The sequence below is a fragment of the Shewanella sp. SM21 genome (assembly GCF_025654335.1).
Lineage (GTDB): Bacteria > Pseudomonadota > Gammaproteobacteria > Enterobacterales > Shewanellaceae > Shewanella > Shewanella oncorhynchi.
Window position 1 is genome coordinate 173,015 of the sequence record NZ_JAKKRL010000003.1, and the last position, 230,686, is coordinate 403,700.

At 46.1% G+C, this 230,686-nt stretch carries 216 protein-coding genes, 10 tRNA genes, 3 pseudogenes and 1 riboswitch (2 of these 230 cut by a window edge); of the genes and pseudogenes, 157 read left to right on the plus strand and 72 right to left on the minus strand.

Annotated features, from left to right (window positions below; genetic code table 11):
• The 5 genes from L5L94_RS04960 to L5L94_RS04980 form a co-directional block, all read right to left on the minus strand.
• Positions 1 to 283, minus strand: partial view of a toxin-antitoxin system YwqK family antitoxin gene (locus L5L94_RS04960; protein ID WP_263161586.1) — the 5' end (the start) only. Its footprint begins 2,030 nt before the window's first position; the window shows 283 of its 2,313 coding nt (coding positions 1-283); it begins with the start codon at positions 281 to 283; its stop codon lies off the left edge, out of view.
• A gap of 167 nt (positions 284 to 450) precedes the next feature.
• Entirely contained in the window at positions 451 to 2,181 is a 1,731-nt protein-coding gene (locus L5L94_RS04965; protein WP_263161588.1) for a toxin-antitoxin system YwqK family antitoxin, read from the minus strand.
• Between the two features lie 12 nt (positions 2,182 to 2,193).
• Complete coding sequence (locus L5L94_RS04970) at positions 2,194 to 4,491, minus strand: hypothetical protein (protein ID WP_263161590.1); 2,298 nt, start codon at positions 4,489 to 4,491, stop codon at positions 2,194 to 2,196.
• A 217-nt stretch (positions 4,492 to 4,708) separates the two neighbouring features.
• Entirely contained in the window at positions 4,709 to 5,917 is a 1,209-nt protein-coding gene (locus L5L94_RS04975) for a NupC/NupG family nucleoside CNT transporter (protein ID WP_263161593.1), read from the minus strand.
• Positions 5,918 to 6,196: 279 nt separating this feature from the next.
• Entirely contained in the window at positions 6,197 to 7,144 is a 948-nt protein-coding gene (locus tag L5L94_RS04980) for a LysR family transcriptional regulator (RefSeq protein ID WP_028761657.1), read from the minus strand.
• A gap of 216 nt (positions 7,145 to 7,360) precedes the next feature.
• Here L5L94_RS04980 and L5L94_RS04985 point away from each other — a divergent pair, with 216 nt between their 5' ends.
• Together L5L94_RS04985 and L5L94_RS04990 are read left to right on the plus strand one after the other, a co-directional pair.
• A complete protein-coding gene (locus L5L94_RS04985; RefSeq protein WP_263161597.1) occupies positions 7,361 to 8,107 on the plus strand; it encodes a CPBP family intramembrane glutamic endopeptidase in 747 nt (248 codons plus the stop codon).
• Positions 8,108 to 8,196: 89 nt separating this feature from the next.
• Positions 8,197 to 9,159, plus strand: coding sequence for a dienelactone hydrolase family protein (locus tag L5L94_RS04990; protein ID WP_263161599.1), 963 nt, complete (start codon positions 8,197 to 8,199; stop codon positions 9,157 to 9,159).
• A gap of 175 nt (positions 9,160 to 9,334) precedes the next feature.
• Here the strand turns inward: L5L94_RS04990 and L5L94_RS04995 are convergent, their stop codons facing one another.
• Genes L5L94_RS04995 through L5L94_RS05005 form a run of 3 tightly spaced genes read right to left on the minus strand, consistent with a single transcriptional unit; the run spans position 9,335 to position 14,051 of the window.
• The gene (locus L5L94_RS04995) at positions 9,335 to 10,624 is read right to left on the minus strand and encodes a cytochrome c (protein WP_263161602.1); all 1,290 of its coding nucleotides are present in this window, start codon (positions 10,622 to 10,624) and stop codon (positions 9,335 to 9,337) included.
• On the minus strand, positions 10,624 to 11,157 hold the full coding sequence (locus L5L94_RS05000; RefSeq protein ID WP_006082848.1) for a (2Fe-2S)-binding protein: 534 nt from the start codon (positions 11,155 to 11,157) through the stop codon (positions 10,624 to 10,626). Before L5L94_RS05000 ends, L5L94_RS04995 begins: the two co-directional genes overlap by 1 nt.
• On the minus strand, positions 11,154 to 14,051 hold the full coding sequence (locus tag L5L94_RS05005; RefSeq protein ID WP_263161605.1) for a xanthine dehydrogenase family protein molybdopterin-binding subunit: 2,898 nt from the start codon (positions 14,049 to 14,051) through the stop codon (positions 11,154 to 11,156). The genes L5L94_RS05000 and L5L94_RS05005 overlap by 4 nt, the downstream gene beginning before the upstream one ends.
• 1,203 nt (positions 14,052 to 15,254) lie before the next feature.
• Here L5L94_RS05005 and L5L94_RS05010 point away from each other — a divergent pair.
• The 4 genes from L5L94_RS05010 (at position 15,255) to L5L94_RS05025 (ending at position 19,134) form a co-directional block, all read left to right on the plus strand.
• A complete protein-coding gene (locus L5L94_RS05010) occupies positions 15,255 to 17,162 on the plus strand; it encodes a DUF3696 domain-containing protein (protein WP_263161606.1) in 1,908 nt (635 codons plus the stop codon).
• Positions 17,159 to 18,166 (plus strand): hypothetical protein, encoded by a 1,008-nt coding sequence (locus L5L94_RS05015; protein ID WP_263161608.1) that lies wholly within the window; start codon positions 17,159 to 17,161, stop codon positions 18,164 to 18,166. Before L5L94_RS05010 ends, L5L94_RS05015 begins: the two co-directional genes overlap by 4 nt.
• Positions 18,167 to 18,322: 156 nt before the next feature.
• A complete protein-coding gene (locus L5L94_RS05020; RefSeq protein WP_263161611.1) occupies positions 18,323 to 18,667 on the plus strand; it encodes a hypothetical protein in 345 nt (114 codons plus the stop codon).
• Positions 18,668 to 18,723: 56 nt separating this feature from the next.
• Entirely contained in the window at positions 18,724 to 19,134 is a 411-nt protein-coding gene (locus L5L94_RS05025; RefSeq protein ID WP_263161614.1) for a hypothetical protein, read from the plus strand.
• Between the two features lie 399 nt (positions 19,135 to 19,533).
• On the opposite strand, the gene metH is transcribed toward L5L94_RS05025, so the two are convergent.
• The gene (gene metH, locus L5L94_RS05030; RefSeq protein ID WP_263161616.1) at positions 19,534 to 23,268 is read right to left on the minus strand and encodes a methionine synthase; all 3,735 of its coding nucleotides are present in this window, start codon (positions 23,266 to 23,268) and stop codon (positions 19,534 to 19,536) included.
• Between the two features lie 268 nt (positions 23,269 to 23,536).
• On the opposite strand from metH, the gene L5L94_RS05035 reads away from it, so the two are divergent.
• From L5L94_RS05035 to L5L94_RS05080, 10 genes are all read left to right on the plus strand, one after another.
• Positions 23,537 to 24,262, plus strand: coding sequence for a histidine phosphatase family protein (locus tag L5L94_RS05035; protein WP_263161619.1), 726 nt, complete (start codon positions 23,537 to 23,539; stop codon positions 24,260 to 24,262).
• A 221-nt stretch (positions 24,263 to 24,483) separates the two neighbouring features.
• Positions 24,484 to 24,677, plus strand: a riboswitch (cobalamin riboswitch).
• A gap of 99 nt (positions 24,678 to 24,776) precedes the next feature.
• Positions 24,777 to 25,652, plus strand: coding sequence for an ABC transporter ATP-binding protein (locus tag L5L94_RS05040; RefSeq protein WP_263161622.1), 876 nt, complete (start codon positions 24,777 to 24,779; stop codon positions 25,650 to 25,652).
• The gene (locus L5L94_RS05045; protein ID WP_105251612.1) at positions 25,649 to 26,779 is read left to right on the plus strand and encodes a FecCD family ABC transporter permease; all 1,131 of its coding nucleotides are present in this window, start codon (positions 25,649 to 25,651) and stop codon (positions 26,777 to 26,779) included. Before L5L94_RS05040 ends, L5L94_RS05045 begins: the two co-directional genes overlap by 4 nt.
• Positions 26,780 to 26,987: 208 nt before the next feature.
• A complete protein-coding gene (cobT, locus tag L5L94_RS05050; RefSeq protein WP_263148782.1) occupies positions 26,988 to 28,070 on the plus strand; it encodes a nicotinate-nucleotide--dimethylbenzimidazole phosphoribosyltransferase in 1,083 nt (360 codons plus the stop codon).
• Positions 28,071 to 28,175: 105 nt separating this feature from the next.
• Positions 28,176 to 28,964 carry an adenosylcobinamide-GDP ribazoletransferase gene (locus tag L5L94_RS05055; protein ID WP_028759425.1) on the plus strand — a complete coding sequence of 263 codons (789 nt, stop codon included), beginning with the start codon at positions 28,176 to 28,178 and terminating at the stop codon, positions 28,962 to 28,964.
• A complete protein-coding gene (gene cobU, locus L5L94_RS05060; RefSeq protein ID WP_263148783.1) occupies positions 28,961 to 29,587 on the plus strand; it encodes a bifunctional adenosylcobinamide kinase/adenosylcobinamide-phosphate guanylyltransferase in 627 nt (208 codons plus the stop codon). Before L5L94_RS05055 ends, cobU begins: the two co-directional genes overlap by 4 nt.
• Positions 29,588 to 29,692: 105 nt before the next feature.
• Complete coding sequence (locus tag L5L94_RS05065) at positions 29,693 to 31,312, plus strand: cobyric acid synthase (protein ID WP_263161624.1); 1,620 nt, start codon at positions 29,693 to 29,695, stop codon at positions 31,310 to 31,312.
• 44 nt (positions 31,313 to 31,356) lie between these two features.
• Positions 31,357 to 31,980 (plus strand): cob(I)yrinic acid a,c-diamide adenosyltransferase, encoded by a 624-nt coding sequence (gene cobO / locus L5L94_RS05070; protein ID WP_263161628.1) that lies wholly within the window; start codon positions 31,357 to 31,359, stop codon positions 31,978 to 31,980.
• A gap of 207 nt (positions 31,981 to 32,187) precedes the next feature.
• Positions 32,188 to 33,222: a DUF2235 domain-containing protein gene (locus tag L5L94_RS05075; RefSeq protein WP_263161631.1), complete on the plus strand. Its 1,035-nt coding sequence runs from the start codon at positions 32,188 to 32,190 to the stop codon at positions 33,220 to 33,222.
• 76 nt (positions 33,223 to 33,298) lie between these two features.
• Positions 33,299 to 34,126, plus strand: a complete 828-nt coding sequence (locus tag L5L94_RS05080) for a cobalamin-binding protein (protein WP_263161634.1) — start codon at positions 33,299 to 33,301, stop codon at positions 34,124 to 34,126.
• Between the two features lie 62 nt (positions 34,127 to 34,188).
• Here L5L94_RS05080 and L5L94_RS05085 read toward each other — a convergent pair.
• Positions 34,189 to 35,580: pseudogene (locus L5L94_RS05085) on the minus strand (NAD-dependent succinate-semialdehyde dehydrogenase).
• A 224-nt stretch (positions 35,581 to 35,804) separates the two neighbouring features.
• The gene (locus L5L94_RS05090; protein WP_263161636.1) at positions 35,805 to 36,923 is read right to left on the minus strand and encodes a glycerol dehydrogenase; all 1,119 of its coding nucleotides are present in this window, start codon (positions 36,921 to 36,923) and stop codon (positions 35,805 to 35,807) included.
• Between the two features lie 470 nt (positions 36,924 to 37,393).
• Here L5L94_RS05090 and L5L94_RS05095 point away from each other — a divergent pair, with 470 nt between their 5' ends.
• The 3 genes from L5L94_RS05095 (at position 37,394) to L5L94_RS05105 (ending at position 38,852) form a co-directional block, all read left to right on the plus strand.
• The gene (locus L5L94_RS05095) at positions 37,394 to 37,909 is read left to right on the plus strand and encodes an AAA family ATPase (protein ID WP_263161639.1); all 516 of its coding nucleotides are present in this window, start codon (positions 37,394 to 37,396) and stop codon (positions 37,907 to 37,909) included.
• 57 nt (positions 37,910 to 37,966) lie between these two features.
• Positions 37,967 to 38,362, plus strand: a complete 396-nt coding sequence (locus L5L94_RS05100; protein ID WP_263161640.1) for a GNAT family N-acetyltransferase — start codon at positions 37,967 to 37,969, stop codon at positions 38,360 to 38,362.
• Between the two features lie 106 nt (positions 38,363 to 38,468).
• Positions 38,469 to 38,852, plus strand: coding sequence for an MAPEG family protein (locus tag L5L94_RS05105; RefSeq protein WP_113941155.1), 384 nt, complete (start codon positions 38,469 to 38,471; stop codon positions 38,850 to 38,852).
• Positions 38,853 to 38,861: 9 nt separating this feature from the next.
• Here the strand turns inward: L5L94_RS05105 and L5L94_RS05110 are convergent, their stop codons facing one another.
• Positions 38,862 to 40,325, minus strand: a complete 1,464-nt coding sequence (locus tag L5L94_RS05110) for a PLP-dependent aminotransferase family protein (protein ID WP_263161643.1) — start codon at positions 40,323 to 40,325, stop codon at positions 38,862 to 38,864.
• A gap of 117 nt (positions 40,326 to 40,442) precedes the next feature.
• On the opposite strand from L5L94_RS05110, the gene L5L94_RS05115 reads away from it, so the two are divergent.
• Complete coding sequence (locus L5L94_RS05115) at positions 40,443 to 40,901, plus strand: GNAT family N-acetyltransferase (protein ID WP_028759274.1); 459 nt, start codon at positions 40,443 to 40,445, stop codon at positions 40,899 to 40,901.
• Positions 40,902 to 41,029: 128 nt separating this feature from the next.
• Here L5L94_RS05115 and L5L94_RS05120 read toward each other — a convergent pair whose 3' ends face one another.
• The gene (locus tag L5L94_RS05120) at positions 41,030 to 42,097 is read right to left on the minus strand and encodes a tartrate dehydrogenase (protein ID WP_263161646.1); all 1,068 of its coding nucleotides are present in this window, start codon (positions 42,095 to 42,097) and stop codon (positions 41,030 to 41,032) included.
• Between the two features lie 96 nt (positions 42,098 to 42,193).
• Here L5L94_RS05120 and L5L94_RS05125 point away from each other — a divergent pair, with 96 nt between their 5' ends.
• A complete protein-coding gene (locus L5L94_RS05125; RefSeq protein ID WP_263161647.1) occupies positions 42,194 to 43,108 on the plus strand; it encodes a LysR family transcriptional regulator in 915 nt (304 codons plus the stop codon).
• 263 nt (positions 43,109 to 43,371) lie between these two features.
• On the plus strand, positions 43,372 to 44,514 hold the full coding sequence (locus L5L94_RS05130; RefSeq protein ID WP_263161649.1) for a glucosaminidase domain-containing protein: 1,143 nt from the start codon (positions 43,372 to 43,374) through the stop codon (positions 44,512 to 44,514).
• Positions 44,515 to 44,581: 67 nt separating this feature from the next.
• Here L5L94_RS05130 and L5L94_RS05135 read toward each other — a convergent pair.
• From L5L94_RS05135 to pyrC, 6 genes and pseudogenes are all read right to left on the minus strand, one after another.
• Positions 44,582 to 45,461: pseudogene (locus tag L5L94_RS05135) on the minus strand (IS982 family transposase).
• Between the two features lie 246 nt (positions 45,462 to 45,707).
• Positions 45,708 to 47,762 (minus strand): toxin-antitoxin system YwqK family antitoxin, encoded by a 2,055-nt coding sequence (locus L5L94_RS05140; protein ID WP_263161651.1) that lies wholly within the window; start codon positions 47,760 to 47,762, stop codon positions 45,708 to 45,710.
• Positions 47,763 to 48,003: 241 nt separating this feature from the next.
• Complete coding sequence (gene murI / locus L5L94_RS05145) at positions 48,004 to 48,816, minus strand: glutamate racemase (protein ID WP_263161654.1); 813 nt, start codon at positions 48,814 to 48,816, stop codon at positions 48,004 to 48,006.
• Positions 48,817 to 49,739: 923 nt separating this feature from the next.
• The gene (locus tag L5L94_RS05150) at positions 49,740 to 50,561 is read right to left on the minus strand and encodes a toxin-antitoxin system YwqK family antitoxin (protein WP_263161657.1); all 822 of its coding nucleotides are present in this window, start codon (positions 50,559 to 50,561) and stop codon (positions 49,740 to 49,742) included.
• 301 nt (positions 50,562 to 50,862) lie between these two features.
• Positions 50,863 to 51,909, minus strand: coding sequence for a hypothetical protein (locus L5L94_RS05155; protein ID WP_263161660.1), 1,047 nt, complete (start codon positions 51,907 to 51,909; stop codon positions 50,863 to 50,865).
• Between the two features lie 131 nt (positions 51,910 to 52,040).
• The gene (gene pyrC / locus L5L94_RS05160; protein ID WP_263161662.1) at positions 52,041 to 53,072 is read right to left on the minus strand and encodes a dihydroorotase; all 1,032 of its coding nucleotides are present in this window, start codon (positions 53,070 to 53,072) and stop codon (positions 52,041 to 52,043) included.
• A gap of 354 nt (positions 53,073 to 53,426) precedes the next feature.
• Here pyrC and L5L94_RS05165 point away from each other — a divergent pair, with 354 nt between their 5' ends.
• The 10 genes from L5L94_RS05165 to L5L94_RS05210 all read left to right on the plus strand — a co-directional run bounded on the left by L5L94_RS05165 (position 53,427) and on the right by L5L94_RS05210 (position 63,726).
• Positions 53,427 to 54,689: an efflux RND transporter periplasmic adaptor subunit gene (locus L5L94_RS05165; RefSeq protein ID WP_173243130.1), complete on the plus strand. Its 1,263-nt coding sequence runs from the start codon at positions 53,427 to 53,429 to the stop codon at positions 54,687 to 54,689.
• 109 nt (positions 54,690 to 54,798) lie between these two features.
• Positions 54,799 to 55,062: a hypothetical protein gene (locus L5L94_RS05170; protein ID WP_105251637.1), complete on the plus strand. Its 264-nt coding sequence runs from the start codon at positions 54,799 to 54,801 to the stop codon at positions 55,060 to 55,062.
• A 98-nt stretch (positions 55,063 to 55,160) separates the two neighbouring features.
• Positions 55,161 to 55,910 (plus strand): ABC transporter ATP-binding protein, encoded by a 750-nt coding sequence (locus tag L5L94_RS05175; protein ID WP_028761691.1) that lies wholly within the window; start codon positions 55,161 to 55,163, stop codon positions 55,908 to 55,910.
• Positions 55,911 to 55,921: 11 nt separating this feature from the next.
• Positions 55,922 to 57,232, plus strand: coding sequence for an ABC transporter permease (locus L5L94_RS05180; RefSeq protein ID WP_198571797.1), 1,311 nt, complete (start codon positions 55,922 to 55,924; stop codon positions 57,230 to 57,232).
• A gap of 10 nt (positions 57,233 to 57,242) precedes the next feature.
• Entirely contained in the window at positions 57,243 to 58,442 is a 1,200-nt protein-coding gene (locus tag L5L94_RS05185) for an FtsX-like permease family protein (protein WP_263161669.1), read from the plus strand.
• A gap of 123 nt (positions 58,443 to 58,565) precedes the next feature.
• A complete protein-coding gene (locus tag L5L94_RS05190; RefSeq protein ID WP_263161672.1) occupies positions 58,566 to 60,044 on the plus strand; it encodes a sigma-54-dependent transcriptional regulator in 1,479 nt (492 codons plus the stop codon).
• A 71-nt stretch (positions 60,045 to 60,115) separates the two neighbouring features.
• Positions 60,116 to 61,804 carry a sensor histidine kinase gene (locus L5L94_RS05195; RefSeq protein WP_263139976.1) on the plus strand — a complete coding sequence of 563 codons (1,689 nt, stop codon included), beginning with the start codon at positions 60,116 to 60,118 and terminating at the stop codon, positions 61,802 to 61,804.
• 299 nt (positions 61,805 to 62,103) lie between these two features.
• Positions 62,104 to 62,514, plus strand: a complete 411-nt coding sequence (locus L5L94_RS05200) for a curli production assembly/transport protein CsgE (RefSeq protein WP_131523186.1) — start codon at positions 62,104 to 62,106, stop codon at positions 62,512 to 62,514.
• Between the two features lie 10 nt (positions 62,515 to 62,524).
• Positions 62,525 to 62,920, plus strand: a complete 396-nt coding sequence (locus tag L5L94_RS05205) for a curli assembly protein CsgF (protein WP_106649655.1) — start codon at positions 62,525 to 62,527, stop codon at positions 62,918 to 62,920.
• Positions 62,920 to 63,726, plus strand: coding sequence for a CsgG/HfaB family protein (locus L5L94_RS05210; RefSeq protein WP_105251644.1), 807 nt, complete (start codon positions 62,920 to 62,922; stop codon positions 63,724 to 63,726). The genes L5L94_RS05205 and L5L94_RS05210 overlap by 1 nt, the downstream gene beginning before the upstream one ends.
• Positions 63,727 to 63,873: 147 nt before the next feature.
• On the opposite strand, the gene L5L94_RS05215 is transcribed toward L5L94_RS05210, so the two are convergent.
• Both L5L94_RS05215 and L5L94_RS05220 read right to left on the minus strand, forming a co-directional pair.
• Positions 63,874 to 64,479, minus strand: coding sequence for a TetR/AcrR family transcriptional regulator (locus tag L5L94_RS05215; RefSeq protein WP_181800896.1), 606 nt, complete (start codon positions 64,477 to 64,479; stop codon positions 63,874 to 63,876).
• 17 nt (positions 64,480 to 64,496) lie between these two features.
• Positions 64,497 to 65,921: a coniferyl aldehyde dehydrogenase gene (locus L5L94_RS05220; protein ID WP_263139980.1), complete on the minus strand. Its 1,425-nt coding sequence runs from the start codon at positions 65,919 to 65,921 to the stop codon at positions 64,497 to 64,499.
• Between the two features lie 226 nt (positions 65,922 to 66,147).
• Here L5L94_RS05220 and L5L94_RS05225 point away from each other — a divergent pair, with 226 nt between their 5' ends.
• The 3 genes from L5L94_RS05225 to L5L94_RS05235 all read left to right on the plus strand — a co-directional run bounded on the left by L5L94_RS05225 (position 66,148) and on the right by L5L94_RS05235 (position 67,680).
• Complete coding sequence (locus L5L94_RS05225; protein ID WP_028761699.1) at positions 66,148 to 66,531, plus strand: STAS/SEC14 domain-containing protein; 384 nt, start codon at positions 66,148 to 66,150, stop codon at positions 66,529 to 66,531.
• Between the two features lie 108 nt (positions 66,532 to 66,639).
• Positions 66,640 to 67,071, plus strand: coding sequence for a universal stress protein (locus L5L94_RS05230; protein WP_263139983.1), 432 nt, complete (start codon positions 66,640 to 66,642; stop codon positions 67,069 to 67,071).
• A 171-nt stretch (positions 67,072 to 67,242) separates the two neighbouring features.
• Positions 67,243 to 67,680: a universal stress protein gene (locus L5L94_RS05235; protein ID WP_219251157.1), complete on the plus strand. Its 438-nt coding sequence runs from the start codon at positions 67,243 to 67,245 to the stop codon at positions 67,678 to 67,680.
• 15 nt (positions 67,681 to 67,695) lie between these two features.
• Here L5L94_RS05235 and L5L94_RS05240 read toward each other — a convergent pair whose 3' ends face one another.
• Both L5L94_RS05240 and L5L94_RS05245 read right to left on the minus strand, forming a co-directional pair.
• A complete protein-coding gene (locus L5L94_RS05240) occupies positions 67,696 to 68,553 on the minus strand; it encodes a substrate-binding periplasmic protein (RefSeq protein WP_263139984.1) in 858 nt (285 codons plus the stop codon).
• Between the two features lie 151 nt (positions 68,554 to 68,704).
• Positions 68,705 to 69,256 (minus strand): DUF924 family protein, encoded by a 552-nt coding sequence (locus L5L94_RS05245; RefSeq protein WP_113941177.1) that lies wholly within the window; start codon positions 69,254 to 69,256, stop codon positions 68,705 to 68,707.
• Positions 69,257 to 69,463: 207 nt separating this feature from the next.
• On the opposite strand from L5L94_RS05245, the gene L5L94_RS05250 reads away from it, so the two are divergent.
• The 5 genes from L5L94_RS05250 (at position 69,464) to L5L94_RS05270 (ending at position 74,297) form a co-directional block, all read left to right on the plus strand.
• Positions 69,464 to 69,790: a winged helix-turn-helix domain-containing protein gene (locus L5L94_RS05250; RefSeq protein ID WP_219255339.1), complete on the plus strand. Its 327-nt coding sequence runs from the start codon at positions 69,464 to 69,466 to the stop codon at positions 69,788 to 69,790.
• 25 nt (positions 69,791 to 69,815) lie between these two features.
• The gene (locus L5L94_RS05255) at positions 69,816 to 70,154 is read left to right on the plus strand and encodes a carbon starvation protein CstA (RefSeq protein ID WP_263161677.1); all 339 of its coding nucleotides are present in this window, start codon (positions 69,816 to 69,818) and stop codon (positions 70,152 to 70,154) included.
• A 241-nt stretch (positions 70,155 to 70,395) separates the two neighbouring features.
• Entirely contained in the window at positions 70,396 to 71,685 is a 1,290-nt protein-coding gene (locus tag L5L94_RS05260) for an NCS2 family permease (RefSeq protein WP_131523194.1), read from the plus strand.
• Positions 71,686 to 71,888: 203 nt separating this feature from the next.
• Positions 71,889 to 73,007, plus strand: a complete 1,119-nt coding sequence (gene proB / locus L5L94_RS05265; protein ID WP_105251651.1) for a glutamate 5-kinase — start codon at positions 71,889 to 71,891, stop codon at positions 73,005 to 73,007.
• Between the two features lie 12 nt (positions 73,008 to 73,019).
• Positions 73,020 to 74,297, plus strand: a complete 1,278-nt coding sequence (locus L5L94_RS05270) for a glutamate-5-semialdehyde dehydrogenase (protein ID WP_168822721.1) — start codon at positions 73,020 to 73,022, stop codon at positions 74,295 to 74,297.
• Positions 74,298 to 74,401: 104 nt separating this feature from the next.
• On the opposite strand, the gene L5L94_RS05275 is transcribed toward L5L94_RS05270, so the two are convergent.
• The 3 genes from L5L94_RS05275 to L5L94_RS05285 all read right to left on the minus strand — a co-directional run bounded on the left by L5L94_RS05275 (position 74,402) and on the right by L5L94_RS05285 (position 76,442).
• Entirely contained in the window at positions 74,402 to 74,710 is a 309-nt protein-coding gene (locus L5L94_RS05275) for a hypothetical protein (protein WP_212599364.1), read from the minus strand.
• 215 nt (positions 74,711 to 74,925) lie between these two features.
• Complete coding sequence (gene ybaK, locus L5L94_RS05280) at positions 74,926 to 75,402, minus strand: Cys-tRNA(Pro) deacylase (RefSeq protein WP_263161682.1); 477 nt, start codon at positions 75,400 to 75,402, stop codon at positions 74,926 to 74,928.
• 119 nt (positions 75,403 to 75,521) lie between these two features.
• Positions 75,522 to 76,442 (minus strand): DMT family transporter, encoded by a 921-nt coding sequence (locus tag L5L94_RS05285; protein WP_131523197.1) that lies wholly within the window; start codon positions 76,440 to 76,442, stop codon positions 75,522 to 75,524.
• Positions 76,443 to 76,730: 288 nt separating this feature from the next.
• On the opposite strand from L5L94_RS05285, the gene dnaK reads away from it, so the two are divergent.
• The 3 genes from dnaK to L5L94_RS05300 all read left to right on the plus strand — a co-directional run bounded on the left by dnaK (position 76,731) and on the right by L5L94_RS05300 (position 80,787).
• Positions 76,731 to 78,650: a molecular chaperone DnaK gene (gene dnaK, locus L5L94_RS05290; RefSeq protein WP_105251655.1), complete on the plus strand. Its 1,920-nt coding sequence runs from the start codon at positions 76,731 to 76,733 to the stop codon at positions 78,648 to 78,650.
• A gap of 110 nt (positions 78,651 to 78,760) precedes the next feature.
• Positions 78,761 to 79,897, plus strand: coding sequence for a molecular chaperone DnaJ (gene dnaJ, locus L5L94_RS05295; RefSeq protein ID WP_113941183.1), 1,137 nt, complete (start codon positions 78,761 to 78,763; stop codon positions 79,895 to 79,897).
• Between the two features lie 296 nt (positions 79,898 to 80,193).
• Positions 80,194 to 80,787: a hypothetical protein gene (locus L5L94_RS05300; RefSeq protein ID WP_263161686.1), complete on the plus strand. Its 594-nt coding sequence runs from the start codon at positions 80,194 to 80,196 to the stop codon at positions 80,785 to 80,787.
• Positions 80,788 to 81,536: 749 nt separating this feature from the next.
• Here L5L94_RS05300 and L5L94_RS05305 read toward each other — a convergent pair.
• Complete coding sequence (locus L5L94_RS05305; RefSeq protein ID WP_263161689.1) at positions 81,537 to 82,547, minus strand: sugar-binding protein; 1,011 nt, start codon at positions 82,545 to 82,547, stop codon at positions 81,537 to 81,539.
• A 322-nt stretch (positions 82,548 to 82,869) separates the two neighbouring features.
• Positions 82,870 to 83,148 carry a DNA polymerase III subunit epsilon gene (locus L5L94_RS05310; protein ID WP_263161691.1) on the minus strand — a complete coding sequence of 93 codons (279 nt, stop codon included), beginning with the start codon at positions 83,146 to 83,148 and terminating at the stop codon, positions 82,870 to 82,872.
• A 544-nt stretch (positions 83,149 to 83,692) separates the two neighbouring features.
• Here L5L94_RS05310 and L5L94_RS05315 point away from each other — a divergent pair.
• The 8 genes from L5L94_RS05315 (at position 83,693) to L5L94_RS05350 (ending at position 93,859) form a co-directional block, all read left to right on the plus strand.
• Entirely contained in the window at positions 83,693 to 85,024 is a 1,332-nt protein-coding gene (locus tag L5L94_RS05315) for a DEAD/DEAH box helicase (RefSeq protein ID WP_263161693.1), read from the plus strand.
• A 137-nt stretch (positions 85,025 to 85,161) separates the two neighbouring features.
• A complete protein-coding gene (locus L5L94_RS05320; protein ID WP_263161696.1) occupies positions 85,162 to 85,746 on the plus strand; it encodes a GNAT family N-acetyltransferase in 585 nt (194 codons plus the stop codon).
• Positions 85,747 to 85,895: 149 nt separating this feature from the next.
• Complete coding sequence (locus L5L94_RS05325; protein WP_028759303.1) at positions 85,896 to 86,705, plus strand: M48 family metallopeptidase; 810 nt, start codon at positions 85,896 to 85,898, stop codon at positions 86,703 to 86,705.
• Between the two features lie 219 nt (positions 86,706 to 86,924).
• Positions 86,925 to 87,542, plus strand: a complete 618-nt coding sequence (locus L5L94_RS05330) for an FKBP-type peptidyl-prolyl cis-trans isomerase (protein WP_006083907.1) — start codon at positions 86,925 to 86,927, stop codon at positions 87,540 to 87,542.
• 71 nt (positions 87,543 to 87,613) lie between these two features.
• Positions 87,614 to 88,426 (plus strand): 4-hydroxy-tetrahydrodipicolinate reductase, encoded by an 813-nt coding sequence (gene dapB, locus L5L94_RS05335; RefSeq protein WP_105251661.1) that lies wholly within the window; start codon positions 87,614 to 87,616, stop codon positions 88,424 to 88,426.
• A 168-nt stretch (positions 88,427 to 88,594) separates the two neighbouring features.
• Entirely contained in the window at positions 88,595 to 89,755 is a 1,161-nt protein-coding gene (gene carA / locus L5L94_RS05340) for a glutamine-hydrolyzing carbamoyl-phosphate synthase small subunit (RefSeq protein ID WP_113941188.1), read from the plus strand.
• A gap of 27 nt (positions 89,756 to 89,782) precedes the next feature.
• Positions 89,783 to 93,007 (plus strand): carbamoyl-phosphate synthase large subunit, encoded by a 3,225-nt coding sequence (gene carB, locus L5L94_RS05345; protein WP_263161700.1) that lies wholly within the window; start codon positions 89,783 to 89,785, stop codon positions 93,005 to 93,007.
• 120 nt (positions 93,008 to 93,127) lie between these two features.
• A complete protein-coding gene (locus tag L5L94_RS05350; RefSeq protein ID WP_263161702.1) occupies positions 93,128 to 93,859 on the plus strand; it encodes an RluA family pseudouridine synthase in 732 nt (243 codons plus the stop codon).
• A gap of 66 nt (positions 93,860 to 93,925) precedes the next feature.
• On the opposite strand, the gene L5L94_RS05355 is transcribed toward L5L94_RS05350, so the two are convergent.
• The 4 genes from L5L94_RS05355 to L5L94_RS05370 form a co-directional block, all read right to left on the minus strand.
• A complete protein-coding gene (locus tag L5L94_RS05355; RefSeq protein ID WP_263161703.1) occupies positions 93,926 to 94,699 on the minus strand; it encodes a substrate-binding periplasmic protein in 774 nt (257 codons plus the stop codon).
• Positions 94,700 to 94,915: 216 nt separating this feature from the next.
• The gene (locus tag L5L94_RS05360; RefSeq protein ID WP_263161934.1) at positions 94,916 to 95,950 is read right to left on the minus strand and encodes a methyl-accepting chemotaxis protein; all 1,035 of its coding nucleotides are present in this window, start codon (positions 95,948 to 95,950) and stop codon (positions 94,916 to 94,918) included.
• Between the two features lie 319 nt (positions 95,951 to 96,269).
• Positions 96,270 to 97,643 (minus strand): magnesium transporter, encoded by a 1,374-nt coding sequence (gene mgtE / locus L5L94_RS05365; protein WP_105251666.1) that lies wholly within the window; start codon positions 97,641 to 97,643, stop codon positions 96,270 to 96,272.
• 19 nt (positions 97,644 to 97,662) lie between these two features.
• The gene (locus L5L94_RS05370) at positions 97,663 to 98,370 is read right to left on the minus strand and encodes a hypothetical protein (protein WP_263161706.1); all 708 of its coding nucleotides are present in this window, start codon (positions 98,368 to 98,370) and stop codon (positions 97,663 to 97,665) included.
• A gap of 773 nt (positions 98,371 to 99,143) precedes the next feature.
• On the opposite strand from L5L94_RS05370, the gene L5L94_RS05375 reads away from it, so the two are divergent.
• Positions 99,144 to 100,334 carry an endonuclease/exonuclease/phosphatase family protein gene (locus L5L94_RS05375; RefSeq protein ID WP_263161709.1) on the plus strand — a complete coding sequence of 397 codons (1,191 nt, stop codon included), beginning with the start codon at positions 99,144 to 99,146 and terminating at the stop codon, positions 100,332 to 100,334.
• A 280-nt stretch (positions 100,335 to 100,614) separates the two neighbouring features.
• On the plus strand, positions 100,615 to 101,805 hold the full coding sequence (locus tag L5L94_RS05380) for a class I SAM-dependent rRNA methyltransferase (RefSeq protein WP_011788387.1): 1,191 nt from the start codon (positions 100,615 to 100,617) through the stop codon (positions 101,803 to 101,805).
• Positions 101,806 to 101,999: 194 nt separating this feature from the next.
• On the opposite strand, the gene rpiA is transcribed toward L5L94_RS05380, so the two are convergent.
• Positions 102,000 to 102,662 carry a ribose-5-phosphate isomerase RpiA gene (gene rpiA / locus L5L94_RS05385; RefSeq protein ID WP_263140033.1) on the minus strand — a complete coding sequence of 221 codons (663 nt, stop codon included), beginning with the start codon at positions 102,660 to 102,662 and terminating at the stop codon, positions 102,000 to 102,002.
• 251 nt (positions 102,663 to 102,913) lie between these two features.
• Between rpiA and L5L94_RS05390 the strand changes: the two genes are divergently transcribed.
• From L5L94_RS05390 to L5L94_RS05405, 4 genes are read left to right on the plus strand one after another with little or no spacing between them, the layout of a single operon-like run.
• A complete protein-coding gene (locus L5L94_RS05390) occupies positions 102,914 to 103,846 on the plus strand; it encodes a DUF808 domain-containing protein (protein WP_105251669.1) in 933 nt (310 codons plus the stop codon).
• Between the two features lie 35 nt (positions 103,847 to 103,881).
• Positions 103,882 to 104,814 (plus strand): 3'-5' exonuclease, encoded by a 933-nt coding sequence (locus tag L5L94_RS05395; RefSeq protein WP_263161712.1) that lies wholly within the window; start codon positions 103,882 to 103,884, stop codon positions 104,812 to 104,814.
• Positions 104,811 to 104,969, plus strand: a complete 159-nt coding sequence (locus L5L94_RS05400) for a hypothetical protein (RefSeq protein WP_168822757.1) — start codon at positions 104,811 to 104,813, stop codon at positions 104,967 to 104,969. The genes L5L94_RS05395 and L5L94_RS05400 overlap by 4 nt, the downstream gene beginning before the upstream one ends.
• A gap of 40 nt (positions 104,970 to 105,009) precedes the next feature.
• A complete protein-coding gene (locus L5L94_RS05405; protein ID WP_263161714.1) occupies positions 105,010 to 105,954 on the plus strand; it encodes a hypothetical protein in 945 nt (314 codons plus the stop codon).
• Positions 105,955 to 106,060: 106 nt separating this feature from the next.
• Here L5L94_RS05405 and L5L94_RS05410 read toward each other — a convergent pair whose 3' ends face one another.
• Positions 106,061 to 106,399, minus strand: coding sequence for a PBPRA1643 family SWIM/SEC-C metal-binding motif protein (locus tag L5L94_RS05410; protein ID WP_263149149.1), 339 nt, complete (start codon positions 106,397 to 106,399; stop codon positions 106,061 to 106,063).
• Between the two features lie 381 nt (positions 106,400 to 106,780).
• Between L5L94_RS05410 and L5L94_RS05415 the strand changes: the two genes are divergently transcribed.
• A tRNA-Trp gene (locus L5L94_RS05415) sits at positions 106,781 to 106,857 on the plus strand.
• Between the two features lie 89 nt (positions 106,858 to 106,946).
• On the opposite strand, the gene L5L94_RS05420 is transcribed toward L5L94_RS05415, so the two are convergent.
• From L5L94_RS05420 to L5L94_RS05460, 9 genes are all read right to left on the minus strand, one after another.
• On the minus strand, positions 106,947 to 107,972 hold the full coding sequence (locus L5L94_RS05420; protein WP_263161716.1) for a tyrosine-type recombinase/integrase: 1,026 nt from the start codon (positions 107,970 to 107,972) through the stop codon (positions 106,947 to 106,949).
• Between the two features lie 2 nt (positions 107,973 to 107,974).
• The gene (locus L5L94_RS05425) at positions 107,975 to 108,184 is read right to left on the minus strand and encodes a DUF4224 domain-containing protein (protein ID WP_220054842.1); all 210 of its coding nucleotides are present in this window, start codon (positions 108,182 to 108,184) and stop codon (positions 107,975 to 107,977) included.
• Positions 108,185 to 108,194: 10 nt separating this feature from the next.
• Entirely contained in the window at positions 108,195 to 108,359 is a 165-nt protein-coding gene (locus L5L94_RS05430; protein ID WP_263161720.1) for a hypothetical protein, read from the minus strand.
• A gap of 14 nt (positions 108,360 to 108,373) precedes the next feature.
• Positions 108,374 to 108,640: an adhesin biosynthesis transcription regulatory family protein gene (locus L5L94_RS05435; protein ID WP_263161723.1), complete on the minus strand. Its 267-nt coding sequence runs from the start codon at positions 108,638 to 108,640 to the stop codon at positions 108,374 to 108,376.
• Positions 108,637 to 108,981 carry a hypothetical protein gene (locus tag L5L94_RS05440; RefSeq protein WP_263161726.1) on the minus strand — a complete coding sequence of 115 codons (345 nt, stop codon included), beginning with the start codon at positions 108,979 to 108,981 and terminating at the stop codon, positions 108,637 to 108,639. The genes L5L94_RS05435 and L5L94_RS05440 overlap by 4 nt, the downstream gene beginning before the upstream one ends.
• Positions 108,982 to 109,015: 34 nt before the next feature.
• A complete protein-coding gene (locus L5L94_RS05445; protein ID WP_263161728.1) occupies positions 109,016 to 109,342 on the minus strand; it encodes a hypothetical protein in 327 nt (108 codons plus the stop codon).
• Between the two features lie 159 nt (positions 109,343 to 109,501).
• The gene (locus tag L5L94_RS05450) at positions 109,502 to 109,939 is read right to left on the minus strand and encodes a hypothetical protein (protein ID WP_263161731.1); all 438 of its coding nucleotides are present in this window, start codon (positions 109,937 to 109,939) and stop codon (positions 109,502 to 109,504) included.
• Entirely contained in the window at positions 109,936 to 111,798 is a 1,863-nt protein-coding gene (locus L5L94_RS05455) for a DEAD/DEAH box helicase (protein ID WP_263161733.1), read from the minus strand. Before L5L94_RS05455 ends, L5L94_RS05450 begins: the two co-directional genes overlap by 4 nt.
• A gap of 11 nt (positions 111,799 to 111,809) precedes the next feature.
• On the minus strand, positions 111,810 to 112,439 hold the full coding sequence (locus L5L94_RS05460; protein WP_263161736.1) for a LexA family protein: 630 nt from the start codon (positions 112,437 to 112,439) through the stop codon (positions 111,810 to 111,812).
• Positions 112,440 to 112,555: 116 nt separating this feature from the next.
• Between L5L94_RS05460 and L5L94_RS05465 the strand changes: the two genes are divergently transcribed.
• The 10 genes from L5L94_RS05465 (at position 112,556) to L5L94_RS05510 (ending at position 118,940) form a co-directional block, all read left to right on the plus strand.
• Positions 112,556 to 112,777: a helix-turn-helix domain-containing protein gene (locus tag L5L94_RS05465; RefSeq protein WP_263161739.1), complete on the plus strand. Its 222-nt coding sequence runs from the start codon at positions 112,556 to 112,558 to the stop codon at positions 112,775 to 112,777.
• Between the two features lie 12 nt (positions 112,778 to 112,789).
• Positions 112,790 to 113,398 (plus strand): hypothetical protein, encoded by a 609-nt coding sequence (locus L5L94_RS05470; protein ID WP_263161742.1) that lies wholly within the window; start codon positions 112,790 to 112,792, stop codon positions 113,396 to 113,398.
• Positions 113,391 to 113,663, plus strand: coding sequence for a hypothetical protein (locus L5L94_RS05475; protein ID WP_263161745.1), 273 nt, complete (start codon positions 113,391 to 113,393; stop codon positions 113,661 to 113,663). The genes L5L94_RS05470 and L5L94_RS05475 overlap by 8 nt, the downstream gene beginning before the upstream one ends.
• An 87-nt stretch (positions 113,664 to 113,750) precedes the next feature.
• The gene (locus tag L5L94_RS05480; protein WP_263161748.1) at positions 113,751 to 114,578 is read left to right on the plus strand and encodes a helix-turn-helix domain-containing protein; all 828 of its coding nucleotides are present in this window, start codon (positions 113,751 to 113,753) and stop codon (positions 114,576 to 114,578) included.
• Positions 114,575 to 115,252: a replication protein P gene (locus L5L94_RS05485; protein ID WP_263161750.1), complete on the plus strand. Its 678-nt coding sequence runs from the start codon at positions 114,575 to 114,577 to the stop codon at positions 115,250 to 115,252. The genes L5L94_RS05480 and L5L94_RS05485 overlap by 4 nt, the downstream gene beginning before the upstream one ends.
• Positions 115,236 to 116,438 carry a tyrosine-type recombinase/integrase gene (locus L5L94_RS05490; RefSeq protein WP_263161752.1) on the plus strand — a complete coding sequence of 401 codons (1,203 nt, stop codon included), beginning with the start codon at positions 115,236 to 115,238 and terminating at the stop codon, positions 116,436 to 116,438. Before L5L94_RS05485 ends, L5L94_RS05490 begins: the two co-directional genes overlap by 17 nt.
• Positions 116,435 to 116,650, plus strand: coding sequence for a helix-turn-helix domain-containing protein (locus L5L94_RS05495; RefSeq protein WP_220054856.1), 216 nt, complete (start codon positions 116,435 to 116,437; stop codon positions 116,648 to 116,650). The genes L5L94_RS05490 and L5L94_RS05495 overlap by 4 nt, the downstream gene beginning before the upstream one ends.
• A complete protein-coding gene (locus L5L94_RS05500) occupies positions 116,640 to 116,981 on the plus strand; it encodes a hypothetical protein (protein ID WP_263161755.1) in 342 nt (113 codons plus the stop codon). Before L5L94_RS05495 ends, L5L94_RS05500 begins: the two co-directional genes overlap by 11 nt.
• Positions 116,982 to 117,168: 187 nt before the next feature.
• Positions 117,169 to 117,918 carry an NYN domain-containing protein gene (locus L5L94_RS05505; RefSeq protein WP_263161758.1) on the plus strand — a complete coding sequence of 250 codons (750 nt, stop codon included), beginning with the start codon at positions 117,169 to 117,171 and terminating at the stop codon, positions 117,916 to 117,918.
• A 44-nt stretch (positions 117,919 to 117,962) separates the two neighbouring features.
• Complete coding sequence (locus L5L94_RS05510) at positions 117,963 to 118,940, plus strand: YiiX/YebB-like N1pC/P60 family cysteine hydrolase (protein WP_263161760.1); 978 nt, start codon at positions 117,963 to 117,965, stop codon at positions 118,938 to 118,940.
• A 9-nt stretch (positions 118,941 to 118,949) separates the two neighbouring features.
• Here the strand turns inward: L5L94_RS05510 and L5L94_RS05515 are convergent, their stop codons facing one another.
• Positions 118,950 to 119,144: a hypothetical protein gene (locus tag L5L94_RS05515; protein ID WP_263161763.1), complete on the minus strand. Its 195-nt coding sequence runs from the start codon at positions 119,142 to 119,144 to the stop codon at positions 118,950 to 118,952.
• A gap of 224 nt (positions 119,145 to 119,368) precedes the next feature.
• Here L5L94_RS05515 and L5L94_RS05520 point away from each other — a divergent pair, with 224 nt between their 5' ends.
• The 34 genes from L5L94_RS05520 to L5L94_RS05685 all read left to right on the plus strand — a co-directional run bounded on the left by L5L94_RS05520 (position 119,369) and on the right by L5L94_RS05685 (position 147,726).
• Positions 119,369 to 120,400 carry a hypothetical protein gene (locus L5L94_RS05520; protein WP_263161765.1) on the plus strand — a complete coding sequence of 344 codons (1,032 nt, stop codon included), beginning with the start codon at positions 119,369 to 119,371 and terminating at the stop codon, positions 120,398 to 120,400.
• Between the two features lie 356 nt (positions 120,401 to 120,756).
• On the plus strand, positions 120,757 to 121,014 hold the full coding sequence (locus L5L94_RS05525; RefSeq protein WP_220054859.1) for a hypothetical protein: 258 nt from the start codon (positions 120,757 to 120,759) through the stop codon (positions 121,012 to 121,014).
• A gap of 62 nt (positions 121,015 to 121,076) precedes the next feature.
• Positions 121,077 to 121,565 (plus strand): hypothetical protein, encoded by a 489-nt coding sequence (locus L5L94_RS05530; protein WP_263161768.1) that lies wholly within the window; start codon positions 121,077 to 121,079, stop codon positions 121,563 to 121,565.
• Positions 121,566 to 121,575: 10 nt separating this feature from the next.
• Positions 121,576 to 121,860: a hypothetical protein gene (locus tag L5L94_RS05535; protein ID WP_263161769.1), complete on the plus strand. Its 285-nt coding sequence runs from the start codon at positions 121,576 to 121,578 to the stop codon at positions 121,858 to 121,860.
• Between the two features lie 551 nt (positions 121,861 to 122,411).
• A complete protein-coding gene (locus tag L5L94_RS05540) occupies positions 122,412 to 122,981 on the plus strand; it encodes a terminase small subunit (RefSeq protein ID WP_263161771.1) in 570 nt (189 codons plus the stop codon).
• Positions 122,938 to 124,917, plus strand: a complete 1,980-nt coding sequence (locus tag L5L94_RS05545; RefSeq protein ID WP_263161774.1) for a phage terminase large subunit family protein — start codon at positions 122,938 to 122,940, stop codon at positions 124,915 to 124,917. The genes L5L94_RS05540 and L5L94_RS05545 overlap by 44 nt, the downstream gene beginning before the upstream one ends.
• Positions 124,917 to 125,435 carry a hypothetical protein gene (locus L5L94_RS05550; RefSeq protein ID WP_263161777.1) on the plus strand — a complete coding sequence of 173 codons (519 nt, stop codon included), beginning with the start codon at positions 124,917 to 124,919 and terminating at the stop codon, positions 125,433 to 125,435. The genes L5L94_RS05545 and L5L94_RS05550 overlap by 1 nt, the downstream gene beginning before the upstream one ends.
• Positions 125,432 to 126,901 carry a phage portal protein gene (locus L5L94_RS05555; RefSeq protein ID WP_263161780.1) on the plus strand — a complete coding sequence of 490 codons (1,470 nt, stop codon included), beginning with the start codon at positions 125,432 to 125,434 and terminating at the stop codon, positions 126,899 to 126,901. Before L5L94_RS05550 ends, L5L94_RS05555 begins: the two co-directional genes overlap by 4 nt.
• Entirely contained in the window at positions 126,873 to 128,726 is a 1,854-nt protein-coding gene (locus L5L94_RS05560; RefSeq protein WP_263161783.1) for a phage major capsid protein, read from the plus strand. Before L5L94_RS05555 ends, L5L94_RS05560 begins: the two co-directional genes overlap by 29 nt.
• 55 nt (positions 128,727 to 128,781) lie before the next feature.
• Complete coding sequence (locus L5L94_RS05565) at positions 128,782 to 129,030, plus strand: hypothetical protein (protein WP_263161785.1); 249 nt, start codon at positions 128,782 to 128,784, stop codon at positions 129,028 to 129,030.
• Positions 129,027 to 129,368 (plus strand): hypothetical protein, encoded by a 342-nt coding sequence (locus tag L5L94_RS05570; protein WP_263161788.1) that lies wholly within the window; start codon positions 129,027 to 129,029, stop codon positions 129,366 to 129,368. The genes L5L94_RS05565 and L5L94_RS05570 overlap by 4 nt, the downstream gene beginning before the upstream one ends.
• Positions 129,331 to 129,972 carry a hypothetical protein gene (locus L5L94_RS05575; protein WP_263161791.1) on the plus strand — a complete coding sequence of 214 codons (642 nt, stop codon included), beginning with the start codon at positions 129,331 to 129,333 and terminating at the stop codon, positions 129,970 to 129,972. Before L5L94_RS05570 ends, L5L94_RS05575 begins: the two co-directional genes overlap by 38 nt.
• On the plus strand, positions 129,969 to 130,502 hold the full coding sequence (locus L5L94_RS05580) for a hypothetical protein (protein WP_263161794.1): 534 nt from the start codon (positions 129,969 to 129,971) through the stop codon (positions 130,500 to 130,502). Before L5L94_RS05575 ends, L5L94_RS05580 begins: the two co-directional genes overlap by 4 nt.
• A complete protein-coding gene (locus tag L5L94_RS05585) occupies positions 130,495 to 131,091 on the plus strand; it encodes a phage baseplate assembly protein V (protein ID WP_263161797.1) in 597 nt (198 codons plus the stop codon). Before L5L94_RS05580 ends, L5L94_RS05585 begins: the two co-directional genes overlap by 8 nt.
• Positions 131,092 to 131,093: 2 nt before the next feature.
• The gene (locus L5L94_RS05590; protein ID WP_263161800.1) at positions 131,094 to 131,753 is read left to right on the plus strand and encodes a hypothetical protein; all 660 of its coding nucleotides are present in this window, start codon (positions 131,094 to 131,096) and stop codon (positions 131,751 to 131,753) included.
• A complete protein-coding gene (locus tag L5L94_RS05595) occupies positions 131,750 to 132,109 on the plus strand; it encodes a phage baseplate protein (RefSeq protein ID WP_263161803.1) in 360 nt (119 codons plus the stop codon). The genes L5L94_RS05590 and L5L94_RS05595 overlap by 4 nt, the downstream gene beginning before the upstream one ends.
• On the plus strand, positions 132,081 to 133,082 hold the full coding sequence (locus L5L94_RS05600; protein WP_263161806.1) for a baseplate J/gp47 family protein: 1,002 nt from the start codon (positions 132,081 to 132,083) through the stop codon (positions 133,080 to 133,082). The genes L5L94_RS05595 and L5L94_RS05600 overlap by 29 nt, the downstream gene beginning before the upstream one ends.
• Entirely contained in the window at positions 133,042 to 133,806 is a 765-nt protein-coding gene (locus tag L5L94_RS05605) for a phage tail protein I (protein WP_263161808.1), read from the plus strand. Before L5L94_RS05600 ends, L5L94_RS05605 begins: the two co-directional genes overlap by 41 nt.
• Positions 133,807 to 133,815: 9 nt before the next feature.
• Positions 133,816 to 134,346, plus strand: a complete 531-nt coding sequence (locus L5L94_RS05610; RefSeq protein WP_263161811.1) for a phage tail protein — start codon at positions 133,816 to 133,818, stop codon at positions 134,344 to 134,346.
• Positions 134,347 to 134,355: 9 nt separating this feature from the next.
• Positions 134,356 to 134,721 carry a hypothetical protein gene (locus L5L94_RS05615; RefSeq protein WP_263161815.1) on the plus strand — a complete coding sequence of 122 codons (366 nt, stop codon included), beginning with the start codon at positions 134,356 to 134,358 and terminating at the stop codon, positions 134,719 to 134,721.
• Complete coding sequence (locus tag L5L94_RS05620; RefSeq protein ID WP_263161818.1) at positions 134,718 to 135,023, plus strand: hypothetical protein; 306 nt, start codon at positions 134,718 to 134,720, stop codon at positions 135,021 to 135,023. Before L5L94_RS05615 ends, L5L94_RS05620 begins: the two co-directional genes overlap by 4 nt.
• 3 nt (positions 135,024 to 135,026) lie before the next feature.
• Positions 135,027 to 135,680 (plus strand): hypothetical protein, encoded by a 654-nt coding sequence (locus tag L5L94_RS05625; RefSeq protein ID WP_263161820.1) that lies wholly within the window; start codon positions 135,027 to 135,029, stop codon positions 135,678 to 135,680.
• 10 nt (positions 135,681 to 135,690) lie between these two features.
• On the plus strand, positions 135,691 to 136,377 hold the full coding sequence (locus tag L5L94_RS05630; protein ID WP_263161823.1) for a hypothetical protein: 687 nt from the start codon (positions 135,691 to 135,693) through the stop codon (positions 136,375 to 136,377).
• 2 nt (positions 136,378 to 136,379) lie between these two features.
• Positions 136,380 to 136,604, plus strand: coding sequence for a phage tail assembly chaperone (locus tag L5L94_RS05635; RefSeq protein ID WP_263161825.1), 225 nt, complete (start codon positions 136,380 to 136,382; stop codon positions 136,602 to 136,604).
• Positions 136,605 to 136,679: 75 nt separating this feature from the next.
• Entirely contained in the window at positions 136,680 to 136,874 is a 195-nt protein-coding gene (locus L5L94_RS05640) for a hypothetical protein (RefSeq protein WP_263161827.1), read from the plus strand.
• On the plus strand, positions 136,874 to 138,043 hold the full coding sequence (locus L5L94_RS05645) for a phage tail protein (protein WP_263161828.1): 1,170 nt from the start codon (positions 136,874 to 136,876) through the stop codon (positions 138,041 to 138,043). Before L5L94_RS05640 ends, L5L94_RS05645 begins: the two co-directional genes overlap by 1 nt.
• Positions 138,043 to 138,549, plus strand: a complete 507-nt coding sequence (locus tag L5L94_RS05650; RefSeq protein WP_263161831.1) for a phage major tail tube protein — start codon at positions 138,043 to 138,045, stop codon at positions 138,547 to 138,549. Before L5L94_RS05645 ends, L5L94_RS05650 begins: the two co-directional genes overlap by 1 nt.
• A 69-nt stretch (positions 138,550 to 138,618) precedes the next feature.
• Positions 138,619 to 139,185 (plus strand): phage tail assembly protein, encoded by a 567-nt coding sequence (locus L5L94_RS05655; RefSeq protein WP_263161833.1) that lies wholly within the window; start codon positions 138,619 to 138,621, stop codon positions 139,183 to 139,185.
• A gap of 122 nt (positions 139,186 to 139,307) precedes the next feature.
• Positions 139,308 to 141,992 carry a phage tail tape measure protein gene (locus L5L94_RS05660; RefSeq protein ID WP_263161835.1) on the plus strand — a complete coding sequence of 895 codons (2,685 nt, stop codon included), beginning with the start codon at positions 139,308 to 139,310 and terminating at the stop codon, positions 141,990 to 141,992.
• Positions 141,989 to 142,387, plus strand: a complete 399-nt coding sequence (locus tag L5L94_RS05665) for a phage tail protein (protein ID WP_263161838.1) — start codon at positions 141,989 to 141,991, stop codon at positions 142,385 to 142,387. The genes L5L94_RS05660 and L5L94_RS05665 overlap by 4 nt, the downstream gene beginning before the upstream one ends.
• The gene (locus tag L5L94_RS05670; RefSeq protein WP_220054888.1) at positions 142,365 to 142,574 is read left to right on the plus strand and encodes a tail protein X; all 210 of its coding nucleotides are present in this window, start codon (positions 142,365 to 142,367) and stop codon (positions 142,572 to 142,574) included. The genes L5L94_RS05665 and L5L94_RS05670 overlap by 23 nt, the downstream gene beginning before the upstream one ends.
• On the plus strand, positions 142,565 to 143,575 hold the full coding sequence (locus tag L5L94_RS05675) for a contractile injection system protein, VgrG/Pvc8 family (protein WP_263161841.1): 1,011 nt from the start codon (positions 142,565 to 142,567) through the stop codon (positions 143,573 to 143,575). Before L5L94_RS05670 ends, L5L94_RS05675 begins: the two co-directional genes overlap by 10 nt.
• A gap of 1,546 nt (positions 143,576 to 145,121) precedes the next feature.
• The gene (locus tag L5L94_RS05680) at positions 145,122 to 146,333 is read left to right on the plus strand and encodes an NnrS family protein (protein ID WP_263161844.1); all 1,212 of its coding nucleotides are present in this window, start codon (positions 145,122 to 145,124) and stop codon (positions 146,331 to 146,333) included.
• A complete protein-coding gene (locus L5L94_RS05685) occupies positions 146,317 to 147,726 on the plus strand; it encodes an ammonia-forming cytochrome c nitrite reductase subunit c552 (RefSeq protein WP_263161846.1) in 1,410 nt (469 codons plus the stop codon). Before L5L94_RS05680 ends, L5L94_RS05685 begins: the two co-directional genes overlap by 17 nt.
• Positions 147,727 to 148,010: 284 nt before the next feature.
• Here the strand turns inward: L5L94_RS05685 and L5L94_RS05690 are convergent, their stop codons facing one another.
• The gene (locus tag L5L94_RS05690; protein ID WP_263161849.1) at positions 148,011 to 149,588 is read right to left on the minus strand and encodes an ATP-binding cassette domain-containing protein; all 1,578 of its coding nucleotides are present in this window, start codon (positions 149,586 to 149,588) and stop codon (positions 148,011 to 148,013) included.
• Complete coding sequence (locus L5L94_RS05695; protein ID WP_263161851.1) at positions 149,585 to 151,186, minus strand: ATP-binding cassette domain-containing protein; 1,602 nt, start codon at positions 151,184 to 151,186, stop codon at positions 149,585 to 149,587. Before L5L94_RS05695 ends, L5L94_RS05690 begins: the two co-directional genes overlap by 4 nt.
• 319 nt (positions 151,187 to 151,505) lie before the next feature.
• Here L5L94_RS05695 and L5L94_RS05700 point away from each other — a divergent pair, with 319 nt between their 5' ends.
• The 9 genes from L5L94_RS05700 to L5L94_RS05740 all read left to right on the plus strand — a co-directional run bounded on the left by L5L94_RS05700 (position 151,506) and on the right by L5L94_RS05740 (position 162,112).
• Entirely contained in the window at positions 151,506 to 153,623 is a 2,118-nt protein-coding gene (locus L5L94_RS05700) for a TonB-dependent receptor (RefSeq protein WP_263161854.1), read from the plus strand.
• Between the two features lie 92 nt (positions 153,624 to 153,715).
• Positions 153,716 to 154,426 (plus strand): TetR/AcrR family transcriptional regulator, encoded by a 711-nt coding sequence (locus L5L94_RS05705; protein ID WP_263161857.1) that lies wholly within the window; start codon positions 153,716 to 153,718, stop codon positions 154,424 to 154,426.
• Positions 154,427 to 154,498: 72 nt separating this feature from the next.
• Positions 154,499 to 155,440 (plus strand): ABC transporter permease, encoded by a 942-nt coding sequence (locus L5L94_RS05710; RefSeq protein WP_317629630.1) that lies wholly within the window; start codon positions 154,499 to 154,501, stop codon positions 155,438 to 155,440.
• On the plus strand, positions 155,437 to 156,387 hold the full coding sequence (locus L5L94_RS05715; protein ID WP_263161860.1) for an iron chelate uptake ABC transporter family permease subunit: 951 nt from the start codon (positions 155,437 to 155,439) through the stop codon (positions 156,385 to 156,387). The genes L5L94_RS05710 and L5L94_RS05715 overlap by 4 nt, the downstream gene beginning before the upstream one ends.
• Positions 156,384 to 157,166, plus strand: coding sequence for an ABC transporter ATP-binding protein (locus L5L94_RS05720; RefSeq protein WP_131523218.1), 783 nt, complete (start codon positions 156,384 to 156,386; stop codon positions 157,164 to 157,166). Before L5L94_RS05715 ends, L5L94_RS05720 begins: the two co-directional genes overlap by 4 nt.
• Positions 157,163 to 158,164, plus strand: coding sequence for a siderophore ABC transporter substrate-binding protein (locus L5L94_RS05725; protein ID WP_263146849.1), 1,002 nt, complete (start codon positions 157,163 to 157,165; stop codon positions 158,162 to 158,164). Before L5L94_RS05720 ends, L5L94_RS05725 begins: the two co-directional genes overlap by 4 nt.
• A 154-nt stretch (positions 158,165 to 158,318) precedes the next feature.
• Positions 158,319 to 158,609: a DUF2607 family protein gene (locus tag L5L94_RS05730; RefSeq protein WP_028761491.1), complete on the plus strand. Its 291-nt coding sequence runs from the start codon at positions 158,319 to 158,321 to the stop codon at positions 158,607 to 158,609.
• A gap of 85 nt (positions 158,610 to 158,694) precedes the next feature.
• The gene (locus tag L5L94_RS05735; RefSeq protein WP_263161865.1) at positions 158,695 to 160,866 is read left to right on the plus strand and encodes a TonB-dependent siderophore receptor; all 2,172 of its coding nucleotides are present in this window, start codon (positions 158,695 to 158,697) and stop codon (positions 160,864 to 160,866) included.
• Positions 160,856 to 162,112 carry a DUF1624 domain-containing protein gene (locus tag L5L94_RS05740; protein ID WP_263161868.1) on the plus strand — a complete coding sequence of 419 codons (1,257 nt, stop codon included), beginning with the start codon at positions 160,856 to 160,858 and terminating at the stop codon, positions 162,110 to 162,112. The genes L5L94_RS05735 and L5L94_RS05740 overlap by 11 nt, the downstream gene beginning before the upstream one ends.
• Positions 162,113 to 162,205: 93 nt before the next feature.
• Here L5L94_RS05740 and dpsA read toward each other — a convergent pair.
• Positions 162,206 to 162,654, minus strand: a pseudogene (gene dpsA / locus L5L94_RS05745) (DNA starvation/stationary phase protection protein DpsA).
• Positions 162,655 to 162,897: 243 nt separating this feature from the next.
• On the opposite strand from dpsA, the gene L5L94_RS05750 reads away from it, so the two are divergent.
• Both L5L94_RS05750 and rimI read left to right on the plus strand, forming a co-directional pair.
• The gene (locus tag L5L94_RS05750; RefSeq protein ID WP_263161870.1) at positions 162,898 to 163,263 is read left to right on the plus strand and encodes a hypothetical protein; all 366 of its coding nucleotides are present in this window, start codon (positions 162,898 to 162,900) and stop codon (positions 163,261 to 163,263) included.
• A 47-nt stretch (positions 163,264 to 163,310) separates the two neighbouring features.
• Complete coding sequence (gene rimI, locus L5L94_RS05755) at positions 163,311 to 163,898, plus strand: ribosomal protein S18-alanine N-acetyltransferase (protein ID WP_411569217.1); 588 nt, start codon at positions 163,311 to 163,313, stop codon at positions 163,896 to 163,898.
• A gap of 221 nt (positions 163,899 to 164,119) precedes the next feature.
• Here the strand turns inward: rimI and lipA are convergent, their stop codons facing one another.
• The 14 genes from lipA to leuS form a co-directional block, all read right to left on the minus strand.
• Entirely contained in the window at positions 164,120 to 165,085 is a 966-nt protein-coding gene (lipA, locus tag L5L94_RS05760; RefSeq protein WP_028761485.1) for a lipoyl synthase, read from the minus strand.
• Positions 165,082 to 165,735, minus strand: coding sequence for a lipoyl(octanoyl) transferase LipB (gene lipB, locus L5L94_RS05765; protein WP_263140066.1), 654 nt, complete (start codon positions 165,733 to 165,735; stop codon positions 165,082 to 165,084). The genes lipA and lipB overlap by 4 nt, the downstream gene beginning before the upstream one ends.
• Before the next feature lie 93 nt (positions 165,736 to 165,828).
• The gene (ybeD, locus tag L5L94_RS05770; RefSeq protein WP_006082758.1) at positions 165,829 to 166,095 is read right to left on the minus strand and encodes a DUF493 family protein YbeD; all 267 of its coding nucleotides are present in this window, start codon (positions 166,093 to 166,095) and stop codon (positions 165,829 to 165,831) included.
• A gap of 121 nt (positions 166,096 to 166,216) precedes the next feature.
• Positions 166,217 to 167,392 carry a serine hydrolase gene (locus L5L94_RS05775; RefSeq protein WP_028761483.1) on the minus strand — a complete coding sequence of 392 codons (1,176 nt, stop codon included), beginning with the start codon at positions 167,390 to 167,392 and terminating at the stop codon, positions 166,217 to 166,219.
• A 141-nt stretch (positions 167,393 to 167,533) separates the two neighbouring features.
• Positions 167,534 to 168,379: a septal ring lytic transglycosylase RlpA family protein gene (locus tag L5L94_RS05780; protein ID WP_131523223.1), complete on the minus strand. Its 846-nt coding sequence runs from the start codon at positions 168,377 to 168,379 to the stop codon at positions 167,534 to 167,536.
• Entirely contained in the window at positions 168,363 to 169,439 is a 1,077-nt protein-coding gene (gene mltB, locus L5L94_RS05785) for a lytic murein transglycosylase B (RefSeq protein WP_263140070.1), read from the minus strand. Before mltB ends, L5L94_RS05780 begins: the two co-directional genes overlap by 17 nt.
• 16 nt (positions 169,440 to 169,455) lie before the next feature.
• The gene (gene rodA / locus L5L94_RS05790) at positions 169,456 to 170,562 is read right to left on the minus strand and encodes a rod shape-determining protein RodA (protein ID WP_028761480.1); all 1,107 of its coding nucleotides are present in this window, start codon (positions 170,560 to 170,562) and stop codon (positions 169,456 to 169,458) included.
• Entirely contained in the window at positions 170,559 to 172,415 is a 1,857-nt protein-coding gene (mrdA, locus tag L5L94_RS05795; RefSeq protein ID WP_168822786.1) for a penicillin-binding protein 2, read from the minus strand. The genes rodA and mrdA overlap by 4 nt, the downstream gene beginning before the upstream one ends.
• A 61-nt stretch (positions 172,416 to 172,476) precedes the next feature.
• Complete coding sequence (gene rlmH / locus L5L94_RS05800; RefSeq protein ID WP_006082752.1) at positions 172,477 to 172,947, minus strand: 23S rRNA (pseudouridine(1915)-N(3))-methyltransferase RlmH; 471 nt, start codon at positions 172,945 to 172,947, stop codon at positions 172,477 to 172,479.
• The gene (gene rsfS, locus L5L94_RS05805; protein ID WP_006082751.1) at positions 172,947 to 173,276 is read right to left on the minus strand and encodes a ribosome silencing factor; all 330 of its coding nucleotides are present in this window, start codon (positions 173,274 to 173,276) and stop codon (positions 172,947 to 172,949) included. Before rsfS ends, rlmH begins: the two co-directional genes overlap by 1 nt.
• A 107-nt stretch (positions 173,277 to 173,383) precedes the next feature.
• The gene (gene nadD, locus L5L94_RS05810; protein ID WP_263161874.1) at positions 173,384 to 174,034 is read right to left on the minus strand and encodes a nicotinate-nucleotide adenylyltransferase; all 651 of its coding nucleotides are present in this window, start codon (positions 174,032 to 174,034) and stop codon (positions 173,384 to 173,386) included.
• A gap of 24 nt (positions 174,035 to 174,058) precedes the next feature.
• The gene (gene holA / locus L5L94_RS05815; RefSeq protein WP_028761477.1) at positions 174,059 to 175,090 is read right to left on the minus strand and encodes a DNA polymerase III subunit delta; all 1,032 of its coding nucleotides are present in this window, start codon (positions 175,088 to 175,090) and stop codon (positions 174,059 to 174,061) included.
• A gap of 17 nt (positions 175,091 to 175,107) precedes the next feature.
• Complete coding sequence (lptE, locus tag L5L94_RS05820; RefSeq protein ID WP_263161876.1) at positions 175,108 to 175,602, minus strand: LPS assembly lipoprotein LptE; 495 nt, start codon at positions 175,600 to 175,602, stop codon at positions 175,108 to 175,110.
• A gap of 100 nt (positions 175,603 to 175,702) precedes the next feature.
• On the minus strand, positions 175,703 to 178,282 hold the full coding sequence (leuS, locus tag L5L94_RS05825) for a leucine--tRNA ligase (RefSeq protein WP_263161879.1): 2,580 nt from the start codon (positions 178,280 to 178,282) through the stop codon (positions 175,703 to 175,705).
• 121 nt (positions 178,283 to 178,403) lie between these two features.
• Here leuS and L5L94_RS05830 point away from each other — a divergent pair, with 121 nt between their 5' ends.
• The gene (locus L5L94_RS05830) at positions 178,404 to 178,904 is read left to right on the plus strand and encodes a zinc ribbon-containing protein (protein ID WP_028761474.1); all 501 of its coding nucleotides are present in this window, start codon (positions 178,404 to 178,406) and stop codon (positions 178,902 to 178,904) included.
• Between the two features lie 104 nt (positions 178,905 to 179,008).
• Here the strand turns inward: L5L94_RS05830 and L5L94_RS05835 are convergent, their stop codons facing one another.
• The 7 genes from L5L94_RS05835 to miaB form a co-directional block, all read right to left on the minus strand.
• Complete coding sequence (locus tag L5L94_RS05835; protein ID WP_173497497.1) at positions 179,009 to 179,668, minus strand: class I SAM-dependent methyltransferase; 660 nt, start codon at positions 179,666 to 179,668, stop codon at positions 179,009 to 179,011.
• Positions 179,669 to 179,856: 188 nt separating this feature from the next.
• Entirely contained in the window at positions 179,857 to 180,360 is a 504-nt protein-coding gene (locus L5L94_RS05840) for a type II secretion system protein (RefSeq protein ID WP_263161882.1), read from the minus strand.
• 10 nt (positions 180,361 to 180,370) lie between these two features.
• Positions 180,371 to 181,945 (minus strand): apolipoprotein N-acyltransferase, encoded by a 1,575-nt coding sequence (gene lnt, locus L5L94_RS05845; protein WP_263161885.1) that lies wholly within the window; start codon positions 181,943 to 181,945, stop codon positions 180,371 to 180,373.
• A 6-nt stretch (positions 181,946 to 181,951) separates the two neighbouring features.
• Positions 181,952 to 182,827, minus strand: coding sequence for a CNNM family magnesium/cobalt transport protein CorC (gene corC, locus L5L94_RS05850; RefSeq protein ID WP_006082742.1), 876 nt, complete (start codon positions 182,825 to 182,827; stop codon positions 181,952 to 181,954).
• A gap of 40 nt (positions 182,828 to 182,867) precedes the next feature.
• Entirely contained in the window at positions 182,868 to 183,329 is a 462-nt protein-coding gene (gene ybeY / locus L5L94_RS05855; RefSeq protein ID WP_263161888.1) for an rRNA maturation RNase YbeY, read from the minus strand.
• Positions 183,319 to 184,368, minus strand: a complete 1,050-nt coding sequence (locus L5L94_RS05860; protein ID WP_028761469.1) for a PhoH family protein — start codon at positions 184,366 to 184,368, stop codon at positions 183,319 to 183,321. Before L5L94_RS05860 ends, ybeY begins: the two co-directional genes overlap by 11 nt.
• Positions 184,369 to 184,576: 208 nt before the next feature.
• Positions 184,577 to 186,001, minus strand: coding sequence for a tRNA (N6-isopentenyl adenosine(37)-C2)-methylthiotransferase MiaB (gene miaB, locus L5L94_RS05865; protein WP_006082739.1), 1,425 nt, complete (start codon positions 185,999 to 186,001; stop codon positions 184,577 to 184,579).
• Positions 186,002 to 186,378: 377 nt separating this feature from the next.
• Here miaB and L5L94_RS05870 point away from each other — a divergent pair, with 377 nt between their 5' ends.
• The 10 genes from L5L94_RS05870 (at position 186,379) to L5L94_RS05915 (ending at position 190,685) form a co-directional block, all read left to right on the plus strand.
• Positions 186,379 to 187,656 (plus strand): FAD-dependent monooxygenase, encoded by a 1,278-nt coding sequence (locus tag L5L94_RS05870; RefSeq protein ID WP_263161891.1) that lies wholly within the window; start codon positions 186,379 to 186,381, stop codon positions 187,654 to 187,656.
• A 165-nt stretch (positions 187,657 to 187,821) separates the two neighbouring features.
• The gene (pth, locus tag L5L94_RS05875) at positions 187,822 to 188,409 is read left to right on the plus strand and encodes an aminoacyl-tRNA hydrolase (RefSeq protein ID WP_028761467.1); all 588 of its coding nucleotides are present in this window, start codon (positions 187,822 to 187,824) and stop codon (positions 188,407 to 188,409) included.
• Positions 188,410 to 188,541: 132 nt separating this feature from the next.
• Complete coding sequence (gene ychF, locus L5L94_RS05880) at positions 188,542 to 189,633, plus strand: redox-regulated ATPase YchF (protein WP_028761466.1); 1,092 nt, start codon at positions 188,542 to 188,544, stop codon at positions 189,631 to 189,633.
• Positions 189,634 to 189,841: 208 nt separating this feature from the next.
• A tRNA-Met gene (locus L5L94_RS05885) sits at positions 189,842 to 189,918 on the plus strand.
• Positions 189,919 to 190,012: 94 nt separating this feature from the next.
• Positions 190,013 to 190,097: transfer RNA gene (locus L5L94_RS05890), tRNA-Leu, on the plus strand.
• 60 nt (positions 190,098 to 190,157) lie between these two features.
• Positions 190,158 to 190,232 (plus strand) — tRNA-Gln (locus tag L5L94_RS05895).
• A 24-nt stretch (positions 190,233 to 190,256) separates the two neighbouring features.
• Positions 190,257 to 190,331 (plus strand) — tRNA-Gln (locus L5L94_RS05900).
• A gap of 2 nt (positions 190,332 to 190,333) precedes the next feature.
• Positions 190,334 to 190,410 (plus strand) — tRNA-Met (locus L5L94_RS05905).
• A gap of 75 nt (positions 190,411 to 190,485) precedes the next feature.
• A tRNA-Leu gene (locus L5L94_RS05910) sits at positions 190,486 to 190,570 on the plus strand.
• Positions 190,571 to 190,610: 40 nt separating this feature from the next.
• Positions 190,611 to 190,685 (plus strand) — tRNA-Gln (locus tag L5L94_RS05915).
• Between the two features lie 208 nt (positions 190,686 to 190,893).
• Here the strand turns inward: L5L94_RS05915 and L5L94_RS05920 are convergent.
• Complete coding sequence (locus L5L94_RS05920; RefSeq protein ID WP_263161941.1) at positions 190,894 to 191,619, minus strand: hypothetical protein; 726 nt, start codon at positions 191,617 to 191,619, stop codon at positions 190,894 to 190,896.
• Positions 191,620 to 192,089: 470 nt separating this feature from the next.
• Between L5L94_RS05920 and L5L94_RS05925 the strand changes: the two genes are divergently transcribed.
• The 7 genes from L5L94_RS05925 (at position 192,090) to secF (ending at position 198,786) form a co-directional block, all read left to right on the plus strand.
• Positions 192,090 to 192,686, plus strand: coding sequence for a PepSY-associated TM helix domain-containing protein (locus tag L5L94_RS05925; protein WP_212599331.1), 597 nt, complete (start codon positions 192,090 to 192,092; stop codon positions 192,684 to 192,686).
• A gap of 16 nt (positions 192,687 to 192,702) precedes the next feature.
• Complete coding sequence (locus L5L94_RS05930; RefSeq protein WP_219251198.1) at positions 192,703 to 193,215, plus strand: DUF2271 domain-containing protein; 513 nt, start codon at positions 192,703 to 192,705, stop codon at positions 193,213 to 193,215.
• A gap of 55 nt (positions 193,216 to 193,270) precedes the next feature.
• Positions 193,271 to 194,089, plus strand: coding sequence for a DUF4198 domain-containing protein (locus tag L5L94_RS05935; RefSeq protein WP_263146882.1), 819 nt, complete (start codon positions 193,271 to 193,273; stop codon positions 194,087 to 194,089).
• Between the two features lie 299 nt (positions 194,090 to 194,388).
• Positions 194,389 to 194,865 carry a transcription elongation factor GreA gene (gene greA / locus L5L94_RS05940; protein ID WP_028761461.1) on the plus strand — a complete coding sequence of 159 codons (477 nt, stop codon included), beginning with the start codon at positions 194,389 to 194,391 and terminating at the stop codon, positions 194,863 to 194,865.
• 399 nt (positions 194,866 to 195,264) lie between these two features.
• A complete protein-coding gene (locus L5L94_RS05945; RefSeq protein WP_263146883.1) occupies positions 195,265 to 195,840 on the plus strand; it encodes a hypothetical protein in 576 nt (191 codons plus the stop codon).
• A 226-nt stretch (positions 195,841 to 196,066) separates the two neighbouring features.
• The gene (gene secD, locus L5L94_RS05950) at positions 196,067 to 197,881 is read left to right on the plus strand and encodes a protein translocase subunit SecD (RefSeq protein WP_263146884.1); all 1,815 of its coding nucleotides are present in this window, start codon (positions 196,067 to 196,069) and stop codon (positions 197,879 to 197,881) included.
• Positions 197,882 to 197,883: 2 nt separating this feature from the next.
• Positions 197,884 to 198,786, plus strand: a complete 903-nt coding sequence (gene secF / locus L5L94_RS05955; RefSeq protein ID WP_028761458.1) for a protein translocase subunit SecF — start codon at positions 197,884 to 197,886, stop codon at positions 198,784 to 198,786.
• 89 nt (positions 198,787 to 198,875) lie between these two features.
• Here the strand turns inward: secF and yhbY are convergent, their stop codons facing one another.
• Positions 198,876 to 199,175, minus strand: coding sequence for a ribosome assembly RNA-binding protein YhbY (yhbY, locus tag L5L94_RS05960; RefSeq protein ID WP_006082725.1), 300 nt, complete (start codon positions 199,173 to 199,175; stop codon positions 198,876 to 198,878).
• Positions 199,176 to 199,265: 90 nt separating this feature from the next.
• Between yhbY and rlmE the strand changes: the two genes are divergently transcribed.
• The 14 genes from rlmE (at position 199,266) to rpsO (ending at position 212,653) form a co-directional block, all read left to right on the plus strand.
• The gene (rlmE, locus tag L5L94_RS05965) at positions 199,266 to 199,895 is read left to right on the plus strand and encodes a 23S rRNA (uridine(2552)-2'-O)-methyltransferase RlmE (protein WP_006082724.1); all 630 of its coding nucleotides are present in this window, start codon (positions 199,266 to 199,268) and stop codon (positions 199,893 to 199,895) included.
• A gap of 29 nt (positions 199,896 to 199,924) precedes the next feature.
• Positions 199,925 to 201,895 carry an ATP-dependent zinc metalloprotease FtsH gene (gene ftsH / locus L5L94_RS05970; protein WP_173913187.1) on the plus strand — a complete coding sequence of 657 codons (1,971 nt, stop codon included), beginning with the start codon at positions 199,925 to 199,927 and terminating at the stop codon, positions 201,893 to 201,895.
• Between the two features lie 210 nt (positions 201,896 to 202,105).
• Positions 202,106 to 202,939: a dihydropteroate synthase gene (gene folP, locus L5L94_RS05975; protein ID WP_263161895.1), complete on the plus strand. Its 834-nt coding sequence runs from the start codon at positions 202,106 to 202,108 to the stop codon at positions 202,937 to 202,939.
• 80 nt (positions 202,940 to 203,019) lie between these two features.
• Positions 203,020 to 204,357 (plus strand): phosphoglucosamine mutase, encoded by a 1,338-nt coding sequence (gene glmM / locus L5L94_RS05980; protein WP_263161897.1) that lies wholly within the window; start codon positions 203,020 to 203,022, stop codon positions 204,355 to 204,357.
• A 194-nt stretch (positions 204,358 to 204,551) separates the two neighbouring features.
• Positions 204,552 to 205,334, plus strand: coding sequence for a triose-phosphate isomerase (gene tpiA, locus L5L94_RS05985; protein ID WP_006082720.1), 783 nt, complete (start codon positions 204,552 to 204,554; stop codon positions 205,332 to 205,334).
• A gap of 1 nt (position 205,335) precedes the next feature.
• Positions 205,336 to 205,671: a preprotein translocase subunit SecG gene (secG, locus tag L5L94_RS05990; protein WP_028761453.1), complete on the plus strand. Its 336-nt coding sequence runs from the start codon at positions 205,336 to 205,338 to the stop codon at positions 205,669 to 205,671.
• Between the two features lie 11 nt (positions 205,672 to 205,682).
• Positions 205,683 to 205,769 (plus strand) — tRNA-Leu (locus L5L94_RS05995).
• Positions 205,770 to 205,851: 82 nt separating this feature from the next.
• Positions 205,852 to 205,928: transfer RNA gene (locus tag L5L94_RS06000), tRNA-Met, on the plus strand.
• A 173-nt stretch (positions 205,929 to 206,101) separates the two neighbouring features.
• Positions 206,102 to 206,557, plus strand: coding sequence for a ribosome maturation factor RimP (gene rimP, locus L5L94_RS06005; RefSeq protein ID WP_006082718.1), 456 nt, complete (start codon positions 206,102 to 206,104; stop codon positions 206,555 to 206,557).
• A gap of 29 nt (positions 206,558 to 206,586) precedes the next feature.
• Positions 206,587 to 208,086 carry a transcription termination factor NusA gene (gene nusA / locus L5L94_RS06010; RefSeq protein ID WP_028761452.1) on the plus strand — a complete coding sequence of 500 codons (1,500 nt, stop codon included), beginning with the start codon at positions 206,587 to 206,589 and terminating at the stop codon, positions 208,084 to 208,086.
• A gap of 25 nt (positions 208,087 to 208,111) precedes the next feature.
• On the plus strand, positions 208,112 to 210,754 hold the full coding sequence (gene infB, locus L5L94_RS06015) for a translation initiation factor IF-2 (protein ID WP_105251699.1): 2,643 nt from the start codon (positions 208,112 to 208,114) through the stop codon (positions 210,752 to 210,754).
• A gap of 57 nt (positions 210,755 to 210,811) precedes the next feature.
• The gene (rbfA, locus tag L5L94_RS06020; RefSeq protein ID WP_105251700.1) at positions 210,812 to 211,270 is read left to right on the plus strand and encodes a 30S ribosome-binding factor RbfA; all 459 of its coding nucleotides are present in this window, start codon (positions 210,812 to 210,814) and stop codon (positions 211,268 to 211,270) included.
• Complete coding sequence (gene truB / locus L5L94_RS06025; RefSeq protein WP_113939302.1) at positions 211,270 to 212,235, plus strand: tRNA pseudouridine(55) synthase TruB; 966 nt, start codon at positions 211,270 to 211,272, stop codon at positions 212,233 to 212,235. Before rbfA ends, truB begins: the two co-directional genes overlap by 1 nt.
• Before the next feature lie 148 nt (positions 212,236 to 212,383).
• Positions 212,384 to 212,653, plus strand: coding sequence for a 30S ribosomal protein S15 (rpsO, locus tag L5L94_RS06030; protein WP_028761447.1), 270 nt, complete (start codon positions 212,384 to 212,386; stop codon positions 212,651 to 212,653).
• 188 nt (positions 212,654 to 212,841) lie between these two features.
• Here rpsO and L5L94_RS06035 read toward each other — a convergent pair whose 3' ends face one another.
• A complete protein-coding gene (locus L5L94_RS06035) occupies positions 212,842 to 214,896 on the minus strand; it encodes a putative bifunctional diguanylate cyclase/phosphodiesterase (RefSeq protein ID WP_105251701.1) in 2,055 nt (684 codons plus the stop codon).
• Between the two features lie 195 nt (positions 214,897 to 215,091).
• On the opposite strand from L5L94_RS06035, the gene pnp reads away from it, so the two are divergent.
• The 11 genes from pnp to deoD all read left to right on the plus strand — a co-directional run bounded on the left by pnp (position 215,092) and on the right by deoD (position 228,449).
• Positions 215,092 to 217,191 (plus strand): polyribonucleotide nucleotidyltransferase, encoded by a 2,100-nt coding sequence (gene pnp / locus L5L94_RS06040; RefSeq protein WP_105251702.1) that lies wholly within the window; start codon positions 215,092 to 215,094, stop codon positions 217,189 to 217,191.
• 192 nt (positions 217,192 to 217,383) lie between these two features.
• Positions 217,384 to 218,286, plus strand: coding sequence for a lipoprotein NlpI (gene nlpI, locus L5L94_RS06045; protein WP_168822816.1), 903 nt, complete (start codon positions 217,384 to 217,386; stop codon positions 218,284 to 218,286).
• Between the two features lie 99 nt (positions 218,287 to 218,385).
• Positions 218,386 to 219,966 carry a peptide chain release factor 3 gene (gene prfC / locus L5L94_RS06050; protein WP_105251704.1) on the plus strand — a complete coding sequence of 527 codons (1,581 nt, stop codon included), beginning with the start codon at positions 218,386 to 218,388 and terminating at the stop codon, positions 219,964 to 219,966.
• Positions 219,967 to 220,057: 91 nt separating this feature from the next.
• Entirely contained in the window at positions 220,058 to 220,261 is a 204-nt protein-coding gene (locus tag L5L94_RS06055) for a hypothetical protein (RefSeq protein ID WP_173497506.1), read from the plus strand.
• Positions 220,262 to 220,271: 10 nt separating this feature from the next.
• Positions 220,272 to 221,036: a TatD family hydrolase gene (locus tag L5L94_RS06060; protein ID WP_173497507.1), complete on the plus strand. Its 765-nt coding sequence runs from the start codon at positions 220,272 to 220,274 to the stop codon at positions 221,034 to 221,036.
• Between the two features lie 176 nt (positions 221,037 to 221,212).
• A complete protein-coding gene (locus tag L5L94_RS06065) occupies positions 221,213 to 222,508 on the plus strand; it encodes a NupC/NupG family nucleoside CNT transporter (RefSeq protein ID WP_105251707.1) in 1,296 nt (431 codons plus the stop codon).
• 347 nt (positions 222,509 to 222,855) lie between these two features.
• Positions 222,856 to 223,716 (plus strand): outer membrane protein OmpK, encoded by an 861-nt coding sequence (locus L5L94_RS06070; protein ID WP_105251708.1) that lies wholly within the window; start codon positions 222,856 to 222,858, stop codon positions 223,714 to 223,716.
• Between the two features lie 420 nt (positions 223,717 to 224,136).
• Positions 224,137 to 224,907, plus strand: a complete 771-nt coding sequence (gene deoC / locus L5L94_RS06075) for a deoxyribose-phosphate aldolase (protein WP_006086931.1) — start codon at positions 224,137 to 224,139, stop codon at positions 224,905 to 224,907.
• 184 nt (positions 224,908 to 225,091) lie between these two features.
• Positions 225,092 to 226,423, plus strand: a complete 1,332-nt coding sequence (deoA, locus tag L5L94_RS06080; protein WP_173243376.1) for a thymidine phosphorylase — start codon at positions 225,092 to 225,094, stop codon at positions 226,421 to 226,423.
• A 9-nt stretch (positions 226,424 to 226,432) separates the two neighbouring features.
• Complete coding sequence (locus L5L94_RS06085; protein WP_263161902.1) at positions 226,433 to 227,647, plus strand: phosphopentomutase; 1,215 nt, start codon at positions 226,433 to 226,435, stop codon at positions 227,645 to 227,647.
• A 91-nt stretch (positions 227,648 to 227,738) separates the two neighbouring features.
• The gene (gene deoD / locus L5L94_RS06090; protein WP_006086929.1) at positions 227,739 to 228,449 is read left to right on the plus strand and encodes a purine-nucleoside phosphorylase; all 711 of its coding nucleotides are present in this window, start codon (positions 227,739 to 227,741) and stop codon (positions 228,447 to 228,449) included.
• 190 nt (positions 228,450 to 228,639) lie between these two features.
• On the opposite strand, the gene L5L94_RS06095 is transcribed toward deoD, so the two are convergent.
• Positions 228,640 to 229,674: a YtjB family periplasmic protein gene (locus tag L5L94_RS06095; RefSeq protein WP_263161905.1), complete on the minus strand. Its 1,035-nt coding sequence runs from the start codon at positions 229,672 to 229,674 to the stop codon at positions 228,640 to 228,642.
• 79 nt (positions 229,675 to 229,753) lie between these two features.
• On the opposite strand from L5L94_RS06095, the gene serB reads away from it, so the two are divergent.
• Positions 229,754 to 230,686, plus strand: the 5' portion of a protein-coding gene (gene serB, locus L5L94_RS06100) for a phosphoserine phosphatase SerB (protein ID WP_263161906.1). The gene runs 48 nt beyond the window's last position; only the first 933 of its 981 coding nucleotides appear in the window; its start codon is at positions 229,754 to 229,756; its stop codon lies off the right edge, out of view.

Genomic DNA, 230,686 nt, shown 5'->3' on the forward strand with positions numbered 1-230,686 from the left:
TTCCTTCGACTAGCTTGCTGTTATTGGTATGAAATACTTGCCATTTACCATTAGGGATCCCCTCGGAAAACTGCCCTAAGGTATAGCCTTGGTTGTCGCGCACTATGGCGATATCGCCATTTAAGGGCATGCCAGTGGCGAGATTGTAATAGCTGGGAATTCCGTCCTGTTGGCGGATTTCGACCATCATGGAGGAGAGATTTTGCGCTGCTTGTACATGGGCACTGGTTAAGCTGGCTCCCGCAATCGCGAGGCTGATAAAGCGAAATGGCGTATTGAACATGCTGATTCCTTGCTCTGTTCTGGGTCGTAAGGCCGCGCCGTTTGCGGCCTATACAAGAATCCTAATTTTTTGCTGTTGAGTTTATTTATCGGGCTGTGCACTTATATACAGTGCACAGCGCCAAGGGTTAAGTTAATCGATTAATCGATTAAGCGAATATGCTTAGGCTAAAACATCGGGAAACCAGAGTCACTGGTCACCACAGGTGGCGGTGTTTCCTGATTTAAAAACTGCCCATGATTGTAGCTATTAATCACCTCTATCCAGCCATGCTCCTCAAACTCATATTGCTTACCATGAAGTTTGCCCTGCTCGTCATAATTGGCGATTTCGAGCACATAGTCTTCAACTGAGCGCAATTCCCAATGGCCGACTTGCTTGCCTAGATCGAAACTACCATACCAATAGCGTCTTTCAGGATTGGGTATTGGGCGGAAACCGTACTCACCATGGGTGTACACCCAGTCGCCATCCTGTTGCCCATTGCGGTATTCGCCCTTTTCATACAATTGGCCGTCAGTGGCGTAGCGTTGTACTAATCCTTCGGGTTTGCCATGGTTAAAGTTTATTAATTCAAGCAGTTGCCCTGAACTTGTCTCATTACGAAACTCGCCATGGAGTTCACCATTGTCATCATAGCTAAAGGTGAGGCTGGTATCCTCTTGCTGCTTCTTCCATTTGCCTGAGGGCTTGTCATTGGAATATTGACCTTGCTCGGCCACCCAACGCTTACCGGTTTTATGGTCGATTTTCACCATTTCATAGGGGCCTTCACGCTTGCCCTCGTTAAAATACTCGCGGGAAACGGTGTTTACATCAGTTTGGTCGAAGGATTTAATATGTAAGCCAGTCAATTTTTTATCGAGTTCCTCGCTGCGACTCACTAACTCGCCTTGCTGGTAGTCTTCGCTGAGTGACCAGTTTTTGAGTATGTCGTTTTCTGTGCTCTCAATCAGTTGGCCCTTGCTAAAGCGCTGCTGCTTACGATAAACCCAGCGATTACCTTGGTATTTGCTGTCGGTGGTTTTTTTTATTTGCCCTTGCTCATCGTATTCGATGGATTGGAGGGCATCCCCTTTATCGTTGGTCACTTCCTTTAATTTGATCTGACCATTTTCATAATAAGTCAGTTGCTCACCGACCTGATAATCAGCTTGATATTGGTAGTGACGCTCGACTTTGCCATTGTCAAAATATTCAAAATAGTCACCTTGCCTTTTGTCTTTAACGAACTCTTGGGTCGAGATGACTTGCCCATTCAGGCCCCAAGTTGTCTCAGTGCCATGCAATAGGCCATCAACACGATGTGCTTCACGGTTAAGTTTGCCAAGATTAAAATATTGACTCACACAGGTCGGGTCATTGCAGATCTTGGCGGTGACTTCACCTTCGGGGCCAAAATGTTCGCTGATGCCGACTGCCTGTCCATCTTTAAAGGTGGTTTTGTAGCGGATATTGCCGCCATTCCAGTAAGCGGTTTCGAGGCCTTGTTTCACACCATTTTCATAGTGCGACTCAGTATATAATTGGCCGGTGGCAATGTATTTTTTAAGCAAGCCATGAAGTTGGCCTTGCCCATTGCGAAAGCCTTGCTCGTACGGCTTGCCATCCTCAAAGTAACATTGATAAGCACCGCGGAATTGTTCGCTCGTGAGGGTTTTACCGATTTTGTTATCGGCGAGGGCACTGGCGCAGAAAAGCATATCTTTGTTTTTGTAATAAACCTCAGCCTTATAATTGCCGTCGATCACTTCGGTCGATTGTTTTAGATAGTATTGAGCCTGTTTTTCATCTTTGACAACCTTCCAATGGGCATCGAGTAACACCTTTTGTGCATTGGCATGGGTGCTGATAAGTACGAGTGCTCCAAGGAGCAGTTTTACTGTAAATAGACGCATAACTGCTCCTTTTTATGGCAAAGGTTTAAAGGTGAATTCATAGGGGATGTCGACGGGGTCTTTAGAGATCGTCATATAACTTACCTTCGCGGCGGGGCCTACGACACTTAAATAGCGACCATCGATCAGCACCTCGTTAATCCGCTGCTCAGTATTTTCAGGGAGTCGAATGGTTAACAGATTGCCTTGGGCATCTTCGACCTTAAAGTAATTTTTAAGATCGCTACTCGGCTCATTGCCATATCCGGTTTGCGTCAGCCAAGACTGCAAATCGATTAACCAAGGGCGGTCAGTCACGGGCAGTTCTAAAGGCTGCCAATGGATATCACCTTGGCACCGGATCTTGCCCTTGATCTGTTTATCGTAGAAGAACTGCCGCACGTGATCCGGAGTCATCAAAATATAGGCGGCACCGTTGGGGGCATTGGGATCAAACTGCCAAGTGACGGGGTTTTTACCCTCATTAAAACCTTGCTCTATTTCAGGTTTGCAGGCGGTCGCCAAGGCGGCTGACATGGGAATATATAGATTATGACCATTATCAGTGACAGGTTTTATCCCTTGGATAGCACTGATTTCAGCTTTTGATGACTCAAGATCCTGATAGATGAAGCTATCAAGGCTTGAATTGCCAAACTCGCTTAGGGGATTGGCCAGATTTTGGTTGTAGTCGGTAAAGGTCACAAAGCGGATGTTCTTGGTTTGGCTTAACTCCGGCTGTGGCTGGTTCTCTACGATTACAACGGTTTTAGGGATCTCATCTAGCTTAATTAGCAGGGCGCGGGTGCTAAGGTGATGAGGATCATCGACACCGATTAATTCCCCCAGCAGTTCCTTATCCGTCACCGTTAACCATTTAGGATAATCACCATCGCGACGGGCTTCGGCCATCCTTCCTTTAAATTGCTGAAAAGGAAGGTTAATGTTTTGAGTGCTACTCTGCTTTATTACGACTTTAAATAGCTTTGCCTCGGCGTCGAGCACCTGAATTGTGAGGCTCGCATCGCCGAAGGCGTAAGGATTCGCGACCAGTTCATCCCACGACTTTTCGACTATCTTATTGCTTTCGGGGATAAGGGTCAGCTTGGCGGTGATATGGTCTATCAGTTTGAGTTTATTGGCGGTGTTGTCCCAGCCTGTGGCGATAAGATCCACCGAAGACTCAATCGAGCGGTTGAAATTCATTGCCACACCTCTGCTGTGCTGCCAGAAGTGAATGTCTATTGGATTTCCGCTGGCATCAAAGGCGGCTAAGTCTTCATAATGCACATTAGCAACCACATATCGCGGGCTTATATTATGCACAAAGCGCAATTGCAGCACTTCTGGAGTGTCAGCGCCCCATGGGCCAATATTATCAAGAATACCTTGTTGATCAGATAATAAGGATTTTATAAAGTCCTTATCATGGGCTTTATATTCCCGCGGAGCATCGCTAATAGGGTAGAGTTCTTTTTGCATATCATCTATATCACGTTCGGCATCGTAGCGAGCGTCGGCATGCCAAAGCATGTTCATGATATAAGGGCTATCCTTGGGCGCCATGGCGATGCGGCGGGTGAGGGTACTGCCTTTGCTCTCTTCCTGTTGAAAAAACGCCATGCTCTCTAACCAGCCGGTTTTGCGGTTAAGCTCGAACTTTCCATAGGCCTTAAAGTTGTCTTTCTCACCTTGTACTACTGCAAATAACTTATCTTCGGTCACTTGCTCAACCGTCCAAGTTAGGCGTGCATCCATGGGGGCGCTGATGCTATAACCGACCCTAGGCTCAAGTGCTACAGGCAAGGTTGGAGCTTGTTTAAACAAGCTATTAAGATTCACCCAGTGGTCAAATAATTCCTTGATATCTTTTTGATCCATTTTGGCAATGGGAGTCAGTTGGCGGACTTCACCATTGTTAAATTCCACATTAAAGCCGTCTTTAACCAACTGAAAGATTTCATTAGAGTTACCTTTAGGGTCGATATTACTCACCGGAATCGGCATACCATAATCGCTAATTTGCAGCATATTAGGTTGGATAAAAAAACGGGCGTTATGGGTTAATGGCATTGTTAAGCTGGCCGCCTTACCCTCTGCATTCTGTAATTGGTAATCCAGCAGCAGTCGTGCCTGCAGCACTTTGCGGGTTTCAAAGCCATCATTGAGGTTTATGGTGGAGATAATCTGATATTCACGCTCTGTGGGTATGTTGGTATTAACTGAATTGGAGGGTGACGTTGAGTTATCGCAGGCGGTTAACAAGAGTGTTATACCTGCCATTGTCAGTGTGATTGCGGCGTTAACTGCCTTGTATTTCACTATGGCCATTCGTACTCCTTTGGCTACGCATGTTATTGAAATGTAAACTCATTAATCTTTTTCTGGCGACATTATACACAAAAAATATCTGAGGCATAAAAGAAAACCCAAACCAAGTTTGCTTGATTTGGGTCTGTGTTGATAGCGGTTTTGCTGCGCGCGAGTGGCTAACTTAGTGGCTAACTCAATGGTGAGATGAGTGCCTAAAAAAGCCCAAGCTGATGGATTACAGCGAGAGGATCACGCTGGCAATTGCCGCACTCATGAGGTTAGCGAATACGCCAGCGGCAATGGCGCGAAAACCATTACGGGCGATAAATTCGCGGCGTTCTGGCACCATGCTACCCAGTCCACCGATCAAAATTGCCATAGTGGAAATATTAGCGAAACCACACAGGGCGAAAGTCACAACGGCCTGAGAATGGGCGCTCAGTTGGTCTTCGACTTTCATTAACTGAATAAAGGCCACAAATTCATTCACCACGATTTTTTGGCCAATGAGTGAGCCTGCAGTAATGGCCTCATGCCAAGGAATACCCAGCAGCCATGCCATAGGGGCGAACAGATAACCGAGCAAGAACTCGAAGCTTAACTGGTAACCGAACCATTCACCCACAGCGCCTAACATGCCATTCAGTAGGGCGATAACACTGACAAAGGCCAGTAGAGTGGCACCAATCCCGACAGAAATCCGCATGCCAGACATAGCGCCATCGGCTAAGGCTTCAACCACATTGGTGGCGCGTGGCAATTCGACAGAGGTGATTTCATCGGCGCTGTGTTTGTCATTGTCGCTAGGCGGCATGAGGATTTTTGCCATCAACAGACCCGCAGGTGCCGACATAAAGGCGGCGGCGATCAAATAGTTAAGATCGACACCTAAAGCGGCATATCCCACTAAGGTGCCGCCCGCGACTGAGGCTAAACCACAGCTCATGACCGCGAAGAATTGCGAATCGCTCATGTGCTTTAAATAAGGTTTGATCACCAGCGGCGCTTCAATCATGCCGACAAAGATGTTCGCCGTGGCAGATAAAGACTCGGCGCGGCCCGTGCCCAGTAAACGCTGCAGACAGCCACCAATAATGTTGATCACCTTAGGCATTAGACCAATATGGTACAGGGCTGAAATCAGCGCCGAGAAGAAGATGATGATACCTAACACATTGATTGCAAATACGAAGCCGACTTTACCCGTGGCGAGATCGCCAAACAGGAAACCAATCCCTTCGTTGCCATAGGCTATCACGCTCGACACGCCCGCAGTAACGGATTGCAATACGGCCTTACCCGCAGGGACGTAGAGCACTAACAGGGCAAATATAATTTGTAAGCCTAGGGCTAAAATCACAGTGCGGTAGGGAATATTCTTGCGGTTCACTGACAGTAACCAAGCAAAAAACAAGATACTAATCATGCCTAATATCGCGGTCATAAGGGATTATTCTTTTGAGTTAAGGAAGAAGCCGCGCATTGTAGGCCGAGTCGCAGTAAGGGCAAGTCGAGGGCGTTACTGGGCTGTTACGATAAAACAGTCGAAAATAGCAACAGTTTAACTTGCTGTTTATGCAGGAGAATAAAAGCTATTTTAGCTACTGTTGCCCAGAGGAAATAATATTTGTGCCTGTGGCAATAATCGAAATCACGCCACAGACGACTTTAGGCTGGTGTCGTAGTCTGTGCTGGTTTGAAATGCAGCTTAAGTGGCTGCAGTTTAAGTGACTGTCTTACCTAACCAAGGTTTGAGCTTTTTATCCCAGTAGGGCGGGTGGCCGATATGGGACTTTAAACACTCGATTATCACCTTGTACTTAGTCGGTAAATGGCGCCGCCTCGGGTAAACCACATAGACGGGCATCTGTTGTAGTGGTTTCCAATCGGGTAAGAGTTGGATCAGTTTTCCGCTTTGAAACTCATCACTGAGTAAATACGTGGCCACATAGCCTATGCCGCGCCCGGCAATCACCGCATTGCGCACGGCTTCGGCTAAATCGACACGGTAATTCCCCGCCACATGCACGGTTTGTTCTAGGTCATCCTTAGCAAAACTCCAGCGATCATAATTACGGCTCTTGCTTTGATAGATAACGCAATTATGTTGCGCTAACGCCTGTGGATGGTGTGGCACGCCATGCTTGAGTAAATAATCGGGAGAGGCGACCACCACAAAGTTAGTCTCGGCGAGGTGCTGGGCGATATAACCTTCGTTCAGCTGTTCATGGTTAGTGATCCACAGATCTAGGCCTTCTTCTAGCATGTCGGCTTTATGGTCGAACAGGCTTAGCTCAAATCGCAATTCGGGGTACTTTTGCTGCAACACTTCCAGCGCGGGGATAATGTGTAAGGTGCCAAAGGACTGGGAGGAACCGAGACGAATCGTCCCGCTAATGTCATCGCGGGCATCCAGCATAATCGCATCGGCATTTTGCGTCGCTTCAAACACTTGCTCACAGTAATGGGCAAACTGTTGGCCCGCGTCGGTTAGCACTAAGGTGCGAGTGGTCCGCTGGACTAACAGCAAGTTCAGCTCGGCTTCCAGTGCGCCAAGCTGCTTGCTGACATAGGAAGTCGAGGTTTTTAACTTGGCCGCCGCTTGGGTAAAACTACCACTGGTCACCAGAGTGTGGAATATCACCATCTGGCTAGCTCTATGTTGTATCACGCTAGGCCCTCTAGAATTTAAATCGCTATTTTAAGCTAGCCTTGCCCTAACCGACAGCCGTTTGTGCCATTTGATGATAACTGCTTGCATTTACTGATGTAAGTTAACAAAATAGCAACAGCTGCATTATTTGGCGAAAGGAGTCGCTTTAACATGAATACAAGTGCCTCACTCTCCTAGATAGTTGTATATAAATAATAAAAATGAGGAGTGAGCATGTTGGATCTATTTTTATCGTTACTTGGTAATGTCGGTATTATCGTATTAATCGTATTTTTCTTCGAACGTCTTGGTAAGGTTAACGTTAATATCGGTTGGATGGCTTTATCATTTTTCCTCTTTACTGCTTATTTTATTACCGTATTAAAGGGCGGGAATATTATTCCCCTTGATAAGTTAATCCCTGACTTAAATTGGAATTGGGGCGGTAAGGTTGCTTCTATACTTTTGTGGATCGTCAGCTTATTTTTACTTAAGACTTTTGTTAAGGGAGTTAAGTTAGCTGATGCGGGTTTTACTTGGAAACAAAACCTAGGCTCCGTCAAACCTGCTGTTATTGTTATTATTTTATTTATAGGCTTGCAGTTGATACTCTCATATTCCTTAGGTAATGGGCCTAACTATGATACCGAGAAACTCTTGTATCAGGCGTTAATGCCAGGGTTTGATGAAGAGCCAATGTTTCGAGGGATATTGCTATACTGTATTTCGTTTGCTGTGGTTTCTCAGCGCTTTAATCTCTTTGGTGCAAAACTCAATATTGCAGGTTTGTTGTTGGTTATCTTATTTGGCCTAGTACATGGACTTATGTATAGCGGCGGTGAGTGGCAGTTCTCGCTTATTTCAATTCTGATTACAGGTTTCTATGGTTTTATTTTACTCTGGTTAAGAGAGCGAACGGGCAGCTTAGTGTTTCCCATTATTGCTCATAATCTAGTGAACTTAGCGGGTCAGTTTGTCTAATGTAAATGCGCAATGAATTAGTACTGATAGGTTATTTGGGTCTGGGTATTTCGCACTCTTTGCTAGCTTGGTAAATGGAGGATAAGTTAATGACACAGCAAGAAATAGTGATAATGGATGTGGAGCCGCCGCAATCGATACCGCAGGAAGCCTTTGACTGGTATGACGAATATGCCCATGGCATTATCGATCGCCGTGAGTTTATGGGGCGGCTCGCTGGGCTGGTGGCGCTAGGTTTCACCATGACGATGCTCACGGGCGCACTTTTGCCGAACTATGCCCTCGCCGAGCAAGTCTCCTTTAACGATCCCAGTATTCAAGCCAGCTATGTTAAGTTTCCCTCGCCAAATGGTTATGGTGAAGGGCGCGGCTACTTAGTCATGCCCGATGAGTTATTGCTCGCGGGCAGTGCCGCAGGTGAGCCGAAAACCTTAGATCTCAGTAAAAAAGCCGCTGTGGTATTAGTGGTGCACGAAAATCGTGGCCTTAATCCCTATATCGAAGATGTGGCTCGCCGCTTAGCCGCGCAGGGGTATATCGCCTTCGCCCCCGATGCACTTTATTCCCTAGGTGGTTATCCGGGCAATGATGATGCGGGCCGCGCCATGCAAAGCAGTTTAGACAGAGCCAAAATCGAGCAAGACTTTATTGCCGCAGCGCAGTTTTTAAAAGTCCATCCCCAAAGCAATGGTAAACTCGGTGCCGTGGGTTTTTGTTTTGGCGGCTATATCGTCAATATGCTGGCCGCCACGATTCCCGATGAACTCAATGCAGGCGTACCTTTCTATGGCACACCCGCGGCTGCAGAACTGCGTAGCCGAGTAAAGGGGCCACTTATGTTGCAATTTGCTGGGCTCGATCAGCGGGTAAACGACACTTGGGCCGAGTACGAAACCCAGCTAAAAGCCAACAAAGCCGATTATGTCGCCTATCTTTACCCGAATGTGAATCACGGTTTTCATAACGACTCTACAGGACGATACGATAAAGCCACCGCCGAACTCGCTTGGGCGCGCAGCTTAGCCTTTTTTGACACTCGACTGCGTGTCTAAGTGAAAGTAAAGCTCCGCTTATTCTAATTCCGCTTACTTTGATTAAGTCGATGAGTGACCGATTCTCGCGCTCTATATCATTCAAGCAAAAGCCGACGCTAGAGTCGGCTTTTATTTTAAATCTCCCACATACCCATGCGGCTTTTATCTTAAATCTCCCACATACTTATGCGGGTTAGTCGTGCTCGAGGATCACTTCTTTCAAGCTTTGGATGGTCTTCACATCGAGATTACCGGGTTGTGTGCTCCAGGTGAGTCTTAGGTAATTGGCTAAGTCTTTAATCTGCTCGTCGCTTAACTCATCAGCATATCCTGGCATAGCATAAAAGCTGGTGGTGAGGTTGTAATGCTGGCTCTTAATGCCTTTTAGCATCACGGCGACGATATTGTGTGGACTGGCCTTATCTAAGGTGGCGTTACCAGCCATCGCGGGGGCGACGTTGGGGCGACCTTCACCATTTTGACCATGGCAACCGGCGCAGTAACCTTTGTAAAGCGTATAACCTGGCAGTTCAGGTTTATGGCCGTTAAAGGTGAGCGCTTGTGGTTGAATATCTTCATCGGTATCGAGCAGATAACTGCTCACCGCGCGCATATCATCGTCGGTTAAGTGGCTAAAGCTGTGATACACCACGGGATACATGCCGCCAAAGACAGTACCTTTTCGGGAATAGCCTTCAGTAAACAGCGACTTAAGATCCTCATGGGTCCAGTTCTGCCTGTTAAGCTCGGCGGGGCGAATGTCCGATGCTTCAAGCCCTTCGATAATCGCGCCCTCAAAGTGCTTGTCCTGCTCCATGGCAAACATCGTGTCTCTTGGGGTGTGGCATTCACCGCAATGCCCTAGGGCATTGACTAAGTAATTGCCACGATTCCAATGCTCGCTTTTTTCCTTGCTCGGGGTAAATTCCTTGGCATCGTGGGCGACTAAGTTCCAAGCTTTTAGGCCAAAACGCAGGTTAAACGGAAAGTACACATCATTGTCGCGGTTGGCTTGCTTGATGGGTTTAGTACTCATCAAATAGGCATAAATCGCCTTAGTGTCGTCGTCCGTCAGCAGGCTGTATGACGTGTAGGGCATAGCAGGGTAGAGGTTGCCGTTGACGCCAACACCGTGGTGCATGGCGTCAAAAAACTCCTCGTAACTGTATTTGCCAATACCGGTTTCTTTGTCTGAGGTGATATTGGTTGAGTACACAGCGCCAAAGGGGGTTTCGAACGGCAAACCGCCCGCGAGTTCACGACCGCCCACCGCAGTATGGCAGGCCACGCAATCGCCTATCTTCATCAGATACGCGCCGCGTGCGATGTCGTTATTCGTATTGCCGCCTTCATCGGCAACGCTGCTGGAACAGGCGAGCAAACCTAGCCCTAAACTCAGGAGTAGATTGTGACTCAACAGATTTTTTATCCTACTAATGTACGGGAAATAGCGCGAGAAATGGCGCAGATTGGCTGATGTCATCACAGGGTTAGCCCCTTAGTTTTGAGGATCAGATCTTTGACCGCCGCATAGTATTTTACGTAGCCAGTACAGCGACATACGTGTTCACTCAAGGCATCTTCAACGACTTTTTCAACTTGATCTTTAGCGATAGGTTGTCGCTCTAATCGCTCAAGCAGCGCGGTCGATTCGTTGACAAAGCCCGAGGTACACCAGCCACATTGAAACGAGAAATGCTCTAAAAAAGCTTCTTGCACTGGGCTCAGGGCGGTGATTTCGCCAAGGGAGTTTTGTCTAGCATGACCTTCGACAGTGCGGACGCGTTTACCATTAAAACGCTCTACACCATTGATACAGGTACGCACCACTTCGCTCATGCCTTGCTCGTCGTCGACGATCACTGTACAGGCGTGGCATACGCCTGCGCCGCAACCAAACTTAGTGCCTGTGAGGTTTAAGTATTCATGTAGAAACTCAATCATCATCACACCATCGGCGACTTCAATCGGGCCTACGGCTTGGTTATTAATGGTCAGTTTAATAGACTGGCTCATGCCATGGCCTCCTTAATTTTTTTCGCTGTCATAGGTAAATCGTAAAAGCGGACATGGGTTGCTTGATACACGGCTTCAATCAGCGCCGCGACCACAGGGATCATCACCACTTCGGCGATACCACGGCTAGGATCGTTATCAGATAACTGTGGCAATATGGTATGACGTTGATCCCACACGCCCACATGCCGCGCTAACGGCACCTGATAGCGATTGAGGTTCCACGTACCATTGCCTGCGCCGGCTTCAAATGGCGGTAAGCCTTCATGCAGTGCATGGCCAATCCCCATCGCAAGGCCACCTTGAATTTGCCCTTCGACTAATTCTTTAACAATCACTTTGCCCGCTTCTAACCAAGTATGAGAACTCAGTAGCGTGACTTCACCATTGCCTTCGTTTACGGCCACTTCAACCAAAGTGGCGCAGGGGGCGTAGTAAGTCACCATGGCATTGTTCAGTTCGGCCTTGGGATAACTCATGGCTTGACGATCGATCAAGTGATAGCCATTAGACTTCATGCTGGCTTGGCGCGCTTTGATACTCATAGTCGTGTCGGAAGTGGCCGCAAATGTCGCGTTGCCTTCGCCGTATTGCAGCGCCAGCGCATCGAGTGCTAAACGCTCTTTAGTGCCAAGAATGTCGAAATCGGCTTCAGCCCAAGCCCAGCGATTAAAGGCATGGCCCATCACGCCGACCACTAAGCCCATGTCGTGGGCACGTTTAGCGAGAATATCTAGCGACAATGGCGGAAAGCCCAAGGCGGTTAGCTTGCCATCGACCCAGCGACCATCCCGTGAGTTATGCAAATTAGTTGAGCCCATTGGCGTATTAAAATACAACTCGTTCCAAATCGATACCGCTGCAGGCCATAGGCCGTGGCGATAGATAATATCGGCGGCGATGCGGCTGACATGGCTTTGGTAATAGGCCGACATAGACGCCGACGATGCCATGGCTTTAACCGGTGTCCAGCGTGGATTGGCCGCCATTTCATCTTGGCGTTGCTGCGAAATAATATAAGGATTATCGGTTTGCACTAATTGCATCGCATCCCAAATATCCACTTCGGCGAGTTTTACTTCATCGGCAAAGTTGCCGAGGGCATCGCTGATCACAACGGCTTGGGAGGTTTGCGTGCCTGTGCCCATTTCGATAAAGCCGATTTCCAGGGTGATTTTTCCATCTTTAGCTAGGCGAACCGCCGCACTTGGCGCTGCTGCGCCCGTACCATAATCTTTGGTGGCGATACCAAAACCGACGCCGTAACGCATCCCCGGATGTTTGGCCTCATAGTCCTTTTTATTCACCGCGCGGTTTTGCCACACGGGAGCTTGCTCGGCCATCTCGAGCATTTCGCGGTAACGTAAAGTGCCGTTAGGAATCGCGCCTTGAGTATTACGCTGGCCAGACTCCATCACGTTGGCGGCGCGCAGTTTAAAGGGATCAATCTTTAGCTCGTCGGCTATCTCGTGGATCATGCATTCCATCGCTGTCATCGATTGCAGCGTGCCATAACCGCGCATCGAACCCGCATCTGGGTTACGCGACGCATAGGCTGTGGCGATAATATCGTTGCGCGGCGTGTAGTAAATGCTTTGCATCGCTGTCGCACCAACCGAGGTCACAGACGGGGTAAAGTTGACTCGTCCGCCGCCATCGACAGTCATCTGTGAAGTTAAGGCTTGGATTTTTAAGGTCGATTTATCCACCGCTAAGCGGCTTTTCATGATGAACGGATGACGCTTAAGGCCAGATTGGAATTGCTCGAATCTGTCATTGGCGAGTCGGATTGGCCCTTTGGCATAAACGGCCGCGATCACGCCGTAATAAGGAAATATCGAATGGTCTTTCGCGCCAAATCCACCGCCGATATAAGGCGAGTGCACCACAAGATGTTTTACCTTGCCTGCCAGTGGGCTAGATAACAGCATGTGCACTGCCATCTCTTGAAAGTCCTGAGGCGACTGCGAGGTAATCACAGTATGAAATGTTTGGCTAGTTGCGTCATACCAGCCGTTAAAGGCTTCGGGTTCCATCATCATAGGATCGATGATCTGGGTGCGATATTCCCGCTCTAACACTTGCCATTGTTGATTGGCTTGGGCGCTAGCAATCTGCTTATCTATCTCACCCGCATAATAAAGCCCGCGCTCAGACACTGTCCCTTTGGCATTCGGATTACCTAACCATTCAGGCTTGCGATCTTTTACGCTGGGGAAAAACAGCCCATCGTGGAGTGGGCTATATAAATCTTCCCGTGCGCCATTTTCACCTTCAACTCGAATAAGGCGCCAGCTGGCGTAAGGGTCTTTCGAGTCCGACACAAACGGCGTTTGCTCACCAAAGCGCAGTAAGGTCTGGTCAAATTGCAACAAGGACTTAGCTTGCTTAAAGGCGGGGAAACTGTCGAACAACAATATCGCCACCGCATGACCTAAGTAGTCGGCGGTTTGCCCCTCGGCCAGTAACATGTTGTCACCGTAAAAATCGGGTAGCTTGATTTTGTCACGGGCCAGATCGGCCGCAGTGATCACTTTATAGGGCTTAGCCGACGCGGGCAGGTGGTCGAGGGAAAAGCCTTGATAAACATGGGAGGCATCGGCGGCGCGAAGTATAAAAGCGTAACCTTGCTGCTTGGGCCAGCCCTCCATGTCCATAGCACGGTAATCACGGCCATAGACCTTTTGGCCTGTGACCTTAGCTATGCCGTCATTACGAAACTTAGGTTTGGATTGACCATTAACCTGAGTTTGCCATTGGGTTGCCAGTTCAGGTGAGACAATTGCCGCATTCGCGCGACTCATTTCCCACAACAAAGGGGCCGAATATACGGCAACCCCGCCAATCACACATTGCTTGATAAAGGTCCGGCGTGACGTATTAGATGGTTCCATATCTCAACCTCAGTTGTGCTTCCGTGTAATATCAGCCGCGCTGCATGGTATCGCCCGATATAAGCTTGTTGTCGATCGACTTTTTATTGATTGTTGCGACATAGCTTTGATAAACACTGAATGTAAATTTACATTAGCCACGTTAGCATGTAGGGCCGAAAATGCAAATTTAGGCGGTTAATCGTTGCAGTTTTGACCAAGCTAAATCAGAGTGTAAAACCCGTGTTATCAGGCTTCTGCAGTGATGTTCGCACTGTGATTCAACTCAGTTACGTTATGCCTGAATTTTGTTCAGTACCCTTTGCGCTGAGCCCTTGAGCAATGCGCTCAATTGGGGCTTATTCGCATGTCGAAATTGGCTCGCTTGCCAAAACCAAACCGCCTGACACCGCGAGACTTCATGTCACTGCAAGATCAAGAGATAGTGTTATTTGATGGCGATTGGTTTAGTCACATGTATTCATATCGACATTGTTAAATCAGTGCTTGCTTAATTACTTGATTTGTAATGCTAAAGTTATAGACAAGTGTACGCTATGTCGCTATCTTAGGTTTTTAACAAGGATGAGCTTTAATCGCGTACCCGCGATTCGAGTCACTTGCATCAGGACGATGTGTCTTTTCTCTTTCTTAGATACCCAACTCCTCCTGCAAATTGGTGAATATGCTTTGGCACTTATGCTTGTTGCCACAGTGCTTATTGGCATTTTGCTCAATGTTCAGCAGTGAACGTTTTGAGCTAGTGCGACCTTGTTTTGATTGATGGCTTGGCTGACAGGTGTTGGCGAAGTGCGGTAGCAATGGGAAAGCTTTGTCGGTTCACAATTTGTCGGTTCACAAAGTAATGAACTGGCAGTTTTGCGGCCTAGCGGCCGAGGTGAATCAAGGTCGTGGGGTTTCACCCCACACCCGACCAAGGAGGACGCTCGTCCTATCCTCCTTGGATGCTCCAAGACGCCCCTAACGGAGTTGAAAGCTCCTTGGGCATTAAGCGTTCTAATGCTATCGCGTCAGACGCTCGTCCCTGATTCGACTGACGCTATCTCGGCATCCATGCCTCGCTCATGCAACGCACGCAAATGCCCTGCGGCAACTCCGAGGGGATGGTGTACTCCTTAGGCTCTGGAGTAATTGAACGATTGTTAAGGCATAAAAATTTGCCTGTCCGATCTTTTTCTTAAAAATAATTTCTAAGGTGTTCAAATGATTGATAAGTTTTATTTAAGGAATTTTAAGTCCATAAATACGCTTGAACATATTGAGTTAAAAAATCTTTCCATTATTTGTGGTTCAAATAGTTCAGGGAAGAGTTCCATGATTCAAGCTATTCTAATGCTGTCTCAAACCTTTGGTTCTAGATACTTTGAAAGTACTATTTCGCTAAATGGACGATTGGTTAGATTAGGCTCATTTTCTGATATTTTAAATCATAAGTTAATAAGTGAAGATGACGGCGGTGATATTTCTATGTCAATAGACTTGTCATTTTCTAAAGAAGCCTCTCCAGCATTTGATATAAAGAAAGTAAGTCTTAATTTAGTGTTTTCAGGTAGAACAGGTTCATCTAAAAAGCCTGATGATGATTTTCATCCTGGAATAGAATCGGGTGAGATACGACTTGAAAAATATTCATCATCGTTTGTGGAATTAATTAGGTTTAGTAAAAAATCTAATGTAGATAACATGTATAAGGTGGATAGTATTGAGTTGAGTAATGAGGATGAAATAAATAAAAACTATCCAGGATATAAAATTGAGGGTGTCATAAAAAAAGAATTAATACCTCATATTCTACAGTTAAATTATGATCATACAAAAAAATTAAGCTTAGGTTTTGTTTCATTTCTTATAAACAATACATTAGATAAGAAATTGAAAATCCCAGGATTCTATGAACTTCAGTCAGAGCTTGAAGGAATCGCTATTCCGTTAGCTGTAATCGATAAAATAAAATCATTAATTATCCAGGAGAATAATGAAAGGGTTGAAAATTTCAAAGTTCCTGAAGAATTGCTTGAGATTATACAAAATAATAATTCATTGACGGTTGAAAAAGTTAGGAGTTTGATTATAAATCAATCTTTGATTTTGACCCCAGCTACTTTATCGTTACTAAAAAGTGATGTTGATGGTGGTTTTAGTATTGATGCTTGGATTAATGTTATTGATAGAGTAGATCAATCTGTGAAGAAGGAATTAGGCGATTTTCTAATAAGGCATAGGGATGTGATCCAGGGTACATGGTACTCTAATATGAAAAAAACAAGGAAACCTGAAAAATTCCAAATCCAAGCTCTTAGAGAGCTAAACTATTTTCTTGGTTATATGTTTAGTAAGAAAATTAAGTATTTAGGGCCTCTTAGGAATGAGCCTCAGGCAATGTATCAAGCTTTTGATTTGTCTGAATTGGATGTTGTTGGGCTAAAAGGTGAATATACTGCTGCTGTTTTACATGTTAATCAATCTAAGAAAATTCGTTATCCTAAAATAACTTCGACAGATAATAATCATCTATCATATTCAATAGCTACAGATACCTTGGCTAATGCATGTACCGAATGGTTATCATATTTAGGTGTGGTTACAGAAGTTAAAACTTATGACAAAGGGAAGCTTGGTTATGAGTTGAGGGTAAAGACATCGGAATCTGATAATTTACAAGATTTAACTCATGTTGGTGTTGGAGTTAGTCAAATATTACCAATTGTCGTAATGGCATTGCTATCTGATGAAGATGAAGTTTTGATTTTTGAACAGCCAGAATTGCATTTGCACCCCAAGGTACAATCAAGGTTGTGTGATTTTTTCTTAGCGATATCGAATAGGAATAAACAGTGCATAATTGAAACTCACAGTGAGTACATCATTAATAGGCTGAGAAGAAGGATCGCTCAAAGTCGAGATGAATCTATTGAAAAAAAATCTTCAGTATTATTTTTTGAAAAGTTCTCTGACGTAAGTGTTGTCAGGAAAGTAGATATAAATAAATACGGAGCGATAATAGATTGGCCTAAAGATTTTTTTGATCAATCAGATGAAGAAGTTGAGGGGATTCTCATGGATGCAACCTTAAAAAGAATTGAGCTGAAAAATGGTGATTTCAAGCTATGAATTTAAATTTGTTTGTGACAAATGATTATTTGATTTCTCCAGCAATATGTCTTGAATCAGAGGTTGTAAATAAGGTTCAGAGTTTAATTGGTATAAAGAAACATCTTGATAAAGAGCTTGGGAATATTTTTTTTGAGAGTGAAGCTTTGAATGGGTTGATAAAGGTGAACTTGTATCCTTGTAAAAATATTTTTGATGAAAATTTTAGTAAATTTGAAGGGGATATGGTTTATTCAGGTTCCGATATCGCTAAAGTTGTCAATAACATCTTATACAAGTTAAGTAGTGGGGATTTGTGTGTTCCAGAGTGTCTTGCAGAATGGTTGGATAAAAAAATTGAACCTAAAATACGAAGTGTAATATATCAAAGGAATGGTGAATTAGAAACAATTGTCGAACAAGCGAGTTTGACAGGGGTTATCACAAAAGACAAATATTCAATTCTTCATTATCCTGTAGATGAAGATGCTAGTGTGATCAGTGTCACTGGAAAAATATCTAACATTTTACCAGAGGTTGAAGAAGTATTTCCAATTGATTTTGATGACAACTTAAAGGTCTTTTCCGAGTTACTCGATTTTAATATTGAGAAGATCGGGGTTGATAGTTTTAATAAGGCGAGTTCGGATGATGAAATTAAAGCTGCCTTGATTGATGGAGCATTAAGGAAAGAAAGGGAGTTAGGTGTTAAATTAGAGAGAAGAGTTATATTTGGCAATGAATTTGTTCGTTCACTATATACTCATCAGTGTGCCCCAAATGAAAGGTTCTCTGGAGTAGCTTATGACGTCATATGTCAGATTATTGCCGGAGCTGAAAAAAATAGTATAAAGCCATTTTTTACTAATTCTAACTCTAAAAAACAGATTGAAAAGGATGGGAAACTTGCATGGAGAACACATGTTACAAAAGGAAACCCAGCCCTAAGGTTAATGTTTTGGAGTGATGGTAATGAACTGGTTTTAGCAAATATAGGAAACAAAAAAGAGCTTGTTATCCTATAGTAAAAGTAGATATTTACCTATATATCGCAGAATAAAATGGACATCCATTGTTAATGGCGTGGTTGTAACTTTCTGATTCTTCTTGAGGTAAGCATTAAACAGGGTGGTTTAATGCTTAGTCCTTAAGGAAATCAGATAAGCTTTAGATAATTAAAAATGATTCGATATTTATTATTCGTATTCTTTGCTCTTGTGACATGTGTAGGTGATGCGCTGGCTGGCGAATATCAGCTAGATTGGCATGTCCCTGACGAGGAGTTGATTTATCATTCCTGCGGTTGTGCTGACTCCTGTTGGGTTGCCGAGGTTCGTCAAGCTAAAGCGGAAAAACCGCTTATCGCCAAACTGAGATGCGACTGCGAAAAACTCTATTTTACTGATAAAACTGGCGTAGAAAGGGTTGTCGCTGAAAACTGTGATGACTTAAACACCGACAATAAAATGGATTTGATCCCAGAGCGAATTAATCAACTTCAGTCACATTTAAATACCCCTCGTTAACTCTTTTTATCATTGTGTTGAATGGGATTCCACAATTTTTATCTTTAGGAAATTGCATGAAAAAAATTAGTTTTTTGGGTATGAGCATAGTGCTTGCTTTGACACTTGTTATCGGCCTTGCAGTTGATTTGATGGTTGAATTTAAGTCTGAATCGATTTTTATGCAGATGAATATTTTTAGCTTTAAATTATTGCTTTCTTTACTTAGCATGCTCTGTGTGCATATTGCTATTGCAGTCACTTTTAATTTGAAACTGTTACCTATGCTTATAGGTAAAGACTATCCGTCAAATTACTTTAAATGGTCTAAATTTCGACTTATAGAAGTTTTATTTTTATTTAACTTATGGGCTATGGGTCATCTTCAATATTTCACTGTCGTAATAGTTAATTTAGCTTTGGTTGAGTTGATACACTTATATTTAGTTTATAGAAGTATCAATAATAAGCTTGAGTCTACTATATAAATTGGTAAGTTGAGGACAATAAGGCGTGTGGAGTTGGCATAACTCTTTCAATGCGAAAAGTTAACTCTAATGCCACAGAAGTTCACCGATCCCCCGGCGAAGTTGCTGAAGAGCGTTGAAGAAAATAGCGTGACGCAGACAGGACGTCTGCGTAGCTTTCGGGGGGAAGGGACGCCCCATCGGAAGCGTTAGCTATTTTCGAATAAGCATAAAGCCAGTCACTAATGCATGTAACTTCGCTAGGGGCGTCTTGGAGAATCCAAGGAGGATAGGACGAGCAGTCCTCCTTGGTCGGGTGTGGGGTGAAGCCCCACGACCTTTCGGTCGCAAGACCGATCTTACACCGCGTTAGCGTAATAAAGATCCTGATTATTTCTAAAAATCAGTCAGGATCACTCTCTATTCAGGATCATAATCCAACACTGGCGCCAGCCACTTCTCCGTTTCGGCAATGCTCATCCCTTTACGCTTCGCATAATCTTCCACTTGATCGCGGCCGATATTACTCACGCCAAAGTAGCGGGATTTCGGGTGGGCGAAATACCAGCCCGATACTGCCGCTGTGGGGAACATGGCGTAGCTTTCGGTGATGTTCAAGTCGATAGTCTCATCGGGCTTGAGCAAGTCCCATAACAAGCCTTTTTCTGTGTGGTCTGGGCAAGCTGGGTAGCCCGGTGCGGGGCGTATGCCTTTGTATTTCTCGCGGATTAAGGCTTCGTTGCTTAACTGCTCATCGGCCGCATAACCCCAAAACTCTTTACGTACCCGTTCGTGCATCCGCTCGGCAAAGGCTTCGGCCAAACGGTCGGCTAAGCATTTGAGCATGATGGCGTTGTAGTCGTCGTGGTTGGCTTCAAAACGTGCCACATGTTCGTCTATGCCGTGGCCTGTGGTCACCGCAAAGCCGCCCATGTAATCGGCGACGCCTGAGTCTTTTGGCGCAACAAAGTCGGATAGGCAGAAGTTGTCGTTGCCGACACGTTCAAGCTGCATCCGCAGGTGATGCGTGGTCATTTCGACTGTGGTGCGTGACTCATCTGTGTAGAGCTCAATGTCGTCGTAATTGACGGTATTGGCTGGGAATAAGCCGATAACCGCTTTCGCCGTGAGCCACTTTTCTTCGATGATTTGTTTGAGCATGGCCTGACCATCGGCGAACAGCTTTTGCGCCTCGACGCCGACGACTTTATCGGTAAGGATTTCAGGGTAATGGCCGTGCAATTCCCACGAGCGGAAAAACGGTGTCCAGTCGATACGCTCGACTAAATCTTCTAACGGATAATTATCAAACACTTGGCGACCGAGCACGTTTGGCGTGAACGGGGTGTAATTGGCCCAATCGTGTTGGCAGCGGTTTTCACGGGCCGCTTCGAGTGAGACTATCTCTTTGCGCTTGGCTTGGGATAGGCGCTTAGTGCGCATGTCGTCGTATTCGGCATAGGTTTCGTCTATGGTCGCTTGGCGAGTCTCGTTGTTGATGAGCTTACTCACCATAGGCACGGCGCGGGACGCATCGGCGATATAAATGGCGCCATGGGGATAATGGGGCGCAATTTTTACCGCTGTGTGGATTTTAGAGCAAGTGGCGCCGCCGATAATCGCCGGAATGGTTAAGCCTTCACGGTGGAAGGTTTTCACGTTATGCACCATCTCGTCCAGACTCGGAGTGATGAGGCCCGACATGCCGATGATATCGATATTGTGTTCTTTCACGGCGTCGAGAATTCTCTCCACCGACACCATCACGCCTAAATCGAATACCTCAAAACCGTTACAGGCGAGCACCACGCCGACGATATTTTTACCTATATCGTGCACGTCACCTTTTACCGTCACCATCAAGATCTTGCCGTTAGATTGGCCTTCGACCTTTTCCAGCTCGATATAGGGGTTTAAGTAGGCCACGGCTTTTTTCATTACCCGCGCCGATTTCACCACCTGCGGCAGGAACATCTTGCCCGAGCCGAATAAGTCGCCGACCACGTTCATGCCGTCCATCAAGGCGCCTTCAATCACATCCAGCGGACGTTTTGCTTCTTGGCGAGCGGCTTCGGTATCTTCATCGATAAATTCGGTAATGCCTTTCACTAGCGCATGGGATAAGCGTTGGCTCACTGGCCAGCTGCGCCATTCTAAATCTTCTTTCTTGCCCACCTGCGCGCCATCACCGCGGAATTTCTCTGCGATTTCAAGTAACTGCTCGGTATTACTTGAGCCTTCCACTGGGCAGGGCAAGTTAAGCACCACGTTTTCGACCCGCACTTTAAGCTCAGGATCGATATCGTCGTAAATGGCTAACTGGCCCGCGTTGACAATCCCCATGTCCATGCCGACTTTGATGGCGTGGTACAGGAATACGGCGTGAATCGCTTCGCGCACTGGGTTGTTACCGCGGAACGAGAACGACACGTTCGACACGCCGCCCGAAATCATCGCGTGGGGCAGGGTGGTTTTAATCGCTTTAATGGCATCAATAAAATCGACGGCATAGTTGTCGTGTTCATCGATACCTGTGGCGATGGCGAAAATATTCGGGTCGAAGATGATGTCTTCTGGCGGAAAGCCGACCTTGTCGACCAGCACCCGATAGGCGCGGGTACAGATTTCGATTTTACGCGCCTTAGTGTCGGCCTGACCTTGCTCGTCGAACGCCATGATAATGGCCGCCGCGCCGTAGCGTTTCACTAAGGTGGCTTGCTCGATAAACTTGGCTTCGCCTTCTTTGAGGGAAATAGAGTTAACTATGCCCTTGCCTTGAATACATTTGAGGCCAGCTTCGATCACTTCCCATTTGGATGAGTCGATCATAATAGGTACGCGGCTGATGTCGGGCTCAGAGGCAATCAAGTTTAAAAACTTGTGCATGATCTCGGCGCCATCGAGCATGCCTTCGTCCATGTTGATGTCGATGATTTGCGCGCCGCTTTCAACCTGCTCGCGGGCGACATCGAGCGCCTGCTCAAACTTGCCTTCTTTGATCAACTTTAAAAACTTGGCTGAACCTGTAACGTTGGTGCGCTCACCCACGTTAACGAACAGGGATTGGGCGTCGATAGTCAGTGGTTCCAAACCTGCCAAGCGGCAAGCGACTGGAATGTCCGGCAAAATACGTGGATCGTGACGGCTCACCGCTTCGCGGATCACGCGGATATGTTCAGGCGTACTACCACAACAACCACCGATAATATTGAGCATGCCTTCGCGCGCCCAATCTTCGATCACGTTCGCCATGTCCTCTGGGGTTTCATCGTAACCGCCAAACTCGTTCGGCAGGCCTGCATTCGGATGCGCCGACACATAACACTCACTGATGCGGGATAATTCTTCCACATAGGGGCGCAATTCTTTTGGCCCAAGTGCACAGTTAAGACCGATAGATAAGGGCTTGATATGGCGAAGGGAATTGTAAAAGGCTTCGGTCGTTTGGCCAGTCAGTGTGCGACCAGAGGCATCGGTAATGGTGCCCGAAATCATGATCGGCAATCTGTCTTTAGAATGCTGACCAAATAAGTCATCAAATACGGATTCAATCGCAAACAGCGCGGCTTTGGCGTTTAAGGTATCGAATATGGTCTCGACCATAATGATATCCGCGCCGCCCTCAATCAGCGCCTTAGTGGATTCTTTGTAAGCAGTCACTAACTCATCGAAGCTGACGTTGCGATAGCCTGGGTCGTTCACATCAGGGCTAATCGAACACGTACGGTTAGTGGGGCCTAACACACCGGCTACGTAGCGTGGAATGCCTGTGGCAGCAAAGGCTGCATCACAGGCTTCACGGGCGAGGCGCGCGCCGACTAAGTTAATTTCGGCGGACAGCGACTGCATGTCGTAGTCGGCCATGGCGATGGTGGTGGCGTTAAAGGTGTTGGTTTCAATGATGTCGGCACCGGCGTTTAAGTAGTCGGTGTGAATTTGTTTGATGATGTGAGGCTGTGACAAGACCAAAAGGTCGTTGTTACCTTTGACATCCGTATGCCAATCTTTAAAACGTTCGCCGCGATAGTCCTCTTCTTCCAGCTTGTAGCCTTGGATCATAGTGCCCATGGCACCGTCTAAGATCAGAATGCGCTCTGCAAGCTGTTTGCGTATGTCTGCCAATATCTGGCTGGCTTTAGTAGAGGGTATCGTCATAAATAGTTACCTTAAATACAGCTAAGTTAAGTCCAAAAATCGGCCATTGTTATGCTAAGTGCATTTTATTGTCGTCAGCCGACATTTTTTGAATACTTGTTCTTAAAATTTTTTTTGGACATTTAAACGTATAGACGTCCATAATACGCGACTTATGATTGTCAGGGCAAGATGAAAGTCAAAGGCATTAGGAGCGAGAATCGAGAATCAAGAATTTAGGCCCTTGGCTTGAGTTCCTAGTATCTAGCCCCTAACTAAAAAGGCATATATGAAACAAGTTCGATTGTTATTGTTGCGCCACGGTGAGTGTGAAGGCGGCGCTATTTTGCGGGGTCGTGTGGATATGCCTTTAAGCAAAAAGGGTTGGCAACAAATGTCGGCAGCAGTTGAGTCACAGGCCAGCGTGTGTAGCGCGATTTATAGCTCGACTTCACGCCGCTGCGCCGATTTTGCCCACGCTTTTGCCGCCGAGCTGCATTCGACGGCGGCACTGATATCTGAGTCAAGGCCATTGCAGGCGCAGTGTTTGTCGGGTTTACAGGAAATTGATTTTGGTGATTGGGACGGTTGTCGGCTCGATGACCTGTATCAACAAGAGGGCGAACACTTAGCGGCGTATTGGCAAAACCCTTGGCAAAATCCGCTGCCCAATGGTGAAACTATGGCAAGTTTTGAGTCGCGGGTGAATGGGACGATTGACCAGATACTCGCCGCCGAGTTTGAACGATTGACCCTTGACTCACATAAAATGGGTAATGAAAACAGTGCCATTAATGAAACCGCTGATAATATGCCTGCCACTCAAGTGTGGGTCGTGACCCACGGCGGGGTGATCCGTCACTTAATGGCGCGTGCCTTAGGAGTTGAACGGGCGGTAGGGTTTTATAGTCAACTCGATTTACCCGTGGCGGCCGTGGTGAGCATTAATGTGCTGCAAGATGAACAGGGTGCCTGCTATTGGCGTTTAGATTGGCCGAGTGGGCGCAGGTGTTGAGGCCTTATTTCACGACCTAGGCGCTATCATGTAGGCGTGATCGTTTGGCGAGAATAAGCTGATATGAAAATATTCTGATTTAAACAGCATTGCCTAATGGGATAGATGTAGGATAATGCTTTTCCCTGACGTTTGAACGAGATAGCGTATTACATGCGCAATGAGTGATAACGTCGCAGAAATAGGTGTTGGGAATAGACTCTCTTTGTTCGAATCGCTCCGTTGTTTTTATTCACAGTGGCGTTGTTAACAAAGAGCATATCAACCCAAACATAATAGGGAATCGGGGAGCTGCTCGTCAGTCAGCCCGAACTGTGCCCGCAACTGTGAGTAGTTTAAAGAAGCACCTAGATTCTAGAGCCTAGCTCCTTCTTTTCTACAAGTCAGGAGACCTGCCTATTTCTGTTATCGCTGCGTGCAGCCTTAGTTCTCGAGCGGGTGACTCGAGGGAGCAGATGACAATGTGCACAACCTTTTTTTATAAAGGTTTGGACTCGATAGGAGCGCCGCTTAGGTGAAACTTTCCGCAATCCAAACTAACAGCCCCGTGAATGACACTAACCCATCATCGAGCCCGTCAGTCGCGCTCAATGTGAGTCATTTGAGCTGGTGTATCGATGGCAAAACCATACTTTCCGGTATTAACTTTACGCTGCCAACGGGGCAGATGCTGGGGCTGATTGGCCCTAACGGTGCGGGCAAGTCCAGTTTGCTGCGCTGTTTGTATCGGTTTGTTCGCCCGACTCAGGGCAAAATTACCCTTTTCGATCAAGATATTGAGCGCTTGTCGCCCAAGGCGTTTGCCTGTCGCGTCGCCGTAGTGCAGCAGGATACACCGCACTATTTTGACCTCACCACAGAGCAATTGGTCAGCATGGGCTTAACGCCGCATAAGGGTATGTTCGATACCAATTCGAGCTGTGATACTGAGCGTATTGCTAAGGCTTTAGAGAAAGTAGGCTTGAGCCATAAGATGCACCAACAATATGAGCACTTATCTGGCGGTGAAAAGCAACGCGCCTTGATTGCCCGTGCCATAGTGCAGCAGCCGCAGCTTTTAATCCTCGATGAGCCAACGAACCACCTCGATGTGCGCTATCAAATTCAAATCCTCGAATTGGTGCGTAGTCTTGGGATTAGCGTGATTGCCTCAATTCATGATCTTAATTTAGCCAGTGCCCTGTGCGATAGTTTGTTGTTGATCCATAACGGGGAAGTCAGCGCTATGGGGACGCCAACCGAAGTATTAACCGAGGCGCGAATTAGCGATGTGTTTGGCGTGTGTGCTCAGGTATCGCCCCATCCACAACATAAAAAGCCCTTAATCAGCTATTTTTATGGTTACCACCATGTAGATCATGGCCTGAACGAGCGAGGCGAGGGTGGATGACTCAGGGGAGTAAACAATATTTCATCTCATATTTGGGGCGTATCGTGACACCGTTGACGAGACAACAACTGATGCTGCTCGTATTAGGTATCATCACTTTGATAACGCCTATTGCCGCGACGAGTTTTGGTGCGGCGAACATCAGTTTTACTGATGTTATTCAAGTGTTTATCAATAAGGCGACGAACCTCACTCAAGCCAATGGCATGACTGAGCGCATTGTGATGGAGCTCAGGCTACCGCGCATTTTACTGGCTTTTGTGGCGGGTGCGGGTTTGTCACTGGCGGGCAGTGTGTTGCAAACCGTGACTCGCAATCCGCTCGCCGATCCCTATTTGTTTGGCATTAGCTCTGGCGCGTCCTTTGGTGCTGTGGTGATGTTGACCTTATTCACTGGCTCTGGATTTTTTGATAATGCGGGCATGGCGGCACATTCTGGGCTTTTTAGCGGTTCGGGCGCCTTGTCTGGTTTGCTTTGGTTTAGCTTGCCCTTGGGCGCTTTTATTGGCGCCAGTTTGTCGGTACTGATAGTGCTTGCTTTGTCTGGGCTTGGGCTCAATAGCCAAGTGGAGCGCATGTTGCTCTCTGGTGTGGCGACCTCCTTTATGTTCGGCGCATTAACGAGTCTGCTGCTGTATTTCGCCAGTCCGCAGGCGACAGCCTCTGTGCTGTTTTGGAGTTTAGGCAGTTTCGCTAAGGCCAGTTGGTCCTTGTTAGTACTGCCGACACTGGTGATTGGTGCGAGTTTATTCATTATTTTAGGCATGAAACGGCAGATCATGGCGTTGCAGGCGGGGGATGAAACGGCGCATACCTTAGGGGTGAATGTGCCTAAGCTGCGGCTCAATATGTTGCTGCTCTGCTCCTTGATTACCGCTATTTTGGTGGCTACATGCGGCGGTATCGGTTTTGTCGGGTTAATGATCCCCCACACAGTACGCATGCTGTTTCCCGGTCGTCAGCCGATTTTATTAACGGCGCTGGTGGGCGGATTATTTATGGTGTGGATTGATGTATTAGCGCGCTGTTTATTGGGTAATCAAGAGTTGCCCGTGGGCATTATCACGGCCGCCATAGGTAGCATGTTCTTTTTGCTGATTTTACGTAAGCGTAGAGTCATGCCGTAAATACAAGGTCATGCCGTAGTCACCTAGTCAGGACGTAAACCCAGAGTTAAGTCGTCATCTTTGAGTCATGCCGTAAGTGCAGACTGACGGGATAATCAGTATTTCTGTTGATATCCCACCCGCGATTGGAAATGCACAATTGGACATGTTCGTCATAGACGCGGGATGCGTTGTGGTTATTTAATGTAGATTACAAAGTGGAGTGTGGATGTCTCAGTCAGCCGTGTCTTTTCAAATAAGCCTTGTGAGTAAAGCGCAGGATCTGGTGATTCTGCAGAAAATTGATCTTAAGACTAAGCCGCCCGGCGCCTTAGGTCAGCTCGAATCCTTAGCCTTGCAGATTGCCCGCGTGCAAACGACTGATTTGCAAAAAACGGAGCAGCCACAAACGGATGTGCTCAAAATAGTCCATCCAACTATGTTAGTGTTTGCGGGGGATCATGGCATTGCCGCAGAAGGCGTGTCGATTGCCCCTAGCGAAGTGACTCACCAAATGGTGCAAAACTTTGCCCATGGCGGCGCGGCGATTAACGTTTTTTGTCGGCAGGTGGGCTTTAAGCTCGAAGTGATCGATTGCGGTATGTTAACGCCAGTTGAAGGAGTTGAAGGTATTATCGATCAACGTCTTGGCGCTGGAACGGGGGCAATCCATTTAGAACCCGCGATGACGTTGGAAACCGTCGATAAAGGCTTTGCTATGGCGCGCGATTTGATTGAGCGTCACCATCAAGCGGGTTGTAACTTAGTCGCCTTTGGTGAAATGGGCATAGGCAATACCTCCTCTGCTGCGGCCATTATGGCGGCGATTATGCAGCTGGATGTGATTGATTGCGTTGGCCGTGGTACTGGCATTAATAGCGAAACCTTAGAACGTAAACTGATGCTGATTGAGCTCGCGTTATTGCTGCATCAAAGCGCTTTAACTGGGCCTAAGTCAGTGTTAGCTTGCCTAGGAGGCTTTGAAATTGTGCAGATGACGGGGGCTATGTTAGCCGCCGCCGAACGTAAAATGCTGGTGGTCGTGGACGGTTTTATCGCGACAGCGGCGGCATTAGTCGCAGTGCAAATCGCCCCCAATGTGCGTGATTATTTGATTTTTGCCCATCAATCCGATGAGCAAGGTCATCTGCGAATGTTAGAATTTTTGCAGGCTAAACCTTTATTATCCCTAGGGCTGAGATTAGGCGAAGGTACGGGGGCGGCGTTGGCATTGCCGCTTATTCAAGCCTCAGTAAATTTTTACAATCAAATGGCGAGTTTTAGTGATGCGGGGATTGAGGCTGTTGTATGATGTGCTCTGCTAAGTCGCTTATTTTACTTATTTAAAATAATAGCCTTTAGCCAACCGTTTTAATTTTAAACCTTGCAGCAAGTGTGAATTCACTAAGGATGCTTTATGTCAGAACGCGAAAGCTGGCACAAAGAGATAGATTTATTTTTAGTTGCCATGGGCTATTTTACCCGCATTCCTATGCCTAAGTGGGTCGAAGTCGATAGCGATAAGTTGAATAAGGCCAGCCGTTATTTCGGTCTCGTCGGTCTTCTGGTCGGTTTGTTAAGCGCCATAGTGTTTTGGCTGACGCAGAACTGGCTCCCCGCTGGCGTTTCTGTTCTTTTAGCTATGTTGGTTGGCGTCTTGCTCACGGGCGGATTCCACGAGGATGGCCTCGCCGATACCTTCGACGGTTTTGGCGGGGGTTGGACGGCTGAAGACAAGCTGCGGATCATGAAAGACTCGCGCCTTGGCAGTTATGGCGCACTGGCACTGATGTTGGCCCTGCTGCTGAAATGGCAGTTGTTAGTCGAGTTGGCCCTGTACGATCCTGTAGTCGCGGGTTCTGCACTTATCGTCGCGCACACAGTGAGCCGTGTGGTATCAGCCAGTATCATCTTTAGTGAAAAATATGTCCGCGATGACGAGACCAGTAAGTCTAAGCCGCTATCGCAACATCAAGGCATTAATGAGCTGCTTATCCTGATCGCCAGCGGCGTATTAGTGCTGTTATTCCTCAAGGGGTTAGCGGCATTGTCATTGCTATTGGTGATGATAGGACTGCGCCGTTTGATCATAGTGATCTTTAGACGCCAGATTGGCGGTTACACGGGTGATACCTTAGGCGCGGCGCAACAAATATCTGAAATCGTGTGTTATTTTGTATTGCTCGTTGTGGGTAACATACTGTGATCCACCTCGTCCTAGGCGGCGCCCGTAGCGGTAAGAGTCGTTACGGCGAAGCCTTAGTGCGTCAGTACACTGCGCTTGGCTTCGATGCCTGCTATGTGGCGACGGCGCAGGCGCTAGATGATGAAATGGCGACACGTATCGCCAAGCATCAAGCGGGACGATCGGACGATGGTATCGAATGGCAATTGTTTGAAGAGTCGCTCGCCCTCACTGCACTGTTAAAACAGTTAGCAAAACCTGGGCGAGTGATTTTAGTAGACTGTTTAACTCTTTGGTTAACGAATCAATTACTTGCATCGAACGTTAACATCGATGATGAACCCGCGCCGACTGAGTGGAATGCGACTGACTTTGCCGTTTCACCCTCTGCCACTTCAACCTCTGACGATAAAGCTCATGCGAGTTGGCAGGCCGAGAAAACCGCTTTTGTGGATTCCCTCGTCGAGCTTGAGGGAGTGGTGATTTTGATCAGTAACGAAGTCGGTTCTGGCATAGTACCCTTAGGTGAGTTGAGCCGACAATTTGTCGATGAAGCGGGCTGGTTAAATCAAGCCGTGGCGACCTTAGCGGATAATGTCACCTTAGTGGTCGCTGGTTTACCCTTAGCATTGAAACCACTTTAGACTTTGGGCTCAGTCCACGTTTTAAGCTTAAGTTGCATACTTAAGTGATTTTTAGACTGAGCTGTTATGTTAATGACTGCAAACTAGAATAAGCCTTTTAAACCTATGTCCTCTCCAAACACAGACAACACAGCCTGTGCTAATGCACTCGATACCGCTGACACACCTGTAGTTAATACGCTTGCGGTTAATTCACCTCGGCGCGCGGCAGTCTTGATGGTGCAGGGCACTACATCGGATGCGGGCAAGAGCACCTTAGTCGCAGGCATTTGTCGTTTGCTCGCCCGTCAGGGGATTAAGGTTGCGCCCTTTAAGCCGCAAAATATGGCGCTCAATAGCGCTGTTACTGTCGATGGCGGCGAGATTGGCCGCGCACAGGCCTTGCAAGCCGTGGCCTGTTATCTTGAGCCCCATACCGATTTTAATCCCATACTGCTTAAACCAAGCTCGGACACGGGCGCGCAAATTATCGTTCATGGCAAAGCCCTGACAACACTCGAAGCCTCGGCCTTTTTTGGGCCTAAATCTAAAGATTACAAGGCAATGGCGCTTGGCGCTGTGCTGGAGTCCTTCGAGCGATTGACGGCCCAGTATCAAACCATAGTGGTTGAAGGCGCGGGTAGTCCGGCGGAGATCAATCTGCGTGAAGGTGATATTGCTAACATGGGATTTGCCGAAGCTGTGGATTGTCCAGTGATTATCATTGCCGATATCGATAAAGGCGGCGTATTTGCCCATTTGGTCGGGACCTTGGCTTTATTATCAGAATCCGAACAGGCGCGGGTAAAGGGCTTTGTGATCAATCGTTTCCGTGGCGATATTAGCCTGTTGCAATCTGGCCTCGATTGGCTTGAAGCTTATACAAACAAGCCTGTTTTAGGTGTGTTGCCTTATCTGCATGATTTACATCTCGATGCCGAAGATGCGCTGATAAGCTCGCCGACCAAAGGCGCTAACAGCCGCTTAAAAGTGCGGGTATTAGTGTACCCAAGGATCAGTAATCACACTGATTTTGATCCGCTGCGGCTGCATCCCGATATCGATTTTGACTATGTGTCATTGCAAACTCAAGCCGCGAGTCACACCACTCATTTGCCCGCCGCCGATGTATTGATCTTGCCCGGCAGTAAGAATGTGCGCGCCGATTTGGCCTTTTTACGCCAGCAAGGCTGGGATAAAGATATTGCCACACACCTGCGTTACGGCGGCAAAGTGCTCGGCATTTGCGGCGGTTACCAAATGTTAGGCCAAAGCATTGCTGATCCCTTAGGCATTGAAGACAGTGCGGGTGATACCGCAGGACTTGGCTACCTGCCGCTGAGCACAGAACTCAAAGCCGAAAAACAGTTACGGCGAGTGAGAGGTGAGCTAACGTTACTTGGGCAAAAGGTTGCTGTTAAGGGCTATGAAATCCACTGCGGTGAATCAAGCTATCTTATCCCTAGGCTTGAACAAACGAATGCGCCCTTGCAGTTAATCCCTGAATCCACATCTGTGAGCTTTGCCGATGGCCTGCAAAGTGATGACGGGCAAATCCTTGGCACTTATTTACATGGGCTATTTGATAGCCCTGATGCGTGTCAGTTGATTTTACGTTGGGCGGGATTAAACGATGCTAAGGCGATAGATATCAATCAAATACGTGAGCAGCAACTCGATCGTTTAGCCGATGTGTTAGCCGAGCATTTAGACATGCAAAAATTACAGCCAATTTTAGAAGCATAAGTTTTAAAAGCAGACATTTTTAGCAGCAGAGTGAAGAGAAGACCATGACAGCACAGAACGACAACGAACAAGCGCAAATCAAGGCCGAACGCCACAAGGCTCGCCAACAGAAAGTGAAAGCCGGTGTGGATGCTAAAATTGCCGCCGCCCAAGAGGAGAAGGGGATTCTGCTAGTGTTAACCGGTAACGGTAAAGGCAAATCGACCTCAGGTTTTGGCACTGTTGCCCGCGCCGTCGGTCACGGTAAAAAAGCCGCGATAGTGCAATTTATCAAAGGCACTTGGGAGTGCGGTGAGCGCAATTTACTCGAAGGTGCAGGGGTTGAGTTTCATGTAATGGGCACAGGTTTTACCTGGGAAACCCAAGATAAAGAAAAAGATACCGCCGCCGCTGTACTCGCTTGGGAAGCCGCCGAAAAGCTGCTGCAAGATGAGAGCATAGATTGCGTGATGCTCGATGAACTCACCTATATGGTGAGCTATCACTATTTGGATGTGGAACGTGTGCTTAGCGCACTTAAAAATCGCCCACCGATGCAGCATGTGATTATCACTGGCCGCGCTTGTCATCGCGCGATTATCGAGCTGGCTGATACTGTCAGCGAAGTGCAACCGATTAAACATGCCTTTGAAGCGGGTATCAAGGCACAGCAAGGTTTTGATTACTAATTGAACCTTAAATGTCGGCGCATAAGTGACGCAGCATTGTTGGTTGCAATGTTAAGTAAGACGCGCGAATGGCTTTAGCACAGGCATAAAATGCGCTAAGTTTGAGGACTATTAACTGCCTATTAGCAACTAGCGACAATTTGTTGTTAGTGACTATGGGTTAGCCTCTAGCCGTTCAGTGTTCAAAGCGTTCTCAAGGATGATCCTATGAATAAGCGTATCGTGATTTGTGCCGATGGGACTTGGAATCGGCCCGAGAAAGATCTTAAGGTCGATTTCCCAACCAATGTGCTGCGCCTCGCGCGTGCTATCAGCCCGATAGCGGCTGATGGCAAACCCCAGCAGGTATTTTATGATTGGGGCGTGGGTTCCTATTACGATCAAACCATCGGTGGTGCGACAGGGCGCGGTTTGCATAAAAACATCATGGATGGGTATCGCTATATAGTGCAAAACTATTCCCCTGGCGATGAGATTTATCTCTTTGGTTTTAGCCGTGGTGCTTACACTGTGCGTTGTTTGTGTGGCTTGATTAATAACTGCGGCATACTTAAACGCCCCGATGCGGCGTTGATTCAACAAGCTTTCGATCACTATAAAAAAAGCAGTGCGCCCTTTGCGCCTGATGGTGAAAAATCCCTCGAATTTAGAGCTAAATACAGTCATGAATCACGGGAAATCAAGTTTGTTGGTGTGTGGGATACCGTGGGTGCTATGGGGATCCCTATTTCATTTTTAGGCTTGTTCGAAGATAAAGACGAGTTTTACGACACTAAAATTGGCCGCAATGTGCGCGTTGCCCGCCATGCCTTAGCCATAGATGAACACCGCAGTGATTTTGAGCCGACTATTTGGCAACTACGCGACAATATGGACATGCAGCAAGTGTGGTTTGCGGGCGCCCATAGCAATATTGGCGGCAGTTATAAACCCGATAAAGACGGTTCATTGTTGTCGGATATTGCACTGTTGTGGATGATATCCGAGGCGCAGAAATTTAATTTAAGCCTAGAGCCACACTTAGCCGCGAGTGTGCATCCAAATCCGCTCGCGACCTTACATAACTCGAGACGCAGTTTTTATCGGATAAAACAGGAATATTTACGACCACTCGACCCTGAGCAAGTCCCAGTACTTTTGCATCATTCGGTGAAGGCCCGCTGGGATCAAGATCCTCAGTATCGCCCGAAGAATCTACAAACTTATATCGAACACTATGGCTGGCCAGAGCAGCTAGTTTAACTCTATAACCCCAAGTGACCTGAAGAGACTACGCCTGCATCTTCAGGCGGTTTGGGGATAAATACTAAGGCATATCATGATTAAGCGACACTTAGCTGGACTCTTTTTGGGGCTCAGTCTATTTCTTCCCCATAGCGTATTGGCGCAGCCCGCTAAACGCATTATTGCGCTCTCGCCCCATGCGGTGGAAATGCTTTACGCCATAGGTGCGGGCGATACGATTGTGGCCGCAACCGATTATGCGGATTATCCCGAGGCGGCAAAAAATATCCCGCGTATTGGCGGTTACTATGGCATTCAAATGGAGCGGGTGATGGAGCTTAATCCCGATCTGATTGTGGTGTGGGATTCGGGTAATAAAGCCGAAGATATCAACCAGCTTAGGACGTTAGGATTTAACCTTTATGGTAGCGATCCTAAAACCTTAGAAGGCGTCGCCAAGGAGCTTGAAGAGTTAGGCCAACTTACGGGGCATGTTGAAGAAGCAAGCAAGGCTGCGGCCGCTTATCGCGCTGAACTTATCCGATTGCGGGTTGAAAATGCTAAAAAATCAGAACCTAAGGTATTCTATCAACTCTGGTCGACCCCCTTGATGACAGTCTCTAAAAACAGTTGGATCCAACAGATCATCAGTGTGTGCCATGGACAAAATGTGTTTTACGATGCCGCCAGTGATTATCCGCAAGTCAGTTTAGAAAACGTCTTGCTGACCTTGCCCGAGGTGATTTTGCAAAGTGGGGAAGAAGGTAATGTGAAAGGGGTTGATTGGCGCCAATGGCCAGAAATTCCTGCCGTGAAGAAACAGCATATTTATCAACTCAATGCCGATTTATTACATCGCGCGACGCCCAGAGCTTTACTCGGCGTTCAAGCCTTATGTGATGCCTTGGATAAAGCACGTTAAATAAAACGCCTGACAGATTATTCCGTCAGGCGTTTAGTCAGATGTTGCTATTTTCTAAGCGTTTAGAAAGGCGCGTTGATGTCGACCACATTAATAAGCTTGTGGTTTACAAACTCTTTCAATCCTAAATCAATCAACTCGCGGCCATAACCTGAGCGACGTACGCCACCAAAGGGTAAGTCGGCCTTGACCATAGTCGGATGATTAACAAACATCATGCCTGTGGAAACCTGCTTAGCGACCGCCAGCCCGCGTTGGGTATCGGCGGTAAACACTGAGCCACCCAATCCAAAGGGCGAGTCATTGGCGATGGCAATCGCCGCTTGCTCATCTTTCACCCTGTGGATACTGGACACTGGACCGAAGAATTCCCAATAGTAGGCTGGGTTATCTGGCGTCAAGTTTGTTAGTATTGTTGGCTGCACAAAGGCGCCTTGCTGCGGCACTTTAGGCCCCACTTCGGTCGCGGTTGCGCCGTGTTTTACGGCATCACGGATTTTCTGCTTTAGCTCATCGGCTGCGCCTTGGGAAGACAGTGGCGCCAGCGTAGTGGCCGAGTCCATAGGATCGCCTGCTTTTAGCGCTTCAATCCCCTTGATATAGCCCTCCATAAATTCATCGTAAATGGCTTCAACTAAGATCATCCGCTTAGATGATGTACAGACCTGCCCCGCGTTCCAGTGACGGCCAAACACAGCCCAGTCGATAGTTTTAGGCAGATCGGCATCTTCAAGTACGATAAAGGCATCTGCGCCACCCAGTTCTAGGGTGGATTTTTTCAGTGCCTTACCCGCCAGAGCGGCAATGATCGATCCCGCATCTTCTGATCCCGTGAGCGCAACACCATGCACTTTGGGCGAATTGATGATCTGTTCTATCTGCTCTCGTGTGGCATACAGATTTTGGAATGTACCTGAGGGCAGTCCGGCATCGCGCATTAAGCCTTCAAAGGCCGCTGCGCACTGGGGCACGTTGGATGCATGTTTGAGTAGTAAGGTATTTCCGGCTGCAAGCTGCGGCGCTAAGATGCGCGCAATTTGGTAGTAGGGAAAGTTCTAAGGTTCGATAGCCAATAATACGCCCAGCGGTTCGTTAACCAGTATTGCTTCACCTTCGGCGGGATCGGCAACCAGCAGTTTTTGCGGTGCCAGCAGTCGCTCGGCATGTTCGGCGTAGTATTCGAAAATTTGCGCCGACAGTTCGACTTCAGCTTCGGCTTCTGCTGTGACCTTGCCCATTTCTAAGGTCAGTAGATTGGCGTATTTGGACTTGTTGTCTCTGAGGATCTTCGCTGCCTTAGACAGTATTGCGGCCTTGTCGGCAAAGGGAGTGGTTCGCCAGCTTAAAAATGCCTGATGGGCGGATTCTATCGCCTGTGTGACTTCGGTATCTGTTGCATTTGGAAATTCTTTAATGAGCTTTCCCGTAAAGGGATTGGTTGTTGCATAAGCCATATGTGCCTCCAAGCGTTTAACAAATAGAGCGTAAATGCCAGCTTTGGCATCGAGGGTGGAAATGTCTTGTTTGTTGTGGGCTCCCTTACCATTGATATGTGGCAAGGAAGCCTAGGATGAACGGTAAACTCGTGTGGTAGTAGGAACTATCTCAGTAGTATTAATCAATTAAATCAAATTGATAGATGGTTGCCATCTACGGAGTACACGTCATATTGTTACGGTTAACAAGCTTCAGCTGTTTTATAGCGTTCAGCCATGGCATTGGCGGCTATGATGGCTTGATAGACATCATCTGCGGTTAATTTCATCGGCATATTGCCCATAGTATCGCCCTCAGCACAGGCTATCTCAGCCACTTTGCGCCACTCGGCCTCGATAAAGGTTTTCAGCCCTAAATCTGCGAGTGTGAGCGGCAGTCCTGCCGTTTTGATAATACGGATAACGTTATCGATTTCGGCTTTGGGGGCATTTTCGAGCACGAGCTGAGTTAGCAGCCCAAAGACGACTTTCTCGCCGTGCTGAGCTTTATGTAAGTCTGCCACCGCTGACATACCATTGTTTACGGCATGGGCGGCGGCTAACCCGCCTGCTTCTGCACCAACACCACTGAGATAGATGGTGGCTTCAATGGTTTGCTCTAGCGCAGGTGTGACTATTTTGTTTTTAACGGCGTCCATAGCAGCTTCAACATTTTCAGTCAGTAACTGATAACAAAGTTGGGCCAATCCCAGCCCTGTGCGGGAAGGCTTTTTCAGGACTAGGTTGACGCCATCCGATTGATAGCAGGCACGAGCTTCAAAATAGGTTGCCAGTGCATCGCCTATGCCTGCCGCAAAAAATCGGGCCGGAGCCGCGGCGATAATGGCAGTGTCGGCAACGACAGCATCTGGGTTCTGTGGCAGAAACAGATAGCGTTCAAACTCACCTGTTTCGGAGTAGATCACTGCAAGTGCAGTACAAGGCGCATCGGTTGAGGCAATTGTGGGGTACAAGATGACAGGCCGTTTTTGATAGAAGGCGACGGCTTTGGCGGCATCTAAGGTTTTTCCACCGCCAACTCCAACAATAACGTTGGTATGATGCTGTTCTGCCAGCGCGCCTAAGCGCTTTATCTCGGCTTCGCTGCACTCATAGTTGAATTTTTCGAGGTGGCTGCTGATCCCATTTTGATCTAGCCCAGCGACCGCTTCATTCTTCACGCGGCTGAGGATAAATTCATCGCAGATGATAAAAGCATTGTCACCAAAGTCCTTAACATAATCATGCATTTGAGCTAATAGGCCCTTGCCGATAATGAATTTTTTAGGGGAAGTGACGGTACGTGGAACGACAGTGCTCATAGAGCCTCCTTTGCACTTATGACGGTTATCCTTTCATTCTTACCCTAGCATACGCCTAAATTAATGTCATAGCATGAATGGTGGCAATGTTTTTATTGCTAAGCGTAAATTACTACTTTAGTGCTTAATTATTAGATTAATAATGTGGTTTATTGTTTTATTATTCGAGTTAAATGCTTTGGTTTTTCCCTGATTTAAGGCAAGGATAGGGCTCAGAGAGCGAGGCGATCTAAGCGGGCGAAGAGATGTCAGATCTCAAAAAAGCTAACGGTGGATTGTGCGAATAACGGTAAACGTCTGCTGTCTAAACACAGGATAGTCATTAATCTAATGGGATTTTATTACCTTAAACTCGTCCCAAGTCTTGCTCGGTGTTCATGCTTTATGTGATGCTCTGTACAGTCGTTCATTGGTGTCATAGCGAGTGAAATCGTCGGCTGAGATAAAAGACCAGTAATCAAGGAGTGAAGATGACACAGCAGAATGCGTTAGGACAATTGGTCAGTAAAGGTACGTTAATATTCTTTTGTGGCAAAATGGGCTCAGGTAAATCAACCTTATCGCGACAACTTTCTGAGGCCGAAAACTGTATTTTAATCTCGGAAGACGCATGGCTGGCGGCGCTATACCCCGATGAAATTAAAGATTTTGATACTTACTTGAGCTATTCCGCTCGCCTTAAGCCTTTGCTTAAAAAGCATGTGCAGGAACTGCTCTGTTCGGGTGTTTCTGTGGTCATGGACTTTCCCGCGAATACTATCAATCAGCGCCTGTGGTTTCGAAGCATTTTTACTGATTGCGCCGCCCATAAACTTATTTATCTTAATCACAGCGATGCGCTTTGTTTGAGTCAACTCGATAAACGCAGACAAAGCCACCCTGAGCGCGCCATGTTCGATACTGAGGCTATGTTCTGGCATGTGAGTGGTTATTTTCAGCCGCCGACTCTGGATGAAGGCTTTGAGCTTGAGATGATAGAAAGCTAAATAGTTGAAAGCCAAGTGACTGAAAGCAAGTGACTGAATAAAACAATAGGAAATATCATGTACCAAGTGCTTGAAGGCGTTGCTTCTGCCAATGATTTTGTTCGCCTACGACAGATTTCTGGCTTAAGCCCTAGACCATTGGAGGGCGCGATTAAGGCTTTGCCAAGGAGTTTATATGGCGTGCAAATAAAGCTCGCCGAACAGACTGTGGGTATGGGGCGTGTGGTTGGTGACGGCGCGCTCAACTTCGAAATTGTCGATATTGCAGTGGATCCTGAGCATCAAGGTAAGGGATTAGGGCGGCTTATTATGCAGCACATCATGGCTTATTTAGATCGTGAGGCTTTTGAGGGCGCGTATATTACCCTGATGGCGGATGTGCCTGAACTCTATGAAAAGTTTGGCTTTAAATTTAGTCGTCCCGCAAGTGAAGGCATGTATATGGTGAAATAACGCCGCTAACCAATACACTTGTAACTTAGGCACATGTAGCAGTAGAACTCAAACAGTAGAGCTCAAACAGTAGAGCTCAAAACAACAATCAAAGGAAGATTACCCCATGAATACCTTACTTATTTGCTTATTTGTCGCCATGTTATTGCCATATCTTGCGAAAGGTCCAGTGGCTTGGGCAATGGCAAAGGCGGGTGGTTACGATAATAATCATCCCCGTGCTCAGCAAGCACAGCTAACCGGTTTTGGCGCTCGCGCTTTAGCGGGACATCAAAATGCCTTTGAATCATTGCTGGTGTTTGGCCTAGCCGTATTAGTGGTGATTGCTACCGGCAAAGTAAATCCCACCACTGAGTGGCTCGCAATCGTCCATGTCGGCGCCCGCTTTGTGTATCACATCCTCTATCTTGCCAACAAAGGCACCTTAAGATCCCTCACATGGTTTGTTGCCATCTTCAGTGCTTTCGGGATTTTCTTTCAGGCTTTTTAAGCTTGGATATTAAAGGATCTGCGCCAGTTTTTTGATACTTTCCCGCAGATCATCAGGCGTATGAGCGGCATAGCCCAGTAAGATAGCTTGCCTTGGATAGGGCGCTTGGCAATATCGAGACAAAGGCTGTGCCCCCAAACGTATTTGGCGGCATTTGTTGATCACTTCCTCTTCGGTCAAGTCGCCCTTCAGCCAACACACGAGGTGAATACCTGAGTCAGAGGTTTGAACGGACAATTTGTCGGGCAGATACTGCTCAATTGCCGCGATTAACGCCGTTTGGCGCGCTAAGCAGGCTTTTCTCACTCGGCGAACATGTCGCGCATAATGTCCTTCGGCGATAAACAACGCTAATGTTGCTTGCTCTAGGTGAGCCGTGTGCGTATCGGCGTAATGCTTTGCTAGTTGGAAAGCCTGTACCAGTTTAGCGGGCACCACTAAAAAGCCGAGTCGTAATTCGGGCAGCAGCATCTTGGAAAAGGTGCCAGCGTAGATCACTCTTTGATGTTTATCGAGCCCCTGTAATGCCTGTATCGGACGGGCGCTATAACGAAACTCGCTATTATAGTCATCTTCTAAAATCCATTTACTCTGCTCAGCGGCCCAATCGAGTAAGGCCAATCGTCGTGGCAGACTTAGCATACCGCCGAGGGGAAATTGGTGTGAGGGCGCGGTAAAAGCCAGTTTCACTGCGGGCCACCGCTGTATCGCATCGGCAATATTTGTGCCCTCATCATCAACACTCACAGGACGAACTCGCATATTTTGCGAGAGAAAAGCGCCTAAAGCCCCGTCATACCCAGGTTCATCAAGCCAGACTTCATCTCCCTGTTGGAGTAGTACCTGCGCTGTGAGGTTAATGGCCTGCTGAGTTCCATTGACTATGATGATCTGCTCAGGTGTGCAATTGAGGCCGCGGGTCGAACGCGCATAGTCACTTATCGCCTCACGCAACGGCAAATACCCTGCGCTATGGTTTGATTTATATAAGGTTTTACGCGATTGCCGCCAAACTCGGCCTAACAGCCGCCCCCAAAGTTGGTGCGGGAAAAGATCGACACATCCGACGCCAATATTAAACATGCTATGGCTGTTGTCCGTATTCCCCTTCGCTTTCAATTGCGCCATTTCTATTAACTGTGGATTAATTTCTAATTCGGAATCAAAGGCTTGAGCGCTTTCTCTGGCACGGTTTGGAATATCGATCAATTCATCGGGAATGGTATCTGACACATAAGTGCCCGATCCCGGTTTAGTCAGCAGATAGCCTTCATCAATCAGGCGCTCAAACCCTTGTAGTACTGAGTTACGTGAAATCTGCATGGTTTCCGACAAGGCTCTGCTGGATGGGAGCTTCATTCGCGGGTGTAAACGTCCATCAAGAATGGCCTCTCTAAACGCATGATAAAGCTGATCTTTGAGGATGCCATCTTTGAGTTGCAAGTGAGGGAAATTGGATTGAGGTTTTTTCATTTGCTAACTGGTACTGTTAAAAATGCAAAAAGTGTACCTTATGCGGTACCACAATTGAATCTAGAATCTTGCTTCAGTAAAACTGAGACCATTTACTTAATTTCAAGGAGTGCGCTAATGTCCAGCCAATCACTAACAGTGACCATTGATATGGTTAAAGAAACGGACTATTCACTCTGGTTACCACACTGGCGTGATTACCAGACCTTTTACAAAGTGGCGTTATCAGAAGCGACCACCCAAGCCACGTGGCGCCGATTTTTCGATGACCAAGAACCCATTTATTGCGCCGTCGCAAGAGAGGGCCAAAACTTACTCGGTTTTGTACACTATGTTTTTCATCGTTCTACTTGGGCCGAAACGGACTATTGTTATCTTGAAGACTTGTTTGTTGCCCCAACGGCAAGGGGTCAACATGTTGGAAAACAATTGATTGAGTATGTAAAGCAAGCGGCCATTGAACACAACTGCGCTCGCCTGTACTGGCATACACAGGAAACTAATTTAACCGCGCAAAAACTCTATAACTGGATTGGTGAAAAACCGGGAGTCATTGAGTACAGAATGCCGCTGTAAGGAGGGAACTTTAATAAATACATTAACTGGCTAGCTTGTTAATACGTTTATTATCAGTGGTTTGATAGTCTAACGCCCTTTCAATCCTAATGCTAAAGAGCTTTTAGCATTAGGTTTTAATGCACGTTTTAATTGCGACTAATCGCAGCGATCACCGCATCGGTCAGCTCCCAAGTATTTGCCGTTCCGCCCATATCGCGGGTTAAAGACTGCTTATCTTTCAATACGTTTTCTATCGCGCTGAGTATCAGGTCGTGCATTGCGCCATAACCTAAATGTTGCATCATCATAGCGCCTGCCCAAATTGTGCCTAAAGGATTGGCAATACCTTGGCCTGCAATATCTGGCGCCGAACCATGTACCGGCTCAAACATCGACGGAAATTCCTTGCTTGGATTGATGTTCGCCGAAGGGGCAATGGCGATAGTGCCAGTGCACGCAGGGCCAAGATCAGACAGGATATCGCCAAACAAATTTGAGCCAACAACCACATCAAAATGCTCTGGTTTCAGCACAAAATTTGCCGTCAGAATATCGATATGATATTGGTCGACCTTAACATTGGGATACTGTTTTGCCATTTCCACGACGCGACTATCCCAATAGGGCATAGAGTGAAATATGCCATTGGATTTGGTCGCCGAGGTTAAGTGCTTTGCTTTGCGGCTTTGGGCTAAATCGAAGGCATATTTTAAGATGCGATCTGTGCCACGACGGGTAAAAATGCTCTGCTGGGAGACAATCTCATGTTCAGTGCCTTCATATTGAATGCCGCCGACGGCGGAATATTCGCCTTCCACGTTTTCACGTACTACATAAAAATCGATATCGCCGGGCTTTTTGCCTGCGAGTGGGCAGGGCACGCCTTCAAATAACCGAATAGGCCTAAGGTTCACGTATTGCTCAAAGGCTCTGCGGATCGGTAGTAGCAATCCCCAGAGTGAAATATGGTCGGGAACTCCTGGAAATCCAACAGCGCCTAAGTAGATGGCATCAAAGGATTTTAGTTGCTCAAGTCCATCCTCTGGCATCATGCGGCCGGTTTTATGGTAGGTTTCACAGGACCAGTCGAAATAGGTCCACTCAAACGTCACACCTAAGATTTTTCCTGTGGCTTCGAGTGTGCGTATCCCTTCGGGGATCACTTCTGTACCTATGCCATCTCCGGCAATTACGGCGATTTTTACCTTAGACATCTTCGACTCCAATAGGGGATTCTGTATTTTTTGTATGTTATTCCATATTCGTATCGTGTATGAATAGGCTAAATGTTTTGTTAAGGATTACGAATCGTGAGTCAACTGCCACCACTTGAAGATTTACGGGTCTTTGTTATCGCCGCAACAAGCGGGGGATTTACAGCCGCTGCGGAGCAATTATCTTTTTCTCCAGCGTATGTGAGTAAACGCATTGGCCTATTAGAAAAAGCGCTCGGAGTGCGCTTGTTTCTGCGTTCTGCCAGAAGTGTCAGCCTCACCTTAGAGGGCAAAATTGCCTTGGAATGGTCCGAACGTTTGCTCGATACCATGGAGCAAATGAGCCTTGAAATTAGCTTAGAGCAGCAAGTGCCACGGGGGCGATTACGTATCGCAACTAGCACAGGATTTGGCAGCCACTGTATTGCACCGATTATTTCAGACCTAGTGTTCCACTATCCCGAATTAGAAGTTGATTTAGAGTTGCTCGACCGCCCCGTCGATCTGGTCTCTGAAGGTTTTGATCTGGAGATCCGTGTCGGTGGCGAATTGCCACCGCAAATGATTGCTAAGCGTCTTGCGAGTAATTATCGGGTATTGGTGGTGTCGCCGACCTATATCGACACGCATGGCATGCCAAACAATCTCGCGGCATTAGCCGAGCATAAGTGCATAGGGATCCGCGAGCGCGATCAAAACCATAGAGTGTGGCGATTGGAAAGTGCGGCTGGCATAGCCTCGGTTGATTTAGCGGCTTCCTTGATGACCAACAATGGCACAGTCGCTAAGCAGTGGTGTCTTAAAGGCCACGGTATTATGTTGCGCTCCATCTGGGATTTACAGCAAGATTTCTTAAGTGGCACATTAGTCAGAGTACTCCCCGAGTATCATCAATCCGCTGAAATTCATGTAATTTATGCCTCACGATTAGAAACGTCTGCCAAACTTCGCACCTGCGTTGCCTATCTTGAAGAGGCATTACCTCGTTTTGCTGGCACTGGAATAAGTTGATTTTATTTCGCCAATCTCTATGGGCGAGTGAACGCTCGCTATTTTTATATTGAGTTTAAATAAATCAAGATGTTGGATTTAATTGCTGACATTGGGTCAAGAGGCGGCCAAGAAGGCGCTCGTCCTATTCTCCTTAAAAAATGATCGTAATAGGTCATTTTGTATATCTATTAAGCAAACTGTCAGGTTTTTACTGTTACCTTACGCCCCCGATGTATTGGCTAATCCCATTGCTACCGTTTTACCTCAGTTAAAGAGATACCATGTTTATAAAGTTTAAGCTTCCCGTTGCTATGCTCGCACTCATTGCTTTGTCTGTTTTATGCTCTTCGGTGTATGTACAAGAAACGCTAGTGACTAAGCTGATTTCAAATAGGCTGCCAGTTGATGCTCTTGGTTTTCAGTCACAGACGGCTTCCAATCCTTTAGTTGCCAGTCAGAGTGCTCAGCATCATATGCAGAGTTTGCCAAAACTGATGACGACTTCCTTGGTGCAAGCGAATCAAGGTGCTGTTGCCAATCCAACGGTTGCTGAACATTTCTCATCCCCAAAAATGCTTGAGCAGTCATCCTTCGACAATCCAGAGTCTAAACAACTGAGTCTGAATATCAGTTCTCTCGATGAACTCATGGGCTTGTTTGACTCGCTTGATTACACGCCAGAAAGCTTTCGTGATGGTAATAAATCGGTCCCTAGATTGACCTTTGATGCCGTGGGTGAGGGCTGGAGTTCAGTGTCAAGCCAACTCCCGGTGAAGCAAAAGAAAATGGTGTTTCTTAGGATGATTGCCCCTTTAGTCTTATTGGCGAATGAGAAAATTTTGCAAGAAAGACAGGTCATTATGTCTGCCCCCCTCGATGATATTGCGTTATTAGCCTTAGGGGTAAAGTACAAAGTAATAAGCAGTGAAGATAAACCGCTGCTAGAAGCCCAAAGACAAATGCTACTTGAAAGGGTGGATATCCTGCCGCCATCGTTAGTGTTAGCTCAAGCGGCAAAAGAAAGCGGTTGGGGCACATCGCGATTTGCCCGTGAAGGTAATGCATTATTTGGGCAGTGGGATTTCAAGGGTAATGGTATGGAACCTAGGCAGAAGCGCCAAGGTTTAGGCAATTATGGTTTAGCAAGATTCGATACACCATTTGCTTCGGTGGAAGGGTATTTGTTGAATTTGAATACCCATAATGCTTATCAGAAGATGCGAGATTTTCGTGCCCAATCAAGACAAGCTAATCAAGCTGTGACAGGCTCTGCACTTGCAGGGACGTTAGACCGATATTCGGAGCGTGGGCACGCCTATGTTGAGGCGATTCGTCAGATGATCCGTACTAATAAGCTATATCTGGTGGATGATATTTATTTAAGTGATGACGCACCATTACATCTATTAACAAGAACAAACTAAGTGATTGGTAAAATAACCATTTTCACTTAGCCTGAATAAAGCGCACTTTAATTAACCTGAGATCGGTTTAACAAGCCATAACTGTAATAGCATTAAACTCTGCGTTAGTGAGGTTCAGTTGTGGCTTATTGTCTTTCAATTGATAGGCGATGAGTCCCGCAATCATATTGAGCATAAAACCATGCACGCTGCGGTGTCTTGAGTGCTCTATTTGAGAGATATTTTTTAACTGGTCGTTGATGGTTTCTATGATAAAACGTCTCGACAGCATCGCTCTATCCCACAACGACATTGCCTTCGCTTTCATATTCTTACGCACGTTCGTCACCAACTTCACGCCTTTCTCAAGCAATTCACTGGACAGCGCTTTACTGATATACCCTTTATCTGCATAGAGTTTATTCATGTCACTGTGCACCATCTCATTCACCGGTTTTGTGTCATGTACATTAGCTGGGGTCACTTTGGCCGCCACTATTCCGCCTTGATGATTCACAATCAAATGCAGCTTAAAGCCATAGAACCAACCCATGGTGCCTTTACCTCTGCACGCCAGCCCCGCCAAGGTTTTATGGCAATGAATACGTAGGTTATGACACACTTTGATGCTGGTTGAATCTACAAATTCGATGCCAGTGGGGTCACTCTTGAGACTGGCAAAGTAGCTGCAAAGCGGCACTAAAGCAGTGGGCATCACCTCAAGAAAGCGGGTATAGCTGAGTAAATTGGGAAAAGCGGATTTGTAGAAATGAGCCAGATAGCCGATGTAGAAGTTCTTGAAATGACATCTGAAAAAGTATGATGATGGTCATCACTTCGCTCATCGTCATACGGCCAGGGCGTTGACGCTTGCGTGTACCATCGGTTAACAGCGTTTTTTCCCATTCTGGAATGAAAACAGCGCAAAAATCATCGACATCGCAAAACACTTCCACTAATTTATGCATAGGCCCTCCGGTGTGATGGGGTTTCTCTTGGTCGAAAGATCCGATCACTTGGAGGGCTATTAGTTCAACATTTCTTATCCCGAGTTCAGGTTAATTAGGCTTATATAGGTCAATTTAATCAAGGGCATCCGCATTACCCTATATCCCAATTTTAAACTTTGCCTTTTTGCTGGTCATTGTCTTCAAGGTCTTGAGTTAACCATTAGGATAAAAGGATAAGCAGTGCCTGATGTTCGATATTAATGTTTACCTTTCTGTAATCGCATAACTGCCATCTGTGTTATAGCGGATGGTAAACCCCTTTTTGTCACCATCATGGTAATACTTCAGGGACAGTAATCGATCCTTGTTATCGATTTCATATGTCCAGCCACGTTGCTCATTGTCGCTGTAATTGGACAGTGAATAACCGCCATCCTTCTTGTAGCGGATGTTGATTTGACTGTCTTGCCCCTGTTCATTATTTTGCAGCTTTTGGACATGTCCCTCTTCATCGAATTCATATTCTTTGATGAGGTTGCCATGATGGTAGTCAGAAAATTTGTATAATTTTCCTTTACTATCATAATAATATTGTTCCCCATGCTTAATCGATGGCGTATTTCTAAAGGGGGGATTCAGTATGTCCTTACAGTCATTGCTATAGGGATTTTCTCGCATTATGCACTCGTCCTGAGAGGGCTTGACGGGCAGGGTTTCGTCATATTCATAATGACTTAACTCCATAAGCCTATGATTGTGGTTAGGATCAAAAATCGCCTGCATGCCATGGTATTCACCTTTGCGATAGTGTCTAATGCCGCTGGCAACATCCTGTGCTGAGTACCAAATACTCTGACCATCGAGCAGTCCCTGCTTATAATGCTTATTGGCAAAGAGCACATTTTCATCGCTGATTAGTTTTTCTTCACCTTCGCGTAATCCATTGAGATAAGTCACTTCGATCCGTGATTTCTTGTCAGTTTTAAATACCCAAGGGCCAGTGCGCTTGCCATCAAGGTAAGCCCCGTTACCCACATAGTTGCGGTATTCGCCAAGCGAGACTTTATCTACCCAAGGGCCTTGTTTAATGCCGTTTTGATAGTGACCTTTATTGCCATTGCTCTCAAGCCATTCACCGTCTTTGACGCCGTTGCGATAAATGCCTTTTTCAGACAATCGCTTATCACCTGTGTCTGCGCCATATTCGGGCTCATAGATTTCATAGGGGCCATCGAGCACTCCTTGATTGTAATGGGCAAAACCGTAGTTATCTGCCTCATCGAACATGGACTGTGCAATCCATTTACCTTGCTTTTTACCGTCAAGATATTCACCTTCCCAATAGCTTGCTTGGCCGTCAGCCTCCATCCATTTACCGACTTTTTTGCCTTGTTTGTACTGACCATTCAACATGATATTGGCATTACGGTTATCGTAGGCGATATAGGGGCCATCGAGCACACCTTGGGCATAATGACTTTCAAGCGCAAGTCCAGCCCAAGATCCACCGAGATTCATATAATCATAAGCTGGGCCCGTTTTTGGGATCTCACCCTCACCGCTGTTTAGCCAGTCCACATCATCGGCTTCAAAGACAACGCTCACCAACACAAAACTGCCCTGTTGTTCGCGATAATCATTGCGATAAAAGTGGGTCACTAAGCTGTATTGATGCTCGTGGCCTTGGGCATCTTTATCTTTGCGGGTGAGGGGGTAACGTAATTTATATTCGTCCGCGGTTTTCACATCGGCGGGTAAACCTTTAGCATTGCGATAGCCGATTAAGGTTGGTTTGAGCTTGGTTGAGCCATCGATAATCGCTTTAATGGCGGGATCTTCAATCGCCTCAACATCATAGGTCATGCGATATTGCTGCGGCGGAATTTGGTTTAACACTTTGCGGGTGTCGCTGACGGTAAATGATAATAACATCGGGGCGACTTCATCCAGCACAACTTGAAGGCGTGGCAGCTTAGTGAGCTTTGAATCCTCAAAACCATAACCCCGTAAATGCTGACCATCAGCATCTTTAAGCATGACTACGACTTCTTTGTCGCCACCCTTATCAAAGTCATAGTAAAAAACGGCCACAATTTCAGCCGCACCATAATCATCAAGATGTACGCCGGGCGCATCGCCGTCGGACATTTCGCTCCACACTTGATTGTCTTTTTGGTGAAAATTAAGCCATTGGCCATTTGGTAAATCGACAGTGGGATGGACGGCTTTGCCCGCAGCGCTTGCCGCAGGAATAACCGTTAAAGAGGATAACAACACCATGCCCGCTGCAGTGAATAAACTGCGAATCGAAAGTTCCATTTAACTACACCTTTTATACCGATAACTTGCGCCTCATGCGCACCAGTAAACGGGCCGAATTTTATGCGAAGACAAGCACTTCAGGAAGTAGCTGATACAAAAAAGGCCGCAATAGCGGCCTGTTAAGATCCAACATTTAACAATCAGCGATGCGATATAGCATTTATTTCGCGGGTGTCTTTTAGGGTAATCATTTAGATTTCTTTGAAAACGGGTTTTAAAAGAAAATGAGCTAAAAATATTACAATAACAGCTGCTTAAATTTAATTGGGCACTGAAGCAGTGCTTCAATTTTGCTTTGTTTCGCTTGTTCTGAATCTACATTCCCTGTGGTGTAAAACGTTATTTCTGGATCGAGTATCGGGCTACACGTTTGGTGCTCGATTTTCAACAATGAGTGCGTTCGATTAGCAATGGCGAATCCAGAATCAATGACGGTAACCTGGTGGGGAAGGGCATTTTTGATTTCTGCATGGATAAGTGGAAAGTGAGTACAAGCCAGCACTAATACATCGGTATTAAATGCATCGGGTTTGCTAAAAATACGCTGAATTTCCTGAGTTACAATGTCGGGATCAAACCCATTGCCGAGAAGTTTTTGCTCTGAGGCGAGAACCAGCACTTCAGAGTCTTCTACTAAAACCTTACATTCTGTGGCGAAATTCGTGATCAGCATCTTCACATAAGCTGAGTTCACCGTGGTGTGAGTGCCAAGTACCATCACTACCTTTGATTTTGATAACGAAGCGGCAGGTTTTATCGCAGGGACAACGCCGACAATAGGTATATTGAGTTCAGTACGAAGTAAGTCTAGCGCAATGGTACTCGCTGTATTGCAGGCGATAACGATGATATCGGGTTGAGTCAGTGAGCTTGCTTTGGATATAACGTCTAAAATTCGCTTTTTTAGTATATCGTGCGGCTTTTTTCCGTACGGGAAAAAGCCAGCGTCAGAGACGTAACTCAGCCGTATGTTGGGGATTCTCTTTTTTATTTCGGCCGCGACAGTTAGTCCACCTGAACCTGAATCAAAAACTAATATTGAGCTATCCATTGCACCTACCTTCACATAATCAACACATTTAATTTTGCCATAGACACAGGAGTGTTAGTCGAATTGGCATACGGCTTCAAGAGGCGCATTTTGCTCTTTCAGCCTATTTTGATCAATGAGGATATGTTTGGTTAAGACTTTTTCGTAAACAAAAAATCTTTTGGTGAGTTAATGCAATTTACCGCAGGGTGAGATCATGAATACTCAGTTTTGTCAGCAGTTTAGTTGGGATGCCAACTTAATCCTTCGTGTGTTTGTAAATATTGCTGGAGCTTTAATTCCGCATATCCATTAAGCACTATCATTCCAGTGACACGCAGCAAGTCCGTCCCTTGATGCTCGAGCATGGAATCTGCTGTATTAGGACATAATAATGTCGCGATCACATGGATGTGAATAAGCGCCCATGCCACGGATGGTCACTTCCATGATGGTGCTTAATTTGGGTTAATCCCTGTGTATGTCAGATGGTTGATTCTTAAAAAATTCATGGCTGTCCGCTTTTTTTACTGTCATGCGTGGTAATACGCAGTTCAAGGCCGATCTGAGTTGGGCAATAGAATTTATTACCACCAAATGTTATCGCAGCAAGCAGTCAAAAACAAAGCACGACAATAGCTTAGAGGTGATATGGGCACATTTAGATGCTTAAGGTACAGGCTATGAACAATGGATGTCTTGATAATATTGATAATAAAGCAGAAAAAGAGTTATGGGAGTCCTGACTTTCGCTTATATGCTCAATGCATAGCCGAGCAAGTCGAGTCTAGTGACCAAAAGAAATCGAGCTTGGATGAAAACCGCATTTCTTGAAAAGATATTAATGGCTGGGCTTGCCAAGGCGGACAAAATATGAACATTTACGCGATTACCCTGGGAACCAGACGAGATAAGTCTGGTTCAGTGAATTGCAGATTTAAATTTTATTTATTTTTTACCATGATTAATTGACCATCTTTATAAATCTCTTCAGATGCTAATTGCCCATCGTCACAATAGCTTTTAAGAACTCCTTCTAATAAGTCATTTTTATAAGTCCCTTCCTCCATCAATTGACCACTTTCATAATATCGCTTATATGGACCTTCTTTTAGATTATTTTCAATAATTGCATCACAATTGACCTTTCCATTTTCATAATAATGTATAGAGTGGCCATTTTCCAAACCACTTTTATACGTCATCTCCCACCACAACTGACCACTTTCATAATAATATCTAGAAAGGCCTTCCTGCTTACCATCCTTACAGAAAACCACTCCCCACAATTGACCATTTTCATAATATGATTCACAAATTCCTTCTGGAAGTCCATTTTTCTTAGTTCCTTTTCTCAATATCCTCCCACTTTCATAATATCTATTATAAGGACCATCTTCTAATCCATTATTATAATTCCCTACAAGCCTTACAGCGCCATTTTTATAAAATATCTTGTAAGGGCCTTCTTCTAATCCATTTCTATAACTTCCTTCCTTCTCCACTCCGCCATTTTCATAATATTTTTTGTAAGGGCCTTCTTCCAACCCATTTTTATAAGATCCTTCGAACAATAGCAAACCATCTTCATCATATGTTTTAAAAGGACCGTCTTCTAGACCATTTCTGTAAGTTATTTCCCTATATCCGTCACAATCATCACTTTCATAATACCTTTTACTTTTCCCAGTAAAAGGTATTTGTGTATCTATTTCATAATAGATCCCATTTATATTTTGCAATTGATTAAAATCTATTTCCTTCATCGATAACTCCTTTTTTATCTATAATTCTCAATGCTCTCACACCTACCATCGGTGTTTTTCAAGGTAGTAGGCACTCCTTGCTCAAATATTATGCTTCAAGCTGAGCTTGCACTAAGGCCTCGGGTGTCGCTATTTTTGCGGTTAAATTGCTCAAAGATGATTCCTTACTGAAATGAATTAGCTCGAAATGCATTGCTGTGTAGGGAGGGAAAGAGCGCTTGTCGTCGCGCTACTCTCATCGCGCTCATTATCATCGCCATGACTGCTTTCTTTCCCTCTAATATTTTCTCAGTTAAGTACACTATTCCAATAGCTTAAGCTGTATTTTTCCCCATTGGGTGGCATAGGGCATGGCTTCTTGCGGGCTGAGGATAAACTCATTTTCACAGCCATCGCCGCGGGGCGTTTCCCAGAATTTGATCCCCTTTGGCTCAAGGGTGAGCTGGTAATATCCCGAGCTGTCTGATGTGGGGCATTCTGCGTCCGGTGCTTTGCCAGTAAACAATTTGTCTCTTAATGCTGGGGGTAAAGGATGACTCATACCCACGAGCATACTTTGTGGTTGCGTATCGGCGAGAAACCACTGCCACGGGTGGAAAGGTTTGCCGTCGGTAAGGGAGAAACTCACAAATTCTTGGCTGATACCATTGGCGCCATAACCTGCAGCCCAGCGATATAGGCGCACACTGAGCCAATGCTGATTAATAAAAATCGGTTCGGCAAAGGTTTCGTCAGTTACAAAACTGCCCATTTGTGCCAGCATTCTGCGGCGAGTGTCAAAGGTTTGTGCTAGTTGGGCTTCATCGGTGAGCTTATGTTCAAGCCATTGATTAATTACCAAGATACCCGTTTGTGGGCCTTTAAATTCGATACCTACATCTGTGCCAAACGTCAGCGGGCGATACTCAATATTTTCGTAGTTTTGCCATTTACCTCGGCTGAGTTTTGGCGTGGTTTCTAGCGGTAGATTGTAAGCATCGGCACCACAATCCTCGACTTTATCTGGGCTGATTTCTCGCTCAAGTTGCACTGGTAATGATTTACTCGCGGTATCTTTAAACCAATGGCCGCTCAGTTTTTGTGGTGTGACACTATCAAACTGCCAATTTCCGGTATTGCCTTCTTCTTTCCACAGTTCATCTTGCTGCTCGAGTTTTATCGGCGTTAAGTAGCGTTGATAGTAATAACTGCCTGTTCCATATTGATTAAAACAAATTCTGACCTTGCTTTTACCTAACTGTCCCTGCCAGATCCCTGTGAGTTCATTGGCCGCAAAGGTCGGCAAAGAGATCGTGGCGGTCAGCAACAGGCTTGAAGATAAAACGGAGAATAACATCCTTGTGGGCATACTGATTTTCTCTTAAAAGGTGATAAGTAAGGGCCGTATTCTAAGCGCAGGATACTGACCGATTGTGTATTAAAAATCAAAATCTGATAAAAAAGTCGCCCGTAGGCGACTTGATGTTAAAGACTTAAGGCTTACTCAACTTGCCAATCAATGGCTTCTCCAGCACGAATAGGCACTACGTTAGTATCGCCAAGCGGGTAAGTTGCAGGAACACCCCATGACTTTTTGACCAGCGTGATGGTATCGGTATTGCGTGGTAGATGGTAAAAGTCTGGGCCGTTAAAGCTTGCGAACGCTTCGAGTTTATCCAGCGCATTGACCGACTCGAAGGCTTCGGCATACAGCTCAATGGCGGCATGAGCCGTGTAGGAACCCGCGCAGCCACAGGCCGCTTCTTTCTTATCCTTGGCGTGTGGCGCTGAATCTGTACCGAGGAAAAACTTCTTGTTGCCGCTTGCCGCTGCACCTAACAACGCCTGCTGGTGGGTGTTGCGTTTTAAAATAGGGAGGCAGTAAAAATGCGGACGAATACCGCCTGCCAGCATGTGATTGCGGTTATACAGCAAATGGTGGGCTGTGATAGTCGCGGCCACATTATCAGAGGCTTGAGTGACAAAATCGACGGCATCTTTGGTGGTGATATGCTCAAGCACGATTTTAAGTTCTGGGAAATCGGCGACAATTTTACTGAGGATATTTTCAATAAAGACACGCTCGCGGTCGAAAATATCAATGGCTGAATCTGTGACTTCACCGTGGACTAAAAACAGCATGCCGACTTCTTGCATGGCTTGGAGTACGGGATAGATGTTTTTAACATCGGTTACGCCGGAATCTGAGTTAGTCGTCGCGCCCGCTGGGTAGAGTTTAGCGGCGACAATTTTACCCGAGGCTTTGGCCTTGCGGATTTCATCTGGGCTGGTTTTGTCGGTTAAATACAACACCATTAAAGGTTCGAATTGTGAGCCCGCGGGCACTTGCGCTTTAATGCGATCGTAATAGGCCAGTGCGGTTTCGGTATCGATAGCGGGGGGCACTAAGTTTGGCATGACGATGGCGCGGCCCATATAGCGGCTGATGTCGCGCACTGTATCTTTAAGCTGGGCGCCGTCTCTTAAGTGAATATGCCAGTCGTCTGGGCGAGTGATTGTTATTGTAGTCATAGGGTTTGGTCTTTTGATCGTTTTTGCTGCGAGGGTGGCGGGATCTTATGTGGCAAGGATTTTACTGTAAAGGGAAACTCGGCTGTTTTGGTTAATAAATCTAGATTCTAGACCCTAGAATCTAGGAACTGCTTTTTTTCAATCGGACACTTTTCATTTCACTGCTGCGGACACTTTTAAATAAAAGCCCCAGTGTCCGCGGACACTTTTATCTGTGATTTTTCATTAAGATTATGAAAGTAAATGATTTTACTTGTTTGGCATAGGCTTTGCTATCTCTAGGGTAGAGATTTCCAATAGTGTCCGTTGATACGTTCCGGCACTGATGATTCCAACAGGGAAGCGAGTAAAGCCATGATTAAAGATACTAGCGGCCAAGATACAGTACTTGTGCCATCGACCTCTAAACGTCTTAAGTTACCGCTGATCATTGGCGGTTGCGCCTTATTAGTCAGCGCCTTAGTGTGGGCAAGTTTAGGCACTGATAGCGTGAGCAAATCCTTAAGCCGCAGCGACATCACTACCGCAAAACTCTTCGTTGGAACGTTAACCCGCGATGTGGCGACCACAGGTAAAATCGTGGCGGCCAATGCGCCTATTTTGTATAGCACAGAGGAAGGTACTGTGACTCTGCTCAGCAATCCTGGCGATACTGTTAATAAGGGCGATGTGGTCGCCAAACTTGATAGTCCAAGACTCACTAATCAGCTAGAGCAAGCCAAGTCCCTATTAGCGGGTATGGAGAGTGCATTAGAGCGCGCTAAGTTGGATGCAAGACGCGATCAATTACAAGCTTATCAAACCTTAGATATCGCAACGGTCGATCTTGAAGCGGCGGATAGGGAAAGCCGACGCGGAGAGGAACTGATTCAAAGTCAGCTTATTGGCCAGATTGATTATGAAAAGGGCAAAGATGATTTACACAAAGCCAAGCTGAAGTTTAAGCATGCAGAGCAAGAAGTTGCGTTAACGAAAGATACGTTAACCTTTGAGATTAAAAATAAAGCCCTAGAAGTTGAGCGTCAAACTCTCGCGGTGCGTGAATTAGAACGCCAAGTCGATGCCTTGAATATTGTTGCACCTGTTAACGGCATTATCGGTAACTGGATTACCGAGCAGAAAACCCGTCTTAGCGCTAACCAACCGATTTTAACCGTCGTGGATTTAAGCGCCTATGAGGCTGAGTTAGCCGTGCCTGAGTCCTATGCGGATGATCTGGGTTTAGGCATGGAAGTCGAGTTGAGTTTTGGCAGTATTAAGTTAATGGGCAAGTTATCGTCGATTTCCCCTGAAGTGCGTAACCGTGAAGTGACCGCTAGGGTGCAATTTGACCAAAGCGACAGCCTAACACTGCGCCAGAATCAACGCATCTCGGCCCGAGTGTTATTAGAGCACAGACCCAATGTTCTTATGGTAAAACGCGGCGCCTTTATGACCAGCGGTGGAGGTAATGTGGCTTATCAAGTCGAGGGCGATTTAGCCAGCCGTCGTGAGGTTAAGCTCGGCAGTACTAGCCTGAGCCAAGTCGAAGTGCTTGATGGTGGCAAAGCCGGAGATGAGTGGGTTATTTCAAGTGTCGACCCTTTTAATCACGCCGAACAGGTCAGAATTCATTGATGACCGATATTCGTAAATTATTAAACAACCAATCTGATGAATTTAACAGCGCAGTGATCAAGGTGAATGACGAAACCTGCTGCGACATGGATAAGAATAGGAGCCGGATATGCGTGATAAACAATTTGATATCAGCATGTTGATGTCATCCAAAGTGTTTGGAGTACTAGCCTTATTATTACTGGTGGTTGCGGTGGAACTAAGTATCGGTGAGGCCAATAGCTGGTTTTTCCTCGGACTCAATTTGTTGGAATGGAGTAATCCTTTGGATGAGTTTCGCCAAGTGGGTGAGGTTTCAACCGAAACTGCCAACCTTATGCTGGGCGCTTTTATGTGGTTTTTAGAGTGTGTTGTTGAGCCATTCTTTGGCTGATAAAGGTGTGCTGATTACGGTCGTACATGAGTCGATGCCTAAGGTGTAGACGCAGAGTCTAGGCGCAAAATAGATTTGATTATTTAAAGGAAATTAACATGTTATCAATGAAGAATGTGAGCAAGGTTTTTAAAACGGATTTAGTAGAAACCCACGCCCTGCGCGATTTTAACCTAGAGGTGAACGAAGGCGAATTTGTCGCAGTCACAGGTCCTTCTGGCTCGGGTAAAACCACCTTTTTAAATATTGCAGGTTTACTCGAAGGTTTTACCCACGGCGACTATTTTCTCGATGGGATTAACGTGTCTAACTTGAGCGATAACAAGAGCGCCACTATCCGGAATGAAAAAATTGGCTTTATTTTCCAAGGTTTTAACTTAATTCCCGATCTTAACTTAGCTGAGAATATTGAAGTGCCGCTGCGCTATCGTGGTTTTAATGCCAAGGAGCGTCAACGTCGTGTACAAGAGGCATTAGAGCAAGTGGGCTTAGCTTCACGGCTCAAACATTTACCTACTCAGTTGTCGGGTGGACAACAACAAAGGGTGGCGATTGCTCGTGCTTTGGCGGGGGAGCCACGCTTCCTACTCGCCGACGAACCTACGGGGAACCTCGACAGCCTAATGGCACGTCAAGTGATGGAATTACTCGAAAATATCAATCAAGCGGGCACGACCATTATCATGGTGACGCACGATCCTGAACTCGCTCGCCGCGCCCAACGCAACATTCAAATTGTCGATGGTCAAGTGTGTGATTTTACTATGTATCATCAAGGTCATCGACATGTCAGTGATATCACTGCTGCGACTGATATCGACAAACTTGTCGCCAACGCCGACCGTTAAGGATATGCATTATGTTCTTTTATTATGTTGATTTAGCTTGGCGCAGCATTAAGAAAACCCCAGTGCTGTCGCTGTTGATGGTGTTGGCGATTTCGATTGGTATTGGCATCACAATCACCACGTTAAACGTGTACAAAATGATGTCATTTAATCCTGCGGGTGAACGCTCTGATGAGTTAAATGCGGTACAGCTTTGGAGCCAAGGTCCTGATTCTTGGGATGAGTTAAACTCGTTAGTGACTTACCAAGACGCGATGAATCTGCGCAACAATACCTTACCTAAACGCCAAGCTGCGATGTTTCGCACTGGGATGGCAGTGCAAACGGAGGATGCCAATTTTGCGCCTATTTTAGAAAGCATTCGGGTGACGGACAGTGACTTTTTCAAGCTGTTTGACGTGCCATTTTTGTACGGTAATGCGTGGGATAAATCCGTCGACACTGAGCCTGCTTATCAAGTGGTGATTAACGATAAACTCAATCAAAAGTTATTTGCGGGTCAAAACAGTGTTGGCAAAGTTATCTATCTTAATCGTAAACCTTATCAAGTGGTTGGTGTGATTGATGCTTGGGATCCTAAGCCTAAATATTATGATCCCACTAACGGTGCCTTTAACGACACGGAACAAATTTTTGTGCCGTTTTCGCTGACGCCTATCGAAGAGTTTGATATATGGGGTAACACGTCAGGTTGGAAGTTTGAGACGATGAATAGTTACAGTGATCGCCTTAACTCTGAAAAAGTGTGGCTGCTGTATTGGGTTGAGTTACCAAATAAAGACGCAGTAGCCAGTTACCGTTCTTGGCTCAGCAATTATGTGGCGGAGCAAAAAGCCCTAGGCCGTTTTACGGATAATAAATCTGCCGCTGACTCAGTCAAAGTATCCGATGTGGCAACTTGGCTTGAATACAATCATGTGGTGCCCGAAGACAATAAAATCTTGGTTGGCTTGAGTGCGCTGTTTTTAAGTGTTTGTTTAGTCAATATATTAGGTTTAATGCTGACAAAGTTCCTCAAGCGAGCTCCCGAGGTGGGAGTGCGCCGCGCTATTGGTGCTAGCCGTGGTCAAATCTTCGCTCAATATATGGTTGAAGTGGGCATGATTGGCTTATTCGGTGGTTTGCTTGGACTCGCTTGGGCCTACGCTTCGCTTTATGGGTTATCGGCCCAGTTTGAGGTCGCGAAGGGCTTAACCCATTTATCGGCGAGTATGTGGATTATCACCCCAAGTATTGCGGTAGGCACAGCCTTGTTGGCTGGCTTGTATCCCGCATGGGTTGTGTGTCGCACTAAACCTAGTGTTTATCTAAAAAGCCAGTAAGGGACTTATTATGTTGCATATTAAACCTATTCTCAGCAGTTTATTTCGCAGTAAAAGTGGCCCAATCTTACTGCTTATTCAGATTATCTTGTCTGTGGCGATTGTGGCGAATGCGAGCTTTATTATTCAAGAGCGTTTAGTCCTGATGCAGCGTGATTCGGGGATTAAAGAGTCAGAAGTATTGACCTTTAGCTTGTTTAACTTTGATCCATTGATTGATAAAACCGCGCAAAACAAAATTGATCAGCAAATTTTGCGGGGGCTACCCAATGTGATTGATGCGACCTCAACCAATATGTTGCCGTTAAGCGGTGGCGGCTGGTCGAGCACGTTAAATCTGGGCCCCGACCCAGATAGCGCTAAATCGACACCGCAATTTGCCATGTATTTAGGGACAGATCACACCATTGAGACCTTAGGCATTAAGCTGATTGAGGGGCGTAACTTTTACCCCCATGAACTTAAGGATAACCTCGATAGCCCTAGCCGATTAGCGATCATCTCCAGTGTGTTAGCCAAAGCCATTTGGCCTGATGAATCCGCACTTGGTAAAGTGTTGTACGAGGGCAAGGATGCACAGATCACTGTGATTGGCGTAGCCGAAAAACTGCAAGGCGCGTGGATTGACAGTTCTAGCCTTGAAAATAGTGTGATTCAAAATGTGGATTATGGCAGCAGTTCTTACATGGTACGGGCCAAACCTGAGTTTCACGCCGAGCTTAAAGACACGATAAAAAAAGCGCTGCTGGCGGAGAATCCAAACCGAGTGCTCGATGGCTTTAAGTCAATCGAGGCCTTAAAAGATAGTTCATACCGAGATCATAAATTGATGATTACTGTGTTAACTATGATGGTGGTGTTGTTATTGCTTATCACCTCGCTCGGTTTAACGGGCATGGTGATGTTTAATATCCAGCGCCGCACTAAGCAGATAGGTACCCGCCGCGCATTGGGTGCTAAAAAGCGCGATATTATCAGTTACTTCCTCGTGGAGAACTATTTGATTTGCTTAGCGGGAGGCGTGCTGGGCGGCTTGTTAGCGATACAGTTAGGCCAACAGTTAATGAAAATCTATAGCTTGCCTATGTTGGACTTAAGCTACCCACTAATTACTGTGGCAGGTTTATTTATTGTCACCACATTAGCGGTTTACTTACCAGCGCGTAAGGCGGCAAATATTTCGCCAGCAACCGCAACCCGCAGCGTATAGCGGAATATTTGATGTCACTCAAGGTACGATAAAAGCTCGACAAAAGTGCGATAACAATAGGATGTTATTGCACTTTTTGTTACTTTACGGTTAACAGTTTTACTTAGGACAACACTCACACTTATGGATACTATCCTTATCGTCGATGACAATCATGCCATCTGCCAAGCCTTAGGTTTGATGCTAGAACTCAATGATTATCGGGTGCTGATTTGCCATAGCCCAGAGGACGCCCTTGGGTTATTGGCGACTCAAGATGTGGATTTAGTGATCCAAGATATGAACTTTACCCGAGATACCACCTCTGGTGAGGAAGGTCGGCAGCTGTTTTACGCCCTGCGCGAACGCCAAGGGGATTTGCCGATTATTTTGATGACGGCATGGACCCAGCTCGAAACGGCAGTTGAATTAGTCAAAGCGGGCGCCGCCGATTATATGGGCAAACCTTGGGATGACGCTAAGCTACTCAATAGCATCACTAATCTGATTGCGCTTTATAAACTCTCCCGTGCTAACCACCGCTTGGAGCGGGTGAATCACCAACGCCAAGTGGCGATCGCCGATGCGGATCTCTGCGGTATTGTCTTTGGTAGCGGTGCTATGCAGCGTTGTATTGACTTAGCCTTGCAACTGGCGCGCTCCGATGTGTCGGTCTTGATCACTGGCCCCAATGGCGCGGGTAAAGACAAGCTTGCCGATATTCTCCACGCCAATTCACCCTTAAAAAACAAACCTTTTATCAAGGTCAATGTCGGCGCCTTGCCGATGGATTTATTAGAGGCCGAGCTGTTTGGTGCCGAGGCGGGCGCTTTTACTGGCGCGACTAAAGCGCGTATTGGCCGTTTCGAAGCGGCAGACGGCGGCACGCTGTTTTTAGATGAAATTGGCAATTTACCTTTGTCTGGGCAAGTGAAATTATTGCGGGTGCTACAAACCGGCGAATTTGAACGCTTAGGAAGCCATAAAACCCAGAAAGTAAAAGTGCGGGTGATCAGTGCGACCAATGCGGATCTGGCCCAAGATATCGCTGAAGGGCGCTTTCGTGAGGATTTGTTTTACCGCTTAAACGTGATTGAACTGGCATTGCCACCGCTGAATCAACGCATCGATGATATTTTACCTTTAGTGCAGCATTTTATTGGCAGCGATTTTAGCTTGAGTAAACCCGCGTTGCAGGCGTTATTACAGCACCGCTGGCCAGGAAATGTGCGCGAACTTGAAAACGCCTGTAAGCGAGCGGTATTGTTGGCGCAAAGCCATGTGCTGACTGAAGCTGACTTTGGTTTGGCACCTGTTGCGAGTGTCATAAAATCGGCTTCCAGTGTTTCGGCTGTATCTGAGCTGCGGCTATCTGGCTTGAGACACTCTGATCCTCAGCCTGTTTATTCGCCCGCTTCCATCCCCGTAAATACCGCATTTTATCATGAGTCTGGTCGTGCCCAAGTGTCAGATGCCAATGAGGCGATAGACGTGAGCCGAGAAGATATCGAAGCGGCGCTAAAACAGCATCATGGCGTAATTGCTCGGGTGGCAAAAGCGCTTGGACTCAGTCGCCAAGCGCTGTATCGGCGGATGGACAAGTTTGGTTTAGATAAGTCATAGGCCAAGCGCAGATGCTAGGTCCCAAGTCCCAGCTTCTAGGCGAGAGAAAGGCTATCGATTAAGGAATCTGAGTGTTAATTCGAACTAAACTTATCATTTTTTCAATGGCTTGCTGCGCCTTTGGCGTCTTGCTGAGTTTTGCCTTGGTGAAGTATATCTCACCCTATGCTTCGTCTGTTGCCACGTCTAACACGATTGAAATCCCTGATGTTAATGTGCAACTCGATTTTGCGGAGCTGGAGAAAACGGTCGCCTCCATCGAACTCGCCCTTAACAATAGTGAGCAATTGCAGGAGGCTGCGGCGATGCAAGCGCACCAGAGGGCCGAGCAGATTAAAGCCGAGCTGCAAAAGCTTGAACAACTTAAACAAGAGCAGTTACAAATAAAACTCTTCAAGTTAGAACAACTTAAAGAAGGGCTGTTTAATTCTATTCCTCATGTGGTTGAGCCTTTACGTATAGAACCGCTATCCATTTTACCGCCCAAAGCACCTGTATCTCCTGCGATATCCGCTGATATAGCTAAGGGAGATCGTGTATCGAGTTTGACCTTAGGTGAAGGTTTGATCGTGTTGCTTCTCGCTTGTGCTGTCTGTGGTTTAGGTATTGCTTGGTTGACTCGACATCTCGGCCGCAGTTTAGATTCCCTTGAAGTCGGCTTGCTAAATTTTAGTGATAATGACTTTAGTGTGAGTATTCCTGAACATGGCGAAGGTCAGCTCAAAACCTTAGCGCAGTTATTTAACCATTCGGCGGCAAAATTGCGCCAAGAAAGGCAGTACATTTACCAGCGGGAGTTATTACTGGATAAGGTGATTCAAAGTTCTCCCAATGTGATGTTGTTACTGGACGATCATCAGCGGCTCATTTACGCCAATGATGCGGCGCGTCACCTATTCCATAAAAAGGGCAGAATGGAAGGCTTGAGCCTAGATGAATTGCTGGTGGATTTGCCCGAAGTATTGGCCTTGGCGCTTAAACATGAAAAGAACGGACTCTTCGCCATGGGTGAAGATGATGTGGAAACTTGGTATTTAAGTCGCGGCCAATTTTTATTGAATAACCAACAGCATAACTTAATTTTGCTCAAGCAGATGACCCGCGAGCTCAATCGTCAAGAGGTGGCAGTATGGAAAAAAGTCATCCGCATTATTAGCCATGAACTCAATAACTCAGTGGCGCCCATAGCCTCTATGGTGAACTCGGGCCGACTGCTCACCAAAGATATTGATAATCCCAAGCTAACCTTAATTTTCGATACGATCGAGAATCGTACCAGTCATCTAAGCCAGTTTATCTTCAACTATGCCCGTTTTGCTAAGTTGCCGCTCCCGCAACGGCGTCAGGTAAATTGGGGGCAATTTACTGCCCAGTTAACTCAGCATTATCCCTTTAAACTCATTCATGAGTTACCTGAGGTTGATGGTTTTTTCGATCAAGGACAGATGGAGCAAGTGCTCCTCAATTTACTTAAAAACGCCCATGAATCTGGCTCAAACCCCGAGGATGTCACTCTATCGATTCGGTATCAAACCTTAGTGGATGGTGCAGGTTTTAGTATTGTGATTGAGGATCGCGGCGCAGGTATGTCTGGTGAAGTATTAGAGCAGGCGCTACTGCCGTTTTACTCAACAAAACAATCGGGTACAGGCTTAGGTTTACCTTTGTGCCGTGAAATTATTGAAGCCCACGATGGCAGTATTAGCATGCATAATCGCAGTGACGGTGGCCTGTTGGTTCGACTATGGTTACCACAATAATGCTCGCGTTTTGAATAAACACCGTAATGCGACTCTTAAGTCGCATTTTTTATTGCTTATCTTATCCGCTTGTTTAAAGCATAACTCCTATCCTCAACTGCCTCTTGGCGTATTAGCCAAATGGGCTATTTTTGCCTTTTTACCTTAGCTCTTCGGGCTAATTTGCCCCCCAGCGTAATGACGGGAGATCTTTAACCCTGTTAACCTGTTTTATCGAAAATTTGCGTTAAAACTCACCTTGTTCTAACAGAGGTTAGCGCGGTTTTTAAGGTTCGATTAAAAAGGTTAAGGAGGGATAAGTGAAACAGTTAAAACAGCGTCTGCTTACTTACGTTTTATGTCCATTCCTGCTGCTGGCTTCCCCTATCACTATTGCCGATAACGACATTGAAATTAGTGGCTTAGTAATAGATAGAACCTTGACTCGGTTTGGTAAGGACTTTGGCTTTTACTACTCAAGCTATTGGCGCGAACTGCCCTTTACTCAAGGCTTTAACGTCACTCTATATGAGACAGTGTTTCCACAAGCTGGAACCGTTTTAACCTTAGAGGTAAACGGGACTCGGATTTACACCACCCATTTTGGTCGTCGTGCAAATCCGATTAAAGAGAGCGCAGAGCAGGCGATTTTGCTTACGATTGATTATTTAGCGCAAGTCAGAGCCAATGCAATAACAGGTGATTTTTCAGGAACATCGGACGACTTTTAGGATAATAATAATGACATACAGGACGTTACTTGCTCTTGTCACGCTATGTGTGGCAAGCAGTGGCCAAGCCACTGAATTGATTTATACGCCAGTGAATCCCAGCTTTGGCGGCAATCCACAAAATGGGGCTTTCTTATTAAATAAAGCTCAAGCCCAGAATGATAATAAATCTACCTCGACCGAGAAGGACTTTGTCACCCGTTTTAAAGAATCCCTAGAGCGTAATATCATTAACTCAATCACCCGCGGTGTTGCTGATGGTGAAATTACCGATGGTGTTTACGATACAGGTGATTTTCGGATTGAAGTGGCTTCTACGGGAAATGGCGTGATGCTAACTATTACTAATACTGAAACCGGTGAAGTCACTGTGATTGAAATGCCGACATTCGGAGGAGTCAACTAATGGCCCGTCTAGTGTTAGTGAGTTTATTACTGCTAAGTGTGTCGGCCTGTAGCCTGATCTCCAAACCCGATTTAAATATCACGGCTGCCGAGGTTAACCCCTTGAGTGAGGTGATGCGTGGGTTGCAAACTCAACCAGGACCTAAGTTTCCTATCCCTGTGGCCGTGTATTCCTTTCGCGATCAAACTGGCCAATATAAGCCGCAGGCTAACGTGAGTTCATTTTCGACCGCGGTTACTCAGGGTGCAACATCGATGTTGATGCAGACTTTGCTCGACTCTAAATGGTTTACACCCGTTGAGCGTGAAGGGCTACAAAATTTGCTTACCGAGCGTAAGATCAGCAATAAACAGAGCGGTACTAAGGGCGATGAAGTGCCCGTATTATCCACCGCCAGATTGTTACTCGAAGGTGGAGTGATTAGTTATGAGACCAACACTAGCACAGGCGGTAGCGGGGTCGAATACTATGGTATTGGCGCCTCTGAAATGTACCGTGAAGATCTGGTGACCATTTATCTACGAGCCGTGGATGTACACACAGGTAAAGTTATGATGTCGGTCTCAACCAGCAAACGAGTCTTGTCCCAAGAAATGCGTGCGGGTTTGTTCCGTTACACGAGTTTAAATCGATTAGCCGAGGCTGAAGTCGGTTTTACTACCAATGAGCCAGTGCAGTTTTGCGTATTACAAGCCATTGAATTGGCGGTCGCTGAGCTGATTGATAAGGGTATCAAACAAGGTTACTGGAGCCCAACTCAAGTGGCGCAGCCAGCAGAAAAAGCCCAGGAGTTGAGTCAGGGCTAGGTGTCTGAAAGCCGGTATTAGATGCTAGAGCAAAGCAGGCTTCTGCTTTAGCACTTAGTCGCGATAGCGTAAAAGAAAACCGAGCCAGTTAAGCTGACTCGGTTTTTTATTGCAGTTATTGCAGCAGTCAGTTGATATTAGGCTATTTTAGTCCGCTTGCATGGCCTTCCAAAACAGTTCAAAACTGGCATCGCGGTATGTTTTATCTGTCCCCAAGTGCGGGTTATCGATAAAGAATCGGGTTGCTGCTAGATATTGGCCGTGGCAGTTTTCTAGCATCAATTCCACTGGATAATGGGCGATTAGCCCCATCATTTGTCCCTGCTTAATGAGTTCGCTAATAAAGCCTAAGATGCTATTCATCGCTTGATCGCGCACCTTAGCGGCAATCATGGGCGACATTGAATATTGCTGAAAAAACAGTTGTTTGACAGGGTTATCCAGCGACCAATCTATCGCACTTTGCCATAGTTGTAGGGCATTGTGTTTAAGATCGCTGCCCTTATGGGTGTTTAACAGTAAGGCATCGGCAAATTCTTGTTTTATGGTAAGAAACAAAGATTCCATCAAGGCTTCCTTAGAAGGGAAGTGATGGAACAAGGTGCCCGTTGCTACACCTGCTTGTTTCGCAATCGAGGCGGTAGACGTGCCATGAAATCCTTGGCTGACAAAGAGCGCTAAAGCAGTATCGAGAATAGCTTGGCGTTTATCTGTCATGGTTTTAATGGGTTGTGTTGTTGATGGTTTATTCAAGATTTATCCCCCAATGACTAGCGCAAAAATAGCTTCATTAAGATGCGCTGGATAAAAGTGCCGTAGGGCGGGTGAACAAATTTGCCTGTGTTGAATCGGCCACGGCTGAGTACCGTTTTAGCGTGGCTGAAGGTCAAAAAGCCTTCCTTGCCATGGTAATGCCCCATGCCCGACGGGCCTATTCCGCCAAAGGGCGCATCGTCGGCGGCGACATGAAATACGGTTTCATTGATACAAACACCGCCAGAATGGGTCTGCTGGAGGATCTTTTGCTGAGTTGGCTCATCGAAACTCATCACATAAAGCGCTAAGGGTCTGGCTCTGTGGTTGATGTACTGAATCGCTTCATCTAAGGAGTCGTAGCTAATAATCGGTAACAATGGACCAAAGATTTCCTCTTGCATCAATAGCATGTCTTCACTGGTGTGAGTTATCAACTGAGTTGCGAGTTTACGATGTTGGCTATCTATGGCTTCGTCCGTCGCCGAAATAACACGGGCACCTTTTGCTTTAGCGTCTTCGAGCACTGTCATCAAGCGGTCAAACTGACGTGTATTAATGATGCTGCCATAGTCCTTATTGTGGTTAATGGTGCCGTACATGGCCTTAAACTTAGCTTGGTAGGCGGCGATAAAGTCATCCACCTTGGTTTTAGGGCAAAGCACATAATCAGGGGCTACGCAGATTTGTCCGGCATTCAAACACTTACCGTAAATCATTCGTTCTACTGCTATCTCAAGCTGCATATCGGGGGCGATAATCACAGGCGATTTACCACCCAATTCGAGTGTTACTGGGGTGAGGTTATTCGCTGCGGCGCGCATCACATGACGGCCGACTGTGGTCGAGCCTGTAAAGAGTAAATGATCGAAGGGCAGGGCAGAAAATTGGGCAGCAATGTCCGCCTCACCTTCAACAACCGCCACGTGGGATTCATCGAAGACTTGTGCCAATAACTGTTTGATCACTTGGTTGGTCGCTGGGGTAAATTCTGACATTTTGAGCATGGCATGATTACCCGCGGCAATAGCAGTCACTAGCGGGCCAATTGACAGCATGACGGGGAAATTCCACGGCACGATAATACCGATCACCCCCAAAGGTTGATAATGCACTGTGACTTTGGCGGGTGCGAGTAAGATGCCCGCATGGCGAGCGCTGGGTTTGAGCCATTTTTTGAGATTTTTCAAGCTGTAATTGATGTTGTTGATGACAGGCATAATGTCTGAGATCAGGCTGTCATCAATCGATCTATGGCCGTAGTCTTGGCTTAAGGCTTCGACTAAGGGTGTTTGAAATTGCAGTATGGCCGCCTTCAGTCGAGTTAATTGCTCCACTCGCGTAGCGTAATTAGGATTCGGCGCCGCTAAATAACTGCTGCGTTGGCGTTGGAGCAACTGAGTCAGTGGCGAAGTATTAAGGTGTTCGGTGGCCATATTCATAGTGGTTGCTCCAAGGGAAATGGTAGGCAGAGTCTTATTCGGTACTTTATTTAAGTAATCGTCTAGATTGAGTCTTTTATTAAATCAGTACCGACTGATTAGTCGGTTTATCCTAGCTTGCTTAGTGAGATGGTGCAAGGTATCTGGTGTATTTTTGAGCAAGATCACGGCTTGTTGTGGCGTTAGCTTTTACACTAAATCAAGGGTTGTTACATAAGGAGTATGTATGGCATTGTTAAAGCACGGAATTTCGATTGGTATTGAGCGTTATGGTGATGATGATTTTTTCGTTACCTTTAAAGCTATCGGTACCTTAACTCATCAAGACTACGAAATGATGGTGCCTGTGTTGGAGTCTGCATTAGCTGGGGTGAAAGATCCTGATATCTTTGCCTTGGTAGATGTCACCGAGTTGGAAGGCTTGGAACTACAGGCCGCTTGGGACGATCTCAAACTTGGGGTGAAGCATATTCGTCATTTCGAGAAAATAGCTATCGTCGGTAAGACGACTTTGCAGGAAGTGTTGGCTAAATTGGCAAACTGGTTTACGCCTGCTGAGGTAAGGTTTTTTGTTGATAATGGCGATGCTGTTGCTTGGCTAAGAGACTAAGGTTGTGAGATGAAGTTTGTGGTCTGCCAATGCGCTAAATCGGGCGTTATAGCAGCACAGTAAAGATTCACCCAGCAATCCATTCGCGCCATAGAAGGAGTACAAATTATGCGTACAGGTCAAATACTCTGGCCCACAGATTTTTCGGAAACTGCGGCCCATGCACTGAGTTATGCCATTGAAATGGCTAATCTATACCATGTAGGGCTAAAAATCTTACATGTGGTTGAACAGCCGATCGGTGATGAAAACTTTATGATTCTATCTATTACCCCTGAAGAGCTTGCTAAAAGCATGGAGGAAGCGGCGGCAACTAAAATGCGAGCACTATTGGATGGATTGAATACTGAGCTTCCTATCACTACCTTGATCCGCCGTGGCGATCCTGTCTATCAAATTTTAGAAGAGGCCAACAGTAAAGACATTGGCATGGTAGTAATTGCTAGCCATGGCCGAACTGGGATTTCGCATTTTTTACACACCAATGTCTCAGAAGCGGTGGCGAATGGTGCAACTTGTCCTGTGCTTGTGGTTAAGTAACTGGCTTTGACTCTATAAATCCAAAGGGCGCTTATAGCGTCCTTTCTTTTTGATTGATAAAGAATAATTAATTGAAATGGGTACGCAAGAAGCATAGCAAACTGCTATAAAATAGTGGTATTTTGGCCTTAATAATTAGCTTAATTAAAAACTCAAATGATGGATAAGCTTATGCGTACTCAAGAAGTGTTATGCCCTACGGATTTTTCATCCACTGCGGCCCATGCGTTAAAATATGCGGTTGAAATGGCAAATGTTTATCACGTCGATATTCGGTTGTTGCATGTGACTAGCCCTGCCCGTGGCGCCCATTGTTATGGTATTGCGGTCGATATTCCCGCTACATTGGAAAATGAACTCAAAGCTTTCGTTGATGCAAAAATGCAAAGTTTGCAGCAGGAAATGCAGCAGAACCTTACCGAAGGGCTCAATATTAAGTTAGTCGTGCGCCATGGTGATGCTATTGATGAGATTTTAGCGGAAGCCGTTGATGTAGGCATGGTGGTTATCGCTAGTCATGGGAGCAGCGGTTTAGCTGACTTTTTAAAACCCCACGTTACACAGGATATTGTTAAGTACGCTAAGTGCCCTGTGTTGGTGGTGAAATAACACTATGGGATAAGTTTAGTAGGAATCATTTTTGATCATTTTAGGTTCTGTTAACTTAGTCGACGCCTCGGCTTCATTGTCAAATGACATCAGGCGTCGATACTTTTCCTGCAGAGCCACTAAGCTACCATCTTGGGTAATTTGTTTGAGTCCCGCATTAAAATCATCCCGAATTTGTTCACTGAGAAACGCGAACTTGTATTCTGTAGGTGGGAATATTTGGTGGCAAATCGCCTGTTGTTTTAAGTCTTTCTCAGTGAGTTTGCCCTCAAGATAGGCCTGCTTTAAGTAGTATTTGAAAATATTTTTATCCATCACAACGACATCGGCTCTGCGCTTCATCAGCATATAAACCTGCTGCACTTGCCTCGCTTGTTCTTGGTAGCCGCTATTGGTCTTAACCATGTTGGCAAACTCTTCCCCCAGTAACGATGATGCACGTTGAAAGGCGACGACTTGTTTGTTGTTTAAGTCTTCTATGCTATTGATGTTAAATTGATTACTCTCGAGGCTAATGGCGCAGTTTTGGTAGGTTATCGCAACGTTGGAATAAAAAACGTTGTTAATCATTCCTTCTTTGATGTTGATGATGCCATCGAGTTTACCCTCCCTGAGTTCATGGAAAGTGCGCGCCAGTGGTAAGTAGTGGATAGAAGCAGTATGGCCTTTAACGGCGAGGGCTTGGTTAAGTAATTCGAGTTCGATCCCGCTATTGGTTGCTTGGATGACATAGGGCGGGATAGACAGGCTGACGCCTATCTTAATTTCAGCCGCTTGGCCGAGCTGAGCGCCGCATAGGATGAGTAACCCCATCAATTTATAGCGGTTACGACGAGCCACTGAGCTATTTGGCTTATTTAGTTTATGCGCCATAAGTTACCAACACCTCCGCGGTATACACTTGCAACTGTGTTTGATACTCGCCAAGTCATTCCATGACTTTCTTGAGTAAGTGTAGTGTGTCTGTGAACTCAGCACGGCTTTATTTATCAAATACACATTAACGCTTTAACCTATTACAGGCTCAAAAGGATGAGCCCGGTTCAGTCAGAAAAGCAATTTCTTCCGCCGTAGACTCCCTGCCTAAGATAATATTTCTATGTGGATAGCGGCCAAACCTGTCGATAATCGCTTTATGGCGCAGTTCAAACGCGAGGTTTGTTATCGCAGCTTCGCGATTAAACAGTTTTACTGCTACTTGGTGAATGGCTGCCGATTCGCTGTGCATATAGGGCATAAATAGAAAAGGGACTTGTTTGGATTTTAGTGCTGTGTCGACCCGTTGGGCAACGGCCTCTTGGGCGAGCACTAGGGCTATCGCATCGGCTTCGAATGCGGCAGGCGTATTGCGGTAAATATTACGGGAGAATTGATCGAGCACTATGATCTCAGCTAATCGACCTTGAGGCGTGATTCGCCAATGTGAAAGCTCTCCCCGTTTAGCTTGAAGTAGTACACCTTCGAAGCGCTGTTTGATCTGGGTATCAAATTCAACATCTTTAATCCACCAAAGCTTTGGGTCAATGTCTTCAAACCAAAATGTCAGTATTTGGTCTGCTGTGATTGTCTGGCTCATTTTAGCCTTTCTTCATAGGTGTTGAGTGATATTAGAAATAACAGTTGTTGGGGGAGGATGACAAGTCGTTTTGTTTGATTTAAGTGCAGATTTGTTATCTGATGATCTTGTCGCGAACCGTAAGTATTTAGTATTGGCTATTGCCTTATTGACTGAATATAAAGTAGTTTTGATGATAATTACTTTTGTTTCCAGACAGGTCATCCTATGTCACTTTCAATGCCAGCATCCGAACAGGTTTCAAAGCAAAATAAGGCGTTTCTGCGTAAGTTATATTTGGCGCATTTAATGGATGATGACCGCCATAATCTATTATCACTCAATAAGTTAACCGGAATGCCTCGCCGAACTTTACAGGACGCTATCGCAGCTTTTGAGGATATAGGTATTCGAGTCGAGTTTGTGCAGGAAGGCAGCCGTAACAATTCAGGTTATTACCGCATAGTCACCTGGGGGCCGATCAGCAGCGCTTGGGTCGATACCCATCTAAGCGAAATCGCTGAGCTGATAGGATTTTACGATAAGTCAATTTAAACGCTGTTTGTTACCAAGGATGAATTTGAGAACTCTTCAACTGTTAGGTTTTATTCTTGCCATTGCAGGCGTCATTTTAGGATATATAACGCTAGCATCTATTGACTGTCAAACATCTGAAGCTTCTGCTGGGGCTGCGGGTTTAGGCATGATTTTTATGGTATTACCAACCTTTGGCTGTTCTGCGTTAATGTTGGTACCTTCTTCTTTAACATTATGCAAATCAGAAGTAAGGCTACGTACATATTTTAAAGGGAGTTTTTGGTTGAGTCTGTGGAAATTGAATTTAGTTATTTCTGCTGTATATATCCTTGTTACTCTTTATGTGGGCTGTTTATGGCTACAAATCAGCATTGGTCGCTAACGAGTTAATCATCTTGTTCATAATATGTTCATTTTTTATGCTTAACCTTCAACGCGAGTCTCACCCGAGGATATTGCATTCGTTTGCATAGATATTTGAGCATTTTCTCTTCATTACTCCTTTGCCAATTTTCTGGCCTGACCAGCCTAAACTCCCTATAATCGGCTGCAAATGTCATCACGTTACATAGTGTTCACATCTAAATACCCTACATACTTAAAATAAAAAGGAACCTTGTTCCATGTTAGAAAAACTGTTCAAACTGAAACAAAATCAAACGAGCCTCAAGCAGGAAGCGGTCGCAGGTTTGACAACATTTATGACGATGGCCTACATCATTTTTGTGAACCCAATGATGTTAGCCGATGCAGGCATGGACCATGGTGCTGTATTTGTGGCGACCTGTTTGGCGGCGGCTGTCGGCTGTTTGGTTATGGGGTTGATGGCGAATTATCCCATTGCGCTTGCTCCAGGTATGGGACTTAATGCCTTTTTTACCTACACAGTCGTGGGTGAAATGGGTTACAGCTGGGAGACTGCGTTAGGCGCGGTATTCCTGTCGGGAATTTGCTTTTTAATCTTGTCCTTAGTGCGTATTCGAGAATGGATTGTAAATAGTATTCCCATGTCGTTACGTATCGGTATTGCTGCAGGTATTGGTTTGTTTCTTGCCCTGATTGGCCTTAAGAGCGCCGGTATTGTGGTGGCAAGTCCTGCTACGCTAGTGACGCTGGGCGATATCACGGCATTTCCGGCGGTTATGGCTGTGCTGGGCTTTTTCCTCATTATTGCTATGGTGCAGCGGGGAATGAAGTCGGCGGTGATTGCCAGCATTCTGATTATCACTGGCCTAGGACTAGTGTTTGGTGATGTGCAGTATCAGGGCATTGTATCAATGCCACCTTCAATCGCACCTACATTTATGAAGATGGATTTATCCCAAGTATTTGAAGTAACTATGTTATCAGTCGTTTTTGCCTTCTTATTTGTGGATCTCTTCGATACCTCTGGCACCTTAGTGGCGGTTGCACAGCGCGGTGGTTTTCTCGATGATAAAGGCCGTTTACCACGTCTGAATCGTGCCTTAACCGCTGACAGTTTAGCAACGATTGCGGGGGCGGCTTTTGGCACTTCCACCACGACAAGTTATATCGAAAGTACTGCGGGTGTGAGCGCAGGTGGCCGTACTGGTTTAACGGCCGTTGTGGTGGGATTACTCTTCATTGCTGCGTTATTTTTATCGCCATTGGCGGGGATGATCCCGGCTTATGCGACTGCGGGCACACTGTTTTATGTAGCGATTTTGATGATGTCGGGACTGGTGCATGTCGAATGGGAAGATTTGACTGAAGCCGCGCCTGTGGTGGTTGTGTGTATATTAATGCCGCTAACGTTTTCTATCGCGACGGGCATTGCCTTTGGGATCATCTCATATGCAGCAATCAAATTACTCACAGGTCGCTTTAGCGATCTTAATGTGGGCATTTTAGTATTAGCCGCATTGTTTGTAGCTAAGTTTGTCTATGGTTGATGCTGTCGATTAATTCACCTGTACAGTAAAAACTCGCAGCGTAGATTGTTTACATTTTTTTGAGGGCCATCTAATCGATGGCCCTTTTTAATGCGCGATTCTAAGCAAAAACGAAAATTTATCTCGAGTTAATAACTCCTTGCTACCAATTACTCAGCGGATTAGGTATAAGGATTGTTCGGTTATTTTGTTACAAATGAATAATGAACTTAAGTGAGATTGCGTATCGCCGCGTGGTAGTGAAGTTAGGGACGAGTGTGCTTACCTCTGGCAGTAAACAGCTAGATAAAGCCCACATGGTTGAGCTTGCTCGTCAAATGGCCGCACTGATGAAGTCAGGGGTCGAAGTCGTATTATGCACCTCAGGGGCAATTGCCGCTGGGCGTGAACATCTCCAATACCCGACGCTGCCCGACACTATGGCCAATAAGCAATTGTTAGCCGCTGTCGGACAAAGTCAGTTGATCCTCGCTTGGGCACAACTCTTTAGTATTTATGGGCTGCATGTGGGCCAATTGCTCCTGACCCGTGCCGATTTGCAGGATAGGGAGCGTTACCTTAACGCCCGCGACACGCTCAATGCCTTGTTGGCGAATAATATTGTGCCGATCATCAATGAAAACGATGCCGTTGCTACCAATGAGATCAAAGTGGGCGATAACGACAATTTATCGGCGCGCGCAGCACTCTTATGCGATGCTGACTTATTGATTTTATTGACGGATCAAAAGGGCTTATTCGATGCGGATCCACGCACTAACCCGAACGCTAAGTTAATTTCACAGGTGGTGAAGATTGACGATAGCCTGCGTATGCTGGCGGGCGGTTCTGTATCGGGTTTAGGCACAGGTGGTATGTCGACTAAATTGGAAGCGGCGGATATTGCTCGTCGTGCTGGCATCGAAGTGGTTATCGCCTCTGGCCATCACCCTGATGTGATCAAAAAGGTGGTCGCCAAAGAGTCAGTCGGTACTCACTTTAGTGCCATCGAAAACCCGCTCGAAAGCCGCAAACAGTGGATTCTAGCGGGACCTGCAACTCAAGGTTCTTTAGTGCTTGATGCGGGCGCGGTCAAAGCCGTGACTGACAAGGGCCGCAGTCTATTGTCTAAAGGTATCGTAGGCGTTAAAGGTCAGTTTGAACGTGGTGCGACGCTACAATTAGTTGATCAACAAGGTAAAGTGATTGCTAAAGGGATGACACGATACTGTGGTCAAGCCCTGAGTTTGATTGCGGGTAAGCATTCCGATGAGATCGAGTCTGTACTCGGTTACGATTATGGTGATGCAATAGTGCACCGCAACGACATGGTTGTCTTATAAGCGAGGTCTGTTTTGAGTCAAATGAATCAAGATCAGTATTTACAGCAACTTGGCCAAAATGCCAAACAGGCCAGTTATGCTTTAGCCAACTTAACGGCGAGCCAAAAGGCTGACTTACTCGAAGCTATTGCCGATGCGCTGACGGCAAACTCCGCCGCCATTTTAGCCGCTAATGCTAAAGACGTTGCCGCCGCTAAGAACGATGGATTAACTGAGGCGATGATCGACAGACTGTTGCTCGATGATGCGCGTTTAGCGGGCATTATCGGTGATATCAGCGATGTGATCCGCCTTGCTGATCCCGTGGGCGAAGAGTTTGGCAGCAAGTTATTAGATAACGGTTTAAGGCTGACTCGCCGCCGCGTACCGCTGGGCGTGATTGGGGTTATCTACGAGGCGCGCCCGAATGTGACTGTCGATATCGCGGTACTCGCCCTTAAAACGGGTAATGCGGTGATCCTCCGTGGCGGTAAAGAAACCCTTGAATCGAATAAGCTTATCAGCGAAGTGATCCGCGGCGCGATTGTCGCCCAAGGTTTGCCCATAGATGCGGTGCAATTTATTGATTCTTCAGACAGAGCCCTAGTGACAGGTTTACTTAAGCTCGATCAATATGTCGACATGATAGTGCCGCGCGGCGGTCAAGCATTGCAGCGCTTATGTGCTGAGCAAGCGACCATTCCGGTGATCTTAGGTGGCATAGGTATTTGCCACTTGTATGTCGATAAAAATGCCGACCTTGAGCGTGCCTTAGGCGTAATCGCTAATGCCAAAGTGCAGCGTCCAACTGTGTGCAATGCTCTTGATACCTTGCTGGTGGATGAGCGCGTGGCTAGCAGCTTTGTACCGCAAATTGCCGAATATCTGCATCGTCTAGGCGTGCGTTTTTCAGTTTGTGACACAAGTTTTAGTCTGCTGGATGGTTTAGGGTTCGATGTGACGCTTGCTAAGTCTGAGGATTTTGGTATTGAATGGCTGTCATTAACCTTAGGTATTAAAGTCGTGAGCGATATCGATGCCGCCGTTAGTCATATTCGCCAGTATTCTAGCGGCCATTCGGAAGCCATTTTGACCGATGATATTCATGCAGCGGCGCACTTTATGAATGAAGTGAACTCAGCCGCCGTGTATGTGAATGCCAGTACTCGTTTTACCGATGGCGGTCAGTTTGGTCTTGGCGCTGAAGTGGCTGTGAGCACCCAAAAACTGCACGCCCGCGGTCCAATGGGGCTTGAGGCATTAACCACATATAAGTGGTTAGCTTGGGGTGATTACACTAGTCGTGTTTAGCGGTAAATACCGATAAACCCAAAGCCGTTAACCTACTACGTTGACGGCTTTTTTGTTTGCGGTATCCAACTGAATAGCGACATTAATGTGTTTGGCTAACAAGTTTAGCTGCTTATGGTGAGCGGGGTATAAGTAACAAGTAACCAGATACAGAAAAATATCGTCGACATAACGACAGTGAATTTACGAAAGGCCTTGATGTATTCCAAGGTATAAATAAAGTACTTTTCTTGTACTCTGCGAGTGAGTAAAACCGAAGGTAGCATAAAACTGCAATAGAGCATGACTACCATAGTGGTAAAACTGTTTCCCCAGAAATGCTCATAAATAAATAAGGCGATGCAGAGTAGCATGGCGCACCAACTGATAGGGCTGATGCTATTTTCTGGATTCCATTGGGTTGATTTTTCCATCTGACTATCCTTAGTCGATTTGTACCTCAGTACAATTTATAGACGGATATCACGGCTTTATCAAACGCTTTCCACTGTTAGACTCAGTACGCTGGCCAGTTTGTTGCCGTTTGAGCCTTGTTCACCATTTATCTAACATGAGTGCGTACAACTTAAAGTGGAGTGAATTACTTACTTAACGTCGAATGACTTGTGCTTAATGTGGTCGAGATCGCTTAAAGTGTCTTGATATCGGCAAATTCGCCTTTGCAAAGCTGAGCTAAGTCTGTGGCCGCTAAGCTTATCTCTAAACCGCGTCTGCCCGCGCTGACATAAATCCTGTCGAAGCCTTGAGCGCTGGCATCAATCAAGGTTGGCAATTGTTTCTTTTGCGCTAAGGGACTAATACCGCCAACCAGATAGCCTGAGGATTTTTGTGCTAGGTCGGCATCGGCCATTTGTAGTTTCTTTTGTCTTAAGCATTTAGCTACGGCTTTTAGATTAAGCTGATGATCGACGGGCACGAGCGCAACGGCAATCGGCGCATGGGCTTTGTCGATGGCAACTAAAAGGGTTTTAAATACTTGCGCTGGTTCAAGCCCTAAGGTGTTAGCGGCTTCTTCGCCGTAGGCGGCGCAGTGTGGATCGTGGCTGTACTCTAAGATATCAAACGCGATCTTGGCTTTTTTCGCCAATCGGACGGCCGGGGTCATTTTATACTCCTTCACAAAATGGGGGATATTAGCGCTTAATCTTGGCTTAAAACGTTAGCCAGCTCTTTTAATTGGCTCATTGCCGTGAGCTAACATTATTTAAGGCTGCTACTCAACGATTATTCCGCTAGCTTTGTGCTTATCTTGTTTTTACGCTCTAAATAACGAGGCAGAAGTTGCTGTAACATCATCCCCGATAAAATAAAGGCTAGGCCGAGATAGGTCGCCATCGCAATCGTTTCTTGCAAAATCCACGCGATAAAACCAATCGACATCACTGGGGATAAAAACACCATAGTGCTGATGTTCGCGGTGCGAGTGGCGGTTTTCAGCGCCATTAACCAGAGCACGAAGGTAATGCCCATCTCAAATAAGCCCACATACATACCTGCAAATATCGCCTTAAGACTAAAACTGGGCAGGGTATCTGTCAGCAATAAGGTGACGGCAATAAAAGGTAAGCCGATAAGAAAACTCAATAATAAACTCACCACGGGATCGCCTTGATCTTTGGTGTTCACGATCCAATATAGGCACCAGAGTAAAGTGCTGGTGAGAGCAAGACCGATACCGAGCGGGCTATCAAAACTAAAGCCGCTGATATCGCCGCCGGTGGCAATGATAAACACCCCAGTATAGGCAATCAGCGCGGCAGCAATATCGCTCTTACGCAAATGTTGCTTTAACAAAGGCGCAGCCAGTAACGGCAGTAATACCGCCCAAGTGTAATTAAGTGACAACGCTTGCTGCGCTGGCAGTAAGGAATACGCTTTAAATAGCACGACATAGTAAAGGAAGGGATTGATGAGTCCAGTCACCAGATAAAACATGGGGCGGCGTAAAAACTGTTGCTTGAGTAAGGAAAGCTTTTTTTGCCAAGCAAGGATCCCGGCAAGGGCAATAATCGAAGTGAGTACGGCAACAAACACCAGCTGCAGCGGTGTGTAGTAACTCAAGGCAATCTTAAAGGCCGTGGCCACTGTCGACCAGAGAAAGACCGCCGCCATGCCATACACGTACGCTAAATTCGAAGACTTCACTCTGCTACCTTACGAGGATAAACATCCGCCAAATGTGGGCAGATTGAATAACAGCTTTGGTTGATAAGCAAGACTATTTTATGTGATTGGATATTTTATCCCGCTGTAGATGCGAGAAAGATAAATCAGAAAATTTTTTTGTTCGCCCTTGTAATTAAATTCCCTGTCCCAATATAGGTATCAAGGCAGAGAAGGTGGCCAACGATGGACTTGATATTTAAACCGTCTAGCCCCATATCAAAACCAACTAAACAAATTTAGATTGAATGAAATTTTTCGGAGGACCTCATGGGTAAAATTATTGGTATCGACTTAGGCACAACAAACTCTTGTGTAGCTGTCCTCGATGGTGGCAAAGCACGTGTGTTAGAAAACGCTGAAGGCGATCGCACAACCCCGTCAATCATCGCTTATACAGATGATGAAACCATTGTCGGTTCGCCAGCAAAACGTCAAGCTGTGACTAACCCGACTAACACATTCTTCGCGATTAAGCGTTTGATTGGTCGTCGCTTTAAAGATGACGAAGTCCAACGTGACGTGAACATCATGCCATTCAAAATCATTGCAGCCGACAACGGTGATGCATGGGTTGAATCGCGTGGCAACAAGATGGCTCCACCACAAGTTTCTGCAGAAATCTTGAAAAAGATGAAGAAAACCGCAGAAGACTTTTTAGGTGAAGAAGTAACAGAAGCGGTTATTACTGTTCCTGCTTACTTTAACGATTCACAACGTCAAGCGACTAAAGATGCGGGTCGTATCGCAGGTCTTGATGTTAAACGTATTATCAACGAACCAACGGCTGCAGCATTAGCCTACGGTATCGATAAGAAACAAGGCGACAACATTGTTGCAGTATACGATTTAGGTGGTGGTACATTCGATATCTCTATCATCGAAATCGACAGCAACGATGGCGACCAAACATTTGAAGTGTTGGCAACCAACGGTGACACCCACTTAGGTGGTGAAGACTTTGACAACCGTTTGATCAACTACTTAGCTGACGAATTCAAGAAAGAGCAAGGCTTAGATCTGCGTAAAGATCCATTAGCAATGCAACGTCTGAAAGAGGCAGCAGAAAAAGCGAAAATTGAACTTTCAAGCACCAACCACACTGAAGTGAACCTGCCATACATCACGGCAGACGCAACAGGTCCTAAGCATTTAGTGATTAAAATCACTCGTGCTAAATTGGAATCACTGGTTGAAGACTTGATTATCCGTACATTAGAGCCACTAAAAGTTGCCCTGGCTGATGCAGATTTATCTGTAACAGACATCAACGAAGTGATTCTAGTGGGTGGTCAAACACGTATGCCTAAGGTTCAAGAAGCAGTGACAAACTTCTTCGGCAAAGAACCTCGTAAAGACGTGAACCCAGACGAAGCGGTAGCCGTAGGTGCTGCAATTCAAGCGGGCGTTCTGTCAGGCGACGTGAAAGACGTATTACTGTTAGACGTAACACCACTGTCTCTGGGTATCGAAACCATGGGCAGCGTGATGACTAAGTTGATTGAAAAGAACACCACTATTCCTACTAAGGCGCAGCAAGTGTTCTCAACAGCCGATGACAACCAAAACGCAGTGACGATTCACGTACTGCAAGGTGAGCGTAAGCAAGCGAGCGCGAACAAGTCATTAGGCCAGTTCAACTTAGACGGTATTGAGCCAGCTCCACGTGGCCAGCCACAAATTGAAGTGATGTTCGACATCGATGCCGACGGTATTCTGCATGTGTCTGCGACAGACAAGAAAACCGGCAAGAAACAAAACATTACCATCAAAGCTTCTTCTGGCTTAAGCGAAGAAGAAGTGGCGCAAATGGTACGTGATGCCGAAGCTCACGCAGATGAAGACAAGAAGTTTGAAGAGTTAGTGCAAGCACGCAACCAAGCTGACGGCTTAGTCCACGCGACTAAGAAACAAGTGGAAGAAGCGGGTGATGCATTGCCAAGCGAAGACAAAGAGAAAATCCAAGCTGCTATGGCCGCTGTTGACACTGCCAGCAAAGGCAATGACAAAGAAGCCATTGAAAAGGCAACTCAAAACTTGATCGAAGCATCTGCTAAGCTGATGGAAATCGCTCAAGCTAAGTCTCAAGCTCAAGGCGGCGACAATGCCGACGCGGGCAAACAGGCTAACGCTGCTGCCGATGACGTTGTCGATGCTGAATTCGAAGAAGTGAAAGACGACAAGAAATAATGACTTGTTTTCAATCAAATAGATTGATTTCAAAGCGTTAATTTCTAGGCGGGCGTTACGGGGCAACCCTAACGCCCGTTTGTTCAACACCAGCTGAGAAGCATGAGATTATGTCAAAGCGAGATTATTACGAAGTATTAGGTGTCAGTCGTGACACCAGCGAACGTGAAATTAAAAAGGCCTACAAACGTCTGGCCATGAAATTTCACCCAGATCGCAACCCAGGCGACAAAACCGCAGAAGCTAACTTTAAAGAAATTAAAGAAGCCTACGAGATCCTAACCGACGCCGACAAAAAAGCGGCCTACGACCAATTTGGTCATGCGGGTGTGGATCCTAATCGCGGTGGCGGTGGTTACGGTGGTGGTCAAGGCGATTTCGGTGATATTTTCGGTGATGTCTTTGGCGATATTTTCGGCGGTGGACGTCGTGGTGGCGGTCAACGCCAAGCGGCCCGCGGCTCAGATTTACGTTACAACCTAGAGTTATCACTGGAAGAAGCCGTTAAAGGCTTAACCAAAGAACTGCGTATCCCAACGCTGGCGACTTGCGATCTATGTGAAGGCAGCGGCGCTAAAAAAGGCACCTCTGCAACCACTTGTGGCACCTGTCATGGTCAAGGCCAAGTCCAAATGCGCCAAGGTTTCTTTGCGGTGCAGCAGCCTTGTCCAACCTGTCATGGCCGCGGTAAGATCATCAAAGATCCTTGCACTAAGTGTCATGGCGATGGCCGTGTTGAAAAGAGCAAAACCTTATCGGTTAAGATCCCAGCCGGCGTTGATACGGGCGACCGTATTCGTTTAGCGGGTGAAGGCGAAGCGGGTGAGTTTGGTGCGCCTCCAGGGGATTTATACGTTCAGGTCAGCGTGCGTGAGCATGCGATTTTCGTCCGTGATGGCAACAACCTTTACTGCGAAGTGCCGATATCCTTCAGTAAAGCGGCCCTAGGCGGTGAGATTGAAGTGCCAACACTGGATGGTAAAGTCAGCCTGAAGATCCCAGCCGAAACGCAAACGGGCCGTATGTTCCGTTTACGTGGCAAAGGCGTCAAGTCGGTTCGCAGCCATGCGGTAGGCGACTTGCTCTGCAAAGTGGTTATGGAAACCCCAGTTAACTTAAACGATCGTCAAAAAGAACTGTTACGCGAATTTGAAGCCACCTTAACTGGTGAGTCGAAAAAACACAGCCCAAAGGCTGAGGGCTTTTTCGATGGCGTGAAAAAGTTCTTTCAAGATCTGAATAGCTAACTTGGTCTAGTGGCGCAGCGGTTAGCTGCGCACTAGAAGAAAAAAGCCCTGCAATGGTTAACCTTGCAGGGCTTTTTTATATTCGGATTTATGCCCAAATATTAAAGTGTTTGAAGTTGGAGCAACCTGCGGTGGTGTTTCACCAATTAGCTGCTTAATTGTCCTGTGTCGTACTTCGGAGTTGAATTCGGAATCAAGCAGTTGCTATAAAACAAAATGACTATGACCGTAAATAGCGTTACTATAATGAAAAGTAACACTTAATATGCACCGTAACTGCTAATGAGAGAGTAACTATGGATTCAATAACTGGAGAATATGGACAAATCAGAAAACCCTTAATTTACTATAAGGGAAATCTCGTAGCATTGAATATATCTGAAGAGTCTGAGTCATATTTTGGCGGTAACTTACCATTAATATCTAACTTTCCCGAGACAGCAAAGTTACATCTTTTGTTTACATTAAACAGAGATATATTAGATTTATTCGACAACATCCAGTTTTCTAGCATAGCATTAATTTATCCCTTTATGCATGATGGTGGTTCAATCAAATATCAAATAAGATGTGACGGAAGTATCAAGATACAATCAGTCCATCCCCGAGAAGCTGAAAATGATTGGCCCTATGAAAATTACCCAACTTCCTTTTTAAAAGTGAAATTTGCACACGAACAAATCCTAAAAATGGATTTTAATGATTTCAAAAATCTACTTCCACAAGGCCAATTCACTAACAATAGTGAAGAAATAATAATAGTCATTCCTCCTCAAGCTGGTTATGAAGTTTCTCTTTGGGGCGATGATGGTGATGCAGAAAATGTTTTATGTGTTTTTAGAATCTGCCCTAAAACTGGTAATGTATATGCAGACAATCAATGTAGCTAACAAGAGCAGACCACGGACTTGCAAACCTATTAATTTAATTGTCCACTAAATAATAAAACTTGTACCAAATTTAAATATAACCACTACTCCCTTCATGATAACGCCCAGAAGATCAGACGGGCATCCACAGTAATTGCGTGGTAGTTAATCTCCAGCTTTGCTTAAGCATTGAACAAGGAGGTTTGTATGCCGTGCCATTGAAATGATTGGACAGGCAGGAAATGTTATTGAGACACTCATTATTAAATTTTAGAAAGATGGAGTGTTAGTTCTTTTTTTAAATACGAATAAGTAACACTGAAACTTCAGGAGTTCATATTCCCTGCGAAGTTGTCTAAATACGGATTAAAAATGCTGTGGCGACATCATGGATGATGGCGCAGGCTCGGGGATACATGGATGTGCCATTGGATGTGCCATCTAAGCCGTTAGGCTATTTTTGTTGGAGTATGAGACTACTAACTAATGCATGTAACTTCGCTAGGGTGAGTGCTGCGTAGCAGCGTTTCGAACGAGAGCCTGGGATGGCGAACTGGCAGTTAGACATGGACGTTGTTCGCCGCGGGATTTCCAAAAGGGGAACAGGCGCTTTTTCCCTTTTGGTAGGGTGTGGGGTGAAGCCCCACGACTTTGATGTAGATTTTGATTTAAAAATCCAAACGAAGTTTGGAAATGGGGTATGCGTGAGCCATCAATTATAATCAATGGCTCCTTTGAGATGTGTACTGGCTTAATCCATCATTTTGGCGTCACATTCCGGTACGCTTATCGCAGGTATCAACGTTCTGAGGAGTACAAAACGTAACAGGTGTGTAGATTGTTTCTTCATACTTTTGTTTTGTGACAATTTTATAAAGCGTCAAAATTGCCTGTCTTCCCATTTCATATGGATTTTGACCCACATTGACATGAGCAAGACCATCTTTCAGCATCGTTAACTGCTCTGGAGATGTATCGGTAATAATAATGACGATTTCTTTGTTATTAATTTTTTCTTGGTATGGAGCAATCATTTCACGATAGAGCGCATCATTATTTTGCGCCCAACCACCCACTGCGATAAAAGAGTCTGCTTTCACAGGCTTACCTTTCATTACGGACTCCATTTGTTTAACGGCTTGACTAAGCTGATCAAAGTTAAACAAAGGTTCTCTAACTTCTGTCCAGCCTAAATCGCCATCGAGTAATTCGCCAGGAGGAGCATCGTATTTTTTTCCTGATAAGGCGGAGCGTACACCCATAAGTCTTAAATTCAGATTGGGAGAATCTGGCCGCCCAGAATGCATTATTAACGTTCCGCCATTTGGCCGTAGTTTTTTTAACTGTTCACCCAATGACTTACCCAGTTCAAAATTGTCTGTGCCTATATAAGCTAGGCGTAAATTCTTAGGTTCTTCTTTGATAGAAGCATCAAAATCAGAGTCATAGGTAACAACCGGAATTCCGGCTTCTTTGGCTCTTTTTAGGCTATTTTCAACGAGGTATTTAGATTGTGTAACAGCGACAGCGATACCATCGATACCTTCATCAATCAGTTGATTTATTACCTGATCTTGCAATCTAACACTGCTAATTTCAGGTCCTCGATATACACATTCTACGCCTTCTATTTGTGCAGCAGCATCTATACAGCCCGTTTTGCTTTGATCAAAAAAAACACTATAAAATTTTGGCACTACGGCAAATTTCAGTTCTTTTCCATAGACTGATGTTATTAGTAATTGGCTTAATGCAATGAACAACAAAAATAATCTGATCACACTTCCTCCTAAAAAATAATCAGACAGCAACTTAACGCTTTACAATCGAATGTAGCAAAGGAATAGATTTAAAGATATGAGATACATCCGTGTTATTGAACATTATTGTTCAGAATCAGTAGTTCACAATACAATGGCGAACAGGCAGTTAGACATGAGCGTTGTTTGGCAATTGAGATCCGAGAAGGGTGTAATGATCAGCCCTCCTTGGTCGATTCTCTAATAAAAATCAGGGGCGAAGCACCACGACTTTGATCCAAACGAAGTTTGGAGATGGGGTATGCGTGAGCCATCAATGATGATCAATGGCTCTTTTGAGAGGTTACTCTTCAGTATCAGTAAATGCGGCTTCGACTTTCTCTAACTCTTGCTCGGTTTTAAGCTGAAACGCTTGCTGCTTTTTAAGCTTGGCTTCTTCTTCAAGTGCAGCTTCTCTTTGTTTAAATTCGTGTCTCTCTGGTTTAGTCAGAAACTTAAACGCGAGCTTGTTGCCTAGCACGTAGGCGACCACGTCTTCACCTTTTGTGCGGCGTTCATCGACGCGTTGTGAAAAACGGGCGTTATCGCGGGCTTTACGTTCTTCGGCATTTAACTTACTCATAATCTGTTCTCCTCATTTAGTTAATCACGGTAGTGTTCCACTACGTTCAGTTAAACAAATGAGTTGTGTTGCACATTCATAAAGCTGATTGGGCGTGATTCTACCATAAGCGCTCACGAAAGCTGTGGGATTAAAATCTACCATCCCATCACCTGCGTTAACTTTGCGCACATAAGAAAGATGCGGCTAGAGTCTCTTTTAAGATACACCATGAACACCGAAGCGACAGTAATTCACCTATTCCTGCGAACTGGCCGTTAGACATGAACCTTGTCGGCAGGGGAGATCCAAGAGGAGATTGCAGTTGATTCTCTTTAGGTCGGCTATTGATTTGACCTTTGGTTTAGAAATTCAAACGAAGTTTAAAATTTAGACTTTCTTAGCAGCGTAACGCAAATGCCGTAACTGTATCGTTGCAAACCGTACCGTTGTAATGAGTAGCGTTGCAAACTGTGCCAAGGCTTGCGTAAAAGCCGAAACAACATTGGTATTCAAAGGCAACTCTCAGTAAACTTTCGCTCCCATGTTTTGATCCGGTGCTGTGATGACCTTTCCCGAGCTTTCTTCTTCCCCTGAGTTGTTAACTTTTGCTGAGCTTGGCTTAAATTCGGCGTTAATTAAGGCCTTGCCTGCAAGTCTTAAACATCCGACAAAGGTGCAGCAATTGGCGATTCCGGCCATTCTTGCAGGACGGGATTTGTTAGCCTTAGCACAAACCGGTAGCGGGAAAACCTTAGCTTTTGGTTTGCCACTTCTACAACAAATTTTGTTGCAACAGCAAACACAGTTACAGGGTGCTAAGTCTGTGCCGCCTCCAAATGCACTGGCGTTAGTGCTGGTGCCTACACGGGAATTAGCGCTGCAAGTGACTGAAGCGTTGCAAGCGGTGGCAAGTCAGTTATCGGCTTCGTTGATCATTCAGCTTCTGTGCGGTGGGGTCGCACTGGAAGACCAATTAGCCGAACTTGCAGCCAAGCCGCGGGTATTAGTGGCAACCCCTGGGCGTTTACTGGATTTATGCAAACAGTCCCACATCAGCCTCGATTCGATAAAACATCTTGTGCTGGATGAAGCTGACCGCCTGTTGGAAATGGGGTTTTGGCCCGATGTGCAAAAGCTGATGGCGTTTATGCCTAAGCTTAAGCAAATCTTGTTATTTTCTGCCACCTTGCCCGAGGCGTTGGATACATTAACCGAAAAGCTGCTGGTGAATGAGCCGCTACGGGTCGAAGCCCACAAAGTGAATTCTGTAGCTGGTGAAATCGAAGAACAGCTTTATTTAGTCAACAAGGGCAGTAAAGCACAGGCATTGATTGCGCTATTAAAACAATATCAATGGCCGCAGGTGCTGGTGTTTATCAGCGCCCGCGATGATGCCGATGCCGTCGCTAAACGACTCGCCAAAGCGGGGATGAAAGTCGCTGCGCTGCACGGTGAAAAAGAGCAAACCGTTCGCAGCCAAACCTTGGCCGACTTTAAAGCCAATCGGATCCAAGTATTAGTGGCGACAGATTTGATGGCGCGCGGTATTCATGTTGATGCCTTGCCTGTCGTCATCAATTTGGATTTGCCCATGAGTGCGCCTGTGTACGTGCACCGTATTGGCCGCACCGCGCGCGCTGGCGAAAAAGGGCTGGCGATTTCCCTCGTGTGCCACGGTGAAATGGCAACTTTAACGGCGATCCGCAGTTTAACTGCGCGGGAGTTACCGCTGGCATTATTGGCTGACTTTCCGGTAACGGATAAGCCGAGTGAAAAAATCACTGATGGCGCCACTGAGATCCAAGTTGAGCGTAAGCGACCACCACGGGATAAACAGGCGAATCGCCGTAGCATCAATAAGCACAGCGCCAAAGAGTTTAAAGGTAAGCGCTGAGTTTGAAGCTATTCATAGCGTTCAAGCTTGGCGTGCCTCAATCACTAAACTGATAACAGAATAAAGCGCATTGGCCGCTGTTATCACTTTCGCTCTGGGTGTAACTTAGTGACTTATTTACATTAAGGAGCTAAGTCATGGGATCGACATTGGCGTTAAGCAAAGCACTTCATAAAGTGGTGAATAACGGTTTAACGACTGAGCACTTTGTTCTTAGGCCATTCCAGCGAGCGGATCTTGAGGCTTTTACCGCCTATCGAGCCGACACTAAGGTCGCTAAATATCAAAGCTGGACGGATTACTGCTATAGCGATGCACTCGCGTTGTTCGAGAAGATGGATTATGCACAATTTGGTGCGGTTGATACTTGGTTTCAGCTTGCGATTGTCAGTGGCGCGTCGGGAACTACACCAACCCAATTAGTTGGCGATCTGGCGCTGCACTTTATTGATGAGCAGCAGGTGGAAATTGGCTTTACGATTGCGCCTGAACATCAAGGTAAACACATTGCTTTTGAGGCCGTCAGCGCATTGCTGGATTACCTCTTTATTGAGTTGCATCAGCATAGAGTCATTGCTATCACCGATGCACAAAATCTTGCCTGCTGTCGCTTACTCGAAAAACTCCGCTTTAGGCGTGAAGCCCATTATGTGAAAAACATCTTCTTTAAAGGCGCGTGGGGCGATGAGTTCCTCTATGCCTTGTTAAAGGAGGAGTATTAATTCCCTTTAGGTGCAAAGTATCGCTAACGCGCGCCGCCAGTGTTTCTCTATTTGGCTTATCTTGTCTATCTCAGTAAAATCTTTCCATTAGTTGAGCCCCTGTTGGCTCAAAGATCTTCACGCCCGTCATGGGATTTAAGGAGTGCCACATGAAATCAATGCGTTTAGGCTTAGTGGGAATGGCGGTTGCGCTCGGATTATCGGCCTGTGCGACCACGCAATCGCCAACGGGGCGAGGGCAGACCTTGTTGTATTCAGCGGCGCAAATGCAGCAGATGGGCGATTCCTCCTTCGAGGAAATGAAAAAACAGCAAAAAGTGAGTAGTGATAAAAAGCTGACGCAATACGTCAATTGTGTCGCTAATCGTATTACCGCAGTGCTGCCGGACCAAACCCAGCGCTGGGATGTGGTTTTGTTTGACTCTGAACAAGTTAATGCTTTTGCTCTGCCGGGTGGGCATATTGGGGTTTATACCGGATTGCTTAAGGTCGCTAAGGGACCTGATCAGCTTGCTACTGTGCTCGGTCACGAAGTCGCGCATGTGTTGGCGCAACATGGTAACGAGCAGGTTTCCCGTGGACAGTTAACGGGCGTTGGAATGCAGATTGCCGATGCAGCGCTAGGGGCGAGTGGTGTGTCGAATCGCGACTTATATATGTCGGCATTGGGACTCGGTGCTCAGGTAGGGGTCATTCTTCCCTTTGGCCGTGCCCAAGAGAGCGAAGCCGATATCATGGGCGTAGAGTTAATGGCTCGAGCGGGTTTCAATCCGGCTCAGAGTGTTGAGTTATGGCAGAATATGTCGAAGGTGGGCGGTAGCCAAGGGCCGGAGTTATTATCGACCCATCCATCGAACAGTAATCGCATTGCTCAGCTACAACAATTGCAAGCACAGATGCAGCCACTTTATGCCAGTGCTAAAGCGCAGGTGAAGAATCAATGTGTGGCGCCGAAATAAGCTGAAATCTATTTAAGATCTAAGTGCCCGTTTGGTGAGTGTTCGCTGTCGTTTGCGCAGAGATACGTGTCCTTAACCTATTTATGCTTTTGGATAAATACGCAATAAGTGTGTAAAAAAGCCTCCTTAGTTAAATAAGCAGTCAGTTTATCAGCATAGCTCGCTGAACTATGGTAAACTGGCGCGCAAAATTCCACTGATAATTGAGAGTCGTTAATTATGTCTGATAAATTCAGTACTGTTGAACAGCAAGCAAGCTACGGTGTAGGCCGTCAAATGGGTGAGCAACTGGCCGCCAATTCTTTTGATGGCGTGGATATTCCAGCCGTTCAAGCGGGTTTAGCCGATGCGTTTGCCGGTTTAGAAAGTGCTGTGTCTATGCAAGATCTGCAAGTTGCTTTCACTGAAATTAGCGGTCGTATTCAAGCTGCTCAAGAGCAAGCTGCTGCTGCTGCGTCTGCTGAAGGCGATGCCTTCTTAGCTGAAAATGCTAAGCGTGATGGCGTGACTGTGACTGACTCTGGTCTGCAGTTCGAAGTATTAGTCCAAGGTGACGGTGCTACTCCAACTTACGAAGATACTGTTCGTACTCACTACCATGGTTCTTTCATCAATGGTGATGTGTTCGACAGCTCTGTAGTTCGTGGCCAACCTGCTGAGTTTCCAGTTTCTGGCGTTATCGCTGGCTGGACTGAAGCACTGCAACTGATGCCAGTAGGCACTAAGTTGAAATTATTTGTGCCACATCACTTAGCTTACGGTGAGCGCGGCGCGGGGGCATCGATTCCTCCTTATTCAACTTTGGTATTCGAAGTTGAATTATTAGATATCATCTAATATTGAAAAAACGCCTAAGCCTGTCTTAGGCGTTTTCTTATGGAATACAAAGAAAGATTGAGGAGATTGAAATGAGTGGACAAGTGAGAGTGGCAATCGTCGGTGCCGGTGGTCGTATGGGACGCACTCTTATTGAAGCGGCCTACAATCACGACCATATTTTACTGGGTGCTGCCATTGAGCGTGCAGGCTCAAGTTTAGTGGGTGTGGATGCGGGTGAGTTAGCTGGTGTGGGTAAATTAAACGTCATGATCATGGATTCGCTCGATTATGCGACCGATGATTTTGATGTGTTGATCGATTTCACCGCGCCAGACGCCAGTATTGTCCATTTAGATTGGTGCGTTCGCCATAAGAAAGCCATGGTGATTGGCACAACGGGTTTCAATCATGCTCAAAAAGAACAGATCAATGCCTTTGCCGAGCAAACGCCGGTCGTGATGGCGCCGAATATGTCTGTGGGTGTCAATTTGATGTGGAAATTACTCGAACTGGCTGCCGAAGTCATGGGTGATTACACGGATATCGAAATTATCGAAGGCCACCACAGACACAAAAAAGATGCGCCGTCGGGCACAGCCCTGAAAATGGGTGAAGTGATTGCTAAGACTTTAGGTCGCGATCTTGAAAAATGTGCCGTATATGGCCGCGAAGGGATCACGGGTGAACGTGACCGTGAAACTATCGGTTTTGCGACTATTCGTGCTGGTGATTTAGTTGGTGAACATACGGCCATGTTTGCCGATATCGGTGAGCGTTTAGAGATCACCCATAAAGCTTCGAGTCGTATGACCTTTGCTAATGGTGCTATGCGTGCCGCTCACTGGCTCGTGGAGCAAAAGCCGGGCTTGTATGATATGCAGCAGGTTTTAGGTTTGCATTAATATTAAAAACGCCGATATGGCGTTTTTTTTTGCACCCAGTTACCAGTGGGTGGACGGTTTCGCGTTTTTACTGTAAACTCGCTGGAATTTGTCAAAATTTCGTAAATTAGCGGAAATTGGTATCTTAACATAACATAAAAACATTATATTTCAGTGGCTTGGCTCTTTATGGAGGTCGCGTTGACAAAGTCTGCCTTACTCGTACTCGAAGATGGAACTGTATTCTCTGGCACAGCAATTGGTGCCGATGGTCTCTCTGTTGGTGAAGTTGTTTTTAACACTTCCATGACAGGATACCAAGAAATTTTAACTGATCCATCCTACTCACGCCAGATTGTAACATTAACCTACCCACACATAGGCAACACTGGTACCAATGATGAAGATATTGAATCCGATGGGGTTCACGCTTGTGGTCTTATCATTCGTGATCTTCCGCTCATCGCAAGTAGTTTCCGTAATCAACAAAGCTTAAGTGATTATCTCAAAGCGAACAATGTCGTTGGCATAGCTGATATTGATACTCGCAAGTTAACTCGTATTCTCCGTGAAAAAGGTGCTCAAGCCGGTTGTATTATGGCAGGTGCAGACTTAGACGAAGCAAAAGCGCTCGCCGCTGCCAAAGCTTTCCCCGGTTTAAAAGGCATGGATCTGGCTAAAGAAGTCACGACCAAAACTGCCTATCCATGGCGTAAAGGTAGCTGGCGTTTAGTGGGCGGCTTACCAGAAGATACGCCAGCAAATGAGCTTAAATACAAAGTAGTAGCCTACGACTACGGCGTTAAGCAAAACATTCTGCGCATGTTAGTGGACCGCGGTTGTGACGTCACCGTAGTGCCTGCTAAAACTTCAGCTGCCGAAGTGTTAGCGATGAATCCCGATGGTGTATTCCTTTCGAACGGCCCTGGCGATCCAGAGCCATGCGATTACGCGATTGAAGCGATTCAACAAATTCTGAAAACCGACACGCCGATTTTCGGTATCTGTTTAGGTCATCAGCTACTCGCGCTGGCCTCAGGTGCAAAAACCTTGAAGATGAAGTTTGGTCACCACGGTGCAAACCACCCAGTGAGCAATATCGAGAAAGGTAACGTGATGATCACCAGCCAAAACCACGGTTTTGCTGCCGATGAAACGACCTTACCCGCCAACATTAAGGTGACGCATAAGTCGCTGTTTGATGGTTCACTCCAAGGTATCCATCTCACGGACAAGCCCGCGTTCAGCTTCCAAGGTCACCCTGAAGCGAGCCCTGGCCCGAACGATGCCGCCCCGCTGTTCGATCACTTTATCGAGCTAATCGACATATACCGTCAGAACGCCAAGTAGTACGCTAGCTAGGAGAAGAGAGAAGCAATGCCAAAACGTACAGATATAAAGAGTATTCTTATCCTAGGCGCCGGCCCAATCGTGATTGGTCAGGCATGTGAATTTGACTATTCTGGCGCACAAGCGTGTAAAGCGCTGCGTGAAGAAGGCTACCGTGTCATTCTGGTGAACTCTAACCCTGCCACCATTATGACTGATCCAGAAATGGCCGATGCCACTTATATCGAGCCGATTCACTGGGAAGTGGTCCGTAACATTATTGCTAAAGAACGCCCAGATGCGATTCTGCCAACCATGGGCGGCCAAACCGCACTGAACTGCGCATTAGAACTTGAAGCCAAAGGTGTACTGAAAGAATTTAACGTCGAGATGATTGGCGCGACTGCCGATGCTATCGATAAAGCTGAAGACCGTAGCCGCTTTGATAAAGCGATGAAAAGTATTGGTCTTGATTGTCCACGCGCGGGCATTGCCCACAATATGGACGAAGCTTATGGCGTACTTGATCAAGTGGGTTTCCCTTGTATTATCCGCCCATCCTTTACTATGGGTGGCTCGGGTGGCGGTATCGCTTACAACAGGGAAGAGTTCGAAGAGATCTGTTCACAGGGCTTAGAGTTATCGCCAACGAGTGAACTGCTGATCGACGAATCACTGATCGGTTGGAAAGAATACGAGATGGAAGTGGTCCGCGATCGCAACGATAACTGCATTATCGTCTGCGCCATCGAAAACTTCGATCCTATGGGCGTGCACACGGGCGACTCTATTACAGTTGCACCCGCGCAAACCCTGACTGATAAAGAATACCAAATCATGCGTAACGCCTCTATGGCCGTACTGCGTGAGATTGGTGTTGAGACCGGCGGTTCGAACGTACAGTTTGGTATCAACCCGAAAGATGGCCGTATGGTTATCATCGAGATGAACCCACGTGTATCGCGCTCTTCAGCATTAGCATCAAAAGCAACGGGTTTCCCGATTGCGAAAATCGCTGCTAAGTTAGCAGTTGGTTTCACTCTTGATGAGCTGATGAACGACATCACTGGCGGTCGCACGCCAGCGTCATTCGAGCCTGCTATCGATTACGTTGTGACTAAAGTGCCACGCTTTAACTTTGAAAAGTTTGCCGGCGCGAATGACCGCTTAACCACACAGATGAAGTCTGTGGGTGAAGTGATGGCGATTGGCCGTACTTTCCAAGAGTCACTGCAAAAAGCATTACGTGGTTTAGAGGTTAGCCGTAACGGTCTAGATCCTGTCACAGACATGTCTAAACCTGAGGCGATGTCGCGTATTCGCCACGAGCTGAAAGAGCCTGGTTGCGACCGTATTTGGTACATAGCCGATGCGATGCGTGCGGGGCTGAGCTTAGATGAAATCTTTAAACTGACCAATATCGACCCTTGGTTCCTCGTGCAAATCGAAGAGCTGGTTCAGCTCGAAGGTGTTGTCGCTGAAGCGGGTCTGGCGGGTCTGGATATCGACTTACTGCGTAAGCTGAAACGTAAAGGTTTTGCCGATGCGCGTCTGGCCGATGTATTAGGCGTGAACGAAGCCGAAGTGCGTAAGCTGCGTGATAAGTTTGACTTGCACCCAGTCTATAAGCGTGTGGATACCTGTGCGGCAGAGTTTGCGACAGACACAGCTTACATGTACTCAACGTATGAAGAAGAATGTGAAGCTAACCCATCGACCCGTGACAAAATCATGGTGTTAGGTGGCGGGCCAAACCGTATCGGTCAAGGTATTGAGTTCGATTATTGCTGTGTGCACGCGGCGTTAGCGCTACGTGAAGACGGTTATGAAACCATCATGGTGAACTGTAACCCTGAAACCGTTTCAACCGACTACGACACTTCAGACCGTTTGTACTTCGAACCCGTCACACTGGAAGACGTATTAGAAATCGTCCGTATCGAGAAGCCAAAGGGCGTTATCGTGCAGTACGGTGGTCAAACGCCATTGAAATTGGCCCGTGCCTTAGAAGCTGCTGGCGTACCTGTAATTGGTACTAGCCCAGATGCCATCGACCGCGCCGAAGACCGTGAGCGTTTCCAGCAAGCGATTCAACGCTTAGAGATGAAGCAGCCTGAAAATGATACCGTGACTACGGTTGAAGGTGCTGTGATTGCCGCTGAGCGTATCGGTTATCCGTTAGTTGTGCGTCCATCCTATGTACTGGGCGGCCGCGCGATGGAAATCGTTTACGACAAGCAAGATTTGCTACGTTACTTCAACGAAGCCGTGAGCGTATCGAATGCGTCACCAGTACTGCTCGATCGCTTCTTAGATGATGCGATTGAAGTGGATATCGACGCAGTATGTGACGGTGAAATCGTGGTAATTGGCGCGATTATGGAGCATATCGAACAAGCGGGTGTTCACTCAGGTGACTCAGGTTGTTCGCTGCCGCCATACACGCTAAGCCAAGAAATCCAAGATCGCATGCGCGTGCAAGTCGGCAAGTTAGCAATGGAACTTGGTGTCGTTGGCCTAATGAACGTACAGTTTGCCGTGAAAGATAACGAAATCTATATGATTGAAGTTAACCCACGCGCAGCCCGTACTGTGCCATTCGTGTCGAAAGCAACGGGCGTGCCTTTAGCTAAGATCGCGGCGCGAGTGATGGCAGGGCAAAGCTTGAAGTCGCAAAACTTCACTAAAGAAGTGATCCCACCTTTCTATTCAGTGAAAGAAGTGGTGTTGCCCTTTAACAAGTTCCCAGGTGTTGATCCACTGTTAGGCCCAGAAATGCGCTCTACCGGTGAAGTGATGGGCGTGGGTGATACCTTCGCCGAAGCTTATGCTAAGGCGCAGTTAGGTGCCACAGCAGAGGTGCCTAAGTCGGGCCGTGCATTATTGTCTGTGCGAAACAGCGATAAGAAACGCGTTGCCGATTTAGCGGCTAAGTTAATTGAGCTGGGTTACCAAATCGATGCGACCCATGGTACAGCCATTATTCTGGGTGAAGCGGGCATTAACCCACGTTTAGTGAACAAGGTACATGAAGGTCGTCCACACATTCTCGATCGCATCAAGAATGGTGAATACACTTATATCGTGAACACTACCGAAGGTCGCCAAGCGATTGAAGATTCTCGTCAATTGCGCCGCGGTGCACTGCGTTACAAAGTTAACTACACGACGACCATGAATGCTGCATTCGCCACTTGTATGGCCCATGCCGCCGATGACCGTACTAACGTGACGTCAGTACAAGAACTGCATCTGCGCGTACTGGCTAAATAAGCTATAGCGTTAATGTTGTTAATTAGAGGGCCGCATAATTTAGGTTATGCGGCCTTATTATTTCGTCAATTTTGAGCGCTTCGTTCATTTTATCTTCTACTTAGATTGCCTGAGAAAACTATGCCTGCGCCAGCCAATAGCCTTGCCAAAGTCAATACTTTTATTGCGCCGCCTTGCCTCGGGCAAATACGTGTGCTCTATCAAGATAGCGATATTCTGCTGATTGATAAGCCGAGCGGATTATTGAGTTTATCGGGGAAGAATCCGCTGAATCTCGACTCAGTGCATTATCGTTTAGTGCAGGATTTTCCGACGGCCACTCTACTACACAGACTCGATTTTGGTACTTCGGGCATCATGCTGGTGGCGCTGAATAAAAGCGTGAATGGTTTGCTGACAAAGCAGTTTCAGGCGCGCACGGTTGAAAAGCGTTATACCGCCTTGCTCCACGGGCATTTAGCCGCTGACAGCGGGGTGATTAATCTGCCGATCGCTAAAGATAGCGACCATTTCCCACTGCAGAAGATTTGCCATAGCACAGGCAAAGTTGCGATCAGTGAATATCAGGTGCTGGAACGATTAACCGAACCTTTCGCCACGCGGGTCGAATTTACTCCGGTTTCTGGTCGCACTCATCAGCTGCGGATCCACAGTCAGCAATTGGGTCACTCAATTTTAGGGTGCGATCTCTACGGCGGCGTGGGTGAGGGCGTGACTGATAAGGCTGATGCAGATGAAGCTGATATCACTAATACGACGAGCAGCAGATTAATGCTGCATGCGACCCGCTTAGCGTTTAATCATCCTATCACGGGTGAGCGTATCGACTGGGTTTGTGAGTGTCCTTTTTAAGCGCTTTTAAAAGAGCAATAGAGTTTAGCTCTCAGCATTCAGCACTTAGAATTTAGAGCAATGGGTTTAGTTGCTAAACCCGATACGTTCGGTTTGCATGGGCGGCGCATCGTTGGGGAGCCAAGTACGGTAAATCGTTGCGAAGGTGCCATCTGCTTTTATCGCTTCTAGGCTGTTTTTCCACTGTTCGATCACATCATTGGGCGTGCCTTGTGAGAAGGCAATGTAAAGATGATTAGCACTAATCGTGAAGAGCGACTCTACATCATCAATGCTCGCGCCTGCATCCGACAGAATACTCGGCGCGGTGAGATTGGCATTACACCAAAGATCGACACGTTGCTTCATCAATTGTTTGGCACTCAATAAGGGCTCGGATGAGGCCGCAACATTCGTAAATCCCAGTTCGAGCAATAGGCGTTCTTCCACCGAGGCACGATAGACACCAATTGCCTTAGCCGTCTTTGCATCATTTATAGTGGTTATTTTTATACCGCTATTTTTTAAGGCATAAAAATTAGTCGTGCCGACAGCAACAGGCCCAATCATAGTAAACATTTGCTCCCTTTCTGCTGTGCGCGTCATAGTAAACAACACAGTATTAGGTTGCTCGGTCAGCATTTTCCAGCCGCGAGCCCAAGGTACGACCTTGATTGGATCTGGGTTGTTTATGCGCTTTTGAATTTCTTGTACTATCTGTACAGCTAGACCATCGGGTTTGCCATCGACAGAAAAGCTGATTGGTGACCATTCTTCGGTATAGATGTTGAGCGGCTGCGCGCGAAGAGAAACTGCGCTGCTAAGGGTGAGTGATAACAATAAACTTGTGACTAATTTCATTAATAACCCTAAAAATTAGAATGTTATAATTGAGTCTCACTGCTTGCTCTTGAAACGATTAAAGATGAAGGCTGTGCTTAAATCAAGTATAGCTAGGGGTTCATTTTCTAAGATTAAATTTACTATACCGTTTTGAACGATAAAAAAAGAGCGCGAGTATGGCGCTCTTAGGTAGGCTTATTTATGGGTGATAGCTTATCTTTCTGTGCCTATATATCACGCTCGATATACATCTCGCATAAGGTTATCAATGCAATGTACAACACGCATACTGGCGTCTTCCATTGAGTGCAGTTGTTTGACCATCTCAGGCAAATTACCTTTTTGTCTCGCATTGAGCGCCGCTTTTCCTGCCTCGTGTACCGCTTTATGTGGTGCATCTAATGCTTTGAAATTACTTAAATGCTGATAATTCTCGGCACCAAATCCTTTGAAATACCATTGCCCTAGGCGGCACTCAGTGTGTGAGTTCACATTGTGGTTATGCTGTGGTTTTTCAATTAATTGATAAACGCTACTTTTCCAGACTGCGTGGTCGAGCTTAGTGGTATTCAAGAATGACGCTGTGGCTGCGTTATGGATAACGTGCTGCATTTGTTTTGAGCGTTGCAGGACATCTTCAACGACTTGACCAATTTGGGTTGAGGAGGTGGCTACATCAACGGCACTACTTTGATTATTATGAACAATTTCTTTAATCTCAGCCGCTTGCGCGACGATTTGTTTCACGAGCTTTTCAATATGGCTACTGGCTTCATGGGCTTTGCTTGCAAGTTGGCGCACTTCATCGGCCACCACGGCAAACCCTCGTCCCGCTTCGCCTGCACGGGCGGCTTCAATGGCGGCATTCAATGCCAGCAAGTTTGTTTGTTCTGAAATTCCTTGAATTGCCGCGACAAATTGATTGATTGAAGAGGTCGTAGCATCGAGTTCTGTGACAGCTTTCATGCTGTTCGATGCTTGATCATTAATATAAGTTGCTCTAGTGCCTAAATTGGCAATGGCCACACGGGTTTGATCAAAAACTTGATTGAGTTCAGACAGTGATTCTTTTTCCGCAGAGAGTAATTCGGCACTGCTGGCTAAGCCTTCGCGCACGGCATTAAGCATATCTCCGCCTAGGTTTTGGCAGGCGATCACTTCAGTGTAGTGGTCTGCATTTTGGCGCGACTGTTGCTGCATAGTCTCATTTTCACGGATCATGCCACGCAGTTCATCTATTTCATTTTGGTGTTGGCGTTCTAGTTGGATGAGTCACTCTTTAAGCGCTTGGTTTTCAGCTTTGAGCTGGGAATTAAACCACATATAAAACCTCTCAAGTCGCTAGGACTATCACTATTGCTTATCGACTTACTGTGACTGGGCTCTGCGGTAAATACTGCAATGTTAATAAAAAGTAAAACGATTCAGGTATGGAAATATTAACTGATCTTTAAGCTTTATTCTTAATTTTTTTAAGGTTATTGAAGCTTTTATGCCTTGTCATAAATGGGTTAGTACTATCGAATGATAAGTGAACCACGCTAAGGTTAACTTAGCTTGGTTCACTTTGAGGTCTTAGGCCTATGGCCTATGGCATAGGTAAGTCGAGCACCACTGTGGCTATGCTGAAATACACGAGTACACCTATGATATCGGCGATGGAGGTGATGAGTGGCGCACTAGCGGCTGCAGGGTCCATCTTTAACTTGCTCAGTAAGAAAGGCAGAGACATACCAATCAAGCTGCCAATAATCACCACAATTTGCATTGTGAGTGCCACAACCAGCGCGATTTCAGGTCCGCCGCGCCAAAATCCGAGCAAGGACACTGCCGCCGCCATGCTGGCTCCTAATAATCCGGCGACAAATAACTCGCGCCCTAGCATAGATAACCAATCCTTGAGAACCACTTCCCCTGTGGCTAAGCCACGTACCATTAAGGTCGCCGATTGTGATCCCGCATTACCGCCGCTATCGATCAGCAGAGGTAGGAAGAAGACTAAAGAGACATAACTGGCAATCGTGTCTTCGAAGAAGGCGATACCGGCCCCTGAGAAGATATTACCAAAGACCAAAATCACCAGCCAAACCACGCGCTTGCGGTAGAGTAAGCCTATGCTGGCGGTCTTAAGGTTATGGTCAATATTGCCGATGGCCGCAGTTTTTGTGAACTCAAGATCCGCCTGTGAGCTGGCGATATCCATAGCATCATCATAGGTGACGATACCGACGAGCTGGCCTTTGCCATTGACTACTGGCAGCGCCATTAAGTCGTAATGGGCGATCATCTGCACCGCTTCTTCGCGAAAGGCATTGGCATCGAGCGCGACGGGGTCGGGTTTCATAAAGTCGACCACTCGCTCGTGCGGTTGCGCCAGCAATAACTGCCTTAAAGATACAGTTCCTATTAAGCGGCCTAACATATCCACCACATAGGTTTGATAAATCGTTTCTTTATCAGCCGCTTCAGTACGCAGAGTATCGATGGCTTCTGCCGCAGTATGGCGGCTATTGAGCAAGGTGTAATCCGAAGTCATGACCGCGCCGACTTTAGCTTTATCATAGGCGGCGAGGGTGCGCATATCTTCCCGTTTGGCCAATGCTAGCGCAGGTAAAATTGCCGCTTGCTGGGTTTCATCGAGCAGATTATAGAGGTCGGCACGTTCATCTGCTGCCATGTGAACCAGTAGCGCAGATAGCGTGGTTTTATCTAATTGCTGTACTAAGCTGGCTTGCAATTCATCGGTCAGATAGCGAAACAAATTGGCGCAAACCTTAGGTGAGGCCAGTTGCAATAATAGGACTTGTTGAGCTTGATTAAAGACGTTAAATACGGCTGCAATATCGGCAGGGTGGCGTTTTTCGGCTAATTCAGCCATGGCGCTGGCACTGCGTTGCTCGATAATCATTTGCAGGTTATGGATGATTTTTTTAGTGTTGTTTGTGCTGTTATTCATGTTCATAGTTCATTCTCTCAACGATCTAGTGACCAAAGTAAAAGGTGATGTCTGCGCCAAGTTGCAGCGCGTTGCCACGAAGGGCATTGCCTAAGCTCAATTCCAGCTGTAGCTGTTGTTGCGGCGAGTGTTGATAAGCGAACTGATAGGTAGTCTCGCTCAATTCTTTTTGATAAATCTCGGCTATCACGCGATGGTGACTACTGAGTTCATACGCCGCCGCGATACCCACAAGCAATTGGGTTGATTGATTAAACTCATGGGTAAAACCTACATTGGCATAGAGACTGACATCAGAATCGCCTAAGGTTTTGCCAAAAATGCCGAAGACTTCGGTGGCTAATTCGTTACTGGCATCGAGGTTTTTCTGCAAGTTAATCACCAGTGCGCTGTGCCAATCATCCTGTTGCTGCTCTGGATCTGAGTGGGAGTTTACGTTGAGTGGTAGCTTAATGCCGACCTCTGCTTGCTCCTCACGAATATCGTCATTGGCATTGGACGCTAATCCTAAATGCCATTCCCATTGATTGCGGCTGCAAGTCGTGGCCGCGTTTAATTGTGGGCGAGCATGATCCGACCTAGGTTGTTGCCAGCCCATTTCTAATTCACAGCGCTCCGCGAGGGCCGGATCATCTACTTCGAGATGGGATGCCGCCGCACTCATGCTGTAGTACAAGCTGATACTTGCACAGGATAAAGATCGCAAAATTGATGTGTTGTTTATGTAAGCCATATTTAGGCTCCTCAGATGTAAACCCATAGGTGTAAATCCATAGGGAAAACGAAGTCCACTGAGGCAAAAAACTTGCTTTGAGATGCAATAAATACACATAACTGAATCCCAGCAAAATGCTGGAATTGCTAAAGCGCAGCCATAGGCTCAGGCTTATTGTCTGTGATTGATATTTTGGGGGAGGCTGAGTGAAGAATGGTTCACACTACTACCCTGCTTAGCAGGTAGCAGCAAATATTGCGGGCTAGTGCTAGGCGTTAAATCCTGTCTTTTGGACAGGGCATCTACTGTCGCTTATGTGTGTGCCCACAGTGGGTCTCCGCAATGATTAAAGTCGCCACATTCTAAGGGACTGAAATGTAAAGTCAACCGCACATGTTGTTACATATGTTTTTGTTTGAATTTACACTTTGAGGAAAAGTTAATTTTATGATCATTCTTGGGCTTGCGTGATTTTGTTGGGAGTGCTGATGGTTTTGTGCACCAATCATTGTTGTGTAATTGTTTGTTTTTTGGCTGGTAGCGGTTGATTTTTGTTGTCGGATTTAACTGTGATATTGAATTGTGGTTTTTAACGGTATGACTTATCTCAGTAAGCTGTGTTTGAGTCGCCAGAGATGAGTTAACACTTTATCCATAATGGGGATTTGGTATTAGTGCACTTCGGGTATACCCTTGTCGTGCCTGCGGTGAGTCATTGTGCTCACTCAGATTAAGTCAGATTAAGTCAGATTAAGAGAGTTTGCTGTATTCAGATTTGGGGGGATTAAGCTGTGGCACACAATATCGATGAGTTGGAATCAATGGCTGCACCTATCGATCATAAGTGCACCGCGAATATCAAGATCGCCAGTATCAATCTGTTTAACTTTATTGAGCCGCCTTTGGCTTACTATGATTTTGAAAATATCTATAGCCATGGGCAATGGCAGAAAAAGTGTCAGTGGTTGAGTGAGTTTCTCGTACATCGCCAGCTCGATATTGTGGGATTTCAAGAAGTGTTTAGCCCTGAACCGCTCAAACGAATCGCCAGCGAGCAAGGTCTAGGGTATTTTGCGGTCGTTGATGAGCCAACTCTTATCAGTGATTACATTTATCGTAGCCCTGTGGTCGCGCTTGCCTCCCGTTATCCCATAGTGGAAATTAGCAGTGTCGAACCTGATGCGCGTTTAGTGGCTGCCATGGGATTATCGAGTGAATTTGCCTTTAGCCGTAAGGTGCTGCGCGCAACCGTTGAAGTGCCACACATCGGCAAGTGTGACTATTATGTGGTGCACTTTAAGTCAAAACGCGCCGGATTAGCACTTGAACCTAAGCTATTTGAACATCAACCTCTCGAACATCAGCCACTTGGGTTAGATAACTTGGCTCCCGCAGCGAGCATGAAACTGCATTCAGAAACCCAACTACTCACAGAGCAAGCCTTAGGCCGCTGGGCATCCACCATGCAGCGCGGCGCGGAAGCTGCGTTATTATTCAATGGCATATTGGTACGCAGGCAAGAGTCTAAACATCCCGTTATCGTGATGGGGGACTTTAATGACAGTCTGACAATGGGCGCCTTAGATGCGTTAACGATACAGGGTGAGAGCATTCACAGTAATGACATTAAAGCCGCTGGCCTTGGGCATTTATCTGATGCGGCGTTAGCGGCGGTGTTTGCTCAGTATCAACTTAAGGATGCCTATGAGTTATTTATTGAAGCGAACTTGAGGGACAGTTTGACTGGCAATACCGCTTACCATAGGGAACACAGAGCGGCGACCCATTACTATGGCCCTAAAGGTTCAGTGCTGGATTATATTTTGCTTTCGAGTGAGTTTGATGCGAGCCATGGCCGCAGTTTAGCGCAAGTCGTAGATTATCAGACCTGCGATAGACACTTAGTCAGACCTGAATATGAACGCGACGCCTACAGTACTGACCATGCGCCCGTCATTGTTGAGTTAGCGCTACGTAGCTAAGTTCTCGTGTTTACTGATTAATTCGTCTTATTTCAAATCATGTCAGTTGTCTTTACGGTTTTGTTAGCGTTGTTTCATTAACCATCCCTACATCATTTCGCATGAATATCATTCAGAATTAACCGTTAAAATAAGGTATGATCGGCCACCCGTGGATGATGGTAAATAAGCGCTTCGGCGTGTTCGGTACTCGCACTTAGGTGGCATTGGGTATATCATCCGTTTCCCATTTTTAGACAGCAGCCCTTTTTTAGTGGCGGCCCTATTTTTAAAGGCAACTATGGCTATCAGAATCAAACTTAAACCCGGCCGCGAGAAGTCACTCGAGCGTCGCCATCCTTGGGTATTTTCCAATGCTATTCATAACATTAAGGGAAAACCTGAAGCGGGTGAGACAGTCGATGTGGTCGCGCATGATGGTCATTGGTTAGGTCGTGGTGCTTGGTCGCCTGAGTCGCAAATTCAAGTGCGGATTTGGACTTTCGATCGCGAAGAGGAAATTGATCGCGCGTTTTTTGCCAGACGTTTACAGCGGGCGCAAATCGGCCGTAACGATTTAATCCGCGAGCAAGGCTTAACGGGTTACCGTTTAGTGGCTGCTGAGTCCGATGGTTTACCTGGGATCACCATCGACAGATATGCCAATGTGTTGGTGTGCCAGTTACTGAGCACAGGTGCTGATTTATGGCGCGATACCTTAGTCGAGCTATTGGCTGAGCAATATCCTGATTGCGCTATTTATGAGCGTTCCGATGTGGATTCCCGTAAGAAAGAAGGCCTGCTGCCTGTTACCGGTTTACTGCACGGCACTCTGCCTGAAATGCCGGTGATTATCGAAGAAAACGGCATCAAGATCGCCGTCGATGTGATTAAAGGCCATAAGACAGGTTTCTATCTCGATCAGCGTGATAACCGCGCCATTGCCGCCCGTTTTGTCAAAGATAAATCGGTATTGAACTGTTTTTGCTACACGGGGACTTTTGGTCTGTACGCTGCGAAAGCAGGCGCTGCCAGTATTGAAAACGTCGATGTGTCTTCTCTAGCCTTGGCGACAGCGCGCCTCAATATGCAAGTGAACGGTTTGAGTGATGACAATGTGCATTACAACGAAGCCGATGTGTTCAAGTTGTTGCGCCAATATCGTGATGAAGGCAAAACCTTTGATGTGATTGTGCTCGACCCGCCTAAGTTTGCCGATAACAAGGCACAGTTAAACGGGGCTTGCCGTGGTTATAAAGACATCAATATGATTGCATTGCAGTTGTTGAATCCGGGCGGCGTGTTATTGACCTTCTCTTGCTCAGGATTAATGCCTGCGGATCTGTTCCAAAAAATCGTGGCCGATGCCGCGCTCGATGCGAAACGTGAAATCCAGTTTATTGAACGCTTAAGCCAAGCGAGCGATCACCCTATCGGTAGCGCCTTCCCAGAAGGATTCTACTTAAAAGGTCTAGTTGCCAGAGCTTGGTAAGCCAGCGTTTGATATAAGCTGTCTGCGATGGGCAGCTGAGTCAGATAACATTGAACTATAAAAAAGAGCTATAAAAAGAACCATAAAAAGAACCATAAAAAATGCCAGCCCTTTGAAAAAGTGGCTGGCATTTTTACAGCGTATTTTTACAATCAGCAGCCTTGTGACTGCGATGGATTCTTTAAACGCAGAACTTATTTGGCGGTAAAGGTTTTTACGCCATCAGGGGTGCCAACGAGTAACACATCCGCACCGCGTTTGGCAAACAGACCGTTAGTCACTACACCGACTATCTCATTGATCTGACTTTCTAATTCTTTTGGATTAAGGATCTTAAGATTATACACATCGAGGATCACGTTGCCGTTATCGGTCACAACGCCTTCACGGTACACAGGATCGCCGCCAAGTTTAACGAGTTGACGCGCCACATAAGAGCGTGCCATCGGAATGACTTCTACGGGTAGTGGAAATTCGCCTAGTATGTTGACTTGCTTAGTGTTATCCACGATACAGATAAACTTCTCAGCCACAGCCGCGACAATTTTCTCGCGAGTTAATGCCGCGCCGCCACCTTTAATCATATCCATGCGGTCGTTGATTTCATCGGCACCGTCCACATAGACAGATAAACGATCGACGCTGTTTAAGTCATAAACGGGAATACCCAGCGCTTTCATTTTCTGAGTTGATGCCTCAGAGCTAGAGACTGCGCCTTCGATATCGGCTTTCATGGTCGCCAGTGCATCGATAAAGTGATTCACAGTCGAACCCGTACCAACACCAACAATGCTGTCTTTTTCAACGTACTTAAGTGCGGCCCAACCGGCAGCTTTTTTCATTTCATCTTGAGTCATGTTGACATCCTGTAACGGCAAATGAGTAAAAAATTCTGGGCTTAGTATACTCTTTTCCGATAAATAATGTGGCGCAATTCCACCGTGGGTGTGATCTAGATTGCAGGCATTTTCACATTAGCAAGCAGTCCCAATAACGTAAGTAACTTAAGCAGTTAAGTTGGAAAGCATTTCGCTATACGCAACTAATCTAACTAAGCTACTATGGCAAAAGCAGAATGGTTTATAGATGATTTGTAGAGGGATTTAGCATGGCAGGCGCGAGTTTATTAACCTTACTTGACGATATCGCATCAATTTTGGATGACGTAGCGGTAATGAGTAAAGTGGCGGCAAAGAAAACCGCGGGTGTACTGGGGGATGATTTAGCCCTCAATGCCCAGCAAGTGACGGGCGTAAGCGCCGATCGTGAATTACCCGTCGTGTGGGCGGTGGCTAAGGGATCATTCCGTAATAAGTTGATTTTAGTACCAGCAGCAATGCTTATCAGTGCTTTTATTCCCTGGGCTGTCACCCCTTTATTAATGTTTGGTGGACTGTTTTTATGTTACGAAGGGTTTGAAAAACTGCATCACAGTTATAGCCATAGAAAAGGCCAGCAACAACACGAAACCCAAGTAGAGAATGAGTTACCTGAGATTAAAGATTTCGCCGCCTACGAGGCCGAAAAAGTCAAAGGGGCGATTCGTACCGACTTTGTGTTATCGGCGGAAATTATTGCAATAACCCTTGGTATCGTGGCGGACAAATCCCTATCGACACAGTTTTTTACGTTAGCTGTCATTGGGATCGTCATGACCATAGGCGTGTATGGCTTAGTGGCGGCGATTGTGAAAATGGATGATGCGGGTTTGTACTTGAGTCAACGTGAAGGTGCCTCTGTATTAACTCAAATGAACCGTAAATTAGGTTTTGGTTTATTGAGCGCAGCTCCCGTATTAATGAAAAGTTTAACGATTATTGGCACGGCAGCCATGTTTATGGTGGGCGGTGGGATTTTAACTCATGGCCTACACCTAGTCGGCGAGCAAATCCACCATGCTGAACAAGCGGTTGCTGCCATTGGTGTTGTTGGGCCTGTGTTTGCTGTGCTGACGCCAAGTATTCTTAATGGCTTATTTGGTGTCGTTGCTGGCGCTGTTGCACTTATTGCGATGACAGGAATACAGAAATTGCGTAGTTAACTAGCTGCGCGCATCAACCATCAAGGATGAGCACGATGAAGTTAATGAAGTACTGTGTCTCCCCGAGTAAGTTGGCTTGGTTACGTAAAGAGTTTGGCAAAGATGCCGATGGATTAATAGCGGCAATGGATGCTGCTGGCACGGCTTATCTTGATAACCTCAATGCCTTGACCGAGCTGCAGAAAAGTGAGCAGGTATCGGCCAAGGCTGAAAATGCGATTAAAGCTAAAACTCAACTTCAAGCGCAGCGTCAGTGGGCATATTTGTGGCTGCAGCAACGTATCGCTTTGACTACACGTATTGATGATATTGAACTTGCAGCGTTAGCAGCTTTTGAATTTCAACATGTCCGCATCGAGGTAGTTGAGCCGTCGGAGTTCGATGCGGTTGTCGCGCGATTACAGGTTGAGCAAGTCTTAGGTTTTGATACTGAAACCCGTGCAAGCTTTGAGCGCGGCGTGCAACATCCCTTGAGTCTTATTCAAATCGCGACAGTGGATACCTGTTATTTATTTCAGCATGCCATTTTGGGTGAGCAATTCACCCAGTTAAAAGCCTTATTAGAAGATGAAACCATACTCAAAGTCGGGGTTGGTTTACGCAGTGATGCACACGCTCTCAGGCGACAATGGGGCATTAATGTCGCATCAACATTAGATTTAAATTGGGCACTGGCTCAACTTGGAGCGGAGAAGGAAATGGGGACGCGCCAGTTAGTTGCGGCGCTTTTGGGTGTTCGTATCGACAAACCTAAAAAAGTCACCTTATCGAATTGGCAGCTCGTGCCTTTATCCAGTGCGCAAATTCATTATGCCGCCGCCGATGCCTTGGCCGCACTCAAATGCTTCAACGCGTTAATCACTCAACTGACACCCTTTTATCATGCATCGAGTGCCGCAAAAGCCGCATTATTAATTCCTTCAAGTTTGATAATGCCATTGGCGAAATATTTTAAGGATGCAGAATGAAACACAAAACCCAAGATGCCGCAAAAGTTAAAATCATGTCATTACATTCGGATGCGAGCTCACAAGGCACCAGTACTTTAGGTTTGATTTACCGCGTACTTGGCATCTTACTTCTGTTAAGTGTTATCACTTTTGGGATTAATGCTTGGGCATAAATAGCGGTATTGCCAGCAGTCGAAAATAAAGGAGAACACTATGTTAGATGCTATTTGTGAACTCGAAACAGAGGATCATTTAATTGCGAGAACGACTTATAGTGTTTTTAAGTTTCAACAATTACCCGATGAGGATATCGAGCGTTTGCGGCAATGGTTAATTTGCCCCGCCTGCGGTGGTAAAGCATATTTCCGTAAAGCCTCAAAAGACGGTAAAGCCGCTTGTTTTGGCTCGCGATATCACCAAGCTGATTGCATTGAATTTAAACCTTCGGCACAAAAATCCCGTGAAGAACAAGATGCCCTCGAAGTGCAGCAACAGCTGGTGGATGCCGATGCGTTAATGATCGATTTTAGCCGTAAACCTCGTCGCCATACGCCTGCAAACAAAGTTTCGACAACACAGGCATTAAGCGGCAAGACTGAGCCAACGCCTAAATTGTCCTCTATGCCTGAGTCATCGAAAGCGTCTGTTGCATCGTCAGTGGATGATCGGATACAAGAGTCGAAAACAGGCTACCAAGTTAACACAGCTGGACATACCACTGAAAAACGAGTGCCCAGCCAAGGGCTCGAAAAATTACTCCACAGTTTATTGCGCGGTACAGATTTGGCGAAATCGGATCTCCGGGTATACACAGACGCTGAGCGAAAATACCGTTGGCGGGCGAAGAACCTGTTTGTCAATTTTGCCGATGCGGACCCAAGCGACAATAAACCCCACATGTATTGGGGCACGATATCCCACACTGACCCGACGATGAGTTGGCTTAATCCTGCCGACAGCAAAGATATCGGCATTCCTATCGATGGGATAAAGCAACCATTATTAGCGCAATTTGAAATAGAAGATAAACGCTGCTTTGAAGGTGCGGGTTTGATTTTATTTGGTAAATGTTTTTGGAATAAAGAAAAGACCCGCAAAATTATTCAGCTATGGAATAACGATTTGCAGCGGATTTTTATCTCAAAGTTGGAAGATTAATTGGCTTTGGGGAGAGAAATTAAAAAGAGGGGAGAAAAGGGGCGATTCCCGACGCACAAAAGCGTTACAGCAAAAGTCCCTATCTATATCACGCTGATGAAAGCGCTTACTTGCCGCAGCACTTCTTGAATTTTTGACCGCTACCACAAACGCAAGGCTCGTTACGATTCGGTTTTTTCTCGAAAGTCGTGGTCTTAGGCTTATTTAATAAACCTTCTAATTCAACAATATCTTCAGCGACGTCGGCATTGACTTCGATATTGGCGAGCAGTTGGTGTTCGGCAACTATCGCGGCAACTTCGAGTTTACGCGCTTCGTCGGCAACAATTAATTGTAATGGTAATGCTTCTGTACCCGGTTTAGCGGCACGCTTAGTGTTGTAGCCATAGCTTTCGTGCTTCGGCTTAGGGGTTTTACGACCCTTGAAGAAAAATTTGTCAGACATGAGTGGTTCCGTCGAGCTGTGTATGAAATTGACGATGCTTATACTATAAAACGCCGATTTTATAAATCGAACTCAGATCTTTTTTCGATAAATGCGCGTCTTTAACCCTTAAGAACCTCAAAATGGCCGAAACGGCACACTTATTCGACGTCATCAAACTGATTTGTTGTGGGATCATTTAGTCGAGTTACTATTAACCTATGGGCTCTAAACTAAGTATCTACTACGTCATTAAGCTAATATGCGATGGCTTTTTAATCTCAGTGGCAGTTAAATCAACAGCAATAGCCTAACTTGTTTGAAAAACCTTCAGTTAATGAGTTTTGCCATAAAAAGTACTTTACCTTTGGAAGTGCTTTTAGCATAATGCCCCACGTCAACAGGGGTGTAGTTCCAATTGGTAGAACAGCGGTCTCCAAAACCGATGGTTGCGGGTTCGAGTCCTGCCACCCCTGCCAAATAAAACAACGGCTTGCATAGAAATATGCGAGCCGTTTTCTTTTTGTTGGAATAAGTGTTGAAAAAAGATATGCAGTTCATCGCATCTCTATTCACCTTTATTACCGCCTAAAGTGGGTACCACTGGCACTCTTCTGTCGTAAGTGTTTACTTGCGCTAACGTCTTATGACCACTGAATTGTTGTTTCTCTGCCAAAGTTCCTTCAAAGTCACTAATGCCCTTGGCTTTAAGATCATGAAAGGTGAAGTCTGTTGCTAGATGTGGGTATTGCTCCTTCATTTTATTAATCGCCCGGCGCCATGAAGAGCGAATACCTTCCGATGATAGCTTTCCGCCCCTGTCTTTATTGATGACATAAATGCTGGCAACACAAGACTGTAAACTTTTGGCTTCATCGATGATGTTTCTTAACCTATTTGACCAGCCTTTGATTTGGCGCTTGCCGGTTTTACCTTGCTGAATAAATAATCCTTCCTCTGTTACTTGTGACCATTTCAGGTCGATCACATCTCCCTGACGAGCAGCACATAAATAACTTATCTCTATTGCCAGTCGTAGGCGCAGCTCTGCGCAGTCACAAATAGCTTGATATTCCACATCGGTGATATAACGCTCCCTCGCTTTTAACTTAAACTTTTTAATCCCTTTTGCTGGATTGTTTTTGCAGCGGCCGCGCTCATATCCCCAAGCAAATACTACACTGGCAGAGGCTAACTCATGGTTTGCCTGTGTTTTGCTGCTTACTCCGCGCTTATCCATATAAGTACGGATATGGTGCGGCTCAATGGCGTCGGGACGCATTTTGCCAAATACCTTACCGAAGCGTTCAAGCTCTTGTTCTCGATCTTTTTGAGTGCGGGGAGCTAACTCAATAAAGTGAGTGCTTGTTAGGTATTCATTGATCAAACTGCGCATGGTGTAGACGGCATTGAGCTCACCAATTGCGGACTCATAGGCTACCCACACTTCGGCACGGCTCGAATTGATACTACATAGGGTGATCGTTTTAGTGCTGCCAGCTTGCTTGTAGATGTAACTTACATACTGACCACGTACCTTATTGCGGTATACCCTAGGTGGCATCCAGGCATCTTCTGCTTTGCGTTTACGCATTATTACATTGCACCAAAATCAGGTTCATCATTGGCAGCAGCTTTCGCTTTCATGCCATAGGGATTATTGACAAAGTGCCAAGTGACACTGGGTTTGCCGTCCTTTCGAATAAAGAAGTTAATCCCCATTTGCCCAAGCCATTCAATTTGTCCTGAAGCACGCTTATGGCCTGACAGTTCCTCAAGGTCTTGCTCTGTTAGGATTTGTTGCATGATGAGTCCTTTATCTCTTAACGGATGCTCTGTGAATACCTTTGGCGGCGCGAATTGCTACGGCACGATTAGTGGTAAATCCACCTCCGGGTAAGGCCCAGCCATCTTTTACGGCGACGATCCAACCTGAGCCTATGATGATGTCCTGGTTATTTGCTTGTTCTGGTAATTGCATAGTGTTGTTCTCCTTTATTGTCGGTTAACTGACAAATCTTTATTAATCCAGTCGATTTCTTTTATCCGCTCAACTGTAGCGGCCACACTTTCGAGGCGTTTACGGGCTCGGGAGAAGTTACCAGCGTCGATGCTATTCCTAGCGATCGCCACAGAGTCTTGAAATCCGAATACGTAATAATCTTCTAATGCTTCACAAATTCCCTTCGAGTCGATACGGGTGAGTGAAACCAATAGCTTGAGGCGCTTAGACGATTCACCACCTTGGATTAGGTAATTCATAGCTGTTCTCCGTTATAAACTTCCCAAGAAAACATTGGCCTTTTAGTCTTTGGGTGTACTTTCCCTGTTGGTTTTCTATAACGAATATGCAGCTCTTTATGGGGTTCCTGTGTTTTCGCAAGCTCAATGTATTGTTGGCATAGCGTTGGCGTTGAAAGTGAATGACTGAGTTTTTGTGGTTTCATTTTTTCAAAGTTCGCTAACGTCAATTCTTCAAGTTTTTGTTCGTACTCGGTAGGTGATAGGTCTCGGCGATTAGCACCATAACCAACACTTGTACTGCATTTTTTCCGCGCAAGTTTTTTGGCTACACCCAAGGAAATTCCGTATACATAAAACATATTGTGTCTCCTGCTCCGGCCCAGATGCCGCCATTTAGGCTCTCGTTAAGGCTAAGTGGCTTATGTTTTCAGATGAGACTTTAGTAACTGATGCTTTACCTGAACGGGGATCAACATATAGCGAATACTCATGGCCAAGTTCGCCGCTACGACCAACAAACTGTTGGTGGAATAGCTGAGTCGCATTGTTAAAAAACAAATGTTGTTCTAGATCTTGCAGACGCTGTTGCACGCGTTCGCTCTCCATCGGGTTGCTGTTTGGATGGCGTATAGCGTGTAAGACGACGGCAAAGCGGATTGAGACCAGTAGACGATGTTCCTGGCGTTGTTTGGTGGTGCTTGGTGTATGGGTGAGTATCATTTTTCCATCCCTCAGTGTAGGTGATGGGTGAATAATAAACATTAAAGGTGTTATTTGTAAACACATTAAATCTATTTAAATGTGTTTTTTATGGTTGTTTCGGATATTTAGGTATAAAAAAACCCGCATTCAGCGGGTTTTCTTTATAAAGATATTTTTTTAAGCAGCAAGTCGCAATCTGGAACGTAAGCTAGGTTGCAATGATGTAGGTAAAGTTGAAAGCATTTTATCAAGATCTACATAAGGAGATATTGCGTTCACTTCATCTGCAAATTGATGAAGTAAATCACTTATCTCCACATCTCTATCCCATTGTACTTTATAGCTTTTTGACCCTACTTTTTGCTCAATTTTTACTAGATATTTATCTAGTGTGTATGTGTATTTCATTCGATGGATAACCGTATCTAGGCTTTCATCATCTACTTCTGAAAAGCAAACTACCATAGTGATAAACTCTCCAGCTTTACTGAAAGAAATATCGTTATACTCTTTAGTAAAAATGGCATCAGTAATTTCAGAAGGTTGAACACCTTTTGTTAAAAAAAGATGTGCTAGTTTTTCAATTATACATTTGATTTTATTATCTATTTTCATAGCATTCTCCGTAGTTCAGCAATAATAGCGTCAATATCCTTAATAGACTGCATTAATGAACTATTGTCACGGTCGGCTACCGCACCGTGTTTTGCGAAGAGTTTAGCATTGATAAACATAACAAGCACAGCATCATTTGCTGTACCAGCTTGAACATTTCTGACTCGACCTAAGAACTTTGGCGCTAGTTCTATCCCTTTTTCTGATAAATTATAGTCTGTTAGTAAATTCGCGGCTTCATCTTGTGCTTTTTTCTTTAAAATGTCCCTCATTTGCTTGCGGGCAACATGAGGCCTTTTTGCTATCAAATTGGGATCAATATCATGTTTTGCTACTTTATGGGTCTCTTTCTGAATCAGCTGTTCTTTTAATAATTCCAGATCATCAGCGTCTAAATCATCTCCACCAAGAAGTTTCATAGCTTCGATTTTTTTAGATACTTTATTAGCAATTTCTATACGCTTTTGTTCAAAAAGGTCATTAAAATTAATATCGTTTAGATATGAATCCTGAGCACTTACAAATGATTTATCTGAGGTGACACCTGCTAATGTCTTATCTTTTTCATTATATTCAATATCAAGATCAGGATACTCTTTAACTCGCTGTCTTTTACCTCTGGCTATTTCACCCTGAAAATCCTGCCACATTATATCTAACCCTGTTTCTTCGTGGTAAATTATCAGGGCATTGTTATCTATTTCAAATGCTGTAATTTCATTGTCAGGGATAGTTCTCAATACTCGGCCAACAACTTGAGCAAATGCATTTGTGCTTCGATATGGCCTGAACAAGGCTAATATTGATAAATATCTATGATCATAGCCTTCCATAAGCATATTCACCGATACTACAACATCACATTCGTGTAACTCTATTCTCTTAAATTCCCGTTCTATATCATCTCTTGGCATTTCACTATGGATAATGATAGTTCTTAGGCCGCAACTGCTATACCATTTAGCCAAGTCAGTGGCATGTAAGATGCTACAACCTACAGCAAGTATTTTATGCGGCACTTGAGGTGATGATTGTTTTAGCTCTTTTAGTCTTGTTACACTGTGGTTGATAACATCCATCGAGCATTCTTTAGATAAGGCAACAGAACGCTCAAGCCATTCTTTATCTTTTAATTCTAATACTTGGTCTTTTGTAAAGATGACACCTGGACTATCTGGAATGGTGAAAAATAACTCATGTGCATTTACCGTCTCTTTTCTCAACCATTTCACATACTTATCACGCATTACTTCTGATAAAAGAGTTTCATGAATCCTAACGCCAGGCAACTCTTGCTTATCACCTCTATAAGGTGTGCCTGTTACATGTAATTTCTTAGCTTTAGAGAAATATGCTAAAACCTCTCGCCATGTATCAGCTGGCGCATGATGAGATTCATCAATGATTATCATGTCAAAGAAGTTTGGTTCGACTCGGTTTATTAAACCGGAATCTCTTATACTGCCTAGCTTTTGGATATTAGAATAAACAATCTGACTCTGATAAAGATGTTCGTCTGATAAATCTGAGCCATATTCACAAGTAATAGGGAGATCTTGTGCGCTGAATAGTACATCGTAATTAATCCAAAAGTTATCCTCAAGCATTTCTTGAGTTTTACGAATGCTTTGCTTTGTGACTAACCCAGGAGTGATAATTAGAACTCTACCATTACTAACCCCAAATGGGGCTATTGAAATTAATCCACTTTTACCTGTTCCAGTTGGTAGAACAACTAAAGCTTCACCCTCTGGATTTTCATGGAAAAATTGTTGAATTTTTATATATGCTTCTATCTGAGGCGTTCTAAGTTTATTATTTCCTAAGATATTAGCTGTTGTATCAATAAAGTAAGGCATACAAATTCCTTTTAAAATGTTCTTCCTGAAAATATCACCACACCAACAATTGTGCAGTTGCCATTGATAGGAATAAGTTGTTCTGGCCAGTTAGGGTTTAAGGGTTTTAAAAATTTATGGCTTCCCTCTATTACCAGTTGCTTAAAAGTTGCTTCGTTCTGGTCGTTTAAGCGTGCAACTACATAAGCACCATGGCGCCATTCCACTTCTGGATCGACAAAGATTAAATCGCCATCGCGAAAGGTGGGTTCCATACTAACCCCTTGCACTTTCAGCACAAAGGTATTGGCGCTACAACTTACTGGACAAGGAAAACGCTCGGCTTCGAGGGCGTGAATTTCTTCAATGGCTGACCAAGCACCAGCGCGAACCCAACTGATTAATGGAAAGAATCCTTTAATTTCAGGACCAACAGATATGTTGCTTATTTCTGAAGGCGGAAGGGCTTCTTTACCAAACAATAGCCAATCAGGTGAACATTTTAACACCCTAGCAATCTCTACGATATTTCGAGGCTGCTTGGTTGTTCCATCCTCAATCTTATGGATTGCATTTTGCGATACACCTATCTCACTAGCCAATTGCGCTTGAGTGATATTTAGTGCTTTTCGACGGCTTCTGATTCGTTCACTAATGGTCATTTATTAAGGTCACAACTTCTAGTTGTTTAAACACCTATTCTCACAACTTTTTCATGTCTTGACAATTCAACTAAAGTTGTTTCAAATACACATTAAATCTATTTAAAGAGGTGTTTATGTTAGCTATTGAAAAAGCAGTTGAGATTATTGGTGGACAAACAGTATTAGCCAACCAGTTAGGGATCAGACAAGGCCATGTGTGGAATTGGCTCCATCGTCATAAACAGGCCCCTGCCAAATATATCCGTTTTATTTCCACCGCAACTCAAGGTGCGGTCAGTGTGGATGAGTTACTACACGATCACGAAACTAATCATCAGCTCAAGCATACAGCTTAGGGATTAATCTTCATGAAACACAAATCACGGTTGGATTTATTAATGGTGGCGATTCACCGTTGGCTTGAAATGCCTAAGGTGAGCCGTTCGATTATTGCCTCTGAGATTGTTACAGCGGCTAATGAGCTTGGGCTAATGCCTTTGTTGGCAAATGAAGGGATAAGTTTTAACAGTACAAGTGACCCGTATAACGATTCGCGGGTTAATGCCCAAAAGATTTTTAGATGGCTTGGGCAGTATCAAGAAACCCATGCTATGCCTGAACGTTTATTCCACGTTGAACAAGCCATTTTGGCGGCTATGCCTCAGCCCTTGAAGCTGAACTACCTTAACGCTGTTTACGGCATGGTTGGGGTGACGGTAGTTGCCGACCATGGATTCTCTAGGTATGAGATTAATACCGCGGCGTTAGCTATCACTTTGACCAAAGAAAACTCCGAAGCTCAAGTCGCCGTTATTCAACTCGGTAATTCACCTAGCCGTGATGAGGTTGTGACTGCATATCGTGAGCTAACTGAGTCAAGGGGAACAACCCAAGCAGCTCTTGATTTGCTTGAGAAGCATTATCCATTTGTTGGCAATAAAGCCGGCTTAAAGGCAGTGGAGGGGAACCATGTTTGATGAGGAATGTTTGATCTGTTGTTTTTATGGTGCAGCAAACTGCAGCGCACATTCACATGATTTGGATAGTCAGTTAAGTGACAAAGACCCAATAGAGCTTGAAGCTGAAATTACTGCCCTTAAAGCCAAAAAAGCAAAGCTACAAGCAGACGGTGAGGTTGGGATAAAGCGTGAAGTTCTATTGGCGCGGTCTAATTGCGATTCACTTAAGTCCGAAAAAATGAAGAAAGCCTGCCGAATGTTTGGCGACAGAGTGCAGGCTTAATACCCATCTAAAAGGCAATAGCATGATAGATAAGCAAATGAGTTTAGTCAATTTGACTAATTTGAGGGAAAGAACGGGGGCTTGCGTATGAGTATGGAGCTAATGGTGCTGGCGATGAAGGTGAAAGTCGGCAACCCTTTACGCAAGCTGGTTCTAATCAAACTTGCTGACAATGCGAGTGATAGTGGCGAGTGTTGGCCGAGCTATCAATATATTGCTGAGCAGTGCGAGATTGGTAACAGTACGGTGCGTAAACATATTAAAGATCTTGCTGATGATGGTCTGTTGACGATTAAGGCCAGAAAAGGTCCAAAAGGCAATGACTCAAATGTGTATAAATTGCACCTGCGGGAAGGTGAACGCAAACCGTCTAAGCACGAGCCTTTGCAACAGAGTGAAAATCCGTCTTTAACACCAAAACATGCCGCAAAGGCTGATAATTCAAGGGTGCTACCAGATAGCATAGGGGGATGCCAGCAGATAGCAGACCCTATGTCACCAGATAGCATAGGGGTATGCCAGCAGGTAGCAGACCCTATGCCACCAGATAGCACCGAATCAGTCATTAAACCAGTCATTAAAAGCTCTAAAAAAACTATACAAAAAAATGCGCTGGATTTTTCTGCTTGGCCAGCCATGCCGAGTGAACAGACATTGGCTGATTGGCAGGCTATGCGAAAACGACAAAGGGCCGATGTTAGCCAAACGGTGATTAATCGTTTAGCGCCACAGTTGCACTTAGCCGTTGGTGCCGGTTTTAGCGTCGATGATTGCTTGGCCGAATGTGTTACTCGAAATTGGCGTGGATTTAATGCTGTGTGGTTAGGGAATGCGGGCGTAAGCCCTAATCATATTCCGACTGCTTCAGAGGATTGGACTCGCCATGTATTTGACCCGGAGGACCCTTTGGTATGAGCGCACAGAGCATACAAACCTTAATGCATTCACGGCCGATTATTGGGAATGGCGGGCAGGGGAATCGGGCGGAACCGACTACTGCAGATCGGGCCATTGTGGATAGTATTTTCGTCAAACTAAGAATTTTATTTCCTGTTGGTGCGCCTCGCCAAGATGAAGAAGGAATACATAAATCTGAATGGCTTAAAACACTGGCAGTGCAGGGGATTCGTACTCGTGAACAAGTTCAGCATGGTTTAAATAGGGCTCGGCGGGAGGTAGGTGATCGTAAGTTTTGGCCTACTCCAAGGCAATTTTGTGCCTGGTGTATGCCATCTGCAAATGATGCAGGATTGCCTGAGTTGGAAGCTGCTTATCGCGAAGCCTTAAAGCATTACCATCGCCCAGATAGGCACCGCTGGAGCCATGATATTGTGCGCTTGGCTGTACGCGAGACTGGAAGTTGGTTATTTGCTCAAGGGGCTGAAAAAGAGGTTTTTGAGGTGTTTAGCCATAATTACACGCAATTAGTAAGGCGGTATGTGGCCGGTGAGGATTTTGATTTTGAGTTACCGAAAGCTTTACCTGCAGAAGTGATTGTTCCAACTGCTCCCTCTAAGGCGAGGCAGATACTGGCTGAGTTAAGGGCTAAGCATGGTTTGGGTGGGGGGATTGATGCCAAAATTGGTTAAGCCTTTCGTGGGAGTGCAGTTTGGTAAGGCTAACATAACAACAATAAAACGCTGGTTAGTGGAGTCTGATGCGCGTGAATTTAGGGATTGGCAATATCCCAATGTGAAGTTTAGGGCGAATAAAAATAGGACTAAAGCTAGCGTGTTCTTGGTGTTGCATGAGGGTGGGAAAAGCCTTTGGAAGAAGCAAGGCAACTTTCCTGCTATGTGTTTGAAGACGTTTTTTAATGGCTTACCACAATTACTGGCCAAACGTGCGATTGGTGAGATTAGCAATAGTAGTGAATTGCTAACGCTTGAAGAGCTGTTGCTTTGGTATGCAGATCATGTTTCGACCAATACAACCTTAAGTAAAAGTTGGCGAGATAACTGTGTCTCAATGATCCATAAGCAGCTCTTACCAAAAGTCGGGCACCAAAAAATCATTGAGTTTGATTTTATTAGTATCGACTCTTTACTGGTAAAAGCGATGCTTTCTGCCGAGTATGCTCCCCATTATATCCGTCTATGTGTAAACGTTTTAAAAAGAGCTTTCTCGGCGGCATGCGATTTACGTTTATTAGCAGTTAACCCGCTAGCTGGATACAGAGTGCAGTTTAGCTTGAAGTTGGGTCCAGCGTTAGAAACAACGCTCACAGAGACGGATTTAACTGAACTGTTTGCTGCATTACAGGGGGCTAGTCGTCCTGCCAATTTACTGTTTTTACTTATGCTGATGTTTGGAACACGGATTAATGAAACCCGGTTAAGCCGTTGGGAGCACTTTGCTGGTGATTATTGGATTATCCCTGCCGTAAATGCCAAAACCCGCCAAGAGCACCGGCTGCCATTAACCCCAGCAGCAAAGGCTCTATTACTTGGCTATCGCCAATGGCAGTTAAAGCATATCGGTAAGCGAGCTTACTTATTTTGTGGTGATAGTGGGGTGATCTCCAAAAGATCTGCACAGTATTGGAGCGAGCAAATTCGCTTTAAAGAGTTTACTAGCCATGCGCTTCGTAAACTCTGTCGAACCATTATTGCTGATATGGGCGTGGACACTATGGTTGGCGAGCGCATTTTAAATCATGCCTTACCGGTATTACTGCGTACTTACGTACATAGCACCTTAGATAAAGGTGTTTTGGCGGCGCTTGAGTCTTATCACCAACACCTGGTTAAGCGCGGATATGTGGGGGCAACATGACTCGTGGATTTGAGATTTTAAAAACGGGTCGCCGTATTCGTGGTTTGACCCAGGCAGAAGTTGCTGAAACCTACGGTGTGAACTCAAAGACTTATCAGCGTTGGGAGCGCGGGCAAACGCCAGTTTCCTATGATGATTTAACGGCGATTTGCGACCAGGTGTTTCGTATTCCATTGAGTGAAATCCAAAGGGCGGCGGTTTATGCAAGATGATGTAAGAGAAAGGATCACCATTAAACAGCTGCGAAAAGAGCTGACTCAGTGGGGGCGTTATTGGTCGAACAAGGAGTATGGGCAAGGGCACGCCAGCCGCAGCGCCTGCGATAAGTTGGGAGAGGTCCGTTGCTTTGGTTCGGTTATCAGCGAAGGCACAGTCCCTGCTCATATTGCCAACTATGATCGGCAAATTACCCGATTAAGCCATGATTGCCGCCGCGCCTTACGTGTCCACTATATCTGTAAACGCAACTGGGCTTTGGTTGAATTTGACTCTGAGAAGTCATATCTATATTGGTTGAAAAGAGCGGAAAGAGAGCTTCTTTAGATTGCTAAAGCAATTAGTTAGCGATAATCTGGCATTTGAGCTTTAGGGATAGGATGCAAAAGGTACTTGCTTTTATTGTTGACAGTACCGTCATTAAATCCTAGTATGCATTTACCGGCTCGGCACAGTGCACGTTCAAATTTTTAGCGAACGTCCACAGTCCCGAGCCTTTTATTTTGTGAAAAAAATGAATAAAAAAGTGGCTTTTTTTGTTGATGGTGGGTACTTCATGTCCCGCATCAAGTATTACTATAGAAAATATTATTCCACATCTGGAGTCGATCTTACTCCTAAGCATGTTGTTGATCTCCTCTATTCTTTGATTAGAAACCATCAAGAAAATCTTCATCGTGATGAGTTGTATCGCATTTATTATTATGATGCACCACCATATAGTGAACAAATGAGGGAACCTGTTCCAAGAGAACCAGGGCAAGGTCTTTCAACCAAATCATTCAAAAATGCTTCTAATACGATTTTTCAATTTGAATTACACGAGCTTTTAAAGAATCGCCGAAAATTGGCACTTAGAATGGGCAAGTTATCTAATGCAAAGGACTGGATCTTAAAACAGGATATACAGAAGAAATTACTGTCTGGTGAAATTGAAGTTGCAGATCTCAGACCTGAACATTTTAAGTTGGATGTGAAACAAAAAGGTGTTGATACCCGTATTGGTATTGATATTGCGACATTAACACTGAGTAAGTTCGCTGACGCAATTGTGTTATTTGCAAGTGATGCCGACTTTGTTCCTGCAGCAAAACTGGCTAGAACTCATGGTGTTGATGTTATGTTGGATCCTCTATATGGCAATGTGGACCAAGAGCTAAATTTACACGTGGATGGTAAAAAATCTTTTGATATAGTTGCTGTTCTTGGAAGGGGGATGGGTGTATCTCCAAATCCTAGACCATCTTGGTGGATTGAACGTTAGATGCTTCATTTATAAACTAAATCGTAAATTAAAAGGAATTTATTATGTTTATACTCGATATGGATAAATTAGAAGTAGGAGATATTATACTTACAAGGGAAAAGGCTGTTTTAAGTAAGGGTGTTCGCTTTTTTTCTCAGGGAGAGTATTCCCATGCAATGCTGTATGTTTCTCGTGGAAGTTATATCCATTCAGATAATAATGGGGTTCATTCAGGCAATATTCAAAGAAAACTCTTTGAAAAGTCTGATGATGTAAAAGTTGTTCGTATTACGGAATCTTCTTATGTAAAAAACGCTTGTGATTATGCAAGGAATAGAATCGGTACTGAGTATAGCGTTAAAGATGCCATTAAATCTGTTTTGCCTAAAAGAAATAAAGTACCTAGTAATAAGCAGTTCTGCTCAAGGCTAGTTGCAGAGTCCTATAAGTATGCCGGATTAAATTTAGTAAACGATCCTCATTTTTGTATACCATCAGAATTAGATAGATCTCCTTATGTTAAAGAGGTTTTAGGTTGTGTAAGGGAGGCTAGTGGATCTGAAATACTCTTTGCAAACAGTGAGACAGGGTTGAAAATTCAAGATTCAGCAACTAATTTGATACTTAGAGAAGCGCGCAGAATTACGGGGAAGAATATACAAAATTTTCAGGATTTAAGTGATGCTTTACTTTTAGATGGCTCATTTGATTCTGAAATATATGAAATAGCAATGAATAGTGGTTATTATGATTTGTTATCAAAAGATATGGCGAAAAATCCTTGGCGATATGATGGGGAAACGTTTATTGCACGAAAAATACCGAAGAGTGTACTTATCACTCAGGCTATTGATGAAGTTAAAGCAACTAAAGAATTGCATTCTCGATATTTGAAAATGTATCAATATTATACGCATTTGTGTTCTAAATCCGAGCTAAAGTATTTTATGAGAGAACGACAATTATATTGTGACTTACTAAGCGCGACAGAGTTAAATAAAAAATCTGCTGAGTATGCTTTAAAGGCACTTCAAGATTAGTGTCTTAGGTTATATCTTTTTCCCAATAAAAATTAATTTCCCTATTATATTCATTGCATCTTCTTTATTCTTAGGTGCAATGAATTCTTTCTCATTATCAGTAAAAAGACCTAATTCGGAATCTACAGGCTTTTGAGCTGTATCAAAAATTGCAATCTGCTGAGCACCATCGGTGCTTTCTAGTGTTCGTGTTATTAGTGCCATATTTATACTTTTCTCTATGTTTGCTTGATAAGTCTATGAGAACACACCTTTCCAATCGCGCAAGAAATCCGCCATACCACAAAGCGCAAATTCAAAGTATTTCCCTTTAATTACATATAGTTTCTCCTTGAAAACATTATTCTTCTAGCTGTTTGTTTTTCGTGATTTTATTCGTCTTATGAAGTAAAGTACGACTAAATTATACTTATACGAATAAAATACGTATGGCTAAAAGAAGCTATAAAATTACTCCTGATCAAATGAAATCGCTTCGACAGAAGGCTGGAATTACTCAAAAGCAAGCCGCTGAGATAGTGCACGTATCTGTTAGGCAATGGCAAAAATTTGAGGAATCAGAGTCCTCAGATACACATATCTATATAGGTGATGCAGCTTTAGAGTTGTTTTGCTTAAAGACTGGCTTGCCATACCCTCCTCACTTTAATGACGAATATCATTACGGGAAGGTGATTAGTTTTGCCGGTGGTGCAGGAGGGATGGGGCGGTCTTCTCTCACTCGAGATATGGCTATTCTTCTCGCTAATGATGGTTATGATGTGTTGCTCATTGTTAGTAAAAAATACAGCCAGTTGACACATGGTCAAACTTTTGCAGCCTATACTAACCAACCATTTCCGAAGATCCTTTTTGAAGAAGATATTTGTTGGAGTGGTCGAGACTTTGTAAAAGCAACATTTACAGATATACAAAAGCATTATGATTTTATCTTTTTTGACCTTGAGACTGGTGTCCGTCACTTAGTCGCTGACCATTTCCCAATTGATCTTATCGTGACACCTGGTCGTCTAAATGACCGCTTTTACACCTCAATAGAAAATAGCAGAGCATTCCTTATGCGCAGGAATGAAGGGGATTTTGCCAAACCAACTACTAAATTAGCTTTCTTATTAATCGATGTAAAAATGGACTATGCATTTAGGTTTTCAAGTTATGTTGATGAGTCTTTTAATGATGAATTAATAGACGAGATCATGTTCTACCCCAAGAGCTATCAAAAATCCTGCTCGAAAGATTTAAAGTACCTTTATGAATTGGAGAGGGAAGGGGTTTATGTTTTTGATGCTTATACCACGTCTACCTACGATTATCACAGCGACATAACCAAAGAAAAGCATAGGGGGGATGATGCTGTGATGCATTATCTTGATAACCCAAACACTATTGCAGCTCATGATTTACGTGCTGTGAAAAAGGAAATGCTAAGACTACTTGGCGTTAATTCAATGGGGTCGTAATGACTGAGATAATCCTGAGATCATCTTATTTTCTTAGTCAGCCCTAAGCCCTGTAACACCAAGCTCTACAGGTAAGTTATTGCATCAGCCTCAGAGAAGGATGCAATGGTTTAGTCAATTTGGGATGAGTTTGGTGAATCGGTAAGTTAAAAATGTCAGTTAAGCGACAAAATTTGAGCCTGAGCCAAGGCAAAAAAGGTGTTTTCTGTGGCAAAAGACTTAAAAAGGGACATTTTTAGGGCTATTTGAAACGCCGAAAAACTGTACATTACAGCTATGCTCACCAAAGCAATAACCTGAGAACTTCACCTGTTGCCCTATTCATTTGGATAGGGCATTTTTTTGGCCTAAAGCTTATGAATGTATTAATAAAAGCCAGCGAATGGAAAGGGCGTTTAATTGCCTACGGTGGCGGTAGTGGTATCAGTATTTTTTCTAGTGAAGTGGCGGCTAAGGCACAGGAAGCCGCAGATATGGCAGCACAAATTCCTACCTCAGCTTTTACTATTTCCACGTTAGTTTCAGTTGGTGGCTTGTTAGTTGTGGCAGGCCGATTAGTGTTTGATATTTGGAAATATTTAGACGAGCGTCAGCAGGCTAAGAAGCCCAAATAAAACAGTCAACTCATTCCATAAGCCCTGAATATTCAGGGCTTTTTTGTTTCTGGAGGATTGCTATGACCGTGTATTACGGCCTCGTTAATAAGCAGCAAGTAATGGTGTTTGCTCAAGCGGTTTGTGGGGTGTTAGGCGGTGGTGATAAGGCCGTTGATTTATTGATTGAGACTGCAGCAGCCGAAACGCTATTGGGCTCTTATCGTGACTTAACCACTTATGCCGCTGGAACAGGTGTAACACAGGTAGATGAAGGCACGTTTGATTGGTTAAAGAGTAAATACAAAAAACATCGACTGGCTGATGAGCTTTATCAGGCATTTGGCATCTATCTGGGCAAGGTTAGCTATGTCGAGCTAGAAACCTCGCCATTACTGAGTTTTATCTTTTGTCGCTTACGTTATTTCGCTGTGCAGAGTCCGATACCTGAGACTCGTGAAGGGCGAGCGCTGTACTGGAAGCGGCATTACAACACATCGGCAGGCAAGGGCACACCAGAGGAGTACTTGGTGCGGTGTGAGCTTGCAGGTGTTAATGCGTTACTTCCATAGGAGATTGATTATGCAAAAACTATTTTCAAATACGAAATTAGCCACGGTTTTCGGGTTGATGCTTGCTTTAGTGTTAATGCCATTTGCGGCATTGGCAGCATCGCCAGAACTAATTCCACCTATTGAGGCATTGCCGGGATGGGCAGGAGTGATGATTGCTGTGCTTTATGGTGTTGCTCATGCTGTTGCATTACTGCCAACGTCTATTACCTCTCGTTTACCTAATGCATTGAAAGCAATACTGAATTTTGTTGCTGCTAATTACGGTGCAGCAAAGAATGAGAATAAGCAGTGAATTGGCTGAAGTTGTTCGTTTTACTGCTTGAGTGGGGCGTGCAACTAAAAAGGCGTGATGATGAAACAAAGCGTGAAGAACGGTTGCTACTGGCTAAGACCAATCCTGGTGATTATTTGCGTCAGTTTGGGCGGGTGCAGCATGTTACCGCCCCCCAAAACCCCATGCGTGGCAACAGTTCCAGTGCTAACGAATGTGATCGAGAGTGATGAAGTTTTTATTGTTTCTCAATCAGACATGGCTCAGCTCACGCTTTACATTGAACAATTACGCCAATGCGTTGCAGTCAACTCTATGTAATCTTCTGATATGAAAGAAAAAAGGTACTCCCAGGAAAGGAGTTAACCAACGGGGCGTAGACTCGCGGAGTCTGCCTCGTTTCATATTTTCAAACTGAGTCCTTTCTCCTTTCTGGTTTGAGAAAGGACTTTTGATAAAAAATTTTTGAAATCAGATCGTTGTTTTAAATATGAAGAAAGGACTTTGGAGCAAAAGAAAGGACTTTTGTTTGATTTTTACTCAATTTGAGAAGTCCTTTCTTTTGGTGCGTTATGGCATATGTAAATCGTAATGAATTTGCTGACATTTTGGGTAAGTCACCCAAATGGGTTGCTAACCAAATTGACTCGGGGTTACCCGTTGAAGGAGGTGGGAGTAGAGGTAAGGCGTTAGTGATAAATACTGAGCTAGCGATCAATTGGTTGATCGAGCGTGAAGTAAAACGACAGGTTGGTGAGCTTCAAGGTCCCAACGGTGCTCCTGTAGAAGGCACCAAAGATGGTGAAGAGTTGCTTTTAACCATGGCTAAACGGCGTAAGGCCGATGTCGATGCCGCGAAAGCCGAGCAATCAGTGATTGATTTGGAAGATGTTGGGCAATTTTTATATGCAATTTCCGCACTCTATGGCAGTGAACTCAACAGCTTGGGGGCGCGTTTAGCTTCAGAGGTCGCACAAATACATGAACCAGCCATGTGCAAGCATCGAATCGACAGTGAATGCCGCCGTGTCCGCGCTGCCACAGCTGAACGCCTCCGTGGATTTGTTGCTGAATACCGTGCTCAACAGCGCAGTGATCGTGGATGCGAAGCCTCTGAGGAATGCGGCGACTTGGGCGACTGAGAATCGGATCATGCCACCCGGCTCTCCGATACCTGGGCCCTTTGATACCTCGACAACGCCTTACATGCTTCCTGTTTGTGAAGCATTTGCTTGTCCGCAGTTTAATCGCGTGACCTTTGTGATGGGAACGCAAATGGGTAAATCTGCAACGATGCAGAATGTCATTGGTTGGAAGCTTGACGATGATCCTGCACCAATCATTTATGTCGGCCCTACAGAATCTAATATTAACAACGTCGTCGAACCGAAAATCATTGAAATGTTCCAAGAGGCCAAAACCTTATGGATGAAGTTTGACAAGAAAAGTACCAAACATAAGAAACGTGTCGCGGGCGCATCGCTGCGTTTTGCATGGGCAGGTTCGGCCACAGAACTGGCATCTGATTCAGCGGTTATCACGCTCGTTGATGAATTGGATAGACCCGATGAGAACGCCACTGGTGAAGGGGATTTAGCAGAAATCGCCGAAGCGCGTGGTGATGCGTATACCGATTCTAAGCTTGGACTCACCAGCACGCCAACACACGGTATTGTGAGGGCATCGCCTCATCCTGATACAGGCTTAGTTCATTGGGCGCTTTCTGATAAGGGGAAAGTTTCAAGCCCCATTTGGCGGCAATGGGAAAAGGGAACTCGCCACGAATGGGCAGTACCTTGTCCCGACTGTCATGAATACTTTATGCCTAGAAGTGAGCTTCTATGGTGGCCAGGCATCGGGACTGAGGATGAGTGTACACCCGCTCAAGCAGTGAAAGCGGCGAGATTAATTTGCCCTCATTGTGGGAGCCAGATTGAAGATCGTCACCGTAAAGAAATGAACCGTCTCGGGGTGGCAATTGCTCCTGGTCAGGCTGCTACGCTTGCCGATGGGCATGTGCTTATCACTCAGAATGGCTATGAGCATGTCATTCCCTATGCGGGTTTTTTGAATACCTCCGATGAAAACAACCATTTCAGTCTTTGGGTCAGTGGTTTGTGTAGCTTTTCTGGCAAGAAAAGTTATGGCTTTCTTGCTCGTAAATTGTTGGAAGCACAAAAGAGTGGTAACCCCAATGCATTACTGACTGTCTATAACACTGGTTTTGGTGAGATATACGCCATAGCCGGCGAGGCGCCAGAGTGGGAAGAGGTTTATGCGCTGCGATCGTCCTACGCATCCGGCCAGATCCCTGAAGGTTTTGACCAACTCATTTGCACGGTAGACGTGCAGAAAAACAGGCTGTACTACGTGCTACGCGCTTGGCGCCCAGGCATGTCTAGCCGCCTGATTGAGTGGGGCGAGATTTGGGGAGACACAGATAAGCCAGAGGTCTGGAATGAGCTGTCCGAGTTTCTAGAGCAGGAATGGGATGGCAAGCAAATCCAACTGATGGGTGTCGATGCTGGTTTTAGAACTGATGAAGTGTTGGCGTTCGTGCGTCGTCACAAGGGCAGAACTCGCGCCCTTATGGGGTTTGAGCGTTTGCCTAAACCGTTTCGTTTAGTTCGTCTTGAAGTAGACAAGAAAGGTAAGACTCGCCTGCACGGTGATAAACGATGGGACTTTGATACTACGCTGGCCAAAGCCTGGGTACATAGCCGAGTGCGCTGGCCCAAGGGCAAGGAAGGCGATTGGTTGATCCCCTCAGATATTACCGAGGAATACTGCCGCCATATTGTTGCCGAAGAATTTAACGAAGAAACAGGAAAGTGGAATCAGACCGCCAAGCGGAACGATTACCTGGACTGTGAGGGGATGCAATACATGTGCGCCCGTATGCTGAGAATTGACCGCAAGAAGTCGTCTGCTTCACCAGATGAACCCGATGGCTCCGAGCATGAAGATGCCGAGCCAGATGAAGAAACTCCACCAAAAGCCACCAGAAAGCCAGTCAAGCGCAAACGGTCCAGCCGTAAACGCACCGGCGGCGGAGGCTTTGTCAGCCGGTATAGATAATGAATGAACCCAAGAAAATAAGCGCCGGTACCTCAGTTGGCTGGTCATTTGGTCACGAGTTAGCGGATGGCCAGTGGCAGTTTAACTATGCCCTGCGCGGCCAAGGTGCCATTGACATAGACACAACCGCTGCAGACGGACTGGTGACAGTCTCCAAGTTAGCCGATGTGACAGCAGCCTGGATTCCCGGGCTGTATGACTGGCGCCTGTATGCCAGTAATGGCGCTGACCGGCAGTTAATCGCGTCTGGCCAGATGGAGATTGAGGCCGATTTTGCCAGCTTGACCGCTGGGCACGATCCCCGCAGTCACGCCAAGCGAATGCTGGATGCGATTAACACGGTGCTCGAGGGCCGGATTCTTTCCGATCATGAGAGTTACACGATTGACGACCGCCGCCTAGACCGCATTCCCATTCTGGAATTGCATAAGCTGCGTAGGGTTTACATTCAAAAAGTAAGAAGCGAGAAGGGTAAGGGCTTCCGACTTAAACGAGTGTTGACGAGGTTGCCAGCATGACAGAAGCCAAACAAGAAACCGATGGCCGCAAGACGCGCCGCAGCCAACCAGGCAGCAAACGCTTCGCGCTGGCAAAGCAAGGGCTGACAGGACCACGACTTGGTGGCATGTCACTGAGCATTAACGAGGAACTGCGCCGAGACTTGTCCGTGATAAAGGCTCAGTCTCGCCGCGCCGGTAACGATGACGGTTACGTGGTCAAGTTCCTGTCTATGTGTGAAACCCACATAGTCGGCCCAGAAGGATTCGCTTTCCAGAGTAAGGCCAAGTCTTTTGGTGGTCAGTCAGATGACAAGGCCGCCAATGATTTGATTGAGGAACACTTTGCTAACTGGGGGAAGAAAGGCACTTGTGATGTGACTGGCCGTTATAGCTGGCAAGACATTCAGACGCTGTTTATTCGTACAGTTGCCGAAGATGGTGAAATCCTGGTGCGCTTTGTTGAGGGGTTCCCTAATCAGTACGGCTTTGCGCTGCAGCTGCTCGATTCGGCCCACTTAGACATTAACTATAACCGTGAACTTAAAGATGGCCTGCGTATTCGCATGGGGGTGGAATTAGATGGATGGGACCGCCCAGTGGCGTACCACATTCTCACTCACCACCCTGGAGATAGGGTTTATTTTTACGGCAACACCCGTTATGAACGCATCCCGGCCAGTGAAATGTTACTGGCCTTTTTGCCTTTCAGGGTAGGTCAATGTCGTGGCGTTCCCTGGGCGCATGCTGCGCTGTTGGAAATGCACCACTTGCATGGCTACCGCGAAGCGGAGCTGACCGGTGCAAGGGTTGCAGCATCCAAGATGTTGGCATACGAGCCAGACTCTGACGTTGAGCCAGAGGATGAAGACGATGAGCCCGATTTTGTTGAAGAGGTCGAACCCGGCATGGCCGTGGTTGTTCCCTATGGTTACACCCTAAAAGAGCTGAACTTCAATCAGTCAGGCAGCAACTTTGCGGCCTACATGAAAGAAGGTAAGCGCGGCGCTGCCAGTGGTCTGGATGTCAGTTACAACACCTTAGGTAATGATGGTGAGGGAATTAGCTTCTCTAGCCTACGCCAGTTCGTGTTGGAAGACAGGGACGGCTGGAAGAAGAAACAGCGCTGGATGCGTCAAGAACTGTGTGACTTGGTTAAATCCAAATGGCTGCGAATGTCACTGCTCAGCAATGCCATCCCTGGCTTGCGGTTTAGTGAACTTAAACGGCTGGATAATCACAGATTCCAAGGCCGTCGATGGGATTGGGTTGACCCGCTCAAAGATGAGAAGGCCAACACTGAGGCCATCAACAACATGACCAAATCCCCGCTGCAGATCATTCGTGAACGGGGGGAGGACCCTGAGACAGTGATCAACGAGTTGCTGGAGTTTGAAAACATGGTGGCACAGGTACGCAAGCAGCGAGCCGTAACCACTCAACAACAAGGAAACCAGAATGGCAAAGAAGAAGAGCAAGACTCTTAAGCTTGGCCGCCAGTTTCGTACCCTCACCTTTGTCCGTGAATCCATTAATGAAGAAAACCGCACCGTTGAATTGAGTTTCTCAAGCGAGGAACCCGTTGAACGGTGGTTCGGCATGGAAATTCTCGGGCATGCGCCTGGTGAGTGTGATTTGTCGAGACTGAATAATAGCGGCGCGTTCCTGATGGATCACAACACTCGTGACCAACGTGGAGCGATTGAAAGCGCAGTTATCGACCAAAAGAAAGGTAGAGCCATTATTCGCCTTTCCAATAGCGAGCGCGGCGAAGAGCTATGGCAAGACCTCAAAGATGGTATTCGACCGCATATCAGCGTTGGGTACCGTGTTTTGGAGATCATCCACGTTAAGCGAGACGAGAACGGGGTTGATTGGTATCGGGCAACCAAATGGCAGCCCTATGAAATTTCATCTGTATCTGTGCCAGCTGACACTTCAGTGGGGTTAGGCCGAAGTGATGATAACGACGACACAACTGATTTTAACATTGAACTAAGAGAGTTAGATATGGACCCAGAAGATGATGTTTTAGAGCAAGAACAAGAACAAACCCGCGTTCAAAAGCCAGCGGCCAAGCCTCGTGCTAAAGCCCCTGCCGTGTCAGTTGACAAAGAAGCCGTGCGCAAGCAAGAAACTGAACGCTGCCAAGAAATCATGGCTATGGGCTCACAATTTGGCATGAGCCGCGAAGCCCAAGAAGCCGTGGCCAATGGCGACCCAGTTGATAAGTTCCGTCAATTGGTACTTGATGGTGTGCGTGATAAGAAAGTTAAACCTACAGGTACAGAAATGAACTTGGGGTTAGACGCTAAAGACGTTCGCCGTTATAGCCTTATCAATGCGGTTCGCGCCAGTATCACCGGCAATTGGAAATCTGCTGGTTTTGAGCGTGAAATCTCTGTCGCCCTAGCAGATAAAATGGGCAAAGATGCTCGCGGCTTTTACGTCAACTATGAAGTATTGGCGCAACTGGGCCGAGCGGCTCAGTCTACAGGTGCAGGTATGGGTGGCGAGTTGGTCGCAACTGACTTATGGAGCAGCCAGTTTATCGATCTGCTGCGCCCTAACTCAATCGCAGCCGGCTTAGGTGTGCGTTTTGCGACTGGCCTGGTCGGTAACGTCGATATTCCCAAAATGACCAGCGGCGCGTCTTTCTACTGGATTGATGAAGACGAAGATGGTACTGAGTCAAATGTAGGCTTGGGCATCATTAAGATGTCACCGAAGACCATTGCCGGTGCTGTGCCAATTACACGCCGTCTGATGCAGCAATCCACGCCAGATATTGATTTACTGGTGCGTGATGAAATGCTGCGCGGTATCGGTCTGGGTATTGATAAGGCTGTGTTCCTCGGAACTGGCCTCAATAACCAGCCGCTGGGTATCAAAAACCAGACGGGTGTGCATGCTATCCAAATCCCTGCAGGCGGTTGGGACTGGAAGACCATTGTGGCGTTTGAAACCGCCGTGGCCGAGTCTAACGCATTGGCGGCTAATATGGCTTACGCCATGCGCCCATCGCTGCGTGGCACCCTAAAAACCACAGAAAAGGCGGCTGGAACGGCTAAGTACCTGTGGGATGGCGACCAGGTTAACGGTTATCCAGGTGTGGTATCTACCCAGCTTGAAACTGATGCCATGTTGCACGGCGACTTTAGCCAGGCACTGGTCGGTATGTGGGGTGCTCTTGACCTGACCGTTGATAAGTCAACCAAGGCTGCTAGCGGTGGTACTGTGCTGCGTGTGTTCCAGGATGCAGACGTTGCTATCCGCCATGGTGCTGCCTTTGCCTACGGCAAGAAAGTGTAATCACCCTTAAGTTACGGCGCCCATGAGGCGCCTTTTTTATATCTGGAGAGAACTCATGAAAGTTCAAATTATTTCTGGCGTGATGATCCGTGGTACCGCTGTCTTTCCAAAGACCGGCGAAGGTAAGAGCGTGGTTGATTCTGTCGTAGAAGTCACCAAAGCAGAAGCGCGTGATTTAGTACGTGCCGGTCAGGCAAAAGTGGTTAAGGACTCAACCAAGGTCACCGTTGAAATCAAAGACCCAGAAGGAGAAGCCGATGCGCTTGATGATTTCTTCGGTGATGAAGAAGAGCCTGAAGAGTGATAGGCGCTAATGACTTTGGGGTGTTCTTTAACCCCAAAGACTTCGGTACGCCAGCCATCCTGCATCTATCAAGCGGAAATAAGCATGTTGTGGGGATTTACAAAAATCCACAGCAGACGGCCAAGCTGAAAGGGGGCGGTTTTGTTGAGGGGAATAACGCTTCCCTACTGCTGCCCGATAGTGATGCTGCAGGGCTTAATATTCGGGATTGTGTGACCGTGGCTGGCAGCGAATGGCAACTGGTGAAACAACCCATTCCAGAAGGTTCAGGTCTGATCCGGGTTTATCTTGGAGTCAAAGATGCAAAGCAATCAACAAAGCCTGCTATTCGATATTGATCCAAGTGAGCTTGAGTCTGTTCAGTTGATGTTGGGCGGCACTGAAAAGGAGCTTTTGGCCGCCTATAACCGCGCGATTGCTAGAACGTCCATCACCATGAAGTCACAAGGTTCCAAATTAATGCGTGACGGCATGGATGCTAAGGGTCTCAAGGAAGTGCGTAAGCGTATGCAGGCGCACAAGTATTCATTTCGTGTTGGTCAAACTGATAACGCTAAGTTGGATGAACTCAAGTTGTGGTTTGGTTTAAATGACATGTCTATTGGCCGTCTGAAAGGCCGACTGTCTAGGCTAGGAAGTAAGCGTTCTCCAGCCGGCGCGGCTTTTACATCAAAGACCCTTGGCCAGCAAAAATACGAAGACGGCTTTCTTGGTCGAGTTCGCGGTAAGCGCTCCATCTTTGCACGTAAAGGGGCGGCCAGATTTCCTATCCGAGAGAAGAAAGTGGCTGTGGGAGAGGCGCTCCAGTTTAGGCTTGAAGATGAAGTGTTTATGGACTTGCCGGAAGTGTTCATGCAGCACTTCACCACTGATATGAAAGGCCGGGTGGCTGGCCGTAGTTCAATCGCTAGTCGTCAACAGAAATGGAATAAATACGCATGAGCAAAGGCATACACCTAACGGAATATCACGAGGCTGTGCGCCTTTGGCTCAAATCTAAGGCGCCATGGCTCAAGGGGGTAGAGTATTACCCTGAGATTACGGACACCCTAGAAACGCCTTGTGCGTTTATCTCAGTAATGGGATGGGAGCCAGTTGGAGATCAACCGGGTAATGGCCAGTTGGCGGTCAATTTGCACTGTGAAGTGTTGGCAGTTATGGGAGTCAAAGAAAGCACTTATCAGCTTGATGCCCGTAATGCGGCCATGTTCCTCAGTGTTGTCCTGCAGGACACTAACTTTGGCATCAAGGCTATGCCGGCTAAAGTCGTCAGCGCCGACCCAGATGCATTAGATCCTGAGCTTGATGCCTATTCAGTGTGGTCAATCAAATACGTGCAGAAAGTTACCATCGGCATGCCAACGCTGGAGCCTGATGAAGAGCGTGGCATACGCCTGGCAGTGAATCCGGTAAACATGGATGACCCTGCTGAATATCACCCACTGGAGGACTTCAATGAGGCAAATGCTTGAACTCTTGGTGCGTGAAATGCTTGGGCCATATCTTGATCGTATTGAAGAGCTAAGTACTGAGGTGGAAGAACTACGCCGGCGCCAGCAACTCATGATCCGTTTGGGTTGCGTCAGTGAAATACACGGAAGCAATAAACTGGTCAAGGTTAAGCATGGCGACCTGACCACTCCTTTTATTAAGTGGTTTGCTCAATCTGCAGGGCGGGTATCTCATTACCGTTGCCCGACGAAAGGCGAGCAGGCACTCATTTTGAATTTTGGCGGCGGCAACACCGGCGCCCAAAGCATTGCGCTGGTTGGTATAGATTCCACCCAGTTCCCTTTCCCCGCTGATAACCCTAAACAAGTGGTTACGGCCTACGGGGATAAGTGCGCAGAAATATGGGACATGGATGCCGGCACTTTGACATTAAAGGCGAGCGAGAAGATCACCCTCGATACCAAGCTGGTGTATGCGACTAAGGATGTCAAGTCTGATGGCGAGGTCAGCGACCACACGCGCAGCATGCAAGATGATCGCAATATTTATAATGGACACACGCATCCAACTGGCAACCCTAACACGAGTACACCTAACGAGACGAAATAGCGATGAACATTGATTTATTTAAAAAAATCCAATCTGGCGGTCTGAGTTTTTCGAGTCCATCTATCGGAGTGGGTAATCAAGCTATTTCGGCGGTAAATCAAGCCGACAATGCATTAAGGCCATTAGAAAGTTTAGGTGTCGTTAATCCAGATATTCTAGCGAGTACGCGCCAGCTGTTGAGTTCTGCAAATGGCAGTTTACTCGGGAATGTGTCTCAAATAACGGCTATGTCAAATGACACGTTACGGCTTTCGTCTATGGCGCAACAAGCTAATAGATTAGATGCTCTGACGAATCAAGTGCCGTCTAGCTGCTTCAATACCGAGGCTTTATTTGCAACGGTTAACGGGGCATGTGACGAGTTTTTTAATGCGATTGGTGATGCTGCAAATAGCATCGTTGAAAAAGTTGCAGCTTACTTTTCAGGTTCAATGTCATCGTCTGCTTTAGAAAGTTTTTTGTCTGGCATTGCGGAAATGTTTCACTCTGCAATGAGCAGCATTGCTGAGCGGTTTGTAGCAGAGCAACGATTCTTAACTGATATGAAAAATAAGTTGATGGCATCGTCTTTGGCTCAATCTATTGAAGCCTTATGGAACAATGACTGCACCCGCGCAGCGTTAGATAAGACGCTGCCGGAGAATATAAAGGCGCTTCTATGATAGGAATCGACCGTAATACAGGCCGTAAGATTGACGGCTTTGAACAGTTGGTGAGCCGCATCATCCAGGTGATGACCACGCCGCTGGTTGGCCGTGCTAAACGGCCGAGGTTTGGCAGCAGAGTGCGGGAAACCTTGGCCGACAATATGTCGGACAGCATGCTGGTTCGTGCCCAGGCATTTGCCATCGAGGCTTTTTATAACCCGGCCAACGGGCTGCAGGATTTTATCCCTAGCAGCTGCATGGCCAAGCGCGGCGCCACTGGATTGAGCCTGTATTTTGAGGGCATGTGGCATGGCCGTCCCGTTAGATTTGAGGTGCCACTGGATGTTTCCCCATCAAAACCCATTACCTAAATCGGATGTGATCACCACGCCGACTTTTGAAACCTTGCTGGCCAATGTCAAAACTAGCGTACTGGAGTACCTAGAACAAAAAGCCCCAGGATATGCCGCCGCAGTGCGCGAAACATTCGCCAACGAGGCTGAGCTGATGACCAAATTTACTGAGGCATTTACCGTTATCCTGCAGAGCCACTTTCGGCAGATGAACGCCCAAGCGCAGCAGATGTTCGGTATGTATGCCACGGATAAAGCTATGGTTGACTTGATCGCCAGCCAGCTGGGCGTTAAGCGTCTGGTGCTGGAAGAAGGTGATCCAAATGCTTACCCGCCAGTACCGCCAGTGATGGAGAGTAACGAGGCCCTATTGACCCGTTATTATCTAGCGGCCTACGCCTTGGCCACCACGGGTACGCGCTCAGGTTACCGCTTTCATGCTATGACCTTGGGCGGTAGGCCGATGGTTAAGGTGGACAGTCCTGAGCCTAACAAGGTGGTGGTGACCTATGAGTTTGCCGAGCATGAAGATGCTGGCAAAACCAAAGATGCCCAGGCACGTCAAGTCACGCCAGGCGTAGTGGATTGCTACATCTTGGCCCATGCCGGCAACGGCATACCAGAGCAGGCATTGGTTGATGCGACCCAGAACTACCTTGGTCGGGATGACATAGCCCAAGAAACGGATCTTATTACAGTGAAGACCCCAAGTATTCAAAACTGGTCGTGTAGAGCACAGCTTTATGTTCGTCCTGGGCCAGATGCCAACATGGTTAAAGTCGCCGCAGAGAAAGCCGTGCAGGAATATGCAACTAGCCAGCATAGGTTGGGCGGGAGCATAGAGCCGTCAATGATCTACAGCGTTTTATTGAAATCAACTGGGGCTCACAGAGCCGATTTAACCGAACCCGCGCAGCCAATACGCTGTGCTCACAGTGAGGCGCCGTATCTTGAGTCAATCAACATTACCGTCAGCACTGAAAACCTATAGCGTCCTGCCAGATAACCGCAGCGCCCTGGAACGGGGGCTTGAGCTGGCGTTGAGTGAAGAGCTTTATGCTGTTCCTCAGCCTTATCCTCAGTTACTCGATGCCAGGTATACCCCGCCTAATATGCTGCCGTATCTTGCTGCCGAACGGCAGCTGCCGGTATGGGACTCGGCAGACCCTGAGCATCTAAAGCGAAATTTGACCGGCAATGCTTGGCAGGTTCGCCGCCTGAGTGGCACTCGTGCCGGCTTGAAAATGGCGCTGGAGTCACTGGATTTTCTGAGTGAGATCACGCCTTGGTATAAACAGGTTCCGCAAGCGGCACCCTATAACCTCGCCGTGCTGGCGTGGGAGAAAGGTAATAAGCCGGTCAACGTCGCCAACGTGCATAAGCTGATGGCTTATATAGCTGACAGTAAATCAGAGCGTGATGTGATCGAACTGTCGCTGATGTTTGGGGTAGATACTCAGCTCGGCTTAGCCGGCGCCAGAGCCCCAGCGACCAATGTCAAAGAGACTCATGGTGCAGCAGGGCTTTGGCCTATGCCTAACGCCACTGTGTCGCTGGCCATTGCCGGAGGTGCTCTACCAGGAATAAACATTCAGCCGCTGAACTTGCTGGCTATCACGCCCATCGTTAGCGGTTATGCCCAGTTGGGTATCACGGCCGTAGCCGGCCATTACAGCATCACAGTCTCAGCCGTTAACGCGAGCGCAGTTATATAAGGTAATCAGATGACCGACCAACTCAAATTAGTAATTACCCGTAAGGGCTTGGACGAATGTATTGGTGCCAAGTCAAAAGGGATTAAAGCCGAACTCAAATGGGTATCGGCAGGCGACAGAGCCTACATCCCAAACCCAGACCAGACAGCGCTGCAGAACGAAGTTCAGCGGGTGGAGTTTGGCGAATATAAGGACGGCGCAGGCGCCACTTTGCAAGCCACAGCTAAGTTTAGCGGTCCACAGGAATACCCTATCAAGGAACTGGGGTTCTGGTTGGCGTCTGGTACGTTGTTCGGGGTGATATCTGCCCCTAACACCACGCTGAACTACAAGCCAAAGGATGGCCACTGTATTCAGCCCATCACCTTGGACTTGAGTGCTTTACCCAGTAACACAGTGACAGTGGTTGTTGGCACCGAGAATCTCAACATACTCATCGATGAGGAATTTACCAAGATGGCCATCGCCCAGGTAGACACCATGCACCGCCAAATAAAGCAGGAGTTTCGTCTGCTGGATTTGGAAAAGAAACATGCCTAAGGGGGGCGTATGGACGAACAAGAGCTGCCCCTTGTCACTGGCACTACCTTCGACTTTGAGTTGACTTGGGAGACTGAAAACGAAGCTGGCGTGCTGCAACCTGTGGACATTACGGGTTGCAGTATCACCCTGCAGGTGCGTGGTTCAGTCAGTAATACCTTACTGGTTAGCTGCACAAGTATGGCGGGTGACATTACTGTGACCGAGCCCACCAAGGGCCGCATGGCCATACATATCAGCCCAGAGAAGACCGCCGGCCAACAGGCTGATGCGTGGCAGGATGCGCACTGGGAAGTGCGGGTTACCTTTCCAAGTGGTGACGCCTACAGCCTGGTGCGCGGTTGGGCGCGGTTAACGGTGGGAGCCGTGCAATGAATAACCTCAACCGTATAACGCTGCGCCATACCGTTCGGCAAGTGGTGAGAATGGATATTGGTGGCAATCAGGTCACCATTAAGCAGCTTAGCCGGCTACGGCTTAATGTTGTGTCCATTGGTGTTCAGGGGCCAGTCGGTACCGTTGCTGAAAGCGTGTTGACCATGGCGCTGCAGGCACAGCATGCCGCCGTCATGGCAAGCGAAAAAGCCGAGCAGGTAAGCCAAGCGCAGTTGGGTATGGTTAGCGGCATGAGCCTAACACTGGATCATTATATTGGCGCCATTGGTGCCCAGGAGTAACCCATGGCTGAACCCCAAACGCCAATAGACATCATGCTGAGTAAGCTCAGTCAGCTGCTTGGCACGATTGATGGCAAGCTGCGTAACAAGCTGAGTAAATCCGGCGGCACCATTGATTATCTGACGGTAACTAATCGCCTAGCCGCCACCGCCGATTATGCCCATGTGCTTAAGGTTGCCAGACTGTTTAGCTTGACTGGTGATGCCAGTGGCCAAGTTAGTTTCGACGGTAGTGGTGATGTAGAAATTATCGTCAACATCGCTGAGCTGGCTAATAAGGCTGACAAGGGGGTGACTTACACCAAGGATGAAGTTAATCAGCTTATCCAGAACCTTATCGGTTTGGCGCCGGCAGAGTTGGACACCATCTACGAGCTGGCTGCTGCGCTTAAGGGCAATCAGGACAGTATTGGCACCATTATCACCACGCTGGCCGCTAAGGCCAACAGCGCCGATGTGTACGACAAAATAGCAGCCGATGCTAGGTATTTGGCAAAGGGTGCTAAGGCCGCCGATGCCGCTTTGTTAGAGGGTAAAGCGGCTGCGTTCTACGCCAAACAAACCGGACTAGATAGTACCAATCAGGAACTCAGTAGCCTGATAACCCAATTAACCGCCGCTTTTGATAACGGCACTAATTTAATTAACAGCGTATAAAGGAGCACCTATGAGCACGCAAGAAACAGCGGCGCTAATTGAATCGGTCAATCAGATGACCGCAACAGTGGCCGGTAAGATGGGACAGATTGACCAGAAAGTAGAAAATGCTGCTAATGAGTTTAAAGCGTTTCAAAATAGTTCTGATGCTCGTTACATGATGCGTAATGGTACAAAGGTGTTTGTTCAAGGCGATCCAGAAAAGTTTTACCCTGTATTTATCCCAGGCGCCCACATTGGTTTAGCTACATTACAAATTGCACGTACCGTTCATGATGACCGTCAATGGTCAGGAGCTATGACTGCTACGTTCCTATTTCAAAATAATGCATGGGGTGGCTATCCGTCATTTCTCATCATGGATGCGTTTGGGCATTCTTTATATTCAGATAATACTCCATCGTATAGTCGTACAGATGGGTTTATTGCCGATTACATTAATGGCACAAACTTTATCAGTGGTGCTATTTTTTGGCTTCGTGGTGATCATTCTTATGTAATAACATCATCACTACTCGTACTTACCGATCCAGTAGTACATGACCAATTAGTTCAAGATTTAGTGTTTGATCATAGAATCCATGTGTTCCGTTCTGGTTTTGACATTACATATGGCGGAAACCATCAAACCGCTGGAATCTTAACGCAACGTAACTTAACTACTGTGCCAACATTATCTTATGTTCGAGGTGCTTAATAATGAATCTTTACGTCCAAGATAATACTACTGTAATTCAAGAACGATGGAAAAATATCAGGAATACGCGCTCCTTGCTGTTATCTGAAGCCGATAAATTAGTTAATATCGCAGAAGATGCAGGTCGCGATGCGACTGCTATTCGACAATATCGGCAAAAATTAAGAGATGTAACTACAGACTTTGCTTCGCCTGACACAGTTGTTTGGCCAGTTAAACCCGAATAACTAACCGCCTCATAGGCGGTTTTTTTATACCCATAACCCGGCCATATTGCCGGGTTCTTTATTTCAGGAGGCCCTATGGCTACCCAGAAAGCCCAGGCTAATCCACGCCAGAAGTATCAGGTGCTGGAAGTCTATCAGTGTCCGAATAAGAAGCACTGGCACCAAGCCGGTACCGTGCTTGAGCTGCTGCCCTGTGAGGCAGATTTTCTATTACTGTCAGGCAAGATTGGCGTAGCCAAGGCTGACAAATCTACCAAAGGAGATAACTAATGCCTGAGATTGCATCGTTTGTGCATAACGGGATCAGCATCGAGCGTCAAGCCGCGCCGCCACCTATGGGACCCTTGGGTAGCATTGTCCTGGGCTTGGTCGGTACTGCGTCGGATGCAGACCCTTTACTGCCTAAGAACAGTCCTATTCGTGTGGCTAATCTAGGTGATGCGGCCAAGTTAGATGTTGCCGGTACCGAGCGCGGCACTTTGTGGCGTTCTTGCTATGAGATTTTCCGCTTAGTCTCAGTACCTATCTATGTGGTGATCGTCGAAGAAGGTCTTGATGCGGCGGCCGCAACTAACAACATCATCGGAAGAATAGATGCTGCAACTGGACAGCGTACCGGTATCGAAGCCTTGCCTGATTGTCAGGAAACACCGACCCATATTGCGGCCCCGGGCTTCAATACTAAGCCGGTAGCTGATGCACTGGCAGCCATGGGTAAACGCCTGTTTGCCATTCCTGTGGGTGATGGTCCAAATACTAACGATCAAGCCGCAGTGGCTTACTCACAGTTATTGGGCGGTGATGGCACTGGTTATGAGTCTTTCTATCTAGTCGATCCACAAGTGGCGGTATACAGCCAAGCGGCCAAAGGTAACGTGTACTTCTCGGCGGCTGCCGTGGCGTTGTCTTGCTTTGCCAGGGTTCGAGCTTGGGAGAGTCCAGCCAAGGGCGGCATGGGTGCGTTAATCCAAGGTACTGCTCGCACTATTGATTACAACATCATGGACAAATCAACAAATGGTGATTTGTTGAATAAGAACGGTGTGTCCTATTTTGCCCGAACTTCAATGGGTGGCTTCTCGCTTATTGGCAACCGCTGCGTGATGGGGCGTTTCGTGTCTCAGGTGGGGCTTGAGTACGCGATTGTGCGCAAGCTGGCTAAAACCGCACAGAGCGCCATGGGCCGCAATCTCAGCAAGAGCTTTATGGAGCAAGAGATCACTAAGCTGAACTACTGGCTCAAGACGCTGCAGGCCGATGAGACTGTGATGGGCGCTCAAGTGTATCTGCACCCCACGCTGAATACGGTAGACAACTATCGCAACGGCGAATGGCATATTGCCATTAAGTACCATGGGTTCGCCCCTAACGAGCACATGGTGTACCACTTAATTGAGGATGTCGGCATTGTCGAGTCATTCCTAGAAGGAGTTCTGTAATGGGTGGACAACGCTCACGTATTACCCGCGCCGGCATGATTAACGGTCAGCCGCTAATTAAAGAGCTGGAAGAGTTTACTGCGCCAGAAATCAAAAAGGCCATGCAGGACACCCGGGGTGGCTCGTTCATTCCTGGGCAAATCATGGTTGGCCTAGAAAAGATGAACAGTAAGTTCAAGGTCAAGGGCGCCAACCAGGAACTGCTTGCCGCTTTTGGTCTTGCTGCTGGCGAAGTCTGTCAGGTGGATGTGAAGGAATCGCACCAGGATGAAGATGGTAGTAAGTTTGCCATCGTCTACAGCCTGACCGGTGAGGTTATTTCTGTCACTGAATCCCCAAGCAAGATGGGAGAGTTGCCCGATTCTGAGTTAGAAATGGCCGTCAGTGCTTACAAGAAAACCGAAAATGGCAAGTTGATCTACGAGATTGACCGCAACGCGCAAATTTTGAATCTGGGTAAAGGCGATCTCATGGTTGAGCATCGTCGCAATATCGGCATGGCATAATTTTTCTTCGTTGTTACGCACAGGCCCCTCCATTTAGGAGTGGGCCTTTTTTCATTTTGGGAGTTTGAAATGTTTAAACCTGATACGCATCAACTGGTATGGCCGATTGAAGACGACAAGAAACAACCGCTTAATTCGGTCCCTGTTAAATTACTGACCATGGGTCAGCACCGAGAAATGAGCAAGACCCACAAAGGCAAAGATACCGACCTGCTCCGCGCCTGCATTTGTGCCAGTACCGGCCTGACGTTGAGCGAATTAAAGCGCCTTGTCACGCCAGATTACACCAGCCTGCAACAGGAAGTGTTGGGGCTGATGCATACGAGCGCCGTGCAGCTTATGGAAGGGTTAGCCACGTCTGCAGACCCTGTGTTGCTGGTGCCAATCCAAGGGGATGATGGCCAGGATAAAACCGGTTATACGCTTCGCCCACCTACTGTGGCCACGACAGACTTGATGGACACGCACAAGGATGAATGGGACCGAACCCTGTTTATCAGCTCCAGTTGCTCAGGTTTCAGCCGTGAAGAGCTGGAGCGCCTTTCGCTGCCTGACTGGAATTTACTGCAGGAGCGCCTGATTGATTTTTTGGAAAAACCGGCGGACTTCTTTCGCCAAAAGATGTTGAAGTCCTAACGGATGTTATTCCCCTGGTTTACCACGTATCCCCGGGGGAGGTTTTAGGTTGGCGCATTGACGAAGCTATGCGCCGCTATCACTTGGCCGCCGCAAAGTTGGGGATTAAAAAGGGGTAAGCCGTGGGAGATACCAACAAAAAAACATCGATCATCTTATCGGCGGTAAACCGCTTTAGCGGTCCGACCGATGATGCGACCAAGAGTGTCGGCAAGTTGCGAAGCGCTGCTACCGAAACGAGTGCCCAGTTAAAGGAATTAGGTGATAAGCAAAAGCTAATCACCCGTTTCAAGAGCTTGTCTGAACAGCTAGATGAAACCGGTTTAAAACTCGCCGCGGCTAAGGCTCATACTAAGCAGTTGCAGCAAGCAGAAGTAACCGGAGCCGAGGCCACTAAGAAACACGCCGCAGAACTTAAAGCCGCTGAAAGAACTACCGCTCAATTGACCTCTGCTTATGGTCGCCAAGCACGAGAGCTGGGTGGCTTACGTAGTGACTTGGGTGCAGCAGGGCTTAAGGTTAACGCCTTGGGCGCTGAAGAGTTACGCCTGGCAAAACAAACCACTGCAGCGAACAAGGCACTCGCGCAGCAATCGGCGAAGCTGAAACACATTCAGACCCTACAAGGCCGCATCGATGCCAGAAATGCCCAGAAGGGCGAGCTGGTTGGTCAGGCCGTTGGGGTGGCTGCTGCCGCAGCACCTATGGTGATGGCGGGTAAGCGTTCGATCGAGTACGAGAGCAAGTTTGCCGATGTAAAGAAAGTCGTTAACTTTTCAAGCGAGAAGGAAGAAGCCGATTACCGCCGCCAGATGATGAAGATGGCCGGTGACTTGGGTGTGAAGCAAGACGGTATTGCCGACATAGTAACGGCAGCCGGTCAGTCTGGTATCGAGAAAGACCAGCTGCTGCAGTTCGCCGAGTCGGCAACCAAAATGAGCGTGGCATGGGACGTATCTGCTGAAGAGGCGGGTTCTACGTTAGCAACGTGGCGAGCGGCTATGGGCCTCACCCAGAAGAACGCCCTCGACTTAGCTGACGCGACCAACTATCTCAGCAACAACATGAACGCCAAGGCGAAAGACATTGCTGCAGTGATGGTTCGTCAGGGTTCTACCGCCATGGGTGCTGGTTTCAGTTACAACGATACAGCCGCATTGTCTGCCAGTTTGATCGCCGGTGGCGCCACGGAAGAAACTGCGGCCACTGCCCTGAAAAATATCTCAGGCGCTTTGACTGCCGGCTATTCGGCCACGGGTAGCCAGAAACAAGCCTTGGGTAAATTGGGGTTCGACCCAGAAGAACTCGCCAGTGCCATGCAGCAAGATGCCAAGGGCACCTTGTTGGGCGTATTACGCGAACTGCAGGACGTCTCAGCCGATGAGCGTGGGGCCGTCATATCGCAACTGTTTGGCTCTGAAATCAAGGGTGCCGTGTCCAAGTTGGTCACGACCATGGATGATGACAAAAACGGGGTAATAGCGGCCTTTGGTCGGGTTGCTAAAGAGGCTGACCGCGCCGGCAGCGTCAATGATGAATATGCAAACCGGTCGAAGACTAGAGGGCATTTGCTTGCCCAGTTGAGCGGTAAGTTTGATCGCATGGTGATAACCCTAGGTGATCGCCTGCTGCCCGTCCTCGATGCCGTGGTGCCGCCCCTGATGACAGTGGTGGATGCGGTATCAGACTTTGCCGAGGCAAACCCTAAGCTGGCCACAGGCCTGTTAGGAGTGGCTGCTGCCATTGCGGTGGTAAAAGCGGGGGCTATCGCATTCAAGCTGGCCAAGCTGACCATGGGCAATGGCCTAGACCGCTTTAAGTTGGGCAAGACCAAACTGTCCAGTTCTACCGATGAAACAACCACAAGTGCCAACCGAGCATCTAGGGCGCTGGATAGGCTTAATCGTAAACTTGGCGGCTTAGGTGCTGGCTCAGGCGGTTATGGCCGTCAGGGCCGAACCAGGCGAGGTGCTGCCCGTCCTAGTGGCCGTCTTGGTCGTATGCGCGGAGGTGCCAGCCGCTTAACCGGAGGCATAGGTGATCTGCTTGGTGGCTTTATGCCAGAGCCTGCTTTGGCTGGTTCTAATGCACCAGGTCGTCGTCCTGGTCGTGCCGGTAGGTTTGGTCGCATGGCAGGCTTACTTGGTGGTGGCGCCGCTTTGTCTATGGTTTCAGGCGCAGCTTCAGCCGGTGATTTAGCCATGGCGGGTGCAGATATAGCCGGTGCGGCAGGTAGCGTGATGGATATGCTACCCGCAGGCGGTGCCTTATTGAAAGGTGCTGGGAAGATCTTTAAACCAGCGGATATTTTGCTGCAAGGGGCTGGATTAGCGTCTGCCATATCTGGCGGTGATTCTAAGCAGATAGGCGGCACTGCAGGGGATATGGTCGGCGGCATGGGTGGTGCAGCAGCTGGCGCTATGGCCGGTGCGGCATTAGGTTCTGTTGTGCCTATTGTCGGCACTGCTATCGGTGGGATCATTGGTTCCATTGTTGGCGGTTTAGGTGGTGGTGCTGTGGGAGAGTGGGCAGGCACTAAGATAGGCGGCTGGTTCAGTGAGGATAAAACCGACCAACCCGCGCCGGCTGCTGTCGCTCAACAAACCAAGCAGCTCGAACAGTCCAACAAGACCATCACATTCTCACCGACGATTCAGATCACGCCTTCGGGCAATCCTGCCTATGACCGTGATGTGGGTAACGACCTTATGGCCAGAATGAAGGCTGAGCTTAGCCCGATGCTGTTGGGTAATAGTGATGTATCAGCCAGGGCAGATAGCAGTCTGTCAGATAGGAGCGACACATGAGACAGATGATGTCATTGGGAGGGTTTGTCTTCTCGCTCAGCGAGGGGACGCCCTATGAGGGATTGCAGCGTACCAGTGATGGGGGATGGGTAACTGTTCCCAGGTACGGCCAAAAACCTATCAGCCAAAACACTGGTCAAGCGTTGGAAAATATTAATGTTACGGGTACCTGGTTCCGTGGTGAAGGTATGAGCAATATGGACAAGCTCAGAGCACTCCAAGCGAAGCGAGCGCCTTTAGTGCTGACTGATGGCTATGGGCGCAATTTAGGGCTGTGGACAGTTAAGCGCCTGCAGGAGAAACAAGACCGCATTATCGATGACGGTACCGCTTTTGTTGTGGGCTTTACCATAGAACTGGAGGAGTATGCCGGTGAGTACAATACGCAGTCGTGATGGTGATTCTGTGGCCCTTATTTTGTGGCAACAGCTGCAGCGGGATGATGACGAAGCCGAAGAGGCGCTGTATCAACTAAATCCTGGTCTGGAGCAATACGGCCCTATCTTGCCGGCAGGGATAGAGGTGAAGCTGCCTGAGCTTGCAGCCAAAACGCCGGATAAGGTGGTGAACGTATGGGATTAGGATTTATTCCACAAGTGTCAGTTCGTGGCCCTGGTGCTGGCATTATCAATAGCCGGCTAATCTCTTGGGAGCGAGTGGACGCCTCAGGTATCCAGTCTGACCAAATTACTCTGACGGTGGACACAGCCGGCCAAACTGGTATGCCAAAAGAGGGCGCCACTCTAGGGTGGTCAGAGGGGTATGACGGCAAGTTGGTTGATAAGGGCGAGTTTAAGATCACCCGCATCATCCCGCGCCTGTTCCCGCCGACCGTTACCATCGTGGCCACGGCTGCACCGTTTCAGATCGATGACAAAACCCGCTTCAAGGAACGCCGAACCCGCTCATTTGATAACGTGACATTAGCTGAGTTGTTTCGCCAGGTGGTTAGCGCCCATGGGTTCAGTCCCCGGGTGGCGCCCGAGTTTGAGGGCATCACCCTGGCACACGTTGACCAAGTTGACGAAACCGACAGTGCTTTTTTAACTCGGCTGGCTAAGGAGCGAGATGCCGTGGCCAAGCCGGTGAATGAGCTGTATGTGTTGGCAAAGCGTGGGCAGGTTAAGACCATCACTGGGCAGACTATCCCGCCCGTAGTGGTTTGTGTTCCTGGTAATAATGATCCCAATGATGCTGGTAAGTTTATCAACTGTCAGTTGGACAAACCTAGCCGAACTAATTTTAGCGGCGTTAAAGCTAAATGGATGGACAACGCCACGGGGCAAGAGCATGAAGTATTCGATGGTGCAGAACCGTTTAAGAAGCTACGCCAGGCATACGAAAGCGCTGATACTGCGCAACATGCATGCCGCGCCGAACTGACCAAGGTTAACCGGCAAGGTTCCAGTGTCAGGCTAGACTTACCAGGTGATCCTTACTTGGTTGCCGAGGGCCTGCTGACTCTTAATGACTCGTTCCCGCCAGAAATGGCCGGTGATTGGTCCATTGATAAGGTCACAGCCCGGGGTGATAGCAAAGGCGGCTATCGTTGTTCGGTTGTGGCCACACAACCTTCAAAATAAAAGGATAAATTAATATTATATTTCTAGGTAAGTAATTAGTTACTTATTAACTGTCAAATAAGTAACTAATTACTTGATGAAATGTTCAAAGTAACTTTTGATTGTCTTGTTAGGATGTAATTTAATATTTTTAGTGATTTAAATATTTGGGATATTTTATATATGTAGAACATTGATGTTATACGTAATATTATTTTCTATATATATTTACAATGTTATTTTTGGCTGATAGCCTGTGCGGAAATTAATATCACCAATGAGAGTGGTTATGCCTAATTATGACTCTAACGCTATGCCTGTGACAGAACTCTTGGCGCGATATACCTATAGACATGAAGATGTTAGTAATGCAGTACTCTTAGGTAGACTAAGGGCAGAGTTGTTTGTGAGTGACTTAAAAAGTAATCAGTTGGGAGTGTTGCAGTTGAGCGACATTATTGAGGTTTGCTCTAGGGAGTTGCTAACAAACGATGCATTGTTGCAAATGTACTGGCGAGAGTTTTTTTTCGTAATCCAAAAATCCATTTATTATGCGCATTCATAATAAAATTGTTGTTAGTGTAAATCACATAGGTTATTTGAAGGTTATTTTTACCATTATGCAATGAAAAATAATTATGTGTAGAGTTTAGAATAAGTAAACTCAACCTATTTAAAGGTATCCATCGACAGTTTGGGATAAGGGTGAATCTAAAGTCAAATTTACTGCGTAAACTGTTGTAATTTCTTTTTTAAGCTTTAATAGAATCATATAGTTATAAAGTAAACTGGAAAAAATGTTTTTCAACAAAACAACATAACAAGTTGTTTTTACAGTTTTTAATCTCCCCCTCCAAAACCGATGGTTGCGGGTTCGAGTCCTGCCACCCCTGCCAAATAAAACAACGGCTTGCATAGAAATATGCGAGCCGTTTTATTTTGTGTTGAATAAAACGAAAAAAATGATTTTGCTTGGATTGAATAACTCGCCATTTTTTAACGCTACCAATTGCTGGTACTATTTCCATTTTTCTGTCGTAACCCTCCAACATAACTGCGGCTTGTAGGCTATTTACTGTCAATGCTTGTTCATCAAATAGGTTGTTGGCGAAGCCACTAATCCGTCAGTTTTTAGCCTGATAATCGACGCTAAAGCGAGTTACCGCATAATCCTCTGCAACTGTCATCGCCGTTATAAATCGAGTTGCCTGTGCTATCAAAGTCTTGGCTGTGTTCGAAATAAGATAGGCCAATAAAGCCACGGTTATTTAAATCAAAACGGTATTTATCCTATCTAAAATTTACCAATGTGTGACTGTTTGTGCCGTTACCTGTGTAAAAGTCTGCATTGAACCTTTGTCCGTCATGAACCCGCAGTACATTGATCAAGCCTATTAGCCGTCAGAAATGAGTATTCCACGACACTTTATTTTTTGTTCATCTTTGGGATCTTAGTTCCAAAATCTAAGATTTAGTTTGAATTGAGGGTCATAACAGTACAATATAAGAACTATATTGAATGCATCTTAAGTGTGTTCATCATCGTTCTGCTACTCGGCTAACAACTATGCTAAATATTGATGATCCTACACAAACCGAACGTACTCACGCGTTATGGCGCTTAGGCTTTAGACCTTTTTTCCTTGGGGGAGCAATATTAGCTGCGCTATATATCCCTTTGTGGCTATTAACTTGGTTTACTCCCCAATATAGTTTTTTCCCTTCATCCTTTTGGAGCAAGATACTGCCGCTATGGTGGCATCCACATGAAATGCTGTTCGGTTTCGCTATGGCAATTGTGTGTGGATTTTTGCTGACTGCCGTTCAAAATTGGACCAACCAACCCACATTAAAGGGATGGCCACTCGCATTGACCTTTAGCTGCTGGTTACTGGCACGATTATTACTCTTACTCCCAATGCAAGTTCCGCTCATTTTGCCCGCCGTGTTTGATTCCTTGTTCCTTGGTATGGCAAGCCTTACTCTATGGCGCTGTATTTATAAGGTGAAGCAATGGCGCAATATTGGTTTTCCGATCATGTTGTTTGCTGCACTCGTGATTAACAATGTCAGCTATTACGCCCTTTTTGAGCGCGACTTTATTCTTGCCAACCAGATCTGGCAGGCGATGTTATGGTGGTTAGCCTTACTTATCACCATAGTCGGTGGGCGTGTGATTCCATTTTTTACCGCGATGCGCATTAAGGCCACCAAAGCAGAACCCTTAACTTGGATTGAATACCCGCTGATCCTGACGATGATCTTGCTCGTCATTCAATCACTCATCCACCTTATACCTCTGGAAGTCGAGCGAGGCTTACTGCTCATTGCGGGGCTCTTGCAGCTGGTCCGATTTGCACGCTGGTTACCCCATAAAACACTGAAAGAACCTATGCTGTGGTCCTTGCATCTTGCCTATTTAATGTTGCCTCTTTGCCTGTTAGCCATGAGTTGGTATCTCGATAATGAATATGCCTATCGCAGTCTGCTTCACCTATTTGCTATTGGTTGTATGGCTACCCTGTGTCTTTCGATGATTTCCAGAGTGTCACTCGGGCACACAAGTCGAAATATTTATGAGGGCCCTAAGATGATCTTGGCATTTATTTGCTTACCGTTAGCGGCACTGCTCAGGGCGCTAATGCCCATCTGGTTTCCGGCCCACACCCAAGTCTGGTTATGGTTGGCTGGCAGTTGCTGGTTTATCGCATTTGCACTGTTTGTATGGCACTACTTGCCGATACTCTCTCGCCCCCGTATCGATGGGCGCCCAGGTTAATATTGATGTTAGGACAAAAGGATACAAAGTGAAAATTTATTTAAAAACAGTTACATTGCTAAAAATGATTTGCTTGCTCGTCATAACTATATGTACATCTGTAGCGGCTTCCGATACTAGCAATCAACAAAAATACCCTAACCAATATCAATCTTGGCAAGCCACCTCTGAACAAGTTGAACGCGAAGATATGCTCGCCAATTATCCCGCCAGCATCATACTCTGGGCAGGATCTTCCTATGCCAAAGAGTACCATAGCCCACGTGGGCATCATTTTGCCGTTGCTGATGTGACGCATACTTTACGAACAGGTGTCCCCCCTAAGGCAGGAGAGAAAGGATTATCCGCTAGTTGTTGGACCTGCAAGACACCGGATGCCCCTAGATTGATTGAACAACTAGGATTTGAAGGATACTCCGCTAAAAACTTTACCGATCTGGGCAAAGAGATCCAAAGCGTAGTGTATTGCAGCGATTGCCATGAATCTGGCACTAATAAGTTAACTTTACCTCGCCCCCATGCCCAAGAGGCTATGGCTAAAATTCACCTGCCATTCGATAAACAAGATACCGATATGCAAGGTGCGCAGGTATGTGGTCAGTGTCATGTCACTTACTATTTCCGTCCGGAAAAAAGTAATGTTGTTAATATTCCCTGGATTTTTGGCAGCACAGCCGACGATATTGAAAAATATTATGACACTCGCCGCTTCTTCGAATGGATCCATCCTCTTTCGAAAACGCCCATACTCAAAGCACGTCATCCTGAGTTTGAACACTGGAGTCGCAGTAAACATGCCGAAGTCGGTGTCACTTGCATTACCTGTCATATGCCAACCCAGCAGGATGCAAAAGGTGTTGAATTTACTAGTCATAAAGTTGATAAAGCCTTACCGCATTTTGATAACAGTTGCAGTGGCTGCCATAGTAGTAAAACCAAAATTGAAACCAAGCTCGCGGCCAATAAATTAACGATTGAGACCAAAGCCCGCGAAGTTGAAGCTCTGCTCGTCAAGGCCCACTATGAAGCCAAAGCGGCATGGGATGCAGGTGCTAAATGGGAGAATATGAATGAGCCCATTATGGCGATACGACACAGTCAGTGGCGCTGGGACTTTGCCATGTCTTCACATGGTTTGTATGCACATAATCCACAAGAAGGTAAGCAGCTTTTAGATAAAGCTATCGAACAAGCGAACGAAGCACGTCATCTGCTCGCTGGAATATTGAAGCAACTTAACGTGACTCAAGTTAGTTATCCAGATATCAGTACTAAGGAAAAGGCCCATCAAGCGATAGGGTTAGTTGAATCGGATTTAATCAAAGAAAAACAAAAGTTTATTGAAGAGGATGTTAATAAAAATTGGCACCCTGTCGTAAAATATGGTTACTAGTTTATTAACGGGTAGCTGATAATTTGAGGGATTTTAAAGCTCAAAAGCGAGAGGAAGCTCGAGTATTTATGCTTTGATTCAGTGAGCGTTATGCCAACAAGGCTTGGTCGGTTCTACAGTAATGCTCATCTTCTTTGCACGAATAATAACTGCAGTCGAAATGATTCATGTCATTTCGGCTGCAGTATATAACTCATTGAGATGTGGTCAGTAACGACAAATTAATCACTATAATCTGTGTAAGACATCTGTAATTCAGTTTTTTAATGCGTAGAAAGCCGATCCTACTTTGAGGCAACTGATTGATGAAATTCTATTATCTTGGTTGGCTGCCAAAGTGATTGGTTTCGATGCGAAACTAAAACCAATGTACAACTCTGTTCGCAAATAGCCTTGGCTACACGCTTTTCTGTCTCTTCATCCAATGCCGAGGTGGCCTCATCCATTATCAGAATCGGCGCATTTTTGATAAGCGCTCGTGCTAAGGCAAGCCTTTGGCGTTCCCCTCCCGATAACCCTGCGCCTTGTAGGCCGACTTCTTGGTAAATGCCCAGTTCTGATCTGTCTAATACTTCATTCAGAGCCACTTGGCGTGCCGCTTTATCTACGGCTTGATCGTCGGCATCAGGGTTACCAATACGAATGTTACTGGCAATGGTGCCTGTAAAGATGAGTGGATCCTGCGGCACATAGGCGAAAAAGCGGGCAAGTTCAGTTGCGGGAACTGACGTGAGCGGCACCTTGCCCAAAGTGATCAGGCCTAGGGTGGGATCATCAAAGCGCATCAATAGCTTAAGTAAGCTGGTTTTACCTGAACCGCTCGGGCCACAAATCAGCACGCGTTCACCTGATTCGATAGTGGCATTGATATTTTGCACCGCAGGGGGAAATGTTACGTTATTCAGTTCGATTGTATGATTGTTCGGTGTCTTTTGTTGCGCTTGGCTTGGCTCTTTGAGCGTTGGTGCATGAGTCGCTTGTCGATAGTGTTTAATAGCCGCTAACTGATCATTAATGCCTATTGCCGCCACGGCGAGAGTCTCAAGTGGCGCCGCCGCGCGCATGGTCAACATCAAGACTGCGAGCAACATTGGCGTATTGTTTATACCGGATAGCACCAGATAGAGTGCCATGCCTGCAATAGGTAAAAAGCTGGCGATAGCCGACAGTAATGTTGCTATAGCAGCGGCGCGATTAGTTCGTTCTAATGCGATTTCTTGTGTTTGCCAGTTTTGCTCTAACCGTGTTGTTGCGCCGCTATATCCTGCTGCTGTACGCAGTAACTCTAAGTGGTCGATCAGTTCAAGGGTTGACTGATCTGCTGCCAATTCAGTGTTGTTTCGGTCCATATCTGCGCGGGCAAGGGCTCGTTGCGCCATACTCTGAATCACAAATGACACGAGCAACAGGCTAGCCAACATCAGTACCAGTGGCATGCCACCGATCAATCCTATGCCAAAGGTAATGCAGAGCGGAATAAGCGGTGCATGAATAAATACCTGAAATTGATGTGCCGGAATACTCATAAAGCCAGGAATACTCCGAGAGACAGTTTCTATGAGTAGTGTCCTGACACTCGGTGTAAACCAAGAGAGTTTCGCTTGTTGCATGGTCGTGCCTAATGCACTGTAGAGCGCATTGGCCAGCCTTGCGCCAGCCCAAAAACCTGAACGCGAAGCCAGTATTGTGGTGAGTATGGTTATTGCAGCAATCGATAGCACTTTTTGCGGTGATTGCTGCTCAATAATGGCTAAAGCCAGTTGAATGTAGCATGCCGCTTCCAATATGGCCGTCACAGCCCAACCGCAGGCAACAGGTATTAAGTGCTTTATGGCTGCGTAATTTTGGGGACGATTTATCATTGGCCTTCTCCTTCCCTGTGATGATGCTTGAGTGTGAGCTTGTCATCCGCCAGCTCGGCAAGCGTTAAGTCATGGGTGACCATCACAATCGTTTTGTGGTTTGTTTTTGCGTGATGGCGTAGCGCTGTGAACACGTTAAATGCCGTTTCGCTGTCTAGGGCCGATGTGGGTTCATCAAGCAATATCACCCTAGCGGGTGAAAGAAATACACGAGCAAGATTAACGCGTTGTATTTCACCGCCAGAGAGCGCGCTTGCATGAGTAGTTAAGGGTTTATCCAATTGCGCGCAGTGTAATGCTGCTAAGTAATCGTCATCCGTGGCATAAGGTGCGGTGAGCGCGAGATTGTCGGCGATGGAGGTTGCCAGTAGTCCCGCACCTTGCGGTAATAGCATGATCGCGCGATTAATCGAGGCTTCATCCATCTCATTGAGTGCAATACCAGCAAGTCGAATATCTCCGGTATTTAGCGGCTCCATGCCAGCTAATAAACGCAGTAATGTGGATTTGCCAACACCACTGATCCCTGTAACTGCCGTCACTCTGCCAGAGCTAAATTGATAGTTAATGGGCACAGATTGATTGCTTGTAGACAGTGAAGGCACAACATTCGTGAGGGTGAGCGGCATATTTTCTTTAAGCTCAATATTGCCGTTACCAACAGGAACTCTCGATTGCTCAAGAAAATCCGTTAGCCGCTGAGCGGCAGCGCGGCCCGTTGCGAGATAATCAAGCCCATGCCCGAGCTTTAGGGCTGGCGTGACTATGGCCAGACTGAAGAATAAGGCCGCAGCAAGGTTTTCTGGCGGCCATTCATATCCGATGGCATAGACAATGGCAAAAGTACAGACAGCCTGCAGTAGTGATGTGGCCACGGCGACTGAAGTGGATACCTTGCTTACCCGCTCAAGAATATCCCCAATAAAATGTGTCGTTGCCTTTTGGTAATCGGCCATAGCACCCGTTTGTGCGCCATAAATGCGAAATACAGGCGCACCACGGGCGTAGTCATCTACTGCTGCAGTGATATTTCCCATCACATTAACTCGTGCTTCACCCTGTTTTGCAGCAAGCCTTGGGATCACCACCAAATAGAAAAGCGCGGCGACGAGGCCTGGGATAAGGGCAAGTAATGCCACTAAGCCCGCACTTAAGATCAGCAAACCAATAGTGATGGCAGGGACAATGATAAAGGTCGCTAACTCTGAGGGTAAATGCGCGATCATATGATGCAATGACACTATGTCATCGACCATTAATCGCTTTAACTTTTCGCCCTTATATTTTGCCAAAGTACTTGGTGGCAGCCTGACAAGATGCGCTGCAACATGACGTCTTAATCTTCCAGAAAATTGCGCCTCAGCATTGTGGTTAACCCAAGATGCGCCAGCTGATAGCAACGCTGATGCGACCCCAAATATGAGCGCCCCCGCTAACCATAGCGAGTGATGGCCAGCAATAAGCTGTATTACGCACCAGAGTGCACTTAGTGCCATCACGCCAGCACCTGCCGCTAGCAGCATTCCGAAAGTGAGTGCGGGAATCGCCGGACGTAGGGCGAAGGCTAATGTTGAAGTGGGACTGAAAAGTCGCTGCATTTTAATGTTCACCTAAAAAATCGAAGTGGAACAGGCTGGGCTTCGGTCTGGAAAGTGTGATTAACACAAGGCCAATGAAGCGATGAAGTCTTGATATTGCAGAGTAAAAAATAGTCTGAGTGCCAGAGTTTATGGGCAAATGAACATCCACGAGCCAAATTCCTTGTTTCATAAAAATTGAACCACCATGAGATGGCGACCATATTAAGCGGTCATTTTTATTTATCAACACAGTGTTGATAAATGTTTTGAACGGCGATAATATAATTGATAACCATTCTCATTGGCAACAAATCTTTCGTATAAGGAGTTATTACACATGCCCCGATTTGGTAAGTTTTACCCACAATCAAAGTGGGTTATCGGTTCTCTTGCGCTGGGGCTTAGCGCTATTTCAGGCTCAACTATTGCTGACAGTGGAACTGCTCCAGATAAGCAATCCAAGCAACAAGATGCAGCGGGAAATATTGAAGTCATCACAGTTTACGGTCAGAAAATCGAGCGCACGCTGAAGGAAACGGCTAGCTCAGTGACAGTGATCACTGAAGAACAGTTGAGGAAAAATGCCGACCAATCAACGATTTCTGAAATTCTCGGCGGTACGCCAAACTTAATTTATGCCGGAAATACCGATGCGCCCATTATCCGCGGTACGGATACTAAAGGGCCTGTTGCAGCGGGTAATGCCTACTTATCTAAGCCTGTGCCGGGTGCAACTATCAGTGTGGATGGTAAATATCTGAGCCCCGCAGAACTGGATTTAGGCGCAGCAGGCGTGTGGGATGTGTCGTCTATTGAAGTCTACCGTGGTCCGCAAACGACCAGTCAAGGAGCCAACAGTATTGCTGGCGCTGTAGTTATCCATACCCATAACCCCACTTATACGCCAGAATTTGCAGCGCAAGCACTTTATGGCAGTCGGAATAAGCAGCGCTTTTCGGTCATGGCGTCCGGTGCGCTAAGTAATGACTTTGCCGCAAGAATTAGCGCAGATTACAGCGCTAGAGATACCTTTGTTGATTACGTTAACCCAGAGTTTACTGCCCATGATTTAGATTTTGAGTTTAAAAACCAAAATCTACGGGCGAAGTTGCTATGGGAACCCGAAAAATACAGCAACTTTTCCGCCATGCTGACTTATTCCTCCACTGAGGCTAAACGTCCCAGAAACGAGGTGGTATCAGAACCCTATGATGACTTAGAAAATCGTTCAATTTTTCAGGATAATCAAGAAGTCAGTAATCATGTCGGGATTTTTGATCTTGAATATGTGTTCGACAATGGGATGAAGTTGCATAACCAACTGCAGTATTCAGAAGGGCAGTTTGATTATCGCTTCGCAGCACCTTATCAAGGGATCGCAAAACGAGATAATGAAAACTTTTCGAATGATATAAGGCTGAACTTTGGTGACAAAAGTTCAGAGTTTAGTGGGGTTGCCGGTGTCTTCTACTGGGATGATAAAACCAACAACAAGCTGAACAACGTATTTGGTAATGCCGACGCCGACCTGAGACATACCAGTTTTGCCCCCTACGGTGAAGTCATATGGCGCTTCTCACCTAAGTGGGCATTCACCAGCGCACTCCGTTATCAGTCTGATGAAATTAGCCACGATGGTATTGCCAGCTACATCCCAAACGTGCGCCATCAATATGAAGAGACGTTTACGGCGTTATTACCTAAGGTTGCCCTGTCCTATGATCTGACAGATAACGTCTTGGTCGGCGCGATGATCAGTGAAGGTAACATTCCTGGGGGCACAGGCATTAACTTCCGCGGTGGCGAATATTATACATTCGATGCCGAATCGGCATGGAACTATGAACTTTTTACCCGTATCGATCTGCTTGAACAACGCTTAATCATAAATAGTAATCTCTTCTACACCCGCTTTAAGGATTCACAACGTTCAGTTACTGACTACCTCGATGGGCGTCCCTTTGGTTCTGTCATTATTAATGCCGATGAAGCGCAAAGCTATGGGATTGAATTAGATTGGAACTTTAAAGTAGCCGATAGTTTTAGCCTATATGGTGGGCTGGGTTTACTTGAAACTGAGATAAGTGAATTTAATGACTACCGTGGTGAGGAGTTTGTCGGCAACGAGTTTAGTAAAGCGCCGGGATATATGTTCAATATAGGGTTTGACTATTCAATCACAGACACTATCAAAGTGAGCGGTGATGTGCGCCATACGGATGGATACTTTTCAACGGATACCAATGAGCCTGAGTTAAGAGTGGGATCTTACACTACGGTAAACCTGAATTCTTCCTATCAAATCAACCAATATTTTGAAGCCTTTGTTTATGCACGCAATTTGCTGGATGAACGTGCACCCGTGGCAAAAATGGCTGACAGAAGTACCGGAGGCGTGGATGCATATTTACTTGAACCACGAGAAATAGGTGTAGGCGTTAGGGCGAAGTTTTAGCAGCTAGCTTCTACCCGCGGTATTGGGTATTGCCATGCAGCGGGTAGCAAGAGCGGTTAGAATGGCATTTTTGCCTTGGAAACCTTATCGATATGACACAAGTACCGGAGCAACCTATTCAAAAACGCCAGCGTGGCAGACCAAGCCGTATTTCCCGTGAGGCTATCGCCAGAGCTGCGTTGGCGATTGGGGTTGATCAAGCGACTATCCCAGCTATAGCGGCGCATTTAAAGGTCGATCATTCTTCCCTCTACCATCACGTAGCAGGTCGAAATGATGTTATCTCCATTGCCGCTGAGCTTGCTATCAATGAGCTGGACTGGCGAGCGCCAGCGGCCACAGATTGGCGGAGCGAATTGATCATATTGACCGATGCCATTTGGACACTCTATGAGCGTCATCCTGGCCTCGCTGAGTCTATCCATCAGGCCAGTGTTACGCCGTCATCGGGTATACGTTCTTTTGCTGAATCGGTCGAAAAGCTGCAACGCAAAGGCTTCTCCCTCGATGAGGCTGTGCTTGCCGTTGATATCTTAGTTGACATGGTGGGGGAGTGCTTTTTGGGATGGTGGTCAACCACTAAACCAGAAGCCGATGGCCGGACACGTAAAGAGCGAATTATCGCAATTTGGGAAGATGAAGCCACCAAGCTCCCTGATAAAGCTGAGCAGATAAATGCGATGGTAGACATCATGAAGGTGGGCGCCCGCAAATGGTGGGAGCGAAAACGTGACTTAGTGTTAGCGGGTATTGCCGTTACCCATGCCCAAAAGGCAGGGGGATCTGATAAGGCTCAAACATAGCGCGTCGATATGAAAACCTCATAGCGGCTGCAGATTAGTACAAGATTTATTGCGTATAGGAAGTATCAGTTTGTGAAGGTGGTTTATGCACTGACGTGCTTTTTTGTGCTTTGTTTTGCCTCATTGCTGCTAGGCGCAAAGTATGCCTCTGTGGCGCAGATGCTGACGTTATCGGATGATGTCTGGTTGGTGTTATCTGCGAGTCGTCTGCCGCGGCTCTTTGCCTTGATTTGCTCAGGTGTAGGGCTCGCTGTCTGTGGCGTGATATTGCAGCAGATTGTGCAAAACAAGTTTGTTGAACCTGCTACTTGTGGCGGGCTTGATGCCGCTAAACTAGGCATATTAATTTCAATCATTCATGCCCCGAGTATGGGGGTCACCGCCAGAATGTTGGGGGCTTTAGTTTTTTGCCTGCTTGCGAGCTTAGCTTTTGTTCTGATTATTCGTGGTATTCGGTATAAGAGTCCGGTGCTCATTCCAATTATTGGGATTATGTTTGGCAGTGTACTCAGTGCGATAGCGGAACTTTATGCTTATCAAAACAATATGATGCAGAGTATGCAGGGATGGATGCTGGGTGATTTTTCAAAAATCGTGCAGGGTAACTACGAAATCATCTATCTGATCCTTCCCGTAGTCATACTGACCTACCTTTATGCACAGCGCTTTACCATTGTAGGAATGGGCGAAGGCTTAGCTACCACACTAGGTCTGAGTTATTTCAACCTAGTTATCTTAGGGTTAGTGCTGGTTTCCCTGACCATAGCGACCACAGTTATCACAGTCGGGAGCATTCCATTTATTGGTTTGATTATTCCTAATCTTGTCGCTATGCGTTACGGCGATAATTTAAAACGTACCTTGCCTATTATCGCCTTTGCTGGCGCAACACTACTGATTATCTGTGACTTGCTTGGTCGGCTTGTTTTGTATCCCTTTGAAATTCCTATAGGTCTAACAGCAAGCTGTTTAGGTGGACTCATATTTCTAGTTATCGTTTGGAAAATCAAATGAAAGACAGTGCATGGCGTTTTTTGAGCTGGGGGCTGCCTATTATGTTGGCAGTCACATTTTTATTGATGGGCTCAGGCTTTGATTTTGACTATGTCATACCGAATCGATTGGTGCGTTTGGGCACTATTTGCCTTGGTGGTGTCTGTATTGCGTTTTCTTCGATACTGTTTCAGACCTTAGCCGGAAATCGCATTTTAACGCCATCTATCATGGGGTATGAAGGGGTTTATTTGATTTTGCAGGCACTGTTGATCCTTATCTTAGGGACGGGCAGCAGTATTCTGATCACCGCTAACAGCAATTTCTTTGTCTCAGTCGTGGTGATGTTGCTTTACTCAATGGCGATTCATCGTTGGCTATTTACTGGAGATCGACATGATGTGTTCTTCCTACTGCTTGTGGGCTTAGTACTCACTGTGGTGTTAGGCAGTTTTACTCAGTTAATCCAATATTCTATCAGTCCCGGTGAGTTTTCTATTTTCCAGAGCTACAGCTTAGCGTCGTTCAACCGCGCTCAACCAGAGCAATTGCTTATCTCTATAGTGCTTGTCAGTGCCGTGTGTATTGCCGCTTGGAGAGTGCGTGCTGTGCTTGATGTATTACTGATGGGGCGGGAGCAAGCTATCTCTCTTGGTATTGATTATCAAAAAGTGGTGCGCCTGCTATTGGGTCTTATCGCGGTATTGGTCGCAATATCAACCAGTTTAGTGGGGCCGACTGCTTTTATGGGGATATTTGTCGCGAATATGGCCTATGCACTGGCAAGGCATCCATCACACTCATTTACCTTGATAACAGGGTGCGCTGTTGCTATCTCGGTTTTTCTGATCGCGCAAATGCTTGTTGAGCATCTGTTTAATTATCAAACCAGTGTTGGGCTGTTAATTAATCTATTTTGTGGCGCCTATTTCTTTGTCTTAATTCTTAAACCTCGGAGCGCAGTGTGATAACCGTCAATAACTTATATCAGTCTTATGGCGCGAAACCTGTGCTAAAAAATGTCACTGTACAATTTCCCGAACATCAGATGACTTCTCTCATCGGCCCCAACGGTGCCGGCAAAAGTACCTTACTGATGTCGATTGGTCGGTTACTGAATATCCAGCAGGGCGAGGTATTACTCAAAGGTACTGCTATCCACAATATTCCCTTGAAGGATTATGCCAAGCAAGTGGCAACCATGCGTCAGTTTAACAGCCTCAATTTACGCCTGACGGTCAGGGAGTTAGTGGCATTTGGTCGTTTTCCCTATAGCCAAGGGGCACTCACAAAGGAAGATCATCGCGCCATTGATGAAGCGCTGTCGTTTTTAGCTTTACAGTCATTAGCCAATGTATTTATTGATGAACTTAGCGGCGGACAACGCCAAATGGCTTTTCTGGCAATGGCGATTGCGCAGCAAACGGATTATTTATTGTTAGATGAACCGCTCAACAATCTGGATATGAAACATGCCGTTAGCATCATGCGGGCACTTCGCCATCTGTGTGACGATTACAAACGAACGGTAGTGTTAGTGGTTCACGATATCAATTTTGCAGCTAACTACTCCGACTATATTGTCGGTATGAAGCAAGGCGTTGTGCACTGCGCTGGACCCGTTGAAGAGGTCGTTACAGCACAAAGGTTAAAAGCCCTGTACGAACTGGATCTTGAGGTGCTGAAAACGAGTCAAGGAACAGTATGTAACTATTTCAACTTCAACTTACAAGGAGAATACAAGTGACGTCGAAATGTAGAAGTGGGACTAAAGTGATAGCGATTCTGTTATTTAGCTCGGCTTTTTTGCTGGCCTGCGACAATAAAACTGAATCAGTACAACTTGCATCATTGGATACGAGTGCTTCAACGGCTGAGTTGGATTTTGCCCCGATAGAGGTAGAGCATAAGCTGGGCACTACTGTTATTACAAAACGGCCAGTACGTGTTGCGGCCCTAGATATGAATGAAGTCGACTATCTCGAACAGTTGGGTATTCCCATTGTCGGTATGCCAAAGGATTTTGTTCCTTACTACCTGAAAGACTACAGCAACAATAGTGATATTGTTGATTTAGGTGCTATCGTTCAACCCAATATGGAACGTATTTATGCACTTAAACCCGATTTGGTGCTGATGTCATCCGTTCAAGCTAGTCATTATCAAGCGCTTTCCAATTTGGCTCCGACCATTCATTTGGATATTGATTACCAAGACAGCAACAGCGATTACTTTGATATAGTCAAACAGCACTTGTTGGTGCTGGGTAAATTATTCGATAAGCAAACCTTGGCAAAACATAAAGTGGATGAACTGGAAAGTAAGATCCAAGCCGCCAGAATGGTGATTAAGGACAGGCCAGAAAAAGCCTTGGTGGTGCTACATAATAATGGCGCTTTTCGATTTTTAGGTATTCGTTCTCGGTATGGGTTCATTTACAGTGCGCTAGGGGTTAAACCCGCTAGCTTGTCAGAGCAGATGGGATTACACGGTCAACCTGTATCAAGCGAGTTTATTCTTGAAAACAATCCCGACATCATTTACGTGGTTGACAGAACCGCAGTGATGGAGCGAAGCCCTGTATTGGATAAACAATCTATCGATAACCCTCTCTTGCGTGAAACTAACGCTTGGAAGACGGGGAATGTTATTTTTGTGGATCCCGAGGCTTGGTATATCACAGGTGCGGGCATAACATCCCTTAATATCATGATTGATGATGTGTTAAAGGGTTATGTAAAGTAGCTGGCTGCAAATAGTCTATGGACGGCATAGCTAATGACTCATGAGATAAGTTACCTCTTGTAACATTTAAGCCCTACGGCTTAGGTAAATCGGTTTGCAACTTTAGTAGTGCTTAACATACAATCGCCTGCCAAATTATCTGAGGAAGTAGGGTTTGAATAGTGTGATACAAACAAGACGCACCCTAGCGATATGGCTTGCTGCCATATTGGTGCTATTGTCTGTTGCCATTGCTGTTCACAGTGTTTCTCATGCTAGTGAAGACTCTAAGGCCAATTGTTCGCTGTGCTTACATCAGCACCAGTTGCAACATGCGCTAACCAGTACACCCTTTCATTTCCAACTCGCTCAACAGGGTTATATTTCGGTTGAGTTTCAGGCAGTTTCCTTTAAGCGACCTTTTAGTCGTTTCTTCAATAGTCGTGCTCCGCCCATAACAGCATAAGTTACTGTTTATTCAATTTATCTTAATTAACTTTGAGCGCCTTGGCTTAGCTAAGGCGCCTATGCTGTTTATTTTCGGAGTGAAAATGACTTCTTTTTATGTCCCTAAGCGCACTGCGCTGTTGCTGGGCGCCTTGTTTGTGCTCAATCCTATTTCAATGCTGTTGGCCGCAGAAAGCAGTCAATCGAGTTCACAAGCTATTGATACTATGAGTGACGCAGTGCTTGACACTGATATTGAACGTTTAAGTATCCACTATCGCCAAGCCTATCGTGGCAATGTGTCCTCAACTGAACTTCCCCAAGCGATCAGTGTGTTAGACGAGCAATTGATAAAAGACGCGGGGCTGACGCGGTTTCAAGATGTACTGGACTATTCTGCCAGTGTGGCGCGGCAAAACAATGGCGGTGGTTTATGGGATAGTTTTTCCCTACGCGGCTTTCCGGGCAACGAAAACATGCCATCGGGGTATTTAATCAATGGCTTTAATGGTGGCCGAGGTTTTAGTGGTCATAGAGATTTATCAAACGTTGCCTATGTCGAGATTTTAAAAGGCCCAGGTTCGGCACTTTATGGCCGCTCGGAGCCCGGTGGCACAGTTAATATCGTCACTAAGAAACCCCAATATGAAACTAGTGGTTATTTAAAAGCATCGGCTGGGAGTTTCGACCAATATCGGTTAGAAGGTGATGTGACCTCAGGTTTAACCGATAACTTGGCATTTCGGATTAATGGCGCTTGGCAGGAACACGATAGTTTTCGTGATTATGTGTTTAGCGATAAAAAAATCGTTACGCCGTCTGTGCGTTGGCAGATTTCCGAAAAAGCTTCCTTGCTGTATGAAATGGAATATCTCAAGCAGGAACGGCTATTCGATCGCGGCATTATTGTACTCAATAACGATATTAATACCGTTCCCCGCTCGCGTTATTTAGGTGAGCCTAATGATGGCGCAACGGAGGTGAATGCCACAGGGCATCAGCTGACCTATGACTATGAATTAAATGATGATTGGTCATTAACTGCTGGCTATAACTACCGAGACTCTAGCTTGAAGGGGTATTCGTCTGATGCTGAGTTAGCAAAAGGGCGGCAATCGCTATTTGATGATGGTCGCACGCTGACTAGGCAGCACAGATATCGTGACTACGCCTCTGAGGATAATTCCCTTCGTCTTGAATTAAGTGGTCATCTCGATACCAATTTTATTCGTCATAATTTGCTGCTTGGTGCCGATGCCTACCACTACAACCTGAAGACGGGGCTTTATCGCTATCGAGGCAAAAAAGGCGAATATGCGATTGATATTTTTGAGCTGCAATATGGCAGCGTTCAACCTGAGGTAAGTTTACTGTATGAGAATGAGGAAACTCAGAAGGCATGGGGCACTTATCTTCAAGATCAAATGGATTTAACTGAAAAGTGGAAATTACATCTAGGACTGAGGTTTGATAGTTATCAGCAGGACATTAGTGAAACGGCTAAAGAGACGCTATCGGAACAAACCGATAATCGAGTTAGCCCTAAAGTGGGTCTCGTGTATTTATGGTCCGATGCATTAAGTTTTTATAGTTCTTACTCTGAAGGATTTTTACCGCTTTCAGGAACTGACTATGCGGGGAATCCCTTTGAGGCTGAAGAAAGTCAATCTGTAGAGCTGGGCATGAAGTTTAATGCTGCTTGGCTTAACGACCTTGCCATAAATGGTAGTTTAGCCGTGTTTGATGCCAAAAAGAGCAATATTTTAACCTCAGATCCTGTGAATGTAGGGTTTTCGGCTACTTTGGGGGAAGCGAAAAGTACAGGACTTGAATTAGATATCGCGGCCGATCTGACTGAGTCATTACAAGGCAGACTATCCTATGCCTATCTTAATACGCGTACAGCCAACGATACTTTGAATCTTGACTTTGGCGTACAAATACCCGCAGGAAGTCCACTGGTTAACGTGCCTAAACAAACCGCAAGTATTTTGTTGAAACAAGATCTCAATGATTTTTCCATTGATGGGCATTTGGGATTAAGTTGGCGCTATATTGATTCGCGCCTCGGCGATTCTGCCGAACCTAGTTTTCAATTGCCTTCTTATCAGTTACTTGGGGTGTTTATGAACACCCACTTAAGCGACAACTTAAGCCTTGGAGTGAATCTGGATAACTTACTGGATGAACATTACATCGCGAGTAGCTATTCCGCTCTTTGGGCCGTGCCGGGTGAGCCACGTAGCATTAAAGTGAGTGTCAGCTATGAATTCTAATATCAGTGCTAATCCAGCGTTATCTTCAGGTTTTGCCGAGCAAGAATTGGGTCGTTCTATTGGCCGCACCCGGATTAATAGTATCGATATGATGCGCGGCGCCGTGATGCTTATCATGTTACTCGACCATGTGCGGGAGCGGTTTTTCTTTCACATGCAGGTGAGCGATCCTATGGATTTGAGTTCGACTTCTTGGGGGCTTTTTGTGAGTCGCTTTGCCGCCCATTTTTGTGCGCCAGTCTTTGTGTTCTTAACTGGGGTTTCTGCATGGCTTTATGCCAATCGTAGCCATGGCGAGCCACGTTCAGCACGTATGTTTTTGATTAAACGCGGGCTGTTTTTAATTGCGCTGGAAATTTTAGTGATTAACTTCTCTAACCTCTCTTGGATGGTCAGCTATTACACCCTTTGGTTACAGGTGATTTGGGTGATTGGTCTGAGTATGTTAGCGCTCGCTGCGCTGATAAACCTGCCTAGACCTTGGATGGCCCTTTTAGGATTTGCGATTGTTTTTGGCCATAATCTGTTGACGCCAATTGGTTTTCAGCCCAGTGAGTGGGCTTACGGTCTGTGGACCATATTGCACGACCGCGGTTATCTCGTCAGCGAAGGTGCGCTTAGGGTTAAGGTGAGTTATCCCGTGCTGCCTTGGATTGGGGTGATTTTACTGGGTTATGCTGTAGGGCCACTTTTTAGTAATAAGCCGAACGGAAGCCATCTTAATGCATCGGCTCGCCAGCAAAAGCTGTTGTTTTTAGGGATCAGCTGTTGGGTACTTTTTGCGGTGCTACGTGGGTTTAACCTTTATGGCGAAACCTTGCCTTGGCAGTCGGGGGCACATTTGGGTGAAACCTTGATGTCGGTATTTAATTTAACGAAATACCCGCCATCATTAAGCTTTTTACTGGTGACCTTAGGCGGCATGTTCTTTTGCTTAGTGGCCTTTGAGCGGTATTTTGCATCAAGTGGGAAAGTGGGTGGGAGATTAGCGCGAGTGGGCCATGGGTTGTCTGTGTTTGGCTCAGTCCCTATGTTTTTCTATATCTTACATTTGTACGTGCTGTTACTGCTTTATACTTTAGCGAAATTCATCTTTGGCGCAAACCATGGTGAGTACTTTGGCGTGAGCAATATAGGATGGGTTTGGTTCATTGCGGGCGTGTTAGCCATCGCGTTGTATTATCCCGTTAAGCGATTTAGCGAGTATAAAAAACACAGCACTCAGGCTTGGATTAAGTACCTCTAATCTATTCTGTTTGATCAAGCTTTAAAGGCAAAAGTCGCCAAGTGTTTACTTGGCGACTTTTTGCTTTGGTCAGAGCAATAATCTATTTAGCGATTATTCTGCGAGTAAGCTGCGTAACATCCAAGCGTTCTTCTCATGCAGTTGGATGCGCTGGGTGAGTAAGTCCGCAGTCGCCTCATCATTCGCTTGATTCACCAGCGGATACAAGGCTCTGGCATTGCGGATTACTAGCTCCTGATCGCTTAATAGTTCGCGTGACACCTTGATCTTCTTTTTATCTCGGTCAGCGCAGCATAAGCTGAATATGAACCGAGTGCTCTGGCGCCTAATGCACGTACACGCTCTGCGATAAGGTCGACCGCAAGGGCAAGTTCGGTATACTGCTGTTCAAATAGCAAGTGTAAGCTAGTGAACATTGGGCCAGTAACGTTCCAGTGAAAGCTATGGGTCTTAAGGTAAAGACTGTAGCTGTCAGCCAATAGTTGGTTTAGCCCTGCGGCGATTTCTTCTCTGTGAGCTTGATTGATACCTATGTTAATCATGGCGTTTTCCTTCTATTGTCTTACTGAGTATGTTTAGTCTAATCTTCTGATATTAAATGTAAAATGAGTAAATTAGATTTTGTAAATCTATAAATTCGATTGAACTTTCGAGTGTTAAATCTCGTAAGCGATAAAGCCAGATATCATCTCCTTTCGCCGTGCTGCAGTAACAATGCCATGGCAGAACTGCTATTCTAGCGGCATATTGTGAGTCGATACTTTAATTGAATAAAACTGACCCTAATGAATAAATCAGCCTATTTAACCGCCATGAATGTGACAACTTGGCGAGTGCGCGACACTAAGGTGAAACCTTATTTAGTGATTTGGGATGAAAATGGTGAGTTACCAGAAGCAGAGCCGCTTATTGACGCTGTGCTAACGCTTATCGACATAAAGCGTGACGAATGTGATTTTGACTGTGAGCCCCATACGGGGAAACAGATCGTTTGGGATCTGCGACGTCAAAAAGTTAGGCCACGTACCGCATGGTTAGTGTCTGAGCCGTTGGCCGATTTATTGGTGGGTTGGCAGGCTAAAAGCGCGCTCTGGCAGCAGATTTACCAATGGCGCGACCAAGTTAGCGGCCAAGCTCCAAGCAAGTCTTAAGCTTTACTCGTAAATACATTAATAACCAATACTTTGGAATACCAGCGTTGAACATCTCACCAGTAGATAGTCTATTCACAACACCATTCGCAGCACAATTGACAGCAGGTTTGCCTGTTGAGCTTGTGGCTCTCACGCTTGAAGATGTTCCCCAAATGGCGCAGCTTGAATCCTTGGCCCATAGCCATCCCATGAGTGAGGGGAATCTTGCCGATTGTTTTGGTCACTTGTACCGTGTCCTAGGTTTAAAGCTGAGAGCTCACTTAGATGTAGATGCAAATACTGAGGCAAATATTGACGTCGCTTCGGATTCAGATACTTATCACGTCGAAGGACTCTTAGGGTTTGCGATAGTGCAGCAAATTATCGATGAAGTGACTTTATTGGATATTTGCCTATTACCGAGTCAGCAGGGCAAAGGTTACGGTAAGTTATTACTCAAGGCTGTGATGGCATCGGCCAAGGTATCGGGCGCTGTGGTGCTTATGTTAGAAGTGCGAGAGTCCAATCTTGCCGCCCGTGCTTTATATCAACAGGCTGGCTTTATTGAATCGGGACGTCGTAAAGGTTACTACCCGATAGAGGGCGGTAAAGAAGATGCTATCTTGATGGATTTAGCGATAACCCAAGAATGAGTCGAGCATTAGCATTCATATCGAAAAACGACAGCTATACGAACCACTCTTCATAAACAACAGTCATAAACAACAGTCATAAAAAACAGCCAATAAAAAACAGCCAATAAAAAACAGCGCCTAAGCGCTGTTTTTCTATTTTAATAACCCTGAACTCTATATTACTTAAACTCAGCATCACCTGAAGTTTGCATAAAGTTTTCCGCATCTAAGCAAGAAGGTTATTTCACTTCTTTACCTTGGGCCTGCAAGTCTGCATGGTAGCTTGATCGCACTAATGGGCCACAGGCTGCATGGGTAAAACCTAACTCATCGGCTAAGGCTTTAAGCTCGTCAAACTCTGCTGGTGGCACATAACGTTCAACCGGCAAATGGAACTTAGACGGCTGTAGGTATTGGCCTAAGGTCAGCATTTCAACTTTATGTTCACGCAGATCACGCAGTACTTGAGCGATCTCTTCGTTGGTTTCACCCAGTCCCATCATCAGGCCTGATTTAGTGGGCACATTTGGATGACGTTCTTTAAAGCGTTTTAGCAGATCGAGCGACCATTGGTAATTCGCACCTGGGCGCGCTTTACGATAATGCATGGGCGCCGTTTCTAAGTTGTGGTTAAACACATCAGGCGGCTCAGTCGATAAAATATCTAAGGCAGCATCGATACGACCACGGAAATCAGGCACTAAGGTTTCGATCTTGATGTCCGGATTTAGTTTGCGAATTTCGCGAATACAATCGGCAAAATGCTGGGCGCCACCATCTCGTAAATCGTCACGATCTACAGAGGTAATCACCACATATTTCAGCTTCATATCGCGGATAGTTTGCGCCAATTTAACTGGCTCTTCAGCATCAGGCTTAAGCGGACGACCATGGGCCACGTCGCAGAATGGGCAACGACGAGTACAAATCGCACCCAAAATCATAAAGGTTGCTGTGCCGTGGTTGAAGCATTCCGCGAGGTTAGGGCAAGAGGCTTCTTCACAGACAGAGTGCAGGCCATTTTTACGCAGCGCTTGCTTGATGTCTAAAATGCGTTGATTCGATGCCGGCAGTTTAACCCGTAACCAATCGGGTTTACGCAACATAGTGTCGCGCTCTGATGGGACGATTTTGACAGGAATACGAGACACTTTATCGGCATCTCTTAGTTTTACTCCGGGTTGTAAACGTTCAGGCCTATTCATGACGCTGCTAATCCTTGATGATGAACTAGGTGTTGATAGCCCAGTAATTGGCTAAAAGTAATAGTAAGTTGCTCGCCCGCTTCAATCACGGTTTGTGGTCCGCCAAGTGCTTTGCATTGCACCATTTCAAGACCGGCATAACCGCAAGGGTTGATGCGGCGAAATGGAGCTAAATCCATATCGACATTAAGGGCTAATCCATGGAATGAACAGCCTTTACGAATGCGTAATCCGAGGGAGGCAATTTTACGTTCATCCACATATACGCCCGGCGCATCGGCCTTGGCATAAGCGTTAATGTCGTACTTGGCGAGCATATCGACAATGCTTTGCTCTATATGAGTAACGAGTTGACGCACGCCGACTTTACTACGTTTTATGTCGAGAAGAGGATATACCACTAGTTGTCCAGGGCCGTGGTAAGTGACTTGGCCACCACGGTCCACTTGGATCACAGGAATATCGCCAGCATTCAAAATATGCTCGCTTTTACCTGCTTGGCCTTGGGTAAACACGGGGGGGTGTTCTACTATCCACAGCTCATCTGGGCTCTCATTATTACGCGTGTCAGTGTAGTGCTGCATGGCATGCCACACTGATTCGTAATCTTGTTTTCCAAGATGCCGAATGTGCAAAGTCGTGTCTTGCAAGGGCAACCTCTCCCCTTAGAATTGAGTGGCGCTATTATACGCCTCTTGACCATAAATGTAAGACAGATCACATTTCATGGCCTTGAGGAATATTTATAGTACGCGGCGTACGCCTTCGATGGCGGCAAGTTCAGTGTACAAAATTTCGATATGGTCTTTGCTGGTCACTGTCACGCGGATAGTAATGGAGTGATAGCTACCTTTGCTCGACGTTTTTGTCGAAGGTGAATAATCACCCGGTGCATGTTTTTGTACCACAGCCACGACTTTGTCAGTTAGCGTTTCGTGGGCTTCACCGACGACCTTAAAAGGAAATGCGCAAGGGAAATCCATCAGTTCATCAAATTTAGTGTCTAACATACTCAGTACTCTTAGCGGCTATATTGGGATATATATGGTGGCGATTATACCCGATTCAAGGGCGATGCACTCCCCAAAAAAATAAAGCCACCCTAAGGTGGCTTTATTTATGGGACTTAGCTTAGCTAAACCATCCAGAAAACATCTGCTTAAAGTAATCGACTAATTTACTAAACCAGCTACCTTCGTTGACTTCTTGCAAGGTCACCAGTGGGAACTGGGCAATGTCTTTACCATCAAGTTGGAAGAATAGACGGCCTACAGTTTCACCTTTTTTCAACGGTGCATCTAATGGCTTAGTCAATTCGAAGTTTGCTTTCAAGTCTTTACCGCGGCCACGGCTGATTGTAATAGGTGTATCAGTTGCGACGCCTAAATCAACAGTGCTCTTGTCACCGTACCATATCTGTTGGGTTGTGAAGCTATCACCCGCTTTGTAAGGCGTGACAGTTTCAAAGAAACGGAAGCCATAGGTCAGTAACTTTTTACTTTCAGCTTTACGGGCTGATTCACTTTGAGTACCCAGAACCACAGAAATCAAACGCATGCCGTCTTTGGTTGCAGATGCCACTAAGTTGTAACCTGCACCAGAGGTGTGGCCTGTCTTTATACCGTCCACGCTCATGCTGTTATCCCACAACAAACCATTACGGTTATATTGTTTGATACCGTTGAAGGTATAAAATTTTTCGCTATAGATGCGGTATTCTTCTGGAACGTCGCGGATTAAGGCTGCACCTAACAATGCCATATCATAGGCAGTTGTTTTGTGGTTTTCTGAGTCTAAGCCATGGGAGTTTTCGAAGTAGCTATCACGCATACCCAGCTGTTTTGTCCATGAGTTCATCATGTCAACGAAGGCGCCTTCGGTGCCAGCGATATGCTCGGCCATAGCCACACACGCATCGTTACCCGATTGGATGATGATACCGCGGTTTAAATCTCCGACTTTAACGGTAGTACCGACTTCAATGAACATCTTCGAGGAGTCAGAGAAGTTTTTAGACCAGGCATTTTTACTGATAGTCACATCATCATCGACCGAGACATTGCCCGCTTTGATTTCTTGACCTATGACATAGCTGGTCATCATTTTAGTTAGGCTGGCTGGGTTAAGGCTTTCATAAGCGTTACTCTCAGCGATAATCTGGCCCGAATTATAATCCATCAAGACGAAAGCCTTGGCGGCCACTGCTGGTGCATCAGGTGTAATAATAGGCTGCGCAGCATAAACGGGGAGAGACACACTGGAAATTAGCAGCAATGTTTTAATGGGACTTTTTACAAAATTCATCATTAACTTGGCACGTCTTTTGGTTGTATTAAATGGAAAGGATTCGAGAAGATCTCCAACAGTGTACCACTTTCTGACTGTGGGTTTTAGTGAAGGTTCCTTCATCTCTATTTTTAAATCAATTCTGGTCCGAGCAAACAGTCATTACTCATGGACTATATAGCCCTCAGGAAAGCCATTTTGCTGGACGTTATTGAGCAGTTTGTCTGCTAACTCAGGTTGGCCTATGGGGCCGAGCTGTAGTCTAAACATATTGTTTGCGGCTTGTACACGGGTCTTGACCTGATATTTTCGCTCCAGATTTTTCGCCATGGTATTGAGTTTGGCTTTATCTTTCGATGCGACTAACTGAATGTAATGATTACCTGTATCTTGCGCGCTGGCAATAGCCGAATTAGTGGCTGCGACACTGCCGACATACACCACATCGAGTTTGATCCGTGCGGTTCCTTTGCCGAGCATGCCGAGTTTATAGGCGGCGGCGTAGGAGACGTCGAGAATACGGTCTGAGTGGAATGGCCCGCGATCGTTGATACGAATGATCACTTGCTTATTGTTATCTAAGTTAGTGATCCGAGCATAACTTGGCAGTGGCAGCGTTTTATGGGCACCAGACATGGAATACATGTCATAGGGTTCGCCATTGGATGTCTCATAGCCATGAAATTTTTCACCGTACCATGAGGCACGGCCCGTTTCACTAAAACCTTGGCCTGTGTTCATCACAGTGTAAGACTCGCCGTAAACCGTATAAGGCTTGTTACCGCGGCGACTATAGGGCTCGTACTTAGGCGTGGCATTTGGCACATGGTCCACATTGGGTGGATTGAGTGGCAGCTTGTCATTCTTTAGCGAATAGCGCCCCTTGTTGGGGTCCATATTTTTTTTGTTTGTGCTGGAGCTAGCTTGGTTTGGGCTCGAAGAACACGCAACAAGTGTGAAGCACGCAACCAAAGCGACAAGCTGTAAAAGATTATTTTTTAGCGGCATGCTGTTCCTTTAATTGTTGGCTAAATTGATAAACGGCCATTGAATACAAAGGACTGCGATTATAGCGAGTGATTACATAAAAATTGTTTAAGCCAAGCCAATAATCATCGTGATCGGCTTGTTCCAGTTTAATAAGTAAGGCTTTTTGCGAGACATCCAAGTCCCTCGCATCAGCCAAGGACAAGGTTGGCGTTAGAATATTGGCGACTTTATAATTGAGCTTTTCGCCTGCCCATACTTTCGCTTTTGGCGCTGTTTGGCTGCTATTGACCAGCGGCAAAGCAACGGGTGCATTGGCTTGCCAACCGTGTTCATGGAAATAATTGGCGACACTGCCAATCGCATCCTCTGGGCTTTGCAATAAATCGCGGTTACCACTGTTATCGAAATCGACGGCGTAATGGCGGTAACTTGAGGGAATAAACTGTCCATAACCCATGGCACCCGCATAGGAGCCTTTGAGGGTATTGATATCTAAGTGTTCTTCTTTGACTAATTTCATCAACTCACCAAATTCCTTGCGGAAAAAGGTGGCGCGAGGCGGATAGTGAAAACCTAAGGTATAGAGGGAATCAATTACAGGGTAATTACCTGTGAACTGGCCGTAGAAGGTTTCAATCCCAATAATGGCGACAATAATCTGTGGGTCGACTTGGTACTTAGCCGCGGCTTTAGCAATGGTTTTCTCGTGTTTTTTCCAAAAAGCGAGCCCAGCATCAAGACGTTTTTCTGTTAAAAAAATCGGGTAATACACATGCCAAGGTTTTGCTTCCCATGGACGGGTCATCGCATCGATAACCCCTTGGTTGTATTTTGCTTTGTCGAGAAAAGCGAGCACTTCTGTCCGAGTAAAACCTTGTTTTACTTGAGCTTGGATAAACTCTTCTTTGAGTTCAGCGGGAGTGGCGGGTACTAATACTTTATCCACTGCGGGAGCCACTGGCGTGCTTGAAGCGGGTGCCTGCGCGGGTGTCGGTTCATTTGTCGTGGTGCATGCGACTAAGCATGAACTTAAGCACAGTAAACCGAGTGGAGCCAAATAAGCTCGGAGAGTAGGCATAAAAAAGTCCCTAAAATTATCTATCTACGAAACGTCTATGGGTATGAATGCTCATAAGAATGCCAAACCCTGTCATCAATGTCAGCATGGAGGTTCCACCATAACTGACAAGGGGCAGTGGTACACCTACCACGGGCAGGATACCTGAAACCATGCCAATATTCACAAAAACATAAACGAAAAACGTCAGCGTGATACTGCCAGCCAGTAGACGAGCGAAACTGGTTTGTGCGCGAGAGGCGATGACTAACCCACGGCCTATGATGTAAAGGTACATAATTAACAGTAAGATACTGCCAATTAAACCAAATTCTTCACCGATCACCGCAAAGATAAAATCGGTATGGCGCTCGGGAATAAACTCAAGCTGTGATTGAGTGCCTTCGAGCCAACCTTTGCCCCAAAGTCCACCTGAGCCGATGGCGATTTTCGACTGGATAATGTGATAACCCGCGCCGAGGGGATCTTGCTCTGGATCGAGCAAGGTTAATACCCGCGTTCTTTGGTAATCGTGCATCAAGAAATACCAAAGGATAGGCAGGAAGGCGAGTACTGCTGCGATAAAGCTGCCAACAATAATCCAGCTCATGCCCGATAAAAACAGCACGAAAATCCCCGATGCAGCCACCAAAATTGAGGTGCCTAAGTCGGGTTGTTTAGCGATCAATAGGGTTGGTACGAGTAAAATCACTCCTGCGCCAGCGAGGTAACGTTTCTTGGGGGGAAGAGGGAACTTACTGATATACCAAGCCATTGTGATGGGGAAGGCGAGTTTAATAAGCTCTGAGGGTTGGAACTCCATAAAGCCTAAGTTCAACCAGCGCTGCGCGCCTTTATTGATTTCACCGAAAAAGTGTACCCCAAGCAGCAAGACAACCCCCGCAAGATAAATGGGTAATGCCCAACGTTTAAGCGCTTCAGGATTGATTTGTGCCATGGTAAACATGATGCCTAGCGACAACACCATACGGAATAGTTGTCGTTCCATCATCTCTAAATCTGCACCGCTGGCAGAATAGATGACAAACAGGCCAAAGCCCATCACAGCTAATAGTCCGAGCAATAAAGGCAAGTCTATGTGCAAGCGTTGCCAGATGTTTTGATATTGGCTATGGGTACTCATGGTATGGGTTTCCAAGTATCTCTAAGCATATATTCATCGAGCATAGCTCGAGCGACTGGGCCAGCATTTGCGCCGCCCCAACCTGCGTTTTCCATCACGACGGCGAGGACGATTTTAGGATCCTCGAAGGGCGCATAGGCCACAACTAAGGCATTATCGCGGAAATGTTCGGCAATTTTACTAGCATCGTATTTAGTATTTTCCGCCACGCCGATGACCTGTGCTGTACCGGTTTTCATTGCGGCAGTGTAAGTGGCATCGGTAAAGCGTGACTTATTTGCAGTTTGGCGCATAGCTTCGTTGATGATGTTCCAGTTACGGGGATTTTTAAGTTCAATTGGCGGTAACTCATTAATCGGTGAGTCAATTTTGGCAGTATTGTCTTTAATTGATCTCAGCAGATGTGGCGGGAGACGGCGGCCTTTGTTGGCCATAATCCCAACGGCATTAGCGAGTTGTAATGGCGTTGCCGTCCAATAACCTTGGCCAATACCGACGGAAATGGTGTCGCCTATATACCAAGCTTGATTGTACTTTAAGCGTTTCCATTCCTTGGATGGCATGTTGCCAGCCGATTCTTCAAAGATATCAATCCCTGTATTTTGGCCAAAGCCAAATTGCTCCATAAAGCGGGCGATATGATCGACACCGACCTTATAGGCTAACTCATAGAAAAAGGTATCGCAGGATTCTACAATCGCGCTATAAACGTTGACCCAGCCATGTCCCCAGCGTTTCCAGTCGCGGTATTTACGTTCAACACCAGGTATTTGCCAAAAACCGGGATCCCACACTCGGGTACTCTCGCTAATGGCTTTCTCATCAAGGCCTAACAGTGCGAGGTGAGGCTTGATGGTAGACGCAGGAGCATACTGACCTTGAGTCGCGCGGTTAATCAAAGGGCGAGATTTATCATTGAGTAAGGCACTGTAATCTTTGCTATTAATGCCTTGTACAAACTGGTTTGGATCATAGCTTGGGCTCGATACCATAGCTAATACTCCACCGTCACGGGGATCGATGGCAACAATAGAACCACGCAGACCTGTGAGTAGTTCCACCGCTTTTTGTTGCAGCTTGAGATCTAAGGTGAGGTAAATATCTTGCCCCGGCTCTGGCGGAACAATTTTTAAGGTGCGAATGGCGCGGCCGCGGTTGTTCACTTCTTCTTCTAAGTGTCCGGGTTTACCATGCAGCAAAGATTCATAAAATTTTTCAATGCCTTGCTTACCAATGTCTTTGGTTGCCGCATAGTTTTTCCACAGATCGCTGCGTTCAAGTTGGGCGCGATCTCGGGTGTTAATTTTGCCTACATAGCCCAGCACATGGGTGATTTGCGCGCCGTAGGGATAGTTACGTTTAAGACCCGCTTCGACCGAAATACCCGGAAATCTGTGTTGGTTAACACTAAAAATGGCCACTTGTTCTTCGGTGAGCTGGTTTTTCAGTGTTAGCGGTTTGAAACGGCGATGAAATTTCAGGGCGTCAGTAAAGGTTTCGCGCTCGTCATCGCTGATCTCAATTAACTTGCCGAGTTCATCTAAGGTCTCTGACATGTTACTGATTTTTTCGGGCACGAGATCGAGGGAATAAAAGGGTAAATTTTCAGCTAAAAGTATGCCGTTGCGATCGTAAATGAGACCACGACTAGGGGCAATTGGAACAACACGAATGCGATTATCATTTGAGCGAGTTGCATAATCTTTATAGGATTCAACCTGTAAATGATAAAGGTTGGTGACTAATACGCTAAATAGAGCGAAAACGCAAAAAAAAGTGAAAAGCGCCCTGCGCTTAAAAAGAGACGCCTCGGCGGCGTGATCATGCATTGTTATCCGCTTTTTTGGCGACACTTATGCTATCTCCGGCTGATCCCATGACGGGTGGTTGACACTCGTTAACATCAAGATCCCGCTATTCTCTATGGTAGGGGTGATTCGTGTTCACGCTCCACGCGCGGTACAAACTTTCGGCAACCACCACCCGTACGAGTGGGTGAGGTAAGGTTAATGCCGAAAGACACCAACTTTGGTTTGCCGCTTCTTTGCAAGCTGGCGCTAATCCTTCAGGTCCACCAATCAGTAAACTGACGTCGCGACCATCGAGTTGCCATTTAGTCAGCGCGGTTGCTAGCTCGGGGGTCGTCCAGTTTTTGCCGGGGAGATCTAAGCTAACAATATGATTGCCTTTGGGAATGGCCGCCAACATTTGTTCGCCTTCTTTTTGAAGTATCCGGACAATGTCGGCATTTTTCCCCCGCTTTCCAGCGGGTATTTCGATAAGCTCCAGCGCCATATCACGGGGAAAACGGCGCTGGTATTCTTCGAAACCACGGGTAACCCAATCGGGCATCCGTGTTCCTACTGCGATGAGCTGTAACTTCATCAGTCTTGCTTTTCTGACCAGAGCTTTTCAAGCTGGTAGAAATCACGGGTTTGATCTTGCATAACGTGCAGGATCACATCGCCCATGTCCACAAGAACCCATTCGCTGCTTTCGCGGCCTTCAACACCTAAAGGTGGAATACCGGCTTTTTTCGCTTCAACCACAAGGTTTTCGGCGATAGCTTTAACGTGAGTCTTTGATGTACCTGAACATATGACCATGTAGTCAGTGATGTTAGATTGCTTGCTGACATCCAGAACAACAACGTCTCTGGCTTTCAAGTCGTCGATCTTGTCGACAACAAACTGTTTTAATTCCGCGCTCTGCACGCTGGCGTACCTCATTAATTTTAAATAGCGCGGTAGTATACCAGTGTTGCTGCTGGGAATACATTGTCATTGGCAGTTGAGTTGGCGATATCTGCTTACGGTTCGAGCTAAGGTAAGTAAAGTCGTTGATTTTTGATGTAATCTAGCGTGATGGGCATGAGTAAATCGGCGGGCATTTCGCCTTTTGCCAGTTGTTCGCGGATTTGAGTTGAAGAAATATCTTGTGGTGTAATCGCCACAGGGAAAATCTGCCCACAGTTTTTATGGACACTGCTAGTACGACCTTCCACTGTCCCTTGGGGCGCTTGACTGCGGGCCGTCAATACCTGTTGCATAGGATGCTCTGCATCGAGCTGCCAACCCGGGCGCTGACAGACAACGAGATGGGCAAAGTCGAATAGGCGTTGCCACTCATGCCAGCTTTTTAATTGGATGAAAGAGTCCATCCCCATGATAAAAAACAGCTCATCTTCAGGATGTAAGCTTTTCAGTTGCTCAAGCGTGACAACTGTGTACGAAGGCGTGTCGCGTTTAGCTTCGATGTCGCACAGTGCAAATCCGTCGAGTTGCTGACAGACATCGGCTACCATTTTGAGGCGCTGTGTTGTGGTTAAGTTCGGCTGCTGTTTATGGGGCGGAATATGGTTCGGCATCAGCAGGATTTTATCCAAGGCTAATGCTTGTTTCACTTCAATCGCGGGACGGATATGACCATAGTGTATCGGGTCGAAAGTGCCGCCTAAAATACCAATACGCATATCAAGCCTTTGGTTAACCTATGATTAGTCTATGGCTATATGTGCCAGATGCCGATGGGCTCTAGGATCAAATAACAGACACAGGTGGCTCAGACCAGTCCAATCCTCTTTCCCCTGTTGCTTTAAGTTGAGCTCAAGTTTCGAGGCGAGGGCGAGCATGTGTTCGAGTTGTTCAAGGCTGAGTCGTTGCAGCGCCGCTTGATACAGTGGTTTACGTTTATCCCAAATTCGATGTTTACCCCAGAGTGCACTGAGCGCAACGCCTTGGGCTTGCTCGCATTTCAAATTGAATAACAAACCGAGTTCTTTAAACAAGGCCCACAGCAGGATAGGTAAGGCAGTGCCTTCGCCATTGAGCTGGGCTAGCATGTGCTGCGCGCTATCCTGTTTATTATTCAGCAATGCATCCGTGAGTTGGAATACGGTGAAGCGCGACTGATCTTCAAAATAGTGGCCCAGTTCGTCGGCACTGACGGGTTTTGCTGGGCTCAGGAGTTGCAGCAACTGCATGGCTTGATCGGCAGCTAGTAAATTCCCTTCATACAGAGAATGCAGCATAGCACGGGCATCAGGCTGCAGATTTAGCTTAAAGTGCTTGATGCGGCCATCAAGCCAGCGCATAAACTGCTCGCCCTCTGGCGTGGCGCAGGGCAAATACATGCCATGGGCATCTAAGGTCTTAAACCATTTACTGTTGGTTTGCTCTGTGGCGAGCTTTGGCCCTTCGATAATCAACAGCATATCGGGATTGGGCGTCTGCAATAGGGCTTGCAATGTGCTAGAGCCTTCGGCACCGGGCTTAGCTTGGGGAAGGGTTAGCTCAATCAAGCGTTTACTGGAAAACAGGCTCATGGCCTGCCATTCCTGAGTCAGATCGTTCCAATTAAAGCCCGTCTCTTGAATGAGTTGGACTTTTTCATCGAATCCCTGACGCTTGGCGAATTGGCGGATCTGATCTTTGGTGGTTTCAATCAACCAAGGATCATCCCCAAAAATCAGATAACAAGGGAATAACTGGTTAAGGTGGCGGGAGAGTTGGTCTGGATAGACTCTCATTTAATGATAGCCCTGCATTAATTCACCTCAGTACTGGCCATTGCTTGCAGAATACGATCGGCAGCTTGGATACGCATTTCCTTCGTCAGCAATTCCATTTCACGGCTCTTTGCCAATGCGGTACGTGGATCGTCTAAGTAGTCGCGGCGAATTTCAACCTTGAAAGGCTGCGCTTCTTTGCCCGGCAATGCCACAGCAAATTCGACTAAATAAATCAGCTCATACTCGGCGACGTTACCTGTTGGGTACAAAGATAATGTCGATCGCTCAAGGGAGTCGGTGATTAATCTTAATACTGGAATGTCATCGGCGGCGTCGACAACTTGGATATTGTTCAAGCGCAGGCGTTCACGTACCAGACGGGTGAGTTCACTGTATTCATCCACACTGCTCAAACTCAAATGATTGAGGGCATCAGGGATCTGATAACTGCGTTGAAGCTTAAAACCGCAACCAGCGCTGGTCATAATGACCAGTGCTATGATTGCGAAGCATATGCGTTTGATTAGCATAGATTTCGCGGTTTCCTATTCGTGGTATACCCTGCTGACTTGAAGTTGCAGCTATGCTGCAACTTCATTGGCTTTGAGTATAGCGAGTTATTAGCAGCCGTTAATTGGCCACTATGCTGAGCAGTTTGCCCGGCACATAGATCACTTTACGTACTGTCAGGCCGTCTAGGTATTTGATCACGTGTTCATCACTCATGCCTAAGGCTTCTACTGATTCTTTATCAGCGTCGGCGGCTACTGTGATTTTTGCGCGAACTTTACCGTTAACTTGCACAACGATGAGCTTGCTGTCTTCAACTAGCGCAGCTTCATCAACGACTGGCCATTGGCTATCTTCGATGTTGCTAGCATTGCCTAACTCGTTCCACAGGTTAAAGCTCACATGCGGAATGATAGGGTACAGCAAACGTACGATGGCGGATAAGGCTTCGCCGATAATGGCGTTGTCTTGACCTGTGGTTTGTGGTGCTTTTTGCAGATGGTTCATAAGTTCCATCACGGCGGCAACCGCAGTGTTGAACATCTGACGGCGGCCGATATCGTCGGTCACTTTCGCGATAGTCTTGTGGACTTCACGGCGCAGCGCTTTTTGCTCGCTTGTTAACTTGCTGACATCTAAGGCTTCGCTATTGTCTTGGGCGATATACTCGCTTGCAAGCTTCCACAGACGTTTAATGAAGCGGTGTGCGCCTTCAACGCCAGACTCTTGCCATTCCAGAGTTAATTCTGGTGGTGAGGCGAACATCATAAATAGGCGAACCGTATCGGCGCCGTATTTTTCGACCATGACTTGAGGATCGATACCATTGTTTTTCGACTTAGACATCTTGCACATGCCGGTATAAACAAGCTCGTTGCCGTCTTTGTCGATAGCCTTAGTAATGCGGCCCTTGTCGTCTTTTTCTGTGCTCGCTACATCTAAAGGAGAAACCCATACACGGGCGCCTTTTTCGTTGATGTAGTAGAAAGCATCGGCCAACACCATGCCTTGGGTCAGCAGTTGTTTGGCTGGCTCGTTAGAGTTAACCAAACCTGCATCACGCAGCAACTTGTGGAAGAAGCGGAAATATAACAAATGCATACAAGCATGTTCGATACCGCCAATGTATTGATCCACAGGTAGCCAGTAGTTGGCTTTCGCGGGATCTAACATTTCGTCTGCATGCGGGCTGCAGTAACGGGCGTAATACCAAGAGGATTCCATAAAGGTATCGAAGGTATCGGTTTCGCGCAGCGCATCTTGGCCATTAACTTGGGTTTTTGCCCATTCTTTATCGGCCTTGATTGGGCTTTGAATACCGTCCATCACGACATCTTCTGGCAGTAATACTGGCAGTTGATCTGCTGGCGTTGGGATCACTGTGCCGTCGGCTAAGGTCACCATAGGGATTGGTGCGCCCCAGTAACGCTGACGTGAAACACCCCAATCGCGCAGACGATAGTTGACTTGGCGCTTGCCTTTACCTTCGGCAACTAACTTATTAGCGATGGCATTAAAGCCTGCTTCAAAGTCTAAACTGTCGAACTCACCCGAGTTAAACAGTACGCCTTTTTCGGTATAAGCGGCTTCGCTAATGTCCACTTCGCCATCAACTGGCTTGATCACAGCCTCAATTGCTAGACCATATTTTTTTGCAAATTCAAAGTCACGTTGGTCGTGGCCTGGAACTGACATCACAGCGCCTGTGCCATAGTTCATCAACACAAAGTTAGCTGCCCAAATCGGGACTTGCTTACCAGTGATAGGATGAATTGCGAAAAGCCCTGTAGCGACACCGCGTTTTTCCATTGTCGCGAGTTCGGCTTCTGATGTTGTGCTGTTTTTGCACTCATCGATAAAGGCGGCAAGCTCTGGATTGGTTTGCGCGGCGACTTCAGCTAATGGATGACCTGCGGCAATCGCCACATAGGTCACGCCCATTAAGGTATCTGGACGTGTGGTATAGATATCGAAGCTTTTATCGTGACCTGCGACGCCGAAGGTCATTTCCACACCTTCGCTGCGACCAATCCAGTTGCGCTGCATGGTCTTAACCTGTTCAGGCCAGCCATCTAAGGTATCGATATCGTTTAACAATTCTTCTGCATAGGCAGTGATCTTAATAAACCACTGTGGAATTTCTTTTTGTTCCACAGGGGTATCACAGCGCCAGCAGCAACCGTCTTGAACTTGCTCGTTCGCCAGTACGGTTTCATCGTTTGGACACCAGTTGACTGAAGCTGTCTTTTTGTAGACTAGGCCTTTCTCGTACAACTTAGTGAAGAACCATTGTTCCCAGCGATAATATTCAGGGGTACAAGTGGCGATTTCACGGCTCCAATCGTAACCAAAACCCAGCAATTTCAGCTGGTTCTTCATGTATTCTATATTTTCATAGGTCCATGGCGCAGGCGCAGTCTTGTTGTTAATCGCGGCATTTTCTGCGGGTAAACCAAATGAGTCCCAACCAATAGGCTGGAGCACGTTTTTGCCTTGAAGACGTTGAAAGCGTGCAACTACGTCACCTATGGTATAGTTGCGTACGTGTCCCATGTGGAGTCTGCCAGAAGGGTACGGAAACATCGAAAGGCAATAAAACTTTTCTTTGTTTGCGTCTTCAGTGACTTCGAAGGTTTTGTTGTCATGCCAGTGCTTTTGCACTAAGGCTTCAATTTCTGAGGGATTATATTGCTCTTGCATCACTCTATTTCCGGCAGTGCCGCCTATTATTGGATCTAACGCCATATCAGCGCGAGTAAGATCTACATAGAATAAACTAGAAGCGATGCATTAAAAAGGTTCGTATGAAGGAGTATTGGTTATGAATGATAGAAGTAACGCGTTACTAGGACTGTATCAAGCCTTAATTACCGAAGTGAAATCTCAATTTGCAGAAGATAACACTATGACTGTAAAGAACTTATTTAATTCTGTCACTCAAGGTAAGGAGTATTTACGTCTTAAAGAACAGGCAGGGGAAGATGAACTCGCTTTAGTCGAACAATTCTTAAAGCGTGATATTACGAGTTTTCTCCGTGAGCAGAACGCGGATAGTTTGAGTCATAGCCCAACCGTGATTACTTTAGAGAATACGCTTTGGCATTGGCTCAGTGAAATCACCGACCGCAGCCAAGTCGAATGGCATGAGTTAACGCAAGATTTTAAGCACCAAGGCTACTACAAGAGTGGTGATATTGTGAATCAGGGCATCATGGTGTGCACTAACTGTGGTAATGAAATGAGTATTGAATTTCCAAGTCCCATCCCAGATTGTCCAGAGTGTGATCATGAAGAATTTACCCGCGAGCCACTAACGCCTTAATCAAGGTGATGATGTTATGCAGCTAAAACGACGCCTCTGCGTCGTTTTTTTTAGAGTTCTATTAGACCTAAATGGCTCATCTCTGCATTAATTAGGCTGTTGTATCAATTGTTGGTACGAGAGTAGTTGAGGATTTGACCGCCAAAGGGCGCTAATAAAAATTCAGTGTGAATGGGTTTATGTTGCGTGTGTTCGTAACCTAAGGTGACCATACGTTTACTGAATTTGGCATGATTACCACGGCCTGGATCGACTAAGACCACATCGCAAACCGGTTTAGCATGCTGCTCAATAAATTGTGACAACAGATCGGCATGCTCTTGTTCGTACAAGAGATCGCTACCGATGATCAGGTCAAATAAACCTAAATTAGTTTGTGCATCTGCCCACCCTGTTCGAACAAACGGAATCGCACGACCATGATTTAAATCGACATTTTGCTTAAGGAAATTTTCCGACTCGGGGTGATAGTCGGTTGCTGTGATGTCGGCATGTCTGTGGTTTAGCACTAGACTTGCCAGCCCTATACCGCAGCCAACCTCAAGAATGCGTTTATTATCAATTTGATAATCGGCCATATGATGGGATAGCACTTGGCTAGACGGCCAAACTATGCCAAATAATGGCCAAGTTGCGGAGGAAATACCGAGCTTTTCAGCTTCGCCATCTAGGTCTTCAAATTCTTGGTTATTTCTTAGGGTTCTGACATGAATGTCGAGATCCCCAAATTCGTGGGTTTGGTAGCGCACGCGAAGCTGTGCCATAGAGTTGCCTTGACTGTGTACCTTGGTTAAGGAACGAGGTAATGGTACCAATCATATTGGCTATGCAGACACAGTTACTGTGATTGGTATAAGGCCACGTCTAATCGTTCACCTTAACGTGGAACGCGCAATCAGCCTAATGTATTCGCAGACAATTGCAGGATAACACAGGTTAACTGAGTGTCAGCCTAACAACCTTGGGTGTTGATATCATATTGCGGCGCAGTGTTGGCATCGCTGGCTTGGGTGTAGCGGAAATAGCATTGGTCATCATTCACTAAGGAGTTGTTGTTAAGATCGTAGCCTATATAAGTGATATCAATGCCTTGATATTGAATGATAAGTTTATCATCTGAGGTGATCCATTTTTCCATATCAGTATTATCGAGGTAACCCCATTTTAATCGTGTATCTGGAGTGCCATCACCATTGAGGTCGATATCAATAATATCATCGCGCCCAGCTACCGCTTGGCTTAGTAGGCTAGGCATTTGGGTTTTTGAGTAAGCTAGCATATTGGCTGTTTTAACGCTGGCCTGTACTTGGCTTAAGGTTTGTACCCGCGCTTCTTTACTTAAGCCGATAAATTTAGGCGCGGCGATCACAGCCAAGATCCCAAGCACAATAATCACAACGACAAGTTCAATTAAGGTAAAACCTGCCACATCTTGTTTATTGACTTGGTAATGCATGGCCTAAATCCTATTGCGCTTTAAAACGTCGGGCAAGACCGAGTAGAACGATTAAACCACAGAGTATCAGTAGGGGCATTTGGCCTAATTTTGCAAACCAAGTTTGTCCTGTGACTAATGGAATGCTTGCACTTAGCACGCCTATTTCAAACTGTGGCAATGACGCTGTGATATTGCCACGCTCATCGACTATGGCTGTCACGCCATTGTTGGTTGCGCGTAATAGAGGCCGACCCAATTCAACCGCGCGCATTTGAGCGATTTCCATATGCTGTAATGGCCCATTTGAGCTACCAAACCATGCATCGTTAGAGACAGTTAATAGTATATCTGTCCCTTGATTAACGTTGTCGCGCAACTGTTCCGGAAAGGCTATTTCATAACAAATTGCTGGCGCGATTTTATGGCCTAGTGCGCTGAGGTTCGGCTGTTGATATTCGCCTCGCGTAAAGGACGACATGGGCAAATTAAAGAAAGGTGCTATCGGGCGCAGCAGCGCTTCAAAGGGGACAAACTCGCCAATTGGCAACAGATGGTGTTTCTTAAATTGATTGCTACCATCACCCTCATAGTCTGGGCCTGCTTGTTGTTTCTGATTATGATTACCAAGCACAATCAATGAATTATAGAACTCATTGTTTTGATGGCTGATAATACCAGTGATAATTGAGGTATGGTTTAGATTGGCGACTTTATTGGCGTTATCTAAAAAGTCCTGCACCATAGATTCTGGCGCTGGAATTGCCGCTTCTGGCCAAATAATGATATCGGCATCCAGATGTTCGCGGGATAAATCCATGTATTTTAACAGCGTCGGCCACAGGGCATCGGGTTCCCACTTCATGCTTTGGGGAATATTGCCTTGCACCAGTGCCACTTTAACATTTTCACCCGTAGGATGAATGTCCCAAAGTTTAGGCGCAGCCCAAACGGCCAGAATACTGAGCGGCAGTAAAAGCAGTAAACTCTTATAACGCTTAGTAAAACAAAGCGCTAATGCACCAGCGAGCATGGCCAATACAAAACTTATTCCCAGTGTGCCTATGATACTGGCAAGGGGTTTTAGTGGCCCTTGAGTTTGCGAGTAACCCGCCCATAACCAAGGGAAGCCTGTCATTACCCAGCCACGAGCCCATTCGGTCAAGGTCCATAATGCGGGGAATAGGGCGAGATTACGCCAAAGACCAAATCGATTTTCACCATTATGGCTCAGCGTTTTAGTTAACCAAACCAGCGCCAAACCAGTTAGCGCGGGATACAAGGCTAAATACAAGGCTAACAAGGCCATTAACCCAACGGAGGCAATGAGCGGCATACCACCAAAGGTATCCATGCTCACGTGAACCCAGCTGATCCCTACGGCAAAACAGCCAAATCCAAAGCTTAACCAATAGTAAAAGCTTGCCTTAGCGCTCAGCGTTCGGCTGTGCCAGAGGGCAATCGCCATGGCAAACGGATAGATTATCCAAACGGAATAGGGCGCAAATGAAAGCGCCGTACTGGCGCCAAGGGCAAATGCCAGTACGAGTCTCAAAGCACTAGGTTGGGACTGTTGTTGGGCAAAAGCCCTGATTTTTTTTAGCACGAGTGATTATTCTACGTCTTCGCCAGTATTAGGATCGGGGAGTTTAACTCTGAGTTGGATTAAACGCCTAGTGTCAGCATTGATGACTTTAAATTCTATGCCTTCAATGATGATGCTCTCGTTACGTTCTGGCAGATGGCCAAAGGCGTGTGAGACTAAGCCACCGACGGTATCAAACTCTTCATCGCTGAATTCAGTGTTGAATTCTTCGTTGAAATCTTCGATTGGCGTCAAAGCTTTAACCATATAAACCGTGTTACCGACTTTGCGGATCTCGGTTTCTTCAGTGCTATCGTGGTCGAATTCGTCTTCAATCTCGCCGACAATTTCTTCAAGAATATCTTCGATAGTCACGAGTCCCGATACACCGCCGTACTCATCAACCACAATCGCCATATGGTAGCGTTGAGAGCGGAATTCTTTTAGCAGAACATCGACGCGTTTGCTTTCGGGCACAACCACGGCGGGACGGATCACGCGATCCAGTGAGAAGGGCTCATCACTGTTGGAGAAACCGTAAGGGATCAAATCTTTGGCAAGCAATATGCCTTCGATATGGTCTTTATCTTCGTTAACAACGGGGAAGCGCGAGTGACCTGAACCAATCACAGTCGCAAGTAACTCTTCGACCGAGTTGTCTATCTGGAGGGCGACAATTTGAGCTCTTGGGATCATGATATCCCGAACACGCATATCAGAAACGTCTAATACACCTTTTATCATCTCGCGGGTGTCTTGGGTGATCAAATCGCGCTGCTCGGCACCATCAATCACATCGACTAGATCTTCGCGATTTTGAGGTTCGCCCTGAAATAGCTGACTTACTCTATCAAACCAACCTTTCTTGTGGGCGTTCGTACTAGGGGGGATATCGTCACTCATAGTTTTCTCATTAGCTTTTGATAGGGATTATCTTAGCTAATTATTGTTCCTTATATGGGTCAGTAAAACCTAATCTTTCAATGAGTTGAGCCTCTAATGACTCCATCTCTTCGGCTTCTTCATCGTCGATGTGATCATACCCTAGCAGATGCAAGCAACCATGTACAACCATGTGTGCCCAGTGCGCTTCTAGTGGTTTTTGTTGTTCACGGGCTTCATTTTCAACGACTGCCGCACAAATGACAAGATCTCCGAGTAAAGGAAGTTCAATTTCTGGTGGTGCTTCAAAGGGAAATGACAGTACATTGGTCGGTTTGTCTTTACCGCGATAGGTATTGTTGAGCATTTGGCTCTCGCGGCTATCGACGATACGTATGGTTAATTCAGCTTCATCCATGCTATTGCCAATTGCGGTAGTGGCCCAAAGGGCGAATTGTTCGTCCGTTGGTAGCCACTCACTGGTGCTGGCATGTTGAATATCTAAGGCTAACTCAAGACTCATGTGTTGCGGCTTCCTGCTGTTGCTTTTGGTACTGGCTTTCTTTTTTGGCTTTTAAGGTTTGCTCTTTTAACTCGAAGGCTTCATAGGCTTCAACGATACGGGCAACCACAGGATGGCGCACTACATCTTGGGAGACAAAAAAGTTAAAGCTGATTTCTTCGACTTGGCTTAACACTTCAATCGCGTGACGTAGCCCTGACTTTTGATGTTTAGGTAAGTCGGTTTGAGTGATGTCGCCGGTGATCACCGCACGGGAATTGAAACCGATACGGGTAAGGAACATCTTCATCTGCTCGATTGTGGTGTTTTGGCTTTCATCGAGAATAATAAAGGCATCGTTCAAGGTACGACCGCGCATATAGGCAAGCGGTGCCACTTCTATTACATTTTTCTCGATGAGGCGTTCCACTTTTTCAAAGCCAAGCATTTCGAACAGGGCATCGTAGAGCGGACGCAAATAGGGGTCTACCTTTTGACTTAAGTCACCGGGTAAGAAACCGAGTTTTTCACCCGCTTCCACCGCAGGGCGAGTCAGCAGAATGCGGCGCACTTCTTGGCGCTCTAACGCATCTACTGCCGCTGCTACGGCAAGGTAGGTTTTGCCCGTTCCAGCAGGACCAATACCGAAGGTAATATCGTGACGCGTAATATTGGCCACATACAAGCTTTGATTCGGATTGCGTGGCTTAATGACACCGCGGCGGGTTTTGATATTAATACCGCTGTCGTCGTTAGCGTCTGCTTGCTCTAGGGCAATGGCCGCTTGAATGGCGATATGGACTTGCTCAGGCTCAAGATCGGGCGTGCTGCCTTTAACCGTTTGGGTCTCGATGTAGAGTTCTTTTAGTAAGTTGTTGGCGCTTAAACAATTGCGTGGCAGTCCGGTGATCTGGAAATGATTGTTCTTACGGACGATTTCAACGCCAACGCGACGTTCTATCTGCTTGATATTGTCATCGAATGGACCGCACAGTGAAGCCAAACGGCGTGTTTCTGCGGGTTCGAGATACAGATTCATGGTAGTTAATTTACTGGACAAATAGCACTCCCAATAGCGAATAAGAAAGCAAGGTACGAGGTTGGTTAACCATCGCAAGATAATTTTAGTTTACGAGCCATAGCCGATAATTGCTAACGGAAAATAACAATTGCCTCGGTAGACTTAAACAAAAGTGCGTGAAAGCAAAAGGGCGACTAAGTCGCCCTTCTTTATATAGGTACTGTTTAAGCTTAAGCCGATTTAACGCTTATGGCTTAAATTGAGTCACACCCAGTTCATCATCTTGCTTGCGCTTGGCCAGAATTTCTGCCGGACGCAGGCTACGACGTAGATCCATTTCATCTTCGCCGCGGATAAAGACACCGCGCAGTGAGTTAGTGTAAACGTCGACAATTTCTACATCCACGAAAGTACCAATGTGTTTTGGTTGACCTTCGAAGTTCACTACTCGGTTGTTCTCAGTACGGCCGCGCAGTTCCATAGGATTTTTCACCGATGGTCCTTCAACCAGAATACGTTGCACTGTGCCCATCATGTGGCGGCTGTAGCGCATGGCTTGCTGGGTGATGCGGTCTTGCAGAATCGCCAGACGTTGTTTTTTCTCTTCCATATCGACGTTATCGGGTAAATCTGCCGCTGGCGTGCCCGGACGTGCGCTATAGATAAAGCTGAAGCTGTGGTCGAAACCTATGTCTTCAATCAACTTCATGGTATCGGCAAAGTCTTCTTTGGTTTCGCCAGGGAAGCCAATGATAAAGTCCGAGCTGATTTGAATCCCTTCACGGGCTTTACGCAGGCGGCGGATGATTGACTTATATTCAATCGCCATATGGCCGCGTTTCATCGCTGTGAGAATACGGTCAGAACCCGATTGCACTGGTAAGTGCAAGAAGCTTACAAGCTCAGGGGTATCTTCGTAAACGTCGATGATATCTTGTGTAAATTCAATCGGGTGACTGGTCGTGAAGCGGATACGGTCGATACCGTCGATGGCTGCCACGAAGCGCAGTAATTCCGCAAAAGTACAAATTGCGCCATCGTGAGTTGCGCCGCGATAGGCATTCACGTTTTGGCCGAGCAAGTTTACTTCGCGCACACCTTGCTCCGCCAATTGGGCGATTTCAAGGATAATATCGTCCGATGGACGGCTGACTTCTTCGCCGCGAGTATAAGGTACAACACAGAACGAGCAGTATTTGCTGCAACCTTCCATGATAGACACAAACGCGGTTGGGCCTTCGGCGCGTGGCTCTGGCAGACGGTCGAATTTTTCGATTTCAGGGAAGCTGATATCGATAACCGCTTTATCACCACGGCGCACTTGCTCGATCATCTCGGGCAGACGGTGCAAGGTTTGTGGTCCGAAAATAATGTCGACACATTGGGCTCTGTCTTTAATGGCTTTGCCTTCTTGTGAGGCAACGCAGCCGCCCACGCCAATAATCAAATTAGGATTTTTATCTTTAAGCGTCTTCCAGCGTCCTAGCTGATGGAACACTTTTTCTTGCGCTTTTTCGCGGATAGAACAAGTGTTGAGCAGGAGAATGTCTGCCTCAGACGCTTCTTCAGTCAAGGTATAACCTTGGTATTCGCCTAACAGATCAGCCATCTTGGATGAGTCATACTCATTCATTTGACAGCCCCAAGTCTTGATATGGAGTTTCTTACTCATCAGTTGTGTCGCCCTAAGATGACCAATAAAAATAGCGCGACATTTTACCTGCTGTTACGGCTGCTGACCAGCTTTGTCCACACTTTTAGCTGTTGGCTTTTGCCAAGGGCGATACCCTCACAAATGCTAGGTTTTTATTGTTCGGCTGCATTTGGGCAAGATTAATATTGTTAACATGCTGAGCTTTCGTTATTCCCAGCAAACTATTCGGGCTTGAATGCCTATGTCTTCACGGATTTCGAATCGAAATGCGCTCAACATTTCCGTGGTATCTTGATATAAGGCATAATCGAGCGGGTTTGTGAAAAGTCGCTTGAGCAGAAATACAGAAGGGCTTAAAGGTGCTAACTAAGGTCGTAACTAAGGTGGTAAGTAGGATGAGCCAGATTGAAGATACACATGCACAGATGATATCCGACACCACAGATTCTAACGTGACTCATTCTGACGTCACTCATGCAGAAGGCACTCATGCTGAAAGTACTGAGTTCGATGTCATTCTTGTCGGCGGCGGCATGGTTGGTGCGGCGACGGCAATTGGATTAGCCCAACAGGGTTTGCAAGTGGCGGTGATTGAATCTTTTGCGCCAGAGGCTTATCAAGCCGAACAGCCATTAGATGTGCGAGTCTCGGCCATCAGTGTGGCTTCTGAAACGCTGCTTAAACGTCTTGGCGCCTTGGACTCATTGCTCAAGATGCGTAATGTGCCTTATCTTGGCTTAGAAACTTGGGAGCTCGATGGCTGCATCACCCAATTCCACTGTTCGCAAATTGGTGCCAGCCATTTAGGTCATATAGTCGAAAACCGTTTAATCCAACTTGCCCTGTGGCAACAGATGACGCAATTAGCTGGCATCACCTTATATTGTCCCGATAAAGTGGTGGCATTTGCCCGCGATAGCGACGGTGTGAGCGTGCACTTACAGTCAAATAGTAAACTGACCGCTAAGTTGTTGGTTGGCGCCGATGGTGCTCACTCGCAGGTACGTCAATGGGCGGGAATTGGCATTTCGGGTTGGGATTACGCTCAATCGGCCATGTTGATTAATATCAACATGGCACAGGGGCAACAGGATGTGACTTGGCAGCAGTTTACGCCCAAAGGACCGCGTTCATTATTACCTTTACCAGGCAATAACGCTTCGCTGGTGTGGTACGACGATGCCAATCGAATTAAGCAGTTAATGCAGCTTAATAATAAACAGCTTGCAGATCAGATAAGAGTGCATTTTCCAGCGCGTTTGGACGCTGATTTTACCGTTGAGAATAAAGGCAGTTTTGGCCTCACTCGTCGCCATGCCCAGCGCTACTATAGTCATAATGTGGTGATTTTAGGTGATGCCGCTCACACCATTAATCCCCTCGCAGGCCAAGGGGTGAACCTTGGGTTTAAGGATGTCGAAGCATTTTTGGCGGTAATAAAGGAGGCATTAACTCAAAATAACCTCTGGTGGTCGAATGAAGTGCTTGCCCAATATCAGCGCAAGCGTTATCGCGATAATCAATTGATGATGACGGCGATGGATTTGTTTTACGCCGGTTTTAGCAACGATATTCTGCCGCTAAAGCTGCTGCGTAATGGCGCGTTAAAGTTAGCAAACATCAATTCTCCGCTCAAAAAGACTGTCCTTAAATATGCTATGGGGCTTAATTAACGCTTTGTTGTTCTGTGTTCTGACCTTGTGTTCTGCTCCTGTGCGATGACGTGGCATTTGTTGACTTGGGGTTTGAGTGCTAAAATGCCGCGTTTTTAGCTGGTATGGTCAGTTCAGTCGGCTCTTTGCGCGGCTGTCATCGACGAAATAACGATATTGAGTGTCATGAGCGAAATAAAATTAATAGTTGGTCTGGCTAATCCAGGTGCTGAATATGCACACACTCGCCATAATGCGGGGGCTTGGTACGTACTTGAGTTAGCGAGAATTTGCGGCGTGACTTTAGTGGCCGATAGTAAGTATTTTGGTTTGACCGCCAGAGCCGTATTGCACGGTAAAGATGTCCGCTTATTGATCCCGACGACTTATATGAATTTAAGCGGTAAAGCGGTTGGCGCTTTGGCGAATTTTTTTCGTATCACGCCGGAAGAGATTCTGGTCGCTCACGATGAACTCGATCTGCCGCCCGGTGTGGCTAAGTTTAAGCTCGGTGGCGGTCATGGCGGCCACAATGGTCTGAAAGATATTATTGCTAAACTGGCTAACGATAAAAACTTCTACCGTTTACGCTTAGGTATCGGTCATCCCGGTGATAAAAATCAAGTGAGTGGTTACGTACTGGGAAAAGCGCCTGCTAAAGAGCAAGAACTTATCGAGGCGGCGATAGATGAAGCCGTGCGTTCTACCGAAATTTTGTTTAAACAAGACATGGTGAAAGCCATGAACAGATTACACTCCTTTAAAGCGGAGTAGGTTTTGCCTTTGGCGAGACTTAAGTGATTCAAGTGATTTAATTATTCAGTAATGTGCTGCCATAGGGCAGGACGACTAAACCTCGCTGATGAGTGTGACTTGTCAGCCAATAATCGAGAGAAAGGTAAGCATATGGGTTTTAAATGCGGCATTGTTGGTCTTCCTAACGTAGGTAAATCAACGCTTTTTAATGCGTTAACTAAGGCTGGCATCGAAGCGGCTAACTTCCCGTTTTGTACCATTGAACCTAACACTGGTGTTGTACCTGTGCCGGATCCACGTCTGGATGCGTTAGCTGCGATTGTGAATCCACAACGTGTGTTACCTACCACCATGGAATTCGTGGATATCGCAGGTCTTGTGGCTGGCGCATCTAAAGGCGAAGGCTTAGGTAACAAGTTCCTCGCTAACATCCGTGAAACCGATGCGATTGGTCATGTAGTACGTTGTTTTGATGATGACAACATTGTTCACGTTGCTAACAAGGTTGATCCTGCTGGCGATATCGAAGTCATCAACACTGAATTAGCGTTAGCTGACTTAGACAGTTTAGAGCGTGCGGTTCAGCGTCAGCAGAAACGTGCTAAAGGTGGCGATAAAGACGCTAAGTTTGAAGTGGAAGTATTAGAAAAAATGCGCCCCATTTTAGACGAAGCTAAAATGTTGCGTTCAATGGATTTATCGAAAGAAGAGCTGGAAGCGGTGGCTTATCTGAACTTCTTAACCTTAAAACCGACCATGTATATTGCTAACGTGGCGGAAGATGGTTTTGAAAATAACCCGCACTTAGATGCCGTTCGCGCCATTGCTGCGACAGAAAACGCTATCGTTGTTGCCGTATGTGCGGCGATTGAATCTGAACTGGCCGAGATGGAAATCGAGGAGCGCGATGAATTTATGGCGGATCTGGGTATCGAAGAACCAGGTTTAGATCGTGTGATCCGCGCAGGTTATGAATTACTGAATCTGCAAACCTATTTCACCGCAGGCGTGAAAGAAGTGCGTGCTTGGACTGTGCCAGTGGGTGCGAGTGCTCCGCAAGCGGCGGGTGTTATCCATACCGATTTTGAACGTGGTTTTATCCGTGCCCAAGTGATGGCATTTGATGACTTTATTGCCCACAAAGGTGAAGCTGGCGCGAAAGAAGCCGGTAAGTTACGCGTGGAAGGTAAAACCTATATCGTTAAAGATGGCGATGTGATGCATTTCCTGTTTAACGTATAACAAAGCTTATTCACGCTGTAAGTCTCGATAAATTAAGCTAAGTATGAGCAACAAGGTGTTATTTAGCACATCTGTTGCTCAGTTTGGTGAAGTAATAGCCGAACAGCTTAACCTAAGGGAAATAGCGAAAAAAAGCTGTTGACCTAGATACCTTGAATAAGCATAATACGCCCCGTTCCTCGCTGAGAGGGGCGCGTAATATCGATGTGGCAATGTAGCTCAGCTGGTTAGAGCACAGCACTCATAATGCTGGGGTCGCAGGTTCAAGTCCCGCCATTGCTACCATTTTATTTAAGATAAATTTCTTATATAAAATGAATCACGATTTTACTCTAGCATTGATTGCTAGCATCTCTTCACGATGTAAACATGAAACTGTGCGGGAATGGTGAAATTGGTAGACACGCCAGATTTAGGTTCTGGTGCCGCAAGGTGTGAGAGTTCAAGTCTCTCTTCCCGTACCATTTTTTAGATATATGAATTTAGAAACATCGGCGATAGCGGATGTTTGAAACAGAGTTAGTTGGGGTATCGCCAAGTGGTAAGGCACCGGGTTTTGATCTCGGCATTCCAAGGTTCGAATCCTTGTACCCCAGCCATTTTTTCTCAGTTTCCAAGTTGATTGGGGTATCGCCAAGTGGTAAGGCACCGGGTTTTGATCTCGGCATTCCAAGGTTCGAATCCTTGTACCCCAGCCATTGGCAATGTAGCTCAGCTGGTTAGAGCACAGCACTCATAATGCTGGGGTCGCAGGTTCAAGTCCCGCCATTGCTACCATATTTAACTCTGTTAAAGTGATTTATCAGAGAAAAATCCAAAAATGTTGAATAGACAATTTTGGTACATTTTGATGCGGGAATGGTGAAATTGGTAGACACGCCAGATTTAGGTTCTGGTGCCGCGAGGTGTGAGAGTTCAAGTCTCTCTTCCCGTACCATCAAAATGCAATCTTCGATAGAAGATTAAACACAGTTTATTGGGGTATCGCCAAGTGGTAAGGCACCGGGTTTTGATCTCGGCATCCCAAGGTTCGAATCCTTGTACCCCAGCCAAAAAGTTAAAAAGCCTGTCTTCGGACAGGCTTTTTGCTTTTTAACTTTTAACTATTTTCAGCTTAGCGTTATTTTGCTTTCAGTTTCCCTTCAATATTAGCCCTTCCAGCCTTTCCCTTGTCTCTATAATTCCCGTTGGTTGTGGCAATTCAGCTATTTTCAAAGTTAATCCACAGTGCCATTTGAGCTGGCACTGTGGTGATCCGTTTTATTGCTTTTTGACTTCAGGAGCAACGGGTGGCGATTTTATTTCTGCAGGATCCGCTGGAGCCGCTGGAACGGCGACTTTTGCAGCTGCTTCAGTGATATTGATTGGCATTGCAGCATTCTTAATGACGGCATTCTCTGTGACCGCACTATCAATAACGGCACCTTGGGCCGCTTTAACATCACCTGTTGCAACGGCTTTGACTGCATCAGGTATTGCTAACTGTTGCTGTACTTGATTTGCGCCCGCTTCTAAGGCTTTTTGTTGTAACTTCTGTGGATCCGTATAGTCGGCTAATTCCTTCGGCCAACTTGGGACCCGTTTTTCTGCCTGATTACTGAATTGCTCAGAAATCACTAAGGGTGCACCGCCTTTCATCAGCATGACTGCCATTTGGTTGGTGTCTGAGTTCCAAACTAGACCCGCTTTTTCGGCCATTTCGGGGACCGGGGTGTAAGTTGACACTAAGTAGATGAGTGGACCTTCCTGTTGGATCTTGTCGGCCGTTTTGAGCAGGGACAGGGTGGTATCGTAATTTTTACCCAGCAATTCCTGCATACGGTTCTTGATGAGCGGTTGTTCGAATAATCCGACATCGTTCGGATCTAAACCGACAAGGGGTTTAAGCAAGGCCCACATGAGCTGGCCTTGAGGTGACATTAATAATAGTGGTGCAACACAGGCGTTGAGCATTAATGCGAGCCACACAATATGCAGGCAGCGCATTTTTTTGAGCAGAGATGTACTCAAGATGATATTTCCTTGGAAGTACCAGCAAGTCGCCGGCGGCGGATTGTAGCTGATTGGCATAAGGTAAACGAGAGGGGAGCAAAGTAAATTTTAAGCAAAAAAAATAGCCCAAATGTTGGATTTTATCCTTTTGAATTTGAAAGGTATTTACAGGTGATACAATAAATTATTTGCTGCTAATTTAATCGAGGGTAATGGTTTTTGAGTGCTAAAAACAGATTTACCCCTAAGTGCTTTATTTTTGGCACTTATTTTTCTTCTTACTTTTTAACTTCTTTTTCAGTATTGAATATGTAAAGTTTGTAAACTTTGTTCTGTTTGATAATCGATCTCATTTAATCTCGGCGCATTAAATTAGTTTAATGCAGCTCATTTCTCTCTTTAGCTGCATAGGGAAAGCAGACTCTGGAGGTATTTCTCTTCGGTTTGTTTTTGAGAGTGCATCATTGAAATTAAGAGTCAGTAAGTCGTCTTTGTCCTTTGCCCGCATTATTCATGTTTATGTGTCTATGGCTTTATTGTTGCTGATGCTGTTTTTTGCGGTGACAGGTATAACGTTAAATCATCCTAATTGGTTTTCTCAAGCTGATCAGGAACCTAAGCGGGAGCAAGTGCCAATCCCCGCCTATTTGTTACCCGTTAATGCCCAAGACTCACAATGGCGTCTGGCTGCGGGTCATTGGTTGAAAAGTGAATGGGCTATGGATATGGCGAGCGCCGATATCGATGAAGATGAAATTAGTTTAGTCAGCAAAGGGCCCGGCACTTACCGCAGCCTGACATTGGACTTACTCGACGGACAAGCCTATGTCGAAACCTTAGATTACGGTGTCGTTGCCGTAGTGAATGATTTGCATAAGGGCCGTAACACAGGCACAGCTTGGGCTTGGATACTCGATCTCAGCGCTGTGCTTATCATTTTATTTTCGCTCACTGGGGCTTATTTGTTGCTGCCTCAAACCAAGCGCCTCAAAAAGTCATTGTTATACATGGTACTCGTCAGCAGTAGTTGCGGGCTTGTGTATGTTTATTTTGTTCCATAAGGAGTGTAGGCCGAGTATGCGTCATCTTATTCGCACCATTGCGGTGAGTGCTTTGTTTGTCAGTTCTGTGGCGTTTGCGACGCCTAAAATGACAGTCGATTTAACCTTGCCTGAAATTACCGAAGGGCAATATCACAGACCTTATGTGGCCGTATGGGTTGAGGATGCCAAGGGGCAAACGGTTAAAACCTTAAGCCTTTGGGTATGGGATGAAGGCCATAAATGGTTGAAAGATATCCGTCGTTGGTGGCGTAAAGCCGGACGCGAAGATATGAGTTTTGTTGACGGAATAGCATCTGCGACACGTCCCGCGGGTCATTACAAAATCGATTGGGATTTAAGAGATGAGGCGGGAAAAGTGCTTGAACCAGCCACTTACACTGTATTTATTGAAGTGGTGCGTGAACACGGTGGTCGCGATCTTGTACGACAAAATATCGATTTAGCTGCGGGAGATTTCTCTGTGCAGTTGCCCGCCACGACAGAAACTGGCGTTATCGACATACGCTTAAGCGGCATGGCTCATTGAGTCAATCCATTACATATTTAGCCCGTCTATTAATTGTTAAACTTAAGGAAAAGGTATGAAATTACGTCTTATTGCATTACTTGGCACACTTTGTATTAGCCCATTGGCAAGTAGCCACGACAGATGGATTTTACCTAGCCACTTCAACGTTTCGGCTGAAAGTGAAGAAATTGTGTGGATTACCTCAGATGTGTCTGCCAGCAATCAAGTGTTTATGATGGATAAACCTTTTAGTGCCAGTGATGTGCGTGTATTACAGCCAAATGGAAAACCAACGTCTCCAAGTTCAAGTTACACGGGCGGACGTAAGTCGGTGTTTGATGTACAACTGATGCAAGATGGCACTTATAAGTTTGAAAAAGAAGTTTCACCTCGTTATTTTTCTCAGTATAAAGTTAAAGGAAAAGAAGGGGTTGTACGCAGCCGTATGGATAAAAAAGCCACAACTGCTGCTATGCCAAAGGGAGCCTATGAACTTGAAAGTTCTTTAAATGTGTCGCGGGTTGAAACCTATGTCACACGTAATAAGCCAACTGAGGAAGTGTTAAAGCCTAAGGGGGAATATTTAGAACTAGTGCCTGTGACTCATCCTGCAGATATTGTTGAGAACGAAGCTGCTACCCTGCAATTTGTTTTCGATGGTAAGCCCGTTGAAGGCGTTAAAGTCGCCATTATGAAAGACGGTAGCTTATATCGTAACAAACCAGAGGAAATCGAATTTACCTCAGATAAAGACGGTAAAGTTTCAATGATCTTACCTTCAGCAGGACGTTATCTCTTACATGCGGCAATTGAGCGCCCTAATTCAGATAAATCCCTTGCTGATAAAACGGTTAGCGAAATCTTTTTGACCTTTGAGGCTGGGCTTGAATAAGTGAGTTAACCTCTAATTTGAGGTTTTTGCTTTGAGTCCTAATGCCCACGGTCTAAATGGCGAGTGGGCATTTTTGTATTCATTTCGTACTAAAACGTGTGCGAAATTTCCTTAGGTATACAGATTTGAATTTGATTACTGGTAACTCTGCTTAAGGTTGGGTAAGCTGCGTCAATGCATTGTTCTTGGTGCATCAAAAGCGCATAACGATTAGAATAGCGCAATTCCACCCTCATTTGACTGTGTTGACCTTAGCGTTGGCACGGGTTGCTTTTGTTTTAAAGGAGACGAAAGAAGTTATGACTAAGGTTCCTATGACAGTTGTCGGTGCAGAGCAGCTGCGTAAAGAGTTAGATATTCTCAAGTTTGACCGTCGCCCTAAAATCACTGAAGCAATTGCTTCAGCGAGAGAGTTAGGCGACTTGAAAGAAAACGCGGAATACCATGCGGCTCGTGAGGAACAAGGTATTTGTGAAGCACGTATCCGTGATATTGAGGGTAAGTTATCTAACGCGCAAATTATCGACGTCACTAAGATGGTGAATAACGGTCGTATCATTTTTGGCGCCACTGTGACTATTTTAAATCTTGATACCGATGTCGAAGTGACTTATCGCATAGTCGGCGATGACGAAGCGAATATTAAAGAAAACCTGATTTCAGTGAATTCACCAATAGCTCGTGGCTTAGTCGGCAAAAATGAAGGTGATGAAGTATCTATTACTACGCCAGGTGGTATGACAGATTACGAAATCATCTCAGTACAGTATTTATAATCTGCTTATAATACTTTGCTTATAGTGTTGTGAGCGTGACTCATGCGATATCGCTAAAACCGTCCTAGGGCGGTTTTTTTGTTATCCGCGAATTAAGTTTGTTTACGGCTTGAGTTTAGGGCTCGAATTTAGGGCTTTAGCCAAGGATATCGATCGCGCTTCAGCGTTGAATTCGGGGTAAGATGGACAAAGTTTAATTTGTCTCTTTGTAGGTTTTTACCTAAGCTGCCATCCTAGCAAAATCAACATTGGCCAAATGTGTATTTTGTTTTTTTGCGCGAGTTTCACTTTATGGACCCACAGTTAAGCATCAAAAGCGAACAGTGAATAGGTTCATCTTTAGTTTGATAACGTTTTATAAGAGGGCACGCTTTGGTCAAACATTGGCGTACAGGATTGATGTTAGTTTGCGTGGCGATCATGTTGATTGCGCACTCGGCTAGCTATGCGCCAAAACCCTCAGTACAGCGCAGTGATGCAGCTCGCCATTATGCTCAGATGCATACTGTGAGTCTTGATAGCTCTACTCCCCATGCAAAGCGAAGCGCTGAGCCTCAAAGCTTACCCGATGCCGATGTTATCGCCCAATCTAATGCACAGTCTGATGCGCAAACCGTTGAAAGCTGCGGCTCACCGAATAGTCATGATACCGATCTAGTCAGTTCAGACTCAGAATTAGAATCACAGCCAGCACCTTGTCCGAGTTCTGACTATGTGAGTCATTCAGATGACTTAGATTTTGCCCCGATAAATTCGCCGCGATTTATCAGTCTTGCCCAGCACGATGTGCGTGAGGTCAAGCCAGTATATGTACTCGCTGTAGACTTTACTGCCGAACCGACATCCAATGTCGTTGAACCCACCGATCTTGATATCACATCAGATTGGACGCTTTCTGCTGTTTCTTCCCCCGCCCGAATTTCGGGTTGGAAAGTCTCAAATCTTCAATATCGATTTAGCCAACAAGCCGCTTAGCTCGCCTATTTAGGCATGACGTTGATAGGAGCCTAATCTTATCGATTTTTCATGCTGTTGCCTTTTTGTACTCACCGAAACTTTTTATAGCTGCTTAAGTAAGCAGTGATGATTTGAGCCTTACGAGCTTAGCCGCTGGTACTCAATCATGTGTTTCGGACTGATATCAATATGTTCGCTTAGCGATTTGATTCAAATGCTGAGCGTTAAATAGCGAGTTAATCCCATGGAAAGAAAACCCAATCAACGGCTGCTAAATCACTATTCAGCTTGGAAATACTTAGTGCTTATCGTCACTATTATCGTGATGCTATTCAGTGCTTTGCCGACATTTTACGGTGAGGATGCTGCGGTGCAGGTGGGCGCGAAGGCGGGGTTAACGCTCACACCTATTGCCCTTCGAGATAAGCTGCAAGCTGAAGGCGTGACGGTCAAACGTATCGACCAAAAAAATGGTGAAACCTTAATTGTCCTCGATGCGGATAACCAACAAACCTTAGTCAAAACTTTAGTCTCTTCTATGGTCGCAGAGCCAAAAGAATTGACTTTATCCCTTGCCAGTGCGGCGCCAAGTTGGTTACAAAACTTAGGCTTTCAGCCGATTAAACTCGGGCTCGACTTGCGCGGTGGCGTACAGTTCTTACTCGATGTTGATATTGATCCTGTTTATCAAACTCAGGCCGAGACGCTTGTTGATTCGCTACGTCAATTCATCCGTGAACAGAAAATTCGTGGTGCTAGCGTGCATTTGGACCAAAGTCATCAGTTAAACATGACGTTGCCCGATAATGACGCCCGTGCTGCCGTGCGTCAAATGATGAAAGAGTCCTATCCTAATTGGCAGCTATCCAATGCTGATGGCGCGGGTTTACTGATTAAGTTGAGCCAAGAAGAGCAAACGAAACTGCGTAACTTGACAGTGCAGCAAAACTTACAAGTGATGCGCAGCCGTATTGAAGAACTCGGTATCACTGAAGCTTTAGTGCAGCGTCAAGGGGAGCATCGAATTCGGATTGAATTGCCTGGAGTACAAGATCCTGCCGCTGCCAAGAATGTTATCGGTGCTACGGCGAGTTTGGCCTTTTTCGAGGTTAAAGAGTCTGGCTCCGTTAATGCTATGGTACTCAATGACAAGTCTGGTAAGCCTATTTATGTGAGCCGCACACCAGTACTGGGTGGCGATCATATTGTCGATGCGAGGGCGAGTTTAGGCGAGATGGGCATGGCGGAGGTGAACATTAACCTTGACCGTGTGGGCGGGCAGAAAATGTCTGACTTTTCCCGTACCAATATCGGCAAACCTATGGCGACGTCTTACAGTGAATACAGCCGTGATGAGCAAGGTAAGGCAAAGCAAACACAAGAGATTATCAGTGTTGCGACTATTCAATCCCAACTTGGAGATCGTTTTCGCATTACGGGGGCAGGCTCCTATCAAGAAGCACAACAATTAGCTCTGTTACTGCGAGCTGGCTCTATGACGGCGCCAGTGACTATTGTTGAAGAGCGCACTATTGGCCCGACTCTGGGTGCTGAAAACATTGAAAACGGTTTTGCTGCCCTTGGTTTAGGGATGGGGATCACCTTGCTGTTTATGGCGCTTTGGTATCGCCGTCTCGGTTGGGTGGCGAATATAGCGCTGATCTCCAATATGGTGATCCTGTTTGGTTTACTGGCGCTTATCCCTGGCGCTGTGTTGACCTTACCTGGTATTGCGGGTTTGGTGTTAACCGTCGGTATGGCGGTCGATACCAACGTACTGATTTTCGAACGAATAAAAGATAAGTTAAAGGAAGGTCGCAGTTTTGCGCTGGCAATTGATACGGGGTTTGATAGCGCGTTTTCTACCATTTTCGACGCCAACTTCACCACTATGATTACTGCAGTGGTGCTTTACTCCATAGGTAATGGTCCAATCCAAGGTTTTGCCTTGACCTTAGGTCTAGGTCTATTGACCAGCATGTTTACCGGTATCTTTGCTTCAAGGGCCTTGATCAACTTAGTTTATGGACGTGATGCTAGCCGTCATGTGAAGGTATAATCATGAAAAATATTAATCTAACTAAATGGCGTTATGTTTCGAGTGCTATCTCAATTTTGTTGATGCTAGTGTCATTAACCATCATCGGCGTGAAAGGTTTTAACTGGGGCTTAGATTTTACTGGCGGTGTCGTCACCGAAGTGCAGATCGATAGAAAAATTACCAGCAGTGAATTGCAACCTTTACTTAATGCCGCTTATCAGCAAGAGGTGAGTGTAGTCTCCGCCAGTGAGCCGGGACGTTGGGTGTTGCGCTATTCCGATATAAAGAGTGCCGATACAGAGCAAGGTAATATCGATATTCAGCAGGTATTAGCGCCGCTTAACTCTGAAGTGCAAGTGCTTAACAGCAGTGTTGTCGGGCCGCAGATTGGTCAAGAATTGGCAGAGCAGGGCGGTTTGGCGCTGTTAGTCGCTATGCTGGCGATATTAGGTTATTTAAGTTATCGCTTCGAATGGCGACTCGCATCGGGTGCCCTATTCGCTTTAGTGCATGACGTAGTGTTCGTGCTGGCATTTTTCGCCTTGACTCAGATGGAGTTTAATTTAACGATACTTGCGGCTGTGCTGGCGATTTTAGGTTATTCCTTAAACGATTCGATCATTATCGCTGACCGTATTCGTGAATTATTGATTGCTAAGCCAAAGCTTGCGATTCAAGACATTAACAACCAAGCAATTGTGGCGACGTTTTCTCGCACTATGGTGACATCAGGGACAACCTTAATGACGGTCGGTGCGCTGTGGATCATGGGCGGTGGGCCGCTGGAAGGATTTTCGATTGCAATGTTTATCGGTATATTAACCGGCACATTCTCTTCGATTTCAGTTGGTACCTCATTGCCTGAGTTATTAGGCTTAACGCCTGAGCATTATAAGGAACAAGTGATTTCTGAAACACCTTAGGGCTATGCTAATCGTTTAAATTAACAGCGAAAACAAAAAGGCCACTCGATTGAATGGCCTTTTTGTTAACACGATAAAATCAAGAAAAATTACTTTGCCTTTGGCAAAGCAATTTTCATTTCTGGTGATTGACGATAAATCACCAGAATATGACCAATAAGTTGCACTTTTGCGGATTGAGTTTCACGTACTATGGCATCAACGATGGCATTTTTTAGCTCTCTGTCGGCAGAGGCTACTTTCACTTTAATCAGTTCATGATAAGCGAGTGCGCTTTCAATTTCAGCGAGTACACCTTCAGTCAATCCATTGGCACCAAGCAGCACCACTGGCTTTAGCGGATGCGCTAGACCTTTTAAATGCTGTTTTTGTTTGGTTGTTAAGTTCATTTCTACCAACTTTTGCTGAGTTACTGTTGAAAAACGGCTATTCTACCCTTATATAGCCTTTGTGTAACTCTCAATTGTTGCGGATTTTAAATGTCAGGTATAAAACGTACGGCCAGTTCTAATCGCTGGATGCTAGAACACTTTGATGATCACTATGTCAAACTCGCCCAAAAAATGGGCTTGCGATCTCGCGCTGCGTTTAAGCTTGAAGAGATCCAGCAAAAGGATCAACTAATTCGCCCAGGCATGACTGTGGTTGATCTCGGTGCTGCTCCGGGAGGTTGGTCTCAAGTGGCAGTTAAATTAGCGGGAGATAGAGGTAAAGTCATCGCCTGTGACATTTTGCCTATGGATCCCATCGTCGGCGTCGATTTTTTGCAAGGGGATTTTCGTGAAGATAAAGTCCTTCAAGCATTACTTACTCGCGTCGGTGATGCTAAAGTTGACGTTGTGTTGTCTGATATGGCACCCAACATGAGTGGTTCAGATAGTGTTGATCAGCCCCGTGCCATGTATTTAGTGGAATTGGCGTTAGATATGTGCCATCAAGTATTGGCTCCTAATGGCTGTTTTGCGGTAAAAGTCTTTCAGGGGGAGGGCTTTGACGAATACATGAAAGCGGTAAAAGCAGTGTTTAAAGTCGTTAAAACACGTAAACCAGACTCTTCACGGGCTCGTTCCCGCGAAGTCTATCTTGTGGCGACTGGGTACAAGTTGTAGTAACCTAGCGTTAATAATCGCAAGACTTAATGAGGTCTAGTAATTTGAGTGACATGGCAAAAAATCTAATACTCTGGGTTGTCATCGCCGTTGTGCTGATGTCAGTGTTTCAGGGTTACTCCCCCTCTTCTTCGTCATCGCAGAAGATGGATTATTCTACCTTCTTAGATAATGTCCGTGATGGACAGGTCGCAACTGTTGAAGTTAAGAGCGACCAACGTACTATTGAAGGTGCTAAACGAACTGGTGAAAAATTCACTACTATCATGCCGTTATATGACCAAGATTTAATTAATGATCTTGATCGTAAAGGCATCACTATGAAGGGCCAAGAAGCCGAAGAGTCAGGGTTCCTTACCCAAATCTTCATCTCTTGGTTCCCGATGTTATTGCTTATCGGGGTATGGATTTTCTTCATGCGCCAGATGCAAGGCGGCGGTGGCAAAGGCGCTATGTCCTTTGGTAAGAGCAAAGCCAAGCTGATGAGCGAAGATCAGATTAAAACTACTTTTGCCGATGTTGCCGGTTGTGATGAAGCAAAAGAAGAAGTGAAAGAGCTGGTTGATTACCTGCGTGACCCAACTAAATTCCAAAAATTGGGCGGCCGAATTCCAACGGGCGTACTGATGGTGGGTCCTCCAGGTACAGGTAAAACCTTGCTGGCGAAAGCCATTGCGGGTGAATCTAAAGTCCCTTTCTTCACTATTTCAGGTTCTGATTTCGTGGAAATGTTTGTTGGTGTCGGTGCATCCCGTGTGCGTGACATGTTTGAACAAGCGAAAAAATCTGCACCTTGTATTATCTTCATCGATGAAATCGATGCGGTCGGTCGTCAACGTGGCGCGGGTTTAGGTGGTGGTCATGATGAACGTGAGCAAACACTGAACCAAATGCTGGTTGAGATGGATGGCTTCGAAGGTAATGAAGGCGTTATTGTTATCGCGGCAACTAACCGTCCAGATGTACTCGATTCTGCGTTATTACGTCCGGGTCGTTTTGACCGTCAAGTGGTCGTTGGTTTACCAGACGTGCGTGGTCGTGAGCAGATTTTGAAAGTGCATATGCGTAAAGTGCCGCTTTCTGAAGATGTGAAGGCGAGTGTGATTGCCCGTGGTACGCCAGGTTTCTCGGGTGCTGATTTAGCTAACTTAGTGAACGAAGCTGCCCTGTTTGCGGCTCGCGGAAATCGCCGAGTTGTAGGCATGGAAGAATTTGAGCGTGCAAAAGATAAAATCATGATGGGTGCTGAGCGCCGTTCTATGGTGATGTCTGAAGCCGAAAAAGAAATGACCGCATACCACGAAGCGGGCCATGCGATAGTGGGTTGTTTAGTGCCAGAGCACGATCCTGTGCACAAGGTGACTATTATTCCTCGCGGCCGTGCTCTAGGTGTGACTTTCTTCTTACCCGAAGCAGACTCGGTAAGTCAAAGCCGTCGTAAGTTAGAAAGCCAAATTTCGGTCGCCTACGGTGGTCGTTTAGCAGAAGAGCTTATCTACGGTACTGAGAAAGTGTCGACTGGCGCATCACAGGACATCAAATACGCGACATCTATTGCGCGTAACATGGTGACTCAGTGGGGCTTCTCGGACAAGTTAGGTCCATTGCTGTATGCAGAAGAAGATGGTGAAGTCTTCTTAGGTCGCAGCATGGGTAAAGCCAAAGCGATGTCCGATGAAACTGCAACTATTATCGATGCTGAAGTAAAAGTCTTTATCGACAAAAACTACGCTAGAGCGAGACAGATATTGACGGATAACCTCGATATTCTGCACTCAATGAAAGAAGCTTTAATGAAGTATGAAACCATTGATTCACTTCAAATTGACGATTTAATGAAACGTCGTGAAGTGCGTCAGCCTGCTGATTGGCAAGTGGATGACAGTGGTTCTAACGATAAAGGCAATGGTCATGGTGAACCAGCAGCGAAAGCTGAAGACAGTGTGACTGCACCTGCTGAGCCAGAACTGAAAGATCCTGATGAATCTCCAGCTAAGTAATGTGTTGTGAAACTAAAGAAAACTCCGTAAAGGGGTTTTCTTGTTTTACCTTGTAGCAATTTGACTGCGCTGTCATTAATACTCTCTGCCACCATTGATATTTATCTTCTGACATTGGTCTTTTCGGATAGAAAATGAAGGCTTGAAATTAATGACGCAAGTTATGCCAGTGAGTAAAATCGTAAGTGTTCGTATTACAGGAGTAAATGCGTGTTTGAACTGATTGCTGGCACTAAACGCCTCGCGTTATCTTCGCCCATTGTGATGGGTATTCTTAATGTCACTCCCGATTCTTTTTCCGACGGTGGTCAATATTCTTCCTATGAGCTTGCCTGTCAGCATGCCGATGACATGGTGGCTCAAGGCGCGGGAATGATAGACATTGGCGGTGAGTCGACAAGACCTGGCGCCGCCGAGGTGAGCTTAGCCGATGAACTTGCGCGGGTGATCCCGTTGGTGAAATATGTTGCGGCGCACCATGATGTGTGGATTTCGGTCGATACCAGTAAGCCTGAAGTCATGCGTCAAGCTGTTGCTGCGGGCGCACATTTGATTAACGATGTACGCGCTCTGATGGAACCCGGTGCGCTTGAAGCTGCTGCAGAGTTGCAAGTCCCCATATGCTTAATGCATATGCAAGGCGAACCCAAAAGCATGCAATTTGCACCGACTTACCATAATGTTATTGAAGAAGTTTCTGCCTTTTTAACTGAGCGGATTGAAGCTTGTTTGCGAGCAGGGATCCCCCGTGAATTATTAATACTCGATCCGGGATTTGGTTTTGGTAAAAGCTTAGAACATAACTATGAATTACTGGCGAAGCTCGACAGTTTTGCCCAGTTTGATTTACCGATATTGATAGGATTGTCTCGTAAGAGCATGATAGGAAACCTCTTAGCAAAACCGACCTCAGAACGTCTTGCTGGGAGCCTTGCTGGCGCTATGATAGCGGCCCAAAAGGGCGCTCATATCATTCGTGTGCATGATGTTACTGAAACTGTGGATATGCTCAAGGTGTTACAAGCGACACAAGCGTATTTTTAAGCATCGTTATGCTCTCGTTAAGCATTTAATTAATATTATGATCCCAAATCATTGGGACACATTTGAGTTTGTGGAGCGATATGAAAGAACGTAAATTTTTTGGAACTGACGGTATTCGGGGAAAAGTCGGTTCAGGTCAAATGACGCCTGAGCTCGCGCTTAAGTTAGGTTGGGCGGCGGGGCGCGTGTTATCCCGCAGTGGTACCAAAAAGGTGATCATAGGTAAAGATACCCGTATTTCGGGCTATATGTTTGAGTCGGCATTAGAAGCTGGCCTCTCTGCTGCAGGCCTTAATGTGATGTTAATGGGACCTATGCCAACGCCAGCTGTAGCCTATTTGACGCGCACGTTTCGCGCCGAAGCAGGGGTGGTGATCAGCGCGTCACACAATCCGTATTACGATAATGGTATTAAGTTTTTCTCCACCGACGGCAGTAAGTTAGACGATAACCTAGAGCTAGAAATTGAAGCAGAGCTTGAAAAGCCTCTCGTTTGTGTTGAGTCACATCTATTGGGGAAGGTATCGCGTATTGAAGATGCCCGTGGCCGTTATATTGAGTATTGCAAAGGTAATTTTCCTGCAGAACACACGTTAACTGGGCTAAAAATTGTGGTTGATTGTGCCCATGGCGCAACTTATCACATAGCGCCAGCTGTGTTTCGTGAGTTAGGAGCCGAGGTGATTGCCATTGGTGATAAACCCAACGGGATGAACATCAATGATAAAGTGGGCGCGACGTCCATGGGCAAAATTTGTGAAACCGTTCTAGTCGAAAGTGCCGATTTAGGTATTGCACTCGACGGTGACGGTGACCGTATTATGATGGTCAACAGCAAAGGCGAAGTGATCGACGGCGATCAAATTTTATATATTCTGGCCTGTGATGCGAAATCCCGTGGCGTATTACGCGGTGGTGTAGTTGGTACGTTAATGTCAAACCTTGGGCTTGATCTCGCCTTGCAAGCATTAGACATCCCCTTTGCGCGTTCGAAAGTGGGCGACCGTTATGTGATGGAACTACTTAAAGAACTCGATTGGCGCATTGGCGGTGAAAATTCAGGGCATATCCTCAATCTTGATCACGGCACAACTGGTGATGGCATCGTTGCGGGGATTTTAGTGTTAGCGGCTATGCGTCGTCAGAATGCCACGCTAGAAGAACTGACTTCTGCGATGGAAATGTTGCCGCAGGTGTTAGTCAATGTGCGTTTTGAAGGCGAGCACGACCCTCTTAAGTCAGATAAAGTTAAAGCGGCGCAGGCACAGGTTGAATCTCAACTGGGCGTGCGTGGCCGAGTATTATTACGTAAATCAGGCACTGAACCTTTGATCCGTGTCATGGTTGAAGGTGACGATCATAGGGCAGTATTGGCGCACGCAAATTTGATTGCGGATGCGGTAAAATCGGCAAGCTAATATTTGCTAATTTTGTAATGAGTGCGGCTGATACCAATTTAAAATTAAGGTGTTAGCTGCACAAATGAACAGAAAACAGCTTTGGAGTGTAAAAAATAAGCATTCCAACCTGATATCTGAAAAAATTCGAATTTAGCTATTGTAACTTAATAAGTGGTTCGCTATTATTCACGCCGCTTTCAGAGGAGACAGTGATGGCACTCAGACGTCCTATGGTAGCTGGCAATTGGAAGATGAACGGCAGTGCGGCATTAGCCCAAGAGTTGTTCAAAAAATTTGCCTCTAAGCTCCAAAATGATTCAGCTGAAGTGGTTTTATGCCCGCCTTCTATCTATCTAGAGAGCGTTAGGCAACTGCTAGAAGCAAACAAGGAAGCGTTAGACGGTTCACTTGTTAGGATGGGCGCACAAAACCTAAGTCAACATGACTTTGGCGCTTATACCGGAGAAGTTTCAGGTCAGATGCTCAAAGATTCAGGATGTCGATATGTAATTATCGGGCATTCAGAACGTCGCCGTATGTACGGAGAGACGAGTAATATCGTAGCGGAGAAATTCGCCGCTGCACAAAAGCATGGCTTAACTCCAATTTTATGTGTGGGTGAGTCAGGTCCAGCACGTGAAGCAAGACGCACCTTTGAGGTGATTGCTGAAGAGTTGGATATAGTGATCCAGAAAAATGGCACTATGGCTTTTGATAACGCTATTATCGCCTACGAGCCGCTTTGGGCTGTAGGAACAGGTAAAAGTGCTACACCAGAGCAGGCACAAGAAGTTCATGCGTTTATTCGCAAACGCCTCTCTGAAGTGTCTCCGTTTATCGGAGAAAATATCAGGATTCTCTACGGTGGTAGTGTGACACCGAGTAATGCTGCAGATTTATTTGCCCAACCTGATGTTGATGGTGGACTGATTGGCGGTGCTAGCTTAAACTCTAGCGAGTTTTTAAGTCTGTGTACCATAGCGATGAGCGCATAATATGTATGAAGTTCTAGTAGTTATTTACTTGTTGGTTGCATTAGGTCTAATAGGCTTAGTATTAATTCAGCAAGGTAAGGGAGCTGACATGGGGGCCTCTTTTGGCGCCGGTGCATCAGGTACTCTTTTTGGTTCAAGCGGTTCAGGTAATTTCCTGACACGCAGTACGGCGATTCTTGCCATTGCGTTTTTCACTTTAAGTCTGCTTATTGGTAATTTAAGTGCAAACCACGCAAAAAATGAAGATTCATGGAAAGATTTAGGTTCAGACACTGAACAGGTTACCCAACCAGTTGAGCAAGGAACCCAAAAGTCAGAAACGAAAATTCCTGACTAGTAAAAGGTGTCGCCGAGGTGGCGAAATTGGTAGACGCGCAGCCTTGAGGTGGCTGTGACCTAACGGTCGTGCGGGTTCAAGTCCCGCTCTCGGCACCAAATATAACTAAGATAGACGAGATAAGTTCTCTCTTAGTTATTGCAAGAAATGACGATAGTCAATATACTTGCACACAGTTGACGCGGGGTGGAGCAGCATGGTAGCTCGTCGGGCTCATAACCCGAAGGTCGTCGGTTCAAATCCGGCCCCCGCAACCAGCTCCTAGTAACGAATAGTTTTTGAATTCGTTATGGTTTACAGGTTCTTGAAATTAATGACCTCGTGATTACGGGGTTTTTTGTTATCTGGGACTTTTAAATTTGTCGCATGCTTCGTATGTGGCGTTGTACTAGGGCTATTAAGCCCTTTTTTGTTTTTTCGGGGGTCAATCTTGGCAACGTTAGAATTCAGACTGGCAGAAATGCTCAAAGTACCTGTGGAAGCATTAGGCTTTCAGCTGTGGGGCATTGAATATGTTCAAGCGGGTAAGCATTCCACACTGCGAGTGTTCATTGATGGTGAGAATGGTATCAATATTGAAGATTGTGCCAATGCAAGTCGCCAAGTCAGTGCTGTACTCGATGTTGAAGATCCTATTTCTACAGAATATACCCTAGAGGTTTCTTCGCCAGGCGTAGATAGACCCTTATTTACTGCTGAGCAGTACGCGGGCTATGTAGGCGAGGATGTAAAGCTTCAATTGACTATGCCGGTTGACGGCAGTCGTAATTTAAAAGGCGCCATCACTGCGGTCGACGGGCAAATGCTCTCGCTGAAAGTGAATGGTAAAGAGTTAGTTGTCGCATTGGATAATATCCGCAAAGGCAACTTAATCGCTAAGTTTTGATGGTTTCAAGGTGAACGAGGCAAGACGAGATGAATAAAGAGATTCTGCTAGTCGCTGAGGCGGTTTCAAATGAAAAGGCCGTTCCACGCGAGAAAATTTTTGAAGCGCTAGAGATTGCTCTGGCCACAGCAACCAAGAAAAAGTACGAAGGTGATATTGACGTTCGTGTTGCTATCGATCGTAAAACCGGTGGTTATGATACTTTCCGTCGTTGGATGGTAGTTGATGACCACGGTGAAGCGTTAGAAAACCCTTATCGTGAAATCACTTTAGAAGCGGCACGTTACGAAAATCCGGACATCCAGCCTGGCGAGTTTATCGAAGACGATATCGAGTCAGTGGTGTTTGACCGTATTACCACTCAAACCGCTAAGCAAGTGATCGTACAGAAAGTACGTGAAGCTGAACGTGCGCAAGTGGTTGAGCAGTTCCAAGATCAAGAAGGTGAGTTAATCACTGGTGTGGTCAAAAAAGCAACTCGCGAGAGCGTAGTGGTTGACTTAGGTAATAACGCTGACGGCGTATTGTTCCGTGAAGACTTAATTTCACGCGAATCTTTCCGCCCTGGTGACCGTGTGCGTGCATTATTGTACTCAGTACGTCCAGAAGCTCGTGGTGCACAGTTATTCTTAAGCCGTACTAAACCTGAAATGCTGATCGAGCTTTTCCGTGTTGAAGTGCCTGAAATCGCTGACGAACTGATTGAAATAATGGGCGCTGCTCGTGATCCAGGCGCTCGCGCTAAGATCGCCGTTAAGTCGAATGATCGCCGTATCGATCCTATCGGTGCGTGTGTGGGTATGCGCGGTGCGCGTGTACAAGCCGTTTCGAATGAACTGGGTGGCGAACGTGTTGATATCGTGTTGTGGGATGATAATCCAGCACAATACGTGATCAATGCCATGGCGCCAGCCGATGTTGCCTCTATCATAGTCGACGAAGATAACCATTCTATGGATATCGCTGTTGAAGCCGATAGTTTGGCACAAGCCATTGGACGTAATGGCCAGAACGTACGTTTAGCAACACAACTAACTGGTTGGGTTCTGAACGTTATGACAGTGGAAGATATGAATAAGAAACATCAGGCAGAAAGTGCCAAGGTGGTTGATTTATTTGTTAACTCACTGGATGTCGATGAAGATTTTGCACAAGTACTGGCAGATGAGGGCTTTACGTCGCTCGAAGAAGTTGCCTATGTGCCTGTGTCTGAACTATTGGCGATTGACGGTTTTGACGAAGATCTCGTCGAAGCTTTACGTGAACGTGCAAAAGCGGCGATCTCAACTCGAGCTCTCGCTACTGAAGAAGCACTGGATGGTGTGGAGCCAAGTGAAGAGTTGCTAGCACTTGAAGGTGTTGAAAGACACTTAGCCTATGTTTTCGCTAGCAAAGGTATTGTGACTCTAGAAGACTTGGCTGAACAAGGCATTGATGATTTGATCGAAATTGAAGAATTGACAGAAGAAAAAGCAGGTGAGCTCATCATGGCAGCCCGCAATATCTGTTGGTTTGGCGAAGAAGCATAAGTCGATCAACAGGGGGATTTAACTGATGGCAGATACTACCGTAGAGAAATTGGCCACGGAAGTGGGTAAAAGTGTTGAACGTCTGATTGAGCAATTCTCTCAGGCTGGAATTAAGAAAGGCCAAGCTGATAAAGTGACTGAAGCTGAAAAGCAGCAGTTACTGGATTATCTGAAAAAGCAGCACGGTGGCGAAAATGCGCCAACGAAAATGACGCTGCAGCGTAAAACCGTATCGACCCTAAGTGTGGCCGGTAATGGTGGTCAATCTAAAGATGTTAAAGTTGAAGTTCGTAAAACACGAACTTTCGTTAAGCGTGATGCTAATGAGGCTACTCTGAAGGCTGAAGAAGAAGCGAAAGCCGAAGCAGAAGCTTTGGCAAAAGCAAAGGCCGAAGCAGAAGCTGCTGCGGCAGCAAAAGTGAAAGCTGAAGCAGATGCTAAGGCAAAAGTGGAAGCAGAAGCCAAGGCGAAAGCTAAAGCAGCAGCCGAAGTGAAAGTGGTTAAAGATATGTCACCAGAAGCAGAAGCGGCTCGTCTAGAAGCTGAACGTTTGAAAGCGGCGCAAGAAGCGGCAACCAAACGTAAGCAAGACGAAGAAGCGGCTAAAGCGGCAGAAACTGCTCGCTTACTCGCTGAAGAACATTCTAAGCGCTGGGCCGAAGAAGAGCGCCAACGTTTAGAAGCTGAGAAAAACGGTGATCATCACATCACGACATCTAAAGTAGCTCGTGCTGCTGAAGATACTTCTGATCTGGATGAAGAAAAACGCGGACGTCGTGCTCGTAACAAGAGCAACGCGAAAAAACGTGGCGGCAAAGATGCCCGTGACGGCCGTGAAAAACACATGCGTAACCGCAGTACTGCACCTGAGTCTATGGCGCATGGCTTCAATAAGCCTGTGGCAGCAGTGAGCCGTGATGTGCGTATCGGTGAAACTGTTACTGTTTCTGAACTTGCGCATTTAATGGCAGTGAAAGCGACTGAAATCATCAAACAGATGATGAAAATGGGTTCTATGGTCACGATCAACCAAGTGTTAGATCAAGAGACTGCCCAGCTAGTTGCTGAAGAAATGGGTCATAAAGTTGTGCTTATCCGTGAAAACGAGCTTGAGCACCAAGTGCTACAAGACCGTGATGATGAAGATGGCATTAAGCTAGAATCTCGTGCACCAGTTGTGACTATCATGGGTCACGTTGACCACGGTAAGACTTCGTTACTCGACTACATTCGCCGCGCTAAAGTGGCTGCTGGCGAAGCCGGTGGTATTACTCAGCATATCGGTGCATACCATGTTGAAACTGAAAATGGCATGATCACTTTCCTTGATACTCCTGGTCACGCCGCGTTTACCGCAATGCGTGCCCGTGGTGCCAAGGCAACGGATATTGTTGTACTAGTTGTTGCTGCCGATGACGGTGTAATGCCGCAAACAATCGAAGCTATTCAACATGCTAAAGCTGGTAACGTGCCATTAATCGTGGCTGTGAACAAGATGGATAAACCGGAAGCGGATATCGATCGCGTTAAGAGCGAATTGTCACAACACGGTGTTATGTCTGAAGATTGGGGTGGAGACAACATGTTTGCCTTCGTTTCAGCTAAGACAGGTGAAGGCGTTGACGAACTGTTAGAAGGTATCTTACTGCAAGCTGAAGTTCTCGAACTGAAAGCGGTACGTGATGGTATGGCTGCCGGTGTGGTCATTGAATCACAATTGGACAAAGGTCGCGGCCCTGTGGCTACGATTCTGGTTCAAGAAGGTACGCTGCGCCAAGGTGATATCGTTCTGTGTGGTCTTGAGTACGGTAAAATTCGTGCAATGAAAGACGAAAACGGTCGTTCAATCACTGAAGCGGGTCCATCTATTCCTGTTGAAATTCTAGGTCTGTCAGGCGTTCCGTCTGCAGGTGATGAAGCAACAGTCGTTCGTGACGAACGTAAAGCTCGCGAAGTTGCCCTGTATCGTCAAGGTAAGTTCCGTGATGTGAAACTGGCACGTCAGCAAAAATCTAAGCTAGAAAACATGTTTGCGAACATGACAGACGGCGAAGTGAAAGAACTGAACATCGTTCTTAAAGCAGACGTACAAGGTTCACTCGAAGCGATTACTGATTCGTTAACTGGTTTGTCTACCGACGAAGTGAAAGTGAACATCATCGCTCGCGGTGTGGGTGCACTGACTGAAACGGATGCAACCTTAGCGGCTGCCTCTAACGCTATCATGGTTGGCTTTAACGTACGTGCCGATGCACAAGCCCGTAAGACTATCGAAAGTGAAAGTGTTGATTTACGTTACTACAGCGTTATCTATAATTTGATTGATGAAGTTCGTGCAGCGATGACAGGTATGCTGTCTCCTGTGTTCAAACAACAAATTATCGGTCTGGCTGAAGTTCGTGATGTGTTCAAGTCACCTAAGCTGGGTGCAATTGCTGGCTGTATGGTGACCGAAGGTACCATCAAGCGTAGCGCGCCAATTCGCGTACTACGTGATAACGTTGTTATCTACGAAGGTGAACTCGAATCGCTACGTCGCTTCAAAGACGACGTTGCTGAAGTTCGCAATGGTATGGAATGTGGTATTGGCGTTAAGAACTACAACGATGTTCGCGTAGGCGACCAAATCGAAGTATTCGAAACCGTCGAGATTGCTCGTACTCTGTAACGATAATAAGGGCGGCTTTAGCCGCCCTTATCAATTTAAGCTATGGTAAGAAATATTATGGCAAAAGAATTCAGTCGTACTCGTCGAATCGCTCAGCAGCTTCAGCAAGAACTTGCTCAAGTGCTACAGCGCGACATGAAAGATCCTCGTATTGGCTTTGTGACTGTGAATGACGTCGACGTCTCTCGCGATCTCAGCTATGCCAAAGTGTTTGTGACTTTTTTTGAAGAAGACAAAGCTGTCGTTCAAGAAAAGCTAAACGCTTTGATCAGCGCAGCTCCTTATATCCGCACTTTAGTGGCGGGTCGTATGAAGCTGCGTGTCATGCCTGAACTGCGTTTTATCTACGATAGCTCGCTAGTTGAAGGTATGCGCATGTCTAACTTAGTTAGCCAAGTGATCAACCAAGACAAAGCGAAGCAACAGCAATTTGGCAGCGAAGACGCATCGGTTGAAGATGAAGTCTTAGGTGATGATATTGCTGATGACGCAGATGAAACGGAAGGTAAAGATTAATGGCTCGTCGTCCAAAAGGTCGTTTTATCGATGGGATAGTGCTGCTGGATAAATCCACTGGCATGAGTTCTAACTTTGCATTGCAAAGGGTAAAGCGCTTTTTTAATGCGAATAAAGCTGGGCATACGGGCGCACTCGATCCGTTAGCGACAGGTATGTTACCTGTATGCTTAGGCGAAGGGACTAAGTTTTCTCAGCATCTATTGGATGCCGATAAACGCTATTTAGTCACTGCAAAGCTTGGCGAACGGACAGATACCAGTGATTCCGATGGTGAAGTGGTGCAAACCCGCGCCATTGATTTTACCGAGGCGCAGCTATTAACTGCGCTTGATTTCTTCCGTGGTGAAACTCAGCAAGTGCCTTCTATGTATTCCGCGCTGAAATATCAGGGTCAGCCCCTGTATAAATATGCCCGTGAAGGCATAGAAGTGCCGCGTGAATCTCGCCCTATTACGGTATTTGAGCTAAATTTCATCGGTCTTGAAGGCGATGAGCTGACCTTAGACATTCATTGCTCTAAGGGCACTTATATTCGCACTATCATAGACGATCTCGGTGAGATGCTCGGTTGTGGCGCCCATGTGATTATGCTGCGCCGCACCCAAGTTGCACAGTATCCCTATGCCAGAATGGTCACTTTAGAACAACTTGAAACGCTAGTTGCTCAAGCACATGAACAACAGATAGATCCGAGCGTATTACTCGACCCTCTGTTATTGCCTATGGACACGGCCGTGGCCGATTTTCCAGAGGTGAATGTGCCGGATGCGATAGCTCCTTACTTAATGCAAGGTCAAGCGGTTCGAGTACCAGTTAATGCAGATTTGAAAACCGATGAGTTGGTACGTATCACTTTAGGTGACATTCGCCGATTTGTGGGGATTGGCACAATGAACGAAGATGGCTTATTAGCGCCGAAACGACTCATTGTTATCCATGACGAACCTGCAGAAACGCATTAGCCCGCTATCCATCGACAAATGATTAAATTAGTTGATGCATTAGTCCCCGCCTTTTATTGCGCTAGGGTGGGTTTATGGGTAAAATAGCGCGCCCTCTGGCTGAGTTAGTGATCGGCTAGAGATTCATATTATTTATTTGGAGATATACATGTCACTAAGTCCTGAAGCAAAAGCAAAAATTTTGGCTGATTTTGGCCGTTGTGAAAACGACACTGGTTCAACTGAAGTTCAAGTTGCTTTGTTAACTGCGCAAATCAACCATTTGCAAGATCACTTCAAAGAGCACATTCATGATCACCACTCACGTCGTGGTCTGTTACGTATGGTTAGCTCACGTCGTAAGTTAACTGCTTACCTGAAACGTACTGATTTAGCACGTTACACTGCTCTGATCCAAAAGTTAGGTCTACGTCGTTAATTTCGCGTCGACTAACGTGAAAAAGGAGGCTTAGCCTCCTTTTTTATTGCCTAAAATTCAACAGAATATTTATTGTGCAAACGAGAGATATACAGAAGTTACAGCCAAAATCAGTCTAACGTTTAGGTCCGTTATGCTTAGCTTAATGTGATTAAGCATCGAATTGATTAAGTGCCAATGTAAGTATCCTAAGCCCCACGTAAACCATCAAGACTACTTATTGTTGCTGTTTGTGTTGCTATATACAGCGCTTCAAATTCTGCTTGGGGTAGAGGTTGACTAAAATAGAAACCTTGGCCGACTTGGCACTGATTTTCTTTCAACCAATCCAATTGCTGCTCGTTTTCAATACCTTCGGCCACAATGGTCAAATTAAGCTGCTTTCCCAACATTAAAATGGTCGATGCAATTGCGCTATCCCCTGGTAGATCGGAAACGAAACAACGATCGATTTTCATGGTAGTGATAGGCAAATGGCGCAGGTAAGAGAGTGAAGAATACCCTGTGCCAAAGTCATCGACTGCAATACCAAATCCGGCTGATTTCAATTGTTCAAGCTTAGCGATAGCGAGTTCAATGTCGTTCATCAACGAGGTTTCAGTGATTTCAATTTCCAGCAACTCGGGTTGGATTTGATAGCGTAATGCCATCTGTTTGATATCGGGAACTAAACTAGCATCGGCAAATTGCTGTGAGGCAACATTAATCGCAATTGGGATGGCATAGTTATATTTTTTCTGCCATTCCCTAAGTACTTTACAGCTTTGCTCTATCACCCAACGACCTATAGGAATGATGATACCGGTCTCTTCCGCGACGGGAATAAAGGAAATGGGGCTGATGAGTCGTCCGTCTTTTTGCCAACGGATCAAGGCTTCACAGGCGATAACTTTGCCTGTTTGCAGATCAAGTTTCGGTTGGAAATACAGTAAAAATTCATTGTTTTTTAACGCATCATGTAAAGATGCTTCAGTGCGTAAACGAACTGCTGCTCGCTCTGTCATCTGTTGTTTGAAGAAGGCCCATTGATTCGAGCCTGCAGCTTTCGCGCTGTACATGGCAATGTCAGCGTGACGGATCAAATCTTCAGCGCTGTTACCGTCTTCGGGATAAATAGAAATCCCAATCGATGCCGCTGGATGAATTGCATGTTCATTTAATTGAATCGGGACATTGAGCTGGATCAGTAGCTTATCTACAAAATCTGCTGCTTGGTCTGGGGTGTGAACTGTATCGGCCAGAATAACAAATTCATCGCCACCTAAGCGGGAAACTGTGCCTTTATCACCAACGAATCGTTCGAGAATGCGGGCGATACGAGCGAGGAATTGATCGCCTAATGCGTGGCCAAGGGAATCGTTGATATTCTTAAAACGGTCTAAGTCGATAAACATCAATGCAAAGCTGCGTTTGTGTACTCGCGAGCGTTGGATAGTGACTGCGATGGTTTCAAGCAATAATGTGCGGTTAGGTAAACCCGTTAGCGGATCTCGGGTCGCCATTTTGCGCAGTTTGGATTGGGTTTGGCTAAATTGGATAAGAATTTGGTTGAATTTCGAGGTCACTAGGCCGAGTTCATCATCCTTGTGTGCGTTGGACATAGGTAAGAGATTTTCATCCGGAGAGTCGGGTTCGATCTTATCGATGGCCTCACTGATGCGTGCGATAGGCTGAGTCAGGAAGCGATGGAATACCACGGACAGCACTAAGGTGAGTAAGAGTGCACGAGCGAGAGTAGCAAAAAAACTAAATCTTAACTGCGAGAAGAGGGTGTTTGTTAGTTCTTGGGTATCGTAGAAAACCGTTAATGTACCAATGAGTTGCTGTTGTTGGGTACCTTCAAAATAAAAAGGCCTATACAAAGGACGAGAAATTTCTTTGAGATCATCAAATAATTTATTACTTAAACTGATAAAAGTCTGTGAGTTATTCTGCTTATTATTACTGACAGAAACAAACATTGAGCCATCGTCCAGCTCAATCACCGCCGAGCCAACATGTTCGACTTTGATGGCACCCTCTAAAGTTTGACGGGCTAAATTATCATCTAATGCCCATACGGCATTTGCTGCAGGTTGTTCAACTGAATCAAGGAGTTCTTGCTGAGTGGTCGTGAGTTGTTGTTTGGTTGATACGACGACTAAAGCGATTTCAACAATAAAAATGGCAATGGCAAAAAATAGGGCAGTAAATACGACTAGGTTAGTTTGTTTCCACGTCAGTGACTTAAAACGGCCTGTCATCGGGCGCATCCTTCATGATAATTATTCACCATCGGCGAGATTTTCCGTATCAATATAAACCGCAACTCTTTGTTGATTTAACCACTTTAGTGAAAAGTTACGTATTTGTCATCATTATCTGCTCTTTATCTATTGATCCGAATTGCAGTATACTTACGCGCGTAATTCAAGGTCATTAATTAAGGAATGGGTCACGTGAATCCTATTGTAAAGAGTTTTGAGTATGGTCAACATACAGTCACCCTGGAAACAGGTGTTATAGCGCGTCAAGCTGATGCAGCCGTTTTAGCGAGTATGGGTGACACGACAGTGTTAGTCACTGTTGTCGGTAAAAAAGATGCAGATGCAGGCCGTGACTTTTTCCCTCTGACTGTTAACTATCAAGAAAAAACCTACGCAGCGGGTAAAATTCCTGGTGGTTTCTTTAAGCGTGAAGGCCGTCCTTCAGAAGATGAGACATTAATCGCTCGTCTGATCGACCGTCCAATTCGCCCTCTTTTCCCTAATGGTTTCAAAAACGAAGTTCAAGTTATCATTACCGTAGTATCTGTCGATCCACAAATCGAGCCAGATATCATCTCCATGATCGGTACTTCTGCGGCACTGGCTATTTCTGGTATTCCATTCAGCGGTCCTTTAGGTGCTGCACGTGTGGGTTACATTGATGGCGAATACGTGTTGAACCCAAGTGTTGCACAACTTGCAACCAGCCAACTGAACTTAGTGGTTGCTGGTACTGCTGGTGCAGTATTAATGGTGGAATCAGAAGCCCAAGCATTACCAGAAGAAGTGATGTTAGGTTCTGTAGTTTACGGTCACGATCAACAACAAGTGGTTATCAAGGCGATTGCTGAATTTAAAGCAGAAGCCGGTAAACCAACTTGGGATTGGACTGCACCAACGCAAGATGCCGATTTAGTCGCCCAAATCAAAGAGCTTGCTGAAGCTGGTTTAGGTGATGCGTATAAAATCCAAGTTAAACAAGATCGTTATGCTCAAGTTTCTGTTGTAAAAGCAGCAGCAAAAGAAGCCTTGTTAGCGAGCAATCCAAGCGTTGATTTACGTGAAGTTGACAACTTACTGGGTAGCTTAGAGAAGAAAGTGGTTCGTGGTCGCATCATCCGTGGCGAGCCACGTATTGATGGTCGTGAACCAGACATGATCCGTGCCTTAAGTGTGTTAGCGGGCGTATTGCCACGTACTCACGGTAGCGCATTGTTCACTCGTGGCGAAACTCAAGCGTTAGTCACTTGTACTTTAGGTACTGAACGTGATGCACAGAAGATCGACAGCATCATGGGTGAGCGCACTAACCGTTTCATGCTGCACTATAACTTCCCTCCATACTCTGTTGGTGAAACAGGCATGGTGGGATCACCTAAGCGCCGCGAAATCGGTCATGGTAAGTTAGCATGGCGCGGTATTAACGCTGTTATGCCTTCAGCGGCTGAATTCCCATACAGCGTACGCGTTGTATCTGAAATCACTGAATCTAACGGTTCAAGCTCTATGGCGTCAGTATGTGGTACTTCTCTCGCGCTGATGGATGCCGGTGTACCTATCAAGACTTCTGTAGCGGGTATCGCTATGGGTCTAGTGAAAGAAGGCGATGATTTCGTTGTTCTTTCTGACATTTTAGGTGATGAAGATCATTTAGGTGACATGGACTTCAAAGTTGCGGGTACGCGTGATGGTATTACTGCACTGCAGATGGATATCAAGATCGAAGGTATCACTAAAGAAATCATGGATATCGCACTGCAACAAGCCTATGGTGCACGTGTACATATCCTGAACGTGATGGATCAAGCGATTGGTTCACACCGTGATGATATTTCTGATCACGCTCCACGTATCACAGTTATTAAGATCAACCCAGAAAAAATCCGTGACGTTATCGGTAAAGGTGGCGCAGTTATCCGTGCTCTGACCGAAGAAACGGGCACTACGATTGAACTGGAAGATGATGGTACTGTGAAGATCGCTTCTTCAAACGGCGAAGCAACTAAAGAAGCTATCCGTCGTATCGAAGAAATCACTTCAGAAGTTGAAGTGGGTCGTATCTACAATGGTAAGGTTATCCGTATCGTTGATTTCGGCGCATTCGTGAACATTCTGCCGGGCAAAGACGGTTTAGTACACATTTCACAAATCAGTGATGAACGTGTTGCTAACGTGTCTGATCACCTTGAGCTGAACCAAGAAGTTGCCGTTAAGGTGATGGAAGTGGATCGTCAAGGCCGCGTACGTCTGTCAATTAAAGAAGCACAAACGAAAGAAGCTGCTGCTGAATAATGAGTCTTTGACTTATTTATAGGCACACACTTTCTAAGTGATTGCATCAAAAGGAGATCAAATGATCTCCTTTTTTGTTTTGGCATTAAGAAAGTCACTATTAATCTTAATTCCCTAATAGCGGTCCTGTGGTGGGATTGCTATCATGAAGATTCTTCTGCGTATGTTGGGAATCTAAAAAGGTAGAAATGGATGAGTCTTAAAATTAGAACCGCTGTCGTTGCTGTGCTGGCGAGTGCCAGTCTGTTGTTAGCCGGATGCGCAACCACCCAGTCTCCTTTAGATAACCATAATGATGTTGAAGGTAAATTGGTTGTCGCGCCTGTCATGCCTGATTATAAAGTCGAAGTGACACTGGCAAAACTCAACGAGATTTTGGCTACGGTCGAACTGACGAATGAACAGAGAGCTAGATTTCATTACGATCGTGGTGTGATTTACGACAGTGTAGGCTTAAGACTGCTCGCACGGATTGATTTTATGCAAGCGTTAAAACTTCAGCCTGATCTCGCTGATGCCTATAATTTCCTTGGAATTTATTACACCCAAGAAGGTGAATACGACAGCGCCTATGAAGCCTTCGATGGCGTATTAGAGTTAGCACCTAATTATGATTATGCCTATTTGAATCGCGGTATTGCTTTGTACTATGGTGACCGTATTGATTTAGCGACTAAAGATATGCAGGCGTTTTATGCCGGCGATAATAAAGACGGTTATCGGGCATTATGGTTGTATTTGATTGATTTGAAAGCTGACTCCGTTGAAGCTAAAAAACAGTTAGCGCAGCATCGTCAGAATTTAGAAAATGATGCTTGGGCGACCGTTATCGTCGATTATTATTTAGGTAAAAAAAGCCGTGACGAGGTGTTTTCTGCGGCTAAAGTAGGCTTAACTTATCCGAAAGAATATGCTGAACGTTTATGCGAAGCTTATTTTTACCTTGCAAAAATGGCGATAGAAACTAAGCAATATCAAGATGCTGCAAACTATTTTCGCTTAGCATTGGCAACCAATATCTATGATTTTGTCGAACATAGATATGCGCGTATTGAACTCGCCAAAGTCAAAGGTTTGCTCGAAGCCACAAAATAACCTCTCTCAGCCCGAGTTCATCTCGGGCTTTGCCTAGCCAAGCTCGAACTGAGGCGCTATAATTTGCGCCTTTTTAGCGATACAAGTGCATAGGTTAACATGTCAGGCAATAAAGTAGAGGTCGATAAACGTCGCACCTTCGCGATCATATCGCACCCCGACGCGGGTAAAACAACCATTACCGAAAAAGTGCTGTTATTCGGAAACGCTTTGCAGAAAGCGGGTACGGTTAAAGGCAAAAAATCGGGTCAGCATGCTAAGTCTGACTGGATGGAAATGGAGAAAGACCGTGGTATTTCTATTACTACGTCTGTCATGCAATTTCCCTATGGTGGCGCCCTTGTTAACCTACTCGATACGCCTGGTCACGAAGACTTCTCTGAAGATACTTATCGTACTCTGACGGCCGTTGACTCATGTTTGATGGTGATCGACTCTGCTAAGGGTGTTGAAGACCGTACTATCAAGTTGATGGAAGTGACACGTCTGCGTGATACGCCGATTGTGACCTTTATGAACAAACTCGACCGCGATATCCGTGATCCTATTGATCTGATGGATGAAGTCGAAAGCGTGCTGAATATTGCCTGTGCACCTATTACTTGGCCTATTGGCAGCGGTAAAGAGTTCAAAGGTATTTACCACATACTGCGTGATGAAGTGGTCTTGTATCAAGGCGGTATGGGACACACGATCCAAGAGCGTCGTGTAATTAAAGGCATTAATAATCCTGATCTTGAGAAAGCGATTGGCAGTTATGCCGCTGATTTGCGCAATGAGATGGAATTAGTGCGCGGTGCGTCGCATGAATTTGACCATGCAGCTTTCTTGAAAGGCGAGTTGACGCCAGTGTTCTTCGGTACTGCGCTAGGTAACTTTGGTGTGGACCATATTCTTGACGGCATCGTCGAGTGGGCACCTAAGCCATTACCGCGCGAAAGCGATACACGCGTTATCATGCCTGATGAAGAAAAATTCACCGGTTTCGTGTTCAAGATCCAAGCAAACATGGATCCAAAACACCGTGACCGTGTCGCCTTTATGCGTGTGTGTTCTGGCCGTTACGAGCAAGGCATGAAAATGCACCATGTGCGTATTGGTAAAGATGTTAACGTTAGCGATGCATTGACCTTTATGGCGGGCGATCGTGAGCGTGCTGAAGAAGCTTACCCAGGCGATATCATCGGTTTACATAACCATGGCACTATCCGTATTGGCGATACGTTTACCCAAGGTGAAAAATTCCGTTTCACTGGCGTACCTAACTTCGCCCCTGAAATGTTCCGCCGTATTCGTCTGCGTGATCCGCTTAAACAGAAGCAACTCTTAAAAGGCTTAGTACAGTTATCTGAAGAAGGTGCTGTACAAGTATTCCGCCCAATTGATACTAACGATTTGATTGTTGGCGCTGTGGGTGTACTGCAGTTTGAAGTGGTTGTTGGTCGTCTGAAGAGTGAATATAACGTCGAAGCTATTTACGAAGGTATTAGCGTGTCTACCGCTCGCTGGGTTTATTGTAAGGATGAGCGTAAGCTTGAAGAGTTCCGCCGTAAGTGTAGTCAAAACTTAGCACTCGATGGTGGCGATAACCTAACCTATATAGCACCAACTATGGTTAACCTGAATCTTTCGATGGAAAGATATCCTGATATTGAGTTTGCGAAAACCCGCGAACACTAATAGGGTTCGGTTTAGAATAGTTGTTGAAATGGCGGTGAATTCACCGCCATTTTTGTATCTAATGAAAACTAAAAATCGGTTCTGGATGTAAATGATGGCGAATTGGATCACAAAAACATGGCAGGCTTATATTCATTGGTGCGACCGAATGGGGCTGACACCTGAAAATCGTCGCTGTTGCATGCCGCGCCTTGAAGATCCTCCATTAGCGGTAAAATGCGTTAAAGCTTTGGTGGTTGACACAACGGTATCGCCACCCGAACTTCATTCAATTGGTAAATCGACCGCAGAGTGAGGAATTTGCTGTGATTGATACCCACGCCCATTTGGATTTTGCTGAGTTTGATGTTGACCGCGACGATGTGGTGTTGCGAATGCACAGTGTTGGCGTAGATAATCTGATTATTCCTGGTGTGTCCCCGCGGCACTGGCACAAACAGCTTGCCGTTGCCGAACAATACCAAACTTATTTTGCCCTCGGTATTCATCCTTGGTTTTGTCCAGAGGATGTTGATGCTGGGATCTTAGCATTAACATCTCAAGTTTCGGCGTTACTAGAATGTCCTCGCTTTGTTGCTATTGGTGAATGTGGCTTAGATAAGCTCTATTCCTCAACGTGGTCTCAGCAGCTCGCATTTTTTGAGGCACAATTAGCTTTAGCTAAGTCCGTTAATCTGCCAGTTATTATTCATAGCGTAAAAGCACATTCAGAGGTTTTAGGGTGTTTGAAAAAGTATCAATTGCCTAGAGGCGGTGTGATACATGCTTTTTCTGGCAGTACTGAAATTGCACTGGAATATATCAAATTAGGTTTTAAGCTGGGAATTGGTGGTTTGATTATGAACCCTAATGCCAAAAAATTGCTTAAAACTGTCAGCGAATTACCACTTCAGCACTTCATACTTGAGACTGACTCTCCAGCAATGACACCGATAAATGTTACTGAAAAACGTAACCAGCCCGCTAACCTTGTTCTTTTTATAGACAAAATTGCCAATTTGCAAAAAAAATCAAGTGTTCTAATATCAGAACACTTGGTGTCGAATGCAATGCAACTGTTTGACCTTTAGCTGTTTTTAAATAAACAGGTGTAGGTCGCACTAGCATTCTGCACTAAGCGATTGAAATTAAACTCCAAAAATATGATCAAAACGACGATTTTCGACTTTGCCTCGGGTATAATCTGACTCGGAAATAGGTTGATTAACAACATAATTAAAAAGTGTTAACAATAGGGTGATGGTTAATGGATATATTAATGAGTTTAGTAGGGGTGGTCACCCTACTTGCGATAGGTTTCCTCCTATCGAATAACAAAAAAGCAATTAATTTACGTACAGTGGGCGGCGCGTTAGCTATCCAAGCTGCCTTCGGTGGTTTTGTACTGTATATTCCTGTTGGTAAAGACATTCTGAAAGGAATGTCTGATGCGGTTTCTAGCGTTATTGGTTACGCACAAAACGGTATCGGTTTCCTGTTTGGTGATTTAGCTAACTTCAAACTTGGCTTTATCTTCGCAGTTAACGTGTTACCCGTTATTGTGTTTTTCTCTTCTCTGATTGCGGTTCTATATTACTTAGGCGTTATGCAGTGGATCATCCGTATCATCGGTGGTGGTTTACAAAAAGCATTGGGCACAAGCCGTACTGAATCTATGTCAGCAACTGCTAACATCTTCGTTGGTCAGACTGAAGCCCCATTAGTGGTTCGCCCATTCATTCCAACTATGACGCAGTCTGAACTGTTTGCGATCATGGTGGGTGGTTTGGCATCAATCGCGGGTTCAGTATTGGCTGGTTACGCGCAGATGGGTGTACCTATCGAATACTTAGTTGCCGCTTCATTCATGGCAGCACCAGGTGGTCTATTAATGGCTAAACTGATGCACCCTGAAACTGAAGCAGCTAAAAATGACATGAGCGATTTACCAGAAGATCCTGACAAACCAGCTAACGTATTAGACGCCGCTGCTGCAGGTGCTTCATCTGGTATGCATTTAGCCTTAAACGTAGGCGCTATGTTGTTAGCCTTCGTTGGTTTGATCGCTATGGTCAACGGCATTATTGGTGGTGTGGGTGGTTGGTTTGGCGTTGAAGGTTTAACACTTGAACTGATCCTTGGCTATGTGTTTATGCCATTAGCATTCCTTATCGGTGTGCCTTGGAATGAAGCATTAGTAGCAGGTTCTTTCATCGGTCAAAAGATCATTGTTAACGAATTCGTTGCTTACTTAAACTTTGCTCCATATATCTCTGATGCTGCCACGGCTTGTACAGCAGTAGCTGCTGAAGTTGTTAAAGGCCTGCCGTTATGCGTTGCTGAAACTCAAGCTGTGATGACTCATAGAACACAAGCGATTATTTCGTTTGCTCTGTGTGGTTTCGCTAACTTGTCTTCAATCGCGATTCTGCTTGGTGGTTTAGGTGCTATGGCTCCTAACCGTCGTCATGATTTAGCTACAATGGGTATTCGTGCGGTTATCGCCGGCTCTTTAGCTAACTTAATGAGCGCAACACTTGCTGGTTTGTTCTTAGCTATCTAAGTAACAACAGCAGGGGGAAACCCCACTAACTGGGTCCTGACCATGCAGGGCAGGGCCTAAGTTAATTCAACCATTTTCCAGTAGTGATTCCTGTAGTGAATAGTTTCTCCAATTGAAAGACACAGAATGCAACTGAAGTGTAGCTGTCATTCTGTCTTAAATGTCGTGAGTCTACGGTTACGTTAATTAATCGTAATGCAGAAGTCGCGACTTTGTTCACAATTAAGAATTTTGTGTTTGTGATTTTACGCTAGATTATTGAGATTTTTTTTAATCTAGGTAGAATGCGAACGCCACAAAAAGAACGCTACCCTCGATGGTAGCAAACAAGATAAATGGGGTTGATGATGAAAAACGTTAAAACTTTAGCTTTAGCCGCTACTGCAGTAGCAGCAATCTCTGGTAACGCATTTGCTGCTGATCGTACTGATCTTCACGGTTCTGATTACAAGTGGATGCAATTCAATGCTATGTACTCTATTGGTGAAAAACCTGAGAACCCAGCATCAGGCGATCAACATAACTATTTAGAAATGGAATTTGGCGGCCGTTCTGGAATATTCGATTTATATGGCTATGTTGATATATTTAACCTTGCTAATGAATCATCAAGCAATGGTGATAAGAATCCAGCTAATGCCAAAAGCAAACTGTTTATGAAGTTTGCACCACGTATTTCTATTGATGCAGTGACTGGTAAAGATTTATCTTTCGGTCCAATCCAAGAAGTTTACTTCTCTACTCTGTTCAACTGGGACGGATTAATCGGTGGTGACTTTAATGGTGATAATGTTGGTACTAATGCCACATTCTGGGGTATAGGTGCAGACGTAAACGTGCCTTGGTTAGGCAAAACAGGCATGAACCTGTACGGCCACTACGATATGAATGCTAAAGAGTGGAACGGTTACCAGTTCTCTGCTAACTGGTTCAAGCCTTTCTACTTCTTCGACAATAAGAGCTTCTTAGCATTTCAAGGTTATGTTGATTATCAATTCGGCGCTGACGAAGACCAAGCTGCTTTCGTACCAAAAACAACTAACGGTGGTAACGCATTCTTTGGCCTATACTGGCACTCAGATCGTTACGCTCTTGGATATGGCTTGAAAGGCTTTAAAGACGTCTATCTGTTAGAAGATGGTGCTGGTGCACTAGCTCTAGAATCAACAGGTTGGTCACACTACCTGTCAGCAACTTACAAGTTCTAATCTCTTGTAATTATTGCTTGTTGGAGCCGCATTATGCGGCTCCATCTTTGTTTTACCATGAGTCTTTATCTAAGCCTATTGGGCTAACAAGTGGGTTTATATAAAGGTTTGTGTTTTTCTCGCGCTAAAATGGATTTTTCGCGGAAAAGTAGGAGCAAGATTTTATTCGTATCCTCTCTTCCGGTCTTCAAGGATTCAAGTCGTGGTCACTTATAAGTTATTTTAAGTGTCAGGATGCCTATTGCTCTTTATGACTTAGGCAAGATTGAATACCTACAACAAGGTAGTTTGTACAAGCAAATTACTCGGCACCGCCTGAAGGCCCGGCCATATAAAAATAATCAAAATAATGCCACCTCTCAAGCGTTGCTTTTATGCGACTGATTTCTATTCATTTAATTTTTATTTTGGAGAGCTATTATGACTGATTTAAAAAAAGCAGCACAACGCGCCATTGAGTTAATGGACTTAACGACTTTGAATGATGACGACACAGATCAAAAAGTGATCGACCTGTGCCACAAAGCGAAAACAGCTGCGGGTAATACTGCCGCTATCTGCATTTACCCACGTTTCATCCCGATTGCACGCAAGACGCTAGATGAAATCGGTGCTGAAGATATCCAAATCGCCACTGTGACTAACTTTCCCCATGGCAATGATGACATTGCCATTGCTGTGCTAGAAACTCGCGCCGCTGTTGCCTATGGTGCTGACGAAGTTGACGTGGTATTCCCATACCGCGCACTGATGGAAGGCAATGAAACAATTGGTTTTGAATTAGTTAAAGCCTGTAAAGAAGCCTGTGGTGAAGTCTTGTTAAAAGTCATCATCGAATCTGGCGTGTTAGCTGATCCTGCGCTTATCCGCCGTGCATCTGAGCTTTCAATCGATGCAGGTGCTGACTTTATTAAAACCTCTACTGGTAAAGTGCCTGTAAACGCCACACTTGAAGCGGCTGAAATCATGTTAACTGTGATCAGCGAGAAGAATACCCAAGTAGGCTTCAAGCCTGCCGGTGGTGTGCGTGATGCTGCACAAGCGGCTGAATTCCTCGGTGTTGCTGAGCGTATTTTAGGTGCTGATTGGGTTTCACCACGTACCTTTAGATTTGGTGCTTCAAGTTTACTAAACAGCTTGTTACACACACTAGAATTAGCTGATGCGCCTAAGCCGACTCAAGGCTATTAATTGCAAACTATCGCTGATTAATACTATCAGCGTATAGCGAGCCTAATTAAGTGTGACCTAAATCTATTTGGCAAACTCAAAACTTCGATAGTATGAACTTGTAATATTGCTACAGTTTTGATGTTTCATTGCAAAGATAAGCACTAGCGACAAGGTTGTTAGTGCCTATCTTGGAGGCAGTATCATGTTTCTAGCTCAAGAGATTATTCGTAAAAAACGTAATGGTTTAGCGCTAAGTTCCGCAGAAATACAGTTTTTTGTTCAAGGTATCACTACTAACGCAGTGTCCGAAGGTCAGATTGCCGCATTAGGCATGGCTGTGTACTTTAATGACATGAATATGGATGAAAGAATCGCTTTAACGACAGCGATGCGTGATTCTGGCACTGTACTTAATTGGCAATCATTGGGACTCAATGGCCCTGTTATCGACAAACACAGCACTGGCGGTGTGGGCGATGTGATTAGCCTTATGCTTGGCCCTATGGCTGCGGCTTGTGGTGGTTATGTGCCTATGATTTCTGGGCGTGGCCTAGGTCATACGGGCGGCACGCTCGATAAGTTTGATGCCATTCCGGGTTATCAAACTGAGCCATCAAGTGAATTGTTCCGTAAAGTGGTTAAAGAAGTCGGTGTGGCGATTATTGGCCAAACAGGCGATCTCGTTCCTGCCGACAAACGTTTCTATTCTATCCGCGATAATACCGCCACCGTTGAATCCATTTCCCTCATCACTGCGTCGATTTTGTCTAAGAAATTAGCCTGTAATTTAGATGCGTTGGCGATGGACGTGAAAGTCGGTAGCGGCGCCTTTATGCCAACCTATGAAGCATCGGAAGAATTAGCTCGCAGTATTGCAGCTGTTGCTAATGGCGCGGGCACTAAAACGACAGCTTTGCTTACCGATATGAATCAAGTGCTTGCATCTTGCGCAGGTAACGCGGTTGAAGTGAAAGAAGCCATCGACTTTTTAACGGGTGCTTACCGTAACCCGCGTTTATATGAAGTCACTATGGGTCTTTGCGCTGAGATGTTGCTTCTGGGCGGTCTTGCAAGCAATGAAGCCGACGCTCGCGCTAAACTGAATCGTGTGCTCGATAATGGTCGCGCTGCAGAACTTTTTGGCAAGATGGTGTCGGGTCTTGGTGGTCCAGTCGATTTTGTTGAAAACTACAGTAAATACCTACCGCAGTCACAAATTATTCGTCCAGTTTTTGCCGATATGCAAGGTTATGCCTATAGCATGGATACCCGTGAATTAGGTTTAGCGGTTGTGACCTTAGGTGGCGGCCGCCGTAAGCCCGGTGATGCACTAGACTATAGTGTTGGCTTAACTCAAGTGTGTGCTTTAGGCGATAAAGTAGATTCATCGACTCCGATTGCCGTTATCCATGCACAGTCTGAAGCTGCCTTCGCGGAAGCTGAACTTGCGGTGAAAAAAGCGATTCACATTGGTGAAACCGCTCCAGAAAAAACACCTGAGATCTATGCCTATATTCGTGCATCGGACCTTTAAGGAAGAATTATGAAACGTACCATTATTATGATGTTGGACTCCTTTGGAGTCGGTGCTTCTGCTGATGCAGCAAGCTTTGGTGATGTCGGTTCCGATACCTTTGGTCATATTGCTAAAGCATGCGCCGAAGGCAAAGCCGATATTGGCCGTGAAGGCCCGCTGAAATTACCTAACTTAGCGCGCTTAGGTCTAGGCCATGCGGCGATGGAAAGTACTGGCGCCTTTGCACCCGGTTTTGGCGATAATGTTGAGCTGATTGGTGCTTATGGTCATGCACAAGAGTTAAGTTCGGGTAAAGATACGCCGAGCGGTCACTGGGAGATGGCGGGCGTGCCCGTACTATTCGAGTGGGGTTATTTCAGCGAGCACCAAAATTCTTTCCCTAAAGAACTGACGGATAAGATCTTAGCCCGTGCAGGTCTGGATGGATTCTTAGGTAATTGCCATGCCTCAGGTACAACCATTTTAGAAGAGTTAGGCGAAGAGCACATGCGCTCTGGCAAGCCTATTTTCTACACCTCTGCTGATTCAGTATTCCAAATCGCTTGTCATGAAGAAACCTTCGGTTTAGACAATCTCTATCGTCTTTGCGAAATAACCCGTGAAGAGTTAGAGCCTTACAACATAGGTCGCGTCATTGCCCGTCCATTTGATGGTACTGGTCCAAGTGATTTTGCTCGTACTGGCAATCGTAAGGATTATTCGCTCGCGCCACCTGCAAAAACTGTACTCGATAAGCTGAAAGAGGCTGGCGGTGAAGTGGTGAGTGTAGGCAAGATTGCCGACATTTATGCTTACTGTGGTATCACTAAAAAAGTGAAGGCGAACGGCTTAGAAGCACTTTTCGATGCGACCTTAGCCGAAGTGAAATCTGCGGGTGATAACACTATAGTGTTTACTAACTTCGTTGATTTCGACTCTCACTACGGTCATCGCCGTGATGTTGCTGGCTACGCCAAAGGGCTGGAATATTTTGATGCCCGTTTGCCTCAAATGCTCGCATTATTAGGTGAAGACGATCTGCTGATTTTAACGGCGGATCACGGTTGCGATCCAACATGGCAAGGCACGGATCATACCCGTGAATATGTGCCAGTATTAGCCTTTGGCGCTGGATTGAAAGCGGGATCGCTGGGTCGTCGTAACAGCTTTGCCGATATCGGCCAATCTATTGCGAGCCACTTTAAGCTTGAACCTATGGCCTATGGCGAATCGTTCCTTTAGGCAAATTAGCATTTATTTCGATTTGGCGGCTGATATTTGCCGTCAGTAAACAAAGACTTAAGTCTTAATAAAATAAACAGGGGTTATTTCGATGGCAACACCACACATTAATGCTGTAGAGGGCGCATTCGCTGAGACAATGCTGTTTCCAGGCGATCCATTACGTGCAAAATATATTGCTGAAACATTCTTAGAAAATGTTGAGCAAGTGACTGATGTTCGAAACATGCTAGGTTTTACTGGTACTTACAAAGGTAAGCGTATTTCAGTAATGGGTTCTGGCATGGGTATTCCTTCATGCTCTATCTATGCAACTGAATTAATTCGTGATTACGGCGTTAAGAACCTGATCCGTGTGGGTACTTGTGGTGCGATCAGCACTGACGTTAAAGTACGTGACGTGATCATCGGTATGGGTGCATGTACTGACTCAGCGGTTAACCGTTTACGTTTTAAAGGCCAAGATTTTGCTGCTATCGCTAACTATGAGCTGATGAATGCGGTTATCGAATCTGCGAAAGTTCGTGGCACTAAAGTTCGCGTAGGTAACATTTTCTCTGCGGACCTGTTCTACACTCCTGATCCACAAATGTTTGACGTGATGGAGAAGATGGGCGTATTAGGCGTAGAAATGGAAGCGGCTGGTTTGTACGGCGTTGCCCATGAGTTTGGTGCGCGTGCCCTGTGCGTTGTGACTGTATCTGATCATATCCGCACCGGTGAAAAGACTTCTGCAGAAGAACGTCAAACCACATTCAATGACATGATCATCATGACATTAGAAGCGGCGATTACACTGTAACTGTTACGCTGTAAGAGTGTGCTACTGAAAAAGGGTTCGCAATGCGAACCCTTTTTTATGCCAATTTTTAGCGGCTGTTCTATTCGACTTTGTTATTAATGGTTTGGTTATTAGAAATTGCTTGTTTATGGCTTATCTAGAGCTTAGCTATCAATAGATTAGTGATTTACCTTATCTATCGAAATAGATATTAACCTGTTGAATCTGTGTCGAGATCACTTGGTTCACTGGGCGTTTTTGGCGTCGAGGTTTCGACCGCAGCGGCTGTTGCTTTAGTCGCGTGTTTTACTCGGCGGACACTTTTCACTTTAGGTTTAACCTTAACAGGTACCGCTTGTTCCGCATCGTTTGCCGCGTTTTCAACTGCTGTATTATCCTGTAATTCCAATGATTTTTTTGACGTTTTTTCGGCCTTAGTTTGCACGCTGGTCTGAGTGAGCTTATCGGTATTTGCCTCTGTCACTGCTTTTGGTGCCTTAGTTGGCTTAGTCACTTTCTCTTGTGGGTTATCAGTGGTTGCCACCGGTTGATCTTCGGTTAGCTCTTGCGCCAAACCATCATTAACACTTTCTGATGGCTCTTCAGCTATGGATCGTTTCTTAGGTTTTTTCGGCGCTTGACGCAACTTAACCCGAAAGCGGCGGCGGTCGAAGTCGGCACGTTTGAAAGACAAAGAGCGCGAAAGCAACATACCAATCAAGCCTGCAACCAACAGCATGATTTGTTGTTGCTCCATGTTTAAATTATGGGCTTCTTTGATTTCGTTGAAAAATAACTTGGTATCAAGCCTAACTTCGACATAACCTAGATTTTTCCCTTCTTGGATCACGGGCTCTACATAGGGAGGATATTTGCTTAGCAGCAAATTCATATCTTCAGAGTCAGGATCAACTACATCCTTAGTGATGCTTTGAGCGAAGGATAGCCGCATGCCTTGGTCACTGAAGATGGCGGCGGACATCACCTTAGGATCTTCCACTAAAGCGCTGGCGAGCCATTGCAACTGCTCGTCATTTTGCAGTTGTAGCGCGGGTGCGGCACCATAAGCGGTTTGCTGTACCAGTAATCTGGCCATCTTTTGAGTTTGGGACTTTAGAAGCAGCTGACCTTGTAGTAGGCTTGTTTGCCACAATTGCACTAAGCCGAATATTAAGGCGAATGCGGCGGCAATTTGGATCAGTCTACTGATTTTATGGCTTTTCTTTAGCCCTTTAAGATATAACACTTTGACCCTTAAAATGTAGAGCGCTTGCCTAATCATAATTGATTCTGAGTGAGCCCGATAGTTGGAGAATTTAAGTCCGATGGAAAGCTTGAACCAAGATGCGCTTTTTTTGTGGTTAGTCTCTGGCCATTCCCCAAGGTTTGAACGCCAAGGGCAAGTGTTTGAACGTTATCAAGAGTCAGCAAACCCCGCTGGTGTTTCACGTGTGCGAATTATTTATCAAGATGCTGTGGTAGAGGCGACAATATCGGCATGGATAGCGCAATTACCTCAGTCTAACGTTATCGGTATCGCCCATATCGAACGACAAGTTGGTTTACATTGTATCGAGTTGGCACTGGTAAATTTGCCTTCTCAGGCGCAGTTAGCGGCATTCCCGCAGTCTTTAGCTGAACTGCATGTCATTCATGCTGATTTGCCTTGCTTGAATCATCCCGGCTTATTAGTGATGGATATGGATTCCACAGCGATTCAGATTGAATGTATTGATGAATTAGCGGTCATGGCAGGCGTGGGTGAGCGCGTGGCGGCGATTACTGAACGTGCTATGCAAGGTGAGCTAGATTTTGAGCAGAGTTTGCGTCAGCGCGTTGCACAGCTTAAGGGCGCCGATGCCAGTATTATCACGACCTTGTGCGACAACTTGCCTTTGATGCCAGGGCTTGAGCCCATGCTTTTAGAACTTAAATCCCATGGCTGGCGTTTAGTGGTTGCATCTGGCGGCTTTACGCCTTTTGTTGGCCATTTAAGGCAGCTTCTAAACTTAGATGCGGCCTTTGCTAATGAGTTAGTGATCACTGACGGTAAACTTGCGGGGGAAGTAACAGGTAAAGTTGTGGATGCGCAGTTTAAAGCAGATGTGGTTGAGCGTTGTAGTGAGCAGTGGCAAATTCCAAAAGGCCAAAGAGTCGCGATCGGCGATGGCGCGAATGATATTCCTATGGTGATGGCAGCGGATTTTGGTATCGCTTTCCATGCCAAACCTAAGCTGGCAGCGGCGGCGGATGCCAAT

What these genes read in the sequence shown, in the direction of transcription:
- L5L94_RS05835 (WP_173497497.1), bottom strand. Translation starts at nt 179,668, where the DNA reads ATGGCACAGCTTCGCGTGCGCTACCAAACCCACGAATTTGGGGATCTC.
- L5L94_RS04970 (WP_263161590.1), bottom strand. Translation starts at nt 4,491, where the DNA reads ATGGCCATAGTGAAATACAAGGCAGTTAACGCCGCAATCACACTGACA.
- L5L94_RS04965 (WP_263161588.1), bottom strand. Translation starts at nt 2,181, where the DNA reads ATGCGTCTATTTACAGTAAAACTGCTCCTTGGAGCACTCGTACTTATC.
- L5L94_RS05580 (WP_263161794.1), top strand. Translation starts at nt 129,969, where the DNA reads ATGAGCAAAGGCATACACCTAACGGAATATCACGAGGCTGTGCGCCTT.
- L5L94_RS05075 (WP_263161631.1), top strand. Translation starts at nt 32,188, where the DNA reads ATGAATAAGCGTATCGTGATTTGTGCCGATGGGACTTGGAATCGGCCC.
- L5L94_RS05615 (WP_263161815.1), top strand. Translation starts at nt 134,356, where the DNA reads ATGGACGAACAAGAGCTGCCCCTTGTCACTGGCACTACCTTCGACTTT.
- L5L94_RS05180 (WP_198571797.1), top strand. Translation starts at nt 55,922, where the DNA reads ATGTTCTTTTATTATGTTGATTTAGCTTGGCGCAGCATTAAGAAAACC.
- L5L94_RS05640 (WP_263161827.1), top strand. Translation starts at nt 136,680, where the DNA reads ATGGCTACCCAGAAAGCCCAGGCTAATCCACGCCAGAAGTATCAGGTG.
- L5L94_RS05015 (WP_263161608.1), top strand. Translation starts at nt 17,159, where the DNA reads ATGAATTTAAATTTGTTTGTGACAAATGATTATTTGATTTCTCCAGCA.
- L5L94_RS05225 (WP_028761699.1), top strand. Translation starts at nt 66,148, where the DNA reads ATGGCATTGTTAAAGCACGGAATTTCGATTGGTATTGAGCGTTATGGT.
- L5L94_RS05510 (WP_263161760.1), top strand. Translation starts at nt 117,963, where the DNA reads ATGTTTATACTCGATATGGATAAATTAGAAGTAGGAGATATTATACTT.
- L5L94_RS04975 (WP_263161593.1), bottom strand. Translation starts at nt 5,917, where the DNA reads ATGACCGCGATATTAGGCATGATTAGTATCTTGTTTTTTGCTTGGTTA.
- dnaJ (WP_113941183.1), top strand. Translation starts at nt 78,761, where the DNA reads ATGTCAAAGCGAGATTATTACGAAGTATTAGGTGTCAGTCGTGACACC.
- L5L94_RS05390 (WP_105251669.1), top strand. Translation starts at nt 102,914, where the DNA reads ATGGCAGGCGCGAGTTTATTAACCTTACTTGACGATATCGCATCAATT.
- ybeD (WP_006082758.1), bottom strand. Translation starts at nt 166,095, where the DNA reads ATGTTAGACACTAAATTTGATGAACTGATGGATTTCCCTTGCGCATTT.
- lptE (WP_263161876.1), bottom strand. Translation starts at nt 175,602, where the DNA reads ATGCTAATCAAACGCATATGCTTCGCAATCATAGCACTGGTCATTATG.
- L5L94_RS05330 (WP_006083907.1), top strand. Translation starts at nt 86,925, where the DNA reads ATGTCTGATAAATTCAGTACTGTTGAACAGCAAGCAAGCTACGGTGTA.
- deoD (WP_006086929.1), top strand. Translation starts at nt 227,739, where the DNA reads ATGGCAACACCACACATTAATGCTGTAGAGGGCGCATTCGCTGAGACA.
- L5L94_RS05695 (WP_263161851.1), bottom strand. Translation starts at nt 151,186, where the DNA reads ATGCAGCGACTTTTCAGTCCCACTTCAACATTAGCCTTCGCCCTACGT.
- miaB (WP_006082739.1), bottom strand. Translation starts at nt 186,001, where the DNA reads ATGAGTAAGAAACTCCATATCAAGACTTGGGGCTGTCAAATGAATGAG.
- rpiA (WP_263140033.1), bottom strand. Translation starts at nt 102,662, where the DNA reads ATGACTCAAGATGAAATGAAAAAAGCTGCCGGTTGGGCCGCACTTAAG.
- nlpI (WP_168822816.1), top strand. Translation starts at nt 217,384, where the DNA reads ATGAGTCTTAAAATTAGAACCGCTGTCGTTGCTGTGCTGGCGAGTGCC.
- leuS (WP_263161879.1), bottom strand. Translation starts at nt 178,282, where the DNA reads ATGCAAGAGCAATATAATCCCTCAGAAATTGAAGCCTTAGTGCAAAAG.
- L5L94_RS05705 (WP_263161857.1), top strand. Translation starts at nt 153,716, where the DNA reads ATGACACAAGTACCGGAGCAACCTATTCAAAAACGCCAGCGTGGCAGA.
- L5L94_RS05590 (WP_263161800.1), top strand. Translation starts at nt 131,094, where the DNA reads ATGAACATTGATTTATTTAAAAAAATCCAATCTGGCGGTCTGAGTTTT.
- mltB (WP_263140070.1), bottom strand. Translation starts at nt 169,439, where the DNA reads ATGCCTACTCTCCGAGCTTATTTGGCTCCACTCGGTTTACTGTGCTTA.
- L5L94_RS05490 (WP_263161752.1), top strand. Translation starts at nt 115,236, where the DNA reads ATGCCAAAATTGGTTAAGCCTTTCGTGGGAGTGCAGTTTGGTAAGGCT.
- ybeY (WP_263161888.1), bottom strand. Translation starts at nt 183,329, where the DNA reads ATGAGTCTTGAGTTAGCCTTAGATATTCAACATGCCAGCACCAGTGAG.
- L5L94_RS05475 (WP_263161745.1), top strand. Translation starts at nt 113,391, where the DNA reads ATGTTTGATGAGGAATGTTTGATCTGTTGTTTTTATGGTGCAGCAAAC.
- L5L94_RS05935 (WP_263146882.1), top strand. Translation starts at nt 193,271, where the DNA reads ATGAAATTACGTCTTATTGCATTACTTGGCACACTTTGTATTAGCCCA.
- deoC (WP_006086931.1), top strand. Translation starts at nt 224,137, where the DNA reads ATGACTGATTTAAAAAAAGCAGCACAACGCGCCATTGAGTTAATGGAC.
- L5L94_RS05240 (WP_263139984.1), bottom strand. Translation starts at nt 68,553, where the DNA reads ATGGCGCATAAACTAAATAAGCCAAATAGCTCAGTGGCTCGTCGTAAC.
- L5L94_RS05170 (WP_105251637.1), top strand. Translation starts at nt 54,799, where the DNA reads ATGCGTGATAAACAATTTGATATCAGCATGTTGATGTCATCCAAAGTG.
- L5L94_RS05715 (WP_263161860.1), top strand. Translation starts at nt 155,437, where the DNA reads ATGAAAGACAGTGCATGGCGTTTTTTGAGCTGGGGGCTGCCTATTATG.
- secF (WP_028761458.1), top strand. Translation starts at nt 197,884, where the DNA reads ATGAAAAATATTAATCTAACTAAATGGCGTTATGTTTCGAGTGCTATC.
- L5L94_RS05565 (WP_263161785.1), top strand. Translation starts at nt 128,782, where the DNA reads ATGAAAGTTCAAATTATTTCTGGCGTGATGATCCGTGGTACCGCTGTC.
- L5L94_RS05100 (WP_263161640.1), top strand. Translation starts at nt 37,967, where the DNA reads ATGTACCAAGTGCTTGAAGGCGTTGCTTCTGCCAATGATTTTGTTCGC.
- L5L94_RS05665 (WP_263161838.1), top strand. Translation starts at nt 141,989, where the DNA reads ATGAGACAGATGATGTCATTGGGAGGGTTTGTCTTCTCGCTCAGCGAG.
- L5L94_RS05325 (WP_028759303.1), top strand. Translation starts at nt 85,896, where the DNA reads ATGAAATCAATGCGTTTAGGCTTAGTGGGAATGGCGGTTGCGCTCGGA.
- L5L94_RS05005 (WP_263161605.1), bottom strand. Translation starts at nt 14,051, where the DNA reads ATGGAACCATCTAATACGTCACGCCGGACCTTTATCAAGCAATGTGTG.
- mgtE (WP_105251666.1), bottom strand. Translation starts at nt 97,643, where the DNA reads ATGAACATGAATAACAGCACAAACAACACTAAAAAAATCATCCATAAC.
- cobT (WP_263148782.1), top strand. Translation starts at nt 26,988, where the DNA reads ATGTCTCAGTCAGCCGTGTCTTTTCAAATAAGCCTTGTGAGTAAAGCG.
- rpsO (WP_028761447.1), top strand. Translation starts at nt 212,384, where the DNA reads ATGTCACTAAGTCCTGAAGCAAAAGCAAAAATTTTGGCTGATTTTGGC.
- L5L94_RS05575 (WP_263161791.1), top strand. Translation starts at nt 129,331, where the DNA reads ATGCAAAGCAATCAACAAAGCCTGCTATTCGATATTGATCCAAGTGAG.
- L5L94_RS05020 (WP_263161611.1), top strand. Translation starts at nt 18,323, where the DNA reads ATGATTCGATATTTATTATTCGTATTCTTTGCTCTTGTGACATGTGTA.
- L5L94_RS05405 (WP_263161714.1), top strand. Translation starts at nt 105,010, where the DNA reads ATGTTAGATGCTATTTGTGAACTCGAAACAGAGGATCATTTAATTGCG.
- L5L94_RS05645 (WP_263161828.1), top strand. Translation starts at nt 136,874, where the DNA reads ATGCCTGAGATTGCATCGTTTGTGCATAACGGGATCAGCATCGAGCGT.
- greA (WP_028761461.1), top strand. Translation starts at nt 194,389, where the DNA reads ATGACTAAGGTTCCTATGACAGTTGTCGGTGCAGAGCAGCTGCGTAAA.
- carA (WP_113941188.1), top strand. Translation starts at nt 88,595, where the DNA reads ATGGAGGTCGCGTTGACAAAGTCTGCCTTACTCGTACTCGAAGATGGA.
- L5L94_RS05680 (WP_263161844.1), top strand. Translation starts at nt 145,122, where the DNA reads ATGCTAAATATTGATGATCCTACACAAACCGAACGTACTCACGCGTTA.
- rodA (WP_028761480.1), bottom strand. Translation starts at nt 170,562, where the DNA reads ATGAGTACCCATAGCCAATATCAAAACATCTGGCAACGCTTGCACATA.
- L5L94_RS06065 (WP_105251707.1), top strand. Translation starts at nt 221,213, where the DNA reads ATGGATATATTAATGAGTTTAGTAGGGGTGGTCACCCTACTTGCGATA.
- L5L94_RS05440 (WP_263161726.1), bottom strand. Translation starts at nt 108,981, where the DNA reads ATGTTTTATGTATACGGAATTTCCTTGGGTGTAGCCAAAAAACTTGCG.
- L5L94_RS05585 (WP_263161797.1), top strand. Translation starts at nt 130,495, where the DNA reads ATGCTTGAACTCTTGGTGCGTGAAATGCTTGGGCCATATCTTGATCGT.
- L5L94_RS05300 (WP_263161686.1), top strand. Translation starts at nt 80,194, where the DNA reads ATGGATTCAATAACTGGAGAATATGGACAAATCAGAAAACCCTTAATT.
- L5L94_RS05620 (WP_263161818.1), top strand. Translation starts at nt 134,718, where the DNA reads ATGAATAACCTCAACCGTATAACGCTGCGCCATACCGTTCGGCAAGTG.
- L5L94_RS05155 (WP_263161660.1), bottom strand. Translation starts at nt 51,909, where the DNA reads ATGCCCACAAGGATGTTATTCTCCGTTTTATCTTCAAGCCTGTTGCTG.
- L5L94_RS05735 (WP_263161865.1), top strand. Translation starts at nt 158,695, where the DNA reads ATGACTTCTTTTTATGTCCCTAAGCGCACTGCGCTGTTGCTGGGCGCC.
- L5L94_RS06035 (WP_105251701.1), bottom strand. Translation starts at nt 214,896, where the DNA reads ATGACAGGCCGTTTTAAGTCACTGACGTGGAAACAAACTAACCTAGTC.
- L5L94_RS05055 (WP_028759425.1), top strand. Translation starts at nt 28,176, where the DNA reads ATGTCAGAACGCGAAAGCTGGCACAAAGAGATAGATTTATTTTTAGTT.
- L5L94_RS05495 (WP_220054856.1), top strand. Translation starts at nt 116,435, where the DNA reads ATGACTCGTGGATTTGAGATTTTAAAAACGGGTCGCCGTATTCGTGGT.
- L5L94_RS05750 (WP_263161870.1), top strand. Translation starts at nt 162,898, where the DNA reads ATGAATAAATCAGCCTATTTAACCGCCATGAATGTGACAACTTGGCGA.
- rbfA (WP_105251700.1), top strand. Translation starts at nt 210,812, where the DNA reads ATGGCAAAAGAATTCAGTCGTACTCGTCGAATCGCTCAGCAGCTTCAG.
- L5L94_RS05010 (WP_263161606.1), top strand. Translation starts at nt 15,255, where the DNA reads ATGATTGATAAGTTTTATTTAAGGAATTTTAAGTCCATAAATACGCTT.
- pth (WP_028761467.1), top strand. Translation starts at nt 187,822, where the DNA reads ATGAGCGAAATAAAATTAATAGTTGGTCTGGCTAATCCAGGTGCTGAA.
- L5L94_RS05530 (WP_263161768.1), top strand. Translation starts at nt 121,077, where the DNA reads ATGACCGTGTATTACGGCCTCGTTAATAAGCAGCAAGTAATGGTGTTT.
- L5L94_RS05560 (WP_263161783.1), top strand. Translation starts at nt 126,873, where the DNA reads ATGGCAAAGAAGAAGAGCAAGACTCTTAAGCTTGGCCGCCAGTTTCGT.
- L5L94_RS05780 (WP_131523223.1), bottom strand. Translation starts at nt 168,379, where the DNA reads ATGCCGCTAAAAAATAATCTTTTACAGCTTGTCGCTTTGGTTGCGTGC.
- L5L94_RS04995 (WP_263161602.1), bottom strand. Translation starts at nt 10,624, where the DNA reads ATGACATCAGCCAATCTGCGCCATTTCTCGCGCTATTTCCCGTACATT.
- L5L94_RS05210 (WP_105251644.1), top strand. Translation starts at nt 62,920, where the DNA reads ATGGCCCGTCTAGTGTTAGTGAGTTTATTACTGCTAAGTGTGTCGGCC.
- L5L94_RS05455 (WP_263161733.1), bottom strand. Translation starts at nt 111,798, where the DNA reads ATGCCTTACTTTATTGATACAACAGCTAATATCTTAGGAAATAATAAA.
- L5L94_RS05650 (WP_263161831.1), top strand. Translation starts at nt 138,043, where the DNA reads ATGGGTGGACAACGCTCACGTATTACCCGCGCCGGCATGATTAACGGT.
- L5L94_RS05840 (WP_263161882.1), bottom strand. Translation starts at nt 180,360, where the DNA reads ATGCATTACCAAGTCAATAAACAAGATGTGGCAGGTTTTACCTTAATT.
- L5L94_RS05635 (WP_263161825.1), top strand. Translation starts at nt 136,380, where the DNA reads ATGAATCTTTACGTCCAAGATAATACTACTGTAATTCAAGAACGATGG.
- L5L94_RS05000 (WP_006082848.1), bottom strand. Translation starts at nt 11,157, where the DNA reads ATGAGCCAGTCTATTAAACTGACCATTAATAACCAAGCCGTAGGCCCG.
- L5L94_RS05175 (WP_028761691.1), top strand. Translation starts at nt 55,161, where the DNA reads ATGTTATCAATGAAGAATGTGAGCAAGGTTTTTAAAACGGATTTAGTA.
- nusA (WP_028761452.1), top strand. Translation starts at nt 206,587, where the DNA reads ATGAATAAAGAGATTCTGCTAGTCGCTGAGGCGGTTTCAAATGAAAAG.
- L5L94_RS05400 (WP_168822757.1), top strand. Translation starts at nt 104,811, where the DNA reads ATGAAACACAAAACCCAAGATGCCGCAAAAGTTAAAATCATGTCATTA.
- L5L94_RS05550 (WP_263161777.1), top strand. Translation starts at nt 124,917, where the DNA reads ATGAATGAACCCAAGAAAATAAGCGCCGGTACCTCAGTTGGCTGGTCA.
- L5L94_RS05095 (WP_263161639.1), top strand. Translation starts at nt 37,394, where the DNA reads ATGACACAGCAGAATGCGTTAGGACAATTGGTCAGTAAAGGTACGTTA.
- L5L94_RS05110 (WP_263161643.1), bottom strand. Translation starts at nt 40,325, where the DNA reads ATGAAAAAACCTCAATCCAATTTCCCTCACTTGCAACTCAAAGATGGC.
- L5L94_RS05470 (WP_263161742.1), top strand. Translation starts at nt 112,790, where the DNA reads ATGAAACACAAATCACGGTTGGATTTATTAATGGTGGCGATTCACCGT.
- tpiA (WP_006082720.1), top strand. Translation starts at nt 204,552, where the DNA reads ATGGCACTCAGACGTCCTATGGTAGCTGGCAATTGGAAGATGAACGGC.
- secD (WP_263146884.1), top strand. Translation starts at nt 196,067, where the DNA reads ATGGAAAGAAAACCCAATCAACGGCTGCTAAATCACTATTCAGCTTGG.
- glmM (WP_263161897.1), top strand. Translation starts at nt 203,020, where the DNA reads ATGAAAGAACGTAAATTTTTTGGAACTGACGGTATTCGGGGAAAAGTC.
- L5L94_RS05610 (WP_263161811.1), top strand. Translation starts at nt 133,816, where the DNA reads ATGACCGACCAACTCAAATTAGTAATTACCCGTAAGGGCTTGGACGAA.
- ybaK (WP_263161682.1), bottom strand. Translation starts at nt 75,402, where the DNA reads ATGACCCCGGCCGTCCGATTGGCGAAAAAAGCCAAGATCGCGTTTGAT.
- L5L94_RS05675 (WP_263161841.1), top strand. Translation starts at nt 142,565, where the DNA reads ATGGGATTAGGATTTATTCCACAAGTGTCAGTTCGTGGCCCTGGTGCT.
- L5L94_RS05450 (WP_263161731.1), bottom strand. Translation starts at nt 109,939, where the DNA reads ATGAAAATAGATAATAAAATCAAATGTATAATTGAAAAACTAGCACAT.
- murI (WP_263161654.1), bottom strand. Translation starts at nt 48,816, where the DNA reads ATGGATAGCTCAATATTAGTTTTTGATTCAGGTTCAGGTGGACTAACT.
- L5L94_RS05655 (WP_263161833.1), top strand. Translation starts at nt 138,619, where the DNA reads ATGTTTAAACCTGATACGCATCAACTGGTATGGCCGATTGAAGACGAC.
- L5L94_RS05115 (WP_028759274.1), top strand. Translation starts at nt 40,443, where the DNA reads ATGTCCAGCCAATCACTAACAGTGACCATTGATATGGTTAAAGAAACG.
- infB (WP_105251699.1), top strand. Translation starts at nt 208,112, where the DNA reads ATGGCAGATACTACCGTAGAGAAATTGGCCACGGAAGTGGGTAAAAGT.
- L5L94_RS05505 (WP_263161758.1), top strand. Translation starts at nt 117,169, where the DNA reads ATGAATAAAAAAGTGGCTTTTTTTGTTGATGGTGGGTACTTCATGTCC.
- L5L94_RS06085 (WP_263161902.1), top strand. Translation starts at nt 226,433, where the DNA reads ATGAAACGTACCATTATTATGATGTTGGACTCCTTTGGAGTCGGTGCT.
- L5L94_RS05445 (WP_263161728.1), bottom strand. Translation starts at nt 109,342, where the DNA reads ATGATACTCACCCATACACCAAGCACCACCAAACAACGCCAGGAACAT.
- L5L94_RS05740 (WP_263161868.1), top strand. Translation starts at nt 160,856, where the DNA reads ATGAATTCTAATATCAGTGCTAATCCAGCGTTATCTTCAGGTTTTGCC.
- lipA (WP_028761485.1), bottom strand. Translation starts at nt 165,085, where the DNA reads ATGAATAGGCCTGAACGTTTACAACCCGGAGTAAAACTAAGAGATGCC.
- deoA (WP_173243376.1), top strand. Translation starts at nt 225,092, where the DNA reads ATGTTTCTAGCTCAAGAGATTATTCGTAAAAAACGTAATGGTTTAGCG.
- pyrC (WP_263161662.1), bottom strand. Translation starts at nt 53,072, where the DNA reads ATGACTACAATAACAATCACTCGCCCAGACGACTGGCATATTCACTTA.
- dapB (WP_105251661.1), top strand. Translation starts at nt 87,614, where the DNA reads ATGAGTGGACAAGTGAGAGTGGCAATCGTCGGTGCCGGTGGTCGTATG.
- ychF (WP_028761466.1), top strand. Translation starts at nt 188,542, where the DNA reads ATGGGTTTTAAATGCGGCATTGTTGGTCTTCCTAACGTAGGTAAATCA.
- L5L94_RS05485 (WP_263161750.1), top strand. Translation starts at nt 114,575, where the DNA reads ATGAGCGCACAGAGCATACAAACCTTAATGCATTCACGGCCGATTATT.
- L5L94_RS05600 (WP_263161806.1), top strand. Translation starts at nt 132,081, where the DNA reads ATGTTTCCCCATCAAAACCCATTACCTAAATCGGATGTGATCACCACG.
- L5L94_RS05870 (WP_263161891.1), top strand. Translation starts at nt 186,379, where the DNA reads ATGAGCCAGATTGAAGATACACATGCACAGATGATATCCGACACCACA.
- L5L94_RS05540 (WP_263161771.1), top strand. Translation starts at nt 122,412, where the DNA reads ATGGCATATGTAAATCGTAATGAATTTGCTGACATTTTGGGTAAGTCA.
- dnaK (WP_105251655.1), top strand. Translation starts at nt 76,731, where the DNA reads ATGGGTAAAATTATTGGTATCGACTTAGGCACAACAAACTCTTGTGTA.
- L5L94_RS05105 (WP_113941155.1), top strand. Translation starts at nt 38,469, where the DNA reads ATGAATACCTTACTTATTTGCTTATTTGTCGCCATGTTATTGCCATAT.
- L5L94_RS05380 (WP_011788387.1), top strand. Translation starts at nt 100,615, where the DNA reads ATGGCTATCAGAATCAAACTTAAACCCGGCCGCGAGAAGTCACTCGAG.
- L5L94_RS05930 (WP_219251198.1), top strand. Translation starts at nt 192,703, where the DNA reads ATGCGTCATCTTATTCGCACCATTGCGGTGAGTGCTTTGTTTGTCAGT.
- L5L94_RS05420 (WP_263161716.1), bottom strand. Translation starts at nt 107,972, where the DNA reads ATGCGTAAACGCAAAGCAGAAGATGCCTGGATGCCACCTAGGGTATAC.
- L5L94_RS05430 (WP_263161720.1), bottom strand. Translation starts at nt 108,359, where the DNA reads ATGCAATTACCAGAACAAGCAAATAACCAGGACATCATCATAGGCTCA.
- L5L94_RS05515 (WP_263161763.1), bottom strand. Translation starts at nt 119,144, where the DNA reads ATGGCACTAATAACACGAACACTAGAAAGCACCGATGGTGCTCAGCAG.
- L5L94_RS05625 (WP_263161820.1), top strand. Translation starts at nt 135,027, where the DNA reads ATGGCTGAACCCCAAACGCCAATAGACATCATGCTGAGTAAGCTCAGT.
- carB (WP_263161700.1), top strand. Translation starts at nt 89,783, where the DNA reads ATGCCAAAACGTACAGATATAAAGAGTATTCTTATCCTAGGCGCCGGC.
- L5L94_RS05315 (WP_263161693.1), top strand. Translation starts at nt 83,693, where the DNA reads ATGACCTTTCCCGAGCTTTCTTCTTCCCCTGAGTTGTTAACTTTTGCT.
- truB (WP_113939302.1), top strand. Translation starts at nt 211,270, where the DNA reads ATGGCTCGTCGTCCAAAAGGTCGTTTTATCGATGGGATAGTGCTGCTG.
- L5L94_RS05150 (WP_263161657.1), bottom strand. Translation starts at nt 50,561, where the DNA reads ATGAAGGAAATAGATTTTAATCAATTGCAAAATATAAATGGGATCTAT.
- cobO (WP_263161628.1), top strand. Translation starts at nt 31,357, where the DNA reads ATGACAGCACAGAACGACAACGAACAAGCGCAAATCAAGGCCGAACGC.
- L5L94_RS05435 (WP_263161723.1), bottom strand. Translation starts at nt 108,640, where the DNA reads ATGAATTACCTAATCCAAGGTGGTGAATCGTCTAAGCGCCTCAAGCTA.
- L5L94_RS05090 (WP_263161636.1), bottom strand. Translation starts at nt 36,923, where the DNA reads ATGAGCACTGTCGTTCCACGTACCGTCACTTCCCCTAAAAAATTCATT.
- L5L94_RS05355 (WP_263161703.1), bottom strand. Translation starts at nt 94,699, where the DNA reads ATGAAATTAGTCACAAGTTTATTGTTATCACTCACCCTTAGCAGCGCA.
- L5L94_RS05920 (WP_263161941.1), bottom strand. Translation starts at nt 191,619, where the DNA reads ATGCGCTGCCTGCATATTGTGTGGCTCGCATTAATGCTCAACGCCTGT.
- metH (WP_263161616.1), bottom strand. Translation starts at nt 23,268, where the DNA reads ATGACGATACCCTCTACTAAAGCCAGCCAGATATTGGCAGACATACGC.
- prfC (WP_105251704.1), top strand. Translation starts at nt 218,386, where the DNA reads ATGTCAGGCAATAAAGTAGAGGTCGATAAACGTCGCACCTTCGCGATC.
- rlmH (WP_006082752.1), bottom strand. Translation starts at nt 172,947, where the DNA reads ATGAAGTTACAGCTCATCGCAGTAGGAACACGGATGCCCGATTGGGTT.
- yhbY (WP_006082725.1), bottom strand. Translation starts at nt 199,175, where the DNA reads ATGAACTTAACAACCAAACAAAAACAGCATTTAAAAGGTCTAGCGCAT.
- L5L94_RS05830 (WP_028761474.1), top strand. Translation starts at nt 178,404, where the DNA reads ATGAATGATAGAAGTAACGCGTTACTAGGACTGTATCAAGCCTTAATT.
- L5L94_RS05465 (WP_263161739.1), top strand. Translation starts at nt 112,556, where the DNA reads ATGTTAGCTATTGAAAAAGCAGTTGAGATTATTGGTGGACAAACAGTA.
- L5L94_RS05410 (WP_263149149.1), bottom strand. Translation starts at nt 106,399, where the DNA reads ATGTCTGACAAATTTTTCTTCAAGGGTCGTAAAACCCCTAAGCCGAAG.
- L5L94_RS05185 (WP_263161669.1), top strand. Translation starts at nt 57,243, where the DNA reads ATGTTGCATATTAAACCTATTCTCAGCAGTTTATTTCGCAGTAAAAGT.
- holA (WP_028761477.1), bottom strand. Translation starts at nt 175,090, where the DNA reads ATGAGAGTCTATCCAGACCAACTCTCCCGCCACCTTAACCAGTTATTC.
- L5L94_RS05220 (WP_263139980.1), bottom strand. Translation starts at nt 65,921, where the DNA reads ATGAATATGGCCACCGAACACCTTAATACTTCGCCACTGACTCAGTTG.
- secG (WP_028761453.1), top strand. Translation starts at nt 205,336, where the DNA reads ATGTATGAAGTTCTAGTAGTTATTTACTTGTTGGTTGCATTAGGTCTA.
- proB (WP_105251651.1), top strand. Translation starts at nt 71,889, where the DNA reads ATGAACTTAAGTGAGATTGCGTATCGCCGCGTGGTAGTGAAGTTAGGG.
- L5L94_RS05120 (WP_263161646.1), bottom strand. Translation starts at nt 42,097, where the DNA reads ATGTCTAAGGTAAAAATCGCCGTAATTGCCGGAGATGGCATAGGTACA.
- L5L94_RS05520 (WP_263161765.1), top strand. Translation starts at nt 119,369, where the DNA reads ATGGCTAAAAGAAGCTATAAAATTACTCCTGATCAAATGAAATCGCTT.
- L5L94_RS05775 (WP_028761483.1), bottom strand. Translation starts at nt 167,392, where the DNA reads ATGATGAATTTTGTAAAAAGTCCCATTAAAACATTGCTGCTAATTTCC.
- L5L94_RS05555 (WP_263161780.1), top strand. Translation starts at nt 125,432, where the DNA reads ATGACAGAAGCCAAACAAGAAACCGATGGCCGCAAGACGCGCCGCAGC.
- ftsH (WP_173913187.1), top strand. Translation starts at nt 199,925, where the DNA reads ATGAGGTCTAGTAATTTGAGTGACATGGCAAAAAATCTAATACTCTGG.
- L5L94_RS05045 (WP_105251612.1), top strand. Translation starts at nt 25,649, where the DNA reads ATGACTCAGGGGAGTAAACAATATTTCATCTCATATTTGGGGCGTATC.
- corC (WP_006082742.1), bottom strand. Translation starts at nt 182,827, where the DNA reads ATGAGTGACGATATCCCCCCTAGTACGAACGCCCACAAGAAAGGTTGG.
- L5L94_RS05235 (WP_219251157.1), top strand. Translation starts at nt 67,243, where the DNA reads ATGCGTACTCAAGAAGTGTTATGCCCTACGGATTTTTCATCCACTGCG.
- L5L94_RS05205 (WP_106649655.1), top strand. Translation starts at nt 62,525, where the DNA reads ATGACATACAGGACGTTACTTGCTCTTGTCACGCTATGTGTGGCAAGC.
- L5L94_RS06070 (WP_105251708.1), top strand. Translation starts at nt 222,856, where the DNA reads ATGAAAAACGTTAAAACTTTAGCTTTAGCCGCTACTGCAGTAGCAGCA.
- L5L94_RS05140 (WP_263161651.1), bottom strand. Translation starts at nt 47,762, where the DNA reads ATGGAACTTTCGATTCGCAGTTTATTCACTGCAGCGGGCATGGTGTTG.
- L5L94_RS05685 (WP_263161846.1), top strand. Translation starts at nt 146,317, where the DNA reads ATGGGCGCCCAGGTTAATATTGATGTTAGGACAAAAGGATACAAAGTG.
- L5L94_RS05535 (WP_263161769.1), top strand. Translation starts at nt 121,576, where the DNA reads ATGCAAAAACTATTTTCAAATACGAAATTAGCCACGGTTTTCGGGTTG.
- L5L94_RS06055 (WP_173497506.1), top strand. Translation starts at nt 220,058, where the DNA reads ATGATGGCGAATTGGATCACAAAAACATGGCAGGCTTATATTCATTGG.
- L5L94_RS05130 (WP_263161649.1), top strand. Translation starts at nt 43,372, where the DNA reads ATGTTTATAAAGTTTAAGCTTCCCGTTGCTATGCTCGCACTCATTGCT.
- nadD (WP_263161874.1), bottom strand. Translation starts at nt 174,034, where the DNA reads ATGCGTATTGGTATTTTAGGCGGCACTTTCGACCCGATACACTATGGT.
- L5L94_RS05320 (WP_263161696.1), top strand. Translation starts at nt 85,162, where the DNA reads ATGGGATCGACATTGGCGTTAAGCAAAGCACTTCATAAAGTGGTGAAT.
- L5L94_RS05035 (WP_263161619.1), top strand. Translation starts at nt 23,537, where the DNA reads ATGAAACAAGTTCGATTGTTATTGTTGCGCCACGGTGAGTGTGAAGGC.
- L5L94_RS05595 (WP_263161803.1), top strand. Translation starts at nt 131,750, where the DNA reads ATGATAGGAATCGACCGTAATACAGGCCGTAAGATTGACGGCTTTGAA.
- L5L94_RS05480 (WP_263161748.1), top strand. Translation starts at nt 113,751, where the DNA reads ATGAGTATGGAGCTAATGGTGCTGGCGATGAAGGTGAAAGTCGGCAAC.
- L5L94_RS05275 (WP_212599364.1), bottom strand. Translation starts at nt 74,710, where the DNA reads ATGGAAAAATCAACCCAATGGAATCCAGAAAATAGCATCAGCCCTATC.
- L5L94_RS05395 (WP_263161712.1), top strand. Translation starts at nt 103,882, where the DNA reads ATGAAGTTAATGAAGTACTGTGTCTCCCCGAGTAAGTTGGCTTGGTTA.
- L5L94_RS04985 (WP_263161597.1), top strand. Translation starts at nt 7,361, where the DNA reads ATGTTGGATCTATTTTTATCGTTACTTGGTAATGTCGGTATTATCGTA.
- L5L94_RS05260 (WP_131523194.1), top strand. Translation starts at nt 70,396, where the DNA reads ATGTTAGAAAAACTGTTCAAACTGAAACAAAATCAAACGAGCCTCAAG.
- L5L94_RS05230 (WP_263139983.1), top strand. Translation starts at nt 66,640, where the DNA reads ATGCGTACAGGTCAAATACTCTGGCCCACAGATTTTTCGGAAACTGCG.
- L5L94_RS05425 (WP_220054842.1), bottom strand. Translation starts at nt 108,184, where the DNA reads ATGCAACAAATCCTAACAGAGCAAGACCTTGAGGAACTGTCAGGCCAT.
- L5L94_RS05690 (WP_263161849.1), bottom strand. Translation starts at nt 149,588, where the DNA reads ATGATAAATCGTCCCCAAAATTACGCAGCCATAAAGCACTTAATACCT.
- L5L94_RS05310 (WP_263161691.1), bottom strand. Translation starts at nt 83,148, where the DNA reads ATGAGTAAGTTAAATGCCGAAGAACGTAAAGCCCGCGATAACGCCCGT.
- L5L94_RS05460 (WP_263161736.1), bottom strand. Translation starts at nt 112,439, where the DNA reads ATGACCATTAGTGAACGAATCAGAAGCCGTCGAAAAGCACTAAATATC.
- L5L94_RS05700 (WP_263161854.1), top strand. Translation starts at nt 151,506, where the DNA reads ATGCCCCGATTTGGTAAGTTTTACCCACAATCAAAGTGGGTTATCGGT.
- L5L94_RS04990 (WP_263161599.1), top strand. Translation starts at nt 8,197, where the DNA reads ATGACACAGCAAGAAATAGTGATAATGGATGTGGAGCCGCCGCAATCG.
- L5L94_RS05165 (WP_173243130.1), top strand. Translation starts at nt 53,427, where the DNA reads ATGATTAAAGATACTAGCGGCCAAGATACAGTACTTGTGCCATCGACC.
- L5L94_RS05500 (WP_263161755.1), top strand. Translation starts at nt 116,640, where the DNA reads ATGCAAGATGATGTAAGAGAAAGGATCACCATTAAACAGCTGCGAAAA.
- L5L94_RS05250 (WP_219255339.1), top strand. Translation starts at nt 69,464, where the DNA reads ATGTCACTTTCAATGCCAGCATCCGAACAGGTTTCAAAGCAAAATAAG.
- L5L94_RS05945 (WP_263146883.1), top strand. Translation starts at nt 195,265, where the DNA reads ATGTTAGTTTGCGTGGCGATCATGTTGATTGCGCACTCGGCTAGCTAT.
- L5L94_RS05350 (WP_263161702.1), top strand. Translation starts at nt 93,128, where the DNA reads ATGCCTGCGCCAGCCAATAGCCTTGCCAAAGTCAATACTTTTATTGCG.
- L5L94_RS05525 (WP_220054859.1), top strand. Translation starts at nt 120,757, where the DNA reads ATGAATGTATTAATAAAAGCCAGCGAATGGAAAGGGCGTTTAATTGCC.
- L5L94_RS05630 (WP_263161823.1), top strand. Translation starts at nt 135,691, where the DNA reads ATGAGCACGCAAGAAACAGCGGCGCTAATTGAATCGGTCAATCAGATG.
- L5L94_RS05025 (WP_263161614.1), top strand. Translation starts at nt 18,724, where the DNA reads ATGAAAAAAATTAGTTTTTTGGGTATGAGCATAGTGCTTGCTTTGACA.
- L5L94_RS05190 (WP_263161672.1), top strand. Translation starts at nt 58,566, where the DNA reads ATGGATACTATCCTTATCGTCGATGACAATCATGCCATCTGCCAAGCC.
- L5L94_RS05065 (WP_263161624.1), top strand. Translation starts at nt 29,693, where the DNA reads ATGTCCTCTCCAAACACAGACAACACAGCCTGTGCTAATGCACTCGAT.
- L5L94_RS05245 (WP_113941177.1), bottom strand. Translation starts at nt 69,256, where the DNA reads ATGAGCCAGACAATCACAGCAGACCAAATACTGACATTTTGGTTTGAA.
- L5L94_RS05370 (WP_263161706.1), bottom strand. Translation starts at nt 98,370, where the DNA reads ATGGCTTACATAAACAACACATCAATTTTGCGATCTTTATCCTGTGCA.
- rlmE (WP_006082724.1), top strand. Translation starts at nt 199,266, where the DNA reads ATGTCAGGTATAAAACGTACGGCCAGTTCTAATCGCTGGATGCTAGAA.
- L5L94_RS05080 (WP_263161634.1), top strand. Translation starts at nt 33,299, where the DNA reads ATGATTAAGCGACACTTAGCTGGACTCTTTTTGGGGCTCAGTCTATTT.